This is a genomic window from Bacteroides sp. ET336, from assembly GCF_024733815.1.
Classification (GTDB): Bacteria; Bacteroidota; Bacteroidia; order Bacteroidales; family Bacteroidaceae; genus Phocaeicola; species Phocaeicola cellulolyticus.
In genome coordinates, this window is the sequence record NZ_JANRHK010000002.1 from 57,672 (window position 1) to 288,357 (window position 230,686).

187 protein-coding genes, 7 tRNA genes, 1 other RNA gene, 1 pseudogene and 1 riboswitch (2 of these 197 only partly in view) are annotated in these 230,686 nt (G+C 40.0%); of the genes and pseudogenes, 94 read left to right on the forward strand and 102 right to left on the reverse strand.

The features are described 5' to 3' along the window. Window positions 1-114, reverse strand: partial view of a 16S rRNA (adenine(1518)-N(6)/adenine(1519)-N(6))-dimethyltransferase RsmA gene (rsmA, locus tag NW213_RS03090; protein WP_204390485.1) — the beginning only. 699 nt of this gene lie to the left of the window's left edge; only the first 114 of its 813 coding nucleotides appear in the window; the start codon lies at window positions 112-114; the stop codon falls past the left edge of the window. A gap of 104 nt (window positions 115-218) precedes the next feature. On the opposite strand from rsmA, the gene NW213_RS03095 reads away from it, so the two are divergent. Further along, window positions 219-1,232, forward strand: a complete 1,014-nt coding sequence (locus NW213_RS03095) for a lysylphosphatidylglycerol synthase transmembrane domain-containing protein (RefSeq protein WP_154043153.1) — start codon at window positions 219-221, stop codon at window positions 1,230-1,232. Between the two features lie 16 nt (window positions 1,233-1,248). Further along, entirely contained in the window at window positions 1,249-2,706 is a 1,458-nt protein-coding gene (locus NW213_RS03100; RefSeq protein ID WP_154043154.1) for an aminoacyl-histidine dipeptidase, read from the forward strand. A gap of 269 nt (window positions 2,707-2,975) precedes the next feature. Here NW213_RS03100 and ssrA read toward each other — a convergent pair. Then, window positions 2,976-3,371, reverse strand: a transfer-messenger RNA (tmRNA) gene (gene ssrA, locus NW213_RS03105). A 120-nt stretch (window positions 3,372-3,491) separates the two neighbouring features. Between ssrA and NW213_RS03110 the strand changes: the two genes are divergently transcribed. After that, a complete protein-coding gene (locus tag NW213_RS03110; RefSeq protein WP_258321817.1) occupies window positions 3,492-3,695 on the forward strand; it encodes a hypothetical protein in 204 nt (67 codons plus the stop codon). A gap of 31 nt (window positions 3,696-3,726) precedes the next feature. Further along, window positions 3,727-4,159 (forward strand): annotated as a pseudogene (locus NW213_RS16960) (lactonase family protein). A gap of 49 nt (window positions 4,160-4,208) precedes the next feature. Here the strand turns inward: NW213_RS16960 and NW213_RS03120 are convergent. From NW213_RS03120 to dxs, 16 genes are all read right to left on the reverse strand, one after another. After that, entirely contained in the window at window positions 4,209-5,180 is a 972-nt protein-coding gene (locus NW213_RS03120) for a type I phosphomannose isomerase catalytic subunit (RefSeq protein WP_258321819.1), read from the reverse strand. 176 nt (window positions 5,181-5,356) lie between these two features. After that, on the reverse strand, window positions 5,357-7,717 hold the full coding sequence (locus NW213_RS16965; protein ID WP_375338101.1) for a hypothetical protein: 2,361 nt from the start codon (window positions 7,715-7,717) through the stop codon (window positions 5,357-5,359). Between the two features lie 120 nt (window positions 7,718-7,837). Then, window positions 7,838-10,516, reverse strand: coding sequence for a TonB-dependent receptor (locus NW213_RS03130; protein ID WP_258321820.1), 2,679 nt, complete (start codon window positions 10,514-10,516; stop codon window positions 7,838-7,840). A gap of 362 nt (window positions 10,517-10,878) precedes the next feature. After that, on the reverse strand, window positions 10,879-12,378 hold the full coding sequence (locus NW213_RS03135; protein WP_258321821.1) for an NADH-quinone oxidoreductase subunit N: 1,500 nt from the start codon (window positions 12,376-12,378) through the stop codon (window positions 10,879-10,881). Between the two features lie 127 nt (window positions 12,379-12,505). Beyond that, the gene (locus tag NW213_RS03140) at window positions 12,506-13,987 is read right to left on the reverse strand and encodes a NuoM family protein (RefSeq protein ID WP_154043160.1); all 1,482 of its coding nucleotides are present in this window, start codon (window positions 13,985-13,987) and stop codon (window positions 12,506-12,508) included. 66 nt (window positions 13,988-14,053) lie between these two features. Next, the gene (gene nuoL, locus NW213_RS03145; protein ID WP_258321822.1) at window positions 14,054-15,943 is read right to left on the reverse strand and encodes an NADH-quinone oxidoreductase subunit L; all 1,890 of its coding nucleotides are present in this window, start codon (window positions 15,941-15,943) and stop codon (window positions 14,054-14,056) included. Window positions 15,944-15,957: 14 nt separating this feature from the next. Beyond that, on the reverse strand, window positions 15,958-16,275 hold the full coding sequence (nuoK, locus tag NW213_RS03150) for an NADH-quinone oxidoreductase subunit NuoK (protein ID WP_154043162.1): 318 nt from the start codon (window positions 16,273-16,275) through the stop codon (window positions 15,958-15,960). A gap of 12 nt (window positions 16,276-16,287) precedes the next feature. Further along, window positions 16,288-16,800, reverse strand: a complete 513-nt coding sequence (locus tag NW213_RS03155; RefSeq protein ID WP_258321823.1) for an NADH-quinone oxidoreductase subunit J — start codon at window positions 16,798-16,800, stop codon at window positions 16,288-16,290. 122 nt (window positions 16,801-16,922) lie between these two features. Further along, window positions 16,923-17,426 (reverse strand): NADH-quinone oxidoreductase subunit I, encoded by a 504-nt coding sequence (locus tag NW213_RS03160; protein ID WP_258321824.1) that lies wholly within the window; start codon window positions 17,424-17,426, stop codon window positions 16,923-16,925. A 68-nt stretch (window positions 17,427-17,494) separates the two neighbouring features. Beyond that, a complete protein-coding gene (gene nuoH, locus NW213_RS03165) occupies window positions 17,495-18,583 on the reverse strand; it encodes an NADH-quinone oxidoreductase subunit NuoH (RefSeq protein WP_204390494.1) in 1,089 nt (362 codons plus the stop codon). 170 nt (window positions 18,584-18,753) lie between these two features. Then, window positions 18,754-20,325 (reverse strand): NADH-quinone oxidoreductase subunit C, encoded by a 1,572-nt coding sequence (locus NW213_RS03170; RefSeq protein WP_154043166.1) that lies wholly within the window; start codon window positions 20,323-20,325, stop codon window positions 18,754-18,756. Between the two features lie 131 nt (window positions 20,326-20,456). Continuing rightward, window positions 20,457-21,035: an NADH-quinone oxidoreductase subunit B gene (locus tag NW213_RS03175; protein WP_258321826.1), complete on the reverse strand. Its 579-nt coding sequence runs from the start codon at window positions 21,033-21,035 to the stop codon at window positions 20,457-20,459. After that, the gene (locus NW213_RS03180) at window positions 21,026-21,376 is read right to left on the reverse strand and encodes an NADH-quinone oxidoreductase subunit A (RefSeq protein ID WP_154043168.1); all 351 of its coding nucleotides are present in this window, start codon (window positions 21,374-21,376) and stop codon (window positions 21,026-21,028) included. Before NW213_RS03180 ends, NW213_RS03175 begins: the two co-directional genes overlap by 10 nt. Before the next feature lie 104 nt (window positions 21,377-21,480). Next, a complete protein-coding gene (locus NW213_RS03185; protein WP_258321827.1) occupies window positions 21,481-21,840 on the reverse strand; it encodes a hypothetical protein in 360 nt (119 codons plus the stop codon). A gap of 147 nt (window positions 21,841-21,987) precedes the next feature. Then, window positions 21,988-23,328 (reverse strand): Trk system potassium transporter TrkA, encoded by a 1,341-nt coding sequence (gene trkA, locus NW213_RS03190; RefSeq protein WP_154043169.1) that lies wholly within the window; start codon window positions 23,326-23,328, stop codon window positions 21,988-21,990. A 22-nt stretch (window positions 23,329-23,350) separates the two neighbouring features. Further along, the gene (gene dxs, locus NW213_RS03195) at window positions 23,351-25,252 is read right to left on the reverse strand and encodes a 1-deoxy-D-xylulose-5-phosphate synthase (RefSeq protein ID WP_154043170.1); all 1,902 of its coding nucleotides are present in this window, start codon (window positions 25,250-25,252) and stop codon (window positions 23,351-23,353) included. Between the two features lie 93 nt (window positions 25,253-25,345). Between dxs and NW213_RS03200 the strand changes: the two genes are divergently transcribed. Then, complete coding sequence (locus NW213_RS03200; protein WP_154043171.1) at window positions 25,346-26,332, forward strand: GSCFA domain-containing protein; 987 nt, start codon at window positions 25,346-25,348, stop codon at window positions 26,330-26,332. Further along, window positions 26,308-28,773: a bifunctional UDP-N-acetylmuramoyl-tripeptide:D-alanyl-D-alanine ligase/alanine racemase gene (locus NW213_RS03205; RefSeq protein WP_154043172.1), complete on the forward strand. Its 2,466-nt coding sequence runs from the start codon at window positions 26,308-26,310 to the stop codon at window positions 28,771-28,773. The genes NW213_RS03200 and NW213_RS03205 overlap by 25 nt, the downstream gene beginning before the upstream one ends. Window positions 28,774-28,868: 95 nt before the next feature. On the opposite strand, the gene NW213_RS03210 is transcribed toward NW213_RS03205, so the two are convergent. From NW213_RS03210 to NW213_RS03305, 20 genes are all read right to left on the reverse strand, one after another. Next, complete coding sequence (locus NW213_RS03210; RefSeq protein ID WP_258321828.1) at window positions 28,869-29,234, reverse strand: GntR family transcriptional regulator; 366 nt, start codon at window positions 29,232-29,234, stop codon at window positions 28,869-28,871. A gap of 4 nt (window positions 29,235-29,238) precedes the next feature. Then, the gene (locus NW213_RS03215; RefSeq protein WP_154043174.1) at window positions 29,239-29,946 is read right to left on the reverse strand and encodes a hypothetical protein; all 708 of its coding nucleotides are present in this window, start codon (window positions 29,944-29,946) and stop codon (window positions 29,239-29,241) included. A 32-nt stretch (window positions 29,947-29,978) separates the two neighbouring features. Further along, the gene (locus tag NW213_RS03220; RefSeq protein ID WP_258321829.1) at window positions 29,979-30,242 is read right to left on the reverse strand and encodes a hypothetical protein; all 264 of its coding nucleotides are present in this window, start codon (window positions 30,240-30,242) and stop codon (window positions 29,979-29,981) included. Window positions 30,243-30,397: 155 nt separating this feature from the next. Continuing rightward, window positions 30,398-30,754, reverse strand: a complete 357-nt coding sequence (locus NW213_RS03225) for an ATP-binding cassette domain-containing protein (protein WP_258321830.1) — start codon at window positions 30,752-30,754, stop codon at window positions 30,398-30,400. 171 nt (window positions 30,755-30,925) lie between these two features. After that, complete coding sequence (gene kduI / locus NW213_RS03230) at window positions 30,926-31,882, reverse strand: 5-dehydro-4-deoxy-D-glucuronate isomerase (RefSeq protein WP_258321831.1); 957 nt, start codon at window positions 31,880-31,882, stop codon at window positions 30,926-30,928. Between the two features lie 34 nt (window positions 31,883-31,916). Next, the gene (locus NW213_RS03235) at window positions 31,917-33,311 is read right to left on the reverse strand and encodes a PTS galactitol transporter subunit IIC (protein WP_258321832.1); all 1,395 of its coding nucleotides are present in this window, start codon (window positions 33,309-33,311) and stop codon (window positions 31,917-31,919) included. A 254-nt stretch (window positions 33,312-33,565) separates the two neighbouring features. After that, window positions 33,566-34,672: a sulfotransferase gene (locus NW213_RS03240; protein WP_258321833.1), complete on the reverse strand. Its 1,107-nt coding sequence runs from the start codon at window positions 34,670-34,672 to the stop codon at window positions 33,566-33,568. Between the two features lie 9 nt (window positions 34,673-34,681). Further along, entirely contained in the window at window positions 34,682-36,187 is a 1,506-nt protein-coding gene (gene cysN / locus NW213_RS03245) for a sulfate adenylyltransferase subunit CysN (protein WP_375338102.1), read from the reverse strand. A 98-nt stretch (window positions 36,188-36,285) separates the two neighbouring features. Then, entirely contained in the window at window positions 36,286-37,197 is a 912-nt protein-coding gene (gene cysD, locus NW213_RS03250) for a sulfate adenylyltransferase subunit CysD (RefSeq protein ID WP_204390506.1), read from the reverse strand. Between the two features lie 15 nt (window positions 37,198-37,212). Then, complete coding sequence (gene cysC / locus NW213_RS03255; protein WP_154043182.1) at window positions 37,213-37,824, reverse strand: adenylyl-sulfate kinase; 612 nt, start codon at window positions 37,822-37,824, stop codon at window positions 37,213-37,215. 24 nt (window positions 37,825-37,848) lie between these two features. Then, window positions 37,849-39,390 carry an SLC13 family permease gene (locus tag NW213_RS03260; RefSeq protein WP_258321834.1) on the reverse strand — a complete coding sequence of 514 codons (1,542 nt, stop codon included), beginning with the start codon at window positions 39,388-39,390 and terminating at the stop codon, window positions 37,849-37,851. Window positions 39,391-39,407: 17 nt separating this feature from the next. After that, complete coding sequence (gene cysQ / locus NW213_RS03265; protein WP_154043184.1) at window positions 39,408-40,214, reverse strand: 3'(2'),5'-bisphosphate nucleotidase CysQ; 807 nt, start codon at window positions 40,212-40,214, stop codon at window positions 39,408-39,410. 110 nt (window positions 40,215-40,324) lie between these two features. Then, a complete protein-coding gene (locus tag NW213_RS03270; protein ID WP_258321835.1) occupies window positions 40,325-41,983 on the reverse strand; it encodes an amino acid permease in 1,659 nt (552 codons plus the stop codon). 31 nt (window positions 41,984-42,014) lie between these two features. After that, window positions 42,015-42,950, reverse strand: a complete 936-nt coding sequence (gene rsgA, locus NW213_RS03275) for a ribosome small subunit-dependent GTPase A (RefSeq protein WP_154043186.1) — start codon at window positions 42,948-42,950, stop codon at window positions 42,015-42,017. A gap of 154 nt (window positions 42,951-43,104) precedes the next feature. Then, window positions 43,105-43,665, reverse strand: coding sequence for a ribosome recycling factor (frr, locus tag NW213_RS03280; protein ID WP_154043187.1), 561 nt, complete (start codon window positions 43,663-43,665; stop codon window positions 43,105-43,107). Between the two features lie 179 nt (window positions 43,666-43,844). After that, window positions 43,845-45,137, reverse strand: a complete 1,293-nt coding sequence (locus NW213_RS03285; protein ID WP_258321836.1) for a PepSY-like domain-containing protein — start codon at window positions 45,135-45,137, stop codon at window positions 43,845-43,847. A gap of 137 nt (window positions 45,138-45,274) precedes the next feature. Then, window positions 45,275-46,636 carry a histidine--tRNA ligase gene (hisS, locus tag NW213_RS03290; protein WP_204390512.1) on the reverse strand — a complete coding sequence of 454 codons (1,362 nt, stop codon included), beginning with the start codon at window positions 46,634-46,636 and terminating at the stop codon, window positions 45,275-45,277. Between the two features lie 72 nt (window positions 46,637-46,708). Then, window positions 46,709-47,392 (reverse strand): zinc metallopeptidase, encoded by a 684-nt coding sequence (locus NW213_RS03295; protein ID WP_258321837.1) that lies wholly within the window; start codon window positions 47,390-47,392, stop codon window positions 46,709-46,711. Window positions 47,393-47,538: 146 nt separating this feature from the next. Then, on the reverse strand, window positions 47,539-48,147 hold the full coding sequence (locus NW213_RS03300) for a hypothetical protein (RefSeq protein ID WP_258321838.1): 609 nt from the start codon (window positions 48,145-48,147) through the stop codon (window positions 47,539-47,541). Further along, window positions 48,135-48,647, reverse strand: a complete 513-nt coding sequence (locus tag NW213_RS03305) for an NAD(P)H-dependent oxidoreductase (protein ID WP_258321839.1) — start codon at window positions 48,645-48,647, stop codon at window positions 48,135-48,137. The genes NW213_RS03300 and NW213_RS03305 overlap by 13 nt, the downstream gene beginning before the upstream one ends. Window positions 48,648-49,154: 507 nt before the next feature. Between NW213_RS03305 and NW213_RS03310 the strand changes: the two genes are divergently transcribed. After that, window positions 49,155-51,302 carry a DNA topoisomerase 3 gene (locus tag NW213_RS03310; protein ID WP_258321840.1) on the forward strand — a complete coding sequence of 716 codons (2,148 nt, stop codon included), beginning with the start codon at window positions 49,155-49,157 and terminating at the stop codon, window positions 51,300-51,302. Here NW213_RS03310 and NW213_RS03315 read toward each other — a convergent pair. Continuing rightward, window positions 51,286-52,719, reverse strand: a complete 1,434-nt coding sequence (locus NW213_RS03315) for an rRNA cytosine-C5-methyltransferase (RefSeq protein WP_258321841.1) — start codon at window positions 52,717-52,719, stop codon at window positions 51,286-51,288. The two genes, NW213_RS03310 and NW213_RS03315, sit on opposite strands and share 17 nt — an antisense overlap. 101 nt (window positions 52,720-52,820) lie before the next feature. Here NW213_RS03315 and NW213_RS03320 point away from each other — a divergent pair, with 101 nt between their 5' ends. Both NW213_RS03320 and NW213_RS03325 read left to right on the forward strand, forming a co-directional pair. After that, window positions 52,821-53,615 carry a thymidylate synthase gene (locus NW213_RS03320; protein WP_258321842.1) on the forward strand — a complete coding sequence of 265 codons (795 nt, stop codon included), beginning with the start codon at window positions 52,821-52,823 and terminating at the stop codon, window positions 53,613-53,615. A 23-nt stretch (window positions 53,616-53,638) separates the two neighbouring features. Continuing rightward, window positions 53,639-54,127 carry a dihydrofolate reductase gene (locus NW213_RS03325; RefSeq protein WP_154043196.1) on the forward strand — a complete coding sequence of 163 codons (489 nt, stop codon included), beginning with the start codon at window positions 53,639-53,641 and terminating at the stop codon, window positions 54,125-54,127. Window positions 54,128-54,129: 2 nt separating this feature from the next. Here NW213_RS03325 and NW213_RS03330 read toward each other — a convergent pair whose 3' ends face one another. Further along, entirely contained in the window at window positions 54,130-54,612 is a 483-nt protein-coding gene (locus NW213_RS03330) for an Lrp/AsnC family transcriptional regulator (protein ID WP_154043197.1), read from the reverse strand. Window positions 54,613-54,758: 146 nt separating this feature from the next. Here NW213_RS03330 and NW213_RS03335 point away from each other — a divergent pair, with 146 nt between their 5' ends. Further along, on the forward strand, window positions 54,759-56,045 hold the full coding sequence (locus NW213_RS03335; RefSeq protein ID WP_154043198.1) for a M64 family metallopeptidase: 1,287 nt from the start codon (window positions 54,759-54,761) through the stop codon (window positions 56,043-56,045). 19 nt (window positions 56,046-56,064) lie between these two features. Beyond that, window positions 56,065-56,595, forward strand: coding sequence for a GNAT family N-acetyltransferase (locus NW213_RS03340; protein ID WP_154043199.1), 531 nt, complete (start codon window positions 56,065-56,067; stop codon window positions 56,593-56,595). Between the two features lie 62 nt (window positions 56,596-56,657). Here NW213_RS03340 and NW213_RS03345 read toward each other — a convergent pair whose 3' ends face one another. The 8 genes from NW213_RS03345 to NW213_RS03380 form a co-directional block, all read right to left on the reverse strand. Then, window positions 56,658-57,122 (reverse strand): biopolymer transporter ExbD, encoded by a 465-nt coding sequence (locus tag NW213_RS03345; protein WP_154043200.1) that lies wholly within the window; start codon window positions 57,120-57,122, stop codon window positions 56,658-56,660. Between the two features lie 2 nt (window positions 57,123-57,124). Continuing rightward, window positions 57,125-57,715, reverse strand: a complete 591-nt coding sequence (locus NW213_RS03350) for a biopolymer transporter ExbD (RefSeq protein ID WP_154043201.1) — start codon at window positions 57,713-57,715, stop codon at window positions 57,125-57,127. A 30-nt stretch (window positions 57,716-57,745) separates the two neighbouring features. Then, on the reverse strand, window positions 57,746-58,213 hold the full coding sequence (locus tag NW213_RS03355; RefSeq protein ID WP_154043202.1) for a hypothetical protein: 468 nt from the start codon (window positions 58,211-58,213) through the stop codon (window positions 57,746-57,748). 8 nt (window positions 58,214-58,221) lie between these two features. Next, entirely contained in the window at window positions 58,222-58,977 is a 756-nt protein-coding gene (locus NW213_RS03360; protein ID WP_154043203.1) for a MotA/TolQ/ExbB proton channel family protein, read from the reverse strand. Window positions 58,978-59,057: 80 nt separating this feature from the next. Then, window positions 59,058-59,145, reverse strand: a tRNA-Ser gene (locus NW213_RS03365). A 159-nt stretch (window positions 59,146-59,304) separates the two neighbouring features. Next, the gene (locus NW213_RS03370) at window positions 59,305-60,084 is read right to left on the reverse strand and encodes a TatD family hydrolase (protein WP_154043204.1); all 780 of its coding nucleotides are present in this window, start codon (window positions 60,082-60,084) and stop codon (window positions 59,305-59,307) included. Further along, a complete protein-coding gene (locus tag NW213_RS03375; RefSeq protein WP_154043205.1) occupies window positions 60,081-61,064 on the reverse strand; it encodes a polyprenyl synthetase family protein in 984 nt (327 codons plus the stop codon). Before NW213_RS03375 ends, NW213_RS03370 begins: the two co-directional genes overlap by 4 nt. Window positions 61,065-61,138: 74 nt before the next feature. Next, the gene (locus NW213_RS03380; protein WP_154043206.1) at window positions 61,139-61,825 is read right to left on the reverse strand and encodes an energy transducer TonB; all 687 of its coding nucleotides are present in this window, start codon (window positions 61,823-61,825) and stop codon (window positions 61,139-61,141) included. A 192-nt stretch (window positions 61,826-62,017) separates the two neighbouring features. Here NW213_RS03380 and cmk point away from each other — a divergent pair, with 192 nt between their 5' ends. The 13 genes from cmk to NW213_RS03445 all read left to right on the forward strand — a co-directional run bounded on the left by cmk (window position 62,018) and on the right by NW213_RS03445 (window position 73,520). Then, a complete protein-coding gene (gene cmk, locus NW213_RS03385; protein ID WP_258321843.1) occupies window positions 62,018-62,710 on the forward strand; it encodes a (d)CMP kinase in 693 nt (230 codons plus the stop codon). Then, entirely contained in the window at window positions 62,703-63,569 is an 867-nt protein-coding gene (locus NW213_RS03390; RefSeq protein WP_204390532.1) for a 4-hydroxy-3-methylbut-2-enyl diphosphate reductase, read from the forward strand. Before cmk ends, NW213_RS03390 begins: the two co-directional genes overlap by 8 nt. A 106-nt stretch (window positions 63,570-63,675) precedes the next feature. Continuing rightward, entirely contained in the window at window positions 63,676-64,656 is a 981-nt protein-coding gene (gene pfkA, locus NW213_RS03395; protein ID WP_258321844.1) for a 6-phosphofructokinase, read from the forward strand. 224 nt (window positions 64,657-64,880) lie between these two features. Beyond that, window positions 64,881-65,567 carry a phosphatidylserine decarboxylase family protein gene (locus tag NW213_RS03400; RefSeq protein ID WP_154043209.1) on the forward strand — a complete coding sequence of 229 codons (687 nt, stop codon included), beginning with the start codon at window positions 64,881-64,883 and terminating at the stop codon, window positions 65,565-65,567. Between the two features lie 11 nt (window positions 65,568-65,578). Beyond that, entirely contained in the window at window positions 65,579-66,289 is a 711-nt protein-coding gene (gene pssA / locus NW213_RS03405; protein ID WP_258321845.1) for a CDP-diacylglycerol--serine O-phosphatidyltransferase, read from the forward strand. Window positions 66,290-66,342: 53 nt separating this feature from the next. Beyond that, window positions 66,343-66,597: a DUF4834 family protein gene (locus NW213_RS03410; RefSeq protein WP_235339826.1), complete on the forward strand. Its 255-nt coding sequence runs from the start codon at window positions 66,343-66,345 to the stop codon at window positions 66,595-66,597. 233 nt (window positions 66,598-66,830) lie between these two features. Next, window positions 66,831-66,903: transfer RNA gene (locus NW213_RS03415), tRNA-Met, on the forward strand. Window positions 66,904-66,922: 19 nt separating this feature from the next. Continuing rightward, window positions 66,923-66,995: transfer RNA gene (locus NW213_RS03420), tRNA-Met, on the forward strand. A 175-nt stretch (window positions 66,996-67,170) separates the two neighbouring features. Next, window positions 67,171-68,724 carry a peptide MFS transporter gene (locus NW213_RS03425; RefSeq protein ID WP_258321846.1) on the forward strand — a complete coding sequence of 518 codons (1,554 nt, stop codon included), beginning with the start codon at window positions 67,171-67,173 and terminating at the stop codon, window positions 68,722-68,724. A gap of 109 nt (window positions 68,725-68,833) precedes the next feature. Next, window positions 68,834-71,467, forward strand: a complete 2,634-nt coding sequence (locus NW213_RS03430; RefSeq protein ID WP_154043213.1) for a DNA gyrase/topoisomerase IV subunit A — start codon at window positions 68,834-68,836, stop codon at window positions 71,465-71,467. Between the two features lie 4 nt (window positions 71,468-71,471). Then, entirely contained in the window at window positions 71,472-72,326 is an 855-nt protein-coding gene (locus NW213_RS03435) for a DUF3316 domain-containing protein (protein WP_258321847.1), read from the forward strand. 16 nt (window positions 72,327-72,342) lie between these two features. Further along, the gene (locus NW213_RS03440) at window positions 72,343-73,374 is read left to right on the forward strand and encodes a S41 family peptidase (RefSeq protein WP_258321848.1); all 1,032 of its coding nucleotides are present in this window, start codon (window positions 72,343-72,345) and stop codon (window positions 73,372-73,374) included. Window positions 73,375-73,438: 64 nt separating this feature from the next. After that, window positions 73,439-73,520, forward strand: a tRNA-Leu gene (locus NW213_RS03445). A gap of 187 nt (window positions 73,521-73,707) precedes the next feature. Here the strand turns inward: NW213_RS03445 and NW213_RS03450 are convergent. The 3 genes from NW213_RS03450 to nagA (NW213_RS03460) all read right to left on the reverse strand — a co-directional run bounded on the left by NW213_RS03450 (window position 73,708) and on the right by nagA (NW213_RS03460) (window position 76,348). After that, a tRNA-Lys gene (locus tag NW213_RS03450) sits at window positions 73,708-73,780 on the reverse strand. Between the two features lie 210 nt (window positions 73,781-73,990). Next, window positions 73,991-75,154 carry an N-acetylglucosamine-6-phosphate deacetylase gene (nagA, locus tag NW213_RS03455; protein ID WP_258321849.1) on the reverse strand — a complete coding sequence of 388 codons (1,164 nt, stop codon included), beginning with the start codon at window positions 75,152-75,154 and terminating at the stop codon, window positions 73,991-73,993. Window positions 75,155-75,181: 27 nt separating this feature from the next. Then, window positions 75,182-76,348 carry an N-acetylglucosamine-6-phosphate deacetylase gene (gene nagA / locus NW213_RS03460; RefSeq protein ID WP_154043224.1) on the reverse strand — a complete coding sequence of 389 codons (1,167 nt, stop codon included), beginning with the start codon at window positions 76,346-76,348 and terminating at the stop codon, window positions 75,182-75,184. A gap of 406 nt (window positions 76,349-76,754) precedes the next feature. Here nagA (NW213_RS03460) and NW213_RS03465 point away from each other — a divergent pair, with 406 nt between their 5' ends. The 3 genes from NW213_RS03465 (at window position 76,755) to NW213_RS03475 (ending at window position 81,153) form a co-directional block, all read left to right on the forward strand. Then, the gene (locus tag NW213_RS03465) at window positions 76,755-76,985 is read left to right on the forward strand and encodes a hypothetical protein (protein ID WP_258321850.1); all 231 of its coding nucleotides are present in this window, start codon (window positions 76,755-76,757) and stop codon (window positions 76,983-76,985) included. 137 nt (window positions 76,986-77,122) lie between these two features. Next, window positions 77,123-77,266 carry a hypothetical protein gene (locus NW213_RS03470; protein WP_258321851.1) on the forward strand — a complete coding sequence of 48 codons (144 nt, stop codon included), beginning with the start codon at window positions 77,123-77,125 and terminating at the stop codon, window positions 77,264-77,266. Window positions 77,267-77,394: 128 nt separating this feature from the next. Then, window positions 77,395-81,153: an Eco57I restriction-modification methylase domain-containing protein gene (locus NW213_RS03475; RefSeq protein ID WP_258321852.1), complete on the forward strand. Its 3,759-nt coding sequence runs from the start codon at window positions 77,395-77,397 to the stop codon at window positions 81,151-81,153. Between the two features lie 45 nt (window positions 81,154-81,198). On the opposite strand, the gene NW213_RS03480 is transcribed toward NW213_RS03475, so the two are convergent. The 4 genes from NW213_RS03480 to aroB all read right to left on the reverse strand — a co-directional run bounded on the left by NW213_RS03480 (window position 81,199) and on the right by aroB (window position 84,152). Then, window positions 81,199-82,080 carry a TaqI-like C-terminal specificity domain-containing protein gene (locus NW213_RS03480; protein ID WP_258321853.1) on the reverse strand — a complete coding sequence of 294 codons (882 nt, stop codon included), beginning with the start codon at window positions 82,078-82,080 and terminating at the stop codon, window positions 81,199-81,201. Window positions 82,081-82,091: 11 nt separating this feature from the next. Next, window positions 82,092-82,700, reverse strand: a complete 609-nt coding sequence (locus NW213_RS03485; RefSeq protein WP_258321854.1) for a master DNA invertase Mpi family serine-type recombinase — start codon at window positions 82,698-82,700, stop codon at window positions 82,092-82,094. Between the two features lie 222 nt (window positions 82,701-82,922). Further along, window positions 82,923-82,997, reverse strand: a tRNA-Pro gene (locus tag NW213_RS03490). 90 nt (window positions 82,998-83,087) lie between these two features. Next, the gene (gene aroB, locus NW213_RS03495) at window positions 83,088-84,152 is read right to left on the reverse strand and encodes a 3-dehydroquinate synthase (RefSeq protein WP_154043225.1); all 1,065 of its coding nucleotides are present in this window, start codon (window positions 84,150-84,152) and stop codon (window positions 83,088-83,090) included. Window positions 84,153-84,261: 109 nt separating this feature from the next. Here aroB and NW213_RS03500 point away from each other — a divergent pair, with 109 nt between their 5' ends. The 3 genes from NW213_RS03500 (at window position 84,262) to cls (ending at window position 89,212) form a co-directional block, all read left to right on the forward strand. Next, entirely contained in the window at window positions 84,262-84,675 is a 414-nt protein-coding gene (locus NW213_RS03500) for a hypothetical protein (protein ID WP_258321855.1), read from the forward strand. 94 nt (window positions 84,676-84,769) lie between these two features. After that, entirely contained in the window at window positions 84,770-87,646 is a 2,877-nt protein-coding gene (locus tag NW213_RS03505; RefSeq protein WP_235340580.1) for a TonB-dependent receptor, read from the forward strand. A 129-nt stretch (window positions 87,647-87,775) separates the two neighbouring features. Continuing rightward, window positions 87,776-89,212, forward strand: a complete 1,437-nt coding sequence (gene cls / locus NW213_RS03510; RefSeq protein WP_258321856.1) for a cardiolipin synthase — start codon at window positions 87,776-87,778, stop codon at window positions 89,210-89,212. Here cls and NW213_RS03515 read toward each other — a convergent pair. Genes NW213_RS03515 through NW213_RS03525 form a run of 3 tightly spaced genes read right to left on the reverse strand, consistent with a single transcriptional unit; the run spans window position 89,184 to window position 91,289 of the window. Next, entirely contained in the window at window positions 89,184-89,783 is a 600-nt protein-coding gene (locus NW213_RS03515) for an RsmD family RNA methyltransferase (RefSeq protein ID WP_204390555.1), read from the reverse strand. The two genes, cls and NW213_RS03515, sit on opposite strands and share 29 nt — an antisense overlap. Continuing rightward, complete coding sequence (locus tag NW213_RS03520; RefSeq protein ID WP_258321857.1) at window positions 89,774-90,592, reverse strand: DUF3822 family protein; 819 nt, start codon at window positions 90,590-90,592, stop codon at window positions 89,774-89,776. The genes NW213_RS03515 and NW213_RS03520 overlap by 10 nt, the downstream gene beginning before the upstream one ends. Window positions 90,593-90,602: 10 nt before the next feature. Continuing rightward, the gene (locus NW213_RS03525) at window positions 90,603-91,289 is read right to left on the reverse strand and encodes a hypothetical protein (RefSeq protein WP_154043231.1); all 687 of its coding nucleotides are present in this window, start codon (window positions 91,287-91,289) and stop codon (window positions 90,603-90,605) included. Window positions 91,290-91,383: 94 nt separating this feature from the next. Between NW213_RS03525 and NW213_RS03530 the strand changes: the two genes are divergently transcribed. Then, window positions 91,384-92,802 (forward strand): ATP-dependent RecD-like DNA helicase, encoded by a 1,419-nt coding sequence (locus tag NW213_RS03530; RefSeq protein ID WP_204390557.1) that lies wholly within the window; start codon window positions 91,384-91,386, stop codon window positions 92,800-92,802. Here the strand turns inward: NW213_RS03530 and NW213_RS03535 are convergent. From NW213_RS03535 to NW213_RS03545, 3 genes are read right to left on the reverse strand one after another with little or no spacing between them, the layout of a single operon-like run. Continuing rightward, window positions 92,774-94,087 (reverse strand): MATE family efflux transporter, encoded by a 1,314-nt coding sequence (locus NW213_RS03535; RefSeq protein ID WP_258321858.1) that lies wholly within the window; start codon window positions 94,085-94,087, stop codon window positions 92,774-92,776. The two genes, NW213_RS03530 and NW213_RS03535, sit on opposite strands and share 29 nt — an antisense overlap. An 18-nt stretch (window positions 94,088-94,105) precedes the next feature. Then, window positions 94,106-94,843, reverse strand: a complete 738-nt coding sequence (locus NW213_RS03540) for a biotin--[acetyl-CoA-carboxylase] ligase (RefSeq protein ID WP_258321859.1) — start codon at window positions 94,841-94,843, stop codon at window positions 94,106-94,108. A gap of 26 nt (window positions 94,844-94,869) precedes the next feature. Further along, window positions 94,870-95,235, reverse strand: coding sequence for a YraN family protein (locus NW213_RS03545; protein WP_204390560.1), 366 nt, complete (start codon window positions 95,233-95,235; stop codon window positions 94,870-94,872). Between the two features lie 73 nt (window positions 95,236-95,308). On the opposite strand from NW213_RS03545, the gene NW213_RS03550 reads away from it, so the two are divergent. The 12 genes from NW213_RS03550 (at window position 95,309) to NW213_RS03605 (ending at window position 117,347) form a co-directional block, all read left to right on the forward strand. Further along, entirely contained in the window at window positions 95,309-95,542 is a 234-nt protein-coding gene (locus tag NW213_RS03550; protein ID WP_154043236.1) for a hypothetical protein, read from the forward strand. A gap of 3 nt (window positions 95,543-95,545) precedes the next feature. Next, the gene (locus NW213_RS03555) at window positions 95,546-95,980 is read left to right on the forward strand and encodes a nucleoside deaminase (RefSeq protein WP_258321860.1); all 435 of its coding nucleotides are present in this window, start codon (window positions 95,546-95,548) and stop codon (window positions 95,978-95,980) included. Between the two features lie 398 nt (window positions 95,981-96,378). Continuing rightward, window positions 96,379-98,928 (forward strand): hypothetical protein, encoded by a 2,550-nt coding sequence (locus NW213_RS03560; protein ID WP_258321861.1) that lies wholly within the window; start codon window positions 96,379-96,381, stop codon window positions 98,926-98,928. A 234-nt stretch (window positions 98,929-99,162) separates the two neighbouring features. After that, window positions 99,163-101,004 carry a carboxypeptidase-like regulatory domain-containing protein gene (locus NW213_RS03565; protein WP_258321862.1) on the forward strand — a complete coding sequence of 614 codons (1,842 nt, stop codon included), beginning with the start codon at window positions 99,163-99,165 and terminating at the stop codon, window positions 101,002-101,004. A 79-nt stretch (window positions 101,005-101,083) separates the two neighbouring features. Further along, the gene (locus NW213_RS03570) at window positions 101,084-102,517 is read left to right on the forward strand and encodes a glycoside hydrolase family 76 protein (protein ID WP_258321863.1); all 1,434 of its coding nucleotides are present in this window, start codon (window positions 101,084-101,086) and stop codon (window positions 102,515-102,517) included. Window positions 102,518-102,524: 7 nt separating this feature from the next. Then, window positions 102,525-105,695, forward strand: a complete 3,171-nt coding sequence (locus NW213_RS03575) for a TonB-dependent receptor (protein ID WP_258321864.1) — start codon at window positions 102,525-102,527, stop codon at window positions 105,693-105,695. Window positions 105,696-105,724: 29 nt separating this feature from the next. Beyond that, window positions 105,725-107,782, forward strand: coding sequence for a RagB/SusD family nutrient uptake outer membrane protein (locus NW213_RS03580; protein WP_258321865.1), 2,058 nt, complete (start codon window positions 105,725-105,727; stop codon window positions 107,780-107,782). 28 nt (window positions 107,783-107,810) lie between these two features. Next, on the forward strand, window positions 107,811-108,626 hold the full coding sequence (locus NW213_RS03585) for a DUF3823 domain-containing protein (RefSeq protein ID WP_258321866.1): 816 nt from the start codon (window positions 107,811-107,813) through the stop codon (window positions 108,624-108,626). 89 nt (window positions 108,627-108,715) lie between these two features. Further along, the gene (locus NW213_RS03590; RefSeq protein ID WP_258321867.1) at window positions 108,716-110,887 is read left to right on the forward strand and encodes a hypothetical protein; all 2,172 of its coding nucleotides are present in this window, start codon (window positions 108,716-108,718) and stop codon (window positions 110,885-110,887) included. A gap of 37 nt (window positions 110,888-110,924) precedes the next feature. Beyond that, window positions 110,925-113,432, forward strand: coding sequence for a glutaminase domain-containing protein (locus NW213_RS03595; protein WP_258321868.1), 2,508 nt, complete (start codon window positions 110,925-110,927; stop codon window positions 113,430-113,432). A 94-nt stretch (window positions 113,433-113,526) separates the two neighbouring features. Beyond that, the gene (locus tag NW213_RS03600) at window positions 113,527-115,815 is read left to right on the forward strand and encodes a GH92 family glycosyl hydrolase (protein ID WP_204390569.1); all 2,289 of its coding nucleotides are present in this window, start codon (window positions 113,527-113,529) and stop codon (window positions 115,813-115,815) included. 74 nt (window positions 115,816-115,889) lie between these two features. Continuing rightward, window positions 115,890-117,347 (forward strand): glycoside hydrolase family 125 protein, encoded by a 1,458-nt coding sequence (locus NW213_RS03605; protein ID WP_204390570.1) that lies wholly within the window; start codon window positions 115,890-115,892, stop codon window positions 117,345-117,347. A gap of 556 nt (window positions 117,348-117,903) precedes the next feature. Here NW213_RS03605 and NW213_RS03615 read toward each other — a convergent pair. Continuing rightward, window positions 117,904-117,976, reverse strand: a tRNA-Lys gene (locus NW213_RS03615). A gap of 265 nt (window positions 117,977-118,241) precedes the next feature. On the opposite strand from NW213_RS03615, the gene NW213_RS03620 reads away from it, so the two are divergent. Beyond that, window positions 118,242-119,066 (forward strand): hypothetical protein, encoded by an 825-nt coding sequence (locus tag NW213_RS03620; RefSeq protein WP_204390571.1) that lies wholly within the window; start codon window positions 118,242-118,244, stop codon window positions 119,064-119,066. Window positions 119,067-119,141: 75 nt separating this feature from the next. On the opposite strand, the gene NW213_RS03625 is transcribed toward NW213_RS03620, so the two are convergent. Then, complete coding sequence (locus NW213_RS03625; protein ID WP_258321869.1) at window positions 119,142-119,714, reverse strand: superoxide dismutase; 573 nt, start codon at window positions 119,712-119,714, stop codon at window positions 119,142-119,144. A gap of 399 nt (window positions 119,715-120,113) precedes the next feature. Here NW213_RS03625 and NW213_RS03630 point away from each other — a divergent pair, with 399 nt between their 5' ends. From NW213_RS03630 to NW213_RS03645, 4 genes are all read left to right on the forward strand, one after another. After that, a complete protein-coding gene (locus NW213_RS03630; RefSeq protein WP_375338106.1) occupies window positions 120,114-120,818 on the forward strand; it encodes a hypothetical protein in 705 nt (234 codons plus the stop codon). A gap of 66 nt (window positions 120,819-120,884) precedes the next feature. Beyond that, window positions 120,885-121,241 carry a P-II family nitrogen regulator gene (locus NW213_RS03635; RefSeq protein WP_154043244.1) on the forward strand — a complete coding sequence of 119 codons (357 nt, stop codon included), beginning with the start codon at window positions 120,885-120,887 and terminating at the stop codon, window positions 121,239-121,241. Between the two features lie 115 nt (window positions 121,242-121,356). Beyond that, window positions 121,357-122,661 carry an ammonium transporter gene (locus tag NW213_RS03640; RefSeq protein ID WP_154043360.1) on the forward strand — a complete coding sequence of 435 codons (1,305 nt, stop codon included), beginning with the start codon at window positions 121,357-121,359 and terminating at the stop codon, window positions 122,659-122,661. 101 nt (window positions 122,662-122,762) lie between these two features. After that, window positions 122,763-124,946 (forward strand): glutamine synthetase III, encoded by a 2,184-nt coding sequence (locus tag NW213_RS03645; RefSeq protein WP_375338103.1) that lies wholly within the window; start codon window positions 122,763-122,765, stop codon window positions 124,944-124,946. A gap of 159 nt (window positions 124,947-125,105) precedes the next feature. Here NW213_RS03645 and NW213_RS03650 read toward each other — a convergent pair whose 3' ends face one another. Further along, on the reverse strand, window positions 125,106-125,759 hold the full coding sequence (locus NW213_RS03650) for an HAD family hydrolase (protein WP_258321870.1): 654 nt from the start codon (window positions 125,757-125,759) through the stop codon (window positions 125,106-125,108). 112 nt (window positions 125,760-125,871) lie between these two features. Between NW213_RS03650 and NW213_RS03655 the strand changes: the two genes are divergently transcribed. Continuing rightward, entirely contained in the window at window positions 125,872-126,531 is a 660-nt protein-coding gene (locus NW213_RS03655; protein ID WP_258321871.1) for a DUF2490 domain-containing protein, read from the forward strand. 53 nt (window positions 126,532-126,584) lie between these two features. After that, complete coding sequence (locus NW213_RS03660; RefSeq protein ID WP_235339728.1) at window positions 126,585-127,094, forward strand: nitroreductase family protein; 510 nt, start codon at window positions 126,585-126,587, stop codon at window positions 127,092-127,094. 103 nt (window positions 127,095-127,197) lie between these two features. Here NW213_RS03660 and NW213_RS03665 read toward each other — a convergent pair whose 3' ends face one another. The 9 genes from NW213_RS03665 to purL all read right to left on the reverse strand — a co-directional run bounded on the left by NW213_RS03665 (window position 127,198) and on the right by purL (window position 143,104). Next, complete coding sequence (locus tag NW213_RS03665; protein WP_258321872.1) at window positions 127,198-128,223, reverse strand: ABC transporter ATP-binding protein; 1,026 nt, start codon at window positions 128,221-128,223, stop codon at window positions 127,198-127,200. Beyond that, window positions 128,223-129,236: an iron chelate uptake ABC transporter family permease subunit gene (locus tag NW213_RS03670; protein ID WP_375338107.1), complete on the reverse strand. Its 1,014-nt coding sequence runs from the start codon at window positions 129,234-129,236 to the stop codon at window positions 128,223-128,225. The genes NW213_RS03665 and NW213_RS03670 overlap by 1 nt, the downstream gene beginning before the upstream one ends. A gap of 57 nt (window positions 129,237-129,293) precedes the next feature. Then, the gene (locus NW213_RS03675) at window positions 129,294-130,436 is read right to left on the reverse strand and encodes an ABC transporter substrate-binding protein (protein ID WP_258321874.1); all 1,143 of its coding nucleotides are present in this window, start codon (window positions 130,434-130,436) and stop codon (window positions 129,294-129,296) included. Window positions 130,437-130,471: 35 nt separating this feature from the next. After that, window positions 130,472-131,554, reverse strand: a complete 1,083-nt coding sequence (locus tag NW213_RS03680; protein ID WP_204390579.1) for a YncE family protein — start codon at window positions 131,552-131,554, stop codon at window positions 130,472-130,474. A 64-nt stretch (window positions 131,555-131,618) separates the two neighbouring features. Then, complete coding sequence (locus NW213_RS03685; RefSeq protein WP_309148280.1) at window positions 131,619-133,631, reverse strand: TonB-dependent receptor domain-containing protein; 2,013 nt, start codon at window positions 133,629-133,631, stop codon at window positions 131,619-131,621. A 66-nt stretch (window positions 133,632-133,697) separates the two neighbouring features. Then, window positions 133,698-133,906: riboswitch (cobalamin riboswitch) on the reverse strand. A gap of 96 nt (window positions 133,907-134,002) precedes the next feature. Continuing rightward, complete coding sequence (locus NW213_RS03690; RefSeq protein WP_154043254.1) at window positions 134,003-134,566, reverse strand: chromate transporter; 564 nt, start codon at window positions 134,564-134,566, stop codon at window positions 134,003-134,005. Between the two features lie 71 nt (window positions 134,567-134,637). Continuing rightward, window positions 134,638-135,189 (reverse strand): chromate transporter, encoded by a 552-nt coding sequence (locus tag NW213_RS03695; protein ID WP_154043255.1) that lies wholly within the window; start codon window positions 135,187-135,189, stop codon window positions 134,638-134,640. 34 nt (window positions 135,190-135,223) lie between these two features. Further along, window positions 135,224-139,270, reverse strand: coding sequence for an ATP-binding protein (locus NW213_RS03700; protein WP_258321875.1), 4,047 nt, complete (start codon window positions 139,268-139,270; stop codon window positions 135,224-135,226). Window positions 139,271-139,399: 129 nt separating this feature from the next. Next, entirely contained in the window at window positions 139,400-143,104 is a 3,705-nt protein-coding gene (gene purL, locus NW213_RS03705; RefSeq protein WP_258321876.1) for a phosphoribosylformylglycinamidine synthase, read from the reverse strand. Window positions 143,105-143,262: 158 nt separating this feature from the next. Here purL and NW213_RS03710 point away from each other — a divergent pair, with 158 nt between their 5' ends. From NW213_RS03710 to NW213_RS03745, 8 genes are all read left to right on the forward strand, one after another. Beyond that, on the forward strand, window positions 143,263-143,922 hold the full coding sequence (locus NW213_RS03710; protein WP_204390582.1) for a LysE family translocator: 660 nt from the start codon (window positions 143,263-143,265) through the stop codon (window positions 143,920-143,922). Between the two features lie 3 nt (window positions 143,923-143,925). Beyond that, window positions 143,926-144,468, forward strand: a complete 543-nt coding sequence (locus NW213_RS03715) for a DUF4924 family protein (protein ID WP_154043259.1) — start codon at window positions 143,926-143,928, stop codon at window positions 144,466-144,468. Next, a complete protein-coding gene (gene rfbD, locus NW213_RS03720; protein ID WP_258321877.1) occupies window positions 144,465-145,322 on the forward strand; it encodes a dTDP-4-dehydrorhamnose reductase in 858 nt (285 codons plus the stop codon). Before NW213_RS03715 ends, rfbD begins: the two co-directional genes overlap by 4 nt. Before the next feature lie 85 nt (window positions 145,323-145,407). Next, a complete protein-coding gene (locus NW213_RS03725; protein ID WP_204390584.1) occupies window positions 145,408-146,976 on the forward strand; it encodes a peptide chain release factor 3 in 1,569 nt (522 codons plus the stop codon). Window positions 146,977-147,249: 273 nt separating this feature from the next. Beyond that, window positions 147,250-147,558, forward strand: a complete 309-nt coding sequence (locus NW213_RS03730) for a hypothetical protein (RefSeq protein WP_258321878.1) — start codon at window positions 147,250-147,252, stop codon at window positions 147,556-147,558. A 285-nt stretch (window positions 147,559-147,843) separates the two neighbouring features. Next, window positions 147,844-149,304: a DUF3375 domain-containing protein gene (locus NW213_RS03735; RefSeq protein WP_258321879.1), complete on the forward strand. Its 1,461-nt coding sequence runs from the start codon at window positions 147,844-147,846 to the stop codon at window positions 149,302-149,304. Beyond that, entirely contained in the window at window positions 149,301-149,879 is a 579-nt protein-coding gene (locus NW213_RS03740) for a DUF4194 domain-containing protein (RefSeq protein ID WP_258321880.1), read from the forward strand. Before NW213_RS03735 ends, NW213_RS03740 begins: the two co-directional genes overlap by 4 nt. Continuing rightward, a complete protein-coding gene (locus NW213_RS03745) occupies window positions 149,863-153,255 on the forward strand; it encodes an ATP-binding protein (RefSeq protein ID WP_258321881.1) in 3,393 nt (1,130 codons plus the stop codon). The genes NW213_RS03740 and NW213_RS03745 overlap by 17 nt, the downstream gene beginning before the upstream one ends. Window positions 153,256-153,351: 96 nt before the next feature. On the opposite strand, the gene NW213_RS03750 is transcribed toward NW213_RS03745, so the two are convergent. The 3 genes from NW213_RS03750 to NW213_RS03760 all read right to left on the reverse strand — a co-directional run bounded on the left by NW213_RS03750 (window position 153,352) and on the right by NW213_RS03760 (window position 158,042). Then, entirely contained in the window at window positions 153,352-155,802 is a 2,451-nt protein-coding gene (locus tag NW213_RS03750) for a glycosyl hydrolase family 18 protein (RefSeq protein ID WP_258321882.1), read from the reverse strand. 63 nt (window positions 155,803-155,865) lie between these two features. Next, a complete protein-coding gene (locus NW213_RS03755) occupies window positions 155,866-156,939 on the reverse strand; it encodes a DUF5119 domain-containing protein (RefSeq protein WP_258321883.1) in 1,074 nt (357 codons plus the stop codon). Beyond that, window positions 156,936-158,042, reverse strand: coding sequence for a DUF3575 domain-containing protein (locus NW213_RS03760; protein ID WP_258321884.1), 1,107 nt, complete (start codon window positions 158,040-158,042; stop codon window positions 156,936-156,938). Before NW213_RS03760 ends, NW213_RS03755 begins: the two co-directional genes overlap by 4 nt. A 373-nt stretch (window positions 158,043-158,415) precedes the next feature. On the opposite strand from NW213_RS03760, the gene NW213_RS03765 reads away from it, so the two are divergent. Further along, entirely contained in the window at window positions 158,416-158,721 is a 306-nt protein-coding gene (locus NW213_RS03765; protein WP_235339716.1) for a GNAT family N-acetyltransferase, read from the forward strand. A gap of 130 nt (window positions 158,722-158,851) precedes the next feature. On the opposite strand, the gene NW213_RS03770 is transcribed toward NW213_RS03765, so the two are convergent. Beyond that, the gene (locus NW213_RS03770) at window positions 158,852-159,040 is read right to left on the reverse strand and encodes a DUF6722 family protein (RefSeq protein ID WP_154043270.1); all 189 of its coding nucleotides are present in this window, start codon (window positions 159,038-159,040) and stop codon (window positions 158,852-158,854) included. Between the two features lie 67 nt (window positions 159,041-159,107). Further along, window positions 159,108-160,910 (reverse strand): MutS family DNA mismatch repair protein, encoded by a 1,803-nt coding sequence (locus tag NW213_RS03775; RefSeq protein WP_258321885.1) that lies wholly within the window; start codon window positions 160,908-160,910, stop codon window positions 159,108-159,110. 109 nt (window positions 160,911-161,019) lie between these two features. Here NW213_RS03775 and NW213_RS03780 point away from each other — a divergent pair, with 109 nt between their 5' ends. The 3 genes from NW213_RS03780 (at window position 161,020) to NW213_RS03790 (ending at window position 165,071) form a co-directional block, all read left to right on the forward strand. Beyond that, on the forward strand, window positions 161,020-161,562 hold the full coding sequence (locus NW213_RS03780) for a methylated-DNA--[protein]-cysteine S-methyltransferase (RefSeq protein ID WP_258321886.1): 543 nt from the start codon (window positions 161,020-161,022) through the stop codon (window positions 161,560-161,562). 125 nt (window positions 161,563-161,687) lie between these two features. Beyond that, window positions 161,688-162,686 carry a metallophosphoesterase family protein gene (locus NW213_RS03785; protein WP_258321887.1) on the forward strand — a complete coding sequence of 333 codons (999 nt, stop codon included), beginning with the start codon at window positions 161,688-161,690 and terminating at the stop codon, window positions 162,684-162,686. Window positions 162,687-162,719: 33 nt separating this feature from the next. Next, window positions 162,720-165,071, forward strand: a complete 2,352-nt coding sequence (locus NW213_RS03790) for a family 20 glycosylhydrolase (protein ID WP_375338104.1) — start codon at window positions 162,720-162,722, stop codon at window positions 165,069-165,071. A 95-nt stretch (window positions 165,072-165,166) separates the two neighbouring features. On the opposite strand, the gene NW213_RS03795 is transcribed toward NW213_RS03790, so the two are convergent. Continuing rightward, entirely contained in the window at window positions 165,167-167,305 is a 2,139-nt protein-coding gene (locus tag NW213_RS03795; RefSeq protein WP_258321888.1) for a cation:proton antiporter, read from the reverse strand. 267 nt (window positions 167,306-167,572) lie between these two features. Between NW213_RS03795 and NW213_RS03800 the strand changes: the two genes are divergently transcribed. Both NW213_RS03800 and NW213_RS03805 read left to right on the forward strand, forming a co-directional pair. Continuing rightward, window positions 167,573-168,175, forward strand: coding sequence for an RNA polymerase sigma factor (locus NW213_RS03800; RefSeq protein WP_258321889.1), 603 nt, complete (start codon window positions 167,573-167,575; stop codon window positions 168,173-168,175). A gap of 24 nt (window positions 168,176-168,199) precedes the next feature. Further along, window positions 168,200-169,195, forward strand: a complete 996-nt coding sequence (locus NW213_RS03805) for a FecR family protein (RefSeq protein WP_258321890.1) — start codon at window positions 168,200-168,202, stop codon at window positions 169,193-169,195. A 222-nt stretch (window positions 169,196-169,417) separates the two neighbouring features. Here NW213_RS03805 and NW213_RS03810 read toward each other — a convergent pair whose 3' ends face one another. Then, the gene (locus NW213_RS03810; RefSeq protein ID WP_309148281.1) at window positions 169,418-169,609 is read right to left on the reverse strand and encodes a DUF6722 family protein; all 192 of its coding nucleotides are present in this window, start codon (window positions 169,607-169,609) and stop codon (window positions 169,418-169,420) included. A 274-nt stretch (window positions 169,610-169,883) separates the two neighbouring features. Between NW213_RS03810 and NW213_RS03815 the strand changes: the two genes are divergently transcribed. From NW213_RS03815 to NW213_RS03850, 8 genes are all read left to right on the forward strand, one after another. Next, on the forward strand, window positions 169,884-173,282 hold the full coding sequence (locus tag NW213_RS03815; RefSeq protein ID WP_258321892.1) for a TonB-dependent receptor: 3,399 nt from the start codon (window positions 169,884-169,886) through the stop codon (window positions 173,280-173,282). Between the two features lie 11 nt (window positions 173,283-173,293). Further along, entirely contained in the window at window positions 173,294-174,694 is a 1,401-nt protein-coding gene (locus NW213_RS03820) for a RagB/SusD family nutrient uptake outer membrane protein (RefSeq protein WP_204393454.1), read from the forward strand. 20 nt (window positions 174,695-174,714) lie between these two features. Continuing rightward, window positions 174,715-176,655 (forward strand): PQQ-binding-like beta-propeller repeat protein, encoded by a 1,941-nt coding sequence (locus tag NW213_RS03825; RefSeq protein WP_258321893.1) that lies wholly within the window; start codon window positions 174,715-174,717, stop codon window positions 176,653-176,655. Window positions 176,656-176,729: 74 nt separating this feature from the next. Beyond that, the gene (locus NW213_RS03830; RefSeq protein WP_204393450.1) at window positions 176,730-177,614 is read left to right on the forward strand and encodes a sugar phosphate isomerase/epimerase; all 885 of its coding nucleotides are present in this window, start codon (window positions 176,730-176,732) and stop codon (window positions 177,612-177,614) included. Window positions 177,615-177,623: 9 nt separating this feature from the next. Next, window positions 177,624-178,688, forward strand: a complete 1,065-nt coding sequence (locus NW213_RS03835) for an MBL fold metallo-hydrolase (protein WP_204393448.1) — start codon at window positions 177,624-177,626, stop codon at window positions 178,686-178,688. Continuing rightward, window positions 178,685-179,584 carry a glycerophosphodiester phosphodiesterase family protein gene (locus NW213_RS03840; RefSeq protein WP_258321894.1) on the forward strand — a complete coding sequence of 300 codons (900 nt, stop codon included), beginning with the start codon at window positions 178,685-178,687 and terminating at the stop codon, window positions 179,582-179,584. The genes NW213_RS03835 and NW213_RS03840 overlap by 4 nt, the downstream gene beginning before the upstream one ends. 8 nt (window positions 179,585-179,592) lie before the next feature. Further along, the gene (locus tag NW213_RS03845) at window positions 179,593-180,942 is read left to right on the forward strand and encodes an MFS transporter (protein ID WP_258321895.1); all 1,350 of its coding nucleotides are present in this window, start codon (window positions 179,593-179,595) and stop codon (window positions 180,940-180,942) included. A gap of 103 nt (window positions 180,943-181,045) precedes the next feature. Then, window positions 181,046-182,032, forward strand: coding sequence for a hypothetical protein (locus NW213_RS03850; RefSeq protein ID WP_258321896.1), 987 nt, complete (start codon window positions 181,046-181,048; stop codon window positions 182,030-182,032). A 65-nt stretch (window positions 182,033-182,097) separates the two neighbouring features. On the opposite strand, the gene NW213_RS03855 is transcribed toward NW213_RS03850, so the two are convergent. The 9 genes from NW213_RS03855 to NW213_RS03895 all read right to left on the reverse strand — a co-directional run bounded on the left by NW213_RS03855 (window position 182,098) and on the right by NW213_RS03895 (window position 193,204). After that, on the reverse strand, window positions 182,098-183,180 hold the full coding sequence (locus tag NW213_RS03855; protein ID WP_258321897.1) for an AMP-binding protein: 1,083 nt from the start codon (window positions 183,178-183,180) through the stop codon (window positions 182,098-182,100). Between the two features lie 205 nt (window positions 183,181-183,385). After that, window positions 183,386-184,549, reverse strand: coding sequence for an esterase-like activity of phytase family protein (locus NW213_RS03860; RefSeq protein WP_258321898.1), 1,164 nt, complete (start codon window positions 184,547-184,549; stop codon window positions 183,386-183,388). Continuing rightward, window positions 184,549-186,390 (reverse strand): lamin tail domain-containing protein, encoded by a 1,842-nt coding sequence (locus NW213_RS03865; RefSeq protein ID WP_204393436.1) that lies wholly within the window; start codon window positions 186,388-186,390, stop codon window positions 184,549-184,551. Before NW213_RS03865 ends, NW213_RS03860 begins: the two co-directional genes overlap by 1 nt. A gap of 11 nt (window positions 186,391-186,401) precedes the next feature. Continuing rightward, the gene (locus tag NW213_RS03870; RefSeq protein ID WP_258321899.1) at window positions 186,402-187,757 is read right to left on the reverse strand and encodes an OprO/OprP family phosphate-selective porin; all 1,356 of its coding nucleotides are present in this window, start codon (window positions 187,755-187,757) and stop codon (window positions 186,402-186,404) included. A 157-nt stretch (window positions 187,758-187,914) separates the two neighbouring features. Further along, window positions 187,915-188,976 carry an o-succinylbenzoate synthase gene (gene menC, locus NW213_RS03875; RefSeq protein WP_258321900.1) on the reverse strand — a complete coding sequence of 354 codons (1,062 nt, stop codon included), beginning with the start codon at window positions 188,974-188,976 and terminating at the stop codon, window positions 187,915-187,917. A 147-nt stretch (window positions 188,977-189,123) separates the two neighbouring features. After that, window positions 189,124-189,945, reverse strand: a complete 822-nt coding sequence (gene menB, locus NW213_RS03880; RefSeq protein ID WP_154043278.1) for a 1,4-dihydroxy-2-naphthoyl-CoA synthase — start codon at window positions 189,943-189,945, stop codon at window positions 189,124-189,126. A 7-nt stretch (window positions 189,946-189,952) separates the two neighbouring features. After that, window positions 189,953-191,617, reverse strand: a complete 1,665-nt coding sequence (gene menD / locus NW213_RS03885) for a 2-succinyl-5-enolpyruvyl-6-hydroxy-3-cyclohexene-1-carboxylic-acid synthase (protein WP_258321901.1) — start codon at window positions 191,615-191,617, stop codon at window positions 189,953-189,955. Window positions 191,618-191,666: 49 nt separating this feature from the next. Further along, window positions 191,667-192,782, reverse strand: coding sequence for an isochorismate synthase (locus NW213_RS03890; RefSeq protein ID WP_258321902.1), 1,116 nt, complete (start codon window positions 192,780-192,782; stop codon window positions 191,667-191,669). Further along, window positions 192,779-193,204 carry a PaaI family thioesterase gene (locus tag NW213_RS03895; protein ID WP_258321903.1) on the reverse strand — a complete coding sequence of 142 codons (426 nt, stop codon included), beginning with the start codon at window positions 193,202-193,204 and terminating at the stop codon, window positions 192,779-192,781. Before NW213_RS03895 ends, NW213_RS03890 begins: the two co-directional genes overlap by 4 nt. 211 nt (window positions 193,205-193,415) lie before the next feature. On the opposite strand from NW213_RS03895, the gene NW213_RS03900 reads away from it, so the two are divergent. Both NW213_RS03900 and NW213_RS03905 read left to right on the forward strand, forming a co-directional pair. Further along, window positions 193,416-194,756, forward strand: coding sequence for an MATE family efflux transporter (locus NW213_RS03900; RefSeq protein WP_258321904.1), 1,341 nt, complete (start codon window positions 193,416-193,418; stop codon window positions 194,754-194,756). Between the two features lie 52 nt (window positions 194,757-194,808). Beyond that, window positions 194,809-195,387: a Crp/Fnr family transcriptional regulator gene (locus NW213_RS03905; RefSeq protein ID WP_204393898.1), complete on the forward strand. Its 579-nt coding sequence runs from the start codon at window positions 194,809-194,811 to the stop codon at window positions 195,385-195,387. A gap of 7 nt (window positions 195,388-195,394) precedes the next feature. On the opposite strand, the gene NW213_RS03910 is transcribed toward NW213_RS03905, so the two are convergent. Next, complete coding sequence (locus NW213_RS03910) at window positions 195,395-196,108, reverse strand: LytTR family DNA-binding domain-containing protein (protein WP_258321905.1); 714 nt, start codon at window positions 196,106-196,108, stop codon at window positions 195,395-195,397. A 2-nt stretch (window positions 196,109-196,110) separates the two neighbouring features. Then, the gene (locus NW213_RS03915; RefSeq protein WP_258321906.1) at window positions 196,111-197,157 is read right to left on the reverse strand and encodes a sensor histidine kinase; all 1,047 of its coding nucleotides are present in this window, start codon (window positions 197,155-197,157) and stop codon (window positions 196,111-196,113) included. 59 nt (window positions 197,158-197,216) lie between these two features. Between NW213_RS03915 and NW213_RS03920 the strand changes: the two genes are divergently transcribed. Both NW213_RS03920 and NW213_RS03925 read left to right on the forward strand, forming a co-directional pair. Next, window positions 197,217-200,144 carry a TonB-dependent receptor gene (locus NW213_RS03920; RefSeq protein ID WP_258321907.1) on the forward strand — a complete coding sequence of 976 codons (2,928 nt, stop codon included), beginning with the start codon at window positions 197,217-197,219 and terminating at the stop codon, window positions 200,142-200,144. A gap of 81 nt (window positions 200,145-200,225) precedes the next feature. Beyond that, window positions 200,226-200,516 (forward strand): hypothetical protein, encoded by a 291-nt coding sequence (locus NW213_RS03925; protein ID WP_258321908.1) that lies wholly within the window; start codon window positions 200,226-200,228, stop codon window positions 200,514-200,516. A 117-nt stretch (window positions 200,517-200,633) separates the two neighbouring features. Here NW213_RS03925 and NW213_RS03930 read toward each other — a convergent pair whose 3' ends face one another. The 3 genes from NW213_RS03930 to NW213_RS03940 all read right to left on the reverse strand — a co-directional run bounded on the left by NW213_RS03930 (window position 200,634) and on the right by NW213_RS03940 (window position 203,885). Beyond that, the gene (locus NW213_RS03930; RefSeq protein WP_235339135.1) at window positions 200,634-201,191 is read right to left on the reverse strand and encodes a DUF3332 domain-containing protein; all 558 of its coding nucleotides are present in this window, start codon (window positions 201,189-201,191) and stop codon (window positions 200,634-200,636) included. Window positions 201,192-201,283: 92 nt separating this feature from the next. Then, window positions 201,284-202,348: a DUF4831 family protein gene (locus NW213_RS03935; RefSeq protein ID WP_258321909.1), complete on the reverse strand. Its 1,065-nt coding sequence runs from the start codon at window positions 202,346-202,348 to the stop codon at window positions 201,284-201,286. A 19-nt stretch (window positions 202,349-202,367) separates the two neighbouring features. Then, on the reverse strand, window positions 202,368-203,885 hold the full coding sequence (locus tag NW213_RS03940) for an NAD(P)H-hydrate dehydratase (RefSeq protein ID WP_204393888.1): 1,518 nt from the start codon (window positions 203,883-203,885) through the stop codon (window positions 202,368-202,370). 156 nt (window positions 203,886-204,041) lie between these two features. Here NW213_RS03940 and hpt point away from each other — a divergent pair, with 156 nt between their 5' ends. The 8 genes from hpt (at window position 204,042) to NW213_RS03980 (ending at window position 209,843) form a co-directional block, all read left to right on the forward strand. Beyond that, window positions 204,042-204,581, forward strand: coding sequence for a hypoxanthine phosphoribosyltransferase (gene hpt, locus NW213_RS03945; protein WP_235339132.1), 540 nt, complete (start codon window positions 204,042-204,044; stop codon window positions 204,579-204,581). 122 nt (window positions 204,582-204,703) lie between these two features. Then, window positions 204,704-205,273: an adenylate kinase gene (locus tag NW213_RS03950; RefSeq protein ID WP_154043290.1), complete on the forward strand. Its 570-nt coding sequence runs from the start codon at window positions 204,704-204,706 to the stop codon at window positions 205,271-205,273. Between the two features lie 157 nt (window positions 205,274-205,430). Further along, complete coding sequence (obgE, locus tag NW213_RS03955; RefSeq protein ID WP_258321910.1) at window positions 205,431-206,612, forward strand: GTPase ObgE; 1,182 nt, start codon at window positions 205,431-205,433, stop codon at window positions 206,610-206,612. Beyond that, window positions 206,612-207,421, forward strand: coding sequence for a peptidoglycan editing factor PgeF (gene pgeF / locus NW213_RS03960; RefSeq protein WP_258321911.1), 810 nt, complete (start codon window positions 206,612-206,614; stop codon window positions 207,419-207,421). Before obgE ends, pgeF begins: the two co-directional genes overlap by 1 nt. A 68-nt stretch (window positions 207,422-207,489) precedes the next feature. Beyond that, window positions 207,490-208,152, forward strand: coding sequence for a B3/4 domain-containing protein (locus tag NW213_RS03965; protein ID WP_154043363.1), 663 nt, complete (start codon window positions 207,490-207,492; stop codon window positions 208,150-208,152). Window positions 208,153-208,202: 50 nt separating this feature from the next. After that, complete coding sequence (locus NW213_RS03970) at window positions 208,203-208,394, forward strand: hypothetical protein (protein WP_154043293.1); 192 nt, start codon at window positions 208,203-208,205, stop codon at window positions 208,392-208,394. 121 nt (window positions 208,395-208,515) lie between these two features. Beyond that, entirely contained in the window at window positions 208,516-209,034 is a 519-nt protein-coding gene (locus NW213_RS03975; RefSeq protein ID WP_154043294.1) for an outer membrane beta-barrel protein, read from the forward strand. Window positions 209,035-209,198: 164 nt separating this feature from the next. Then, window positions 209,199-209,843 carry a porin family protein gene (locus NW213_RS03980; protein ID WP_154043295.1) on the forward strand — a complete coding sequence of 215 codons (645 nt, stop codon included), beginning with the start codon at window positions 209,199-209,201 and terminating at the stop codon, window positions 209,841-209,843. 93 nt (window positions 209,844-209,936) lie between these two features. Here the strand turns inward: NW213_RS03980 and NW213_RS03985 are convergent, their stop codons facing one another. Beyond that, the gene (locus NW213_RS03985) at window positions 209,937-211,115 is read right to left on the reverse strand and encodes a phosphoribosylaminoimidazolecarboxamide formyltransferase (RefSeq protein WP_154043296.1); all 1,179 of its coding nucleotides are present in this window, start codon (window positions 211,113-211,115) and stop codon (window positions 209,937-209,939) included. A 240-nt stretch (window positions 211,116-211,355) separates the two neighbouring features. Here NW213_RS03985 and NW213_RS03990 point away from each other — a divergent pair, with 240 nt between their 5' ends. The 3 genes from NW213_RS03990 (at window position 211,356) to NW213_RS04000 (ending at window position 215,553) form a co-directional block, all read left to right on the forward strand. Beyond that, window positions 211,356-212,444, forward strand: a complete 1,089-nt coding sequence (locus NW213_RS03990) for a glycoside hydrolase family protein (protein WP_375338108.1) — start codon at window positions 211,356-211,358, stop codon at window positions 212,442-212,444. A gap of 30 nt (window positions 212,445-212,474) precedes the next feature. Continuing rightward, window positions 212,475-214,883 carry a glycoside hydrolase family 95 protein gene (locus tag NW213_RS03995; RefSeq protein ID WP_258321913.1) on the forward strand — a complete coding sequence of 803 codons (2,409 nt, stop codon included), beginning with the start codon at window positions 212,475-212,477 and terminating at the stop codon, window positions 214,881-214,883. Between the two features lie 118 nt (window positions 214,884-215,001). After that, window positions 215,002-215,553 (forward strand): carbonic anhydrase, encoded by a 552-nt coding sequence (locus NW213_RS04000; protein ID WP_258321914.1) that lies wholly within the window; start codon window positions 215,002-215,004, stop codon window positions 215,551-215,553. A gap of 22 nt (window positions 215,554-215,575) precedes the next feature. Here the strand turns inward: NW213_RS04000 and NW213_RS04005 are convergent, their stop codons facing one another. Continuing rightward, window positions 215,576-216,640, reverse strand: coding sequence for a M20 family metallo-hydrolase (locus tag NW213_RS04005; protein ID WP_258321945.1), 1,065 nt, complete (start codon window positions 216,638-216,640; stop codon window positions 215,576-215,578). A 122-nt stretch (window positions 216,641-216,762) separates the two neighbouring features. On the opposite strand from NW213_RS04005, the gene NW213_RS04010 reads away from it, so the two are divergent. The 5 genes from NW213_RS04010 to NW213_RS04030 all read left to right on the forward strand — a co-directional run bounded on the left by NW213_RS04010 (window position 216,763) and on the right by NW213_RS04030 (window position 221,170). Beyond that, window positions 216,763-218,568 carry a long-chain fatty acid--CoA ligase gene (locus tag NW213_RS04010; protein WP_258321915.1) on the forward strand — a complete coding sequence of 602 codons (1,806 nt, stop codon included), beginning with the start codon at window positions 216,763-216,765 and terminating at the stop codon, window positions 218,566-218,568. A 53-nt stretch (window positions 218,569-218,621) separates the two neighbouring features. Then, entirely contained in the window at window positions 218,622-219,737 is a 1,116-nt protein-coding gene (gene prfB, locus NW213_RS04015) for a peptide chain release factor 2 (RefSeq protein ID WP_204393866.1), read from the forward strand. A gap of 84 nt (window positions 219,738-219,821) precedes the next feature. Beyond that, window positions 219,822-219,962, forward strand: a complete 141-nt coding sequence (locus NW213_RS04020) for a hypothetical protein (RefSeq protein ID WP_204393864.1) — start codon at window positions 219,822-219,824, stop codon at window positions 219,960-219,962. Window positions 219,963-220,049: 87 nt separating this feature from the next. Next, window positions 220,050-220,523 (forward strand): CYTH domain-containing protein, encoded by a 474-nt coding sequence (locus NW213_RS04025; protein ID WP_154043302.1) that lies wholly within the window; start codon window positions 220,050-220,052, stop codon window positions 220,521-220,523. Window positions 220,524-220,666: 143 nt separating this feature from the next. Next, window positions 220,667-221,170 carry an RNA polymerase sigma factor gene (locus NW213_RS04030; RefSeq protein ID WP_154043303.1) on the forward strand — a complete coding sequence of 168 codons (504 nt, stop codon included), beginning with the start codon at window positions 220,667-220,669 and terminating at the stop codon, window positions 221,168-221,170. A gap of 72 nt (window positions 221,171-221,242) precedes the next feature. Here NW213_RS04030 and rplS read toward each other — a convergent pair whose 3' ends face one another. Then, entirely contained in the window at window positions 221,243-221,596 is a 354-nt protein-coding gene (gene rplS / locus NW213_RS04035) for a 50S ribosomal protein L19 (protein WP_022352866.1), read from the reverse strand. A gap of 212 nt (window positions 221,597-221,808) precedes the next feature. Here rplS and NW213_RS04040 point away from each other — a divergent pair, with 212 nt between their 5' ends. Together NW213_RS04040 and NW213_RS04045 are read left to right on the forward strand one after the other, a co-directional pair. Next, window positions 221,809-224,772 (forward strand): glycoside hydrolase family 3 N-terminal domain-containing protein, encoded by a 2,964-nt coding sequence (locus NW213_RS04040; RefSeq protein ID WP_258321916.1) that lies wholly within the window; start codon window positions 221,809-221,811, stop codon window positions 224,770-224,772. A gap of 120 nt (window positions 224,773-224,892) precedes the next feature. Continuing rightward, window positions 224,893-225,060: a DUF362 domain-containing protein gene (locus NW213_RS04045; protein WP_154043305.1), complete on the forward strand. Its 168-nt coding sequence runs from the start codon at window positions 224,893-224,895 to the stop codon at window positions 225,058-225,060. Between the two features lie 160 nt (window positions 225,061-225,220). On the opposite strand, the gene NW213_RS04050 is transcribed toward NW213_RS04045, so the two are convergent. From NW213_RS04050 to NW213_RS04070, 5 genes are all read right to left on the reverse strand, one after another. Beyond that, window positions 225,221-226,414: a pyridoxal phosphate-dependent aminotransferase gene (locus NW213_RS04050; RefSeq protein ID WP_154043306.1), complete on the reverse strand. Its 1,194-nt coding sequence runs from the start codon at window positions 226,412-226,414 to the stop codon at window positions 225,221-225,223. Between the two features lie 114 nt (window positions 226,415-226,528). Next, window positions 226,529-227,242: a Bax inhibitor-1/YccA family protein gene (locus tag NW213_RS04055; protein ID WP_154043307.1), complete on the reverse strand. Its 714-nt coding sequence runs from the start codon at window positions 227,240-227,242 to the stop codon at window positions 226,529-226,531. A gap of 18 nt (window positions 227,243-227,260) precedes the next feature. Further along, a complete protein-coding gene (locus NW213_RS04060; RefSeq protein ID WP_154043308.1) occupies window positions 227,261-228,475 on the reverse strand; it encodes a bifunctional 3,4-dihydroxy-2-butanone-4-phosphate synthase/GTP cyclohydrolase II in 1,215 nt (404 codons plus the stop codon). Window positions 228,476-228,486: 11 nt separating this feature from the next. Continuing rightward, window positions 228,487-230,385: an LptF/LptG family permease gene (locus NW213_RS04065; RefSeq protein WP_154043365.1), complete on the reverse strand. Its 1,899-nt coding sequence runs from the start codon at window positions 230,383-230,385 to the stop codon at window positions 228,487-228,489. 84 nt (window positions 230,386-230,469) lie between these two features. Then, window positions 230,470-230,686, reverse strand: the 3' portion of a protein-coding gene (locus tag NW213_RS04070; protein WP_154043309.1) for an START-like domain-containing protein. It continues 167 nt past the right edge of the window; only the last 217 of its 384 coding nucleotides appear in the window; its start codon lies off the right edge, out of view — the gene reads right to left on this strand; its stop codon occupies window positions 230,470-230,472.

The following is a 230,686-nucleotide window of genomic DNA, read 5'->3' on the forward strand; positions in this document are numbered from 1 at the left end:
TTCTAGTACGGGGATATCCGGACAGGCATCAATTGTGTCTGCTATGTCTTTGGCCACTTGCAAGTCCTTGAGAAAGTGCTGTCCTAAAAATTTCTTTGGTTTGACTAATTTCATCCGTATTCAAATATTTCTTTGTGATAATGTGATATTTATTCAGTTAAGCTGTGTATATTTGCATTGTGCAAAGTTACATAATAATATCTAAATAATTTCAGATTTTGGAACGAAGTGATTCAAAAAAACTATTAAATAAGTTGTGGCAAGTTTTTTTGCCTGTAATTCTTGGAGCAGCTATTCTGGTATGGACATATAAAGGCTTTGATTTTAAGAGGGTGTGGTCCGTGCTTAATTCTGAGGTTAATTACTGGTGGATGCTCTTCTCGCTTGTGTTTGGAGTTTTTGGGCATTTGTTTCGTGGCTGGAGATGGAACCTGTCATTGGCTCCGTTGGGTGAGTATCCAAAACCGGCCAACAGCGTATATGCTATATTTGTCTCATATGCGGCAAACCTTGTAATACCAAGAATAGGTGAAGTGTCCAGATGTGGAATTCTGGCTAAGTATGAAGGCGTTTCGTTCTCTAAATCCTTAGGAACTGTGGTTACCGAACGTATTATAGATTCTTTGTGTGTATTGATAATAACATTTGTAACCCTGTTGTTGCAGTCCGGAATATTTGCCCGTTTTATGAAGGAAACAGGTACTGACACCTCGTTTATATTTCATCTTTTTACATCGACCAATTTTTATATAACTCTTGCCTGTATATTTGCATTTCTGATATTATTGTATTTTCTGTTCAAGCGAATTTCTGTTTTTGCAAAAGTAAAAGGAATCTTGAATGACATATGGCTCGGCTGCCAGTCTTTGCGTCATGTTGATAACATTGCTTTGTTTGTAGCATATACGTTAGGTATATGGATATGCTATTTCCTTCAGTTTTATGTGGCATTTTTCAGTTTTGACTTTTCGTCTGATCTTGGACTGATGCCCGGGCTGGTAATGTTTGTTGTGGGCAGTATAGCCGTGGTTGTTCCTACTCCCAACGGGGCAGGACCTTGGCACTTTGCAGTAATAACAATGATGATGATGTACGGCGTAAGCAAAGATGATGCTGGAATATTTGCACTTTTAGTGCATGGAATTCAAACTTTTTTACTAATTTTGTTAGGTATATATGGATTAGTGGCATTGCCGCTTACGAATAAACAAAATAAACCCATAAACTCATAATCAAAAAACAAACTCTATGAGCGAAATTCTTTCTTTAGCTCCACAGAATGTGTGGAAACATTTTCATTCAATTACACAAATTCCTCGTCCGTCAGGACATCTGGAAAAGATTCAGGCTTTCTTACTTGATTTTGGAAAGAAGGCTGATGTTGAAACATTCCAGGATGAGGCAGGAAATATCATTTATCGCAAACCGGCTACTCCGGGAATGGAGAACCGTAAGACTGTAATTCTTCAGGCACACATGGATATGGTTCCTCAGAAGAATAAGGAAACAGTTCATGATTTTGAAAAAGATCCAATCCAGACTTTTATTGATGGCGGATGGGTAAAAGCTAAAGGTACTACATTAGGCTCGGATAATGGCATGGGTGTTGCAGCTATTATGGCTGTAATGGAAGATAAATCGTTGAAACACGGTCCGTTGGTAGCTCTTATCACAGCCGACGAAGAAACAGGTATGTATGGAGCCTTCGGTCTGAAGCCTGGTACAATAGAAGGAGATATATTGCTCAATCTCGACTCAGAAGATGAAGGAGAACTTTATATCGGTTGTGCAGGTGGCGAAGATCTTACGGCAACATTGGAATATAAAGAAGAAGAAACCGACCCTGAAGATGTGGCATTAAAAGTCACTTTGAAAGGCCTACGCGGAGGTCATTCCGGTATTCAGATAGGATGGGGACATGCCAATGCCAATAAACTCATGGCACGTTTCCTCAATCAGGTTATCACATACGATGAGGCATGCCTCGTATCATGGGAAGGCGGAAACATGCGAAATGCAATTCCTCGCGAATGTGAAGTAGTTATAACAGTTCCTGAAACAGAGGTAGAAGACGTATTGGCTTTTGTTGGCGAATGCGAACAGGTATGGCGTGATGAGTTTGCTACTATTGAAGATGGTATAACTTTCACTGCTGAACGTGTGGAACTGCCTAAGATGATGGTTCCTGACGAGATAAGAGATAATCTGGTCGATGCAATATTTGCCTGCCCTAATGGAGTGGAACGCTTTATTCCTACTATACCTGATACAGTAGAAACTTCGTCAAATCTTGCTATAGTGGAGATTGGTGGAGGTAAAGCTGCTATAAAAGTTCTTACCCGCAGTTCGCGCGAATCAATGAAGGATTACCGTAATACTGCTATTGAAAGCTGCTTCTCAATGGCTGGTATGCATGTAGTCCGTTCAGGAGGTTATTCAGGTTGGGAACCTAATGTAAATTCGCCTATACTCCATGCTATGAAGGCTTCATATAAGGCGCAATTTGGAGAAGAGCCTGAAGTGAAGGTTATACATGCCGGACTGGAATGTGGTATTATTGGTGCCGTAATGCCAGGTTTGGATATGATTTCATTTGGACCTACATTGCAGTGTCCTCACACTCCGGAAGAACGTTGCCACATATCTTCAGTAAAGAAATTCTATGATTTCCTTACTGCTACTTTGGAAAATACTCCTGTAAAGTAAGCAAGGTTTTCAAATAAAAACAGCCAGCCAATTCATTGTCAGTAAATGATGAATTGGCTGGCATTTTTTATGGCTTAAAAAATGTAAAATAAAACGTGCGCACATTCGAGTTGAAGCATGCGCACATTCTAACTAAAACGTGCGCACGTTTTGCCTTAAATGTGCGCACGCTTTTTTAAAGCCTTTTCTTGAGATTTTTGATGATAAAAAATTACCCTACATTTACTTTTAAAAAAAGTAGATGCAGGGTGATTACTTGATAATTACTTATGTGGAGCTGGAGGGAGTCGAACCCTCGTCCAAACAAGGAAGCCATATGCTTTCTACATGCTTATCTCTGCCTTCGGTTTTCGTGCATAAGCAAGACCAGAGCCACCCACTTATACCTTAGTCCTTAAATTTCACCGGAGCCGCAGGACTAGACTCAAGCTATTCCCGATTTTGCTGCACCGCTATATCAAACGCTTCGGAACAAGAGCTTTTGAGCGATGTCTCGTTTCTATCACTGTGACAGAAATAAAGTTAATCTACTGTACTTCGATTAAGCAGCGAGAGCATAGTTTTCGTTGCCAGATAATTGTTCAGTAACTGAGATTATAGTGCAAATCACTGACGCACTGCATGCTTACATACCACATCTCTCGCTGTCAAAACCAAACAACCCCAGACGTTAGTATTAAATTGTCTGCAAAAATAATAAAAAACTCTCTAAGTACCAATTCCTATGGATAAAATATATATATATATATTTTTGCTTCCTCAACACATTCTTAACCCTTAACATCATGAATAAAACCAACCAAATTTTTTTCTTATCGGCTTCGTTGCTGTTTATGGGGTGCTCGGCGGTAAATAATAAAGGAAAGGAAGCAGACGGCGTGAATAAGGATTCGCTGGTATTCGTGGCCGGAAGTTATTCCCCGCAGAATGAGGAAGGCATCAAGGTGTTCACATTCGCACAGCATGACGCCGGCCATGGCAGGGCATGACAGGACCCTTGGCTCTGCTCCGTGTTTCGTTATGGCGGACGCGAAGAGGGGCGTGGCTTTCACGGCGAATTATTCCGGCGGAAGCCTGACGGTGTCCGGTGCGGACGGTAGCGGACCCGGGCATATATGTTTTCATCCAAACGGGAAGCGTGCATATGTGATAACGGAGCTGAGCGGTGATGTGGTGGTGATGGATACGGAGGGCGGCCGTACGGTGGAGATAATCCGTACGGCGAAGGCTGACACCGTGGGAGGTGAGGGTAGTGCCGATATCCATTTGTCGCCCTACGGGAAAGCATCCGCGCAATTTCGCCATAACCCCGAACGGGAGGTATATCCTTGTGGCGTGTCGCGACGAGAATGCTATAGAGATATACAGTGTGGATAAGGATACGGGGATGCCGGTTGATACTGGAAAAAGGATACCGGCCAAAGCTCCGGTCTGCGTGAGATGGATAAAATAGAAAGAAAGCAATCTCCCGGGGTGGGGGATTGCTTTCTTTATGCTGTGTGTTATACGTAAGTCTCAAGGAATTTTACTTCACCGTCGGGTGTCACTTCAAGATTTCCGGTAGTGGCCGGGAAAAGAACTGATTCGCCTGCCTGCATGCTGATGCTGTTTCCACGGTCGTCCTTTATCGTGCACGATCCTTCCATGCAGATATAGATTACGAAGGAGTCGAGTCCGGAATAGTCCATGGTCATCCGCCGCGAAAGATGATATACGGATGTGGTGAAATATGGGCACGTCACCAGTTCTACAGGACGGTCCTTGCACGGAGTGTAGGCGGTGCGGTAGTCCGGCTGTACGCTGTAGTCTATTGCCTCTTTTGACAGTTCGGTGTGCAGCTCGCGTGTGTTGCCGTTCTTGTCCTTGCGGTTGAAGTCGTAGATGCGGTATGTGATGTTCGATGTCTGCTGTATTTCGGCTATGAAACATCCGGCTCCGATGCTGTGTATCCGTCCTGCAGGGAGGAAGAATACGTCGCCGGGACGGACGGCATAGTCGGCCAGGGCGTCGCAGATGGTGTTGTCGGCTATCATCTGTTCGTACTGTTCGGGCGTGATGCCGCGGCTCAGGCCCGAGCGCAGGTGGGCGCGGCCTCCGGCATTGTCTATCACGTACCACATCTCGGTTTTGCCCATGGAGTTGTGGCGCCGCATGGCGAGTTCGTCGTCAGGGTGAACCTGGATTGAAAGATCGTCCCGGGCGTCGATGAATTTTATCAGCAGCGGGAACTTGCCTCCGAAGCGTGTGTAGTTGGCTTCGCCCACCAGGGCTCCTTTATATTCCTGAACCATCTGTGTGAGGTTCTTTCCGGCATCGGCCCCGTTTGCCACTACCGATTCGTCGCCGGGGACATCGGATATTTCCCAGCTTTCGCCTACGTTCTGCTGTGTGCTGTCAAGGTGTTTGAACGGAATGATTTTGTCGCCACCCCAGATTGTGGTTTTCAGGATGGGACGGAATTTCAACGGATACATAATTATATGGTTTTTATAGGTTATGATTACGGACGTAAAGATACGTCAAAATTCTTTACCGTGGTTGCTGTCGGGAGGATTTTCTGATAAAAGGACCGGGGCCGTCGCTTCAAGTGGCGGCGGTCCCGGTGTGTGTTTTCCCGTGGGGGTATGTGTATTTCCGTGTTTCCGGAGGATCAGAGAGTCCATCCGGCTGTCCAGTTGTCGTCGGCGGTGACGGCTCCTTTGTAGTCGGTTGCGGTGAAGAATGAGTCGGACGACATGTCTTTTCCTCCGTCTGCTGTACCGATGAATTTGTCTTCAAGAGTGAAAGTGGCGTTTGTCTTGTTGCCTTCGGCTGCCTGGAAGAGGTCGTTGGTATAGATGTTCTGTTTTGATGACAATATGCCTGATATTTCTACGTAGTTCAATCGGGATATTCCGTTTTTCAGCGCGTTTTCCGTGTTCACGGTTTCCACAGTGAGAGGCTGCTCCTTGCCTGTGATTATGGCATTGTAGAGTTCCACTTCGGTGCCGGCACGCAGGCGTACTCCGCGGCCGTCGTTGCCGTTGCCCACAAGTGTCAGGTTCGACAGTACCGGATGTGAGACTGGTGTGAGCGAGTTGTCCTTGTCGTTGCTGTCGCATTCCATCAGGCAGTCGCAGTCATAGCCCAGTGTCTCTTCGTTTTCCTGGTATGCCACCATGAACTGGCCTTTTCCGCACCATCCTTCTGTCCAGTCGAACGAGTCGTCGCTGCAGCTTGTGGCTACCATGTATTTCACGCAGACTGTTCCTCCGAAGAATTCGAAACCGTCGTCGGAACCGCGGTATGCCTGCAGATGATCTACTGAGGTTCCGTTGCCCACGCCGTAGAATGTCACTCCGTTGGCTTCCTTGTCTTCGCTGAATGCATAGCCGGTGTATTCCAGACGGATGTAGCTCAATTTTCCGGAGTTGTCGGCCGCGTCGTCGCCACCGTATGCCGCATCACCTATTTCGGATGTTCCCTTGCCGCCCTGTACGTTGATAGGGGCTTTTCCGCAGATGTGGAGTCCGCCCCATGCTCCGGCTTCTTTCTTTTCGGATGTCATGACGATAGGGTTTTCGGCTGTACCCGCGGCATTGATTTTGGCTCCCTGTTCCACCAGGATGTAGTCAACGGTGTTGTCGTGTTTGGCAATGATTGTCACTCCTTCTTCTATGGTGAGTGTGGCAGGGCTTTTCACTGTGTAGTCGCCTGTCAGATAGTATGTCTTTCCTGCAGCCAGGGTGACATCGGATGTCACTGTGCCTTTCAGCTCTTCTATCTCCTGAGCTTCCGATCCGCTTGAAAGTGTCCATCCTGCTGTCCAGTCGTTGTCGGCAGGAACGGCTCCGCGATATTCCGCCGCGTCGAAGAATGAATCTACAGTGCTCATATTCCGGCCTCCTTCGGCTGTACCGACGTAGAATGATCTGAGTATCGGTGTGAGGTCTTTCACTTCGTTGTTGTTTTCCGCTGCGAGGAAGTCGCTTTGTGTATAGATGTTTTCCTTGCTTGTGAAACCTGAACCTATAGTGACGTAGTTAAGCTTTGACTCGCCGTTTTTCAGGGCGCTTTCTGTAGGTTCTGTCTCTACTGTGAGGCATTTTCCCTTGCCTGTGATGATGGTGTTATAGAGGCCTACCTTTGTTCCGGCGCGAAGGCGTACACCCTGTGCTGTTCCGCCGTTGCCCACAAGGGTTACGTTGGCAAGTGTAGGGAACGATACCGGAGTGGCCGCGAAGTTGGTGCTGTGGTTGTCGCATTCCATCAGACAGTCGCAGTCGTAGCCTATCTCGTCCTTGCTTCCCTGGTATGCCACGAGGTACTGGCCTTTGCCGTTCCAGCCTTCTGTCCAGTCGAACGAGTCGTCGCTACAGTCGGTCACTACCGCATGGCGGATATTTACCGAGCCGCCGAAGAACTCGAAACCGTCGTCGGAGCCCATGAAGGCCTGAACGTAATCCACTGTAGTTCCGCTACCGACGCCGTAGAATGTGATACCGTTTGATTCCTTGTCTTCGCTGAAGGCATAGCCTGTGTATTCCATACGGACGTAGCGCAGAACGCCGGAATTGTCGTCAGCTTTGTCGCCTCCGTATGTGGCGTCACCTATCTCCGATGTGCCTGTACCCACGTTTGTAGGCGCGTATCCGCAGATGTGGAGTCCGCCCCATGCTCCGGCTTCCTTCTTCTGTGAAGTCATGACGATAGGCTGGGTGGCTGTACCCTGGGCATCGATTTTGGCTCCCTGTTCTATGAGGATGTAATCGACCTTGTTGTCGTGGATGGCTTCAATCTTTACTCCCGGCTCGATCTTCAGAGTGGCTCCGTTCTTTACGTGGATACCTCCGTCGAGAGTGTAGGTTATGCCTGCTTTCAGAGTGACGTCTTCTGTGATATCGGCGTTCAGGAGATTGTCGGCGATGTTGCCGATACCGCCGTCTCCGATAGTGTCTTCTGTACATGCTGTAGTGAACAGCAGTCCTGTTGTTGCCAGTGCGAGAGTGGCAAGTTTCCAATTCTTTTTCATAAAAAGTTTTTTTGAAATGTTTTATTTGTTATGTTTTCAGTCTCTATTTAATTAGCTTCGCTGACTTGCAGTTCCCAATTTTTAATTTTTAATTTTTAATTTTTAATTTTTAATTTTTAATTAAAGCGTATATGAAACTCCTATCTCGAAGCTGCTTCCGCGTTTGAATCTTTCCACTTCAAGTGTCTCGCCTGTCTTTGGAACTTCCTGGCGGAAGATTACAGGCTGGTTGAGGAGGTCGTTGACCTGGAGTTTTACCGATACGCGGCTGTTCAGCTTCATGCTTCCGGCAAAGTTCAGTGTGTGGACTGCCTGCTGCTTTACGTCGCCAAGTCCTGAGATACCTACTGTGTGGATGCGCGGTCCCTGAAGGTTGTAGAGCAGGGCGGCTGATATCTGCCTGTCATCGTCTATGCGCGGGCTGTAGGTCAGGTCGGCGTTGACCAGATAAGGTGATGCTCCCTGCAGTGCTCGCTGGTCGTTGGTATATACCCCTCCTTCGGGAAGCTTCACGTTGGTGTACATGAACGAGGCGTTTGCTCCCAGGCGCAGGTCTTTGACTATTTCCTTGCGGAATTCCACTTCCACTCCGGCTGCCATACCGTTGTCGGCATTTCGGAACGACTGCACTGTGGCTCCTCCGGAGAGTTCCTGGATTCGTTCTATCGGACTCTCGAGGTGCTTGTAGTAGGCGGTGGCGGAAAGCATGTCGCCGTTCTGGCGGAAGAGTTCGTAGCGGAGGTCGAAGTTGTAGTTGTAGCCGTTCTGCAGGTCGGCGTTACCACGTATCTGCGACGCGCCGTATGATTCCTGATAGAGGAACGGGGCCATCTCGATGAACGACGGGCGGGTCACTGTGCGCGAGAATGAGAAGCGCAGGCTGTTGTCGCTGTTCATCTGATAGCGGAAGTTGGCTGCAGGGAAGAGGTCGCCTGTGTTCAGCTCGCTTCTCTCGGGGCGTCCGCCGTCGGTGTGGTAGTCAACCCACTGGCGCGAGTATTCGTATCTCACTCCGAGGTTCAGCAGGAGAGACTCTATCGGATAGTAGTCGGCAAGGATATATCCGGCTATGATGCTGTTGCCTGCACGGTACTGGTCTTTCGGCTGGTTCACCAGATTGATGGTGAGCAGTTCGTTCTCGATGTTCTCCTGATTGATATATTCGCTCGGATTGTAAATGTCTGTGATTGTCGGGTTCAGCTTGTTCAGGTTGTAGTAGAAGCGTGTGGCCTTGTAGTCGCGCTGTTTGTCCTTGTAGGTCACTCCGGCCTGTATCTTGTTGCTGTCGCCGAATTTATAGTCGCTCATGAGGTTTGCCACCCATTCGTTTTCGTCCAGCGATCCGAAGTATCTCATCGTCTCCTGGCGGTTCAGCTTGAAAAGCTCCAGGGAGTTGTCGTCCTGCACTTCGAACATCACCTGGCGTCTGTCAGGTTCGGCGCTCGATGTCTTGCTGTACGAGCCGCTCCAGTTGATGCTCCATGCGTCCTTTATGTAGTGCTTGCCGCTGAGCTGGTGGTTCTGCAGGCTGTAGATGTGCGACACGCTGTTGCTGCCTATCAGATTGTGGTCTTCGTAGTCCACACCCTCGCGGCGCATGTATGTGTCCGAGGCGTTGCGGGCGTAGAAGAAAGTATAGCTCAGCAGATCCTGCTTCCTGAACGAGTAGCCTACGCTGGCAAGTGAGGCCAGCTTCAATTCGTTGGTATAGCTGTCGTACGAGAAGTTGTTCAGTGTGTTTCCTGTGGCTTCAAGCGTGCGTACGTATGCGTCCTTCATCAGCTGCTGTCCGTTGCTCACGCCTATGGATGCCAGCACGCTCAGGTTGTTTCCTGCCAGGTCGAAGTTCTTTCCGAAGCCTATGTTTCCGCCGAACTCAGGCAAGGCTTTTCTTTTCGATACGTCGAATGTGGTGTTGAAAAGCTTGTTGTGGCGGGCATAGTTTTCGAAATCTGTCAGATCCATTTCTGTATATGTGCTGTTCAGCTTTGGAGTTCTGAAGAGAGTTCCTTCGTGATCCATGCGGTACATATCCTGGCCCAGAGTATTGAATTTGCCGCCTGTATTGAATGAAATGTTGAAGAAATCTTCGCCTGTCTGTTCTTTCGTGCCTATATCGATGTGCGCTCCGGAATAGTCGGCGAAAGTGTTTGCCTCATATACCTTGCTCACTGTGATGTTCTTCACTGTGGATGTAGGGAATATGTCGAGCTGGATAAGCTTGTTGTCCGGATTAGGCGATGCTATCGGAAGTCCGTTCAGTGTGGTGGTGCTGTATCTGTCGCCCAGACCGCGCACTATTATCTGTCCTGCCGATGCGATTGATATTCCTGATATCTTTTTCACGCCTTCGGCCACGTTCGAAATACCTTTTGTGCTCATCTCCTTTGCACCGAGGTTCTCTATCGCTACGCTCGATTTCTGTCTCTCCATCATCAGTGCGCGTTCTCCCTCAAGGTTTTTCTTTGCCACCACTGTCACCTCGTCCAGCTGCTGGTTGTCAGTGCTCATGGCTATTGTGATTTCCCCTTTCAGATTCTTATCGACTGTAATACGTTGTGACTGGTAGGCTACGTATTGGATTATCAGTATGTCCCTGTCTTTGACATTACCAAGTTCGAATCTTCCGTCGATGTCCGTAACGGCTCCGGTTGTTGTTCCCTCTATCTGTACGGTTGCGCCTATTAGCGGTTCGCCGGTAGCCTTGTCAATTATCACCCCTTTAACGTCAATAGCCTGCATGCTTACCGCCGCCATCAGCATTGGAGATACAAGCATCAGTTTCTTAATGTCGTTCATTCTTTCTATCCTTTTGTTTTCAGGGGCAAAATTACTTCTGTGGTGTTACTTGGATGTTTCCATATGTTTATAATACGTTTACGTATCGGTTACATATAGGTTACAGCTGATGGTGGGAGAAATAAAAAAAGGATATATCTTTTTTTGTGAGATATATCCTTTATTAATATATGTAACCGATATCGGTTATAGACTGTCAATCCATTTTTTACCGCTCTTTGTATAAGTCCACGCCAAAAAAGCGCCACCTATGATAGCTGTAATTAAAAAAGTAAATCCTAATGCATCCATAACTATATCATTTTAAAATTCTATTTGCAGTAAAAGCAAAAATATAAGTAGAGACAAGACCTAATAGAATTCTAAAAAGCAGCTACCGACTCTATTCCTCCATATACACTGCTTATTATACCAAGCAGGATTATTCCTGCCAGACATACCGCAAGTGAGACACGTGTCAGCCACGGACTGCGGAAGTGTGGCAGCGGGTTGTCATTAGGAGTGATATACATGGCTTTTACCACAAGCAGATAGTAGTAAAGCGAGATTACGGTATTTACAAGTGCCAGGAACACAACCAGCCAGTGACCTGCGTTGAAAGCCGAAGCAAACACGAAGAACTTGCTGAAGAATCCTGCAAACGGAGGAATTCCGGCAAGTGAGAACATGGCGAGTGTCATAACGAATGTAAGGCGCGGATTGGTACGGTAAAGTCCTGCATATGCGCTGCGGCTTACGGCATATTCTGATTTCACTGTCTCATCAGAACGTGAGAGGGCGTTTTCCGGAAGTTCACCTTCAGCCTTGTCTGCATTGGCATATGTTTCGCCCAGTGTATGTCTTTCTATTGCCCCTATAACACCGAATACTGCAAGGTTCGCCACGATATATACTGTCACGTAGTATATCAGTGATGCGGTACCCTGAGTGTTGCCTGCAATTACAGCAAGCATGATATATCCTGCCTGTGATATACTACTGTATGCCATGAATCTTTTCATGTTGTCCTGCAGTATAGCGAATATATTTGCCAGTGTGATAGTCAGTACGATGACGATGCTCAGCATCAGTTCCCAGCGGTCGGACATCGGAGCGAACACTTTTGTCAGGATGCTCATCAGTGTGAAGGCTGCGGCACCTTTCGAGATGACAGACAAATAGCCAGCCACTGCTGTAGGCGCGCCCTGGTATGTGTCCGGAGTCCAGTTATGGAACGGCACAAGGCTCAGCTTGAAGCCCAGACCTGCAAAGAAGAACACCATGGCAAGTATCTGCAGAGGTGTGCCTGTGATGCTTGCTGTCATGTCGGCAAAGTAGGTTGTGCCGCATGTACCGTAAATCAGAGAAAGGCCGTACAGCATCAGACCGGATGAGAACATAGAGTTCAGTATGAACTTTGCCCCTGCCTCGGCGCTGTGGTGCTTCCACTTGTCGAATGCGATGAGACACGCCATCGGGATGCTGGCTAGTTCAAGACCTACGTAGAACAGTATGAAGCTGCCTGCGCTCACCATGAAATACATTCCCAGGAGTGTGCTTATGGTTATTACGTAAAACTCTCCTGCCTTATGGCGTGTGTCAGGAGCCGAAATCCATTCGCCGGATTGCATAAACACGAGGAGTGTTCCTGCGGTAAGTATTGTTTTCACCACAGATGCTACCGGTGTACAGTGGTACATTCCGCCGAAATACTCTCCGGCTGCCGGTTGTATGTTCAGGACAATCTGTATCACCATCAGAGTGCATGCCATAGTCTGCAAAGTCTTGTGGTGAGGTTCTTTCAGAATCAGGTCAGCCAGGAGGATTATCACCATTATGGCCGCGAGACTGATTTCTGCCTGCATTGGTATAAATTGAAACATGTTTTTTTAGTTAAGAATTAAAAATTAATAATTAAAAACGTCGCTCAATTAATAATTAAGAGTTAATAATTAAAAGTGATAGCATCCACCCATTTTTAATTATTAATTATTCATTATTAATTATTATTTATCTCACTATTGCCGAAATAATAGGTTCTACGCTGTAGCTGATTACATCGCTCACCCAGAACGGCGCAAGTCCGAGTCCGGCTACGGCAGCTATAAGACAGATTACGGTAAATCTTTCGTCCCAAGTAGCGTCGGTGAGTTTCAGATGCTCGGGATTTTCGCAAGTGCCGTAAAGAATCTTTCCTACCACACGGAGGATATATACAGCGGTTATCACGATACTCATTGTGGCAATCACTGTGCAGACGCGGTGGAAGTTGTCAGGATTCTGGAATGAACCTACAAAAACAGTCATTTCGGCAATGAAACCGCTCAATCCCGGAAGACCGAGGTTCGCAAGACCGGCAATGACGTATCCCACAGCCAGGAACGGCATAATCTTCATCAGGCCTCTGAGCTGGCGGATGTCGCGGGTGTGAGTCCTTCCGTAAATCATACCTATCAGGGCAAAGAACAATGCTGTCATAAGTCCGTGGCTCAGCATCTGCAGGATGGCACCTGTGGCGCTGACCTTAGTCATCATCAGAAGGGCGAAAAGAACCAGACCGCAGTGACTCACTGAAGAGTATGCGTTGATGTATTTCAAGTCGGTCTGTACCACTGCGCTGAATGCGCCATATACTACAGAGATTGTTGTCAGGACGAGGAAGAAATCACCCCAGATGGCTGCACCGGTAGGCATAAGATACATAGCGATGCGGAAGCAGCCGTAGCCTCCAAGTTTCATAAGTACTCCGGCGTGGAGCATTGATACTGCAGTAGGCGCCGAAGCGTGACCGTCAGGGCTCCATGTGTGGAACGGGAACAAGGCTCCCAATACTCCGAAGCCGACAAAAACCAACGGGAAGAACAGACGCTGATATTCTGTAGGTATCTTGTGGTTCACAATCTCAAGGATGTTCATTGTCTCGGCTCCGGCACCATAATATATGCCAAGGATACCGATGAGCAGAAATGCCGAACCACCCATAAGCATGAGGGTAAGCTTCATGGCGGCATATTCCTTCTTTCCGCTTCCCCATACGCCGATGAGCAGATACATAGGGATGAGCGCAACCTCGTAGAACATGAACATGGTGAAGAGGTCGGTAGAGATGAAGAAACCGAAAACTCCGGTGCTCAGAAGAGTGAACCAGAGGAAATATTCTTTCGTCATAGGCTGCAGACGCCATGAAGCGAATGTACCTGTGAATACTATTATAGAGCTGAGCAGCAGCATCACTACAGATATACCATCTACTCCGACAGAGTAGCATATATTCAGCGGCTCATACCATGGAGTGCTTGCGGTGAAGAGCATTTCTTCTGTAGCTCCTCCGTTTCTAAGCCCGATGTAGGCTATGGTGAGCCATACGGAAAGTCCCAGCAGGATGGTAGAACCGGCAACCATTACCGCTCTCACCTGGTTTATGCCTTTTGCCAGCCACAGACCGAGCAGCATTACCAAAGGGACTATTACAAATAAACTTAATATATTCATTGTTTCAATTAATAATTAAAAATTAATAATTAAAAGCTGAAAGCTTGTTGAGTAAATGTGGTTTTATCACAGTAGGATAAGTGCCGCAGTCAGGACGATAATACCTCCCAGGAACCACATGGTGTAAGTCTGAATCTTTCCACTCTGCATAGGCTGTACTGTTTCGCCGGCAGCGTTAGTGCCCCAGGCCATGAAGTTCATGAACTGGTCGATTACGTGACGGTCGAACCATGCAAGAGGTGTAGAGACGCAACGGAAGATAATCTTCTTTGTGACAAACATCCAGACCTCGTCCATGAAGAAACGGCGGTAGGCAGCGTGATGCAGACCGCTGAACTTCTTCTGAAGCATGTCTGCCACAGGCTGAGTCTTTCCTGCATACATCCATGTGGCGATAAGTATCGCTATTACCGCTACGACGATACTTGTGGCAGCTACTGTAGTGTCAAGATGAATGTCGTACGCATGTCCGTTGCTCGAAACGAAATGTCCGAAAGGCATTGCCCATCCTGCCACAACCGTGATGGCCGCAAGGATGATGAGCGGCAATGTCATCACCACAGGACTTTCGTGCGGAGTGTGATGCACATAATTATCATTTGTCTTACCCCAGAAGATGCAATAGTAAAGACGGAACATATAGAAAGCCGTCATTCCGGCAATGACAGTCATTATCCATCCCGCAACAGGGCTGAAGCGGAAGCAAGCCGTAAGAATTTCATCCTTTGAGAAGAAGCCTGAGAACGGAGGAATACCCGCGATGGCAAGGCAAGCTATAAGGAAAGTGATGTGAGTGACAGGCATATATTTCCTCAGTCCGCCCATGAACGACATCTCGTTGCTGTGGACAGCATGTATCACACATCCCGCGCCGAGGAAGAGCAACGCTTTGAACATGGCATGAGTGAACAGATGGAACATTGAGGCCATATATCCCAGTCCGCCTTCGTGAGGGTCAAGGCTTGTACATACGCCCAGTGCCACCATCATGAAACCGATCTGCGAGATGGTAGAGAACGCAAGCACACGCTTGATGTCGCTTTGCACGCAAGCCACCGTAGCGGCATAGAAAGCGGTGAACATTCCGATGTATGCCACCCAGTGAAGAGTCTGCGGAGCGAAGCCGATGAACAGAGGGAACATCCTTGCCACGAGATACACGCCAGCCACAACCATAGTAGCCGCATGAATCAGCGCAGACACCGGAGTAGGGCCTTCCATCGCGTCAGGCAGCCAGATGTGCAGAGGGAACATGGCACTCTTTCCGGCACCACCCACGAACATCAGGCCGAGGGCCAAAGGCAATACCATACCCGCCCTCATCAGTTGTTCTTCGGAAGGAGAGAAGGTGAAAGTCTGCATATAGTAGCCGTAGAGCAGGATACCGATAAGGAATCCCAGATCGGCGAAACGTGTCACGATGAAAGCCTTCTTAGAAGCCGCTATAGCCTCAGGCTTGGTGTAATAGAAGCCGATGAGCAGATATGACGAAACGCCCACAAGCTCCCAGAACACGTACATCTGGAAGATGTTGGTAGCCACCACCAGTCCCAGCATTGAGAAGGTGAACAGCGAGAGGAAAGCGTAATAACGCTGGAACCCGCGTTCCCCTTTCATATATCCGAACGAATAGATGTGCACCATGAGCGACACGGTAGAGATAACCACCAGCATCATCACCGAGATAGGATCCAGCATGATACCCATGTCGATGTGCAGCGACTCCGTGAACGGCAGCCAACTGAAGTTCCACGGCGTAGAGACAGGCAGAAGTCCTTCTGCGGTGCGCTGCGCAGTGAAATATCCCACGGCTGTGATATAGCTCAGCACAGTGACAGCCGCCAGCGACAGAGTTCCTATCGCTCCTGCCACCTTGTGAGGCATTTTCATTCCCGCCAGAGCCAGAACCAGAAAGCTAAGCACCGGCAGGGCCAGTATAAATATAGTATATTCCATGTACATTAAGTTTTTTATCCCTTCATCTCCGAAATGTCATCGGTAAGGATCTTGTTTATATTTCTGTAAACATTGATGATAATGGCTATTGCCACTGCAGTTTCCGCCGCAGCTATGGCTATACCGAACAGGCTGAAGAAATGTCCTTCCAGATGTCCCGGAAAGAGATATCTGTTGAACACCGCGAAGTTGATGTTCGTGGCGTTAAGCATCAGTTCGGCCGAGATGAGCAGTGCCAGCAGGTTCTTGCGTGTGAAGAAACCGTATATTCCGCAGAACAGCATCACTGTACTTATCACGAGATAGTGTATAACGTGTACTTCTATTTCCATAATCCTTTGTTTTTAGTTTCTTTTTCTTGCAATCATAATAGCTCCTATCATGCAGGCCAGCAACAGCACGCTCATGACCTCGAAAGGCAATACGAACTGATACTTTTCTGTTCCGATGAGGGCCTCGCCGATATTCTTCACCGGAAGCTCCACACCCTGTGGAATCATGTTCAGCGCAAAGCCGTTTGTAGCGATTAGGAACATCACCAGTGCCATACCCACAAGGCTGGTCAGCAACACACTGGCCATCTTGCCGCGGCGAATCTTATATTTCATTGTTCCGGAGGAACGTGTCAGCAATATGGAGAACACGTAGAGCACTATGATACCTCCCGCATAGACCATCAGCTGGACGGCGCTCAGGAAAGTGTATCCCAGTATGGCATATATACCTCCCGTGCTGAGAAGCACGAACAGCAGATGTGTAGCCGAGCGCAGTATGCTGCTTGTAGTGACCGCCAGTACGGAAAATACTATGATACAAAGGGCCACAACATAAAATGCTATTTCAAAAAGTGAAAACATGTTTGTTAATTAAAAATTAAAAGTTAATAATTAATAATGTTGCTCAATTAACAATTAATAATTAACAATTAATAATTAAAGGTGATATCATCCACCCATTATTAATTTTTCATTATTAATTATTAGCTTCGCTGACCGTTGGTTAGCTTCGCTGACCGTTGGTTAGCTTCGCTGACCGTTGGTTCATTAAGCGTCATCACCAGCTTCTCCCTTTCGAACACCGCGTTCTCAAAATGGTTGCTGAAGCGTATCGCGTCGTGCGGACAGGCGTTCACACACAGCTGGCAGAACATGCACGAGCCAAGGTCGTATTCATATTTCACCAGGAATTTCTTTTTCTTTCCGTCTTCCGTCTCGCGTGTCTCGCTTGTGATGTGAATGGTTCCGTTAGGACACGCCATCTGGCACAGCCCGCAGGCAATGCACTTGTTGTTTCCGTTTTCATCCTTCGGCATCACCAGCATGGCGCGGTGGCGTTCCGGAATGTGCAGTGTGGTATGTCTGTTTTCCGGATAGCGTTCCGTCACCTTTTTCTGCATGAACACCTTCATCGATGTGCGCATACCCACAAGCAGGCTCTTCACTCCGAAGGCATATCCGTTGATATATTCTTTAAAAGATCCCATAGTTTTTCAGTTTTTAGTTGTTGGTTCTTAGTTTTTAGTTCTAACAACTAGAATCTAACAACTTAATATTAAAACACCAGACCGAACACCTTCATTACGGTCATAATCATTAATACCAGCAGCGACAGCGGCATCAGGTATTTCCATTCCAGTATAAGCACCTGGTCTATTCTCAATCGGGGGAAAGTCCATCTTATCCACATCAGCAGGAACACCACGAAGAAAGTCTTTCCCACGAACCATATCATCCCGGGGATGTAGTCCATCACGGCGTTGAACCCGTCCAGCCCCACAATGTGCAGCGGCATCCATCCGCCCAGGAACAGAGTGACGGCTATTCCGGAAGTGATGAACAGGTTAAGATACTCCGCCAGATAGAAAAATCCGAAGTGCATACCCGAATATTCAGTGTGATATCCCGCAGTAAGCTCCTGTTCAGCTTCCGCCAGGTCGAACGGCGCACGGTTGGCCTCCGCATTACCCGCTATCAGATAGATGACGAACGCCATCACCGCCGGGATATGTCCCTTGAAGATGTTCCATCCGTTTTCCTGATAAGCCACAATCTCCTGAATGTCCATAGTTCCGCACAGGATAACCATGGTGAGCACGCTTATACCTATTGACAGCTCGTAGCTGATAATCATAGCTCCGCTTCGCACGGCTCCGATAAGCGTATATTTGCTGTTACTGCTCCATCCCGCCAGCAGGATACCCAGCACACCGATGGACGAAGCCGCCAGCACGAAGAATATACCGATGTTCATATGCAGGATCTCGCCCCCCTTGTTCCATGGCAGACACGAAAATGTCAGGATTGACGCCATGATCACCAGAAACGGAGCCAGCCCGTACAGGAACTTGTCCGAGTTTTTCAGAGATATAATCTCCTTTGTAAGAATTTTAATTACGTCGGCAGGCACCTGCAGAAGTCCTCCGCGTCCGCCCACACGGTCCGGTCCGATACGGCACTGGAAAGCCGCACACACCTTTCGCTCCATATATATAAGGATAATGGCAAGCACCGCATACATCACCATGATGAACACCCCCACGGCAATACCCTCTATCGTGAAGGCCATCCATTCGGGCATCAGGCTGCACATCGTGCTGTGAATCCACATCAGGAGCGGTTCAAGATTATAATAGTCAAACATTTTATTCAATTAATAATTAATAATTAAGAATTAAGAACGTTGTTCAATTAAGAATTAATAATTAATAATGAGTTGATGTCATCGCTCTTCATTATTAGCTTCGCTGACCGTTGGTTAGCTTCGCTGACCGTTGGTTCATTATTAATTTTTAATTTTTAATTTTTAATTATTCATCGGTCTATATCCGGAATCACGAAATCGAAAGTTCCGCCTATCGCAATCAGGTCCGCAATCTTCTGTCCGCGGCACACCGTGTCCATGGCATCCACCAGCGGCAGGCCCGTAGAGCGGTAATGCAGACGGTAAGGATACTTGTCGCCATGACTCTCCAGCATCACTCCGAACTCGCCGCGGCTGCTTTCCACCGATGTCGAGAAGTTACCTTCAGGCAGCTTTATCACAGGTTTCGTCTTCACGCGGTATTCCCCTTCAGGAATATTGTCGATAAGCTGCTCTATGATGTGGCACGACTCCATAATCTCGTCCATACGCACCATGTAGCGCGCAAACGAGTCGCCCTCCGTACGTGTAATCTCGCGGAAATCCACCTTGTCGTACATGGCATACGGATGATGCTTCCTCACGTCGTTGCTCCATCCCGAAGCACGTCCCGTGCCGCCGGTGGTGCCAAGCGAAATGGCATCCTCGCGCGAGAGGACACCCACGCCTATCAGACGCTGCCGTGCTATGACATTGTCCGTAAAGATGTCGTGATAATCCTTTATCACACTGCGCAGATGCCTGATAAACTCCTTCACCTTGCGCCGGAAGTCAGGATGCAGATCCGCCTGCACACCGCCTATCACGTTATAGTTCTGAATCAGGCGTCCGCCCGTAGTTTCCTCCATAATGTCCAGAATCATCTCCCTCTCCCTGAATCCGTAGAAGAAAGGAGTCAGTCCGCCCATATCCATCACCAGACACGAGTAGAACAGCAGATGCGAGTCGATACGCTGCAGCTCGTCCATTATGGTGCGGATATACTGCGCGCGTTCCGAAATCTCTATTCCCGCCGCCTGCTCGATGCACATGCACAGCGCATGACGGTTCTGATGCGCGCTCAGATAGTCCAGCCTGTCCGTCAGCGCCAGAGTCTGCTGATAAGTAAGGCTCTCGTTCATCTTCTCTATCCCGCGGTGGATATATCCCAGCACAGGATCGATGTGGCGTATGTTCTCGCCGTCGATAGAAGTACGCATACGCAGCACGCCGTGAGTGGAAGGATGCTGCGGACCGATGTTCACCACGAAATCCTCCTTGCCGAACACCACATTCTCATGCCCCTCTATCGTTCCGTCCGGACGCAGGGTATATTCCTCCGTCACGTCGGCGTTCACCTCATTCTCCATGTTCAGCGGATTGGAGTCCATATCGTAATCCTTGCGCAGAGGGAATCCCTTCCAGTCCTCGCGCAGGAAGATGCGGCGCATGTCCGGATTTCCCGTGAAGCGGATGCCGAAGAAATCGAACACCTCGCGTTCCTTGATCTTTGCCGTTTTCCACAGATGGCAGACCGACGGCAGAAAAGCCCTCTCCCTGTCCTTAGTGGCAGTTTTCAGCACACGGCGGCTGCCCGTGGAGGTACATTCCATGTAGTACAGCGCGCCCAGACCCTCTTCGCCCCAGTCCATACCCACGATGTCGCGCAGATAGTCCATAGGTTCCGCCGCGTCGTACCTCAGCCGTTCCGCCATGGCCGCCAGCTCTTCGGGTCTTACAGTTATTATATTGTCAGAAATCATTTTGTTCAATTAACAGTTAATAACGTTATTCAATTAATAATTAAAAATTAAGAATTAATAATGGGTTGATGTCATCACCTTAATTATCAGCTTCGCTGACCGTTGGTTCATTTTTAATTATTAATTATTAATTATTCATTAGCTTTCCGGTTCACTCCTCCCAGGAAACGTTCCACCTTTATTTTCCTCTGCAGCTGCATCATTCCGTAGTAGAACGCCTCCGGACGCGGAGGACATCCCGGGATGAACACATCCACAGGTATAATCTTGTCTATACCGTTCACCACATGATACGACCGCCTGAACGGCCCGCCGCTTATGGTGCATCCGCCCACAGCCACCACATATTTCGGTTCGGCCATCTGGTCGTACAGACGCTTCAGCACCGGAGCCATACGGTGAGTGATGGTTCCCAGCACCATTATCATGTCCGCCTGTCGCGGCGAGTTGCGGGTCACCTCGAAACCGAAGCGCGCCATGTCATAGCGTGCCGCTCCCAGCGCCATGAACTCTATGGCGCAACAGCTTGTTCCGAACGTGAGCGACCATAGCGAATTGCTCCGTCCCCAGTTTATCAGCTCGTCAGCCGTACCGACTATCACTCCCGCGCCGTCGGCATTCAGCCGGCGTACCATGCGCTCCAGATAGTCGTTGTTCGTAAACTCTTCATACTGCATACTGCGTATGCCCGTGCGTTTCTTTATTTCCATTCCAGCGCTCCTTTCCGCCATGCGTATGCAAGGCCTAAAATGAGTATTCCCAGGAAGAAGGCCGCGCCTGCCAAGGCATAGACCCCTGTCTGTGCAACTACCACTGCCCATGGAAAGAGGAACACTGTCTCGATGTCGAACATCAGAAACAGAATGGCAAACAGGTAGTAGCCTGCTTTGAATTTCACCCACGACTCACCCCTTGTGGGGATACCACATTCATAAGGCTCTCCTTTCTGTGGATTGAATGAGCGGGGGGCAATTAGTTTGGAGATGGTCATGGCTGCCACTACCAAAGCAATTGCTGTGAGAATTACTACGATTAAAAAAATAAAATACATGATTTATTATTTTAGATTATTGTTTTTATGCTTTATATAGACTGTGTTCGTACACGAAGTCTTTTCTCCATATGAAAATATGAAGGAAGACATCAGAAAAATATCTAAATGATAATTTTTTCCAATGTATAGATGTAATATTCTTTTGGAGAATTTATCAGATTATGCCTGTTGAAATGCTTTTCTCGATCTGTGCAATAATGTTTATAAACGGTATTATTGCAAGTCTCTTTTCCGCTTAGAATCTGTGTGAATTTACTGTCATTATTATCTTTACAACCTGAAGTGAATATACAGGCAGATACAGACAGTTCGGCATATCTTGATTTAAGAATGTGATTTATTGTCCGTAGCAGGTAATCGTCTGAGGATGATTCCTCGAATGATATATTTTTATCAGTATCAGATAATATGTTCTCAGCGCATGTATCTGTCATGTAAGCAGAAATGACATTTTCTTCCATGCTCTGAAAAACAAGAAGAGACAGTATGCTCAAAAATATTATCCTTAACCAATAAATCATATAAAAAAACTATTACCTTTTCAATCTTTCGCGCAAAGTTAGAATATATTTTGCGTAAAATTGATTATTCCTATGTTAAAAAACATGTTATCCGAAATATTTCTCTAATTTTTTAATCATTGCCCCAAGGCAGAATACTACCACGTGGTCATCTTTTTGGATAGTAGTGTTACCTGTTACGAGTACACCTTCTCCATTTCTGATGAGTCCTCCTATTGTAGCTCCTTTAGGCAATCCGATATCCTTTACCTGAGCTTTTGTTATTCTGGAACCTTCTTTTACAATGAATTCCGCTACGTCGGCATTGGCGAAAGTCAGACATTTTACGTTTGACACATCAGCCTTGAGCATCATCTGATAAATATGGCTTGCCGCAATATATTTTTTATTGATAACGGTTCCAATATCAAGGCTTTCCGCCATACTTATGTAATCAACGTTTTCCACTTCTGCCACTGTTTTGCTCACTCCCATACGTTTGGCTGCAAGGCACGCAAGAATGTTTGTCTCCGAATTGCCTGTCAGTGCAACAAAAGCTTCCGTGTTTTTGATGCCTTCTTCAATAAGAAGTTCCATGTCGCGTCCGTCGCCGTTGATAACCATAACATCATCATCCACGATTTCAGTAAGCCTGTTGCATCTGTTTTCGTCCATCTCTATGATCTTGATTTTCATGTATTCAGGCAGATATTGTGCTGTACGTACAGCTATTCTGCCTCCACCCATGATCATGACACTTCTTACGTCCGCTTCATTTTCGCATCCTGATATTTTTCTGATGTATGGTATATATTTCTTTGTAGTGGTGAAATAAACAATATCGTTTAGTTTTACGTAGTCGTCACCTCTAGGTATAATTGTTTCGTTTCCCCTTTTTATTGCTACTATGTGGAACGGAATACCTTGTCCTCCTAATTCGTGGAAAGGAACATTCAGAATTTCTGCCTGTTCTCTCATTTTCACACCTATCATGATGAGCGAACCTCCGGCAAATTCCCACCATTGCTTTATCCAGCTCATCTTTACGGCGTCAACAATTTCCTTGGCAGCCAACATTTCCGGGTAAATGAGTGAATTTACTCCCAATCCGCTAAAGAATTCTTTATGCTTGGGAAGAAGATATTCGTAGTTGTTTATTCTGGCTACCGTCTTTTTTGCTCCCAGATTATTGGCCAGCATGCATGCGGTCATATTGCGGCTTTCGTCAGGAGTAACCGCAATAAACAGGTCGGCTCCTGCCACCCCTGCTTCCTTTAATCCATTAATAGAGGTAGGAGAGTAGTTCACAGTCATCATATCAAGATTACTGCTCATTTTCCCCAATTTTTCCTGATCTTCATCAATCAGGATAATGTCCTGATCTTCTCCGGCAAGAAGTTTTGCCAGATGTGTACCTACAGCACCTGCACCTGCTATTATTATTTTCACGACTTATATATTAAAATTATTGTTATCTAAAATCTTTAATAAATTGATATATGCTTTCTTCGTCAAGCCCGCATATCTTGTACAGTTCGTTTACAGCGCCATGTTGTACGAAGCAGTTTTTTATACCAAGTCTTTTTATATCAACATTATATCCGTTGTCCGACATAAATTCCATGACAGCACTGCCGGCACCACCTGAAAGCACTCCGTCTTCTATTGTTATAATCTTCCTGAAGTTTTTACCTATGCTGTCCAGCATTTCCTTGTCAAGCGGTTTAACGAATCTGAGGTCATAGTGTGCTATGCTTAGATTTGTTTCGCTTTCCATCCTTTCTATAGCTTTTTGTGCCTTGTATCCTATAGGGCCCAATGTGATGACAGCCATATCCTTACCTTCTTTCAGTAGTCGTCCTTTTCCCACAGGTATAGCCTCAAATTCGCATTTCCAGTCGGTCAGCATTCCACGTCCACGAGGATATCTTATAACAAAAGGTCCCATGTCAGGCTGCTGTGCTGTGTACATCAGCTTTCTCAGTTCGTGCTCATCCATAGGGGCGGCAATTGTAAGATTAGGTATAATCCTCATGTATGCTATATCGAATATACCATGGTGCGTAGCACCGTCTTCTCCCACAAGTCCGGCTCTGTCAAGACACATTACGACATTGAGTTTTTGAATTGCTACATCATGTATCACATTGTCGTATGCTCTTTGCATGAATGTAGAATATATGTTGCAGAAAGGTATTAGTCCGTCTTTCGCCATTCCAGCCGAGAATGTCACCGCATGTCCTTCCGCTATTCCTACGTCGAATACTCTGTTAGGCATTTCCTTCATCATTATGTTCATGGAACATCCTGAAGGCATGGCGGGAGTTACACCTACTATTTTTTTATTAGACTGTGCAAGTTCAAGCAATGTGTTGCCGAATACTTCCTGAAACAGCGGAGGCATTCCTTCGGCACAAGGCTTTATTCTTTCTCCTGTGGTTTTGTCGAATTTTCCGGGTGCATGCCATTCCGTAGCACACTCTTCTGCAGGCTTATATCCTTTGCCTTTTACGGTATGAATGTGCAGTAGTCTCGGTCCGCTCATGTCTTTTATTTCGTTCAGTACCTTTATCATAGATACTGTATCGTGTCCGTCTATAGGACCGAAGTATCTTATGTTCATGCCTTCGAAAATATTCTGTTGCTGCATGAGTAGCGACTTCACGCTATTATTGAAACGTATAATTGCTTTTCTTCTTTCGTCTGTAAGAAATCCCCATTTCGACATCTGTCTGGACATCACGTTGCGGAAACGGTTATATCCTTCGGATGTGTGCAGATTGAGCAGATATTGTTTCATTCCGCCAACGCTACGGTCTATAGCCATATTGTTGTCGTTGAGGATAATGAGCAGATTGTTTGGAGTGGCCGAAGCATTGTTCAATCCCTCGAAAGCAAGTCCCCCACTCATTGAACCGTCTCCTATGACGGCAACAATGTGTCTGTTAGTCTCGTTTTTCAGCTTTGCGGCTACAGCCATACCTAAAGCTGCAGATATTGAATTGGATGCGTGTCCGCATGTAAAAGTGTCGTATTCGCTTTCGGAAGGTGTCGGGAAAGGTGCAAGACCGTTTAGCTTTCGGTTTGTACTAAATCTGTCACGTCTTCCAGTCAGTATTTTGTGGGCGTATGCCTGATGTCCCACATCCCATACTATACGGTCGTATGGTGTGGAAAATGTGTAATGTAATGCAACTGTAAGTTCTATTACTCCCAGACTGGAACCAAAATGTCCCGGATTTCGTGAGAGTTCGTCAATTATCATCTCACGCAATTCTCTACATACTTCTGGCAAATCTTCAACCGGAAGTTTGCGGAGGTCTTCAGGACTGTCAATTTCGTTAAGGAATTTATATGATGTGTTATGTTCCATCTATACATTAATTAAACATTTCTTCCACAAAAGTACTATAAATATACATAATGTGGTTACATTTGCACTAAAAAATAACAAAAACAGAAGAATATGGAACTGATAACCAAGGCAGAATTGCCTGTAGGGCAGTGTGAAATAAAGCATTCTGACAGATTGATGCTGATTGGGTCATGTTTTACAGAAAACATAGGTAACAAACTTTCAGACAATAAATTCAGATGTGATATAAATCCTTTCGGAGTCCTGTATAATCCGATGTCAATATATGCGGCTCTAAATCAATTGTTTGATAAAAAAATATATACCGGCGACGATTTGATGCAATCGCGCGGTGTATGGTTCAGTCTGATGCATCACAGCTCGTTCTCGTCGTCCGAAAAGGATGTCTGCCTGGAGCAGATAAACAGACGCATTGATTATAGTTCTGATTTTCTTCTGAAATCCGATTGGCTTCTTCTCACCTTCGGTACGGCACGAGTGTATAAATGGAAGGAAAACGGCTGTATAGTAGGCAATTGCCATAAATTGAACGAGAAACTGTTTTCACGAAGTCTGCTTGATGTGGAAGAAATAGCAAATTCATATAAAGAATTGATATCACGCCTTAGAACCGTAAATCCGGAGATAAAAATTATGTTTACCGTCAGTCCAATAAGGCATGCCAAGGATGGAATGCATGGAAATCAGATAAGCAAGTCTGTATTGCTGCTTGCAATAGACAGGATATGTTCGGAAAATGACCACTGTTACTATTTCCCTTCATACGAAATAGTGATGGATGAATTGCGTGATTACCGTTTCTATTCGGATGATATGCTGCATCCTTCATCAATGGCAGTTGATTATATCTGGGAAAGGTTTTCAGAATCTTATTTCAAGAAAGAAACTGTAAAAATAATAAACTCATGGAATGAAATCAGGCGTGCCTTGGGGCATAAGCCTTTCAATCCACAAAGTGAAGCTTATCGTGACTTTTTAAGTCAAATACTGTTAAAAATAGAGGCACTAAAGGAAAAATTCACGTACTTAGATGTCGAAAAGGAAATAGAATTATGTCGCATACAATTGAAGAAATAACATCCGTTTTGAATGCAGAGCGTATAGGCGATGCTTCTGCTAAAATAGACTGGATACTTACCGATAGCAGATCATTGTGCTTTCCGGAAGAAACTCTTTTTTTTGCTTTAAAGACAAAAAGGAATGATGGTCACAAATATATAGCTGAATTGTATAACCGCGGTGTGAGAAACTTTGTGGTTACTGATTTGCCTGAAGATATGTCAGGATTTCAGAATTGCAACTTCCTGAAGGTTTCAAATACCTTGAAATCGCTTCAGCGCCTTGCCGCAAGTCACAGAGAACTCTTCGATGTGCCTGTGATTGGAATTACCGGAAGTAACGGTAAGACAGTGGTCAAGGAGTGGCTTTATCATATTATCAGTCCAAGCAGGGTAGTGACCCGTTCCCCAAGAAGCTATAACTCACAGATAGGAGTACCTCTGTCTGTATGGCTGATGAACGAGAACACAGAAATTGGTATATTCGAAGCCGGTATATCGGAAATGGGGGAGATGGAAGAACTGAAGCCAATAATCCGTCCTACTATAGGTGTTCTTACAAATATCGGCGGTGCACATCAAGAGAACTTCACATCCGTACAGGACAAGTGCATGGAGAAACTTCAGCTGTTCAAGGATTGTGATGTTGTAATATATAACGGTGATAATGAACTGATAAGCAGTTGTGTGACAAAATCGCTGTTCGGAGCAAAGGAAATTGCGTGGTCCACAAAAGACATGGAGCGTCCGCTGTATATCGAAAGTATAGACAAGTGCAGCAGCTATACTGATATCAAATACCGCTATTTGGGATTTATGAAGGAATATCGTATTCCGTTTATTGACGATGCTTCAATTGAAAATTCCATAAACTGTCTGGCCGTAGCTCTGTATCTGATGATTTCTCCGGAAGAGATAGCCGAAAGAATGCTTACACTGGAACCTGTGGCAATGCGAATGGAGGTAAAAGAAGGAAAGAATGGCTGTATCCTGATAAACGACAGTTATAACTCTGATTTCGCATCATTGGATATTGCTCTCGACTTCATGTCACGCAGAACAGAAGATAAAGGCAAGAAACGTACATTGATTTTGTCGGATATTCTTGAGAGTGGACAGACCAGCAAACTCTTGTACAGACAGGTGGCAGAGCTTGTACATAGCCGTGGGGTAGATAAGATTATTGGTGTAGGACCTGAAATATCGGCATCGGCATCACGTTTCCAGATTGAAAAATATTTCTTCAACAAGACTTCTGAGCTCATGGAGTCCGGAATACTGGATTCGCTGAGAAATGAAGTGGTATTGATTAAGGGAGCACGCGCGTTCCATTTTGACGATATTACTGATTACATGGAGCTAAAGGTGCACGAAACGATACTTGAAATCAACCTTAGGGCTTTGACAGACAATCTTAACCATTTCCGCAATAAACTTAAACCTGAAACCAAGATGGTCTGCATGGTTAAGGCTTCGGCCTATGGGGCTGGACCTTTTGAGATTGCGAAAACACTGGAAGAGCATAGAGTGGATTATCTGGCTGTTGCAGTGGCCGATGAAGGTGCGGATTTGCGCAAGGCAGGAATTAACTGTCCTATTATAATAATGAATCCTGAACTTACGGCGTTCAAGACAATGTTCGACTATCACCTTGAACCGGAGGTGTATAGTTTCAATATATTGGAAGAACTTATTAAGGCAGCCGAGAGGGAAGGTGTCAGCAATTTCCCTATTCATGTGAAAATCAATACCGGAATGAACCGTTTAGGTTTTGAGCCTGAACAGTTGCCACAGTTGGTTGAACGGTTGAAACGTCAGTCGGCGGTAATACCACGTTCGGTGTTCTCTCATCTGGTAGGAAGTGATTCTAATCGTTTCGATGCATTTACCCGCAGACAGATTGAAACATTTGAAGCGGCGGCAGCAAAACTTCAGGAAGGATTTTCATATAAGATATTGCGTCATATCTGTAACACAGCCGGTATAGAAAGATATCCGGGAGCACAGTTCGATATGGTAAGGCTTGGTATAGGATTATATGGAATAGATCCTTATACCGGAAAAATGATAAACAACGTAAGCACGCTTAAGACTACTATATTGCAGATACATGATGTGAAAGCAGAGGATACTGTAGGCTATAGCCGAAAGGGAATACTGGAAAGAGATTCACGTATCGCAGCGATACCTATTGGCTATGCCGACGGATTGAACCGTAAGCTGGGAAACGGAAAAGGTTATTGCCTTGTAAATGGAAAGAAAGCTCCGTACGTTGGAAATATTTGTATGGATGTTTGTATGATAGATGTCACTGATATAGACTGTAAGGAAGGTGATAAGGTGGAAGTGTTTGGCGAAAACCTGCCCGTCACAACCTTGGCAGAGTGGCTTGATACTATACCTTATGAGATATTGACCAGCGTTTCCATGCGTGTGAAAAGAGTGTATTATCAGGACTGATAATAATATGAAAAAAATGAACTGTCATTTTACCTAAAACGACAAGGCGTTTTAAGTGAAACGACAGTTCATTTTTTTATAATGTCTCCCGGCTATTATTTCTCTTTAAATTTCTTCCATTTTCTGACTATAGTTTCTATAGGTATTTCAAGCAATTCCATCTGACGGAACAGTTCCGGCAAGTTCTCATTCATGAATTTTTCTCCCTTAGTCTGTCTTATTTTCTGAAGAGCATTTTCCGTAACGAAATATCCCAGTCCGCGTCTGGTATATATTATTCCCCATTGTAGCAGAAGGTCGTAAGTCTTTACAACGGTATTTGTATTTACTTCGAGCAATACGGCCAGTTCGCGAACACTTGGAATGCGGTCGTCGGCATTATACTTGCCAGCAAGTATTTCGTCGCATATCCTTTCTGCCATCTGCATATAAATGGCTCTGTCTTGTTTGAAGTCTGTCATAGGCTTATTCCAGTTCTACTTTTCTTAATCCTTTGTTTGCTGTAATTATAGCAAAAATACTCCAAAATACAGTTACCAGCACTAGAGTAATTTTAGTTATTACTCCGTACATAAATATTATCGGTAACATATACGACAGGATAAAGGCTATGAACATACTCCAGAAATATACTTTTTTGTATTTACGGTATAGTAATGCAAGAGGAGTGAGGATTATAAAATAAAGTATTAATATCGCAGCAATCAGATTCATCTTTATACCCTTTCCACCACCGCCGAATATGAGATGTAAACCGTTTATTTCATCTCCAAATACAAAAGGTATGGCAGCTTGCAGTATTATGTTTGATATTATAATACTTGGTATTAATATCATAGTTCCCATTAGTAAAGTACTGTAATACAGGCTGGCTTGCTTTTCGGAAAGAGCAGCCGGAACGGATATCTTGTTTACAAGTCCTTTTTTAGCCACTAAATCACCAAACAGATTCAAGAATGAAAAATAATATGAGTAAAGAAGTAATAATAACTCAATCAATGATATACACTCCTTTATACCACCATTCCTTTTCATTGCAAGGCTGATAAATGTTATTGAGAACGAATGCAGTAATAGAAGTTTTATTGCTTCAGCTGCAGTCTTGTTTAAAAACAATTCATTTAGTTGCAGTTTGCTGAACTGCATCATTCTTTTCAAACTGAAACTTTTCATAATATACCTCCTTCTTTTGTCAATGCGTTAAATTATAGCTCCAGGGAAACCTCTGTATCATCATTGTTGGTGTTGTTGCATATCACCCGATAACCTTCGGCGCAAGGTTCGGAATATATCGCGCCTTCTTCATTGCTCTGTATTCCGAAAGAGTACTTACTGCGTATGTCGTCAAGTGATGATATAAATGTCTTTTGGCCTTTTCTTAAGACTATTATGTCTGTCAACAGGTTTTCTATATCTTGGACCACATGGGTTGATAGAACTACAGTCTGGTCTTCTCTAATCTGCTTCATAAGCATTTTGCGGAACATTTTTCTGGTAGGTATATCCATCCCGTTGGCTGCTTCGTCGAATAGTATTAGTTTTGTACCGAATGAAATAGCCAGGCTTACCGCTATCTTGTGTTTCTCTCCTAAAGAAAGTTTGTCGATACTTTTTATGTTTTTGTTTATTTCAAAGTTATCGAGACAGTCATCAAGGATGTCTTTATTGAATTTAGAATAAAATGATGAATAGAGAGAGCATACTTTTCAAGACTCATTTTTGGAAAGGTAAAATCTGCAGGCATCATGAATATTTCCTGTAATGTTTCAAGTTTTCTGTCTCTAGGATTATTGCCCTCTATATTTACATATCCTTCTTTTGAAAAAAGAATGCCGGATATTATTTTCATCAGAGTGGTTTTTCCTGTTCCGTTCTTCCCTAAAAGTCCGTAAAATCTGCCTTCTTCAAGATTGAGGCTCAGATCTTCGATTACGTTTTTATTCGGATTATAGCCGAATGATACATTCTTTAGTTCTACCATAACTCTAGATATTTTAATATTGTTATACTGTACCATAAAAGTAGTACAGTACAAATGTATGGATTATTTATATAAAAGCAAAAGAACAGGCATATTTTTTATGCACAAAAAAAAGTCTGCCTATCCTGAAACCGGAATAGACAGACTCTAAATATGACTTATATACTTTTATTATCTCATTTCAGTATATTTGATTTCGTCTTTATCGCTATATTTCAAGTTTTCACCAGCCATACCCCAGATGAAAGTATAGTTGCGAGTACCTGCTGCAGCATGGATGCTCCATTCTGGAGAAGTGATAGCCTGTTCGTTGTGAAGCCATACAAGGCGTTCTTCTTTAGGTTCACCCATCAGGTGGCAGATAGCATTACCTTCTTCAACATTGAAGTAGAAGTAAGCTTCCATACGGCGAGTGTGAGTGTGAGCAGGCATTGTGTTCCAAACAGAACCTGGAGCCAATTCAGTAAGACCCATCTGCAACTGGTTAGTACCACCGTTCTTTACTCTTTCAAGAACGTCTTTAACGATAAGCTGATTTACAACACGGTCGTTGCTGTCTTCCATTTTACCATAATGGTCAGAAATAGCCAAAGCATATTTCTTAGGCTGAGCTTTTTGTGCCTTAACATCAGTTGTAATCAACTGTGTAACGTATTGTTTGTAAGCAGGAGCAGAGTTGATATAGAATTTAGCTGGTTTGCTTGCGTCGTTGCTCTTGAAAGTAACTTCTTTGTTACCGCAACCTACGTATAAAGCTTCTTTGTATTTCATTGGATATTCTTTACCGTCAACTGTTACTACACCGTCACCACCAATGTTGATAACGCCAAGTTCACGACGTTCGAGGAAATAAGTGATTTCTGGTCCCAGTTCACGGAAAGTTTCAAGTTTCAACACTTTGTTTACAGGCATTACACCACCGTAAATCAGACGGTCGTAGAGTGTATAAGTTAAATTGATTTCGTCTGGAGCCATTACTTTTTCCATAACGAAAGCGTTACGCAAACGTTCTGTGTCATAATGCTTAACATCCTGTGGATGACAAGCAGTTTGCACAGAGTAATTCATTTGTGCTTTTGTAGAGATGGCTGCTAAGCCCATCATCATTGCTAATGCTAATTTTTTCATGTTCTTATTGTTTTATTGAGTTTAGGTTTTCTGATTAATTGTTGCTGTTGGCTTTTGCTTCCTTTACGATACGTGTTCTGTTATAGATAGCCATGATAAGAGCTATAGCTACCAATACTGCTGAACCTACATATTTGAAGTTATATATCAGATGGAAGATGCACCATGAGAAGATGCTTGAAGCAAAGTCAAGAGCACCACCCTGGAATCCTTCAGGAATCTTAACTGCAGCGTCACCTGTCTTGACAAATACGTCATGAGCAGCCTGAGTAAAGTATGGAGCCAGGTCTGTTACGAAATACAAACCAACGATGAGGCCTACCAAACCGATAAGGAATGTCTTCAATACGTTACCCTTAGTGATAGGAAGTACTGCAGGGAATAGGTAGAACATTCCGGCAAGTGATGCCAATGGAAGGAACTGGTTACCCGGAAGTATTACTGAAAGGAACAATGCTACAGGGATAAGAAGAAGAGATACAACCAAAGTTGTTGGATGACCGATAACCAATGCAGGGCTCATACCGATGTTAAGGTTTGCACTGTTCTTGAATTTGCGTGCGATAAGTTCGCGTGTTGCGTCCGAAATAGGACGAAGTCCTTCGATAAACAAAGAAGTGATACGTGGGATAAGTTCCATTACGGCACCCATCTTGATACCCAATCCAAGGATAGCAGGTATATTGTCAACCATTTCCTGACCGTTTTTGCATGCAAGCATACCGATACCGCAACCTACAACGATACCAAGGAAAAGAGGCTCACCCATTATACCGAATTTTTTCTTCATACCTTCAGCGTCGATATAAAGCTTGTCGAATCCAGGAATCATATCCAATGCTTTGTTTATAACAAGTGCGAAAGGTACGAATCCCTGACAGAATGGCTGTGGGATAGAGATACCGTCCATCTTGTCATAGTATCCCTGGAACTGTTTGCAAGTAAGGTCTGCCATAACAAGTGTTATGATGTAGCAGATGATAGCAGCAAAGAATCCCCACCAGATGTTTTCAGTTGCGAAATATACTACGGCTCCAATGAAAGCAAAATGCCAGTAGTTCCAAAGGTCGATATTTACAGTTTTTGTTGTTTTAGTGAGAAGCATTACAATGTTTACAGCCAAACATACAGGAATGATAAATGCTCCTACAGAAGTGTTGTATGCTACAGAAGCTGCAGCAGGCCAACCCATATCAAAAATACCAAGACTTAAACCATAAATTTCGGTAACCTTTTTCAAAGGATCACCAAGGCTGCTTGTCAACAATGCAGTGACTACAGACAAACCAACGAATCCGACACCTACTAACAAACCGCTCTTGAGAGCTTTACCAAATTTGATACCGATACACAAGCCTAAGATTGTAAAAATGATAGGCATCATCACCGCTGCACCTAGCCCGATGATGTAACTGAAAACTTGTTCCATGCTTTGTTTTTCTACAGATTTTACTCTAATTAAGATTTAGTTATTTATTTTATTTGCCAAAAATAATGTCTTTTATTGTAATTTCCAATCTATTTTCGACTATTTTGGACTATTACTCAAATAAATAACATATTTTTCGTTATCGCACACGGATAATGTATCTATAATGGAATATAAATAAAAAAATATCGTTTGTATAGAAAAGTCTTTACAAACGATATTTCTGTTATATGGGCTTATTGTCTTTATATGTGTTAAAGCTTATAGTTCCATTGTTCAAGGGCAAATGACCAATGTTTCTCAACCAGCTCTATTGTTTCCGGTTTATATTGATATTTATTCTTCTTGTAACCCTTTTTCTTATTTACATATGCTTCAATTGCAGAACGTGCTTCATCGAATCCCGGCAATGAGAGTTTTTTGTAAATGTCTTCGGTCATATCAAAAGCATTCAGCTCATAGTCCTCAAATTTTACTTCCACCAGATTGCCTTCAGGAATGAATTTCTTGTCTTCTTCATACTTGTGGTATAGTTTTGAATATACCTCCAGTATATTTGCCTGAAGTTCCTCATTGCTGATATTCTGTAGCATCAGAGGTTGTATTGTGTTGGTGAAGAAACTTCTTGTTGACTCAAACACAGTGTATGGATTACGCATCAGATAAATGAACTTGGCATTAGGGAACATCTTTACAAGTTCTTTTACGCGCCCTGTGTGAGGAGGGTTCTTGCTCAGGAACTGTGTGCCTTTAGTGTTCCATAATGATATCTTGATTAGTTTTGTGAAAACTTCTTCAAATGTCTTCAGTTCACCATCAGTAATATCATTGAAGAGCAGATATTTGTCTGCATATTCCATCATATGCTTAGGAAGGAACCAGAAATTATAATATGTGCAAGGCATCATATTTGCCAAAGCGAATTCTTCTTCCTGTGGCAGGTCAACAGCCAGCTCCATATTGTCTGTCGGGCGCTTGTCAGGCATTAGCCAACTCATGTTCTTCTTGAAGAAAGGCTGTCCCCACATCATCAGGTGAGGGAATACTGTCTGGTAGGTAGTATTATATCCGAAATGCTTGTCGCATGAGAACACATTATGCATGAATGTTGTTCCGCTGCGCCAGTGTCCTAATATGAATACCGGATCGTGTTCAAGAGGCTTGTCGGCAAGCAGCTTTTCATATCTCTTGTCCTGTAATGGCTTGAGTGAAGACAATAAGCGGCATACAGATTTTGTAAGTCTGTATTTGTTCTTGAATTTGTCGTCTATGACTCTTCCTTCTGTTATTTGATTGAAAGTTTTCCAGTCAGCCCCAACCATCGGGTTTACAGGCAACTTGCTGAATTCTAGTAATCCCATTATTAGTATTTATTTTCTTATTTCAATATCTATTCCTTGACGTGACAGCTCTTTCACAGCTTTTTCTATAGCTTCATAGTGTTCAGGAGCGATGCCAAGTTTAGGCAAATCCAGAACAGGCAATACCATCTGGTTGTGCATATCCTTGTCTGCCACCTGATTGATAATCATACCTACGGCACTTGTATTGTTTGTTATAGGGTCTATAAGTATGAATGCACCTGTAGCTTTGTTGTCAGAATATGAGTCGAAGAACAGTTCCTTTGATGAGGTAAGGACGACCTTTGCTATCTGGTTCAACTGCATTGGAACATCTTCTTTTGCAAGGCGGCCGTTTTCAACACTCAGGTGTTCCATTGTGTTGATATCTACCTTATATTCTATGCTGTCGATGCGTGTACGGCTTGTATTAGTGGTATGTTTCAGGAAGAATGATTTTTCCATGTCCATCTTCTCTTCGTCCATCCATACCAGCATGGCTTCGAAGTTACGTCCTATCATAGGAACATTGTTAGGATGAACAAGCATTTCACCTCTTGACACGTCTATTTCATCTTCCAGTGTTATGGTTACAGACATAGGAGGGAAAGCATAGTCTATCTCACCTTCGTATGTAACGATACTCTTTACGTGTGATTTCTTTCCTGACGGGAGAGCCATCACTTCGTCGCCTTTGTGTATAACACCTGAAGATACCTTTCCACAGAATCCGCGGAAATCAAGGTTAGGACGCAAAACGTACTGAACCGGATAACGGAAATCTTTCAGATTGTGGTCATTTCCTATATGTACTGTTTCAAGATATTCAAGCAACGATGTACCTTCGTACCATGGTGTACGGTCTGATTTTTCTACCACGTTGTCACCTTCAAGAGCCGAAAGCGGTATGCACTGAATGTCCGGAATATTCAGAGGCTCAACGAAAGACTTATAGTCGTTGACAATCTTGTCGAACACTTCCTTTGAGAAATCTACAAGGTCCATCTTGTTTACAGCCAGAACCACGTGCTTGATACCAAGCAGCGAAACCAGATATGAATGGCGTTTTGTCTGGGTGATAACTCCTGTACGGGCATCAACAAGGATGATTGCAAGATTGGCTGTAGAACCGCCTGTAATCATGTTGCGGGTATATTGTTCGTGTCCCGGAGTGTCGGCAATGATGAACTTACGGTTGTTTGTAGAGAAATATCTGTATGCCACGTCGATTGTGATACCCTGTTCACGTTCAGCTTTCAGACCGTCGAGCAACAAGGCATAGTCGATGTGTTCGCCTGCGTTACCTACACGCTTGCTGTCGCGTTCGAGTGCGTCAAGCTGGTCTTCGTAAAGTTTCTTGCTGTCGAACAGCAGACGGCCTATAAGAGTTGATTTACCGTCGTCAACAGAACCTGCTGTAAGGAAACGGAGCAAGTCCTTCTGTTCGTCTTTCTTTAGGAATTCCTCTATGGACATATTTCCGCGTGCTTCGCCTTCCATAGGGTTTCCTGATTTGTGTTTATCTAAAGTTTCCATTTTACTCGATTAATAATTAATAATTAAAAGTGAATAATGAACAATTAATAATTATAACAGAGGCGTTTTTAATTATTAATTCTTTAATTTTTAATTATCTAAAAATATCCTTCACGTTTTTTCTGCTCCATGCTGGCTTCCTGGTCGAAGTCAATCACACGTGTAGTACGTTCGCTCTTTGTAGTGGTCATCATTTCCTCCACAATCTTTTCGATAGTATCGGCTTCGCTTTCTATTGCTCCGGTAAGTGGCCAGCAGCCAAGAGTACGGAAACGTATCTTCTTCATTTCTATTTTATCTTTGTACTGTTCAGGCAGACGGTCGTCGTCAGGCATAATGAGCTGTCCGTCGATGTTTATGACCGGTCTTTCCTTTGCGAAGTACAAAGGAACGATAGGAATATTTTCAAGACGTATGTACTGCCATATATCAAGTTCTGTCCAGTTGCTCAGAGGGAACACACGGATGCTTTCTCCTTTTCTGATGCGGGCGTTATAAATGTCCCAAAGCTCAGGACGCTGGTTTTTCGGGTCCCACTGGTGGAACTCATTTCTGAAAGAGAATATACGTTCTTTTGCACGTGACTTTTCCTCGTCGCGGCGTGCACCACCGAATGCTGCATCGAATTTGTATTTGTCGAGTGCATTAAGCAAAGCCTGTGTCTTCATTAGGTCTGTATGGACTTTACTACCGTGAGTGAAAGGACCTACACCGGCTTTGAATGCCTCCATATTGCTTTCTACAATGAGATTCCAGCCATATTTTTTTGCATATTCATCGCGGAACTGAATCATTTCCTTGAATTTCCATTTTGAGTCGATATGCATAAGAGGGAATGGTACCTTGCCCGGTGCAAAAGCTTTTTCTGCCAGACGTACCATTACAGATGAATCCTTGCCTATACTGTAAAGCATGACAGGATTTTCGAATTCGGCAGCCACTTCACGTATAATGTGGATAGACTCAGCTTCCAGTTCCTTCAAGTGGCTAAGTTTATATTCTTCGATCATATTTTTATTTTGTTTTTAGTCTTTTTTGAATGATATTTTAGGAAGTATAAGTTCCAGAAGTTTGTTTACAGACTCCTCAACACTCAGTTTTGACGTATCTATAGACAAAGCCGGGTTAGCCGGAGCTTCGAAAGGTGCTGATATACCTGTGAAGTTCTTTATTTCTCCACGTCTGGCTTTTGCATAAAGGCCTTTCACATCTCTTCTCTCGCATTCCTCTATAGGTGTGCTTACAAATATTTCAAGGAAATTTTCTTTTCCTATAATATTGGCAGCCATTTCACGAATGTCATTGTTAGGACTTATAAAGGCTGCAATAGTGATTATACCAGTATCTACAAACAGTTTTCCTATTTCGGCTATGCGTCGGATATTTTCCACTCTGTCTTCTTCAGAGAATCCCAAGTTGTTGTTTATTCCGCTGCGGATATTGTCTCCGTCAAGAATTCTGCATAGCAGACCACGCTTTTGCAATTCCCTTTCAAGAGCTATTGCAATCGTGCTTTTACCTGAGCCGCTCAGTCCGGTGAACCATATCATCACGCTATGCTGATGAAGCAGTTCTTCCTTGTCGGCTCTGGTGAGCATCTTGTCGAATATAGGATAAATGTTGTTTTTATTTTCCATATATGTCTAGTTTTTATTTATTTCTTAAAATGGCCAAATTTGCGGTATAAGCAGTACCGAAATTATGAAAGTAATGATATTAAGCGGCAGACCTATGCGTACAAAGTCTGTAAACTTATAATTACCGATACCCTGTACTATAAGGTTTGTCTGATAACCGATAGGAGTGGAGAAACTGGCTGAGGCTGCCACACATACGATGACAAAGAACGGCATAGGGCTTACTCCAAGCTGTTGCGATAGCGACAAGGCAAGCGGAAACGACAACGCTGCAGCCGCATTATTTGTTATCAGTTCGGTAAAGATGTTCGTTATTATAAATATTGCCGCCAGCAATACATACGGACCATAACTATGGCTAAGTCCTATAATCTGGCTCGCTATCAGGTCGGAAACCCCCGAATTCACCATAGCCTTGCTGATACCGAATGCACATGCAATGGTTATCAGCACGTCCCATGATATGTATTTGGTGTATTTGCGTGGAGGAAATATCTTTGTCCATGCCATAATAACTGTAGTTACCGACACGAAGAAGAACATATCCAGCTTGATTCCTTCGGGCAACATCTTCTGTATGGCAGGAAGTTCGCCTACTGTAGCACCTATAATCATAATCAATAATAATGTAAGGGCAAGCCAGCGCTTTTTCTTTCCTACAGGTTCTACATCCTTTCCGTTTGCCAGCATGATGAAGACAGACGATTCACCCCATGTCTTGATGAAACTGTCGTCTGCCATTATTACCAGAGTATCGTTCTCGCGGAAGTGCATCTTCGAAAGATTGGTATATGTGTTACCGTTTCTTCTCAATTCCTTTATCTCTGCACCATAGTGGCGTTTGAAGTCGAAATCGGAAATGCGGCGATTGATACCAGGGAAACGTGCTCCTATCACAGCCTCTATAGGATGTAGCGACGGATCATCTTCGCCTGAAATAACCTGATCCGGACGTTGTGCAGGGAGTAGTTTCTTTGAGAAAACGAACAGATATATGATACCGGCAAGTGCTATGAAGATACCCACCTTGCCAAGCTCAAACATACTGAATCCTTTCATTCCTGCATCCTGTATCATGCTGTGTACCACTAGATTTGTAGAAGTTCCTATAAGTGTACACATACCTCCCAAAATCGTTACATACGACAGTGGAATGAGGAAATAAGTGGCAGGAAGCTTTACGTAGTTTGCCCACCTCTTTATTATTGGCGCAAAAATTACCACAACCGGAGTGTTGTTGAGGAATGCTGATATGAAGGCAATACTTGGCAATATCCTTAGTTGAGCCTTGAAAACATTTATATTTTCTACGGGAAGCAACTTCTTTATAAGTTTTGTCAGAGCACCGCTTTGGCGTATTCCTTCACTTACCAGGAACAGCATAGCTACGGTTATCATACCTTTGTTGCTGAACCCCTCAAGTATTTCTTTCGGAGTCAATATTCCGGTGCATAGGAAAACCACGAGAACGGAGAACAAAATCATTCCCGGTCTCATCTTATCAGCAATTAGTGCTGCAAGCATCCCTACAAGTGAGACAAGTACTATGATTATTTCGTGTGACATCTTTTTTTATTCTTATCTTACTTGGCGATGAACCACGGGTTCAATAAATCTTCTTTATTATATGAGAGTGGCGTTTTCTCGTCTGTGTGATATACCTCTCTTCCGGCAGCACGGATAATGGCGTGTCCGGCAGCTGTATCCCATTCCATTGTCGGAGCGAAACGCGGATAAATATCTGCCTTGCCTTCAGCTATGAGGCATAGTTTTAGAGAACTGCCTTTTGATACAGTTTCTACATCAGGGTGTAATTCTTTAACCTTTTCGATAAATTCTTCTGTCTCAGGAGAAAGATGCGAACGAGAAGCCACTACGATGAATTTATTCCTTTCTTCTCTTATAGGAAGATGTATGGCTCTTGATGTCAGCGAAGAGAATGTTTCTTCTTCAGAAACTGAATTTATATTTTCCACTTTGAATGCACCATGTTCACAGTCGCCAAGATATAATTCTTCCTTTACCGGAATATATATTACTCCGGCTTGAGGCGTACCGTTTTTTACGTATGCTATATTAACGGTGAATTCGCCATTCTTCTTTATGAATTCCTTTGTTCCGTCCAGCGGATCGACTATCCACAACTCGTTCCATTCCTTTCTGTTTTCGAATGGAAGTTTCTTGCCTTCCTCACTCAGTACAGGAATATTTGTCGATGAAAGTATTCCGCTGATAACTTCATGCGCTTTCCTGTCGGCTATTGTCAGAGGTGAATTGTCAGCTTTCTTTTCTATTTCAAAATCCGCATTCGGATCAGTATAGACGCTCATTATTTTCGCACCTGCTTCTATTGCAGCACGGACTGCGACCATCAATATATTTTTATCCATAATCTATAAATCGCTGTAAAATAAGTACTTTTTTTCTAAAAGCCTGTAGTTGAAAACTCTGAATTCTTGGACAAAGTTACGTTTTATAACTTATTTTAAGATATAAGGCATTACGATAGCGCAGGTTTGGAGTGTTTCCACATTCTGTACATGTAGTATGCACAATGTGTCACTGCAAAGACAAATGATATGGTCAGCAATGTCTTATCGGCTTCCCAGCCTACTGTCTGTTGATGCCATAGCCCTGTTATTATGCTCAGTACGGACAATGATATCCCCATGATATTCAGTACCATATCTCCTTTTCTTATTTTCATTCCATTTTCCAGCTTACTGTGTCTGATACCGTACGATGCATATACGTCAAGTCCTATCAGCATCCAGAGTACGAGTCTTATCCATGTATCGGCAGGCAGGAAGCACATCATACACAGGCATGTCAGTATTCCCAGTATCGGTACTGCCGGTACAAACGGAGTCTTGAATGCCCTTGGTGCATCAGGCATGGTCTTTCTCACGACAAGAATTCCGGCGCATACCAGTGTGAATGCAAGAAGTGTTCCTATGCTTGTCATCTCGCCCGCCACCTGTGCAGGTACAAATCCAGCCAGCAGACTTACAACCACCATAAATAACAGATTACTGTGTACTGGTGTTCTTGTCTTTTCATTTATTTTTGAAAAAAACTTCGGTAGCAGACCGTCGTGGCTCATACTCAGGAATACACGGCTCTGTCCCATAAGAGTCACCATTATGACAGAACAGTAACCGAACAGTATCGCTAGAATAATAGCTTTGTTGAGCCAAGGATAAGCAGGAATGATTGTTCCTGAAGCATCAGCAGTTCCCATATTTTCTATGGCAACGGCTACAGGTGCTATTCCCACATGGCCTTTGAACTCGGTATAGTTCGCCACACCTGTCATCACGTGAGCAAACAGAATGTATAAAACAGTACAAACCAGAAGTGAAACCAGAATTCCTATAGGCATGTCGCGTTTAGGGTTCTTTGTCTCCTGTGCTGCTGTACTTACAGCATCGAAACCGAGAAAGGCAAAGAATACTATTGCCGCACCGCGGAATATTCCGGATATACCGAACTCACCCAGCTTTCCGGTATTTTCAGGAATGTATGGAGTATAATTGTCTGCCTGAATGAATTTCCACCCCAGTACTACGAAAACCAGTATTACGGCTATCTTCAGAAATACTATAAAACCATTGAATATGGAACTTCCTGCCGTACCTCGCATCAGTATGATGCTCATCATTATTACAATGAGTATTGCAGGTATGTTTATTATACCCCCGTCCCATGGGCAGGCCGTAAGATGATGGGGTAGGGATATACCTATACTTTCCAGAAAGACCACCATGTATCTGCTCCAGCTTATGCTTACGGTAGTTGCGGCAACGGTGTATTCCAAAACAAGATCCCAGCCTATAATCCATGCTATGAGTTCACCCATAGTGGCATACGAGTATGTATAAGCACTGCCCGAGACAGGAATCATAGAAGCAAATTCAGCGTAGCACAGACCTGCAAAGCAGCATCCTATGGCTGCAATTATGAACGACAGAGTTATGGCCGGTCCTGTAAATTCGGATGCTACAGTTCCTGTAATGGAGAAAAGTCCTGCACCTATTATTACTCCAACTCCAAGAGCTACAAGGCTTATAGGACCAAGCACTCTTTTCAGAGTCTTACTGCCGGAAGCCTGCGCTTCCGCCTGCAGAGTTTCAATGCTTTTTCTTATAAATAGTCCCATTCTGTTTTTAGTTGTAGATGTATTTATGTCTTTAATATGCCGAACGGTATTTGCCGTCCTCTTTATCGTCAAGTATGCTCAGATAAGAAGTATATCTTGATTCGCTTATGTAATGTTTTTCTACGGCTTCCCTCACTGCACATCCCGGTTCATGACGGTGCGTACAGTTGCCATATTTGCAATCGGCCGAGAATTTGAATATTTCCTTGAAATAATGTCCCACCTCTTCATCTTCCATGTCGAATGTACCGAAACCTTTTATTCCCGGAGTGTCGATTATGTATCCTCCTCCGTTTACGGGGAACATTTCGGAGAATGTCGTGGTGTGCATACCTTTGTTGTGAACATTCGAAATATCACCTGTTTTCAGATTTTGTTCCGGCAGAATGGCATTGATAAGTGTGGATTTTCCTACTCCGGAGTTTCCGGAGAAAAGTGTTATCTTACCTTCAAGAGCCTTTTTGATTTCTTCAATTCCTATGTTGTTCAGAGCCGAGACCTTATAACACTGATACCCGATAGTGGTGTATAGATTTATAAGTCCGTCCAGATATCTGTTCTCATCTTCCGAATATCGGTCTGTCTTGTTGAAAACCAGACATACCGGTACACGATATGCTTCGGCCGATGCCAGAAAGCGATCGATGAATGTAGTTGATGTTTCAGGATAGTTTACTGTTACGATAAGCATGCACTGGTCAAGGTTTGATGCTATGATGTGCGATTGCTTTGAAAGGTTGGATGAACGTCGTATTATATAGTTCTTTCGGTCTTCAATTTCTGTTATGAATGCAGTGCCTTCCTGATTGCGTATTATTTTCACACGGTCGCCAACAGCTACCGGGTTTGTACTTCTGATACCTTTCAGTCGGAAATTCCCTTTAATCTTGCATTCCACCGTGCTGCCTTCGTCTGTTTTAACGAGATACCAGCTACCTGTATTTTTAATTACTAAACCTTTATCCAAAAGAGTTGATTTTTTGTAATTGTGAATTAGTGATATTATTTAATAAAGAAAAGAAGAAACTGCATTACTGTGTTTTTGGGAAAAAATGGTAGTGCAGATTCTTCTTTCTTTTATAGTGTATAAATGTATTGGTGTATGCACCAATAAAAAAACATTATACTGTCATGATTTCCTTATCCTTGGCAGCAAACATGTCGTCAATCTGCTTGATAAACTTGTCGTGTATCTTCTGCAGTTTTGCTTCGCTGTTTTTCTGCTCGTCTTCAGGCATACCGTCTTTTACAGCTTTCTTCAATGCGTCGATTGCATCGCGGCGAGCGTTACGGATACTTACTTTTGCAGTTTCAACTTCGCCTTTACACTGTTTTGACAATTGTTTACGGCGTTCCTCTGTCAATGGAGGGATACCGATACGTATGATTTCGCCATTGTTTTCAGGCATAATTCCAAGTTCTGAGTCGATGATGGCTTTCTCAATCACGCGGAACATGCTCTTGTCCCAAGGCTTGATAGCTATGCTTCTGGCATCAGGAGTAGTTACTGCTGCCACATTGTTGATTGGAACCATGCTTCCGTATGAGTCAACTTTGATGCCGTCCAACAAACGTACATCTGCTTTTCCTGCGCGGATATGTGCCAATGCTTCGTCAAGGTACATGATTGCCATGTCCATTTTCTCTTCAGCTTCGCTGATTATAGTTTTTGAATCTGCCATTATTTTTTAATTTTTAGGTTATGCTGTTATGTGATAATATTTTAAGTGAACAAAAGTATGTGTTTTTTTGCTCTTTTGCAATAGTTGATGTATAAATTGATATTCTAAAATGAAACTATCCCGTTTCGTCACGCTTATTATGCTGTGCGAAACAGGATAGCTTAATGTCTGCAGACCTGTCAGTCTTTATATTCAGCCTTCAGAGTTCCGTCCTCATTTATCAGAACGTCATATTCAGCACCGCCTTTGCGTGCCTCTATTTCAAACCAGTCTCCAGCCGGAGTTTCTACGGCGTCTGCTTCATTTTCATGGCTTGTGTAGTTGGCCGATATATAGTTTTTCACGGCTTCAGGCAGATTGTTGTATGTAGTTTCATATTCTGTCCTTACCCATTCGTCTTTACCGTTGAAATACACATCCTTTTCTATGCCGTCATGTATAATCTCTATTTCTGTCAGTCCGTCGTCATGACCTTTTTCTTTTATTACGGCTCCAGGATATCTCTCGTCAAGAACAGCCTGAATTGCAGTTCCTGCTGATATACCTCCGTTGATATCATTTCCGAAGTTAGGTTTAGAATTCATCACATTTCCGTTCTCGTCAAAATATAGTTCAATGTCATTGTCATTTCTGCCTTCTATTTCAACACTGTAGAAATTACCTTTCGAATTCGTTTCGTAGTACTCTATGTCGTCAATGTAGTAATTAGGATATGTTGTCGTGATATGACTTTTGGCAGCTTCAGGCAAAACAGACGAATTTCTGTTGTAGTCCTTCTTTGTGTAAATCCACTCATATCCGGCAGTCAGCAAAGCGTCATGCTTGATGTTTTCGAATATGAATTCCACTTCAACACCGCCGTCCTCAAATTCCACATCAACTATTCTTGCACCCGGATATTTGCTTTCTACCCACGAGTACGCATTGTTGGCTGGCTGTGTAGGCAACAGGTCCGTATAGTCAGGATTCTGGTTTGCGTCAAGTACTTCTTTCACCAGAACACCGTCTTCCGAGTAATACAAGTCAGCTTCAGTCTCCTTGTTGTTTTCCTCCTTTTCTACCTCTATTACATATAGAACCAGATTTTCATCGTTTTTCTTTATCACATCCACTTCATCATCATGCCTCCAAGGAAGTTTTGAATAGTCACTTTCATTGAAAGCTGTCGTTACAGCTTGTGGAAGCGAAGAGAAAGGAATATCATATTCATGCATCTTGAATGTGGCAGTTGATTTTTCGAACCACGCTGTGAAGTCCGTGTCGTTTCCTGCACGGCTGCCGTTCCACTCGAAAGAAGCAATTGCGTAATTTCCGTTTGTTCTCCAGGATACATCTTTTGCTCCGGGGAATTCACGGTCGAATGCTTCGTAAACAGCATTGTCTATATAGCCGTCGCCGTTTTGCTTGTCACACGATGAAAGAGCGATAGTTCCACATATCAGGGCGGTTGTAATAAACTTTATTTGCTTCATAACAATTGGTTTTAAAATTATCATATCGCAAACATAGGATCGAAAACTGAAAAGATTTGGGAATTTTGAAAAAAATAGCGTCACTATGGAAATAAAACCACAGTGACGCTGCAATCTGTATGATTAATATCTTTTTCTTATTTTATGGCTGCTACAAGTTCTTCCGGAGTAAGAAGTGACTGTTCGCCTGTTGTCATATTTTTCAGAGTGACTTTTCCTTCGTTCATCTCGTTCTCGCCTACTATAGCCACAAAAGGAATCTGTTTTGCGTTGGCATAGCTCATCTGCTTTTTCATCTTTGTGCTGTCAGGATATATTTCAGCGCGGATACCAGCTTCGCGAGCCTTGAACAATATAGGAAGAGAATATTCTGTTTCCTTTTCGCCGAAGTTGACAAACAGAAGCTGAGTTCCGTTTACAGCCTCCTTCGGATATAGATCCAATTGGTTCAGAACATCATAGATACGGTCGGCACCGAAAGAGATACCTACGCCTGACATGCCATCCATTCCAAATACTCCTGTCAAATTGTCATAACGGCCACCGCCACTGATACTTCCTATCTGAACGTCAAGAGCCTTCACTTCGAAGATAGCACCTGTATAGTAGTTCAGTCCGCGAGCCAGAGTAAGGTCAAGTTCCACTTCAGACTTGACACCAAGCTGAGCCACATGCTTAAGGATGAATTCGCTTTCTTCCACACCTTTGAGACCAGTTTCGCTTGCAGCCAGAACAGTTTTCAGAGTTTCAAGCTTTTCTTCGTTCGAACCGCTCAACAGGATGATAGGCTGCAACTTGTCGATAGCTTCCTGAGGAATACCCTTCGATGCAAGTTCGGCATTCACATTGTCGAGGCCAATCTTGTCCAACTTGTCGATAGCTACAGTGATATCTACTATCTTGTCAGCCTCGCCGATGATTTCTGCTATACCGGTAAGAATCTTGCGGTTATTTATCTTGATTGAAACACGAATTCCGAACTTGTTGAACACAGAATCAATCATCTGCACCAGTTCCACTTCGTTAATCAGTGAGTTACTTCCCACAACGTCAGCATCACACTGATAGAACTCGCGGTAGCGTCCTTTCTGAGGACGGTCTGCACGCCATACAGGCTGAATCTGGAAACGCTTGAATGGGAAAGTAATCTCGTCGCGGTGCATAACCACATAGCGGGCGAAAGGTACTGTAAGGTCATAGCGAAGTCCCTTTTCGCAGAATTTGCTGGCCAGTTTAGCTGCATTGCGGCTCAACAGTTCCTCGTCAGTGATGCCTGAGAAGTAGTCGCCTGAGTTCTGAATCTTGAAAAGAAGTTTGTCGCCTTCCTCACCGTATTTACCCATCAGAGTAGAAAGGTTCTCCATCGAAGGAGTTTCTATCTGACTGTATCCGTAGAGGTGGAAAACTTCGCGTATAGTATCGAATATATAGTTTCTTTTCGCCATCTCAACAGGCGAAAAATCTCTTGTTCCTTTCGGTATTCCCGGTTTTGTAGCCATATTGTTTCTGTTTTAATTATTTTGCTTACAAAAGTAGATAATTATTTTATAAGAAGGAAATAATTGTAGAAATTACTCTTCGCGGCGTCCCATGAAAATCATTATATAATATACCAGAGTAGCAAGCGAGCTGAGTGCTGCAACCACGTATGTATAGGCTGCCGATTTGAGTGCATCTTTAGCCATATTGTGGTTATAATTATTTGTAATACCCGCACTGTTCAGCCATACCAGGGCACGACGGCTGGCATCAATCTCAACAGGAAGAGTTATGAAACTGAAAAGTGTTGTCATTGCGAAAAGACAGATACCTATCAGTAATAGCTGAGGAAACGAATTTATGAGCAATATACCTGCAAGCAGTATCCACGACATTATAGACGATGAAAACTGTACTACCGGTACCAAAGCCGAACGCATCTGCAGAGGAGCGTATGCACGTGCATGCTGTACGGCGTGACCGCATTCGTGGGCAGCAACTGCAGCCGCAGCCACGCTGCATGATGAGTAAACACCTTCACTCAGGTTTACAGTCTTGTTGGTTGGGTTAAAATGGTCTGTAAGCATACCCGGAGTGCTGATAACCCTTACATCGTAGATACCATTGTCGCGCAACATCTTTTCCGCTACCTCGCGTCCTGTCATCCCGTTGTATAGAGGAACCTTCGAATACTTGTCAAACTTGCTTTTCAAACTGGATTGCACTATAAAGCTCACTATAGCGATTCCGATAAAAATAATCCAAATTAATGCCATATATTTTCTGTTTTATAATTATTAATCAATGAATTGACGTACAAAAACCTTGCCAAAGTTTTAAAAGTGAATTTAATACGATGTAAAAATACTTTTCAAAAAGTGACTTTTGACTGAAAAAGCACCTTTCGAAAAGTGTTTTTGTTCTATCGGCTCTCTATTTCGGGCCGTTGCATTTCCTTTTTGCTTACTCCAAATTTCTTGCCGTAACGGATCCAATATGAGCGGGCTGCCATCTTGAACAGCCATTTTGGAAGTGGCATTGTAGCTGTTATGTCTTTATAGTTTCCTTTATTTACAGAAGCTGCCAATCTTTTTATAGCCCTTACGGCAATGTATCTGAACGGAGTTTCGAGAATAGCCTCTCCGCTGCCTAGCATGAGTGTCGAGCCTATAGGAAAATTGTTGTGTTTGCAGAAATATCTTATCATGCTTACAGCTACACAGTTCTGCTTATGCTCCAGAAATCCGCAGTTAATCAGTATCGAGATAACCGGTCTTTGCATAGGAAGATTGTTTTCCAGATTTTTCAGGAAGTTCAGCAGACCTACAGGGAGAGAATCGGCATACAGTGGAAACACTATAATTACATCCGAATATTTTTCCATCTCTGCAATCAGTTTCAGATGGTTTGACTTTGTTATGTTGAAATAATCACATTGCAGCCTGCTGTATTTCATGAAAATCTCCGAATACTTTTTCGAGTTCGATTTAGGGGCACGCGGGCTGCCGTTAAGAATCATTATTTTTCCCATTTCTTCAATTCATTTTGAACAGTTTTTTCCACTTTCTGTTCCGTTACGAATACTATCTCATATTTCCCAAAGTTCATGTTTCGCGCATTGCGCTCCACCAGTTGTCGGAATATCTCCTGTTCTTCGCTGTCAGTATCGCCATAAGCTATTATTATTGCATCCTTTGTTGCCACATTGCGCTGCACGTGGTGAGTTTCTCCTCGGTGTATGCGTATGAATGCCTGTTGTATCGGGATAGCCCTCTCAATCATTGTTTTCATCACAGAGTCATAACCGCCGTATTTTATATGGCCTACGTATATCACAGAACTACTTTCTGCTATATACGGATATACTTTGGTGGCATCGTCACGTATGACACATTTTCCAGGTGTCTTTGTCCAGCACCCGAAGCATCCTACACAATTGGCAATCTTCATAGACGATAAGTCGATATATTTTATGTCTTTATTTTCCCCTATCTCTAAACTAATGGGTCTATCGCTCATTATCAGTTTCATAGATTTACATTTGTTATTCTGGTTTCTGAATATAAAAACAAATGTTTATGAGGTAATGTTTACGGAAGGGGAGAATGTAGATGTTTCTCCTATAACTTGCAAACTTTTGTTGTTGGTATCTTGATTATATTTCAAATCCTGGAAAAGCTGTAAAAATACACTCTCATGGCCAAAAATAAAACGTGCGCACGTTCTATTTTAAGTGTGCGCACGTTTCAGCTTAAACATGGGCACGTTTTACTTAAAACGATAGGTCTTTTTTCTAGCAGCCTTAAGTGTACTGAATTTGGTTGTCAGTTTGTGTTGTAATTCCTGACCAAGTTGACTGGTTAAAATACAACTGTTATTTCTTTTGAATTTCAATTTTAAACCTGATTATTTTCTTGTAAAATCTAAGTTTTACCCAATCACCGAATTCCATAATTCCGGCATTTATTTGGTTATATCGGAAAAAATCACGAAAATTGCATGACATTTAACGATTTTATAAGCTTATACTGACAGAGAATGATAGTTTGCATAGCCGAAAAGCCCAGTGTGGCAAGAGATATAGCGGAAGTGCTTGGCGCACACAACAAGAAGGATGGTTTCATAGAAGGAAACGGATATCAGGTGACATGGACATTCGGACACCTGTGTACGCTGAAGGAGCCGCACGAATATACTCCGCAGTGGAAATCGTGGTCGCTGGCAAGTCTGCCGATGATACCGCCGCGCTTCGGGATTAAGCTGATAAACGACTCTGGTATAGAGAAGCAGTTCAAGATAATAGAATCGTTGATGCAGAAGGCGGATATGATTATAAACTGCGGTGATGCCGGACAGGAGGGTGAACTGATACAGCGATGGGTGATGCAGAAAGCGGGAGCGAAATGCCCGGTGAAGCGTCTGTGGATTTCGTCTCTTACGGAAGAGGCTATCAGAGAGGGATTTGCAAACTTGAAGGACCAGTCGGAATTCCAGCCTTTGTATGAGGCGGGACTCAGCCGTGCGATAGGCGACTGGACGCTCGGGATGAATGCCACACGACTTTATACTCTTAAATACGGACAGAACAAACAGGTGCTGTCTATAGGACGCGTGCAGACTCCTACACTGGCTCTTATCGTGAAAAGGCAGCAGGAGATAGAGAATTTCGTACCTAAACAGTATTGGGAGCTGAAGACTTCGTACAGGGATACTGTGTTCTCTGCCATAGTGCGCAAGAGTGATGAGGAACTGGCTGAAGAGGCTGCCGCTGAAAAGGAAAATCCGCAGCTGAAAAAGAAAACTCCAGCAAAGGAGGATGCCAACAGGGGTATTCCGCCTATCATCGACCAGGCTACAGGCGAACAATTGCTGGAACGCATAAAGAACGCTCCGTTTACTATCACCGACATTTCATCGAAGAAAGGAACTGAGGCACCGCCAAGACTTTTCGACCTTACTTCGCTCCAGGTGGAATGTAACAAGAAATTTGGTTATTCCGCCGATATGACTTTACAGCTCATACAGTCGCTTTACGAAAAGAAGGTGGCTACTTATCCGCGTGTGGATACTACTTTCCTGAGTGACGATATATATCCAAAGTGTCCGAAGATTCTTGAGGGACTGAAGGATTATGCCGTATATACGGCTCCTCTGACGGGCAAACCGCTTATAAAATCGAAAAAGGTGTTCGATAATTCGAAGGTTACGGACCACCATGCCATTATTCCTACGGGTGTGCAGCCGCGTGAACTTACGAATATGGAGAAAACGGTTTACGACCTTATTGCAAGGCGTTTCATCGCTGTGTTCTATCCGGACTGTAAGTTCTCTACCACTACGGTGATAGGCGAGGCGGATTCTATAGAATTCAAGGTTACTGGAAAGCAAATCCTGGAACAGGGATGGAGAGTGGTGTTCGCAAAGGAACAGCAGGATGATACGAAGGAGAATGACGAGGAGAAGACTCTGCCAGCATTCACGAAAGGGGAGAGCGGACCGCACTATCCTTCGCTTTTCGAAAAGTGGACTCAGCCGCCACGCCCATATACTGAGGCTACTCTCCTAAGGGCAATGGAAACTGCCGGTAAGCTGGTGGAAAACGACGAACTGCGTGATGCGATGAAGGAAAACGGTATAGGTCGTCCTTCTACGCGTGCCGCCATAATTGAGACTTTGTTCAAAAGAAGATATATCCGTAAGGAGAAGAAGAATCTTATAGCTACTCCTACGGGGGTGGAACTGATACAGCTTATTCATGAGGAACTGCTGAAATCTGCCGAGCTGACTGGTATCTGGGAAAAGAAGCTTCGCGAGATAGAGAAGAGAAGCTATGATGCGTCTACATTTATTAACGAACTGAAGCAGATGGTTACGGAGATTGTATATAGCGTGATAAGAGATACGAGCAACCGCCGTGTGACTGTTACTTCTGAAGAGGATGTGAAGGCTGCTGCTAAGAAAGGTTCTGCAGGAAAAGATGCGGCTGCGAAACCGGCTGCAGCAAAGACTCCGCGCAAGAAAGCTGCTCCGAAAGTTGAGAAAAAAGCCGTTGAACCGGAAATCGTGGGCGATGATATTGTCGGGAAGGTTTGCCCTTTATGCGGTAAGGGTACCATCATAAAGGGTAAAACAGCATACGGTTGTTCGGAGTGGAAGAGCGGTTGTGGTTTCAGAAAACCGTTCTGATCTCGTCGGGCATATATCCGCTGCGGATTCTCCATTCCTGCGGATAGAGATTGTTCGCGCGGTTTCCTATGTTCTTCACAAAGCCTAGAGGAGTGTCGCGGTATGTCACGAGTACATAGCCTTTGGGAACTGAAGCATCGAGTGTGACAGCCTCCTTCCTGAGATATGCTATTGCCTGTTCGTAAGTGAGTTCTGCCTTTGGGAAAGTCTCTCTGTTGAGGCTTGTGCTCATGGCGAGCGAGTGATGAGGCTGCCAGTCTTTGCCTTTGTTTTCGGCAAGGGTGATGCCGCGATGGAGTATGCGGATGTTGTTTCCCTTGTCTTTCAGAAGGTTTTCCAGGCTGTTCAGCCTTTGTGATTTTGCCACTGCTGTAGTTCCGTCGATAGAGAATTCAAAATCTTCGCTTTCGCATATCCATGATTTTATTTCGCTGGTTATGGTCGGGGTGTTTTGTTTCTTGTCCTGCTTCTTGTTGTTTTTCTTATTGCTCTTTTTAGGATTGCAGTCGGACAGAATATCATATTCTTCGTCTGATGTTCCGTTTTTGCGGAGTACGGCCATGAAGAGTCCTTCACCGATGGTTTTGTGTGGCAGGAAGCGATAGACCGGGAAGTCGTATCCGGCAAGGTTGCCTGTAATGTTCCATTCCTCGTTTGTTTCTACAGGAAGTACTTCTGCTCCAAGTTCGCTTGCTATCCAGGCTACGTTGTCTTCGTTTTCTTCACGGTTGAATGTACATGTGCTGTAAATTAGCAGTCCTCCTGGTTTCAGGCAAGGCCATATATCGCGGAGTATTCTGCGCTGGCGTTCCCAGCATAGTCCTACGTTGGCCGGGCTCCATTCTTCTACAGCCACTTCGTCTTTTCGGAACATTCCTTCGCCGGAACATGGAACGTCGGTCAGTATTACGTCGAAAAGTGATTCAAGAGGGGTGAAGTCCGAAGGGTCGTTATTGGTTACTATCACTTCAGGATTTCCCCATTTTACAATGTTTTCTGCAAGTATCTGCGAGCGGTTTCGCATCACTTCGTTGGCTATGAGCAGACTTCCTTCGGGGAGTGAGGAACGAAGTAGGGTAGATTTGCCGCCGGGAGCTGCACACAGGTCGAGGGCAATAACCGGCGATTCCACATACTGGTGCAAAGCACTCTCAAGAAACATGGATGATGCTTCCTGAACATAATAGCTTCCGGCATGAAACAGCGGGTCGAACGTGAATGTGGGGCGTGCAGACAGATAATATCCGTCTGTTGTCCATGGGATAAGCTTCGCATCCTCCGGCACAAGTCCGGTCTTTGCTCCGTTGATTCGTATGCTTACAGGTGTATCGTTCTGCATCGCTTCGCAGAGGGCTTTACAGTTTTCCTCGCCCATCAGGGCTGCTGTTCGTGATATAAATGAAACGGGGAAATTCATAATCTTCTGTATATATTAATATCTGCAAAGGTAATGTTTTTCATAATGTTTTTGATTAACTTTGCCCTCAATAATAAATAATTAAGTACAACATAATCTTTATGAAGCAATATTTAGACTTACTTCAACGCATAAAGACCGAGGGCGTAAGGAAAGACGACCGTACGGGAACGGGTACTGTCAGCGTGTTCGGACATCAGATGCGTTTTAACCTTGAAGAAGGTTTTCCACTTGTAACAACTAAGAAACTTCATCTTAAATCTATTATTCACGAACTTCTTTGGTTCCTTAAAGGTGATACAAACGTGAAGTATCTTCAGGAGAATGGTGTAAGAATCTGGAATGAGTGGGCAGACGAGGATGGTAATCTTGGACATATATACGGCTATCAGTGGCGTTCGTGGCCTACTTACGACGGTAAGTTTATCGACCAGATTTCGGAAGCTGTGAATATGATAAAGAACAACCCTGACTCAAGACGTATCATTGTGAATGCATGGAATGTGGCAGACCTTGACAATATGAACTTGCCTCCGTGTCATATGTTCTTCCAGTTCTATGTGGCTAACGGACGTTTGAGCCTGCAGATGTATCAGAGAAGTGCGGATACATTTCTCGGTGTGCCGTTCAATATAGCTTCGTATGCTCTTCTGCTTCAGATGATGGCTCAGGTGACAGGACTGAAAGCGGGTGATTTCATACATACTTTGGGTGATGCTCATATATATCTTAATCATCTGGAACAGGTTGACCTGCAGCTGACAAGAACTCCGCGTCCTCTTCCTGTGATGAAAATCAATCCTGACGTAAAGGATATTTTCAGTTTCAAGTATGAGGATTTCCAGCTTGAGAACTATGACCCTTGGCCACACATTGCCGGAAAGGTTTCTGTATAATAATTATTAACTGAAGGATATTTATGATTTCGATTATTGTAGCTATAAACAAGAATAACGGTATAGGATATAAGAACGAACTTCTGTACTGGCTTCCGAATGACCTGAAGAGATTCAAGACTCTGACTACAGGTCATACCATAATCATGGGACGCAAGACTTTTGAGTCTCTTCCAAAAGGTGCTTTGCCTAACAGAAGAAATATTGTTTTGAGCAGCCAGGATATTACTTTTCCTGGGGCAGAGTGTTTTCACAGCCTGAAAGATGCTCTTGAGGCATGCAAAGATGAAATAGAGGTGTTTATTATCGGTGGCGCAAGCCTGTATAAGGAAGCAATGCCAATAGCAGACCGTCTGTATATAACAGAAGTGGACGATTGTGAAAAAGAGGCTGATGCTTTCTTCCCTGAAATATCACCTGAAATATGGGAAGAAAAAAGTAGAGAATGCCATTCAACAGATGAAAAGCATCTCTACTCATATAGTTTTTGCGATTACGATCGTATCAAATAATTTTATTCTTCATCATCATTCGCCAGATCAAGTATAGGCATCTGGCGTTTGATTGCCTCATGGAATGATATTATCGTTTCAGAACGAGACAGACCTAATGGCTGTAATTTATCGTGTATGATGCTCAATAGATGATGATTATTCTTTGCATAAATCTTTATGAACATATCATACTGACCTGTAGTGAAATGACATTCTACTACTTCAGGAATTTTCTTTAGTTCTTCTGTCACAGAATCAAACTGTTCAGGATCCTTTAAATATAATCCTATATAAGCACATGTCTCATATCCTATTTTCTCAGGGTCTATTATAAACTCTGATCCTTTTAAAATACCGAGATTTGTTAGTTTCTGAATTCTCTGATGAATTGCGGCACCAGACACATTGCACACACGAGCTACTTCCAAAAAAGGAATACGAGCATTTTCTGCAATCATACGCAGAATTTGTTCATCCAAACTATCCAACTGATGATGTCCCATTTCTAAAAATTTTAATTTATACAAAGGTAGTATTTTTATTCAAACTATATATAATAAAGTTCTTATATTTGATTTATATTTAATTATCTTTGTGTTAGATACTTTATTTTTTTATATATTATACATAAAAACAGTTCTTAATTATTATGACAAAAACTTTTTTATCACTTTTTTTAGGATTAGCTGTGTGTTCTTCCGGATATTGCCAAAGTTTTGAAGAGTTCTTTGCAGATAAAACACTTAGAGCGGACTATTTGTTCACAGGAAATAAAAAAAATCAGTCTGTTGTTTTGGATGAACTGAAATCTATGGAGGGTTGGGCAGGCAGAAGAAGTAATTTGGACAAACTGCCATTATCAGGCAACGGACAGTTGACTATGGTTGACAAAGCTACAGGTGTAGTTATTTACAGAACTTCTTTTTCCAGTCTGTTTCAGGAATGGCTGGGCGAAAATGAAGCTGAGACTTTAAGTAAGGGATATGAAAATACATTCCTGATGCCATTCCCAAAGAAAGAGACTTTGGTGACAGTTGAGCTTTTTAATGCACGACATGAGGTTTCTGCTTCGTTTACACATACTGTACGCCCTGATGATATTTTGATTAAAAAGATTGGTCAAAATAACGTAACCGAGCATAAATATTTGCTGAAAAGCGGTTCGCCTGAAAATTGTATTGATGTTGTGATAATGGCTGAGGGATATTCACGAGGAGATATGCAAACGTTCTACAGAGATGCACAGAAAGCTTGTGACGCAATTTTCAGTCATTCTCCTTTTAAAGAGAATAAGAATCATTTTAATGTCGTAGCAGTTGCCAGCGAATCAGCAGACAGTGGAGTTAGTATTCCTAGGGAAAATGTCTGGAAATCGACAGCTGTAAGCTCGCATTTCGATACGTTTTATTCTGACAGGTATCTTACTTCGAGCAGTGTTAATGATATTCATGATTTGCTTGCTGGTATCCCATACGAGCATATAATAATTTTGGCTAATACCGATACTTACGGTGGGGGAGGGATATACAATTCGTTTACTCTCACTACCGCGCATCATTCAAAGTTTGAACCTGTTGTTGTGCATGAGTTCGGTCACAGCTTTGGAGGATTGGCCGACGAATATGCCTATACTGACGCGCCTAGTCCGCTTTATCCGTATGATGTTGAGCCGTGGGAACAGAATATAACCACTTTGGTTGATTTTGAAAGTAAATGGAGTGACATGCTGCCGAAGGATATTGTTGTTCCAACTAAAATAACATCTGATAATTATAGTTCGACTGAAGCGCTAGGAGTTTATCAGGGGGCCGGATATAGTATGAAAGGAATTTACAGACCGGTTCCGGATTGCAGAATGCGTACTAATGAAGCAAAAGCTTTTTGCCCGGTGTGCCAGAGATCGCTTCAGAGATTGATAGATTTTTATACTGACTAATAACCAATATATATAAGCCATGATTAAATTTAATCCTATTAAGACTACAGATCCTTCGTATCCTTTTGTAGAAAATCTTTTGCATGAATCATTTCCCGTAGAGGAAAGAAGGGACGACGAGATGCAGAGATATAATACTGATAGTAATCCTTTGTTTACCGCATATCTGATTACTGATGATGCTGAAAATGTTGGTCTGATAACTTTATGGAAACTGACAGGATTTCTTTATGTAGAACATCTTGCCACCTCACCAAGTGTAAGAAACAAAGGTTATGGAAAAATGATTATGCAGGCTTTATTAAGTAATTTCCCGGATTCCATAATAGTTCTTGAAGTGGAACTTCCTGAAGATGAATTGAGCAAACGCCGTATCGGCTTTTATGAAAGAAACGGTTTTACACTCTCTGAACGTCCATACGTGCAACCGCCATACAGAAAGTCCGGGAGTCCTATTCCAATGTACATCATGTTTTCCGGAGCAGATTCAATAGATGGGATATTCGACACTATAACATCCGAAATATATAAGAATGTTTATTTGGTATAAACTTATAGGTATAAAAAAAAGAGTTACTCGATTGAGTAACTCTTTTTTTATCTTTGATACTATTACTGACGTTGTGTTGCAGAATAGTTGATCTTCAAAGCGTATGCTTGACGAAGTGCTTGTTTTACTTCCTGAACAATACCCATCTTAGTTTTTGCATCAACTTTCAGTGATACTGTCATAAAAGGTTTGTCCTCTTCTTTCATATTTTCACGTTCCTGATAGATATAATCCTGAACTTCATTTGATTCAGAGAATTTATCGTTCAGCTGGATACGGTCTGTAGTACCCATCTTTTTCTGGAACTCAGGTAATGGTTTACCGATGTAGATGAAGGAAACCAATGACTTCTTTTCAAGCTTTTCCAATTCTGTTGCCTGTGGGACCCTAAATTGAACCTTTAATGTAACCTCACGAAGAGTAGTCACAATCATGAAGAAGAACAAAATGGTAAAAATAAGGTCAGGCAGAGACGAAGTATTCAACTCCGGCATTTCTCGCTTACCTGTTTTATTAAACTTTCCCATTATTATTTTCCTCCATATTTTTTAGGTTCTGCTTCAGAAATCTTCTGTGGATAGTAATCTATGATAGCTTCTTTTTGTTCTTCTGAACAGTTTGCAAATGATTTGCCGAATTGTGACATCGCTAATTCGTTACGCAATTCATTATAAGCAGCTACCAATTCGTTCTGAACCTGGATATAAACATCATAGCTTGTACCAACGTCGTTCTGTACAGAAATTACATGCTTTTCAGTTATCATAACATCGCCAAAGAATGGTAGATTCTTTCTATGCTTTTCCGGCATATTAGGGTCATCATTCGGATTGGCAATGAATTCTTTTGCTTTGTCTTTAAGTTGTCTTATGTCAAAACCAATTTCTCCGTTAACCATCAAATTGTCATCTTTGTTAATTTTAACCTGGAGAATGTTTCTTTCCTTAATGATAATGTCATTTTTTTGTTCTTCACTTTCCGGTGGTGGGGGCAGACGCCTTGCCAAACCACGGTCAGTGTCCATTGATGTCGTTATAAGGAAGAAAATAAGCAACATAAAAGAAATATCGGCCGTGGAACTTGCATTGATTCCTGGCACTTTTCTTTTTGTTTTTGCCATATCTTTTTATCTTACAATAAAATTAAAACTTTATCTTTTCTTGAATACGCCTAATAAATTCAGCAAAGTACCTATTGCTGCTATTACGAGCAGTACATATGTTGAATACAAGAACATATCAGTAACCTTAATCAAGAACTTATTGTCATAGGTTACGCCACCACCTAAAACTACGGTTTCGTCAGAACCCATATTATAAGTTACGATCAGTAGAACTACCAAAAGAATAAATCCCAAGAATGATTTCAATGCAGCTTTTGGGTCATCCTTTAGTGCGGCACCGAATTGGATAACCGCTGCTATGATAGTCACAGCCACGCATAATGCAAACAATCCGTACATTAAATACATCAAAGCCGGAGTATTGGCAGGTTCTGTCAAACCTGCTGCGTTTGTTTCGCTGTATCCTACTCCGTAGAACATGCCTAGTACTACCAAGATTACGGCAATACATGCATAAAACACGTAGTATGATACTTTATATGATAATTTAGTCATCGTTCTTATTATTTTTTGTATTTCAAGTTGTACTTCATAATCATATCAAGCAAAGTGATTGAAGAGTCTTCCATCTGGCTTGTGATAGCTTCAATCTTAGACAAGATGTAGTTGTAGAAAGTTTGAAGAATCAAAGCTACGATAAGACCGAAGATAGTAGTAATCAAGGCCACTTTCATACCACCTGCTACGACTGTCGGAGAAATATCACCTGCCATCTGGATTTGGTCGAACGCCATGACCATACCAATCACAGTACCCAAGAATCCGAGTGACGGAGCCATCGCGATAAACAATGTAATCCAAGAGCATCCTTTTTCAAGGTAACCAGCCTGAACACCACCGTAAGAAACTACAGAACGTTCAACAACATCCAAACCTTCGTCAACTCTCATCAATCCCTGATAGCAGATAGAGGCAACAGGTCCGCGAGTGTTACGGCAGATAGTTTTTGCACCTTCTACATCACCTTTTTCCAAAGCTTCTTCAAGTTTTGCCATCAATTTCTTAGTGTCAACTTCAGCAAGGCTCAAGTAAATGATACGTTCGATACAGAAAGCCAAACCAAGTACCAATGCGATAGCAACCAAAGACATGAAACCAGCGTCACCTTCGATGAACTTAGTCTTAAGTTCTTTGTGCATACCACCTTCTTCAACTACTACTGTTTCAGTTGCCGCAGGAGCGTCCTGTGCGATAACAGACTGAGTCATTCCGAATGAGAGAACTCCCATTACTGCAAGAATTGCAAATAACTTTTTCATTGTGTGTCTAATTTTTTAAGATTAATTAATTAATAGTTTATTGTTTATTCTTATTTGTTATTTTTTCTCTTTGACTATCGCGGAGAGAACGGGATTCGAACCCGTGATACGCTTTTGGCGTATACACGCTTTCCAGGCGTGCCTCTTCAACCACTCGAGCACCTCTCCTCAGCACCTATTTTTCCCTTCTTACATATTTAATTATATCCGTAATCGGTACTCATTTGTCCTTTTTCAGTCACAAATGTATTCTTTTTTTTTTTCTTACATAGCCTAAAAGACGAAAAAGTTTGCGATAACGCATAAAATTAATATTATTTAAAGACTTTAGTCGGCATTTTGGAACACTTTTAGTGCATTTCTTGTTGTATGGCGTGCAATATCGTCTATTGATGTATTAAAAATTTCGGCAAGTTTGTTTGCTATTGATGTGATGTATGCACTTTCGTTTCTTTTTCCTCTGTATGGTACTGGTGCAAGGTATGGCGAATCTGTTTCAAGTACTATTCTATCTATTGGCAGTTGCTTTAGTGTTTCCGGAAGGGTACTTTTCTTGAATGTTACAATACCGTTTATTCCCAGCATGAAATTCTTGTAGGACAACATATCGTTTGCCTCTTCCAGTGTTCCGCCAAAGCTATGGAATATTCCTCGTAATGGGGTATCCTTATATTGAGACATTACTTCCAACATCTCTTTGTGAGCATTCCTGCAATGTATAATCAGAGGTAAATTGAACTTAAGGGCCCATTCCAATTGTATTCTGAATACTTCTTTTTGTTCTTCTACGTATGTCTTGTCCCAATAAAGATCCAAACCGACTTCTCCAATACCGTAGAATTTTCTTCCTGAAATCAGGACTTTTTCTACTTTTTCAAGTCTGATTTTCCAGTCGTCAGCAACCGAAGTGGGATGCAACCCCATAAGAGGATAGCAACCTGATGTTTTGTCGCAAAGTTTGAGTAGCGCATCTATGCTCTCATCGTCAATATTGGGCATAAACATTCTTGTTACTCCTGCTTCTTTTGCTCTTATGATGGCCAGTTCTCTGTCGCTGTCAAACTCCTCACAAAAGAGGTGTGTGTGAGTGTCAATCAATCCAATCATAATACTCTTTTCATTAATTGTTTTGTGAAGTTTTTAAGATTGGTTTTTAATGATGCATCTACTGATACATTATCAAGTATGGCAAGCCCTTCATTGTATAGGGTGTTGATTTTATCCATACATATGTCTGGAACTCCGGTGTTGTTATATATTTCAGTAACAGCTTTAATCTTTTCTTCAGGAATAAAAGCTTCGGCATTTATCCAATTCTCAAGTTCTTTCTTGTTTTCTCCTGATGATTTCTCAAGGGCTGTGATAAGCATGAATGTCTTTTTATTTGAGCAGATGTCTCCACCGATATTTTTACCGAAAACGGAAGAATCTGCATACACATCAAGATAGTCGTCCTGGAGCTGGAAGGCAAGTCCCAATTTTATACCGAAATCGTAAAGCAGATTTGCGTCTTCTTCGCTTGCCCCACCTAGTATCGCGCCTATTTTCAGTGAAGCGGCAAGTAAGACAGATGTCTTCAGACAAATCATGTTCATGTATTCGTCAACTGTCACATCAAGTCTTTTTTCGAAATCCATATCCCACTGTTGTCCGTCGCAAACTTCCAGAGCGGCCTTGCTGAAGGTGGATGTGACTTCTGATATGTATTCGGCAGGACATGATTCCATCATCATTTTGAACGAAAGTATGAGCATGGCATCACCGGAAAGAATTGCGGTATTTTCATCCCATTTTTTATGTACGGTTGGTCTGTTTCTTCTCATGTCGGCTTTGTCCATGAGATCATCGTGTAACAGTGTAAAATTATGGTATGTTTCCAGTGCCGCAGCTTGTTGATAGATTTTTTCAACGTCATCCTTGTATAGGTTGTAGGCCATTAACATCAAAACCGGACGAATACGTTTACCTCCTAAGCCAAGCACATATTCTATAGGCTTGTATAGATTTTCCGGCTCGTGAGTATATGACAATTCTCCGATATACTTCTGAATCTTTTCTAATAGTTCTTTGTCTTCGTACTGCTTCATAGTTTTTTGTCTTTGGGATAAAAAAACAAAAAGGCTGCCCTTTTGCGGACAGCCTTTTTAATGTTATAAAGTTATTACTGCAATCTGAATGTTACAGGCACTGTGTATTTTACACGTACAGCTTTACCACGCTGCATACCTGGTTTCCATTTTGGCATGGAGCTGATAACTCGAAGAGCTTCCTTGTCAAGATATGGATCGACAGAGCGCATAACTACAGGGTCAACGATAGAACCGTCCTGATTAACGACAAACTGAACGATTACACGTCCCTGAATACCGTTTTCCTGAGCGATTGTAGGATACTTGATGTTCTTGCTGAGGAATTTCATCAATTCTGCCATACCACCAGGGAATTCAGGCATTTGTTCTACAACCATGAAGATTTCTTCTTCTACAGGTTCTTCTTCTTCAACTACAGGTTCGATGTACTTGATTTCTACGGCTGTATTGTCATCTTCACTAGATTTGATAGTAGTTTCCTCTACATCCGCATCGTTCTCTGCAATCTGAATTACTTCTTCAACTTTCGGAGCTTCTGGTGGAGGAGGTGCTTGCTTTTGCTCCGGTTCTTCTGTGATAGGAATCATTTCCTCCTCAAAAATCGGTTCAACGACACCAGTATCGGTAGTCACCTGTTTGTCGCGTTCTGTCCATTCGAAAGCCACAAACACTGCTGCCAATATCAGCACGTAACCAATCAGCATCCACGTGGATTTCTTTCCCTCGAGGTCTGCTTTGGGCGATTTTTTAACTTCCATAAATGATTTGATAAATTGTTAATAATTCTCTGTGTGCAAATGTAGTATATTTATTTGAAAAAGCAACATCAAAATGATAAAAATAGATTAAAACGGAAATATTTCTGCAAATGAGGATAAAACAGTAAAAACTTTTCCATATCTTTGATTTCCGAACGGAAAAGAATACACATTATATAATATAGATGTTTTATGAGAAAAATAACAATCGCAATAGACGGTTTCTCTTCTTGTGGTAAAAGCACGATGGCCAAGGATCTGGCAAAGGAAATCGGATATATATATATAGACAGTGGTGCAATGTATAGGGCAGTAACCCTGTATTGCCTCGAGAATTCGCTTTTTAACTCTGATGGAAGTGTGAATTCGGAAGAGTTGGAAAAACATATAAATGATATATCTGTGTCGTTTTGTCTTAATGAAGCTACTTTGAAACCGGAAACATTCCTGAATGGTGTAAACGTAGAGTCTAAGATAAGGACTATGGAGGTTTCATCCAGGGTAAGCCTTGTTGCTGCATTGGGATTTGTAAGGGAAGCCTTGGTGAAATTGCAGCAGGAAATGGGAAAAAGCAAAGGTATTGTCATGGACGGACGCGATATAGGAACGGTGGTATTTCCTGATGCGGAGTTAAAGATATTTGTCACAGCTTCGGCTGAAATCAGGGCAAAAAGAAGATATGATGAACTGATGGCAAAAGGACAGGAAGTATCATTTGATGAGATCCTCAAAAATGTTGAAGAAAGAGACAGGATAGACCAGACTAGAGCTGTAAGTCCTTTGAGAAAGGCTGATGATGCTATTGTATTGGATAATAGCAATATGACAGTAGAAGAACAGAAAGCATGGTTAATTAATGAATACCAAAAGGCGGCTAATGTATAATATAGAAATTGATAGTGAATCAGGGTTTTGTTTCGGCGTGACCACTGCTATAAAAAAGGCTGAGGAAGAGTTGGCAAAAGGAACTCCTCTGTATTGCCTTGGAGATATAGTGCATAATGGTCAGGAATGCGAACGTTTGAAAAAACTGGGGCTTATAACTATTAACCATGAGGAGTATGCAAAGCTTAAAAACGTAAAAGTGTTGTTACGTGCACATGGTGAACCTCCGGAAACTTATAGGATAGCTGCAGAGAATAATATAGAAATAATTGATGCCACCTGTCCTGTAGTATTACGGTTGCAAAAAAGAATTAAGCAGGAATATACCAGTAAAGAACCTGAAAAAGAAAAGCAGATAGTAATATATGGAAAGAACGGTCATGCGGAGGTGCTTGGGCTGGTAGGACAGACAAATGGTGAGGCTATAGTTATTGAAAAAATAGAGGAAGTAGATAAGATAGACTTGAATAAAGATGTAAGGCTGTATTCGCAGACGACAAAATCGCTGGATGAGTTCAGAAGTATCGTTTCGTATATAGAACAGAATATTTCAAAGTCTGCCACTTTTCAGTATTTTGATACAATATGCCGTCAGGTGGCAAACAGAATGCCTAATATCAGAAAGTTTGCTGCTTCACATGATGTGATCCTATTTGTGTGTGGGCAGAAAAGCTCTAACGGGAAAATACTGTTTCACGAATGTAAGGAAATTAATCCAAATACATATCAGGTTGATAAACCGGAAGATATTGACATGGAGTGGTTCAGGGATGCAAAGTCTATAGGAATATGTGGTGCTACTTCAACACCTAAATGGCTTATGGATAAATGTAAGAATGTAATATCGGAGTCATGTTAAAGAATTCATAATTCAAGTTAACTTAAAATACATATCTATTTAATACAACTTTACGACGGAATTTGTAAATTTGCGGCATTGAAACAAACTAATAATATTCAACAATATGGCAAGTGTTAAATGTGTTGGTATCCTCACTTCTGGAGGAGATGCTCCGGGTATGAATGCGGCTATTCGTGCCGTGACTCGTGCAGCAATATACAACGGGTTGAAAGTTAAGGGAATTTATAGAGGCTATAAAGGACTTATAACTGGAGAAATACAGGAATTTAAAACTCAGAATGTAAGCAATATCATACAGCTGGGAGGTACAATCCTGAAGACTGCGAGATGTATGGAGTTCAAGACTCCAGAGGGACGTCAGGTGGCTCACGAAACTATGGTGCGTGAGGGTATTGATGCTCTTATCATAATAGGTGGTGATGGTTCGCTCACTGGTGCCAGATTGTTGGCAGAAGAATATGATGTTCCTTGTATCGGACTTCCGGGAACTATTGATAACGACCTTTATGGAACAGATACTACAATAGGTTATGACACAGCTTTGAATACAATTCTTGATGCTGTAGATAAAATCAGGGATACTGCAACTTCTCACGAACGTCTGTTCTTTGTTGAAGTTATGGGACGTGATGCAGGCTTCCTTGCGTTGAACGGAGCTATAGCGGCAGGTGCTGAAGCTGCTATTATACCTGAATTTAATACTGAAGTTGACCAGTTGGAAGAGTTTATCAAAAACGGATTCCGCAAGTCAAAGAGTAGTTCAATCGTTCTAGTGGCTGAAAGTGAAATTACAGGTGGTGCAATGCATTATGCAGAGCGTGTTAAAAACGAATATCCTCAGTATGATGTACGTGTGACTATTCTAGGACACTTGCAGCGTGGCGGACGACCGACTGCTCACGATAGAATTATTGCCAGCCGTATGGGTGTTGCAAGTATTCAGGCTTTGATGGAAGGTCAGAGAAACGTTATGATAGGTATAGAAAATGACAAAATCGTATATGTACCGTTTGCTAAAGCTATCAAGAATGATAAGCCTATCGATAGAGAGCTTGTCAATGTCTTGAACGAATTGTCAATCTGATAGAACTGAAAAAAATATAGATATTCCCGGATTAGTATTTGTGCTATCCGGGAATTTTTTTTGTTCTTCATAGTAATTGTAAAAGAAGAAATTTTGTATTTAAAACGTTTGCAATGCTGTTGCAAAATCATTACAAAGAGTTTTTTCTTATATTTTATTTGCAGAGTAATTAAAATACGCTTACTTTTGCATGTTAAAATATCTATATCATTACTTTTACCATCATGAATAGAATAAAAAAATTGAAGAAAATCCGCATACACCATGAGGGAACCAATATACTTATCACAAGTGCTATAGTCCTTTTGGCTATAAATCTTGCTTCTTATTATCTTTTGGGTACTAATGTATTCTTCTATATATTAGCTGTAGTAAGTATAGTCTTGTATCTTTTGATGGTGAATTTCTTTCGCTGTCCTATAAGACTGTTTAAAGGAGAAACGGAAAAGACAGTTGTGGCTCCTGCTGACGGAAGGGTGGTAGTAATAGAAGAGGTGGAAGAACATGAGTATTTTCATGACCGCAGGCTGATGATTTCCATTTTTATGGATATAACCAATGTTCATGCCAATTGGTATCCTGTTGATGGTGTTGTGAAAATGGTAAAGCATCATAATGGAAGGTTTATGAAAGCGTGGCTTCCGAAAGCCAGTACGGAAAATGAACGTTCTACTATAATTATAGAAACACCGGAAGGTGAAACTATAATGACTCGTCAGATCGCTGGTGCAGTGGCCAGAAGAATTGTGACCTATGCTACTCCGGGTGAGGATTGTTATATAGATGAACATATGGGATTCATAAAATTCGGTTCAAGAGTTGATGTTTACTTGCCTCTTGGAACAGAAGTTTGTGTTGAAATGAATCAGAAAACTACAGGAAACGAAACTGTTATAGCAAAACTTAAATAATCAGAGATATTATGCCTAATATTATAATCAGGAATATTCCAAATGGTATAACAAGCTGTAATCTATTTTGTGGATGTATAGCATCGTATATGGCATTTCAGTCAGATTTTCGTCTGGCAATGCTGTTCATAGTGTTAGGTGCGGTTTTCGATTTCTTTGATGGTATGAGTGCAAGGCTTTTGAAAGTTTCATCGCCTATTGGAAAAGAATTGGACTCCTTGGCTGATAATATTACTTTTGGCTTGGCACCTTCTGCTATTGTTTTTTCCTTGTTTAAAGAAATTCATATTCCTGATTTTATGTCAGGTGTATCTGAGTATCTGCCTTATACAGCATTTATTATATCTGTATTTTCTGCATTGAGGCTTGCAAAATTTAATCTGGATGAGCGTCAGACAACTTCTTTTATAGGTATGCCTACGCCGGCAAATGCTCTTTTCTGGAGTTCTTTGGCTATTTGTATAGATGGAAATCAGTATATGTCGCAGTATTTTAATGCATTTTATTTGCTGCTGCTGGTTGTCATTATGTCTTTGTTGTTGGTGTCTGAGCTGCCAATGTTTTCATTGAAGTTCAAGAATCTTATGTGGAAAGATAATAAAATAAAATATATATTTCTGGCAGTCAGTGTAGCCCTGCTGTTGGTTTATGCCATAAATGGTCTTGCCGCGGTAATAATATGGTATATAATATTGTCTGCATTTACATTCAAAAAATCATAATATAATAATCGTGGCACGGTTATTGTATTTAAAATATAAAAAACGCAATAACTATGTTTCAAATATTAGGACTGATATTTTTTATAATTCTTTTCGTATTGATTATAGGATTTACAATCCTGTATAAAGTGGTTAGGACAGTATTTGGTATTGGAAAAAGTGCCAAGAGACAGACTGAAACCTTTGAAAATAATAATAATGCTCAAGGCTATTCGGAATATAAGAGAAAAGATAATCCGAAGGCTAAGAACAAAGTGTTTGATAAAAATGAGGGTGAATATATAGAATTTGAGGAGATAAAGGATTAAGCCTTTATCTCTTTTTTTGTTTGGTCTAAATGTTTGCCTGTTTGGGCTCATTGAAGAGGTTGATGGAAATAGCAAGACTTCATTTCGAATTATTTTACATAGTGAATATGTTTTGAACTGTTTTTTATAATCTATTTAACTTCTTTAATCTAATTGGCCTGATTTTTCTGCTTAAAGATTTGCTTTTTACGATTTAAAGCTCTACCTTTGCACTCGCAAATAAGAAATAACATCGCGGAGTGGAGCAGTTGGTAGCTCGTTGGGCTCATAACCCAAAGGTCGTCTGTTCGAGTCAGGCCTCCGCAACTAAAAAAAATATGAACATCGCGGAGTGGAGCAGTTGGTAGCTCGTTGGGCTCATAACCCAAAGGTCGTCTGTTCGAGTCAGGCCTCCGCAACTGGAGATAGGAGAAGTCAAGAAGGCTTCTCTTTTTTTTGTGTCCTATAGCAAACAGTTTTAGCGAAACCTGTATTGGCTGAAAAATAATGGAATAAGTAATGTTGTTTGTTATTTGTTTTTTCTATATTTTTGCATAAAAATTTAGTCATTAATCATTTAAATCTTCATTATTTATGTTTAAAAAGCATCCGAAAGGATTAATTCCTGCGGCTTTGTCTAATATGGGTGAGCGTTTTGGCTACTATATTATGAATGCTGTGCTGGTGTTGTTCCTTTGTTCAAAATTTGGTATAAGTGAGGAAAAAAGCACACTTATCTATTCTTTCTTTTATGCAGGTATCTATCTTTTAAGTCTTGTTGGTGGTTTGATAGCCGACAGAAAACAGAATTATAAAGGTACCATCATGGCAGGTTTGGTCGTCATGGCTATAGGATATATTGCATTATCTATTCCGATTACTGCAAATTCAAGCAACACTATATGGTTGCTTTCTTTAACTTGTTTGGCATTGTTCTTTATTGCCTTTGGTAATGGTCTGTTTAAAGGAAATCTTCAGGCCATTGTAGGTCAGATGTATGATGATTTGGAGGCTGAAGCAGCCGCTAAAGGTGAAAAGGAATTGGCGATGGTAAAAGGAAAGAGAGATTCCGGCTTCCAGATTTTTTATGTGTTTATAAATATTGGAGGACTTGTTGCTCCGTTTGTTGCTCCTTTGTTGAGAAGCTGGTGGTTGAGTGCGCATAATATGGTTTACAATGCTAGTCTTCCTGCGCTTTGCCATGATTATATCAATAAGGCAGATAGCATGTCTGCTGAAGCTATGGGAAATTTAAATCAGCTGATGTCTCAGTGCGTAGGTGAAACATCTGATTTGGCTGCATCATGCTCGCAGTATTTGCAGATTTTCAACGAGGGTATCCATTATTCATTCCTCGCTTCTGTTGCTGCCATGCTTATTTCGCTTGTAATTTTCTTTGCGACAAAACGTCAGTTCCCAAATCCGGGAAAGAAAGAATCGGCAGCATCTGTTACATATACAGCTGAAGAAAAGGCTGCTATGGCAAAAGAAATCAAGCAGCGTCTTTATGCATTGTTTGCTGTGCTTGGTGTTGTAATATTCTTTTGGTTCTCATTCCATCAGAACGGAACTTCTTTGTCTCTGTTTGCGAGAGACTTTGTTGATACAACAACAATAGCACCTGAAATATGGCAGGCTGTTAATCCGTTCTTTGTGATAACTCTGACTCCTATTATAATGATGATTTTCGGATCACTTTCCAGAAGAGGAAAAGAGATATCTACTCCGCGTAAGATTGCTATAGGTATGTTTATAGCAGGTCTGGCTTATCTGTTCCTTTCTGCATATTCACTTGTGATGGGTTATCCTTCGGCTGCTGAATATAGAGAGCTTCCTATAGACCAACAGGTGAAAGCGGGTGCTTGGGTATTGATAGTACTTTACTTCCTTCTTACGGTTGCAGAGTTGTTTATATCTCCTCTTGGATTGTCATTTGTTTCGAAAGTTGCGCCAAAACATCTTTTAGGACTTTGCCAGGGATTGTGGCTCGGAGCTACTGCTGTGGGAAATCTTCTCTTGTGGATAGGTCCGCTTATGTATAATGCTATTCCTATCGGTTATTGCTGGGCTATATTCATGATAGTATGTCTTATCTCGATGGGGGTAATGTTGTTTATGGTAAATTGGCTTGAAAAAGTTGCCAAGTAATATACTGTAGAATAAAATAAGTTAAATAAGAGGATATATCTTTTCATGGTATATCCTCTTTTTTATTAAATTTGCAAAGACTGTTTTATTCTTGATTAATATACTAAAAATGAGCGAAGATACATTTGATAAGGAAAACGATTTACAGGGGAGTGAAGGCCATTCTGATTACAAACCGGCAGATACGTCCGATGATGCGGTAAGACATCAGTTGAGTGGAATGTATCAGAATTGGTTTCTTGATTATGCATCTTATGTAATACTTGAAAGAGCTGTCCCTCATATTAATGATGGCTTGAAACCAGTGCAGAGGAGAATATTGCACTCTATGAAACGTCTTGACGACGGAAGGTATAATAAAGTTGCGAACATTGTAGGTCATACCATGCAGTTTCATCCTCATGGAGATGCTTCAATAGGTGATGCTCTGGTACAGTTGGGCCAAAAAGAATTGCTTATCGACTGTCAGGGTAACTGGGGAAATATCCTTACCGGTGACAGTGCTGCCGCTCCGCGTTATATCGAGGCACGTTTATCTAAATTCGCTCTTGACGTGGTTTTCAATCCGAAGACCACTGAATGGCAGTCGTCTTATGACGGACGTAACAGAGAGCCTGTTACATTGCCTGTTAAATTCCCTTTGCTATTGGCGCAGGGTGTTGAAGGTATTGCTGTCGGATTGTCATCAAAAATACTTCCTCACAATTTCAATGAACTATGTGATGCTGCCATCGCTTATCTAAAAGGTGAGTCGTTCCAGCTTTATCCTGATTTCCAGACAGGCGGATCTATTGATGTATCAAGATATAACGATGGTGAGCGAGGTGGAGTGGTACGCGTAAGAGCAAAAATTTCCAAATTGGATAACAAGACTTTATGTATCAGTGAGATCCCGTATGGAAAAACTACTTCGTCACTTATCGATTCTATCTTAAAGGCTGTAGAAAAAGGCAAAATCAAAGTAAAGAAGGTAGAGGACAACACAGCTGATAAAGTGGAAATACTTGTGCATCTTGCTCCTGGAGTTTCTTCAGACAAGACTTTGGATGCGCTTTATGCATTTACAGACTGTGAGGTTAATATATCGCCTAACTGTTGCGTGATAGACAACAAGAAACCTCATTTCTTATCTGTAAGTGATGTGTTAAAGAAGTCTGCGGACAATACTTTGGATCTGTTAAGACAGGAATTGAATATCGAACGTGAAGAAAAACTAGAAGCTCTGCATTTTGCTTCGCTGGAGAAAATCTTTATAGAAGAACGTATCTATAAAGATGCGAAATTTGAGCAGGCAGAGAATATGGATGCAGCATGCCAACATATTGATGAGCGTCTTACGCCTTTCTATCCGCAAATGGTGCGTGAAGTAACCAAGGAAGATATATTGAAACTGATGGAGATAAAGATGGCACGTATCCTGAAGTTTAATAAAGATAAGGCGGATGAATTGATAGCACGTCTGAAAAGTGAAATAGAGGAAATAGATAATCATCTTGCACATATCACCGAATATACTATAAACTGGTATGAAGGTTTGAAAGCCAAGTATGGCAAGAATTTCGAGCGAAAGACAGAAATAAGAAATTTTGATGTCATAGTGGCTACCAAGGTGGCAGAAGCAAACGAGAAGCTGTATATAAACAGAGAGGAAGGCTTTATCGGAACGGGACTGAAGAAAGATGAATATGTCTGCAACTGTTCTGATATAGATGATGTCATTATATTCTATAAAGACGGAAAATATAAGATAGTAAGAATAAGTGATAAACTTTTTGTCGGTAAGAATATATTGTATGTAAATATTTTCAAGAAGAACGACAAGCGTACTATTTATAATGTGATATATCGCGACGGTAAAGACGGTGCGTATTTTATCAAACGTTTTAATGTCACTTCGATGATACGTGACCGTGAGTATGATGTAACACAAGGAAATCCAGGATCTAAGATAATGTATTTTACAGCAAATCCAAATGGTGAGGCTGAAGTGGTGAAAGTAACTCTAAGACCTAATCCTAGAATAAAGAAATTGATTTTGGAACGCGATTTCAGTGAGATTTCCATTAAGGGAAGACAGTCTATGGGTAACCTTCTTACACGTCTTGAAGTGCATAAGATAAGTCTGAAGCATAAGGGAGGTTCTACATTGGGAGGACGAAAAGTGTGGTTTGATCATGATGTACTTCGTCTTAATTATGATGGACGCGGTGAGTATCTGGGAGAATTCCAAAGCGAAGACAGTATATTGGTAATCATGAAGAATGGTGAGTTCTATACGACTGATTTTGATTTGAACAACCATTATGATTCGGATATAATGATTCTTGAAAAATATGATCCAGAAAAGGTTTGGACTGCAGTTCTTTATGATGCAGACCAGCAGAATTATCCATATCTTAAAAGATTCTGTTTAGAACAAAGTGCCAAACGACAGAACTTCCTTGGTGAAAACAAGCAGAATGTATTATTGTTGCTTACATCCGAAACTTATCCGCGTATTAATGTACTGTTTGGTGGACATGACAGTTTCAGAGAGCCAATGATAGTCTATGCAGATGATTTTGTCGGTGTGAAGAGTTTTAAGGCCAAAGGAAAACGTCTTACTACGTTTACTATAGACAAAATAGAAGAACTCGAACCTGTCATAAAGGAAGAACCTGAATCACAAACGGAAGCAGATGATGTGAATACAGATGATGTGGATCTGTCAAATGAAGATGATGGTCAGATGAAACTGTTCTAAAATTATGAATAGAATATATGGTTATATATCAACTCTGATTATATTATTTGTGTCTTGCGCCGAAGTATTGGCGCAGGATACTTTATCTCATCAGAAATACATAGTACGTTCCGTAATGATAGGTGCGGGAATATCCAATGTATATGATACATATCTTTCCCCTTTGGAATATCGTGGACCTGAACTGAGGTTTATGCACGAGAATATGCGCATGACCAGGCTTATGGGAGGTAAGGTGTCTGCCCAACGTGTGATACAGGTCAACTGTTCATCTGCAGAGAATATCTCAAAATCCTCAAAATCATATTCAGGAATGTTTAATTGGACTTATGCTCTTCATTATCAGTATAAGGTTGATGAAAATCTGAAGATTTTGTTTGGACCGATGTTAGATTTGAATTGCGGTTTTATATACAACACACGTAACTCAAATAATCCGGCACAAGCCAAAGCATATGGAAGTATTGATGCTTCTGCTATGGTGATATATAAATTCAGGATTTTCAGATATCCTATGACTTTAAGATATCAGGCTAATTTACCTTTTATGGGTATTATGTTTTCACCTGAATATGGTCAGTCCTATTATGAAATATTTTCGCTGAAACATGGTGGCAGCAATGTCTTGTTTACTTCATTTCATAACGCTCCCACGTTTAGACAAATGTTGACATTAGATTTTCCTATAGGCAAGACAATAATGCGTGCAGGATATTTGTGCGATATACAGCAGGCCAAAGTAAATAACCTAAAAAGCCATTTCTATTCGCACAATTTTATGATTGGATTTGTAAGAAATTTCTCTATTATACGGGGAAAGAACAAAATCAGTCTTTCATCCAAGGTTACTCCATTTTGATTAAATGATTTTTTGTATGAATAGCAGGAATAATTCTTTGTTTATAATATTGCTTTGTGTCTTTTTATCAGTGCTGTATTCTTCGTGTATCAGAGAAGATGTTTCTGGCAACACCCCACAGGCAAACTTTGAATCTTTGTGGAGAATTATTGATGAACAGTACTGTTTTCTTGACTATAAGAATGATGTGTATGGATTGGACTGGGATGAGGTTTATTCGAGATATTCCAAACGGATAACATCCGATATGTCCAGCTATAATCTTTTTGAAGTGCTGTCAGAAATGGTAAACGAGTTGCGCGATGGTCATGTTAATCTTAGTAGTGCTTATGGAACTTCTCAATACAGAGAATGGTTTGATTCTTATCCACGTAATTTCAGCGACAGTATTCAGAGTAATTACCTGGGAAAAGATTATGTAAATACTTCCGGACTTACATATCAGATTTTGGAGAACAATATAGGCTATGTGTATTGCCTAAGTTTTTCTAACGGAATAGGAGATGGTAATCTTGATTACATGTTGAAGGAGATGGAATTGTGCGACGGATTGATAATTGATGTCAGAAATAATGGGGGAGGAAATCTTACGACTGCCCAGAAGTTAGCTTCAAGATTTACCAATGAGAAAATTCATGTCGGATATATGTCTCATAAAACTGGGCCCGGGCATAATGAGTTTTCATCGCCCCAACCGGTGTATATTGAACCTTCCAATGGAGTCAGATGGCAAAGAAAAGCTGTTGTTTTAACCAACAGGCGTTCATATAGTTCGACAAACGATTTTGTTAATTGCATGAAGAATATGCCTCTTGTAACAATAATAGGAGATAAAACCGGTGGTGGTTCGGGGTTACCATTTTCATCGGAAATTCCTAACGGATGGTCTATAAGATTTTCTGCGGCCCCAATGTATGATGCTGAAATGAATCAGATAGAATTTGGTATTGAGCCGGACATACATGTTGATATGACTGAAGAAGATATTTTGCGTGGAAAAGACACTATAATAGAAGCTGCATGCAATTTCTTGAAAAAAAATAGTTGAAAAATTTGTAAGTGTAAAAAAAATGCGTACCTTTGCAACGCAAATGAGAAATAAAGCTTCTCACGCGCCTGTGGCGTAATTGGTAGCCGCGCCAGACTTAGGATCTGGTGTCGTGAGACGTGTAGGTTCGAGTCCTATCAGGCGCACGAAATAGAGGAATTAACTTTAGTTTTATGATTAAGTTAGTTCCTCTATTTTTTATTGGTGTATTTGATGGGGTAACGTTGGCTCACCTGATTTTTAGGAATCAACGTAAAAATCTGGGCTCCTCAGGTTTTTACGCTGATATAAAAAAAGAGAGTTACATTTTTTGTAACTCTCTGGTTGATTGAGTGATCCGCTTGGGGCTCGAACCCAAGACCCCAACATTAAAAGTGTTGTGCTCTACCTGCTGAGCTAGCGAATCAATCCTATTTGCTATCGTTGTTTTCCGATTGCGAGTGCAAAGGTATGACTTTTTTTTAAATCTGCAAAATATTTGAGACTTTTTTATTGGAAAATATTAATAAAAAAAGAAATCTGGGATAATCACCTTTGAAGTGTGTATCCCAGATATTACAAATGTGTGTTTATCTATACTAATAAAGATTTGATTAAATAGTTGAATGTAAGGCTATTAATGTATTAATGTGTTTGTACCTTCAACGATTTCTCCATAAGAGAATACACATCTGACATTAGTATCCTTGTCCAAAATAACGATGTCGGCATCTTTGCCTTTTTGAAGAGTTCCTTTTCTGTCGTCTATACCTATAATCTTTGATGGTGTCTCAGAAGCCATTCTTACTGCATCTTCTAATGGAATTCCTGCCTTTTTAACCATAGTCCATACCAGTTTATCCATGGTTGCAAGGCTTCCGGCCAATGATGAATGATCTGCCAGCTTACATACGTCGTTTTCGATAACATATTGCGGGTCATTAATTTCTCCGTCAAATGCAGCGTATTTTAGTGCGTCTGTTACCAGACAGGTTTGTTCTACACCTTTTAGCTTATATACTAGCTTTAATATTGTAGCAGGAAGATGTCTTCCATCAGCTATAACTTCTACAGACATGCCGTCTGTCAGATACACACTTTCAACGGTTCCTTCATATTTGTATTCTCTACGTTTATGGAATCCCGGCATTGCATTATAAAAATGTGCAGCATGAGTGAAACCAGCAGAGAATGCCTTTTTAATATCGTCATATTCCGCTTCTGTATGTGTGATTGCTGTTAATATACCATTTGAGGAAGTGAATCTGCCGAAATCAAAACCACCTGGAACTTCTGGACTTATATCCCATCTTTTTATACATAAAGTTGAGTTTATTACTTGTGTATATTCGTCTTTGTTAGGTTCTGATAAGTATTCTCCCCACTGGGCACCTGCCATTTTAGGATTCAAGTAAGGACCTTCAATGTGTAAACCTTGTATTACTTTGTTGGTTTTCATCATTTCCTCACATAAAGCGGCTGCTTTTGTTATATTATCGAATGAAGTGGAAGTCAATGTAGGGAACACTGTTGTTGCTCCATGAATTAAATGTGCGTGAGTGGCAGCGTTAAATCCTTCAGCTGTACATTCGTTATAATCGTGGCCTCCTCCTCCGTGTATATGCATACCTACAAATCCTGGAACAATATTCATTCCTTTTACATCAATAACTTTAGCACCTATTACAGCCAAATCGCTATTGGTAACTTCCAGTATTTTACCATTACTAATGAGTACAGAGCCATCCATAATCCATCCTTGTGGAGTAAGGATACGTCCGTTTATTAATTGAGTAAGCATAATCGATATTATTAGTTTGTATGATTCTTAGAATAATTTATTTGTACCTTCTACTATTTCTCCCATAGACCAAACGGCACGTACGTTAAGATCTCTGTCCAAAGCCAGGATATCGGCGTCTTTGCCTCTTTCCAGTGTACCTTTGCGGTCCAATACTCCCATAATTCTGGCCGGTGTTTCAGATACCATTCTTATTGTATCTTCTAAAGGTATTTCGGCTTTCTGTACCATAGTCTGTATCAGTCTGTCCATTGTTGCAATACTTCCAGCCAACGCAGATCGGTCTGCTAATTTGCATACACCGTCTTCGATTATAACTCTTGGGTCGAAAGCTTCCTGACTGTCGCTTGCTGCGCAGGCAAGAGCATCTGTGATTAATGCAGTTCTTTCAACACCTTTTATCTTGTGTACAAGGCGGAGAATTGTCGGTGGAACATGGATACCGTCGGCTACAACTTCAACAGTCATATCATCAATCAAATATATACTTTCTACGGTACCTTCATACTTGTACTCTCTGCGTTTATGGAATCCAGGCATTGCATTATAGAAGTGTGTTGCATGTGTATATCCGGCCTCATAACCAGTCAATATGTCTTCATATTCAGCTTGAGTATGTCCCACAGATGCTAGGATACCTTTTGATGTAATATATTTTGCGAATTGCATTGCTCCAGGCAGTTCAGGAGCAGCATCCCATCTTTTTATACAATTTGTTTCTTCCAGCAGAGGGATATATTCTTCAGGGTCTGGATTTTTTATGTTTTCAGGCATTTGTCCTCCTGCCATCTTCATGTTAAAATAATGACCTTCCAAGTGTAATCCGAGGACAGGGCTGTTATGTTCTTGCATTAATTTTTCTGTAGTTGCAGCAGCAGCACGTATCATTGGGATTGTTGATGATGACAGAGTAGGGAAGATACTGGTCGTACCATGTTGCATGTGTGCTTTGATTGCAGCTCTAAATGCATCTTCCGATCCTTCCATAAAATCTCTACCTCCACCACCGTGTACGTGGATTTCTACACCGCCAGGTACTATATACATACCTTTTGCGTCAATTATTTTTGCGCCGACAATAGCCAGATCGCAATTAGTAACTTCAAGGATTTTATTGTCACAAATTATTACAGAACCGTCTTTAAGCCATCCTTGTGGCGTTAAAATACGAGCGTTAATTATTTGGGTTAACATGATAGATAGTGATTAGTTTCTGATATATTTTTTTTAATGACGCAAATTTAATCAATAAAAATTACTTTATACTCATTAACTTGGATTTTTTTTATTATATATATGATATATTATATGAATGTTTAAAATTTTTAATTGTATAATATTATAAATTCAAGTATTTCAAACTTCTTTAAAGTAAATAATTGTTCTATTTTACTTTCTGGTAATCACTCAAAAAACAGATACTAAAATGAAAGAAATGGAGAACAACGATTTTGTCCACACGTTGGATGCGGTATATAACCTTTGTTCCGAAATCAAGGAACGGATAACTTCGGTTGAAACGACTTATGAATAAGAAAACAATGATGGACTTGTTCTGCTTTCCAACAATTTGCAACGATTTCAAGCGGAGATTGCTGAAATGAAGTCCAAGCTTTCAGCCGGAAGAAATGAGTGGGAGAAGTTCCGTGAACTGACACTGGTTCGTGTCAAGGAAATTTACAACCTGTATTCCAATCTGTGTGCCATTAACAAGGACATATTCTCGGAACAGGAACGCATCGCTAACGAGTTGCAGAGAATGCAGCAGTTGGAAGTTCATCACACTAACAAGCATATTTTGGACTTCAAAGCCTCACGGCCATTCTTGTAGTAGGTTGTTATGTTTGGGATTATTCTGCTTCTTTTGGTCGGTAATGCTTGTCTGTTTAAACTGAATATGCAACTCTCTGACAATGACTTGAAGTACCATTTTATCAAAATGTATGGTGGTGTCTCAGGCAATGAATTGTGGTATTCCATCATGACAGGAATAAAGCTGTCATCAGGAATATCCGTAATGAGGTGGAGGATTTTGAATACCGTACACGGATAAGGGCTGAAAAGTTGGAGAAGGTAAGACTGCTGCAGCAGGAAGCGCAAGAACTTGAATAAAGAAGTTTTTATATGCGAAAGGAAGCATAATCTGCAATATAGGGTTATACTTCCTTTTTTTATTTGTTATGAGGTATATATCAACAAATTAGATTACTTTTGCTTGTGAATTATTAAAAAAGGACATTATGGGACAATTAAAGCCTAATCAAATATTGAATAAAGCGTATAGGCAGGTAGCAATAGAAACAGAAGATTTCAATCGTTTTAAAGAAGCTCTCCATACTTTATTATCTACCATATCAGATGGTCAAAGAGAAGAAACCCAAAAGGAACACTTAAGGAATTTCCTAAGTGATACTTTTTATAAACCATACTATATGGCTCCAGAAGAAGATATAGATTTGGCTGTAAGATTAGATAAAACAAGTAAGTCGAATATTGGCTTATTAATTGAGGTAAAAAGTACAACTAACAAAAATGAAATGATATCTGTTGGTAACTTGAATAGGAAAGCCCTTCAGGAACTTTTACTGTATTATTTAAGGGAAAGGATAACCAAGAAAAATACAGATATTAAATATCTGATAGCGACCAATGTATATGAATATTTTATATTTGATGCCCAAGAGTTTGAGCAAAAATTCTATCAAAATAAGAAACTGAAAAAAGAGTTTCAGGATTTTGAGGACGGCAGAAAAACAAGTCGTAAAACAGACTTCTTTTATTCTGAGATAGCTTCTTTATTTATTGAAGAAGTTGCAGATAGTCTTGACTATACCTATTTTGACATCCGCTTTTACGCTAAATATTTAGATGAGGATACAGCTCCCAAAAAACTTATCGAATTGTATAAGGTATTCAGTGATGTGCATTTGCTGAAACTACCTTTTCAGAATGACAGTAACTCCTTGAATAAGAAGTTTTATGCAGAGTTGTTGCATATTCTAGGTATTGAAGAGAAAAAGGAAAACAATAAGATTGTCATTGTACGTAAAGCCGTTGGACGGCGTAATGAAGCTTCTTTGTTGGAGAATACAATCAACCAACTTGATGCAGAAGACTGCTTGCGAAAAGTTCCAAATATTGCTATTTATGGAAGCACACAAGAAGAACGTTTGTTCAATGTGGCTATGGAGTTATGCATCACTTGGATTAATCGAATCTTGTTCTTGAAATTGTTGGAAGCTCAAATGTTGAAATATCACAATGGAGAGCAATGTTACAAATTTCTTTCTATTCAGAAAATCCGTGATTTTGATGATTTAAACACTTTATTCTTTCAAGTTTTAGCGCGAAGTGTTCATCAAAGGACGGCGTCCATATTGAAAGATTTTGAGTATGTCCCATATTTGAATAGCTCACTCTTTGAGGTTACTGAATTAGAAAGTAATACAATAAAGATAAATAGTTTATCTCAGCGGTCTGAATTTCCACTATTTATTAATAGTGTATTGATTAATCGTAAGGTAAAACAACAGTTTAATAGCCTTCCGACTTTGAATTATTTATTTGCTTTTTTGGATGCATATAATTTTGCAAGCGAAGGCAGTGAGGAAGTTCAAGAAGAAGCCAAGACTTTAATTAACGCATCTGTTTTAGGACTTATATTTGAAAAAATTAACGGACATAAAGATGGTTCGGTGTTTACTCCTGGATTTATCACAATGTATATGTGCCGTGAAGCCGTTGCTAATTCTGTCTTGACTAAATTTAATAGTTTTTATAACTGGAATTGTACGTCTGTTGCAGATTTGTACAATAAAATAGATGATATATCACAAGCTAATCAGCTTATAAACAGTATCACAATTTGTGATCCGGCTGTGGGGTCAGGACACTTTTTGGTATCTGCTTTAAACGAGTTAATACGTTTGAAATATGAACTTGGAATTTTAGTGGATTCCGAAGGTAAACGTATTAAAAAATCTGATTACACACTGTCTATCGAAAACGATGAACTGATTGTAACGGATGCAGAAAACAATTTGTTTGAGTATAATCCATTGAATGAGGAAAGCCGCCGCATTCAAGAAACATTGTTCAAAGAGAAAAAGATAATTATTGAGAATTGTTTGTTTGGCGTTGATATTAATCCAAACTCTGTGAAAATATGTAGGTTACGTTTGTGGATTGAATTGCTTAAAAATGCTTACTATACAGCTGAAAGTGATTATAAACAATTGGAAACCTTACCCAACATCGATATAAATATCAAATGCGGAAACTCTCTTTTGCATCGTTTTGATTTAACGGATAGCATTAAGTCCGTATTAAAAGAAACAGGTATTTCTATTAGCCAGTATAGAAATGCTGTGAGCAAGTATAAGAATGCTCAAGATAAAGCTGAAAAGTGGGAGTTGGATTCAATGATAGCTGAAATTAAATCTAAACTTACCACTGAAATCGGTGCAAAAGAACCTAAAAAACTCAGATTAAATAAGCGTAGGGCAGAACTGGTGAATTTGCTTGCACCTCAGCTGTTTGAAATGAGTAAAAAAGAACAAAAGGATTGGCAGAAACGAGTGGATGCTGTTAAAAAGGAAATAGCAGAACTTGAAAGTTATTTTGAGGAAATCAATTCCAACAAGATTTATTTGGGGGCTTTTGAATGGCGTATAGAGTTTCCAGAAGTATTGGATGCGGATGGAAATTTTATAGGATTTGATTGTGTTATTGGCAACCCTCCTTATATTCAGTTGCAATCTATGGGTACGGATGCTGATGTCTTAGAACGAATGAAGTATAAAACTTATGTTCGTACTGGAGATATTTATTGTTTATTCTACGAGCAAGGGATGAATTTGCTTAAGTCCAATGGTTGCCTATGCTACATTACATCCAATAAGTGGATGAAAGCCGGATATGGAAAAGAATTGCGCCAATATTTTGTTACGGAAACAAATCCTGTTTTGTTAATAGATTTTGCAGGAGTAAAGGTATTTGATACAGCTACTGTTGATGTGAACATATTGATGCTTCAAAAAGCTATAAATGTCCAAAGAACATTTGCTTGCATAACACAAGGAATAAATGGCTTACAGAATTTGAGCGATTTTGTGCAGCAACAGGGGATATGTTGTGAATTTTCCAATGGAAATAGTTGGATTATCCTATCTCCCATAGAACAAGGTATCAAACGTAAAATGGAAGCCATAGGTACTCCACTTAAAGATTGGAATATTCAAATTAACTATGGAATTAAGACTGGCTTTAATGATGCGTTTATTATTACTACTGAAAAACGTGATGAAATATTAGCTAATTGTCAGACCGAGGAGGAGCGTATCAGAACGGATGAATTAATACGACCGATTTTACGTGGCAGGGATATTAAACGATATGGTTATGATTGGGCGGATTTATGGATTATCAATACCCATAACGGCATCAAAGGGAAATTGCCACGAGTTGATGTGAATGAATATCCAGCTATAAAGGCTCATTTAGACCAATATTGGGATAAAATCTCTACAAGAGCAGATAAAGGTGATACCCCTTATAATCTCCGCAACTGCGCTTATATGGAGGATTTTTATAAGCCAAAAATCGTGTGGAAAATCATTGGAAATCGATTGGGTTTCGCTTTAGAAAATAAGAACATGATATTAAATAATGCATGTTACATATTAACTTGTAGCGACGGAGGATTGGAGTATTTGGAAGCGATGCTTAATTCAAACGCTATTTTATGGTACAGTTTTGTTACCAATATGAATAAAACTGGAGTCGGCGATATGCAAGTTGGTGCACAAAATATCAATATTCTCCCTATTCCAAAATATCCAGAAGAGAAGCAAACACTATGTGAATATGTTAATGTGATTCATAATAATATTGACCAAGTTATTATGAATAAGATAGAATCTATTATTTGTAAAATATTCGGTTTCTCAGAGGTTGAACAGCAATATTTGTTACAATTTGCCAAAGATATTTATCTATAAGAATTGGAGTTCTTTGGAAATTATTAATCAGAAAGGCAGAAACAATTATCTGCCTTTCTGATTAATATACAGTATTTCTTCTTCAGTAAGTCCATAGAACATATACACAGCCGTATCTATTGCCGTTTCGTTTTTTGAATCTACATAAGATTCTATGTCAGTTACAACTTTAGCATCTACACTTTGGGGAACAGGAAGTTTTTCTACAAACATAGGTTTGTATTCAAAATACCCACCATTTCGCGTAACTCCAAGATGACGAATGTAATAATCTGCTAATTTTGAGTTTAATACAGCTAACAAAAATTTGCTTGCCGGCACAATCATAGGTGAAGGCGCATTGATAAAGCTATTGTCTTGAATCATTGCATAACTTGCTGTAAGGTTAAGATTACCCCACACGATTTTTGGCTTATAAAAATCCTCCCAATAGCTGATGCTGTCTTGCGTTTCAAACCACTTATTATTGGTTTTTTTACGAGCCTTAACCTTTTCACCATTAACAGAATAGGTCTTGCCTGTCTGTTCTAACCGTTCCTTGCCGAATGAAATAAGATGTTGCTTCACAGCAGGATATTGCTCTATGTCATAATGACGGGAAGGAAAAGTCGCAATAAGATATAACTTCGCCCAATCATAACCATATCGTTTAATATCCCTGCCACGTAAAATCGGTCGTATAAGTTCAGCTGTGCGGGTACGTTCATCTTCCGATTGGCAGTTAGCAAGTATTTCATCACGTTTTTCAGTAGTAATAATAAAAGCTTCATTATAACCAGTCAAAACACCACGATAAATATTTATATTCCAGTCTTTCAATGGCGTTCCCACAGTTTCCATTTTACGTTTAATGCTTTGCTCAATCGGCGACAGTATTACCCAAGAATCAGCACTACTAAAATCACATTCCGACCCGTTCTGCTGCACAAAATCGCTCGTTATGTGTCTGCCAAAAAAGTTTTGATATAACGTGCCAACGTATTTCTATCAACTTTACATATTACAGCTATTTTACGTTTAGATATATTTGCATTTAAAAGCTCCTGAATCAAATTCCTTTTCTTGTGTAACTTGTATTTTTCAGGAGAACTTTTTTTCCCCTTGGGGCGACCTAAAATTACACCTTCTGCTTTTTTTCGTGATAATGCTTCTTTGGTTCGTTGGCTAATGAGATTACGTTCAATTTCTGCTGATAAGCCAAAGGCAAATGCTAATACTTTGCTTTGAATATCCTCTCCTAAGCGATAATTGTCTTTGATTGTCCAAACTCTGCATTCTTTACTCATGCAAAGGTTAAGAATTTCCATTATCATAAAAAGATTCCTTCCTAAGCGTGAAAGTTCTGCACAAATTATAAGATCGTCCTTTTGTATTTGCTTGAGTAGTTTACCTAACTCTCTTTTACTATAGGATTTTGTACCGCTGATGGTTTCTTCTATCCAACCGTCAATCTTTAAATTTTCACGTTCGCAGAAATTATTAATTTCAAAACGTTGGTTTTCTACAGTCTGTTTGTCACTGCTTACTCTAATGTATCCGTAAATCATATTAAAGTTGTTTTATTCAATATGCTACGAAAGTATGTTATATGTTGAATAAAACTATGGTAAACCTAAATAAAGGAAAATAAATAATTCCCAGTTATTTTATTCTTGTTTCTTAATTGAAGTGATATAGCGATGGGAAATATCTTGATTTGTGTCATAAATGTGTCATGCATAAAAGAAAAAGGAGTTAAGTTTATCACTTAACTCCTTCATTTTCACCAGTCGGGGTGACTGGATTCGAACCAGCGACCACGCGCCCCCCAGACGCGTACTCTAACCGGGCTGAGCTACACCCCGAATTGCGGATGCAAAATTAGTGTTTTTTTTATAAACACCAAATTATATTCTTGGTTTTGCCCATGCCATGGTCTATACCATGTTAATTAATTATCCCATTGTTTCGGAATAGAAGTCAAGGCTTTCGAAAATTTCTTGTTTTGAAACTATCTGGTTTATTTTTATTTCGCCAACATCGCTCAAAAGTGTGAAGTTTACGGAATTGGCAGATTCGTTCTTCTTGTCGTGAGTCATGAGTTCATATAAAGTTTCGTAGTCTTTACATGTGAATCCCAGTTTTCCGTAGTGTTCTTTTACAAATGTAACCGTTTGTCGAAGCCTGTCACTAGGAAAACCTGCTCTGATGTGCGATAAATATAATTCGCATACCAACCCCCATGCTACTGCATATCCGTGCAGTGAATGATTTTTTCCACGCAAAGAATAACTTTCAAAAGCATGTCCCACCGTGTGTCCTAGGTTCAATGACTTACGAATTCCTTTTTCAAACGGGTCTTGTTCAACCACGTTCTCTTTTATTCCTACTGATTTTCCTATTAGTGTCTGTAATGATTTATAATCTATATCTTTTGAAAAATCGAATTGTATGAGTTCTTTCCAATTGTCATAATTGCTTATAAGACCATGCTTCAACATTTCTGCATATCCTGACATTATGTTCTCATAGTCAAGTGTTTTCAGAAACTCACTGTCAATGATTACTTCAGATGCAGGCGCGAAAGCTCCGATTTCGTTCTTCAGACCGTTGAAATTTATTCCGGTTTTTCCACCGACTGCTGCATCTACCATTGATAGAAGCGTGGTAGGTATATTTATGAATTGTATGCCTCTTTTGAATGTTGCGGCAGCAAAACCACCCAGGTCTGTAACCATTCCTCCTCCGAGGTTTATTAATAGGGAATGTCTTGTGGCTCCTCTTTGGCTTAATTCAGACCATACATAAGCTAAGGTGTCCAGATTCTTGTTTGTGTCTTCAACTCCTATGGTGATTTCCGAGGCATTATGTATGAAATCTATGTTCTTGGTCAAAGGCAGGCAGTGACGTGAAGTATGGTTATCTGTTAATATGAACAGTTTATCGAATTTATGAGAAGATATTACTGTTTTCAGATCTTCTTCCAGTTCTTTGCAAATAATAATTTTTTGTTTGCTCATGATTTTACATATTTGACGGCAAAAATAGAAAAAAAGTTAGAAAATCACTTTATAACGTTTACAAATAATTATTTTTGTACCACTAATTAAAAACTAAATGATAAGAGTTATGAAAGGACTTTTTCCAACTTGTTTTCGTGTGTCGGGATACACACTTCTTATATTGTCTGTATTTGTTCCAATGCTTATGTATATGTTTGGAATGATAACATCAGATGCAGGTTTTATATATTCTAAACTTGCAGCAAAAGCAGTCATATGGATTTCATTGTTTTTCATATTTTTTGCGAAGACTGTCGATGAGGATGAGATGACATCGTCTTTGCGTGCAAAAGCTGCAAAATTTGCTTTGTTTCTGTGGGGAATATACTATCTGATAGCGTTAGGAATGGCTGCTGCAGATTTGAATTATCAAAGTGCCGATAATTCTGTAGGTATATATTATATGGTAATGAATGTTATATGCTTTGAGTTTTTGGTGCAAAAACGTAAAATAGAGAAAAAATTTGGTAGGAAAAATTAAAATGACGTTTACTGGATTAAACCTTTTCTTAGTTTCTCTATCAAAAGCGTATTGAATATAATTTGTTAAAATATGGAATGATAGTTTTGGGACTATGAAAAGTTGGGTTTTGTGTTTTTTGTTGGGGGCTTTCACCCCTTCGTTAATCTTCTCACAAGGAAGGACTCCTCGGGGTACTGTTTCCGGAACAGTAGTAGATGCTGATGATAAGATGCCGGTAATGCAGGCTACGGTGCAAGTGTTGTCACCAAAGGACAGTACTATGATAATCGGTAATATTACAGATTTGGACGGTAAATTTTCGCTAAATGCAAAGTTAGGAAAGTATTTGCTGAAAGTGTCCTTTGTGGGATATAAGCCGGTTTTTAAAGATTTCGAAATAACCAGACAAAAGCCGAAGGCTTCGGTTGGAAATATAGAACTTTCTTCTGATGCTATTATGCTTGAGGAAGCTGTGATAGTTGCACAGGCTCCCGAAGTAACTGCAGTGGCGGATACTTTGGTGTATAATTCTTCTGCATACAGAGTGCCGGAGGGATCAGCACTGGAGGAACTGGTTAAGAAACTTCCTGGAGCAGAGATAGATGATGACGGAAAAATAACCATTAACGGAAAAGAAATAAGCAAAATTATGATTGACGGTAAGGAGTTCTTTGCCGACGATCCTAATATTGCCCTGAAGAATTTGCCGGTAAACATTATTGATAAACTCCGTGCGTACGATAAGCAGTCGGATATGGCAAAGGCTACAGGTATTCAGGATGGAGAAGAAGAAACAGTACTTGACCTTACTGTAAAGCCGGGTATGAACAAAGGTTGGTTTGGTAATGCCGATGTTGCTGGTGGTACTCAGGATAGGTATAGTGCAAAAGTCCTTTTAAACCGTTTTTATGGTGGAAATCAGTTTACTGTCATCGGTTCGTCAAACAATGTAAATGACAACGGTTTTCCCGGCGGAGGGGGAGGTGGCGGTTGGAGACGTCAGAATGGTTTGAACACTATTCATATGGCAGGTTTCAACTTCGCTACAGAAACAGAGAAGTGGCATAATAACGGAAGTGTAAACTTTAATCTGAAAAATTCGGATATAAGAAGTAAAAGTGCTTCTGAAACATTTGTGTCCAGTTCTTCAAGCTCTTTTACAAATGCGATGAATATCCAAGATAATAAGAATCTTAATCTTACGGCTGATTTTAGGATTGAATGGAATCCTGACACTATGACTATGGTGCTTTTCCGTCCAAGATTTCAGTTGGGAGATACTGACAACGGAACTGACTCCAAGACATATACCTTTAATCAGGATCCGGTGTTCTCTACAGACGAACTTATCAATGCTGATGATTTGACAGAACTTGTTCCTGAAGAGAACATCATCAACACCATTATACGTAACAGTCTGTCGCGTTCAAATTCGCTTACTCATGGAGCCTCATTGATGTATAACAGGCGTCTTGGTAAAGCTGGAAGAAATATAACATTGAGAGGATACTATAATGTAACAAACAGTACATCAGAGCAATTCTCTACATCTGAAACCAATTATTTCCAGAAGACACCGGAAGAGCAATTGGAAATATTGAACCGTTATATATCTACACCTACAAAAAGTTACAGCTACAGTGCCCGTGTTTCATATAGCGAACCTATACTCAAGAATATGTTCTTGCAGTTCAGTTATAATTTCCAGTATAAGAGAAATACCTCGGATAATTCCACTTATGATATGCCCGAAGGATGGACAGTACCTCAAGGCATAGCAGGAGATATAAATGGTATTTATAATGATGATTTAAGTAAAAGTGCAGCATATGACTATTATAATCATCAGGTTGATGTGTCTTATAAATGGATAACCCAAAAGTCTCAGTTTAACTTGGGTGTCTCATTACAGCCACAGAACACAAAACTTGATTATAAGAAAGGTGATTTGGATACTGTAAGTGTGCGTAAGGTGTTTAACTTCACTCCTACATTGGACTTCAGATATAAGTTTTCGAAAACAAGTCAGCTCAGGGTTGACTATAGAGGACGTAGTTCACAGCCAAGCATGACAGATCTGTTACCTATTGAGGACAATACGGATCCGCTTAATGTAAAACAGGGAAATCCTAATCTGAAGCCTTCCTTTACAAATACATTGCGTGTTCATTATAATACGTTCAATGTTGATACTCAGAGAGGTTGTATGACATTCTTTACATACAACAATACACTTAACAGTATCAGTAACCGCCGAACTTATGATGAAAATACCGGAGGATATACTACCAGACCTGAAAATATTAACGGAAACTGGAATATATTCGGTATGGTAGGTGGTAACATTGCCTTGAAGAACAAGAAATATACAATTAACACGTTTACTAATACCAGATATAGTAATATGGTTAGTTATATCAGCAGTAAGGAGGTTACCACAAATTCAGATAAGAATATAACCAAGCAGTTAAGTCTTGGCGAGCGCTTGAGAGGTACATACAGATCAGACTGGTGGGAAGTTTCATTGAATGGATCTATCAATTATACTCATTCAAGAAACAGTTATCAGGAGTCCAGCAATATGGACACTTATCAGTTCTCTTACGGTGCAAGTACAAATATCAATCTTCCGTGGAATATGTCCATCTCTACTGATTTGTCACAGAATTCCAGACGTGGTTACACGGATGCTTCCATGAATCGTGACGAACTTTTATGGAATGCACAGATTTCACAGAATTTCCTCAAGGGAAATGCAGCAACAGTAAGTGTACAGTTCTACGATATATTACGCAATCAGAGCAATATAAGTCGTGTAATTTCGGCTGCCATGCGTTCTGATACAGAGTATAATGCCATCTACAGTTATTGTATGGTTCATTTTATATATCGTCTTAATTTATTTGGTGGAAAACAGGGTGGACGTCCTATGGGCGGCCCGGGATTCGGACCTCCGGGACATGGACCTGGATTTGGTCACAGGAGATAATGATAACGTTAGAAAATCGCATGAAGTCAGAAATGATTTCATGCGTTTTTTTATTATATAAAGGCTGAAAAGTAATATGTTTTTCATTAAAAACATGTATTTTTGTTTTTAACCTGAAATGGAATTATTATGAATGATGTTTTCTTTTCGCTGTTTTATTTTACTTATATCCTGGTTGTTTTCTCAACTGTGGTATTTGTTGTACTTGATAATAGAAACCCGGTTAAGACAATGGCTTGGATACTGGTTCTGTTTTTCCTTCCATTGGTAGGACTTGTACTATATTTCTTTTTGGGGAGAAGTAATAGAAAGGAAAGGCTGATAAGTAAAAAAGGATATTCCAGGCTTATAAAAAGGCCTATGGCTGAATATCAGGCACAGGAAACATTAAATATCAGTACAGGAAAATACAGGATAATATCATTCTTTAAAAATGTCAACAAAGCTTTGCCTTTTGATGGAAATGAGGTTGAGATATACACAGACGGTTTTTCCATGTTTCTTTCATTATTGAGGTCTGTTTATAATGCAAAGCATCATATTCATATTGAGTTCTACATAATAGAAAATGATCCCGTTGGCCGTATGCTGAGAGATGCTCTGATAGACAAGTCGAGACAAGGGGTAAAGGTTAGATTGCTTTATGACGATGTAGGATGTTGGAAGGTTGACAACGGATTTTATGAACAGATGTTGTGCGAAGGCATAGAGGTGCAAGGTTTTCTGAAAGTGAGATATCCTATTTTTACCTCAAAGGTCAATTATAGAAATCATAGGAAGATTGTTGTTATTGATGGTAAAGTGGGTTATGTCGGAGGTATGAATATTGCCTATAGATATTTGTATGGATTTGATTGGGGAAGATGGAGAGATACTCATGTAAGGATTAAAGGAAAAGCCGTATATGGATTGCAGACAAGTTTCCTGACAGACTGGTTTACTGTGGAAAGATCTCTGATTACCGCTCCTGAATATTTTCCTAAAATGTCGGAACAACCTGAAAATGAAAGGAAGTCCAATTCATTGGTTCAGATAGTAACTTCTGATCCGGTAGGTGAATGGAGGGATATTATGCAAGGTTATGTTATGGCAATAAATAATGCCAGAAGCTATATATATATACAGACTCCATATTTACTTCCTACCGAGCCTGTGCTTACAGCTTTACAGACAGCAGCTTTGGCTGGTGTAGATGTAAGAGTCATGATTCCTAAGAGAGGCGATTCGTGGCTTATACATAAAGGAACTATGTCATATATTGACGATATGCTCGAGGCCGGGGTGAAGGTTTATCTGTATAAGGCAGGATTTTTACATTCCAAACTCATGGTCAGTGACGATGAGATATCTACTGTGGGCTCAACAAATATGGATTTCAGGAGTTTTGAACATAATTTTGAAGCCAATGCCTTCTTCTATGACAAAGAAACGGCATTGGCTCTGAAAAGTATATTTTATAATGATATAAAATCAAGTATGTTGCTGACACAAAAGATATGGAATTCCCGTTCAGGAAAGAATAAGATTTCCGAATCTGTCATGAGACTGTTGTCTCCTCTTCTGTAATGTCATTATTTTCGTCGTTTGCTTCCGCATCAGACGGATATCCGAAAAATGAGAAGTTGACACTTCCATAGTATCTGTGTTCTATGAAGTATGGATGTGATTCAAAGCTCAAGTCTTTTCCATGTTCAAGAACAAACAGCCCTCCTTCTTTCAGTAATCCGTATTTGAAAATCAAATCAGGTATTTCCGACAGCCTTTCAAGTGCATAAGGTGGGTCGGCAAAAATAAAATCAAACTTCTCCTGACATCTTTCTATATACTTGAAAACGTCTGCCTTTAACATGAAACATTTGTCTGTCTTCACTTCTTTCATTATCTTGCTGATGAATGACAGATGTTGGGCGTCCTTTTCTACAGAAATAACTCTGTCGCATCCTCTCGACAGGAGTTCTATGCTTATGCTTCCTGTTCCGGCAAACAAATCAAGCGCTGAAACGCCATCTTCAAAATCAATATAGTTGTTCAGTACATTGAATAGATTTTCTTTTGCAAAATCTGTTGTAGGGCGTGCCTTGAATGTATGAGGAACATCAAATCTTCTTCTTTTATATATACCGCTTATTACTCGCATAATATTAGTGATTGAACGTCGAACGGGATATTCTCTATTTCACTTATTGATGAATTATTGAATTCCGCTTGTGGGTTAATACTGTAAATGTGGCTTATATACTTTTTAAGCTCCGGGATAATGATTTTTTTTATATCGGATAGTCCTGTTAAATACAACTCGTCTCTTTCCTGATCAAATCCGGCCTGTTGCCATATGTTGAGTATAAAGTAATTGATGTCATTTGTTGATGTGCTTGAATACGTATTTACAAGCATAAGTCTGCCTTTATCCAGTGCTACTACATCAATACTGTTGTGGTGAATATTGGTGTATAGTTTCTTGCTGTTACCAAGTTGGCTTTTTATAGTCAGATATTCAATCTGTGGACTTATTGAAGAAAAGAATCTTGCATCAGGAAAATGTTCGGACAAGAACACGTGCGTAAGTTTGTCCAGTGAAAATATAACAACAGAGCTGCTGTTACTTAATATATTGCACAATATGATTTCATTCTTCTTTTCCCTTACGTTATGATAGAAAATATTTTCCATGGAGTCATCCTCAAAAAATTCCAAAGGTACTATCGTATAGCGTGGTGAGTGTATCAGAATGTTGGTTTGTTTGAATATGTATTTCAGCTCTTCTGTGGCTGCAAGGAAAGCTTTTACGTTTGCGGCCATCGAACGCTGTGTGTTTACAGGAAATGCGCGATAATAGAAGTCATTCCCGTTTATAGGGTTATAGATAGAAAAAGAAAATCCATCCGTACTGAGACGGATGGATAATGTATATTGTTCTGATTTGTTAAAATCTAAAGTTTCTGTCATGTATAAATGATTATTCCCAGTTTCCGGCATTGTTGTTTGGCTGTTCGATATCACCTACTCTCAAACCGCAATATTTGCCAAGTTTAGACTGCATATCTTTAAGGTTTGCAAGTTCCTGTCTGTTGATACCGTCCAAATATACATCGTATGCAACCTGTGCCTGGAACAAGTTAAGAGGAGCACCAGATTTCATAGTGTCTTTACGTACTGCCATTTCGAATTTAGCACCGTTACCGTAAGGAACATAGCAAAGTGAATCAGGGTTAAATCCTTTTGAGAAGATAGTGTCAAGTACAGCTACCCACATAGTATCACGACGGAAGTTCTGAAGTCCTTCTTTTTCTACTTCTTTATAGTTACCAGTTTTCTTAGCCTTGTTGATGATAGCCATAGCTTTCTTTTCAGTCATACCGGCTTCAAGCTGAGCGTCAGTCAGAGATCCAACTTTAAGGATGAATGGAAGTTTTGCTGTTTTTACGAAGTCTATCAAAGAGTCGAAGTCAGCTGTGTAAGCACCCTGGTGCATACCGCGGTATTCCTGCTGTGCTTTACGGATGTCGATAAGACGAGCAATGATAGCTTTTTCTCTAATTCCTCTTTCTTTGTCAAAATTTATTGGACCCATTACACTGCCATAGCAGATGTAAACCAAACCTACAACGCAGGCTGCTAAAACAAGATTAATAACTGTTTTCATGATAATATTATTTTTTTAGTTTATATTCGTAGCGCAAAAATAAGATAAATAACTTGAACAACGTAAATATTACTCAATCTTTTTATTTACTTTTATGTTAAATAACTATTTAACGCAACAAATTAAGCGAAATTTTTGTTACCAACCAACAGAAGAGCAAGAAAAAGCTATAGAATGTATAGCAGATTTCTTGTTTAAGCCTGAAAATGATACTTTGTTATTACTGAAAGGATATGCAGGAACCGGTAAGACAACTCTGATTGGGGCTGTCGTCAGGACTTTGTCCGAGATGCGGGCCGGCTATGTACTTATGGCTTCTACCGGAAGGGCCGCCAAGGTCTTTTCCCGTTATTCGGGATTTTCAGCTTATACAATACACAAGAAAATATATCGTCAGAAATCCTTTTCCAATGATCTTGATAATTTTTCTTTGAATGACAATCTTCACAAGAATACACTGTTCATAGTGGATGAGGCTTCCATGATTTCTAATGACGGGCTGACGGGAGCATCTTTTGGAAGCGGAAGGCTTCTAGATGACCTGATAGAGTATGTATATGCCGGACAGGGATGCCGCCTTCTTATAATAGGTGATGATGCCCAGTTGCCGCCGGTTGGTGAAGATGAAAGTCCGGCTTTATCTGCCGAAGTGTTGAGCGGATACGGACTTGACGTTACGGAATGTATCCTGACGGAAGTAATCCGATATTCTGGCAGAAACGGTATTCTGTCAAACGCAACCATGCTTCGCGAAAGAATGGCAGCCGATGATATTTACGATCTTCCGGTGCTTACGCTTAAGGGATACGAAGATATTTCTTCCATACCAGGCAGTGAACTGATTGAGGCTATAAACTCATCCTATAATGAAGTAGGTATGGATGAAACTATGGTAATATGCCGTTCAAACAAGAGGGCTTATCTTTATAATAAGGGAATAAGGAATACCATTCTTTATAGAGAAGAAGAACTAAGTACAGGCGATATACTTATGATTGCCAAGAATAATTATCACTGGACTGCGGACTGTAAGGAGATGGACTTCATTGCAAATGGAGATATAGCCGTTGTGCGCCGCGTACGCAGGACTCAGGAAATGTACGGGTTCAGGTTTGCCGATGTAGTACTCTCTTTCCCAGATCATAATGATATAGAGTTCGAGCTGAAGATATTACTTGACACACTTCATTCGGACTATCCGTCGCTGTCGAAAGAAGATAGTGACCGTCTGTTCAATGCCGTAATGGAAGATTATTCGGACATAACCAATAAGAAGGAACGTATGAAGAAACTCAAGGAAGACAGTTTCTATAATGCTCTTCAGGTGAAATATGCTTATGCCGTGACATGTCATAAGGCGCAGGGTGGACAGTGGAAAAGAATCTTTATCGACCAGGGATATATCACCGAAGATACTTTTACCCCCGATTATTACCGTTGGCTATATACAGCCTTGACCAGAGCAAGTGAGAAGCTTTATCTTGTCAACTGGCCCGAAAGTCAGACTGAATAAGACGGTAGGTGAGTGCTGCCTGCACGCTTCCTCTTACGAACAGATATAATATGAATGCCATCCATAGTGAATGATTTCCAAGCGTACTGTCCGATATATAATAAGTAGAGAAAAATGCAACGGAAGCCACGAATATAGAGCGCAGCATTATGCCTGTTGCCGTGGCTCCTATACATATACCGTCGAGGATGAAAGCCATAAATCCGGCAAAAGGTATTGCCAGTACCCAATAGTAATATTCGGATGAGTTTTTTATTACATCCGTGTCGTCAGTGAGTAGCTGCAGGAAATCTTTTCCACCTATACTATATAATAATGTAAAGAATACTGCAACACCTGTTCCCCAGTAAATTAGGTGTTTTATAGTCTGTCGTAGAAGTGCGTTGTTGCGGCTGCCTACATGCTTGCCTACCAAAGCTTCTCCTGCATATGCAAATCCGTCCATTATGTACGAGAAAATTGTAAACAGCTGCATCTGCAGAGTGTTTACTGCCAGAGTAGTATCTCCGTATGCCGCTCCGGACGATGTGAAAAATACTGTAACAGCCACTATGCATAATGTTCGGAAAAATATATCTCTGTTTACTTTAAAGAAAACCGACATGCTCTTCCTGTTGAATACATTGGCTGGAGATATGTTCCATGTATATTTTTGAGTGTATTTTAATCCCAAGAGTATAGCCATCAACAATCCGGCATATTGGGCAATCAGTGTTCCGTATGCCACACCCTCAATTTTCATTCCCATTTCTTTTACAAAGAAAAGACTTGCTGCAATGTTTATGATGTTCTGTGTTATGGCTATGAACATTGGGTACTTGGAGTTCTGCATTCCAAGAAACCATCCTGTGAAACTGTATAGTCCCAATACAGCCGGAGCTCCCCAGATACATATATGGAAATATTCCGATGCGTATGTCTTTACCTCAGTGCTGGTGTCGATAAAAAGAAATGCTATGCTGACAATGAGTGTTTGTAGCATAATAAGTATGGCTGCCAGCAGAACGCTTATCCCCAGCGAACGCAGCAGTATATTACGGCATTCATTATCATTCCTGCTTCCATATGCCTGTGAAGTCATACCTCCGGTTCCCATTCTCAGAAATCCGAAAATCCAGTAAATCATATTGAACAGCATACCTCCCACGGCTATGGCACCTATGTATGCCACATCACCCAAATGCCCGGTTATGGTTACATCTACCAGTCCCAGCAGCGGTACTGTAATGTTCGAGATAATTGATGGTATGGCTATCTGCAGAATTTCCTTGTTTGTCTGGTTCATGTTCCTGTGTTTGGTATATTATATAATATATGACACTTCCTTAAACAGATATTTCCTAACGTTTCCTTCTCTGTCTTTAAGTACGAAGCGTCCGTCTTTCTCTATATCCTCTATGGTAGCGTCAAATGTTCCGTTGTCATCTTTATATTTATGGAAACCGTCTTTTCTGTATATGGCATCAAAATATTTTTTTCGGATAATATCACTTTCTCCATTCTCGTACATATGATAGTAACCGCTTGCCGAATTCATTATTTTGTGAAGCACGGCCTCAATATCATATTCCTGTCCTGTAATCTGTGATAGAGAGACAGGATTAGGGGCGTCACTTCTGAAAATTTTCTGATTCAGATTTACACCTGTTCCCGAAATGGATCGTTCTATGTTCATACCGCTCAAGTCGTTTTCTATTAATGTCCCGCAAATCTTCTTGTCCATCCAATAAATGTCGTTGGGCCATTTTATGCTTATTCCGTCAGTGTATTCCGACAGAGTGTCGAACAACGCAAGAGCAGTAATCTGCAGCAGTATGAAATGTTCTTTGGCAGGCAGTTCCTTCGGGAAAACCACAAAGCTGAACAGCAGATTTTTTCCGTCTTCCGATTCCCACTTGTTTCCTCGCTGTCCCCTGCCGTCGGTCTGAAAAGATGAATATACAGATGTAAGGTCTTCTGTGTAACCTTTTGAACAAATATCAGCCAGGCTTACATTAGTAGAAATTGTCTGTGGTATATATATAGGTTTAGGATAATTCATTTTAAATCTTTAATTAATGTATTGTTTTACCATACAGGAGAAATAAAGGCGTCCTCAATATGTTTTATTTTGAAATTTCCGTCTTGTCCGGTTATGGATATAATGTCGAACCTTACATTAAGGTCAATCATATTCTTCTTTATATACACATCCGCAGCATTGATGATTCTCCTTATCTTTTTGTCGGACACTGTATATTCAGGCTCACCATAGGCGTCGGTACTCCTTGTCCTTATTTCAGCAATAATCAGGCAGTTGTCTTTTCTGGCTATTATGTCTAGTTCCAGTTTTCTCCATGTCCAGTTTCTTTCCAATATTTCATATCCTTTTTCCTGAAGGAAATGGCATGCTATGTCTTCTCCTGTTTTTCCTAAAATATTATGTTGAGCCATTTTGTCATTTTTTGCAAAAATACTTATTTATTTTTTCTTAATTAACCGGAAGTAGATTAATTTTGCACATTGAATGATAGCAAAAGGTAAAACAAGAAAGAGAGTCCCGTCATCTGTTCCACCACGCAAGCAGCGTATGGTATGTCTGATGAGTGAAGAAGAAATCCGCATAGTAGATTGTTATCTCAAGAAATATAAGATAACAAACAAGGCGAGATGGCTTCGTGAGACCGTATTGTCTCATATCCATCAGCAGTTGGACGATGATTATCCTACTCTTTTCAATGAACACGAAATGCGCAGATAGTATATGGCAGACGATAAATTCTATATGAAGCAGGCCCTTGCTGAGGCTGAACGCGCGGCAGAGAGGGGAGAGGTTCCGGTGGGAGCCGTAGTGGTTTGTCTTGACCGTATAATAGCCCGTGCGCATAACTTGACTGAAACACTGAATGATGTTACTGCTCATGCCGAGATGCAGGCGATCACGGCAGCAGAGAATGCTTTGGGAGCAAAGTATCTGAATGACTGTACGTTGTATGTCACTGTTGAACCGTGTGTGATGTGTGCCGGTGCTATAGCATGGTCGCAACTCGGAAAATTGGTTTATGGAGCTTCTGACGATAAGCGTGGTTTCATGAAATATGCTCCTGATGCTCTTCATCCCAAGACTGTTCTTCTTTCAGGCGTTATGGCTGATGAGTGTGGGCAGTTGATGAAGGATTTCTTTAAAAAACGTAGATAATTCGTTTCTTTATTTGATTTAGCGATTAGCGCAAATTCTTTTAATATAGTAAAAAAGTGACCGCTGTTGTACGGATTTTAACCTTTCTAATGGTCAGAAGAAAGCGTGCGCACATTTCATCTAAAACGTGCGCACGTTTGGATTTGAATGTGCGCCCGTTTAAAGTGGAACGTGCGCCCGCTTTTAAAACATATATTTTTCTATCTGATAACATGAAATAAATAGATGTTGTCAACTAAAGATTTTTAATAAATATGTTGAGCAATCCGTTATTTTACTCTTAGTTCTTTGATTGATAAAACATGTCTAAAGTTTTACCTTAATTTGTTTTTATGTAGAAAAATAATTATTTTTGCCATAATTATGCACAATGAAGATTAAAGCTTAAGTTTGAATTTATGATGTCCGTATACAAAAAATATATATTTTTACTCACTTACTTTTTTTTATTTCCAGTTTCTTCCTATTCTTATGGACTGAGATTTAAAGGATCAAACTATCCTATTGATAAAAGAACATCGTATCGTGTTTTTGATAAAAAGGTACCTGTTTATAATGATTATTTTGATGTACAGTTTGATATGGCATTATATCCTGCCGTTGAAATAGGTTATATTGTAGATATAAGAGGTGATTATAATGAGCAGGCATTTAATCTTTTTTTTGATATACGTGGAGAAGATGTGTTGTTTCGTTTGAATCAGGAAGGTAAAAGTGTTTTAATAGCTTTGCCGGTCAATAAAGAAGATATGACAAAGAATCACTGGTTTAAAGTTAAGATTGCATTTGATTTAAAGCATAATGAGGTTACATTAAAAATACATAACCGTGAAAAAACTTACTCGGGTGTTTATTTGTCCAATAGTTTCAAGCCCTCTATCGTTTTTGGCAGAAGTGAGCATATTATAGATATACCTTCTTTTGCCATAAACAGTTTATCTGTTAATGGAGATAAAAAATATATTTTCCCATTGAATGAGGCAGAAGGTGAATCTGTATATGATTCTGTAGGTAAGAGTTATGGAAAAGTTGAAAATCCGGAATGGCTTATAAACGAGGCTTTTCACTGGAAAAAAGAATATATATTCAGCTCATCGTCTGAGGCTGGTTCTTGCTATGATGAAAATAATAGTATTATATATTATTTTAATAGAGATTCTATTTTTTCCTATAATATAGAGAACGGTAGCTATGAAGTTAAGAAAACAAATGGAAGTTGTCCTATGAAATTGTTTCTTGCTAGAGGCTTTTTTGACTCGGTTAATGAAAAATTATATGTGTATGAGGTTTATCATGAACCATCATATGATAATAACCCTTCTATAGTTAGTCTGGATTTAAAAACTTTAGAGTGGAAGATAGAAGGAATGCATCATCTGGATATGCAGTTGCATCATCATGATTCCTATTATGATGTACAGAATGGTTCTTATACCATTTTTGGCGGATTCGGAAATATGTATTACAGTAACAGGTTCTATAATTTAAGAACAGGTGTTAGGGATAGCTCTTTAAATTTAAAATGGAATGAAATAACCGGTTTGTCGGGTGATAGAATATGTCCACGTTATTTTTCATCTGTAGGGTATTCTCCAGAGAATAATTCTATTTATATTTTTGGGGGGATGGGAAATGAAACTGGTGAGCAGATTGTTGGGAAACGCTATTTACATGATTTGTATAGGGTTAATTTAAAAGATAATCAAATAAATAAATTATGGGAACTTAATGGTGAACCTAATATTGTTCCCGCACATGGCATGACAATATTGGCGGATTCTGTCTTTTATGTTCTTCAATATCGTGAAAGTGTTTCACGTTCACATTTGCATTTATATAAATTTTCTATTAATGATGGTATTTATAATGTTTTAGGAGATTCTATTCCTATAATTTCTGATAAAATTACAACAAATGCTCATCTGTATTATAATGAACGAAGAAAACGCTTTTTTGCCACAGTTCAGGAATCTTTAGATGATATTTCATCAACGTTTACAATTTATTCATTACTTTATCCCCCAGTCTCCTATTCGACATATGAAAAGGTAAAAAGTAGAAATAATCTTCCTTATACTTTAATTGGAGGGGCTTTGGGTATTGTCTGTGTATTTGGTTTAGGCTATATAATAAGGAATAAAAGAAAACCCAAAAAATATTTGAATGAGGAAAGCTGTATCGACGAATTGAAATCCTCAAAGTCTGTTGTGAAAAAAGAAATAGAAGAAAAAGAGGCTCGTAGAACTAATGCTGTATATATTTTTGGAAACTTTACAGTGTACGACAATATGGGACGTGATATTTCTTATATGTTTTCTTTACAGATAAAACAATGTTTTTTTCTGATATTATATTATAGTTCTTTTGAAGGTATTTCTTCGAAAGAACTGAGCGACAGACTATGGCCTGACAAGCCTAAAGATAAGGTGAAAAACTCGAGAGGTGTAGCATTAAATCATTTGAGGTCTTTGCTTAATGAATTGGATGGTATCATGTTGGTATATGAAAAAGGTTTTTTTAAATTTGTATTGAGTGATACTTTTTATTGTGATTATTTACGCTGCATGGAACTTATTTCCAATAAATTAGAAAATCCCTTTAGAGAAGAATTTATTAAAATAATAAGTCGTGGTAAGTTTATGACCTTTTTGGACAATCCATTATTCGATCATTTTAAAGATGACGTAGAATGTAAGCTTGAGGTTGTAATATTGGAGCAGATGAGAAGTGCTTTTAATAATAATGATTATCACATGACAATAAATTTTGCTAAGTCTGAATTTAATATTGATCCTATAAATGAAGAGGCTTTGTCATGCTGTATTAAATCGTATTTTAATCTAAAACGCGAAAACATGGCGATAGTAGAATATCAGAGATTTATGGCAGAATATTTAAAAGGAACAGGAGAAGAATATCCACGTCCGTTTACCGATTTCTGGTGTTGATCTTTGTGTTTTTGCATAGTAACTAGTATAACTAATCTCATTTTTCTAAGTTTCCATATTAGAATTATTAAATTAAGGGTTAATATACTGTAGATTAGAACTTTTATGTATCTTCTAACCTGATTTTAACCCTAAATTTAACCCTAATTTCTAAACTTTGTGTCAGCTTAATGATTAAGTGGCGCGCTTGTTCGTTAATGTGATTATTCATTTGTTATTAATCAAATTTAAACTATGGAACTTACAAAAATGCGGAATTTTTTCAGTTTTATAGCTGTACTTTTATGTATGGTGTTTATGTTTGGTTCTTGTACGGATGATGTTTCCGACAATGAATCTATGATTTATGGTAAGGTGAAAGGTGTAGTAACGGATGTTTCTTCTATGCCGATAGAAGGGGTTACTGTGGTTGTTGATGAATCAGGGTTGAACGCAACTGAAGGTGGTCCAACAGCCGTTACAGATTCTAAGGGAGAGTTTATACTCGAAAATGTTTCAATAGGTACACATATAATTACATTTAAGAAAAATGATTATCAGACAGTAAGTATTACTGTAGTGCCTGGCAAGTTTAATAGTGAAAATGTTGCAAATATTTCAGCGGTTATGCAATATGCTGCAGCAGAAATTCGTGGAACAGTTACTGATGCTTCGAATGCAGATTCTCCATTGTCGGGTGTTAAAGTAAGTATAAGTCCTACAGTCTCTGTATTGACAGATGATAATGGTACATACGTAATAGATAATTTGCCTTTATCAGATTATACAGTTACTTTTGCTAAGGACGGTTTTACTTCAATTACAAAAAATGTAACTATAGCTGATTTTAATGACGGTATTGCTGTAGCTGATGCACGAATGGGAGCAACCGAAATCTTACGTGGGTTAACTGCTGAGGATTTGCAGAATGCTGAAAAATGGTATTACAATGAGTATAGAGGAGGTCGTAATTCAGAACAATATCCTCATTGGGACTGGGCTTGTGATTATATGTGCACATTAGATTTCCGCGGAGATTGGGAAGAACAGAACGAAGGTACAACACTCAGAATACGAAATGATGAAAGCGACAGGCAAAATCCTGCAGATCTGGAGATGTTTGATTCATTTGTTTTCGGTAGTAAGCTGATAACCTCTGACAATAATATCATGACACTTCAGGTTCGTACTCATAATGCAGATAATGATTCTCCAACAACATTTGGTGTTCAGGTAGTTGATTTGTCTGAATCTACTCCGATGGCACAATTGATAGGTGGCATAAAGACTCTTGCATCTGAGGACTATGTTTCGTTTGATTTTGATTTAAGTGCATATATAGGTAAGGAAGTAATCATTGCAATAGGTACTTTCCGTGCGCAGACAGGAGATTATTGGAAACAGTTGGTTTTGCGTAGAATAGCTTTTGCAAAAGAAAAGGTAGAAGGTTGGGGTTGGCTCCCTGGTACAAAAATAGCCGCGTTGGACGGTTGGGAAATGACCGTGGAAATGGTACGTTCTACAATGCCTCAAACAAAATCTTCATTTACAGGAATAAGCAGTGTTACTGGCGATCGTGATAATTATGTTGATGCTTATAGAGCATGGCGTGGAACAGGACATTTTGCTGCAGAATGGTCTTTTATGCCTGTACAAAAGGACCCGGAAGTATTCCCTAGTGAAGGTTATTTGATAAAGACAAAAGGATCTGATGCTCAAGTAAGTACTACAAAACCTCAGTCATATTTCTATGCCAAATTCTCTATTGCTGATGGTTCGAATAAACTGAAGTTTAGTACACGCAATTTTAGTGATAATCCTACATTCTTTAAAATTACAGCTATTACTGAAGATATAAATATCAAACATTTGTCACCTGTATCTCATATAGCCAATAGTGCTTCTTCTGATAATGATGGATGCTGGAAGTTTGTACATCAGGATGGTGGAGCCGGAAGCCCGGACAAGTATGCTACTTTCGAATATGATTTGTCTGAATTTAACGGACAAGATGTTCTGATAGCAATAGGTGTTTATAAAGGTGAGTCTAATGGTGATGAGAATAAGTTAGTTCTTCACAGTTTAATCTTAGAATAATCAAAGAAACTTGTTTCTGTATTCCTTAAATGGAATGCAGAAACAAAATCAAATCCACAATATGATGAAAACGTTTTTTATGTTAGTGACAAGTTCGATGTTGACACTTGTTACATGTGCATGTAATTCCGAAGAAGTGAATACTCCTGACAAAGATGGAGGAATTTTTATTGAAAATGTAGCTGAACAGAACACTGCCCGTGCTATTGAAATTATAGACAATGCAATAAAATGTTATTTCCCGGAATCTGGAACGAGTATGACTCGCTATTATAATCCTTATACAAAAACGAATTCTACAGAAATAGCTAGTGTATGGATGTATACCAGTTCTATAGAGGCAGTAAATGCGGCCATGAAAGCTATGAAAACTGGGAAAGATAACGGTTCAGCGTCTTTATATGACGAAAACTTCGAGCGTTACAAGGAGCTCTTGAAGACGTTATATGATAATCTTGAGTATTATGCCGGAACTTATACTTTAACTTCTTATACACAAACAAAGGAATGGACTGTGTATGGAGTGAACAGAGGTAGGGACAAGGGAGCAGCCGAAGTAGAAGGAGTTCTTAATGTCTATGATGACCAGATGTGGCTTATACGTGAGCTGATAGAGTCTTATCATCTGACTGGCGAGCAAAAGTATTTGGAAAAAGCCGAATACTTAACTTCATATGTCTTGGATGGATGGGATTGTACTTTAGATAATAGCGGAAAGCAAAATGGAGGTATTACATGGGGACCTGGGTATTTCACTAAGCATTCTTGCAGTAACGGTCCTTTGGTAAGCCCTTTGGTCTGGTTGCATGAGATATATAAAGGCAAAGCAGATGAAGTAACATATGGATATGTAGCTGAGAATAACAGCCGCAAAGTTAAGACGGAGAAAAAGGCTGATTATTACTTGAATTTCGCAAAAGCAGTATATGATTATCAGAAGGGACATCTTATGAATCCAGGAATAGGTGTTTATGATGATATGATGGGTGGAGGAGATGAAATAAAGTATATAATAGTTGACGGTGAAAGATATCGTGATAATACGCCTCTGCCAGACCGTGTAGGACCAGCTATTTCATATAATTCCGGTACAATGCTTTCTGGTGCGTCAGATTTATATAGAGTAACTGGTGATAAAGTTTATAGTGATGACATGATTTCATTGTCCGACAATAGTTTTTCTTATTTTGCAAAGCTTGACGCTGTTGTCAAAGGGTACTATTATTTTGAAATAAGTGGTTTCAACAATTGGTTTAACGGTGTCCTTATGAGAGGTTATGCTGATGTAAGAGCTAGTTATCCTAAAGCAGCGGATTATCTTAATGCATTTCAAGATAATCTGGATTATGCTTACGAGAATTTTAACTATGAACATATGCTTCCTACTAATTTGCTAGTAGGTTGGAATAAGTCAGAAACGACAAAGAATAATGTAGAAGGCATGTTCACTTTTGCATTTGCGGCTGAATATGCTGTATTAGCAAATATAGAATGGAACTTTAAAAACAAATAAATGAACTATGAAGAATTTAGGTAAATTACAATGCAACTTATCTTATTTGGCTTTAGCATTTCTGTTAGTGCTGATTCCTGTTGATATGTTTGCTCAGAAAACAATTTCAGTATCGGGAGTAGTCATTGATGAAAATAATGATCCGATTATCGGTGCAGCCGTACAAGTTAAAAACACGGACACTGGAGTTATAACAGACATTGATGGACGTTATATAATCAATGCAGCTGATGATGCTATACTTTGTTTTAGCTATGTAGGTCTTAAAAGTGTAGAAGAAAAAGTCAATGGACGTACCACTGTGAATGTTACCATGATGACTGATGCAAAGATGATTGATGAAGTCGTTGTTGTTGGATATGGTACACAACGTAGAGGATCATTGACTGGTGCTGTATCAGGAGTTAAAGGACAGGATTTAATTAAGACAAAGAGTGAGAACCCTCAAAACATGCTTACCGGACGTATCCCAGGATTGCGTGTATGGCAAAAAAGTTCAGAGCCAGGTACATATAGCAATAGCTTTGATGTTCGTGGTATGGGTAGTCCTTTGGTTGTTATCGATGGTATTCCACGTAGTGTTGAAGAGTTTCAACGTTTGAATGCAACAGATATCGAAGATATTTCCGTATTGAAGGATGCTTCGGCTGCAATATATGGTGTACGTGCTGCTAATGGTGTTGTTCTGGTAACAACTAAAAAAGGAAACTCTGGAAAAACTGAGGTTACTTATAATGGCTCTTATACAGTGCAGCAGCCATCTCGTATGCCAAAGCTTGCAGATCCTTATGAAACAATGACTCTCTATAACGAAATGGCCATGAATAATATCAATGGTGGTAATTGGGTCTATAATGAGGATGATTTTGAGGCTTTCCGCAATGGCTCACGTAGGACAACAGATTGGAATGATTTGATTATTGCTAAAACTGCTCCACAGACACAGCATGATATTAGCATCTCTGGAGGAAATGATAAAACCAAATACTATATCAGTATGGGTTATTTTTATCAAGAAGGTATTTTTAAATCTGGAGATTTGAACTATAATAAATTCAATGTACGTTCAAATATTTCAACTGAAGTAGCAAAGGGTGTTAAATTTGAACTTAATCTCAGTGGCGTTTCTGATGAGAGAAATACTCCTTTAACAAGTTCTCCGGATATTATTAGGAATTATTGGAGTCAAGGTGTACTTTTCCCTGCATATGCTGATCCGGAAAATACAATGTTGAACTATGAGGGTCTTGATATGCAAAGAAATACTGTTGCAATGATGACATCTGATATTTCTGGTTATAAGAAATACAAACAGAAATATTTCCAGTCATCAGCAACTTTATCTGTAGATTTTGGTAAATATACATCCGTTTTGGAGGGATTGACTGCTAAGGCTATGTTTAGCTATGATTATCGTTCAGACAATAATGAAGCTTTTCGTAAAGAATATTCTTTGTATGCTTATGATAAGACAACAGACTCGTACAGTCAGGTAATATATAGCGAAAGCTCTCCAAGTAGTATGCGTCGTGAATTTTATGACAAATCACAAGCATTGGGTCAATTTGTATTAAATTATAATCGTACATTTAAAGAGGTACATAATGTTGGTGCCATGATAGGATGGGAGTTGCAAAAACGCAACGGTGACAATTTCTATGCTTATAGGGATTTGGCATTTTCAATACCATATCTATTGGCAGGAGTAGATGAAGGTCAGATTGGTGGTATGAATACAGGAAGTAATGATCTTTATGAACAAGCTAGCGAGGCTTTGATCGGACGTGTAAACTACTCTTATGCTGATCGTTATCTGTTTGAAGCACAATTCAGATATGATGGTTCAAGTAAGTTCGCTAAAGGTCATCAATGGGGATTCTTCCCTTCTGTTTCAGCCGGATGGAGAATGTCTGAAGAACCTTTCTTTAAGAACACTGATTGGCTGAAGTTTGTAAATATGTTAAAACTTCGTGCAAGTTATGGAGTATTAGGAGATGACGGAGATTTGAACTATGATTGGGCTATGGGATATACTTATCCGGCTACTAGTGGTAATATGGCAAATGGAGACTATAATCAGTATTCTCCAGGATATATATTTGGAGGTAAATTTATATCAGCAGCAACTCCAATGGCTTTGCCAAACGAAAGTATTACTTGGTTTAAATCTAAGACTTTTGATATAGGTTTTGATTTTGAAGCATGGGACGGTAAACTTGGAGCTTCATTCGACTATTTTGATAGACGTCGTTCAGGTTTGTTCGCTCGTCGTACAGGAGCTTTACCTACTGTAGTTGGTGCTACTGCTCCACGTGAAAATCTGGATAGTGACCGACAGTTTGGTATGGAGTTGGAACTTTCTCATCGCAATAGAATTGGTGATGTAGCCTATAACTTAAAAGGTATTGCAACAATAACACGTAGGAAATATCTTACAGCATCAGAAAAAGGACCATGGGCTAATTCTTATGACCGTTGGAGAAATGATAACCTTACAAACCGCTATCAAGGTGTGCAGTTCGGTTATACATCTGCAGGACGATATACAGGTTGGGAAGATATTTGGAGTTATCAGATCTTTAAGGAAAGAGACATCTTGCCAGGTGATTACAAATATGAAGACTGGAATGGTGACGGTGAGATAAACAGTCAGGATGAACATCCATATGCTTTTGACCAAACACCATGGGTTCAGTTCAGTTTGAATGCAGGAATACAGTGGAAGAACATTGATTTCAGTATGTTGTTCCAGGGTTCTGCACTTGGATCAATGGAATATAAGGAACCATTACATGAAATATGGGGTAAGAATGGTGGAGGTGCCCTAGAGCAGTTCCTCGATCGTTGGCATCCAGTTGATCCAAAAATAGATCCATATGATCCTTCTGCTGAGTGGGTTTCTGGATATTATGCATATACAGGACGATGGACTAAGAATAATTCTTCTTTTAATCGTGTAAGTACTGCATATCTTCGCCTTAAGAGTATTGAATTAGGTTATACATTCCCTAAGTTAAAACAAATACCTAATGCAAGCTTAAGAGTTTATGCAAATGCATATAATCTGTTAACATTTACAGGAGTAAAATTTGTAGATCCTGAACATCCTGATGATGAACTTGGACGTATGTATCCTTTGAATAAGACATACACAGTTGGTCTGTCACTTTCATTTTAATAAGTAGTGTAAAAATAAAAACGATTGATATGAAACATAAATTGATATCCGCAGCATTGTGTTTGACACTTGCTACTTCGTGCTTGGATTTAGATATTGATCCTAAAAATATTATTACTTCTGAATCTTTGATATCCAATGAGTCCGGTATGGATATATACATGGCTCGTATGTATAGTAATATGCCATGGGAGGATTTCAAGTATTTAGGTCAATGGGGTATAAATTTTAATGGATGGTTAAATGCGGTAGGTATTGATGGTACCGGTGAAGCTTTGAACCGAGATGGTATTTGTAAATCCTTTACAGGTGAAGATAATCCATATTGGGGAAAGGCATTTGAATTGATACGCGATGCAAATTATTTGATTGAGAATCTTCCTAAGTACAAAGATTCTTTCGCTAGTGTTACTTACAATCATTATCTGGGAGAAGCTTATTATGTACGAGCTACTGTTTTTTATGCAATGGCTCGTAGGTTTGGTGGAGTACCATTGGTTACAAAAGTATTGCAGTATCCTGGAAATGATAATCTCGAAGTTCCTAGAGCTAGCGAAGAAGAAACATGGAACCAGATATTGTCTGATTATGATACAGCAATAGAACTAATGATGCCTACAAGTCCTAAAAGCGGATACAGTAACAGGTATGTTGCATTGGCATTTAAGTCAGAAGCAATGTTGTATGCAGGTTGCGTTGCTAAGTATAATGAAACTGTAAGTGGTAGACTTACAGGTCTGGGTGCGAAGACCGGTGTACGTGTTATTGGTTTTGCTGAGGACCGTTGGCAAGAAGCGTCGAAGAAATATTTTACAGAAGCTTACAAAGCCGCTTCAGAAGTTATAAAAGACGGTGGATATGAACTATATAAGAAGAAATGGCTTGCAAATGATCCTGAAGCACAATATCAGAATATGGTTGATATGTTCTCAGATCTTGATAATCCGGAAAATATCTATGTGAAAGAATATTCATATCCAACTAGTACACACGCTTTTGACTCATATAATTTGCCACGTACATTTAAGGCTCCATTAAACTGTGGAACTTGTCCGACTGCAGATTTTGTAGAGTTGTTTGATGGCTTTGAACATTATGCTGACGGTACACTGAAGGTTACTGATGGTAATTCTAATGCAGATGGCAATTATATTATGTATGATAAGCCAATGGATTATTTTAAGAATGCCGAACCACGTTTACGTGCTTATGTTATTTTCCCTGGTGATGTTTTTAAAGGTCAGACTATAGAAATTTATGCAGGAGTTTATACAGGTAATACTCCAATTAAACCTCTTTTCGATGACTATTCTTATGCAACAGGAACAACAAAATATCAACATTTGTCAGCTTATAAGGATACTCCAAAGACACTTTGGTTAAGTCCAAAGCCTGAAGGTAGCCAGGAAATAGTACAACTGGAGGACGGAACAACAATGACTGCTTCTGGATTTAATGGTCCATTTTATGATGAAGGTGGTTCTGCTCTAACAGGTTTATTATTGCGTAAATGGCTTAATCCTGATCCGTCATTTGAACCTCGTGAAGGTAATAGTGCGCAGCCATTTGTCCTGATGAGATATGCCGAAGTTCTGCTTAATGCGGCAGAAGCAGCTGTAGAACTATCTTTGGCTGGTGTTCCATCACCTGACGGTACAGATATGTTGGCTGTAGCTACTCAAGCTATAAAGGATATTCGTGAACGTGCCGGTGCGGAACCTCTTAATGGAAATTTAACTGCATCAAATGAGAGCCGTGATATCGTTCGTAAAGAGCGTAGAAAAGAATTGGCGTTTGAAAATAAGACCAAATGGGATTTGCGTCGTTGGCGTGTAAATCATGATGAAGGTAGAGATGGTTTTTGGGGTATTCAGCGTGATAAGAACCTTTTCAGTAATAACGTTAACTATCGTTTCCGTGGTATTTATCCGTTTTATTCAACTAAGGATAAAAAATGGTTCTTTGATGTTCGTTTCCAATATGTAAGTGAAAAAACATTTGGATATACTCCTTTGGATTATTATTTTGAAATACCTAGTGGTGAGGTTTCTAAGAGTCTTGTAATAGATCAGCAACCTAATAGATAAAAAATAAAATCATAAAAAAGTAAACGATATGAAAAAAATAAAATTTTACAGCTTGCTTTGTGCAGTATTTCTTATGACATCGTGCCAAATGTTTGAGATGGATAATTATGATGAACCAAGTGAAACAATTTGGGGAGAGGTCGTTGATGAGGCAACAGGTAAAAGAGTTCTTACAGATCAAGGAAGTGAAGGAATAAGAGTACGCCTTACTGAGTTAAGTTGGGGAGAAAATGTTCAGCATAACCCTGATTTCTATTGTATGCTTGACGGTACTTTCCGCAATACAAAAATTTTTGAAGGTGATTATAATATTCGTATCGATGGTCCTTTTATTCCGTTAGTGCGTGAAAATACTGATGGTACATTATTATTCGATGGTTCTCAAAATACAAGGATAAGTGGTACTACTAAAGTGAAATTTGAGGTACAGCCTTTTCTTAATGTAGAGTTTGTGGGCGATCCGCAAGTTAGTAATGGTGTAATAAGTGCAAAGGTTAAGGTTACACGAGGAGTTGCGAATGAAATATTTCGTGAAAAAATTGAGCCAATGGGTAATTGGAAAGATGAATATTTAAATGTTACAGATATACAACTGTTTGTAAGTTATTCAAGTACGGTTGGATATCGTGCCCGTGATGATCGCTGGTCGAATAAGATAGAGTATTCTGGGGATGCATTTAATGAACTTTTAGGTCAACCTGTTCAAATAAGTTCAATTGGTAATATCCCTTCAGGAAGAAAAGTATTTATTCGTGCTGCAGCTCGTATAAATTATGACACTCCTGTTGGTAGTGGAACTCGTCGTTGGAATTATAGTGAACCTGTAGAGGTTCTTATACCATAATTTTTTGTCGGCAAGAAAATATAGTCTTATAATATATCTTCTTGCCGATAAATTTATTGGATTTAATACCTGAAAAATAATTTTTAATTATGAAACGCAATTATTTTCTAATAAGCATTCTTGCCATGAGTATTCCAGTTATGGCTCAGACAAACAAGAATGTTAAAACAACTTTTCAAACTTCAAGAGAATGGAAGGCAACAATAGACAATCGCGCTGACGCTGTTATGGTATATGGGGTAGGCGGTAATCCATCTGATAATTCTAAAAAACTTTCATTTGAAGACAGAGTACGGTCATGGAGAGAAAAAGGTTATACCGTACATTTTATGACAGGTATTGCCTGGGGGGAATATCAAGACTATTTTACTGGAGCATGGGATGGAAAATCTCATCTTGACGAAGGTCAGGTTACAATGGCGGGGGATACAATTTGGCATGGACATTTGGTTCCATATATAGTTCCATCAAATAACTTTCTGAAGTACATGAAGGAAAAACATGTGAAAAGAGTTATTGATGCCGGAATTGATGCTATTTTTATGGAAGAACCTGAATTTTGGGCAAGAGCTGGATATAGTGATGCTTTCAAGAAAGAATGGAAAGAGTATTATGGGTTCGACTGGAGACCTCAACATGAATCTCCAGAGAATACTTATCTAGCAAATAAACTGAAATACCATTTGTACTACAGAGCTCTTAATGAAGTCTTTACTTATGCTAAGGAATATGGTAAAAGCAAGGGAATGGATGTAAAATGTTATGTACCTACCCATTCTTTGGTGAATTATTCGCAATGGCAGATTGTAAGTCCTGAGGCTAGTTTGGCTTCATTGCCATGTGTGGATGGCTACATAGCTCAGGTATGGACTGGAACATCACGTGAACCAAATTATTTTGATGGTATTAAGCGTGAACGTGTTTTTGAAAACGCTTATCTGGAATATGGCTCTATGGAGTCGATGACAGCACCTACGGGGCGTAAAATGTTTTTTTTGACTGACCCTATTGAGGATTGGCCTCGTGACTGGGCTGATTATAAGAAAAATTATCAGGCTACTTTTACAGCTCAGCTGTTATATCCTAATATCGCTGATTTTGAAGTAATGCCTTGGCCGGAACGAATCTATGAAGGACTTTATCGCACTAGTGCGAACAGTGACAAAAAAGAACGTATTCCACGGTTTTATTCTACTCAAATGCAGGTCATGATAAATACTCTGAATAAAATGCCTTTGTCTGAGAATAAATTGAATGGCAGCCACGGAATTAGTGTATTGATGTCAAATTCTCTCATGTTCCAGCGTTTCCCTACGCATGATGGATATGAAGATCCTCAGTTGGCTAATTTTTATGGCCTGGCATTGCCTTTACTGAAACGTGGAGTTCCTGTAAAAACAGCTCATATTGAGAATTTGGGGTATAAAGAAACTTTGGCTGATACTAAGATATTATTGATGACTTATTCGAATATGAAACCATTGGAACCGGAAGCACACAGATATTTGGCTCAATGGGTAAAAGATGGTGGCATTTTGATATATAGTGGAACAGATAAGGATCCTTTCCAAAGCGTTAGAGAATGGTGGAATACAGGTGAAAAGAAATATGCAACTCCGTCAGCTCATTTATTTGAGTTACTAGATATTCCGGATTCTGCCCAGGGTGAGTATCGTTGTGGAAAAGGTACGGTATGTGTTTTACGTACAGATCCTAAAGATTATATATTAAACAAAAACGGCGATAAGGAATTCCTGAAATTGCTTTCACGTATGTACCGACAGAATGCTAAGGCTGGAGAACTTGAGTTTAAGAATAATTTTTATCTGGAACGTGGGGCATACGATTTGGTAGCTGTTCTTGATGAAAGCGTAAGTAATGATTCTTATGTCGTAAAAGGCTGTTTGATAGATCTTTTTGATCCTAGTTTACCGGTTATAACCAATAAGAAGGTAAATCCTGGAGAACAAGCTTTTTTGCTCGATGTAAATCGAATAGATAATAAAAAGTTTCCTCAAGTATTGGCATCTGCAAGTCGTGAGGAGAATGAAGAGCGTGGTAAAAGATATTATTCGTACGTAGCAAAATCTCCTTCCGAAACATCGAATATATCTCGTGTCCTGCTGCCTGCATGTCCAAAAAGTGTAAAGATTGATGGTAAGGAAAAAATCGATTTGCAAAATTGGGACAAGCAAAGCAGTACTTATTTGATTGCGTTCGAGAATAATCCTGACGGAGTCAATGTGACATTTGAATGGTGATTTTTAATATTTAATTCTTTGCTTTATAAAAATATTTATGAAAAAAATTTTATTGTCAGCTTTGCTTGCTCCATTTTTCATTTCGTGCAGCACTGAAAAAGCTAATTATGAGATTGTAAAAAATGATTTACGTGCTCCTGCCTATCCGTTGGTAACAATAGATCCTTATACCAGTGCATGGTCAATGAGCGATAATTTATATGATAGCCCTGTATGTCACTGGACAGGCAAAAGTTTTCCTTTTGTCGGAGTAATCAAGGTAGATGGTGTATCATATAGATTTATGGGAACAGAAGATAAAGAGATGATACCTGTTGTACCAACTTCCTTGCAGGGAGATTGGAGTGGTCGTTATACCACTGAAAGGCCAAAAGGGGATTGGACTTCAGAGAACTTCAATGATTCTAGCTGGAAAGTTGATAAAGGTGCATTCGGTACTATGGAGTATGAACCTACAGCCAAGACACAATGGGGAACAAAAAATATTTGGGTACGTCGTTCAGTAAACATAGAACGTGACCTTGATGACTATCCTGTATATTTGGAATTTTCGAATGATGATGATGCTGTTTTCTATATAAATGGAGTAAAAGTTCATAGTACAGGTTCTACATGTTATAAGAATAAACAGATAAAATTGTCGGAAGAAGCAAAATCGGCGTTGAAACCTGGATTAAATATTATTGCTGCAGAATGTGTAAATCCGGTTGGTAATGGATTGTTGGATTTCGGATTACTTATTCCTAAAGATCTTAAGACTTCGTTTGCTCAGACTGCTGTTCAGACTTCTGTTGATGTGCAAGCTACTCAGACTCATTATTCTTTTAATTGTGGCAATGTTGTGGACTTAAAGCTATCATTTGCAGCACCATTGTTTTTGGAAGATTTATCATTAGTGAGCCGTCCTGTAAATTATATTACATATAATGTTACTTCTTTAGATGGGAAAGAACATGATATAGATATATATTTTGAAGCATCGCCTCGTTGGGCTTTGGACCAGCCTCACCAACCTTCTGTAAGCAACGTATATGAACAGGACGGACTGATTTTTATTAAGAGTGGCAGTAAGGAGCAAAATATTCTTGCAAAATCCGGTGATGACTTGCGTATAGATTGGGGCTATTTCTATCTTGTTGGTGACAAGAAAAATACAATATATAATATTGGAAATACAGACGCTTTACGACAGAGTTTTGCAGACGGTACTTTTGCTCAGACTAGTGCTTTAGGTGAAGGCAATATGGCTAATATGGCTTTGGTACGTGATTATGGAAAGGTAAAGGAAGTGGCAGACAAGATTATGATTGGATATGATGATATTTACTCTATACAGTATTTTAATACCAATCTTCGCCCTTATTGGAATAAAAAAGGTGATAAAAAAATTGAATCTGAGTTCCTGACCGCTTTCAGAGATTATGATAAACTGATTTCACGTTGTTACGCTTTTGATAAAGAGTTGATTGAAGAAGCAGCAAATGTAGGAGGAAAAGAGTATGCTGAACTTTGTGCATTAGCTTACCGTCAGTCAATTGCTGCTCATAAACTTGTTGAAGCACCGAATGGTGATTTGTTGTGGCTTTCAAAAGAAAATAACAGTAACGGATGTATAAATACTGTTGACTTGACTTATCCGTCTGCACCATTATTCCTTATTTATAATCCGGACTTGATGAAGGGTATGATGAATGGCATTTTTTATTATAGTGAAAGCGGAAAACATCAAAAACCTTTTGCGGCTCATGATTTGGGAACTTATCCTTTGGCCAACGGTCAGGTATATGGCGGTGACATGCCTGTAGAAGAGAGCGGAAATATGCTTATTGTAGCTGCAGCAATAGCTGCTGTAGAAGGAAATGCTGATTATGCAGCTAAACACTGGGATGTATTGACTACTTGGACTGATTATTTGGTAGAAAAAGGTCTGGACCCTGAGAATCAACTTTGTACTGATGATTTTGCCGGACACTTTGCTCATAATGCAAATCTGTCTATTAAGGCTATTTTGGGTATTGCTTCTTATGGACGTTTGGCTGAAATGCTTGGTAAAAATGATATTGCAAAACATTATATGGCAAAAGCACGCGAGATGGCTGGCGAGTGGGAAAAAATGGCTAATGATGGTGACCATTATAAGCTTACTTTTGACAAATCTGGAACGTGGAGCCAGAAGTACAATCTGGTATGGGATAAAATATTGAAGCTTGGAATCTTCAATCCTCAAATAGCCGAAACAGAAGTCGCTTATTATCTGAATAAAATGAATGTGTATGGCTTGCCACTTGACAGTCGTGAAACTTATACCAAGACAGACTGGGTTATGTGGACAGCAGCTTTATCTAATGATCAGTCCACCTTCCGCAAGTTCATAACACCTATGTATAAGTTTATGAACGAAACCATAGACAGAGTTCCTATGTCTGACTGGGTATTTACTGATAAACCAAATTATAGAGGTTTTAAAGCTCGTTCAGTGGTAGGTGGATACTATATGAGAATGCTTGAGAACAGACTGCTTGGCAAAACGAAAGATAACAACTGATTTGAGTAAAATATAAGCAGTTCTTCCTGTTCAGAAGTTATATGGACAGGAAGAATGCTTTTTATTTCTAATATTTTTAACATTTAATATTATCATGGGAATTAAACAAATATTTTTTACGACTGTTCTTGCGTTAAATAGTTTGATTGTGTTGGGGGAGAGTCTTACTCCTGTTGATTATGTAAATACTCTTGTTGGAACAAAGTCTAAGCATTCACTTTCTACGGGTAATACTTATCCGGCGGTTGCATTACCTTGGGGAATGAACTTCTGGTCGCCACAGACAGGTGTAATGGGCGATGGCTGGGCTTATACTTATGATTCAGATAAAATAAGGGGATTCAAACAGACTCATCAGCCTAGTCCGTGGATTAATGATTATGGACAATTTTCAATTATGCCGGTTACCGGTGCTGTTGTCTTTAATCAGGATGAACGTGCAAGTTGGTTTTCTCATAAAGCAGAAATTGCTACTCCATATTATTATAAAGTATATTTGGCTGATCATGATGTAACGGCGGAGTTTTCTCCTACGGAACGTGCTGCAATATTTCGTTTCACGTTTCCTGAATCAAAAGATTCTTATGTAGTTATAGATGCTTTTGATAATGGTTCGTATATCAAGGTAATTCCATCCGAAAATAAGATTATAGGCTATACTACTAAAAATAGTGGAGGGGTGCCAGAGAATTTTAAAAACTATTTTGTTTTAAAGTTTGACAAGCCTTTCAGCTATGTTGCTACGGTTAAGGATGGAGTGATTGATACCCAGAATACAGAGCAGACAACCAATCATGCAGGTGGAATTATTGGATTTGAAACTGTCCGCGGAGAGCATGTTAATGTAAAAGTGGCATCATCGTTTATCAGTTTTGAACAGGCTGAGTTGAACCTGAGAGAGATTGGAAACCGTACCTTGGAACAGGTTTCTCAAGATGCCAAGGAAGAATGGAATAAAGTATTGGGTCGTATTGAGGTGAAAGATAATAATATAGACAAACTACGTACTTTCTATTCATGTCTTTATCGTTCGGTATTGTTCCCAAGAAGTTTCTATGAGATTGATTCAAAAGGTGACATAGTGCATTATAGTCCTTACAATGGTAAGGTGCTACCAGGCTATATGTTTACTGATACTGGCTTTTGGGATACTTTCCGTTGTTTGTTCCCTTTTCTTAACCTTATGTATCCTTCGATGAATTTAAAAATTCAGGAAGGTCTTGTTAATGCATATAAAGAGAGTGGTTTCTTGCCTGAGTGGGCAAGTCCAGGACATCGTGGCTGCATGGTAGGAAATAATTCAGCTTCTGTAGTTTCTGATGCATGGATAAAAGGCCTACGTGGATATGATATAGAAACTTTGTGGGAAGCCGTTAAGCATGGTGCTGTAAATGTTCATCCGGATGTTCCTTCTACAGGACGTTTGGGATATGAATACTATAATAAATTAGGATATGTCCCTTATAATGTCGGGATTAATGAAAATGCAGCCCGCACATTAGAGTATTCTTATGATGATTGGTGTATTTATCAGTTAGGGTTGTCTTTAGGAAAATCAAAGAAAGAATTGGAACCATTTGCAAAAAGAGCATTGAATTATAGAAATTTGTTTGATAAAGAACATAAACTTATGCGTGGAAAAAATGAGGATGGTAAGTTTCAAACTCCTTTTAATCCTTTGAAATGGGGAGATGCGTTTACCGAAGGAAACAGTTGGCATTATACCTGGTCTGTTTTCCATGACCCTCAAGGCTTGATTGATCTTATGGGAGGAAAAGATGCATTCAATGAAATGCTGGATTCCGTATTTATTTTACCTCCTGTCTTTGATGATAGCTATTATGGTAGCGTTATTCATGAAATACGTGAAATGCAGATAATGAATATGGGAAATTATGCACATGGTAATCAGCCTATACAACACATGATATATCTTTATAATTATTCAGCGCAGCCATGGAAATCTCAATATTGGGTACGTGAGGTTATGGATAGAATGTATAATGCAAATCCAGATGGATATTGTGGAGACGAAGATAATGGTCAGACTTCTGCTTGGTATGTATTCTCTGCAATGGGCTTCTATCCGGTTTGTCCTGGTTCAAACCAATATGTTTTAGGTTCTCCACTATTCCGTTCAATAAAATTACATTTGGAGAATGGTAAAACTGTAACGATATCTGCTCCAGAAAATACTCATTCCTCAAAATATGTACAGAAGTTATATATTGATGGAAATGAATATAATCATAATTACGTTACTCATGAGCAACTGCAAGAAGGTGCTATGCTTGAATTTAAAATGAGTGAAACTCCTAATAAACTTAGAGGTATAGATATAGAAGACGCCCCATATTCTTTCTCTAAGAGTTTAGAAAAATAAGATTTTAATAAAGATGTTTATTCTTTATTGTATATTTGTAAGATATAATGTAATTTAGAAGTAAAAATAAGATCATGAAACACAAAGTATTTATAACTTCATTTTTGTTAAGTTTAGGAGGTTATGCTATTGCTGATACATCTGCTTTTGAAACTGTATCATCAGGATATGTATGTTTAAATGATGCTATATATAAGGATAACCGTCCCGAAGTCGGTCAAAGACTTTTTACGTCGCAGGTTATAGAGAATAAGATAAAGCAAATGCAGAAACTTTTGGCAAATACCAAACTTGCTTGGATGTTTACTAATTGTTTTCCAAATACTCTAGATACAACAGTTCATTTTAGATATTTTGATGATGGCAGACCTGATACCTTTGTATATACAGGTGACATACATGCAATGTGGTTAAGGGATTCTGGTGCACAAGTGTGGCCTTATGTCCAATTTGCAAATGAAGATCCAAAACTGAAAGAGCTTATAGCCGGAGTTATAAACAGGCAGATGGAATGTATATGTATTGACCCTTATGCCAATGCATTTAATGATGGTCCTACAGGTGGGGAATGGATGAGTGACAATACTGATATGTGTCCTGATGTACATGAAAGAAAATGGGAGATTGATTCTTTATGCTATCCAATTCGTTTGGCCTATCATTATTGGAAAATCACAGGTGATACGAGTGTATTTGGTGATAAATGGTTAAGCGCTGTGGAGAAGATTATTGAGACATTCAGAGATCAGCAAAGAACAGATGGAAAAGGCTCATATAAATTTCAGCGTAAAACAGAAAGAGCATTGGATACAATGACAAATAATGGCCTTGGTAATCCTGTTAAGCCAATAGGCCTTATAGCGTCATCATTTAGACCTTCAGACGATGCAACTACTTTCCAGTTTCTTGTACCTTCAAATTTCTTTGCTGTTTCATCACTTCGTAAGGCTGCAGAGATACTGGATAAGGTAAACGATGAAAAGATTTTGTCTAAAAAATGTAAGGTTTTGGCCAATGAGGTAGAAGAAGCATTAAATAAATACGCTATTTATAATCATCCTAAATATGGTAAAATATATGCTTTTGAGGTTGATGGCTTTGGTAATCATATGCTTATGGATGATGCCAATGTTCCAAGTCTTTTGGCAATGCCTTATTTAGGAGATGTAAAGCTTGATGATCCAATTTATCAGAATACACGCCGTTTTGTTTGGAGTGAGGATAATCCGTACTTTTTTAAAGGTAAGGCAGGAGAAGGTATTGGAGGTCCTCATATAGGTTATGACATGGTATGGCCTATGAGTATAATGATGAAAGCTTTTACTAGTACAGATGATGATGAAATAAAAGATTGTATAGAAATGCTTATGAATACTGACGCCGGAACAGGTTTCATTCATGAATCTTTTCATAAGGACGATGCATCTAATTTCACTAGAGCATGGTTTGCTTGGCAAAATTCTCTTTTTGGAGAACTTATAATAAAAATGGTTGATGAAGGTAAATTGAAGCTTTTGAATAGTATAAAGTAGTCTGTATCTTATTGAATAATAAGGTGTAGGTAAAAATATTGATGCGTTTTACTGCTATAATGTTTATGATTTGTTGTTTACATAAAAACAATGATTCTATTGACAGGAACAAGTATATCTATAAAACGAACACATCTTATACAGAAGCTAAGGACAGATAGAATGGTACGGCAGCAATATGGTATCAATCAATATATTGGAATATGGTTATGAATGCCTGCAAACTGGCTTGCAAAACAAATGACAATAAAAGGAAAAAAGAACTACTTGGGCTGAATCGTAAGATATTTGAGGTGTAAACAAATGGAAATATATAGAATTGACAGTGTGACCGCTGTTGTATGAATTTCCACCTTTCTAATAGTCCGAAAAAAACGTGCGCACATTTTATCTAAAACGTGCGCACGTTTTGTATTGAATGTGCGCACGTTTAAAGTTGAACGTGTGCACAATATTTTGGCGGTTTCATCCGAACTCCGTATTCTGTTCCAATTTTCAGTATTGATAAAAAAGAAACCGCCGATAACGATTAGTTATCAGCGGTATTCTTTTTGAGTGATCCGCTTGGGGCTCGAACCCAAGACCCCAACATTAAAAGTGTTGTGCTCTACCTGCTGAGCTAGCGAATCAATCCTGTTTTGCTATCGTTATTTCCCGATTGCGAGTGCAAAGGTATGACTTATTTTTGAAACTGCAAAATATTTGAATGATTTTTTTATAATGAAATTTTAAAAAGTCCTGTAAATCAGGATGAAAAAAATGATAAAATTAAATGGGTTGTGTGATAAACTCTACATAACCGGGAGCAAAAATTATTTTTTTTCGTATAACATAGATATGTTTGATGTAATATTATGTATTTTTGTCGTACTATTATAATATAATAATGTATATATGAAAGTCAGAAAATTTCTTGTTCCATTTATGATTTTATTTCTTGCTTCATGTGGGCAGGAAGAAAAAAAAGCCACAGAGCTGTTCAATAGAGCAGAGGAGTCTTTTAAGTCGGCTAATTATAGTGAGGCTAAACTTCAGATAGATAGTATAAGGAATTTATATCCTAAAGTGTTTGAAGTCCGCAAGAAAGCTGTAAGACTTATGCAGCAGGTTGAATTGGAAGAACAGAAAACATCCCTAGAATATCTTGACAGTATGATGGCGGTAAAGCAGGCTGTTTTGGATTCCATGAAAGTTGCATTTGTACTTGAAAAAGATACGGCATATCAGGAAATAGGAAATTACTTTTATCCGTCGCAAGTTGTTGAAAAAAATATAGGAAGAACATTTTTGAGGGCTTGTGTAAGTGAAAAGGGAGAAATGTCACTCACTTCCATTTATTGTGCAGGCGGTTCTTTAAATCATACATCTGTAAAGGTTAGTTCTGCTGATGCTTTTGCTCAAACACCTGAATCGCCAGATATGTATGTCACTTCGGACTTGGGACGAAAGATTGAAAAGGCAGATTATAAGGTTGGTGCAGACGGTGGTGTCGTTGGGTTTATAATAGCGAATAAGGATGCCAAGTCATTGAAGCTTGAATTTATTGGTGATAGAACTTACAGAACTGTTATGTACTCGCCGGACATCAAGGCAATAGTAGAGGTTAGCAAACTGGCTCAGGTATTGGCTTCGATGGAAAAAATAAGAAAGGAACAGAAAGAGGCTAATTTAAAGATGCAGTTCCTTAATAAGAAGATAGCTGAAACTGTGATAGAGTAAAAATAAAAACGCTTCGATGTTTTAGATAAGAATGCTTTGTAAAACATCGAAGCGTTTTTTATGGGTATTGGAAGTTTATAATCTTTCTGCCACTTTATTCCAGTTGACAAGCGACCAGAAAGCATCAATAAAAGCTGCACGGTTATTTCTGTAGTCAATGTAGTAGGCGTGTTCCCAAACGTCTATAACCATAAGTGGTGTAAAACCTTCGGTGATAGGGTTGCCGGCATTGGCAGTATTCATTATTTTCAGATTGTTTTCATTGTCTTTTACTAGCCAAGTCCATCCTGAGCCGAATACACCTAATGCTGATTTGGTAAATTCTTCTTTGAATTTTTCTATGGAACCAAATGTGGAGTTTATCTTGTCGGACAGTGTTGATGGAATTTCCTTTTGCTCAGGTGTGAGCGACATGAAGAAAAATGTATGGTTCCATGTCTGTGCAGCATTGTTGAATGTTGGTCCTTGGGCGTTACGGATGATGTCTTCCAGGTTCATGTTCTCGAATTGTGTACCTGCTATAAGTTTGTTCAGGTTGTTTACATAGGTTTGCAGGTGCTTGCCATAGTGGTAATCGAAAGTTTCTTTGCTCATTTTAGGAGCTAATGCTTCCATGTCGTAGGGAAGCTTTGGCATTTCGTGAATCATAGTAAAAATGTTTTTAAAATCATTATATTGCAAAGTTATAAACTTTAGTATTATATGTTGTCAAAAGAAGAAGTTATTTATATGTTGTATGGCATAAATCCGGTATATATTTTTCTCTTACATTTTAGCGATGTATTAAATAGTAAAAATGAAGTGGATAATAATTAAAAACTGTAATTAAAAATATCTTATTTTCTTTGGGATTGTTATATATGTATTTTGATTTACACAAAGTATAGGTAAATTGAATTTTTTCTTTCAAAAAGCTGTACTTTTGCAGTAAAGAAAGACATAAAGATATAAATATAACTTTAATACTTTCTAATAGATAGCAATAATCCATGGATATTGGTTTAAATAAGACAAAAGTTCATTTTAAAAAGGTAAAGAGATATGAAAATGATTAAAGGTAGAAAAATGATGTTGCTTTTTGCTATTATTGGATTGGCATCAGCATCGGGTGTTAAGGCGCAGGACAAGGTTGAAGCGTCGGTAGGAGCTGACTTGGTCAGTGGTTACATCTGGCGTGGTCAGGATCTGGGTGGTGTAAGCATTCAGCCGGGAGCAGGACTTTCTTACAAAGGTTTCTCTTTGTCGGCCTGGGGTTCTGTAGGTTTTGAAGGCACAGATACTAAAGAACTTGATTTGACACTGGGATATGAGTATGGTGGTTTTAGTGTCGGAGTGACCGACTATTGGTTTACAAGTGCGGATTCGCCTGCACGTTATTCCGATTATAAGGATGCTCATACATTTGAAGTTGCCTTGGGTTACGATTTCGGACCTGTAGCGGTCAATTGGTTTACTAATTTTGCTGGTTCGGTAGGTGTAAACGAAGATGGTAAAGATGCATATGCTTCATATTTTTCTGTTTCGGCACCTTTCTCATTGGGAGGCATTGATTGGACAGCAGAGATTGGAGCCACTCCTTGGGCTAATGATTTCTATAATGGTTATTCCAACGGTTTTAAAGTTTCTGCCATAAGTCTTCAGGCATCAAAAGAGATAAAGATAACAGACAGTTTTTCTCTTCCGCTTTGGGCACAGGCTATCTGGAATCCTACAACAAAAGGCGCATACTTCGTAGCCGGAATAAGTTTCTGATATCCGGGTATAGCATATACAAATACAATATACATACAATATACAAATACAATAACGAATGAGATTATGAAAAAGATTGAAGCTATTATTCGCCGGACGAAGTTCGACGATGTAAAGGAGGCTCTTCTGAAAGCCGATATAGAATGGTTTTCTTATTACGATGTGAGAGGAGTCGGGAAGACACGCGAGGGACGCATATATCGAGGTGTAGTATATGATACAAGTTCCATAGAGCGCATTTTGATATCTATTGTTGTGAGAAACAAGAATGTGGAAAAAACTGTTGAAGCCATAATGAAAGCCGCACATACAGGCGAGATAGGCGATGGTCGTATTTTCGTAATTCCGGTGGAAGATGCGATTCGCATTCGTACCGGGGAACGTGGAGACATCGCACTCTATAATGCGGAACAGGAGAAATAACCTTGTTCGTCATTCCTTAATATATAATAAAATAACTAAATAAACGAGATAAATTATGGACAAATATATAAAAGGCGGCATGCGTATGTTGCGGTATGCCGTAATGCTTCTGATTATGTTTTGTTGGGTGCCTGATGTGTGTGCGAGTGAAGAAACTGTTGTAACCGAGCCGGTTTTGAATTCCGGCAATACGGCTTGGCTGTTGGTTGCCTCAATATTGGTGTTGTTTATGAGTATTCCCGGTATCGCTTTATTTTATGGCGGTCTGGTTCGACGGAAAAATGTGTTGAGTGTCATCATGCAGACGCTGTTTATTGTTGGTGTAGTCAGTATTTTGTGGGTGGCGTTCGGCTATAGTTGGGCGTTCGATACCAGTTTTGCCGAAACAGGCAATCCGCTGGCGTGTATAATAGGAGGCTTCGACAAGGCTTTCCTTCACGGCATCAGCATCGGCACCCTTACAGCAGGCGATATTCCCGAACTGCTTTTTGCGATGTTTCAATGCATGTTCGCAATTATTACGCCGGCATTGATACTCGGTGCTTTTGCCGAGCGTATAAAGTTTTCCGGATATGTATTGTTTATTACTTTGTGGGTGATTGTAGCTTATTTCCCTATGGCCCATTGGGTGTGGGGTGGAGGATTCCTGCAGGAAATGGGTGCTATCGACTTTGCCGGAGGTACGGTCGTGCATATTAACGCCGGAATTTCCGCATTGGTTATGGCTATCATGCTTGGCAAGCGAATGGATTATAGGGTAGGACACCCCATTACGCCACACAACGTGACTTTCGTTTTTATGGGAACTTCTTTCTTGTGGTTAGGATGGTTCGGATTCAATGCCGGAAGTGGGCTGGCGGCCGACGGACTGGCGGCGAACGCTTTTATGGTGACGCATATTGCCACAGCCGCAGCTGCCATAACCTGGATGGTGATAGATTGGTTTTGCAATAAGAAACCTACTATCATAGGTTCGTGTACAGGAGCTGTGGCCGGACTTGTGGCTATCACTCCCGCAGCCGGTACAGTTGATTTGCTAGGTGCATTGTGTATCGGTATCATTACTTCCGTGGTATGCTTTTTCATGGTTGCCGCTGTAAAGCCTAAGTTTAAATACGATGATGCCCTCGACGCTTTTGGTGTGCATGGAGTTGGTGGTATAATTGGTTCTGTTCTGACAGGTGTGTTTGCTACGCGTTTTATTTCTGGAGAGGACGGCGTGCAGGGTGCTTTGTATGGAGACTGGCATCAGTTGTGGATACAGATTGTGGCTACGGTAGTTTCCATTGTATATAGTGCGGTAGTTACTTTTATCCTGTTCAAGATTGCTGACGCGACAGTTGGCTTGCGTGTTGACAAGCGCGTGGAAGAAGAAGGACTTGATATCTATGAACATGGTGAATCGGCATACAACAGATAATTTATAATTAATAATGAACAATGAATAATTAATAGTGAAGAAGACATCAATTCTTTTTTAATTATTAATTATTCATTGAATAACCTAACAACTAAATAAATATGATTCGTTTTAATGTAGTGGAAAAGGCTTTCCAGACAAAGCCTATGGAGGTAAGCGTTCCGAGCTGCCGTCCGAGTGAGTATTTTGGCAAATACGTATTCAACAGGGAGAAAATGTTCAAGTATCTTCCAAGCACGGTCTATGCTAAGTTGGTAGATGCGATGGATCATGGAGCGGCACTTGACAGACAGACCGCAGACGAAGTGGCGGCAGGTATGAAACGTTGGGCTAGCGAACTTGGTGCAACACATTATACACACTGGTTCCAGCCTCTGACGGAAGGAACAGCCGAGAAGCATGATGCGTTTGTGGAACATGATGGTAAAGGTGGCATGATGGAAGAATTCTCCGGTAAACTTCTTGTACAGCAGGAACCTGATGCGTCATCTTTTCCAAACGGAGGTATAAGAAATACATTCGAGGCTCGTGGATATAGCGCATGGGACCCTTCATCACCGGTTTTTGTAGTTGACGATACATTGTGTATTCCTACTGTATTCATTGCATATACAGGAGAGTCGCTTGACTATAAAGCTCCTTTGCTTAAGGCTCTTAGCGCCGTTGATAAGGCTGCCGTAGCTGTTTGCAAGTATTTTGACACAAACGTGAAAAAGGTGACGGCATTCCTTGGTTGGGAACAGGAGTATTTCCTTGTTGACGAAGGTTTGTATGCAGCTCGTCCGGACTTGTTACTTACAGGACGTACACTTATGGGACATGAGGCTTCTAAAAACCAGCAGCTTGAAGACCATTATTTCGGAGCAATTCCTACCAGAGTCGCAGCATTTATGAAGGATTTGGAGATACAGGCACTAGAACTTGGTATTCCTGTAAAGACACGTCATAATGAAGTTGCTCCTAACCAGTTTGAGCTTGCTCCGATATATGAGGAATGTAATCTGGCTGTTGACCATAATATGCTGGTTATGTCACTTATGCGTAAAGTGGCACGTGCACATGGTTTCAGAGTGTTGCTTCACGAAAAACCTTTTAAGGGTGTTAATGGTTCCGGTAAGCATAACAACTGGTCTTTAGGAACTGATACCGGCGTTCTACTGATGGCTCCAGGAAAGACAACAGAAGAAAACTTGCGTTTCGTTACATTCGTAGTCAATACATTGATGGCTGTTTACAGACATAACGGACTGCTTAAGGCTTCTATCATGAGTGCTACTAACGCTCATCGTCTGGGAGCAAACGAGGCACCTCCAGCAATCATTTCTTCTTTCCTTGGCTCACAGTTAAGCAAAGTTCTTGACCATATAGAGGAAAATGCCAATGAAGATTTAGTATCATTGGGAGGAAAGCAAGGAATGAAACTTGACATACCTCAGATTCCTGAACTGTTGATAGATAATACAGACCGTAACCGTACTTCACCTTTCGCGTTTACCGGAAACAGATTTGAATTCCGTGCAGTAGGTTCTGAAGCCAACTGTGCAAGTGCCATGATTGCATTGAATACAGCAGTTGCAGAACAGCTTGTCATATTCAAGAAAGAAGTGGATGACCTGATTGAAAAAGGCGAACCGAAAGTTTCTGCTTTGTTACAGGTATTGCGTAAATACATAAAAGAAAGTAAACCTATCCGTTTCGACGGTAATGGTTACAGTGACGAATGGAAAGAAGAAGCTCTCAAGCGTGGATTGGACTGCGAAACCAGCTGTCCGGTTATCTTCGATAACTATCTGAAACCTGAAAGTGTAGCGATGTTTGAGTCAACAGGCGTAATGACACGTAAGGAACTTGAAGCACGCAATGAGGTAAAATGGGAGACTTATACCAAGAAAATTCAAATTGAGGCACGTGTTCTGGGAGACTTGGTTATGAATCATGTAGTGCCTGTAGCTATCAGCTATCAGACAAAACTTATTGATAATGTATTCAAGATGAAAAGTTTGTTCCCAGCTGAAGAAGCAGAAAGACTGTCTGCTGGAAATGTGGCTATCATTAAGGAAATTTCAGAACGCACTGCATATATAAAAGAACACGTTGACTCTATGGTAGAGGCTCGTAAGGTGGCTAATAAGATTACTTCCGAACGCGAGAAAGCCATAGCTTATCACGATAACATCGCTCCAATGCTTGAACTTATCCGTTATCATATAGATAAGTTGGAACTGATTGTCGATGACCAGATGTGGACTTTACCTAAGTATCGTGAGTTATTGTTCATACGATAACATATACGATTCTCTATTTATTGGTTGTTTAATTCAGAGAAAGAGCCGGTACGCCGTGATGGTGTATCGGCTCTGTTGTTATGATATATAAAAGTATTAAAGGAGATAAAGTGTTGAGCTTTATCTCCTTTAACTTCTTTATCTCCTTTACTGTTTTATTTATTGTTCCAATAAGAAACTTTTCAACTCATTCGCATCATCGGCAATGAAATCCGGTTGGTATGCTTCAAGTTCTGTTCTAGGACGGAATCCCCAGCTTACTCCAACAGTTTTTACTCCTGCATTTTTACCAGTTTCCATGTCAACGCATGAATCGCCAACGTACACGATTTCTTCTTTGCATATGCCTGCATGTTCTGATATCTCATTTACTATTGTTGGGTCCGGTTTTGATGGAACTCCATCACGCTGCCCGAGTATTTCGCAGAAGTTTATGTCAGGAAAATACTGTCTTACCAGCTTTACGGCTGCTGCCTGATATTTATTTGAAGCTACTGCTATCTGTATGTTGTTTTTCTGCAGATCTGCCAGAAGACAGTTCATTCCAGGATAAGGTTTGCTCAGATCTGAATTGTGCGCATCGTAATAAGGCACAAACTCAGAGCGTATTTTCATAACATATTCATCGTTTTTCTTATCTTCCGGCAATGCACGTTCGAATAGCTTGTTTATTCCGTTTCCTACGAAAAACTTATATTCCTCTTCATTATGTGTAGGAAGTCCATATTGCTCAAGTGCATAGTTGGTAGCCGCAGCCAGGTCGGCTATTGTGTTCAGTAATGTGCCGTCTAAATCGAATATTACAAGTTTCATGAATAAAGAATTTTCTTTTTGTTTGATTATCCTATAGTTTATAAATCGACTGCAAACTTAGTTAAATCGTTTGATTTGTTATATCTTTGTGACTGTAAAAAGTTATAAAATTATGAAAACACATAGGTCGGGTATATTATTGTTGGTAATTTGTGGGCTTCTTGCATTGGGAAATTTTCCATTGATGGCGCAGGACGGGGCTGACTGGAGTTCATGGACATCTGTAGCTGTAAATCATAAGTTTAATAAGAATCTTAGACTTATGTCGAAAGTGCAAGTCAGGTCAAGGGATAATTTCAGTGCTTTTGAGAGATTTTTTATAAATGCCGGATTGGGTTACAAGGTTCTGCCTAAATGGGAACTGAAAGGTGTCTTTGCCTATCATCGCAGGAACAGTGCTTCGAAGGGTAACTTCAATGCCTACAGGTATCATCTGGGCTCGGAAGCATTCTGGAAGAAGGGCGATTTCAGAATCCGCTGGAGGGAGAGGTTTCAACATACATTCGCTTTAGGCGATGATGAGATGATAATTCGTTCCAGACTGATGTTTGACTATAATATACCATCAACTATATTGGTCCCGTATTTTTCAATTGAGACCTTCAATGATTTGGAGAATAATGATGCTTTCAAAGCTGAAAGAATCCGCTATATGCCGGGATTAAGGATGAATCTTACTGATATGTATTCATTATCGGTTTTTTATTGCAGGCAGGATGATATTTCCACAAAGACCAATATTGCCGGTGTGGAGTTTATAATCAATTTGTGATAGATTAAAAAACATTTAGTATCAAACTAACAACTAAAATAATACTTTAATTTATGAGTTTTCTTGATTTGGTAAATAAGCGTTATTCTGTACGTTCATACGAAGAACGTCAGATTGAGAAAGAGAAGATAGATTATATCATGGAATGTGTTCGTATGGCTCCGTCAGCTGTGAACTTTCAGCCGTGGAAATTCTATATTGTAACGGATAAAGATAAGCTGAATGATATAAAGTCAACTTACAAGCGTGAATGGATAATGTCTGCTCCATGTATTATTGTGGCATGTGCCAAACATGATGAGTCATGGCATCGTCGTTCGGACAATAAGGATCATGCAGATATTGATCTGGCAATAGCTATCGAGCATCTGTGTCTTGCTGCTGCGGAACAGGGGCTAGGTACTTGCTGGGTATGTAATTTCGATGCTGCACTCTGCCATCAGTTGATGTCATTGCCTGAGGAGATGGAGCCGGTTGCTCTAATTCCTGTGGGTTATACACCTGATACTGAAATACCGGAGAAGAAAAGAAAGGATATGGATGAAATCTGTACTTATTTATAGTTGACAAGGTTTCAGTTACAAGTTGACCAGGTTTTAGCTTAGCTGACTGTTGGCTGACTCCGTAGATTCTCAATTCATTCGGATGGAGAACCTTGTCAACTCGTCAACTTGTCATCTGAGAAATTCTTAAAATAAGCTCGCCGAAACTGCCGCAACTATAGTTCTTTTCATCAATATGTAATTGCATTTCTGATGATGACAGGACTTTAAGTTCCGGCAGTTTTTTGTCTTCCTGTGCAGCCTGTTTGTCCAGACACAGAAATCCGTGGCGGTTCAGTGCGTTCTGTGTCCAGTGTTTAAGTATCTGGTCGTCTGTATATAGTATGATGGAACGGTCGGCTTTCACGGTAGGGGAGTATCCTCCGTGCATAAGGTCGAATTTAATTTCTGCTTCAGGAAAAAGCCGGTCCATCTGTCCGGATAATATTATATCTTCCGTCACTCCGGAATGTATTCCGTTTTTAGGAGTGAGCAGCCATAGATAGTCGGCTGTAACCAGCGCCTGCTCTATGTCGTGGGTGGAGAGTAATATGGCTTTGTTTTCTTCATGCGCCAGGCGGTGGAGCAATGTGAGTATTTCTATTCTGCTTACTGCATCAAGGAATGCGGTCGGTTCGTCAAGGAGTATTATCGGACATTCCTGTACTATGGCTTTGGCTATCATGGCCTTTTGGCGTTCTCCGTCAGAGAGATTGGTAGTATAAGTTTCTGCTTTATGGCTTATTCCTGTAAGATGCAGCGCATGGTCTATTATTTCTTTGTCATAGGCAGACAAGCGTCCGAAGAAACCGGTGTGCGGCTGGCGTCCAAGGGCTACAAGCTGTCGTACCGTCAATGCCCCTGCAAAAATCCTTTCCGTCAGTACAAGTCCGATGGTGCGCGACAGTTCCTTTTCCGAATATCTTTCTACCGGTTTGTCCATAATGTTGAGGCTACCGTCCAATATAGGTTGCGATGCTGAGATTGTACGCAGGAGAGTTGACTTTCCCGCACCGTTCGGACCAAGCAGACATGTCAGGTTGCCTCCCTTCAGTGTGAAGTTGAGGTTGGACTGTACGGTAGTTTTCCTGTTTTTCGTGTGGTAGCCGATACTCAGATTGGTAGCTGTAATCACATCGTTGTTTTCCATCAGTTAAAGTATTGTATTTTCTTCTGGTTTATAATTACATATATTATTACCGGAGCTCCGAGTACCGGTGTTACGGCATTTATCGGTATGATACCATTCTCTCCCGGAAGTATGCTCACTATCGAACATAACAGAGCCATTGCTGCTCCACAGAGTGCGGTTGTGGGGAGAAGTGAGTTATGGTTTGATGTTCCTAGCAGAAGCCGTGCAATATGAGGTACAGCCAGCCCGATAAACGAAATCGGTCCGCAGAACGCAGTTGTTACGGCAGTCAGTATTCCTGTTGACAGCAGGAGCATATTCCTTGTTCGGCGGATATTTACGCCAAGATTTTCCGCATATCTAGTTCCCAGCAAAAGAGCATTCATAGGCTTTATGAGCATTACGGATATTGCCAGCCCTATTAATATCATTGAGGAGAAGGTAGGAAGTTGAGTGAGCGATACACCTCCGAAATTTCCCATTCCCCATGTGACGTAGGAGTGTACTCCTTCGGCTGTAGAGAAGAAGTTTAGCAGTGATATTGCAGATGAAGTGACGTACCCTGTCATAATTCCGGCTATCAGAAGCATGACGTTGTTCTTTATCAGTGTGGATAGAAACAGGATGAATGCCATTATGGCGAATGCGCCTGCCATGGCTCCAGCGATGACTGACAGAAATCCGCCGAGACTGATGGTAGATACCGTTATGCTTCCTCCCATACCAAGTATTACCAGTGCGGCTCCTAGACTGGAGCCGGAACTTATTCCCAGTATGGAGGAATCTGCAAGAGGATTGTTGAATACAGTCTGCAGCATAAGTCCGGACACGGCAAGTGCGGCTCCGGTTAGTATAGCGGTAATGGTCTGTGGTACACGCGACTGCAGGACAATGTAAGTCCAGCTGGCTTTTTCCGCCTCTCCACCTGAAAGTATATCGGTAACTACAGATGCCGGAATACTGACTGAACCATAATACAGACTTATGGCGGCAAGGGTTACAGTCAAGATGGCAAGCAGTGCGATATATATGGTATTCCTGTTTCTCAAAATTTTATTCTTTAATAGACGAGTAATCAAAATCAACAGTTAAAACTTCAATTCTGTATAATACAGTGTCTTTTCATTTTTCATAATTTCCGGATGGAAGATTATAATCAGGTCTCTGAGCAGAGTCTCCGGATGAAAAGGCGTCTCTTCGTAAAAGTTTACGTACGAGGTATTGCATCCAAAGATACGTTTATTTTTCCACGCGTCAAAATTGGTATATGGAGAGTAGTCGTTTTTCAGTTCGGAGTATGTCTTATCCTGTTTCTGATTATACTTTATGAGCCAGAAGTCAGCTTTCTGACCTTTGTCCAGAACTGTCTCAAACGACATAGGCACTGAGCCGCTTTCCTTTGTATAGCTGAATATGTAGTCTCCTCCGGCATCGTTTATCATCCTGGCCATGGTGCTTCTTCCTCCGGGAACATACCATGCAGATGAATATTTCAATTCAGTAATCACAGTAGGGCGGTCGTGGACATCTTTTGTCATATGTTTCAGAGTGAGATATTGTTTCTCTATTTTTCTGAACAGTGAGTCAGTCTCTTCCTCTTTACCTGTAAGGAGTCCATAAAACTTCATCCATTCTGCTCTGCCTAGGGGAGATGTCTCCATATAGTCGGCACATTCTATGATGGGTATTCCTATACTTTCTATTCTTCCGTACCCGCCGCTATTCTCAAAAGGAGAGAGCAGTACCGCATCGGCATTGAGGTCGATAATCTTTTCTATGTCGGGACTCATTGAAGAGCCGCAGTCGGCTATGAAGCCACCTTCGTACATCTCCTTTATCTGTGGATGCTTGATATACTGAATGTCGCACACTCCGGCTATGGATTTGATAGCTCCTGTTTCGGCCAAGAGGGAGTTGTGAACAGATGAGTAAACAATGGCATTATTTAAAGGAGTACGAACTATAGTTCCTTCGGGCAGATTGCCGGTGTTGGTATTGTCTCTGTCTGTCAGTATGTACGTATGCAGAGTTTTCAGTGTATCCCATGGATTGCGCAGTTCCACTTTGGTATAATCCTTGAATTTCAGAATTCTGATGTTTTCCGCATAACTGAATTTTACTGTATCGACAGGAGTTTCAGAATGCGAGGAAGTCCTGCTTCCTCCGCTGCATGCAGAGAGAAGCAGGACTAATGTTACTATATTGGCAGATAGTAAAAATGATTTCTTCATTATAATAATGATGCAGATATTTCTTCTTTTGGCTGTTATTCTGTTACAAAACGTATTCCTGTAGTGTATTGACCGGCTTCAAATTGAGATTTTTTGTTGCCGTTTTTGTCGTACACATATACGTCGTTCAACGCTCCGTATGGCTGGTTTATTATGTACACATCTTCTGTCTCAGGGTCAACAGCTATACCGCCTGGGTTTGGTATGTCGCTGAATTTTACGAATTCTGTCTCTTTACTGGTCTTGATATCATATACGAAACACTTTGCTCTTTCCGGCAGATGGTACTCAGAGTAGAGAATATACATCTTGTCGCCATTGTTGGCTATGTATGAAGCGTTGCATAGTTCCTCAACCTGATATGTATCTGGATTTATACGTTGCATAGTTCCGTAGATATAATCCTCCTCTTCTAGTCCTTCAGATCCGGCATAGTTACCATTTGATACAATATACACAAATCCGTCGCTACCCACAATGCTTTGCGTATAAGGATTAAGCAAAACTGTAATATCCTCGACTTTGGTCATGGTCTTTGCATCTACTACCGCAACTGTATTTCCCATACCATATCCGGAGATATTTACGAAGATTTTTCCCTTGGTGTATGACAATCCCTCCGGATAATCCCCTACATTTACAGAAGAAACTATTTCTTGAGACAGGGTATCAAGTTTGGAAACAGTACCGTCGTATGCAGTAAAGAATACAAATCCGTCGCCTGCTGTGGCAAATCTTGGTTGCAGAGGTTTATTGTCGGACGTTGTAAGTGGCATGCTTTTTATTATTTTTCCTTCCTTGTCCAGTATCTCTATTTTTGAAGAAGTGGTGCTTACTGCATATAGTTTAGAGCCATAAACACATAAGTCCTGAAGGTCACCTATTCCTTTGCCGTTACTTGCTGCATAAATATCAGATGACGCTGTGCCTTTGTCTATATCGTACCATTGTATTGAACCGTCATTGGCACCCCAGTTGCCAGTGTTAATTATGTATGCTCCTGTGGTGATTACAGGTTTTTCTGTTCCACCATCAATTCCCGGTTCATCGTTATTACATGATGTCATTGCAGTGATAAGAAACATAGTTGCTGTAAGATAAATGAATTTCAATTTCATAATGTTCTGTTTTTATTTGTTGTTGTTTAATGATTTAATATTCTTATTCATAGAGTTTTATCTGTTATAGAATATAACTCAGTGATACTTTATAGTTTCTTCCCGGCATAGGATAAAATCTTATGACCTCATAGTTTTTTCCGCTCAGGTTTAATGCATCCAGCTGAATCTTGAATTTGTGCTTTTTCCAGGAAAAAAATCTGTATGCCGATAAGCTATGATCGGAATATGGCTCAATACGGTACGAAGGAAGGTTTTGTGCCAGAGTATATCTCTCAGAAGCAAAGGTTACATTATATGTAATATTCACCCATGGGTTCTCTATTGTGAGACTTCCTCCTCCTGAATGTTTTGGAGTATATATAATCTGGTTTCTCCATGTTTTTGATTCAGGGTCGGTTATATCCTCTGCCTGGATAAAGTTATAGTTAGCTGTGAGATAAAGGTTTATTTTGTCTGTCAGACTGTATTCCGACGATATGTTTATGTCTGTTCCTATAGTCTCAACTTTACCGACATTCATCATTTTCCACACAAACATGGTGGGAACCGCAACAATTTTGTCGTTGACCTTATTATAATATACATCAGCTGAAAGGCTAAGGAATCTGAATCGTCTGTTAGAGTCCGATCTATTGTATGTCACTCCGAAGTTTCCCTGTCGTGTGGTTTCCGGACGAAGATTGGTATTCCCTATAAGGAGATAATACAGGTCGTTGAATGTAGGAGTTCTGAATATATCCTTATACGAGGCTCTTATCCTTAATCCGTGCTGACGTAAAGGTTTCCACGATATACTGACGGCAGGAGACAGACGTTTCCTGTCATCTGCAGCTTTCCCTATCTTCACATTCTCTGTTATGTATGTGTTGAGCAGTGAAGCCGAAGCTGAGAAGTTGGTACGTTCATATCTGGCAGCCAAAGCACTCAGTACAGTAAATCTTTCAGGAAACTGGCAATCTCTCAGGTTAGTGTACAGATAATTATATGCAAAATCCTGTGCAAATGAGAAAGAAAGATTTTTTATCGGACTGCCCATTACGGTGGCTGACAGATAGGTCTCTGTCTGTCTGTATCGGTCGTCTGTTATTCCGGATGACTTGTCGTTATAGTCTCTGTTCCAACTGTAGTTGAATTTTCCAAGTACCTGCATTTTCAACCGTTTATTCCATCTGTTTTCGTAACGCACTTGTCCGAAGTAGTTTCTATCGTACAGTCTTTCAGCAGAATAAGGATTGTCGTAAACCACACTTCCCGGCAGTCCTCTTTCAGAGTCAAATAGGTATGCTTTTACTTGTAGGTCTTGTTTGGAGGTAATGGATGAGTACAGATTTGCTTCTGCTCTGTAAGAACGTATGTCGCTGTTGTTCCTTTTTGCATCAATCAGTTGGTTTCCGTTCCATAATTTAAATCTGTAGTTACCGTCGGCTTGCAGATAATCTCCATAAAATGAAAGACCAGTTTTATTGGTTATTTTATGGCTATACATTACAGAGGGATTAATCAAACCATATGAGCCGGTTTTGAAGGAAGCGTTAATACTGTATTTACCTTTTTCTATGTCAGGTGTTATAGTCTTTATGTTGAGAACTCCTGCCGAGGCAAAAGCTTTTGCACTTTGATATATATCATCAGTCTGACCAATTGTAAGAGAAAGTTCTGATACATTACTCAGAGAGTACCTTGAAATATCAACTTGTCCAGACTGGCAGTCGCTTATGCTTACTCCATCGTATATAACTCCTGTATGCTGTGCTCCCATACTTCTTATGGAAACAGTTTTCAGTCCTCCTATACCTCCGTAGTCTTTTACATTAACTCCCGAAAAGTGTTTTACGGCTTCGGCTACATCATACACTCCCATACGCTCCAGCTCTGATTTTTTCAGTATCTGAAGCGGTGACGTTGCCATTAAGGCTGATGGAGTCTTTCTCGCACTGATAGTAACGTCCGGAATTTGGTGTATCCTACCGGTGATGCTGTCTGTGTTGTTCTTCTGTGCCATAGATACCATTATCGGACATAAAAACAGTACAGTTACAGCGTACCTGTGGACAACATAATTCAGTTTGCCCATTTCTTACTCAATAAGTGTCTTACAAAAATTACATGTATCCGCATCATTCTTTCCTCGAGAATGCTGTGGCATGATTTCTTGTTTTGCAGGTCTTCTGACTTACTCCGGATGGCTTTACCTTCCCGTCTTTAAGTTAGACAGTGGTTAAACAGATATTAAGCTATCCTTATTCTGTGGAGATTACAGCAGCGGGACTGTCCGGGATTTTCACCCGATTCCCTTTTCATCCTCATCCTGTAAATAGGCATATTGGAACAAAACATTGCAAATATATGAAAAAAACGGAAAATTGAAAATCATTTATTTTATTTTCGCATTTTTACTATATATGAAATGCAATCTTCAGATACTATGAGTAATTAGATGATGTGTCAATATAATATAAATCCAGCGATGCCGCAGAGTATGATAAGAAGTATAGGATTGACTTTATATTTGTGTGAAGCAATGAACACTGAAGCGAAAATCGCTATGCTCGTTATTATGCTGTAAGTGTCCGAACCAAAATTCTCGGTATTCATCAGTACAAGGGCAGCAGATGCTAAAAGTCCCACTACTCCTGGGCGTAGCCCGTCGAATACAGAAGCCACTACAGGATGTTTCTGATACTTCAAAAAGAATTTGCTTATCAATATCATCAGGATGAATGAAGGTAAGACTACAGAACATGTTGCTATGGCAGAACCTAAAACGCCTATTCCATGAGAGTAGCCGGCATTAACTACAGCTGTATAACCAACGTATGTTGCAGAGTTTATACCGATAGGACCGGGTGTCATCTGGCTGATGGCAACTATATCTGTGAATTCAGAAGAACTGAGCCAGTCATGACGTGTCACAACTTCACCTTGTATCATGGACAACATTGCATAGCCTCCGCCGAATCCGAAGAGACCTATCTTGAAGAATGTATAGAATAGTTGTAGGAATATCATGTTGTAAATTAAAAATTAAAAGTTAATAATTAAGAATTTGGGTGTGGCTTTTACTGACTTTCAACTCTCTGTCATTTGCTTTTATCCTCAGTTTTTCTTTTATATCGCCCGTAAATATATCCGCCAAGTCCTGACAGAATAATTACGTAGATAGGCGAGAAGCCGAGCAGCCATATAAGCAGTGCAGATACTGCCGGAATCCATATATTGTATCTGTTGATACGTGCGGTTTTAGCCATTTTGAAAGTAGGTGCTGCAATTAATGCCACTACTCCGGGACGTATGCCCTTGAATACTCTTTCTACAGGTTCCAGATGCTGGAACTGCCTGAAGAAGAGTGCAATGGCCAGTATTATCAGAAATGATGGCATGATTGTTCCTAAAGCCATGAAGAATGCTCCCCAGAATTTACGCAGTTTATATCCTATGAAGATTGCGATGTTGACGGCGAATATTCCCGGAACTGTTTGCGACAATGCCATGAGGTCAAGGAATTCTTCTTTTTTTATCCATTTCCTTTTATCAACTATTTCCGCTTCAATAAGTGGAACCATGGCATAACCGCCTCCTATAGTGAATAGTCCTATTCGGAAGAATATTGTAAAATAATTTAGATATATCATGTCGTTAATTAAGAACTAGCTTCTTTCTCTGTTTTTAGTTATTAACTGATTTCATATAATCTCTAGGAGGGACGCCGTAATATTTTTTGAATGTATCTGCAAAATATTTCGGGTCGGCAAATCCGAGCATGTCTGAAACCTCTGATACGGTATATTCCTTTGTTTTCAGTAATATGGCTGCTTCCTGCATACGTATGTTCCTGATAAGCTCGGCTGGAGGCTCACCTGTAAGTGCTTTGATCTTGTTGTAGAAACTTGTACGGCTCATGTTTACGGCTGCACATAAGGTATCCACATTCAGACCTTTTCCAAGTCCTTCTTTTATAAGTCCGGTCACTTTACGGATAAACTCTTCGTCAAGTGTGGAGATCATTTCCGGCACGTCATTTTCTTCTGATGATATAGAATTCTCGTCCGTATCTTCTTTTTGTTGTGGCAGGGATACTATAAGTTCCTGAAGCCTTTTCCTTATCAGGTCTCTGTTTTCAAGAACATTGCTGATATTGGCTTTCAGAAGGGTTATGTCGAACGGTTTTACTATATACAGGTCTGCTTTAGTCTTCAGACCGTCAATAATATCCTTCTTTTCGCCAAGGGCAGTAAGCATAATAAACGGTATATGACTGGTTGCCATATTACCTTTTACGGCTTTACATAGTTCGTATCCGTTCATTATAGGCATCATTACATCCGATATAATCAGATCCGGTTGTTTCTTTCTTATTGTGTCAAGGGCCTCTTTTCCGTTCTCTGCACCGAATGTGTGGTATGTGTCTGCCAACGATTGCATCAGGAAGTTTCTCAACACATCGTTATCTTCTACAATTAGAATGTGCGGAGCATTTTCCGGGATGTTATTCTCCGTTTGTGTGACAGTGGATTCTGTCTGCTGGTCTTCTTGTGAAGCTATGGTGTATGCCCATCCTTCCTGTATGTTTGCTTCATTCCATTCTTCCGGATTTTCATCACGATATATATATTTTCTGCTTCTGATAGGGAACGACAAATGGAAGCTTGTTCCGGAATTCTCTTGACTGGTGAACGATATGCGTCCTTCATGGTTGCGTATTAGCCTCCATGTCAGAAGCATTCCGATACCTGAACCGGTGATAAGCTGGTTTGTTGCGTTCTGTCCTCTGAACATATATCTGAACATCTTCTTCCTGTCTTTTTTAGGTATTCCTATACCGGTGTCGGTTATGTCGATATTCCAGTTCTTTTTATTATGTGATGCGTTTATATCCACATATCCACCCTTGGGAGTATATTTAATGGCGTTCGATATAAGGTTCCTTAATATCGAATCCATTTTGTTACGGTCTATCCACACTTCCAGCTCATTGAAATCGCTTTCGTATTTCAAAGTAACCTCCTGTTGCTCAGCATAGTTTTTGAACTGTTGAAGATACTCTTTAAGATATGAATTAAGTTCATATCTTTTTACGCTAACTTGCGGACTGTAAAGCTCTTCTTTCTGGAAGTTCATCAGTTTGTTCGCCAGTTCCGAAAGGTTGTCAGTGTTTTGTAGAGCCAGGTTTATGTTCATGGTACCTTCGGACGAGAGCTTCTCTTTTTTCAGAATTTCTCCCAAAGGCGCTTTTATAAGTGTAAGTGGTGTACGTATGTCGTGGGCCGTATGTATAAAGAAATTTATTTTCTCCTGCGATATACGTCTGTCTTTCTTTATCATCTTATATCTGTAAAGTGAAAATGCCGCTCCGAATATTAATACTATATAAAGCATTATGGCCCATGAAGTGAGCCATATAGGACTTTTGATGATAATACTGATGTTTCTCTCTTCCAGCAATTGGTTGTTGTCCAGAAGTATTGCTCTTATTCTTAGTCTGTATTCTCCCGGTGATATGTTAGTATATCTTATCATTCCATCTTCACTGGGACTGCTCCACTCGTCGAAGAAGCCTTCCAGTTTCCAGGTATAATAGATGTTTGACGGATTGTCGTAGTTGACAGAAGATACGTTTATGGAGAAGGTATTCTGATTGAATTTCAACTCCAGGATCGATGTCTCGTCAAGCAGTTTTTTCAATGGCGAACCTTTTTCGCCCGGGTATGCAGGTTTGTACATTATGCTAAGGTTGTCAAGAACCATATGAGAAGAAAATTTCTCAGGCAGTTTCATACTGTCTGCAAGTACAATTGCTCCGTCATTACTTCCTAATATAATCTCTCCATATCCAGTATTTACGGCAGCCCCCTGGTTGAAGTTATATGCTGAAAGGCCCTGTTCCCCAGTCCAGTTTGTAAACATTTTGTCTTTGATGCTGAATAGGGAAATTCCGTTTTCTGTTCCCAGAACTATGTCGCCATATTTGTTTTCTACCAGACTGTAAATGTTGTTTGTGATAAGGCTACAGTTTGCAGTAGTATAATGTTTTACCTCTCCTGAAATATTGTCTATGATGAAAAGTCCGTTGCCGTACGTTCCTACGAATGTATAACTTCCATCCCGAGTAATGCATATGGAATTTACACACCCGGTTTCTTCTTCAGTTCTGAATTTTTCCAGCTTTTCTTCAGGCTTGCTGAAAATGTACAGTCCGTCTATTGTTCCTATCCATAATGATTTTTTGTCTTTTTCCTTTATGCATGTTATCGGATATGTTGATGGATACATGCTTGTACGTTTATTTTGGGGATCATACATCCTTAGGCTTTGGAAGCCTCCTCCCCAAAGTATATTGTCAGAGTCGCGGATTATGCTTCTTATATATTTGTCAGGTGTTTCGTCATTATCAGGTGACAGTCTGATTGCATAGTCGGCTGTTTGGCTATTTTTGTTTATTCGGTATATTCCTGACATATATCCTCCAGCCAGTATCTCTCCCGTTTTGTATTCGCATAAAGACGTAAATATATGGTTATCATTCTTCGAATCTTTAGCAAATGATGACAGATAGTTTATCCATTTCTTTGCCGAGCGGTCAAAACAGCTTATACCATTGCTGGTAGCAAACCATACATCGCCATCCGAATCGGTCATAATGGCATTAATTCTGTTGTCTATTAGTGAATTACTATTGTCTTTGGAGTGTCTGATCCATTCGTATGGCTGATATTTTTCTGTATATACAGTGATACCGGTAGGGTAAATTACATTCCATATACGTCCGTCATGATCAATGCATAAGTCCTTGACAATGCTTCCATTCATTCTGTTCTGTCTGGAATAGTCCTCTGTAAGGAAGCTGGCGAAAGTTCTGTCCTTCAGGTTCAGCTTATAAACTCCGTCTCCGTCTGTTGCTATCAGAACCTCGCATCCTGAATTGCCATACGGCTTTATTGTATTTATGCTTACGTCTGTCAATACTTTACCTACATTATGTAGAATGGCTTTATCTGTATCATAAAGGTATAATCCATTTATAAGGGAGTTTATAATCAGATATCCGGTTTCTTTGTGGTAATAAATGTAATCTATCAATCCAACCTCATCCAAGCCATAGTTTTCTTTAGAATATGTGCCGGAAGGTGTTCTCTTGATTTTGTAAATATGTCTTTTTGACGCCAGAAAGTATTCACCGGGATTTTCATCCTGTGCTATGTATGAAATATCCTCATTTAGCAGATTGGTAATACATGAGGTGCTGTCTTTCTCCGTATTGTAAATAACAATATCTTTTTCGCAAGTCATTAATATTTCATTATGACCAAAATATATGGCAGATACGGGTAGATCCTTGTATTGCGGATATGTCTGTTTCATGTCGAATACAAGACGAAATGAATCTCTCATCTCCTCGTATTTATATATGTATCCATCTTTTCCCGCTTCCCATAGTTTGTTCTCGGCGTCGGTGGCAAGTTGATTAAGGTTTGGATAGAAGTTTACTGTATTGTTATTTCTCGTCAGTTGGTAGTGCTTGAAATTCTTTCCGTCGAATCTGTCCACACCTTTGTGTGTCAGAATCCACATATATCCCTGATTTCCTTGGCATATAGATAGGACACGTCGGCTGCTGAGGCCGTCTTTCATGTCAATGTATTTGTATATTTGAGTGTATGAATTTAATATACATGAGAATAATATGATAAATGTAAGGACAATTCTATAAAACATGGCATTATGAAGTTATACATTGCAAATGTCGCTAAAAATGATTGGAAATCAAAATAAAACGAAAAAAAGGTTTTCCCGATTTTACCCGGGAAAACCTTTTTGATATTATTAATAACAAAATGTTACATATTATTTCTTGTTTGCTTCAACCCATTTGCGAGCATTTACGAATGCCTCCATCCATGGAGTAATCTGGTCTTCACCAAGACGTTCTGCTGGATAATAAGCATTTTCCCATGGGAAGCAAGCTCTTTCAAGGTGTGGCATCATTGCAAGATGACGTCCGTCCTGTGAAGCGATACCTGCTACGCTGTAGTCTGAACCGTTAGGATTACCAGGATATTCATCGTATGAATACTTCAGAACTACATTATAGTGGTCTTCAGGATAAGGCAATGAGAACTTACCTTCTCCGTGAGCTACCCAGATACCGAGCTTAGAACCGCTCAATGAGCCGAACATTACGCTGCGGTTCATAGGAACTGTCACGCCAAGGAAGTTAGATTCAAACTTGTGTGAGTCGTTATGAAGCATCTTGCCTTTCTTCTTGTCTTCAGGAGTGATAAGTCCGAGTTCCATCATCAGCTGGCAGCCGTTACATACACCGAGTGACAATGTATCCTGGCGCGCGTAGAAGTTGTCAAGAGCTGCTTTAGCCTTAGGGTTGAACAGGAAGCTTCCGGCCCATCCCTTAGCAGAACCAAGAACGTCAGAGTTAGAGAAACCACCGCAGAATACAATCATGTTGATGTCTTCCAATGTTTCGCGACCACTTACAAGGTCAGTCATTGTGACGTCCTTAACATCGAATCCTGCAAGGTAAAGCATGTATGCCATTTCACGTTCACCGTTAGTACCTTTCTCGCGGATGATAGCAGCCTTGATACCACTTGGAGTACGACGGTCAGGATCAAGCCCGAACTGAGAAAGCTTACCTGTGAATGAAGGGTTGAATGCAAATTCAACAGGCTGTTGTTTGTAGTTTTCGAAACGCTTCTTGGCACATCCGTTCATGCTCTGATGACGATCCATCAGGTATGAAGTAGAATACCATACGTCGCGCAGATAGTCGATACCGAACTGGTAAGTAGCACCATCCTTAGAAACGAGGATATGACGTTCTTCTGTCGGTTTACCAAGTTTCACGAAACCAACGCCTGCGTCTTCAAGAATCTTCTTGACTTCAGCTTTGTTCTTATCTGCTACCTGTATAACGATACCCGGATTTTCTGCAAACAGAATCTTGACAATATCATCACATTTAATCTTGTCAAGTTCGATTTCCATACCGCCTTCTGTGTTGGCGAAACACATTTCAAGCAATGTAGTGATAAGACCACCGGCAGAAATATCGTGACCTGCAAGAATCAGTCCCTTGTTGATAAGTTCCTGAACTGCGAGGAATGCATCGCGGAAGTATTCTGGGTTCTGTACTGTAGGAACATCGCTACCTACCTTGTTGAGGCTTTGAGCAAAAGCAGAACCTCCAAGACGCAACTGGTCGAAACTGAAGTCTATATGATAGAATGTAGATTTTTCCTTATTAACCATAACAGGAGAAACCACCTTCTTGACGTCGCTTACTTCACCACCTGCAGAAACGATTACTGTTCCCGGGCTGATAATCTTTTCTCCGTTAGGATATTTTTGAGTCATTGACAATGAGTCCTTACCTGTAGGAACGTTTATCTGAAGTGAGCAGCAGAAGTCAGATAAAGCCTTCACTGCTGTATAAAGTCTTGCATCTTCACCTTCCTGTGAGCGACAAGGCCACATCCAGTTGGCAGAAAGAGAAATACTGTCCATACCGTCTGCCAAAGGAGCCCATACAAGGTTTGTCAGAGCTTCAGAAACGGCAAGAACAGAACCTGCAGCAGGATCTGCAAGTGCAGCCTGAGGAGCGTGACCGATAGCTATTGCGATACCGGCATTTCCACGATAGTCGAGAGCTACCACACCACAGTCACTCAATGGCAACTGAAGTTCACCCTGACACTGCTGACGTGCAATCTTACCTGTTACCGAACGGTCAACCTTGTTAGTCAACCAGTCCTTACAAGCTACAGCTTCAAGCTGAAGAACAGTTCTAACGTATTCGTTCAGTTTTGCTGCATCGTATGATACATTTTCATATTTACGTTCTACGGTCTTGTCAACCATATATGTCTTAGGAGAAGAACCGAACATCTGGTCAACAGCCAGGTCGAACGGACGAACGCCGTCAGCCTGTTCGAATGCGAAGCGATGGTCTCCTGTAGTTTCACCTACAACATACATAGGAGCACGTTCGCGTTCTGCAATCTTTCTTACGTGGTCAATAGCCTTTTCATCGATAAGCAATCCCATACGTTCCTGCGATTCATTTGCAATGATTTCCTTAGCAGAAAGAGTCTCGTCACCGATAGGAAGCTTGTCCATGTGGATAAGACCACCGCAATCTTCAACAAGCTCAGACAGACAGTTTACGTGACCTGCCGAACCGTGGTCGTGGATAGAAACGATTGGGTTTTCATCTTCTTCGCAAAGTGAACGAACCACGTTGTATGCACGTTTCTGCATTTCCGCGTTTGCACGCTGTACGGCGTTAAGCTCGATACCTGAAGAATAACGTCCTGTCTCAACAGAAGATACAGAACCACCACCAAGACCGATACGATAGTTGTCACCACCAAGAACCACAACTTCGTTACCAGCTTCAGGGCTACCCTTCAAGCAGTCACGCTGAGTACCGTAACCTACACCACCGGCAAGCATGATAACCTTGTCGTAAGCATACTTTTCGTTGTTTTCCTGATGTTCGAATGTAAGTACAGAACCACAGATAAGCGGCTGACCGAACTTGTTACCGAAGTCAGAAGCACCGTTTGAAGCCTTGATAAGAATCTGTTCCGGAGTCTGATACAACCACTGGCGTACAGGAAGAATGTTTTCCCATTCGCGTCCTTCTTCCGAACGAGGATAAGAAGTCATGTAAACGGCTGTACCGGCGATAGGCCATGAACCTTTACCACCACCCATACGGTCGCGGATTTCACCACCTGTACCAGTTGATGCACCGTTGAACGGTTCTACAGTAGTAGGGAAGTTATGAGTCTCAGCTTTCAGTGAGATAACAGTCTTGATATCTTTGATTACGAAATAATCAGAAGTAGAGTGATCTTTCGGAGCGAACTGTTCCACAACAGGACCTTCAGCGAATGCTACATTGTCTTTATATGCTGAAATAATCTTGTTAGGATTTTCGTTTGTTGTTTTCTTGATCATCTGGAAGAGTGATGATTCCATTTCCTGTCCGTCGATGATGAAAGTACCACCGAATATTTTGTGACGGCAGTGTTCTGAGTTGATTTGTGCGAAACCGAACACCTCTGAGTCGGTAAGCTTGCGTCCCAGGTCTTTTTCCACTTTAAGCAGATAGTCCATTTCCTCGCGTGAGAGGGCCAGACCTTCCTGCTCGTTATATTCTTCCAGGTTTTCTATGTAAATAATAGGTTGCGGTTTGATATTTACATCAAATATTTCCTGATTCAAGCCTTTGTACATACGCTGAAGCATAGGGTCGTATTCAGCGTTTTCATCTTTTACAGGGAAATATTCCTCTATACGGCGTATTCCGCTTATACCCATGTTTTGAGTGATTTCTACGGCATTCGTACTCCATGGAGTAATCATTTCTCGGCGTGGACCGATGAAGCATCCTTTCAGGTTATCTTCAGTCTCTACAGTAGCGTCACTGTAAAGCCAGCATAACTTTTTGATGTCTTCAGCATTCAATTCCTGACTGCATGAAGTAGCAATCACGCTTTTACTAGGGGTTCTGAAAAATAGAATCATAACATTTATATTGTTTTTGAGTTTAAAGACATTCTGTAATTGTAAAACAAATAAAAAACATATATAATATGTTGCAAAGGTACATAAAAGCCTGTTTTTACGAAAGAAAATCTACATGAATTATAGGTACTTTCGCAAAAAAGTCACATCTTTGCACTATGAATTGGTTAGAGCAAGTTACTATACTGGATTTATTGGTAAAGGGTTTTGTTATTGGGGTAGTGGTTTCGGCACCACTCGGACCCGTTGGCGTTCTTTGTATTCAGCGAACACTGAATAAGGGACGTTGGTTCGGTTTTGTAACTGGTCTTGGCGCTGCATTGAGCGATATAGGCTATTCATTGATAACGGGTTACGGCATGAGCTTTATGGATGATCTTATTATCAAGCACCAGACTTTGTTGCAGATAGTAGGTAGTATAATGCTTCTGGCTTTCGGTATCTATACATTCAGAAGTAACCCTGTAAAAGCTTTGCGTCCGGTTTCCGGTAAACGCGGTTCATATCTTCATAATTTCATCACAGCATTTTTTGTTACATTATCCAATCCTCTGATTATATTTCTTTTTGTAGGTCTTTTTGCAAGATTTTCATTTGTCATGCCAGGAAGTCCTGTCGGTTTTCAGTTGGTTGGATATCTGGCTATCGTGTTAGGTGCTCTGACATGGTGGTTCAGCATTACATATTTCGTTAATAAAGTTCGTAATCATTTCAATGTCCGTGGCATTTGGATTTTAAACCGTGTTATTGGTATCATTGTAATAGTAGCCTCTATAGTGGGCTTGGTTTTGGCATTATTAGGAAATTCATTATATTGATATATGTATATATCTCAACAGTTAAAACAGCAGAATATAGCTGAATATCTGCTTTATATGTGGCAGATAGAAGATTTGCTTCGTGCGTATCATTTTGATATGGACAGGATAAAGAAGGATATAGTCGATCCATATCCTGTGTCGGAAGAACAGAAAGCGACACTGTTCCAATGGTATAAGGATCTTGCAAACATGATGCACGACGAGGGTGTGATGGAGAAAGGTCATGTCCAGATAAACAAGAATATAATAGTCTGGCTTACAGACCTGCATTTGCAATTGCTCCGCTCTCCTAAATATCCATATTATAGTGCAGCATATTATAAGGCCCTTCCTTTTATTGTAGAACTTAGGGCAAAAGGTGCGGATAAGGATGTTCCGGAGCTGGAAACATGTTTTGATGCCATGTATGGCGTACTTATGCTGAAACTTCAGAAAAAGGAAATAAGCGAGGAAACTCAGAAAGCCATTAAAGTGATAAGCGACCTTCTGGCTATTCTTGCCGATTATTATATAAAAGATAAGAAAGGAGAATTGGAGTTATGAAAAATATACTCGTGACAGGCGCCAACGGTCAGCTTGGAAATGAAATGCGTATCCTGTCGGAATCATATCCACAGTACAGATACTTTTTCACTGATGTGGCAGAACTTGACATTTGCAATGAGCAGGCTGTAATGAATTATGCAATGTCGAACAATATAGATATCATTGTCAATTGTGCGGCATATACTGCAGTGGATAAGGCAGAAGATAATGTTGAACTTTGCAAGATGCTTAACCAGCAGGCTCCGGGCTTCCTTGCCAAGGCTGCAAAAGCAAGAAACGGATACCTTATTCAGGTGTCAACCGATTATGTATTCGACGGAACGGCACATATCCCATACCGTGAGGATGAAGAGACATGCCCGAACTCTGTTTACGGTGTGACCAAACTCGGCGGAGAACAGGAAGCATTCAAGTATTGTCCTGAAACAATGGTTATAAGGACCGCATGGCTGTATTCTTCTTTCGGCAATAATTTCGTAAAAACAATGATGCGTCTGGGAAGGGAAAGAGATACACTGGGTGTTATATTCGACCAGATAGGAACTCCTACATATGCCCGCGACCTAGCTGTGGCAATATTTTCAGCCATAAACAAGGGAATAGTTCCTGGAGTATATCATTTCAGCAACGAAGGTGTATGCTCATGGTATGATTTTACCAAGGCAATTCATGCTATTGCAGGCATTCAGGGATGCAATGTTAAACCGCTTCATACAGAGGATTATCCTACAAAGGCTACACGTCCTCATTATTCTGTGCTTGACAAGACCAAGATTAAGGAGACTTACGGGATAGAGATACCATATTGGATGGACAGTCTCAAGGAATGTATGGAGATATTAATGAAATAAAGATTTAAAAGACGAGTTGTTAGATATTAGTTCTTAGTTTTTAGATCTAACAACTGACAACCAACGACTAACAACTAAATAATATATGAATCAGGAAATAGAAAGAAGACGTACGTTTGCCATTATCGCCCATCCTGATGCCGGAAAGACATCGTTGACAGAAAAACTCTTGCTTTTCGGAGGTCAGATTCAGGTAGCCGGTGCGGTAAAATCAAACAAAATCAAGAAAACAGCTACATCCGACTGGATGGACATCGAAAAGCAGCGTGGTATTTCCGTTACCACATCCGTGATGGAGTTCGACTATAACGACTATAAGGTCAATATCCTTGATACTCCAGGTCACCAGGACTTTGCCGAAGACACTTACCGTACACTTACTGCTGTGGATAGTGTAATCATCGTTGTCGATGGTGCGAAAGGTGTGGAAACACAGACAAGAAAACTGATGGAAGTGTGCCGTATGCGTAACACTCCGGTTATCATCTTTGTCAATAAGATGGACCGCGAAGCCAAGGACCCGTTCGATTTGCTTGACGAGCTTGAAGAAGAACTTGTTATTCAGGTACGTCCTCTTACATGGCCTATCGAGAGTGGACCACGTTTCCGCGGTGTATATAATATATATGAACAGAAACTGAATCTTTTCCAGCCTTCTAAGCAGGTTGTCACAGAAAAGGTAGAGGTAGATATCAATACAGAGGAACTGGACAATCATATAGGTCATGATCTTGCAGACAAACTCCGTGGCGAGCTTGAACTGATTGATGGAGTATATCCTGAATTCAATGTAGAAGAATATCTTAAAGGTGATGTAGCTCCTGTGTTCTTCGGTTCTGCACTCAACAACTTCGGTGTTCAGGAATTGCTCGACTGCTTCGTAGAGATTGCTCCTAGTCCTCGTCCTGTTACAGCTGTAGAACGTACTGTAAATCCGGATGAGCCTAAGTTTACAGGATTTATTTTCAAGATAACGGCCAATATCGACCCTAACCACCGTTCTTGTGTGGCATTCTGTAAGGTATGTTCAGGCAAGTTCACCCGTAACACCCCTTATCTGCATGTACGTCACAACAAGACAATGCGTTTCTCTTCGCCTACACAGTTCATGGCACAGCGTAAGACTACAGTGGATGAGGCTTGGGCAGGAGATATCATCGGTTTGCCGGACAACGGAACATTCAAGATTGGTGACACACTGACTGAAGGTGAAAACCTTCACTTCAAAGGTCTTCCAAGCTTCTCTCCTGAGATGTTCAAATATATAGAGAATGCCGATCCGATGAAGACAAAACAGCTCAACAAGGGTATCGACCAGCTTATGGACGAAGGTGTGGCACAGCTTTTTGTCAACCAGTTCAACGGCCGCAAGATTATCGGTACTGTAGGTCAATTGCAGTTTGAGGTAATCCAGTATCGTTTGGAAAATGAATATAATGCCAAATGTCGTTGGGAGCCTGTAAGTCTTTATAAGGCTTGCTGGATAGAAAGTGATGATCCGGAAGAGCTTGAGGCATTCAAGAAACGTAAATACCAGTATATGGCAAAAGACCGTGATGGAAGAGATGTGTTCCTGGCAGACAGTGGATATGTACTGCAGATGGCACAGATGGATTTCAAACACATCAAGTTCCACTTTACTTCTGAATTCTGATTAAAATTTTAATATAAAAAAAGCCGCTTCAAAAGCGGCTTTTTTTATATCCGTTCTTGTGAGTAATTTTTACCCATAAACAATCCTATTCCACAATATTGTGTATAAAATTACACATCTATATTTATTCCGGTTTAAAATCTGAAAATCTGAATTTTGATTTAATGTATTGGTTATTAATTTGTTATATGTGGTGTAAACTTTTTGGCATGCACTTTGCACTTAATTCTACGAAAACTAAACTAATTGTCTAACATTTAAAACTATTGAATTATGAAAAAAGTATTTTTTGCATTAGCATTGGTAATGGGATTAGGAACAACAGTTGCATTCGCTTCAAGTTTTTCATCACCTGAAGTTACTGTAGTAACAAATGTAAACGATTTTAAACCTATAGAAATCAAGGATCTTCCTAAAGCAGTTCAGGAAGTATTGGCAAAAAATTATAAGGACTTTACTGTTAAATCTGCAGCAGTTGAAGTTTCAGAAGACGGAACAGCTGTTTATCAGGTAACTTTGGTTGATGCCGAAGGTGAAGAAGGTGTTGTTTTGTTCAATGAAAAAGGAGAAGTACTTGAATAACCTTGGTGGAGTTGTAAATCAGTTTTGATTGATGAACTTTTTTGTGATGTGAATTAAATTGTCTCATCTTTTTTAATAGAATTTTTTGCTGTTTATTTCCTTTTAGAAAGCACTGAAAAAAACGTGCGCACATTTGATCTAAAGCGTGCGCACGCTTTGTTTCGAATGAACGCCCGTTTTAAGTGAAACGTGCGCACGCTTAAAATATGCTTTTTGGGTAGCTCTCATTGCAGTGTCGGATTTTATAGCTAACTTTGTATGATAACTTATTTCGAATAAAAAAACATGTCCGAAACCCAGCTATTGTCCGATATATTGAACGATTCCCCATGCGCGGAACTTTTGCGTTTGCGAAACAGGGAGATTATTGTATTGTTTCTGTATGAAACATTTTATAAGCACAGAGAGCCTGTGGCATATGATTCACTGAAAATGCGACTTTCAGATTATCTTTCTTCCATTAATCTGGAGAAGGATGAGGAGAACGATATAAATGTGTTCGATTCATACGACGAAAAGGCATACAAGTATATTCAGAAATGGACGGACAAAGGTTTTCTCCGCAATTATCAGGAAGAAAGCGGCGAGGTGTTCTATGAGCTTTCGTCATATTCCAGCAAGGTGATAGACTGGCTTCTCAGTCTGAAGAAGGATGAGTTCGTGGGAACAGAGTCGAAGTTTATGAACCTTTACGGACAGATAAAGGAACTTGTTGAGTTTACCAACGAGGATCCTGAAGAACGTATCCGAATGCTTGAGCAGAAAAAGATGGAGATAGAACATCAGATCCAGAGCCTTAGAGCAGGCGAGTCGGCAATGGTCTATGAAGACTATCAGGTACTTCCACGTTTCCGAGACATTACCCGTACGGCAAAGGAACTTCTTTCCGATTTCAAGGAAGTGGAAGATAATTTCAAGTCCATTACAAAATCCATATATCAGAAACACGCCGAGGGAGACGTTTCGAAAGGTGATATTCTTGGATATACGTTCGATGCACTTGACAAGCTTCAGCAGAGTTCGCAGGGAAAAAGTTTCTATGCTTTTTGGGATTTCCTTATGACACCATCCATGCAGGACGCATGGGATAATATGGTGGATGATTTGTATCATTCCATCGATCCGTCGCAGATCCGTCAGGAAGATATGTTCCTGAAAAATATGAAGCAGTATCTGTATAATAGTGGAAAAAAGGTATATCAGGCAAACGACAAGATGGCTGAAAAGTTGAGCCGTATCATCTGCGAAAACAATAATTCTCAGTCAGCTGCATCGAAACGTGTTATTCAGGATATACAGTCGGTACTACTTCAGTTGGCAAGCCAGAATATAAAACCCGATGTGTCGCTCGAACTGGAGACTATACCGGAAATATCCATGCCGATAGAGAGAAAGCTTACTCTTGAAAAGACTGACGATGTGAACTATAACAATGTGATAGAAATAGCAAGTGCGGACATTGCCGAGGCAGAACATGCCGACAAGCTTTTTGTAAGTCATGGAGTGGATCGTTCGATACTCAAACAAAGAATTCACGATTCATTGAAGCGTCGCAAGCAGGTTTCTCTGTCCGACGTGGTAGAGGAGAGTGGAGGACTGGAAAAAGGACTGGCAGAGTTGTTCGGATATATCAGTGTGATACGCGGATTCAGGCATACCATTAATGCCGACCGTACACAAACAATACCGTTTAACAGCGAGTTGAAGAAATCAATAGTAATACCGGAAATTATTATCTTAAAATGAATATAGATTCTATAATAGCACCTTACGGACGTACCGTAGTACGCCTGCTTAAAGGTCCCGTAGAGGTAACAGACACGAACGTATGGGAGGACATCCTTAACTATCAGTCGGAGATAAACAAGTATCTTGCTAATATTGGTATAGAGCTGATAGTGAAACGCGATGAAGGTTTTGCATATATCAAGCAGATAGTGGATGATGAAGACAGGACCACAGGACTTATTCCTCGCCAGCAGCTTGGTTTCGAAATATCGGTGATTCTGATAATCTTAAGGCAGATGCTTGAAGAGTTCGACAGCAATATGGACGAGCTGTATGCTACAGAGCGTTTTGTCAGTGCCGACGAGTTGAAGGAGCGAATAGAGATATTCCTTCCGGAGCGTTTCAACAGAGTGAAGTTACTCAGCGAGATAGACACATATATCAACCGTATAGTGTCGCTGGGATATCTGAAACTGATAAAGCGAGACAATGTGAATACATACCAGATTCACAGAATAATTAAAGAGAAAGTAACATTGGACAAACTACAAGAATTTAAGGATAAACTGCAAGAATATGTTGAGTCTGTTTAGTACCGGTTCCGATACGTCGGGATTTCGTTTGAAATACATGGAGATATACAACTGGGGAACATTTCACGAAAGGATTTTCCGCATGGAGCCCCAGGGAAACAATGCCCTGCTTACGGGAGCAAACGCTTCGGGAAAGAGTACCATAATAGATGCTCTACTCACTCTGATGGTACCTGCCAAGAAGGACAGGTTCTATAACCAGTCGTCGGGAGTGGAGAAGAAAGGTAACCGAACAGAGGAGACATACGTTCTTGGTAATTATGGAAATATTCAGCGCGACGGCGAAAGCGGTGCAAGCACACAGTCATTGCGCGATCATTCGGCATACTCTGTGCTTCTTGCCACTTTTACCAATACCGATACCCGTGTGGTTACAGTGTTTCAAGTACGCTGGTTCTCGGGTGGTGAGTTGAGGCGTACCTTCGGTTTGGCTCATTGCGAACTGGATATTAAGACCGACTTCCAGCCATTCGATGGCAAGGGTATGTGGCGTCGCCGTCTGGAAAGCTCGCATAAGGGGAACCGTACGATGGTGGAATTCTTCGAAGGACCTGTAGGCTATGCCGACCGTATCACACAGCTTTTCGGTATGCGTTCCGTAAAGGCGCTTTCATTGTTCAATCAGATAGTGGGTGTGAAGGTGCTTGATGATCTGGACGACTTTATCCGTACCAATATGCTTGAAGAGCAGCATGCTGAGTCGCAGTACATAATGCTTAAAGACAGCTTCAAGACTCTGATGGAGGCAAAGACCAATATCGAAAAGGCTGGAAAACAGATTGAGTTACTTACACCTATATCAGAATATGCAGACGAGATAAAAGAATATGCCCAGAAAATAAAGCAACTTTCCATGGACAGGGAAAGCATTGATTACTGGTTTGCCCGTAAGACTATAGAACTGGGTAAGGAACGTGTTGATTCTTTGGAACAGGAGCAGGAACGTCTTGAAAAAGAGGAAAAGAAACTCCGTGACGACGAGGACAGAATGCGTCAGGACGAACGTTCCATAGCCCTTGCCATAGAGAATGATGAAGTGGGCAGGAAGATAAAGGAAATGGAGCAGGAGATTAAGCGTCTGGAAGAACTCCGTGATGAGCGCGTGTCTCGTATGGATGAATATAACTCGGTGGCATCTGTGTTGTCGCTCACTACTGACCCCGACAAGGATACTTTCATAAGTCAGCGTGACTCAGTAGCCGGACGTCTGGAGGGCATGAATGCCGGTATAGAGCAGAAAATCAGAGAGACTATAACTTTCGAAAACGAAAGAAAAGATATTGGTCAGAGAATAGATGAGTATATCAAGACTATTGACTCTCTGAAGAAAAACAAGAACAATATTTCAGGACGTGAGTCGGAGATACGCGAAATGATACTCGAACATACCGGAGCCACTAAAGATGAGATACCTTTCATCGGCGAGCTGATAAGGGTAAATCCTGCGGAAATGGAGTGGGAGGGTGCCATAGAGAAAATCCTTCACAACTTTGCACTGCATCTGCTTGTGCCTGACCAGTATTATCATGAGGTAAATAAGTTTCTTAACTCTAACGACTTGAAGGGTAGGATTACTTATTACCGCTATCGTACTTACAACTCGCTTGCAGGAATGGATACATTCACATCCGATGATGCCAGACTGCTAGACAAGATTGAAATACGTCCCGACTCTGAATATGAGGAGTGGATACGCGATACCATATTCCAGAAATACAATTATGCGTGCGTAGAAAATCTTGAAGAGTTCGAACGCTATCAGGAAAAGGCTGTTACGCGTGAGGGACTTATTAAGTTCTCGCACGACAGGCATGAGAAGGACGACCGTCCTCAGGTGGTGAGCAAGGCAAATTATATCCTTGGATGGGATAATCAGGACAAGATATCCCTGCTTCAACATGAGATAAAGGAACTTCAGGAGAAAGACATCGAGCTGATGGCCAAACTGAATGATATAAATTCCGAGAAACAGAAACTCCAGTATGACTACGATATGAGCAAGAAACTGGTGGATATGTTTAAGGACTTCGATGCCATAAACTGGAAAGAATACGCCACACGTCTGCAGGAGAAACTTTCCGACAAGGCTGAATTGGAAAAGAACAATAATACCATCCAGGCTCTGCAGAAACAGTTGGAGCAGGTACGTCAGGCCATACGTAAGATTTCGTTGGAAGAGATACGCGACAAGGTGAGCCAGATTTCGGATATCAAATCCAAGATAAAGGAAACGAAATACGAAATGGAAGAATGTCAGAAGGCTATTTCATCAATGCGTTCTATCCTTCTTTCCGACTTTGAGCAGGCTTACGAAGAACTGAAGAACTGTACATACGAAGATCTTGATAAGGAATACAAGTCATTCATCAGCCGTAATGACCGCGAACGTAATAAACTGTTTAATAAGAAGCGTGAGGCGGAAGACAAGGCGAAGAACCATATCCGTGATTTCAAATATCCTTCGGAATATATTACAGAGAAGTTCAAGGACTGGCGTTCGGACGTTAATGCCTTGCCTGATGCCGACAATATCGACCTTATAGACGAATATCAGGAAATGTTGCGCCGTCTGCAGAGGGAAAATCTGCCGAAATATGAAAAGCAGTTCGACAACTATCTGCAGAAAACGCTTACCGATAAGGTGGGTGACTTCCGTATGTTCTTCATAAACTGGAAGAGTGCGATAGACGACAATATACGCATGCTGAATGAATCACTTCATGGTATTGATTACCGCAAGCAGCCGGCTACCTATATTCAGTTGGTTATGCAGACCAGGATAAATGAAGAAGTCAGAGAGTTCCGCCGTCTGATGGATGAGGCTATGCCTAATGTGCAGAAAATCAATTCTACGATAGACGGGCGTAAGATACATTTTCGCGACCATATCCAGCCGTTTATGGAACGTCTGGAAAATGAGGATTGGAGAAACAGGGTGATGGATGTGCGTTCATGGTTCACCTATAAGGCAGAGGAATTCAACCGTAATACAGGAAATAAGGAAACAACATACGAAAACATGGGACACTTGTCGGGAGGAGAGAAAGCGCAGCTCACTTATACCATCCTCGGTTCTGCCATTGCATACCAGTTCGGTTTGACAAAGAGCGGAATGCAGGACAATTCGTTCCGTTTCATTGCCATCGACGAGGCCTTCAAGGCGCAGGACGAGGATAAGGCACGCTATCTGATAGACTTGTGCAAGCAGCTTCATCTGCAGCTCCTTGTGGTTACTCCTAACGATAATATACATATCGTAGAGAATGACATTTCGTATGTGTATTTCGTAGAACGTAAGGAAGAAAAGACCTCATGGCTTTACAGTATGCCTATAGAGCAGTGGAGGGCAGAGAAGAATCCGGGAACATTGTTCTGATGATTCATTTTTTATAAAACTAAAAAACTGTGTTCGCAAGCAAAATCTGACTTGCTTGCGGACACAGTTTTATATTGTATATTCTTTACTGAAAATTTATTGTGGCTGTGCAGGTATTTCCTTTAACATAGCTTTCAATAATGAATATTCATGGCTGAGTGTGACATCTGTTGCAAGGTCCCAGCTCATCATACCTGCCATGCCTTGCTCCATTGTGTATCTTGTCTTCTCACGTATGGCATCTGCTCCATCATATATAAATACTTTACCTTTGTAAGTTACTTCTTTTTGTGAGGTTGAGGTTACAAGATTGTTTTGCACAAAGTTCCAATAAGCTTCAGTACTTTTTGAGCCATCTTTAGTAACTCCATAGAAAGGTACTCCCATTACGATTTTATCTTTAGGGAATCCCCATGCCAGTACAGCCTGTGCATCATTTTTGAACTGTGACATTGGAAAACGCTCTGGTGATGGACCGTATGCCTGTATTGAAATGAAATCGACATACTTTGCAGCTTCTAGTGACATCTTATATGAAACCGGATGTAATGAAACACTAAATGTATAATTGTAACCGATAGTGTTTCTTACAGCTATAACTGTCTGATTGTATGTGTTGAAAGCACCTTCGTTGTTTGCAGGCCATTCAAAATCCAGATCTACACCATCAAGATTATATGTTTCTAATAGATTTTTAACGTTATTGGCAAACTTTTGTCTGGCGGCTGGAGAATCACACATGGCTTGCCATCCACCAGATGCTATACCGATACGTAATTTTATTCCAGGATTAAGTTTGGTACGTAAATCATTCAGAATAGTGACCCATGTATGATTATCCTTTCCAGGATTTTCTTTGTCGAATGTCCAATAGGCCTGAGTCTTGCAAATATTCCAGCTTTTATATGATAGTTTTCCTTCGGCATTCATTATAGTTCTGATGTCTCCGCCTCCAAGAGGTAGGAAGTTGAAATAAGCTTCGTCGATATATCCCTTCAGACCTTTACCTAATTTAGTTTCTGTCTGCATGAAAGGAAGTTCGTTTACGCTAATAGTACCACTTGTTGCAGATGCGTCATCACCGTTTACATATAGGCGCAAAGTACCTTTATTGCCATATGTCATAGCTATGTGTATCCATTTCCCTGGTACTATATTACTGTTGCTGAGTGTTGCTGTCTGGTCGTTTATTCTGAAAATTAAATTACCTTCTGTCTCGCCAAGTGTAAGTGAAGTCCTGTTGTTTCCGCTACTTGCTGCCTTGGAAAAGAGAGTTGCACCAGAAGTCCATTCGTCTAGATATATCCATGTAGCAAATGTAAACTGGTTGACACCTTTTGTCGCAGAGTTCAGAAGACCGTGTCCTGCGTTCATTTCTCCTGTTCCGTCAAAATGCATAACCCCTTTCTTTCCGTTGAATTCATCAGTTGCTGTAACACCACTTTCTGTGAAAGTAGCTGTGTTATCAGGAGTTTCAAAATAAATGTCACCGTTTGCGTATGGGCTTGCTGTCATGAATATCAGGTCATTACATGCATTCATACTTTCTGTATAGACGCGATCGGTTTCATAGAAGTTTGGTCTGACGTATGAACTGATAATCTTTTGAGGAGCAATTTCAGTAGTGTTGCCGTCTTCCCAGTTATCTATTTCAGGTTTGAACTCAATAATTTCCATGTTGGTTATATTGTCACCGTTGATTGTCGCGGTGTAGTTGTAACGGAATCCAGGTTTCCATCCTCCTTCACCTGGTGATGCCAGTTCTAATTCAAATGATTTTGTTGCTTCTTGTGACATGCCGCCTCCAGATATGCTGGCTGTAAATGAAACTGTTACTTTTGATGTTTCGTCAGTAGGAAGTTGCTGTGGAATTACAAGCTTGAATTGCGAAGCCTTGCTTGATGTTTCGCCTGCCAGATTTGCAATGTCATCATAAGTATAGGCTACATCTGCTTCTGCATTGCCATCCCATTTGATGTTACCATCCTCGTAGATACCTGTTGCAGTTTTTATAGCTTTCTTGATTTTTATATCTCGTATAGCCAGTGTATAATTTTTTAGTTCTGTATTAAAAGTGAAGCCGACCTGGCTCAGCATGTGGCTGAATGATAATGAAACAGGGGTAGAAGGTATGCCGGAGACTGCATCTGCTGAACTTACTGCAGCAACCAGATCCTTGTCGTCACTAGGTGTATAATTAGGAAAAGTCAGTTTTTGTGATGTGGCGTCGTAGCTGGCATCTATGATTTGTCCAGCTTCGCCGTCTGCATAAGCACCGAAGCGGTAGTAATTTCCCGTATGCCAGTAATAGGTGCTGGTATTAAGTTCATTGTTGAAAATTTGACCGTCAAAAGACGTATTGTCTGTACAGTATTTCCCGAAAACATAGAAATTATTCAATGTTTTCACTTCTGTTACAGCTCTTGTCGTATTGCCTACAAATGCATCGAAACCAATTGTGTGCATGTCTGCCACTTTCAGCACTTCGTTGGTACAACTTGCCAAAGTCATTGCAGCCATACCCATCAAAAATAAATTCTTTTTCACGATAAAAATAGTTAAAAGGTAAAACTTAAAGTTATTATTTGGTATTATAAAAATATATGTTCATTATATTGGTAATGGTATGTCTATTGTGTCTTCCCAGTCTCCTATATCTGTATCAAAATTACCTGAACTTTCACTGCCGTCCTCATCGCTAACTTCTATGTCCGGAAAAAGCAGTGTGCCGCCACGTGGTTGTACACGCATGTATTTACTGACGTCAAGATAGTAATTAAGGTGTTTACCGTTTTTCAGTATAACTTCAAGATTTAGCACGAAATGCAGTTTCTCGGCATCATCTGTGTATTCATTTGATTTGTAAGCAAAATTTGGTACACCAAACGACATAACTTTTGCATTACAGCCTAGTTCGTCTATTTTGCAGTCAAAAAGTAGTGTAGCGGTTGCGTTGTCTGTGTGTCCGTCGTGTAAATAAGTCTTGTTTGCCATGCCTGTAAGTGCCCCTTTTGCACGCGACACATATTCCAGACCTGACTTGAACTTGTAGCGTATTAGGTAGGTATATGTACGTGGAAACATCGTTACAGGCAGATGTTCTGTCTCGATAGACAAATCAGCTTTGTATTCAGGTATATATGAGGCATAAAGCATATCCGGTGGATTGACGGTCTGCTCATGTTCATATCCTTCAGGAGCCTTGTAGCCGGATCTTGTGCGAATACGCGTACCGGCTGTAGCCGTTACCGGGTTATCGGTATTGCTGAATACAATATATTCTGTGTCGTTACTGTAGAATAACAGTTCATGTTCTCCCTGAGGTATAGGTAGTATTCCTCCTGAATTTTTCAGATTGTTTGTTATCGGTCGGGAACCTCCTGTATGTATTTGCGTACGGATACCTTTTGATACATTTGGCTTATAGTCTTCGTAACTGCCTGGCCAGTTTTCTTTTCTCCATATTCGTTTCCAGTCAAATCCATCTGTTCCTGCCTTATACGGATTTTCCCATTCCTGCATCCATTGTAGTTGAACATCGGCATTTGCAGACAAAGCATGTTCCTCATGGTTGAAACACAACTCTTTCCGGCATGAACCCAGCATCATATTAATGAAAAGAATGAGGAAAATACAATACAGTATATCCGGATAGTTTTTTATAGTTTTATGGTATAGTGTCATGATTTACCTCCTTTCTTGACAGTGCCCCAGCCTATGTTCCACACCAAAGCAAATTTTATTTTTAACGGACCAAAATAATTGAAGCGGTTGGTCTGTTCATAAACGTAGTGTTTGTCAATAGGAATATATTGATCGTATTTTGTAGTCATAAAACCGGCACCTATACCGGCTTCGAATGCAAGGTTTTTACCTATAGGAAACATATATCCGTAGCTTATACCTATCATTCCTCCCTCTCCTCTATATCCTGTATTGCCATTTTCCAGGTCGTACCAACCTCCTCCTCCAAACAGACCTGCATAATGTCCGTGAAGATTATTTTTTCTGTTTATCCAGTAACGTATTTCCGGCAGTATGGTGGCTAGTTGATAGTATTTGTGTTTGTTGTCATTGTGCCACCAAGCCATATTGCCTTCAACTCCTACCGACCATTTTCTGTCGATACGGTATTCTATCTCCAATGATGGCATAATTGCACAATCATATATAATGTTTGTTTTCAGATACCATCGTTTGTCCTTATATTTTTTTTGAGGAATTTCTGTTAGAATAATTTCAGGCTGATTTTCATATAGTTTTCTGAATGGCTGTAATCTCTGAAAACTGTCATTTATTTTGTTTGTATCTGCTATATATGATTTGTTGTCATACTGTGTCTTTTCAGGAGTGTACCCTTCAACATAGTTTATTCCTATCAAGGCCACAACATCTTTCATGTTCTTATAATTGCTGGTGCTGTTTTTTGTAAGATAATACTCTTCTTTCATGCCGTGATGTATTATAAACCAAGACTTTACATGATTACTACGCTCTTTTGCTGCTGCCAGGTTTTCTCTAAATGTAGGAAATGAACCACAAAAGCCACGTATCAATAAATGAGCTCGTCCTGCTTCAATATCTTTACGGTGCTGGTTTATAAGCTGTACGGTGTATGTTATGGCTTCTTCATTACCTTTGAATGGAGAGTAGAAAATCTTGTTTCCAGGTATGAATCTGAATAGAATGACTGAATCTTTTTCTGATATAGTGTTTTCGTCTGTTGTGATGGAATGTGCGTTGCAGACTAGTATTGATATTCTTACTAGTGCAATTATAAAAATCATTATTTTTAGACGGTGTATTATCATATCACAGTATTGATTGTAGTTCCGATGTCTTTACATTTAAAATGTGGAACATCTTGAACAATATGGTTACAAAGTTTTAGTTAGCCCGTTTTTGTGTAATTATAAAAGATACTATAAATGTGATTTAAGTATTCTTTTTATAATTAATTGATTTCTTTTGCGCAAAAGTAGTAGTAGAAAGGTGTGTATAGTGTTTAAAAATAGCTATTTTGTTTCCAATATTTGCTATTATGGCTTATTTATCGTTTGTTTTTCGATAAAAAGCGTCTAATTACAGTATAATAGCGATGAATTTTATAACTTTGTATTACTCGAAATTTAAAGTTAATCTGACTAAAATTTATAGCTTATGGAAATTGTACACGACGAAGCAAAAAAACAGTTCAAGGTGGAAGTGGACGGTTATACCGCTCATGTAGCTTATCAGCTGACAGAAGACGGCGGTCTTGATATCCGCCACACCATAGTGCCCGAAGAAATAGGCGGACGCGGAATAGCATCAGCCCTTGTAAAGGCTGCATACGATTATGCACGCTGTAAATGTCTGAAACCGGTCGCTACATGTGCTTATGCCGTAGTGTGGTTGCAGCGTCATCCGGAATATCAGGGCGATGTTAGTTGTGATTATGGTGGTAAGGGTACTTGCGCAATCTGAACGATTGCGCAATACATTATTTAAATCATATGGTTTGATTTTAACCATTTCTTTCCCGGAGGTGTAAGACACCATATCAGGAATATTACGCATGGTAGTCCTATTGCTGATAAAACAAATACTGCTTCCATTATTTTTCCTCCTTCTTATTACTTAATACTAAACCCGCTAAGAGTGTTGAGCAAGCTACTAATAAACCTAAGACATATATTAATAGTTTGCTTTCGCCCAAATCTTTAAATAAAGATGCTATTACTATACCTGTCAACACATATTTTGAGACATCTATAAGATAGGCTCCTAACTTCTCTTTCCACATAATGTATTTATATATAAAGACAAAAATAAAAAACATCTGTCAACTTTGCAAATTCTTTGTGTAATAGTTAATTATCTTCTATCACAATCCCCATCTTCTTCATAAGGAAGCATGCATTCATATTTTGGGCTATACCTTCACGTATCTTGTAACTGAAGTATAGCTCATTGTTTTTTATATCCGCTTCGAAACAGTAGTTCCTTATCTGGTCAGGGAAATATTTTACCAGTTCACCGAGCAGCAAATCGTGAGTGGCAATAATACCGTTTGCCTTTAGAGTCATAAACTGGCGTATAAGGCTGAACGAACCTTTTTGCTTGTCCGTAGAATTTGTTCCTTTAAGAATCTCATCAAGGATGATGAACAGCTCGTCGCCCCTGTTGAGCATGTCAATGATTCTTTTCAGACGTTTGAGTTCTGCAAAGAAATAAGATTCGTTATCGCTCAGCGAGTCTGATGTACGCAGACTTGTTATCAGCTGTGCCGGATAGATTTTCATTTTTTTACAGCACGACGGTGTACCGATACATGCCAGCAGATAGTTCACGCCTATTGTTCTCAGGTATGTACTTTTTCCCGCCATGTTGGCACCTGTGATAATGAGGAAATAAGGTCTTGAAGGAATCAGTGCATCATTTTTTACGCATTGCTCCTTAGGCATCAGCGGATGTCCCAGCTCTTCAGCCTCATAACAGAATGGAGTATCTGTGATTTCGGCATACTGATATCCGGGATGATTGTAGGCAAATGTTCCGAACGAACAGAGTGCGTCCAGTTCTCCTACTGCCTCCAGCCATCCTGAGAGGTATTTTCCGTACCGGTCTTTCCATGCCTCGATACGTATCATCTGGCGCAACTGGAAGAACATGCTTCCTTCGAGTATTACATACATAATCTGATTATTACGCAAGTCTAGTCTGTCCAGTTCTTTAGTCAGTGCCTTTAGGGCTTCGGCAGGAGATTTTCCGTCTATCTCAAGTCTTTTTATTATATCCTTTATTCCTCTGGCATTCCATTCCTCGTTTTGTGTCAATGTTATCAGGCGGGCATATGTGCTTAGTGTCTTAAGTTTTTTGCCATACTCTTCCTGAAGTGCAGTGGCACGCTTAATAACACTGAAACTGAGTATTACGAAAAATGAAAAAGCAAGTCCGAACCATGACATGGAGATTATGTCCGCCAGTCCGCATACCAACAGTATTATATTTATGGATGGAACCAGCCATATCAATGCTTTCGCCCAAGTAGATTTTGTGAGAGTACTTTCCGTTTCTGCCCATTTGCGGATGTCGCTGTCATCGTTGTTTTCACTTCTGTTTATAAGACCTGTGATAGCGAAATTCAGTCTGAAGTCATTCCTTTCTGCCAAATCTTTTACGCAATCCTGCCTTTCCTCTATATCTTCTTTTTTACGTAAATGTTTTTTCATCCATTCTGCCAAAGTAGTTTTTCCTATGTGAGTACATGTACGGTTTATTGCCTGGAATAGTGATTTGCGGCCGAAGATATCAAGGTCGAATGAATAAAGATGTTCTGTATCGGCAAACTCCTTGCCCTCATCAAATTCCGAATAATCATTGTTAAGTCCTTTTAATTCCTTGTTTAGGATGTCAGCCTTTACTTCCAGCCATTGTCTGCGAATGAAGAAACGGCTGTGTACCTTTATCATTATAAGGAAAGGGACAAGTGTACAACAGGCTCCTGTTATGATAGTCTGTATGCTGTGGCTCCATAATGCGATGACAGTCGATATACAGCCTACGAAGAGCAGTATCCTTATAATACTTATATATAATATGGTTTTGTTTACCTTGTTCAGACTCTGTTTAGTGTCCGATAGATTGTTGTTATACCATTCCTGCGGTTTCATGATTCTTGTTTTTGTTTTGCCTGCGAAGATAATAAAGTTTTGAAAGTCTGTTTGCTTAATGCTGTGGATTTCATTTATTTTGTGATGTAATATAAATCTAGGTTAATAAATGAGGTTTAGAATAGAAAGAATGACAGACAGCGAGTTCCGTAATCTGAATATTGATTATGGATTTTACAATACTCCGGTAGGAGAAATACTGATTGCGTCAACAGTTCGTGGAATATGTTGTATTGAATTAGCCGACAACCGTGACGAGGCTTTGCAATTACTTTGCAAAAGGTTTGCAAAATCTTCTCAACAGATACATCCTGCGGAGTTTCACAACCAGGCTTTGCGCTTTTTTGATAAAGATGAAAGGATGTCTTCAAATGAAATTGTTTTACATCTTTACGGTACGGATTTTCAGATAAAGGTATGGAGAGCCTTGCTTGAGATTCCTTTTGGGAATACTTCCACTTATAGTGATATTGCAAAAGCTATAAATAATCCACGTGCTTTGCGTGCTGTAGGAACAGCTATAGGACGAAATCCGGTGGCTATACTTGTTCCTTGTCATAGGGTATTGCGTTCTGATGGAGGAATTGGCGGTTATTACTGGGGAATAGAAAAGAAAAAGATACTTTTGGAATGGGAGGAGGATATGCCTTGAATTAAATTTTCATTCATGTTATAAAGTAAAGAAAAAGCATAAATTATAAATGTCTTATTGTATTTTGTGGTTTTATTTGTTTACTTTGCACATTGGATAAATATTAGCTCTTAAATCTAGTAATAATGAAATTTTTGTGTGTATTATTATGCCTTTTATGTACTACTTTTTGTATAAAGGCTCAAAATGTTTTAAAGTTCAATCAGGAAGGAAAATTCAAGATTGTACAGCTCACCGATGTACATAATGTTTATCAGGATGCCCGTTCGCAAGTAGCTTTACAAAGAATAAGGGAAGTTTTAACATCAGAAAAACCGGATCTGGTTATAATAACCGGAGATGTTATTTACGGTAAACCTGCAGAGGAAGGTTTTCGTGAGGTACTTTCCCTGATTTCAGATTTTAAAATCCCTTTTGGAATTACTTTTGGTAATCATGATGATGAGCAGGGAATGACACGTAAACAGTTGCTTGATATTGCATCTTCGTATGAATATAATCTTACATCTACAGCAGAAGGTATTTCCGGTTTCTCTAATTATATATTGACCGTAAAGTCTAACGACTCTGTAAGAGATGCAGCTATTCTTTATTGTATGGATTCTAATTCATATTCCACAATTGAGGGTGTCAAGGGATATGGGTTTATAAAATTCGACCAGATTTCGTGGTATCGTGAAAATAGCAATAAGTTTACAGCAGCCAATGGAGGCAAACCAGTGCAGTCGTTCGCTTTCTTCCATATACCTCTTCCTGAATATTCTTATGCCGTTGAAGATCAGAATGCTGTTATGGTCGGTACACGAATGGAACAGGCGTGTTCACCGAAACTGAATTCCGGAATGTTTGCTGCCATGAAGGAAAATGGGGATGTAAAAGGAATATTTGTAGGACATGACCATGACAATGATTATGCCGTATATTGGAACAATATATTATTGGCATACGGAAGATACAGTGGAGGAAACACGGTTTATAATCATTTGTCAAATGGTGCCAGAGTTATAGAATTGACAGAAAACAGCGGGTATTTTACTACATGGATAACTTTGGAAAAAGGTGAAAGAATTAACAAAGTCGTTTGCCCGGACGATTTTATCAAAGATAAAAACAAAAATATGTAATTACCCATATCGTTAATTTAAATTTAATTTTTTATGAAAAAAAGCTGTCTAAAAGCTATCTGTACAGTGTTTACAGCTGGTATTATGATTTCGTGTGGTAATTCGGCCACAGAAATCAAGTCCTATAATGAAGGTATAAATATTATACCAAAGCCTCTTTCTCTGGAAGTAGGTAATGGAAGTTTCAAACTGAAGGACGGCATGTCTGTTCATGCCGCAGGTCAGGACGAAAAGACTGTTGCCGAATATTTCATCTCAAAAATCAACCGTGCAACAGGTTTTGACATTCAGGTTAAGGAAAACGGATGTATCCGTCTGGAACTGGACCCTTCTGCCTCTATGGATGACGAGGGATATACATTGAATGTTACTCCGGAATCAGTACTTGTAAAGGCAAAAACAGCTCAGGGACTTTTCTACGGAATGCAGTCGTTCATGCAACTTCTTCCGGCAGAGATTGAAAGTCCTGCTGTAGTAAAGAACGTTCCTTGGGTGGCACAGGCTGTAAACATTACAGACGAACCTAAATTCGAATACAGAGGTCTGATGATTGATCCTTGCCGTCATTTCATGACTGTAGATGAGATTAAGAAACAGTTGGATGTAATGGCTCTCTTCAAGATGAACCGTATGCACTGGCATCTGACTGAGGACCAGGGATGGAGAATCGAGATTAAGAAGTATCCTAAACTGGCTGAAGTGGCATCAAAACGAATTGAAGCAGACGGAACAGAATATGGAGGCTATTATACTCAGGAAGAAGTAAAGGAAATAGTGAAATATGCTTCGGACAGATTTATCACAGTTGTTCCTGAAATAGAATTGCCAGGACATGAACTCGCAGCCATTTCCGCATATCCTGAGCTTTCATGCAAAGGACAGTCTATCACTCCACGTACAGTATGGGGAGTGGAACACGTGGTGATGTGCGCCGGTAAGGAGCTTCCTTTCCAGTTCCTTGAAGATGTTATCGCTGAGGTTGCCGCCTTGTTCCCTGGAGAATATCTTCATATAGGTGGTGATGAATGTCCTAAGACGAGTTGGAAAACATGTCCGTTGTGTCAGAAGAGAATACGTGAAGAAAAACTGTTTGCCGACAAGAACCATACAGCTGAAGAACGTCTGCAAAGCTATTTCGTACAGCGCATGGAAAAAGTAGCGGCCAAATATGGAAAGAAGATTATCGGATGGGACGAAATTCTTGAAGGAGGTCTGTCACCAACTGCAACTGTCATGTCATGGCGTGGCGAAGAAGGTGGTATTGCTGCAGCTTTGACAAATCATGATGTAATTATGACTCCTGGTTCAAATGGCCTGTATCTTGACCATTATCAGGGAGACTGTAAAATAGGCCCTGTTGCAATCGGCGGTTTCTCTCCACTGGAAAAGACATATAGCTATAATCCTGTGCCTGATACACTTGTTGCCATGGGTAAGGAAAACTTTATCAAAGGTCTTCAGGGCAATGTATGGAGTGAATATCTTTATACAAATGATATAAGGGAATACCGTACCTTCCCGCGTGCTTTAGCCATAGCAGAAACTGGATGGACAGCTACAGAACTGAAAGATTATAATGATTTTATCAGACGTATAGACAATGCTTGCGTGCGTCTTGACGGACATGGAATAAACTATTATATTCCTATGCCGGAACAACCGAACGGATCATGTGATTTTGTTGCTTTTACAGACAATGTATCGTTGACATTTACAACCAACAGACCTGTAAAAATGGTTTATACACTCAATGGTACTGAACCTACAATCAACTCTACAGTTTATAATGCACCGCTTGATTTCACTGAAAATGCTACAGTGAAGATTGCTTCTGTTCTTCCTTCTAACAAGATGAGCAGGGTTCGCACTGTGACAGTAGAAAAACAGACTCTTTCTCCTGCTGCCACTGTAGAAAAGAAAACTCCGGGACTTAATATGGAAGTTATTGACGGAACATATCTGAATATGGCGGAACTGGAAAAATCTGGTATGAAAGTAGCGGATAAGAAAGTCATTAAGGATACACGCGAACTTATTACCTACAGAAAGTTCTCTGAGGAAACCATGAGAGGCTTTAAGCAGTATTCAGCTATTGCTACAGGATATGTTGATATTCCGGCCGATGGTGTTTATTTCTTCTCTTCTGATCTTGAAGAAGTATGGATTGACGGTAAGAAACTTATCGATAATGGAGGAATTGTCAAACATTTCTGTCCTACAAACAAGTCTGTAGCTCTTTCTGCCGGACTTCACGAATTCAAGGTAGTGTTCCTCGGTAACTCTTACGGAGGTTATCCTACACACTGGAATGAAGGAAGCATCAATATCAGAAAGTCTGATGAGGAATCATTCAAAAAGATTACGTCTGATAGACTGTTTCATTGATATTAATGAAATGATATAAAATAATAAAGGCTGTTTCTTGTGTAATATACCATCACAAAAGAAACAGCCTTTATTTTATTTCTATGTCTTATCTATTATTTCCATTCTTTCTTTTTTCTAACGAAGAACATCCAGCGAAGTATCGATGCCGGAATGGTATGGCTGAATGAGTTTACCTCGTCCGCACGTTCCTCTATGTTTTCAATCAGAGGTTCAGCGTCCTTCTCGCTTATGATACCGTTGTTTATCATCTGCTTGACGGTGCGTTTCTCGTTGCTTAGCAACATACGTATGGACTTCAGCGTAAGGGCATGTCCGTAAGCTTTAGGAAACTCTTCAGCTAAAGTGCTTATAACTACATCCATACGTGAGATATTATTCTCTATTTCCGATTTCAGTGTTGGCAATACGGCTTTCTGCTCATCGTCTAGAAGGTTGGAAGTCTTCAGCTCGTCTATCAGCTTTAAATTCTCTTTCTGAAGAATGATGAAACCACGTCCCAAATCATAGACCACAGTGATGCGCTCGCGGAAATAGAAACTTATCCAGTCGTGTATTACTGGAGTTTTTCTCAGAGCATTGATCGTACTGCTGCGGTCGCAGAATTTGAAGATGGAGTTTCTGTAGTCCAGAGTATATTTTCCATCGTGGTCGTACAGTTCGTCCAGTGAGTTCATCAATCTGCGGAAAGCGGTTTCGGATATGATACCTTCTTCGTAGATGGCTTTACATGTGGCTTTCTCTCTGTCAAGGACTTTCAGACGTATTTCCGATATTACATCTTTGTCTTTTGCTTCCACTATTGGGGCTACCGGAGCTGATGCCATATAGTGTTCAACTTTTATCCAGTTTGCTCCAGTCAGATGGTCTCTTGCTTTCAGCCTTTCCAAATATTTCTCAGAGTTTTCTCTGATATGCTTGTGGATATTGTAATCCAGTTTTACTCTTGCCGAAGGAACACTGATCAGTCCAAGCCTGTTGAGCAGCCAGCGCATTGTAGTGGCGTTTATACAAAGAGTCAGTGTAACTATACCGGCAGTGAAAAACAAAATCTGGTTTCTGATATCTTCCGGTATCGCTTCGGTATATGATACCATCAACGCTAAAGTCATGGCAAGCGCGCCGCGTAATCCTCCCCATGTAAGTATTACCGATTCGCGTTTTGTCAGTCCGTAGCCCATTCTTTTCATTACAGGATATAGCATAGAAATCATGGCGTAGCGGAACAGGTTGAGGAAAATATATATCAATATGAGTACTCCGAACGCACTCCATGAGAAGGTTACTTTTTCTGATATTACAATACCCACTATTATGAAGATAAGTGTGTTTGCTATATATGTTGCAAGTTCCCAGAAATGTTCCATGAAGTTGTTTACCTGCGGTTTCAATCTTGGTTTACCTGTGTATGTAACGGTAAGACCGAATGCAACGAGTGCTATGACTCCGGAAACACCAAGGTAGAATTGTGAAATGATGAAAGTGACGTATGCCGAAAGGATGATCACACTGTTCTGTATCATCTCTTCGGAGTTTATTCTAGTAATGAACCATATCACTACACGTGCAAGGAAATATCCCAGTATGGTACTTATGCTTATCACCTTTATGAATTCCATAACCGGTGAACTGTCAGAACCGCCTGTTGCGGCATATACTCCGAAGAACAGCATGAAGCATACGATACCGGTACCATCATTGAGCAGTGATTCGGCATCTACAAGTGTGGAAAAGCGTTTGCTGGTTTTCAGTTCGTGAAGTAGAGCAACTACAGCAACAGGGTCTGTAGCACTGATCAATGCTCCGAACATCAGGGCAAATGCCCATGTCCAGTTTTCGTATCCAGGTATAACCAGACCTATTCCAATCATCAGCACTCCGGTGAGAATCATGCAGATAACAAGTCCCGGTGCAGCAAGCAGGGTAGCGTTCGCCAGTGTTTTTTTGAAGATATGCATATTCAGCTCGTATGCTGCATCGAATATAAGTATAGGAAGGAAAAGATACAGTATTAGGTCGGGATTTATATCTGCCACACTGTACAGTGCTTCCGAAATTTTAGGAAAATGGTTAAATATTCCCGCACGGTTCAGTATTCCAACTAGAAGTCCGATGGCAAACAATCCTACCGTGTAGGGAAAACGACTGTGTTTCAGTATAGATTTTAGTAACGCTCCTATTACAAGTCCTGCGATAGTGAGCAGCAAGGGTTGCAGAAATGCAAATTCTTCCATGGTAATGATTATTAATTATAACAAAAACGGTTTTTAACAAAGGTAGTAAATTAAGGCTACATATATATAATGTTGACATGAAAAAAAGTAATAAAATATATGTAAAATAAAGCCTTGATGTTACAGTAATGTAAAACCTTGTATTAAAAATAGTTTCTATGGTTGTTTGCATTTGTCTTTGAGTTCTATTTTTATGAAAAAATCATCTGATAGCTGTTCTTTAATTTTAATAATTGTATATTTGTTCCGCAAAAAGAACTGTTCATTATGAAAGTGTCCAAGTATTCAAGTTTTTCAGACGAGCAATTATTCAATCTTATAGAAAACGGAGATAAGATAGCTTTTACAGAAGCTTACAACAAGTATCACCGTTTGCTGTATTCTGTATCTTACCGTTATCTTATGGATAGGGAAAAGGCAGAGGAAGCCGTGCAATATGTTTTTGTTCGTCTTTGGGAATACCGTTCGGATTTAAATATCGGTATAAGTCTGAAGAATTATTTGTTTACAATGACAAAGAATTACGTGTTGAACATAATCCGTAATGAAAATTCTATGACGGAGAAACAATATGAACTGGCACAAAGGGCATCCGAGTTTGCAGACGATTTTGTAGAAAAATTTGAAAACAGGGAAAGGATGGACATTTTTTACAAGGCATTGGACAAACTGCCTGAACAGAAACGCGAGATTTGTCTGTTGAAAGTGCGCGAAGAATTGTCGAACAAGGAAATTGCCGAACGTATGAACCTGTCGGTCAATACTATAAAGACACATTATTCGGAAGCGTTGAAACTATTGCGGATACATCTCAAAAAAATGTTAATGATAATACTTTTCCTTATACTTTTAGGCGTGATGGGTGTCTAATAAGATAATAGACTAATATAGAATATGAACAGACCAGATGATAAACAAATAGAAAAAGTGCTGGCTGGATTAGCTACTCCGGAGGAAGCAAGAGAGGTGGCAAAGTGGTTTGCGACGGATGAAGGTTCGGAGTATCTGTCAAAGAACTTCGATGAAGATATCAATTCATTGCCGCTTGATAATGCCGATTTGCTGATAGACCACAGTGTTCCGTCGGATAAGATGTTTCAGACAATAAATACACGCATACGAAACAAGAATATCAGACGTTGGACATTGCGTGCAGCCGCAGTACTTCTGCCGTTGGTGCTAATATTGGGATTATACCTTCATCTTAACACCCGAGTGGATATATTTGGTGGAGGCGAGTATGCCGAAATATATGTTCCTAAAGGCGAGCGTATGCAGATGATGTTTCAGGATGGTACGAAGGTTTATATAAACTCCGACTCGTACATGCGCTATCCTCGTAAGTTCGGTATTTCCGAACGTACGGTAGAGTTGAAGGGAGAGGCATACTTTGTAGTGGCGAAAAACAAGAACCGTCCGTTTGTGGTAAACCTTAACGGTCCGTCCATACGTGTACTCGGAACGTCGTTCAATGTTGAGGCATATCCGGAAAATGACGATATAAAGGTAAATCTTGATGAAGGAAGGATAAATCTTAAACTGCTTTCTGATGAGGAAGTACCTGTATCTCCAGGTGAGTGCGTGATATATAACAAGGCAACGCGTTCATATCGTGTGAACCGAAATGCAGACACAGGCACATCATCGGTATGGAAAAGCAATGTCATATCATTCAATGACTCTCCTTTCAACGAAGTGCTTACCCGCCTTGGTCGCTGGTATAATGTAGATTTCGTGGTGGAAAATGATATTCCGTCGGATTTGCATATAACACTCGTTTCCAGACATACACTAATTGAGAAAGTACTGGAGGATCTGGAAAAAATATCTCCTCTGTCTTTCAAGTATGATGAACAGTCGGCAAAGGTATATGTATCTTTGAAGAAATGAATTATTAAAAAAAATAAAAGTTGTCTTGACATCAGAAATCCATCTATTTGTCAAGGCAACTTTTATTTTTTCATATCATTATAATACGGTAGGAATGGAAATACAACCAGTCCTTTTTTCATTTGGCTTTTTGAGCCTTTTTCTTGTCTTGGTGGTTGAAGTAAATTACACCTACGATTGCTACAATTGTAACAAAAGCTGAAACTACGATTGCTCCCATAATTAACTTTCTTTTTTTTCTGTGTTATTAATTAACCAAAGTCCGGCTCCCAATGTCGATGCTGAAGCAACAACAACACATGCCACAATCAGCGGATTATTCATATTTCCAAAGGTTGAAGACAGTAAAAGTGCTGTAACCATATATTTGGCTATATCCATTAGCCATTTGCCAAATTCTTTTTCATAAGCCAATAAAAATCAAATGAAAACCGTCTGTGATTTCGAACAGTACAAATATAGCGTTTTGGGTTGTATTATGCATGTAAACAGCGAAAAAATGGTGTTTTATTAAGTCGTTTCTTATATTAACAGATTTTTTTGTATATGTAATTGCTTGATTTTTAGACTTGTCATATTTTTAAAAGTACTTAGATGAAAAGAACTTCATATTTCTCTCACCCATTTTCTGTTTTCGTGTGTCAACTGATAAAACAAATTACTATTTTTATTAATTAAATTCTAATGTATGAGAATTAGATTTCTATTAGCATTATTATGCTTTAGTCTGGCATCAGGCTATTCGGCTTATGCCCAGAAGGTGACAATCAATCTACAGAATGTCAAGTTAGAGAAAGTGTTCGATGCCATCACTAAGCAGACAGGCTTAAGTGTGGCTTACAGTCGCCCTACGGTTAATCCGGACCAAAATGTCAGTATCAGTGCTACCAACGAGGAATTGGGTGATGTCTTGAAACGTCTGTTTGCAGGCACAAACGTCGCTTTCGAAATCGGTGAAGAAAAGATTTATCTTAAAGACGGCAAGACATCGTCAAATGGTAGTCAGCAAGTGAAGAAAAAAAACGTATCAGGTGTAATAGTAGATACTAACGGTGAGCCTGTAATTGGAGCCAGCGTATTGGTGAAAGGAACGACAAACGGAACTATAACAGATATGGACGGTAAGTTCACAATAAACGATGTTCCGGAGAATTCTACCCTTGATATATCTTATATAGGTTATAAGACAATGACCTTGAAAGCCACAGACAAGAATCTGTCAAGACTTGTTCTGCATGAAGATACTGAAGTATTGGATGAGGTGGTTGTAGTAGGATATGGTGTTCAGAGGAAGCGTGATGTGTCAACGGCAGTTTCTTCCGTAAAAGCAGAAGCATTGGCAAATAATCCGGCTTCAGATTTTCGTCAGGCCCTTGTTGGTAAGATGCCTGGTGTACAGGTGACTACACCAAGTGGTGATCCGGAAGGTAGTGTAAGTATTAGGGTTCGAGGTATCAGTACTGTTAATGCAGGTAGTGACCCATTATATATAGTAGATGGTGTTCCTATGGAAAGAGGATTTGCCAATATGAATACTAATGATATTGAGTCAATAGAAGTATTGAAAGATGCTTCGGCAGCTGCAATATATGGTAGCCGTGGCTCAAATGGTGTTGTTTTGATTACAACCAAAAAAGGAACATCAGAGAAACTTACAGTACAGTATGATGGATATTATGGTATTCAGAATGTTTCAAAGAAACTCCCAATGATGAATGCTTACCAATTTGCTGAATTTGCAAGGGACGGACATAATAATGCATATTTGGCTGAAGTACCGGGTGCTTCTCCTGACGACCCTAATAGTGTGAGACCACAATCATATCATCAAATCCCGGCTGAACTCTTCCCTTATCTTGAAGGACAACCTGGGCTTACAGATACTGATTGGCAGGATGCTATTTTCCGTACTGCAAATACAACAGGGCATAATATCTCATTGTCCGGTAAAGCAAATAGTGTGAACTATTTTGTTTCCGGTAATTATATGAATAAAGAGGGTATCATTATTAATTCGGACTTCAAAAAGTATAGTATGCGTATGAATATAGATGGCAAATACAAACGATTGAAGTTTGGGGTAAATTTTGCTCCTTCTTATTCTACATCTAATAGTGTTGATGCTTCTGGAGCAGGAGGTATAGTGCAATCTGCGTTAATGATGCCACCTGTTTGGCCTGTATATAATGAAGATGGTTCTTACAATTATCAAGGAAATGGCTATTGGCGTATAGGAACAGATTATCAGCATAATGAAGTATTGAATCCGGTAGCAATGGCAAATTTACAATCTAACGTAACTGATAGAATGTCTATTATAGGAAAAGTTTATGCAGAATTGGAACTTTATAAAGGTTTGACGTATAAAATTTCATTTGGTGGAGACTATTATGGTGCTCATAATGATAAGTATCGTCAATCTGCATTGCCTCTTAAAGGTAAGAATTATTATGATATGCCTTCAAATCCGGAAGGATATAGTTCCTCAAGTTTCTATTTTAACTGGCTTATTGAAAATCAGTTGACATATAATACAACTATTAATGAAAAACATAATTTGACTGCTATTTTGGTTCAGTCTGCTCAAAAGGAAACATTTAAAAGCAATAATGTTACAGCAACAGATTATCCTAATGATTATATTCAGACAATATCAGGAGGTACTGTAACAAAAGGATATTCTGAAAAATCACAATGGTCTATTGCTTCTTATCTTGCACGTGTACAGTATAGTTTTTCTGGAAAATACATGTTGTCTGGTGCTATTCGTACAGATGGATCATCTCGTTTTGGTAAAAATAATAGATGGGGATATTTCCCTTCCGCATCTGCTGCTTGGCGTATAACAGAAGAAAACTTCTTTAAAGAACAGACTGCATTGTCTTTTATTAATGATTTGAAACTGCGTTTAAGTTATGGAGTAACAGGTAATTTCCAAATAGGCAATTATGAACATTTGGCTACAATGTCTTTGGATAATTATATATTAGGAACAGGGCAAGGATTGTTGTCTTATGGATATAAACCGGATAATATAGAACGTGAAGATTTAAGTTGGGAGAAAAATAAAATGGTTAATGCTGGTGTTGACGTACAGATGTTTAATGGATTATTGGGATTTACTGTTGATTATTATAATACGAATACATCTGATATGTTGCTGAGTGTTCCTGTTCCATTAATAACAGGTTATAGTACATCATTGATGAATATAGGAAAAGTTAATAATCGCGGATGGGAAATTGGATTGAGTTCACAAAAACATATTTCTGATGATTTTGGCTATTCTTTTAATGCAAATTGGTCAAAAAATATTAATGAAGTAAAGGCATTGGGACCAAGTAATGCTCCTATTATTTCTTCTGGAAGTGTTGAACATGCTTATTACATTACTGAAGTAGGAAAACCTATTGGCAATTATTATTTGTTGGTTCAGGATGGTATTTTTGAGACAGAAGAAGATTTGAAGAAATATCCTCATTTTGAGAATACAAAAGTAGGTGATTTTCGTTTCGTGGATGTTGATGGCGATGGTGTTTTGGATTTGGATAAGGATCGTACCGTTTGTGGTAACTATATGCCGAAATTTACATATGGGTTTGGTGGTAAGTTGTGGTATAAAGGATTTGATTTGGATATTAATTTCCAGGGTGTATTTGGTAACAAGATACTTAATCTTAATCGCAGATATATAGATAATATGGAAGGGAATGTCAATGGTACAACTATAGCATTGGACCGTTGGCAGAGAGAAGATCAGCCTGGAAATGGACAAGTAAATAAGGCAAATAGGAAGCAGACAGGATATAACGGAAGAACTTCTACATGGCATCTGGAAAATGGCTCATATTTGCGTTTGCAGAATGTATCATTGGGATATACATTCCCTAAAAAATGGACTAATCGTTTTTATGTGGAGAAACTGAGATTGTATGTTTCAGGACAGAATTTAGCTACATTTACAAAATATAGTGGATATAATCCGGAAGTTAATGCCCGCCCTGACAATGCATTAACACCTGGTGAGGATTATGGAACTTATCCTCTTGCAAGGACATTCATGTTTGGTATCAATGTAACATTATAAAATGATTTATTATGAAAAGATATAATTACATATTAATATTGGCAGCTTCGCTTTCATTGATTTCATGCTCTGACAGTTTCTTTGACTTGGAGCCTTCAACCAGTGTTGTAACAGATAAAGTTTATCAAACGGCAAGTGATTTTAATGTTGCTGTTATAGGATGTTATTCAAAGTTACAGACTCAAGTTAATTTTTATATGGAATGCTGCGAGTACAGGAGTGATAACTTGAACCTTAGTGCTCCTACATCAGGTACGCAGGACAGATATGATATAGATCATTTTACTGAGAAGCCTTCAAATGGTATTTTGAATGATTATTGGGCTAATTTCAATAACAATGTTTATCGTTGTAATATGATATTGGATCGTATTGATGCTGCTGATTTTGATGAAAACCAGAAAAAGCAATATAAAGGCGAAGCGATGTTTATACGTGCGTTGAATTATTTCAATATGTATCGTATTTGGGGTGGAGTACCTGTGACTAAGAAAGTTGTGACAGTGGATGAAGCCATGAAAATATCACGTGCCACTGATGAACAGATGTTAGAATTTATTGGAGGTGATTTGAAAACTATCGTTGAAGAAAACATGTTGCCGGAATCTTATTCAGGTGAAGATTTGGGACGTGCAACTTCAGGGGCAGCTATGGCTCTACTTGGTAAAGTATATCTGACTTTCCATAAATGGGATTTGGCAAGAGATGTGTTGTCACAGTTGATAGGCAAGTATGAACTTTTAAAGCCTGTTTCAAAAGTTTTTGATGTTGAAAACAAGATGAATAAGGAAATTATATTTGCAGTACGTTTTAATAAGAATGTTGAAAATGAAGGACACGGTTATTGGTATAGTATAACAAACCTTACGGATGATTCAAATCAGTCTGCATCTTTGGTAAATTCTTATGAAGCAAATGATGATAGAAAAGATTTGATTACATATGTCAATGCTGCAGCAAATGTTTGCCTGATGAATAAGTTTTTTGATGTAAAAAGTGATACTTACAATGTGGTAGGTAATGACCAGATATTGTTGAGATATGCCGATGTATTATTGATGTATGCTGAGGCGTTGAATGAAATTGGTTATGATGCTTCCGAAGGTTCTGTAGCATTGAAACAATTAAATGATGTAAGAGAACGTGCAGGTTTGGGAAAACTTTCCAATGTTGATCTTCCTGATCAGTCTTCATTTAGAAGGGCTATACTTGATGAACGTCAGCGCGAGTTTCCTTACGAAGGACATAGGTGGTATGATTTGGTTCGTATGGGATTGGCTAAGGAAGTTATGAGAAATGAGGGCTTTGATATTCAGGATTATCAGCTTTTGTTCCCTATCCCACAGAATGAGATAGAGAAAATAGGAAATACTGAAATCTTATGGCAAAACCCAGGTTATGGTAATAATTAATTTATAGGAGACAGATTATTATGAAAAAGATATTATATGGCATTTGCATGATGGTTACATTATTGACATTGTCATGCAAAGATGAATTACCACAAGCAAGCTGGAATTTATGTGAAATCACAAATTTGTCTGTGACACCGATGGATGAAGCGGTGGCATTGAGCTGGGATGTTCCGTCGGATGTAGTTTCTGATGGGTACTATATATCATGGACTCCTTCTGTAAATGGAGTGTCAGGAGGAAATGTCATTACTGAAAATAATACAGTCACAGTAGAGAATTTGACTAATAAAGTTTCTTATACATTTGCCGTACAAGCAATTTACGGTGATAAACGTTCTGGAAGAGTGTCAATTAAGGCTACTCCTGTTACTTCAAGAGTCGAACCGGCTAATTATCAGGTTATAGGAGGTGACCAAAAGGTTAAATTGGTATGGAATAAACCTTCAGAAGATGTAAAAGGATATAAGATAACAGTTGAACCAGAAAATAAAGTTATTGAAATAGACGATGCAAATATAGAATCATATATTGTTTCGGAACTTAATAATGGAACAGAATATACTATCTCTATACAAGCAGTGTATGATAAGGGAGATTCTGAAGCTGTTGTTGCAAAAGTGACACCGGGAGATATTGAACCTATAAACGGATTTAAAGCATATCTTCTTGCAGGGGAAGCAATATCATTATCGTATAATGATATGTATTTCATGGGCGAAATCAAGTCTGTGAATTGGACTTTTGGAGATAATACGCAGGGACAGGGAAATTCTGTTGAAAAATCTTATACTAATGGTGGTGAATATACTATTAAAATCCAGGTTGTTTACTCTGATGATCAAGTAGAAGAGGCTGAAAAGACAATTTATGTAATATCAAAGAGTTGGGAACAAAATACTGGTTGTTATATAAAGACTTCCAATCCTGTATTCTCTATGGATGGAAATACATTCTATTTGCCTACTTCTAATCAGAAAGGAAATCTTAATGCATATAATAAGATTGATGGTTCTAAAAAATGGGATTTTGACATTACAAGCATCACTTATGGAGGTGGTTCAGCTGTAGGACCTGATGATGTTATATATCAAGGTGCACGTGACGGAAGACTTTATGCTGTAAAAGCTGATGGCAGTCAGAAATGGTTGTATGACACAGGTGCTACAAATAAGAATCTGGATTGTTTCCCGGCAGTGAAAGGTGATGGAAGCATTGTTTATATTCTTGATGGTGACAATGTATTTCATGCCATTAATACATCAGACGGAAGTAAAATTTGGAGTCAGAATTTGGAAGGAACGGCTAATAAAGCTGGTGCTGTAGCAATAGACAAAGATGGTAGGATTTATGTAGGAACAAGAAGCTATATATATGCGTTTAATCACGAAGGAGAACAATTATGGAGGGCTTCTGCTGCAGTAACGGAGATTGGTTCATTTGCCATTGATGGCTCTACATTATATGCTGCTCAAATATCTGGAGCAGGGCTTGTTGCAATAAATACAGCGGACGGAAGTATTAAATGGACTGTTCCTGCTAATGGCGATGCATACGCACCTGTTGTTGGTAAAGAAGGTAATGTATATTTTGTTGATAAAGGTGGTAAATCTCTTTATGCTGTTAATTCACAAGGTGTACTTGAATGGAAATTCAATGCTGGAGCAGCTTTGACGTACTGTTTTCCGGTATTGGATGAAAAAGGTATTATATATTTCGGCGCATCTAATGGTATTATACATGCCGTTGATACATCTACTGGTGAAGAGGTTTGGAATATGACAACAGACGCTTCAGGTGACAATAAGAAAATAATGGCAGGTATGACAGTCGGTCCGGACAAGAATCTGTATGTAGGTTATATTGGAGGTAATGTAGTTGCTATACCGGTATTTGCAGGTCCTGAAACTTCAACATGGAGCTGTAGAGGTGGTAATATTCACGGAACTAACCAATATTAATAAAATTATGCTGTTTAAACGGTGTTTAAATGGTTTTTAAATACTGTTTAAACAGCATTAAAAAATTGTGTAAAATGAAAGTGCACTTAATTTTAATATCTTTTTTTGTTCTATCTTCTAATCTTTTTTCGCAAGATTTTGAGTACAAGGTTGGAACGACATCTGCATTGTGGAAGAACCCAAAAGTTGAAGATTTTAAGAATGCGAAAATTCATGGAATAGATTTTATAGAAGTAGCGTTTAATCAATTTTACAGAGGAGTTCCTGCTGATGAAGTAATTCAACGTATTCAGAATATGAAATTGAAAGTTGATAGTGCTGGTATAAATGTCTGGTCAATACATCTTCCTTTTTCAAGGACACTTGATATTTCCGTATTAAACGATTCTTTGCGTAAGGAAAATGTTAAGTTTATGGCAAAAATGATAAAGCAGGCTGCTGTTTTCAATCCGCAAAGATTAGTCCTTCATCCAAGTTCAGAGCCTATATCAGATGAAGAAAGAGGTGAACGATTGAAGAATACCAAGGAATCTATTAAACAGCTTAAAGAATGTGCGGATAGCCTTAAACTTCAGCTTTGTATAGAGAATTTACCTCGTACTTGTCTTGGAAATACACCTGAGGAGTTATTGTTTATAATTAAAGATATACCGGGTTTGAAAGTTTGTTTTGATACAAATCATTACTTTGGTGGAACGACTCAACATTTTATAGATGTGTTAGGTGATTATATAGGTACAATTCACGCTTCTGATTTTGATTTTAATAATGAATGTCATTGGTTGCCGACACAAGGGGATATTGATTGGAAAGAATTGGTATTGTCATTGCAAAAAGTCGGTTATAACGGTGTGTTCATGTATGAGGCGACAAAAGATAGATTAGCAAATAATAAACGTTTGACTCCGGAACAGATAAAAACTAGTTTTCATAATATTCGTAGTCAGGTTTTAAAATGAAATAGGAAAATGAGAAGATTATCGTTTTGTTATTCTTTACTATTCGTAGTGTTACTTCTTTCTTCTTGTAGTAAAGAAACAAAAGAGGAAATTGAAAAACCTTCAGAAGAATTGACTGTTCAACAAAAAGAAGGAAAGGAGTTGGCAGAATCATTGTGGGCTACTTCGCCTTTACAAGAACAGCCTCTTGACGAAAATAGAATATTGGCTTTTGAAAGAATACAGGAATATGCCGATAAGTGTACGTCAGATTATTTTGAGAGTTATCTTAAAAGTATCAATCTTACTTCTGAAAATAAGGAGAAATATGATGTATTGCTTTATTATTACAGGTATGCATTTGACAGGATTCTAAATGATATTAAGGAAGAACAAGTAGAGGATGGAACAGCGCATATATGGATGTTGTATAATATGGGATATGTGGTAAAAACGCCTTCATGTTGTTTTGCAATTGATATTATGCACAGATGGGCAGAGAAGTTGGCCCCTTATTTGGATTTTCTTTGTCTTACGCATAATCACCAGGACCATTATGATACTAAGCTGATAGAAGCTATGTTGGCAGAAGGGAAACCTGTGATATCTAACTTTATAGAAGAAAGTAAAGAATATTATTCAAAGAAATCTTCTAACTATACCATAGGTAAAGTTTCTATACGTACTTCTATAACTGATCATAATAATTCCGGATTATCGAATTTCGTAACAGTATTTTCAATTGATTGTGGAAATGACAGTGGTAACCTTACTATTATGCATACAGGGGATTCAAACTATAAACCTTCACAATTTACTAATATTCTCAATAGGGTTAATATATTGATTCCAAGATACGCACCAGACGCATTGACTGAAAATCGTATAATTGGTGATGGAAGTGGACAAGTTGTTCCTGATTATGTTTTGTTGTCTCATATTCTGGAACTAACACATGCAGATGTGGAAAACTCAAGATGGAGTCTGCCGATGGCGTTGGAAAGGGCATCACAAATTAATTGTGAGCAGACATACGTCCCAATGTGGGGAGAGAAATTAATATGGAAGAATAATAAATTAAATTCGGCAATATGAAAAGAATTGTATATTTCATACTCTTATTTATGGCATCTGTAGGATGCTATGCACAACAAACTGTAAATAATATTTTACAGGATTTCGAAAAACCGGCATCTGAGTCTGTTTTGGTGGTTTCTCATCGTGCCGACTGGCGTAATGCGCCCGAAAACTCGTTGCAAGCAATTCAGAATTGCATAGACATGGGTGTGGATATGGTGGAAATTGATTTGAATAAGACTAAAGATGGTCAATTGATAGTTATGCATGACAGAACTTTAAATAGGACAACTAATGGTAAAGGGATGGCAAGTGATTATACTTTAGATCAAATTAAGAAACTTGTTTTGAAAAACGGAGCAGGATGTAAGACCCGCCACAAAGTCCCAACCTTCGAAGAAGTAATGCTATTATGTAAAGGTAAAGTAATGGTAAATGTTGACAAAGGATATGATTACTTTAAGGAAGCATACGCCATACTCGAAAAGACCGGTACTGTGAACCAGTGTGTGATGAAATCAGACCATCCTTATGAAAAGGTTGTGGAGGAAAATGGTGAGGTATTGGAGAAAATGGTGTTTATGCCTGTCGTTAATCTGAACAAGAAAGGTGCGGAAAAGATTATTGACGACTATCTCAAAAACCTTAAACCAGTGGCGTTCGAACTGGTATTCAAAGATGATTCGCCTGAAGTCCTTAGGTTGATAAAGAAAGTAAAAGACTGCGGAGCAAAAATCTTTATTAATACTCTTTGGCCGGAACTGTGTGGAGGACATGATGACGACAGGGCTGTGGAACTTAAAGAACCGGAAGAAAGCTGGGGATGGGTTATAAATCAGGGAGCAAAGTTGATTCAGACTGACAGACCTGCGTTATTGCTGGATTATCTTAGGGTCAATAGGTTACATAAATAGATTTAGTCATGTTTAGGTCTATACTGAATTTTTACAGGGTCTCGAAAGCGAGACCTTGTAGCTTTGCTTCGCCCGACGAGCAAAGAAAGAAGATGACTTATTATAAATGGTCAACGTTTCTATCTGCCACTTTAGGGTATGGGATGTATTATGTTTGCAGGCTGAGTCTTAATGTAGTTAAGAAACCTATTGTGGAAGAAGGTGTATTTTCTGAAACGGAACTTGGAATAATTGGGTCTGTGCTTTTCTTTACGTATGCTATTGGTAAATTCACAAATGGTTTCCTGGCTGACAGAAGTAATATAAACAGATTTATGTCAACGGGACTTCTTGTTACAGCATTAGTCAATCTTTGCCTGGGATTTGTTAATTCGTTTATATTGTTTGCCGTATTATGGGGTATAAGCGGATGGTTCCAGTCTATGGGGGCAGCTTCATGTGTAGTGGGATTGTCGCGTTGGTTTGACGATAAGGAACGAGGCTCGTTTTACGGGTTCTGGTCTGCCAGTCATAATATCGGTGAGGCTCTCACATTCATAATCGTTGCCTCTGTGGTCTCTGCCTGGGGATGGAGATATGGCTTTTGGGGAGCGGGAATGGTCGGTATTGTTGGGGCTTTAATAGTCTGGCAATTTTTCCACGATAATCCTCAAAGTAAGGGACTGCCGTCTGTGAATAAGCCAAAAGAGAAGAAGGTGATGACAGAAACCGAGACAGCCGATTATAACAAGGCACAGAAACAGGTGTTGCTCATGCCTGCAATATGGGTGCTGGCATTGTCGAGTGCTTTTATGTATATCAGCCGTTATGCGGTAAACAGTTGGGGAGTGTTCTATCTGGAAGCGCAGAAAGGGTATAGTACATTGGATGCCAGTTTTATTATTTCCATAAATTCTGTATGTGGAATAGTTGGTACGGTGTTGTCGGGATTTGTTTCAGACAAGTTGTTTGGCGGCAAGAGAAATGCTCCTGCACTGATATTTGGTTTGCTTAATGTGTTGGCCTTGTGTTTGTTTTTGCTAGTCCCAGGTACGCATCTATGGATTGATACCTTGGCTATGGTTTTGTTTGGGCTTAGTATTGGTGTCCTGCTTTGTTTCCTAGGTGGATTGATGGCTGTTGATATTGCGCCGAGAAATGCTTCTGGCGCAGCTTTGGGTGTTGTAGGCATTGCTAGCTATGTAGGTGCCGGTGTGCAGGACGTGATGAGTGGTGTGTTGATAGAAGGTCATAAGTCGATGGTTAATGGTGTTGAGGTTTATGACTTTACTGCAATCAACTGGTTCTGGATAGGTGCGGCTGTACTGTCTGTACTTTGTGCCTTAATGGTTTGGAATGCAAAGGCACCAAAGGAATAATTTATTTGAAGAAGTTAGAGAAGTTATAGTTTGAAGTTAAAGTATAATCCTTCTCTAACTTTTTCAACTTTATTACCTTCTCAACTTCTTTAACTTCATATAAATGAAAAACATATATTTGATTATAATTCTTGTCGTTTCGTCTATAGGTTATATATATGCCAATGATGGTAAAGGTGAAGCGGTTATTACGATATTTTCAGATTTTCATTCCGGATTTGGCTCTTCAAATAAAGACAGAGGTTTCGGGCTGGAAAGGGCATATATAGGATACGGATATAAACTGCCGCAAGATCTGGAGATAAAGGCTGTGATGGATTTCGGAATATCGGACGATGTAAACGATAGTCATAGGATAGGTTTCATTAAGAATGCTTTCCTAAGATGGAAGAGTGGAGAGCTTACTCTCAGCGGTGGAATGATATCTACTACACAGTTCAAATTTCAGGAATCGTTTTGGGAAAAGAGGTATGTGATGAAATCTTTTCAGGATGAATATGGATTTGGTAGCAGTGCTGATCTAGCCGTTTCGGCGGAATATAAGGTTAATGATTTTCTTGCGTTTGACGGAATAGTAGCGAACGGTGAAGGGTATAAGCAAGTGCAGGTGAATGACGGATTGCTTTATGGCGTAGGTTTTACAGTAGGGTATTTAAATGGATTTGTATTTAGGGCGTATGCTTCGTGTAATGAAGCTGCCGATGGGGTTAAGACCGATGATGGAATATTGTATAGGGGAGAAATGAACCTGGCATGTTTTGCAGGTTTCAGGAATAGAATTATTTCTTTAGGTGCTGAATATAATATGATGATGAATTCAGGCTTTGTTAATGATGCAGACAGATGTGGAAGTTCTGTTTATGCGACTGTAAATATTAATAATAACTTAGGTTTGTATGGCAGATGGGATTATCTTTCATCAAAAGAGTCGTGGAATAAAACATCGGATGGAATGGCTGGTATTGTCGGTCTGGAAATAAAATTAGGAAAGTATGTCAGACTCTCTCCTAATTTCAGGATATGGAAACCTTCTGATAATTCGATTAAAAATCAGACATACTTTTATCTGAATGCTTCATTTGCATTGTAGTGTTTGGTGGTATAAAATTGTTTTTGTCTTATGGGTAAGACAAAAAATGCCCATTATTGTCTTGTCTATAAGACAAAATTTATTAATGTTCCCGCCGCAATAGCCTTCGCCTTAGCCCTGTCAGGCTTTCCTGTTCCTGTAAGCGGAAGTTCCGGGATAAGGATGATATGTTTCGGACGCCAGTAATGTGGGAGGTTGTTTATCGCATCATCAGTATTCATTTCGCGTGATACTAACATTACTATCTTTTCGCCAAATTTGGCATCCGGTACGGAGGTTATCATATATGAACCTTCCGGCAGGTAGTGACTAAGTTTTTCTTCCACCTGCTCTATCTGTACTTTCACTCCTCCGGTGTTGATGGTATTATCCTTGCGTCCGAGTATTCGGAACTGTCCTTTGCCGTTGAATTCTACTATATCGTTGGTTATTAAAGTGTCAGGATTTACTGATGGAGCAGAGATTATAAGTGTTCCTTCATCAGATAGGCTAAGAGATACGTTATCGAAAGGTGTGTACCATTCTGATGCATCGCTGCCATTTAGGCGTCGCAGTGAGATGTGCGATAGTGTTTCAGTCATTCCGTATGTGCTCCATACTGCGTTGGGGAAAGACTTCAGTTCTTCAGCCATGTTCTTGTCTATTGCTCCTCCTCCGATTATGAGGTGACGGATTTGCATCAGTTTTTCTCTATCTTCCGGATGCTGCAATGAATTGAATACCTGCATCGGTATCATAGCTGCAAAGTCCGGTATTTCTGTTATGTACTGTAGCGGTCGTCCGCATGGGGCAACTACCATAAGGTTAAGGCCTGCTATTATGCTGCGTACTACTACCATTTTCCCCGCTATGTAGGGCAGGGGCATACACAATAATGCGCTGTCGCCGGTCTTTAGTCTCAAGAATGATACTGTAAGGTGTGCACTGTTCATCATCCTTTCCTTCTCTACCCATAGTTCTTTAGGAGTACCTGTAGAGCCGGATGTGTGGACTTTCAATAACGGACTCTCGTTGTACCATTCGGCAAGGAATCCACTAAGTGAAGCCATGAAACTATCTTCACCGTATTTTGATGCGAACCGCTCTTTAAGTAATGATGCTTCTTCAGCTGTATAAGTCTTTCCGTTTATGGTGATGTTCTGATGCATTATTGAGTAAATTTTCTGGAACAAATATCGTATGCATAATTATATGCAATATTCGCAAAAATTTAGAATATATGCAAGTTAGTATGATAATACAATTATTCAAATTACTTAGAAGGAATATGGGTAATGAAAAATCTGCTGTCAAAAGCCACGTGGGTATGAGAATTCTTTATGTGACATTCAACAGCAGAAAAATACAATAGGTTCATCTAATATTAAAAAACCATAATTCGTTAAAATCCTTGCATCCAGAAGGAGTATTTTTTTCAATAACAGTGTTATTGGGTTTTTCAGGGGATGTTATGCCAAAGTCATCATCATTTGCTATGCATAAAATGGAATCACCAATCATTGCAAGACCTTCTATTTTGTCATGAACATATTCCGGTGCAGCTTTTACAATATCCAATATAAGAGTTTTCTCAAGTATCTGAAAAGATTGTGTTAGGCAGACCTTATAAACCTTTTTGTTCGCATGAAAGTTTTTATCCGGAAATTTCCCATCTCTTTCCAGAACAAGCAAGACGCTATCGCTGATCCAGCATAAAGCATTTGCACCATCACTCTCCGAGTCAAGAGGATATGTATATTCGGACCATATCTTGTTAGATGTATCATATTTAAACAATGGTACAGTATGTTCTTTCGAGTCGGTAAGAGGTGACTGCATAATGCCATACAGGAATGTACCATCAGGATTTGAACATAAACCTTCAAGTCCCCTATTAGGCCTTCTTTTCTGATAATGTATAGGCATTGTACCATCAAAAGGAGATAATGATTCTATGCACCTGCCAGTTTTGTCAAAATGCATCAGAAAAGGGCCATATTCTTCACTCACCCAAAATGAGCTGTCTGGCAAAACAGCCAAACCTTCAGGGTCTATGCCATGTTTGGTATATGAGTGGATTTTTTTTCCTTCAATATCATAGGCTATCTCACCCGTAGAGCCAGGATTGTTCTTTATAGGTAAGCCGGTGAATGGAATATTATTGGTATCTTTTAAAAGAATTTCGCGTTTTAATACAAACTGTTCTTTTTCTTTTGCAAAAATGCCGATACGAGGGCAAAACTCAGGTTGCGGGAATATTTTTCCGTCACCGGATTGATTTTCTACATTGGGACCTCTGTCTGTCAATAGCCAGAATGTACTATCTTTCTTCAAATACACCAGATCAGAACCGTAGCCACCAATCTGAAATGAAATCTTTGAGTCACTGAAACTGACTGTCTTTGAAGGAATTGGATAATGATAAGTTGTTGAAACTGTAGAGTCTGAATTTTTATCTGAAGAACAGGATGCATGTAACAGAATTAATGCGGTTCCATACAGAACCGCATTAATATTTATTTTTTTACATCTATACATTATTGCTTGATACTTTTGCCATTATTACTGGCGTTTTTAGAAACTTCTGTAAATACAACAATTTCGGAGCTACCGTCAGTTTTTCTTCCAGTACTGTATATTTCATTATCTTCAAAATCCCCTGTTACCATTTCATCAATCAATTTCTTGTCTTTATTGTAGAATAGAACTTTGTCTCCACCTTTTCCCAGGCCGAAGGTAGGACCATCAGTTGCATTCTTGTCAACATTTAGAGTCAGAAATGATTTTGCTTTGATTATAGTTCCATTAGGAAATGTATAACGGTCTTCTTCATCCATCTTATCATCAAGAATACTGTATCCACCCAAATCTACGTCTTTATCTGTAGAATTAAAGAATTCAATGAAGTCTTTAGTGTCATCCCAAGAAGAAATTTGTGTATCCTGATTGTTTGTGAAAACCTCATTGATGAAAACCCCTGTAGTATTGATTACTTCCTGTTTCTCCTGCGCACCGTTGTTGGATGTTCCTTTGGTAAGTTCAGCAAAAATCACCCATTCTGTACTACCGTCAGTTTTTCTTCCATAGGTCTCATTTTCAGACATATTTGGAGTAGAAATTTGGTCAATTATATTCATGTTGGCATCAGCAAGGACTATAATTTCGTCATTCTTGCTTAACCCCCATGATGGATAGTTTACTGCATCTCCGTGAAGTCCTTCCTTATCGCATTCAATAACTATAAAACCTTTAGCAGGAATAATTTTTCCGGAGGGGACGGTCCACGCCTCTTCTTGTCCGCCACCTTCCCATAGTTTCAAACCTGACATATCTATATCTTCTGATGAATTGTTATATATTTCAATATAGTCCAAATCATTGATATCTGACTGATCACTGAAAGTATATACCTCATTAATCATTAGAACACCTTTTAAATCTGAATTTGACTCTCCGTTATTGTCTTCACCTTTCGTTGGAGTATCACAGATATGCCATGATGCGGCACCATTGGATACTCTTGCATAAGATGTTCCTTTTTCCATAGCAGGTGTCTCAACTTCGTCAATTTTTTTACCTTCGCTATCCAGGAAAGTGACCTTGTCACCTTTAGAACTCAAACCGAAACCAAAACTACCGTTAGGGTTACCTTCCTGGGCCTGACTGAAGCAGATTAAACTGTTTGCTGCTATAACAGTTCCTTCAGGAATAATATACTGTTCTGTTGCTCCTTTATCATCCTGTAAAATAAAGCCACTGATATCAACATCCTCCGTACCCGGATTGAATATTTCGATAAAGTCAAATTCTCCATCCAATGGTGCGCTCATGACTTCATTAATAAGAAGGTTTACATCACTTTCATCTGTAGAATTGTCTGTATTATCGTCTGGCTCTGATGTGTTGGATTTTCCTTTTGTTCCTGCTTCGGCAACAGCCCAATCTTTTCCACCATCAGCGGTGCGGGCAAAAGTCTGTCCGTCTTCAAGGACTGGAATAACAATCTGATCAATTGTTTTATACGTACTATCCAAGAGTTTTATTTCATCCCCGTCACCTGAAATACCAAAAGCAAAATCTGTTTCTTTTTCTAATACAAGGAAAGATTTAGATGCTATGACTGCATTTTCAGGAAATGTATATTCTTCATCTGCCCCTTTGTTATCCTGGAGTTTATATCCATCTAATTTAATGTCTTTGTCAGATGAATTGTATAATTCTACCCAGTCTGTTCCGCTAGAACATACTTCATTAATAAATAATCCTGTAATGTCAGAATTTCCTAAATTCAGATCTTCTTCTGAATCGTCTTTACAGCTTGTTACAATCAATGCAGTACCGAAAAGTACGACTGCACATTTGAATAAGTTTTTTTTCATAAAATATTTTTTTAGAATGATAGCATTAATCTCATTTGTAGAATATTGAAATCTAATCCGTTTGGCATAGCTTTGCTTAATGGCTGATTATCTTTTGTTATATGACCTTTATCATCGGCATACTTGTCGTTATCCATAAATGTATAGTTCAACCCCAGCAATATATTCGGAACAGGATACCAGTTCAGGTTCAGAGCATAGGCATAAGCTGCTCCACCTGTTATTGGATTGGATATTTCATGGAAATCATTTAGGTTTACATGGCTTACTCGTCCTGCAATTTCCAGACATCCACCCTTACGTTTCTGGTACATAGGTGCAAATTCGGCATCTTCAGGAACATATCGTTTCTGTTCGCCAAGAATCATGTAAGATGCAGCTGCATACCAGCCAATAAACTCTGCGTTTTTAAGCTGCAATTTGTTATTGTTCTCTTCTTTGAATCTTGACAGTGAGGTAAACATATATTCACCATAAGCCAGAAGTTTTTTATATTTAACGGCAGCTTCAATGCCATAAGTAGTATAGTGATTAACATTTGCTATTTCCGCACGAACAAATCTGCGACGATCTGTGCGACTCTCCGGGAAGGTCCTGAACTCTACTATACGGTTTTCAGTTCCGTTAGCATCAGGAGTTCTGTATGATGCATATCCGCCGAAATGCAAAGTAAAATCGTCATTGTTAATTGGGGCGGAAGCTACACGGCCTGTAAAGCCATAACCGTCGCTGCCTCTATTCTTTTCTTTTTGTAGAATGTCAATTTGCTGACCGAAAACGCCTCCGGACAGCCACCAATGATTTCCCCATGCTGTTAAAGCTGTACCCATGCGTCTACCACCTGCAAACATTTCTACTGGCATTGGGCGTTCATTAAAAGTCAGATATCTGGAACTTGTTAATCGTTCCATACTCATAGGTTCCTTAAAATGACCCGCCTTGATTGAAATATGATCATTGAACTTATATCCAAGATACATGTCTTTAAGTTCAACTTCATTATAGGCGAAGTCAACATCCAGTTCTGCAAACCATTTTTCGTATAAAGTGGCTTTAATTGCAAATCGGGCCCTTCTTATACTTACACCATTGTTGAATCTGAAAACACCGTCATCTTCTTCAATATCTTTATTGGGTTTGGAAGATAAACCATCTACAGATTCTGTTGGCAGATAAAAGGATAAATCGGTATAGATTCTGTTATCTAGTTTTAATTTGAAGGCTTTGTCTTTGGATTGGAAAGTTAGTTTTCCTTCATCGAAAAAGATGTTACTCTTATCATTTAAGTCTTGTGCCAATATATTTCCAAACAGGATGGAAAATATTCCACATGTTGTAAGTGTCTTGGTAAATAGTTTCTGTATCATTTATAATTGCATTTAATTTTTGCGTAAAAGTATTGGCCTGTTATTACAATAATATTTCACAAAAATTAAATCAATATTTCCTTTTTTTATTTCCCTATTCTCTCAGAAAATAAGACTTACCAAAACTATATGAGGTATTTTGAAAAGTAGTAAATAACTAATATTTACAAAATAAATTTTGCATTGTTGTTGGTTTTTGTTTCTCCGCATCAAACCACAACCTTTCTCCCTTAATACACAGCGGAGACTCAATATTATCTGTAAACAGCAGCCCTGTACCAAGTCCCTGTGGCAATGTATGTTCCTGAGTGGCTGTCCATTGTGCTATGGCATTAAGTCCGATGTTTGATTCCAGTGCAGAGGTTATCCAGTAGCCGATGTTTCTTTCCTTTGCCAGTCTTATCCATTCTTCCGAACCGGCAATTCCACCATGTAGAGATGGTTTCAGAATGATATATTGTGGACGGATGGTTTCCAGGAGTCTGATTTTCTCGCTTTCAGTGTTTACACCTATCAACTCTTCGTCAAGAGCTATAGGTAGTGGGGTAGTGGTGCATAGTTTAGCCATTTCTTCCCATTGCCCCTGACGTATAGGCTGTTCAATGGAATGAAGGTCAAACTTGCTCAATACTTCAAGTCTCGACATTGCGTCAGACGGTTTGAATGCTCCGTTGGCATCTACGCGGAGTTCTATCTCATCTTTGTCGAAATGGCTACGGATGAATTCAATCAGCTGTAATTCCTTGTCGAAATCTATGGCGCCGATTTTCAGTTTTATGCAGCGGAATCCGGCACTCATCTTTTCTCGGATACGGGCATACATCTCATCGAAACTGCCCATCCATATAAGGCCGTTGATGGTAATTCCCTCTTCTCCACGCGAGAATGGTGTGTCCCAGAAAGCAAGGCTACCGGCATGTAGATGATAAAAGGCTGTTTCCAGACCGAACAGCATTGAAGGGTATGGACGCAGGCTCTTATAATCAATGGAACCGGTTTTCTCTACTTGCAGGCAATGGCAATGCAGCACATCTTCGTATTCAGGAATATCGTCACAACTCAGGTTGGGAAGTGGGGCGCACTCGCCTAATCCCGATTTACCGGTTTCTGTATCCGTAAGTCGGACATACCATACTTTGCGGGTGGTATATACTCCGCGTGATGTACCTGCAGGCTGTTTGAAGTGAAGTTCGTAAGGAATTATTTCTGATTTAATCATAGATTTCTATATAAAAGGGCTGTATGAGTTGGAGAAACAAATGTATGTCTTGTTCTCCACACGTTCGTGTCGAGTTCTCCGCACGCTCGTGTTGAGTACTCCACACGTCCGTGTGGAGATAATGACGTCTCATCTTTTTTTCTTGAATTAAGGCATTTTAGGGAATTTGCTCCAGTCCGGTTTACGCTTTTCCAAGAAAGCCTTTCCACCTTCCTGTGCTTCTTCGGTCATGTAATACAGCATTGTGGCATCTCCAGCCAGTTCCTGTATTCCTGCCTGACCGTCGAGTTCGGCATTCAGACCAGCCTTAATCATACGAAGTGCAAGCGGGCTGTGTTGCATCATTGTTTCTGCCCATTCCACAACCTCGTCTTCCAGACGGTCGAAAGGAACAACCTTATTTACAAGTCCCATTTCAAGGGCTTCCTGTGCAGAATACTGACGGCAGAGGAACCATATTTCGCGAGCCTTTTTCTGACCTACCACGCGGGCAAGGTATGAAGAACCGAAACCGGCATCGAAGCTACCTACACGAGGGCCTGTCTGTCCGAATATGGCATTCTCAGATGCTATTGACAAGTCGCAAACTACGTGAAGAACGTGTCCGCCGCCGATAGCATAACCGTTTACCATCGCTATCACAGGTTTAGGAATGGAACGTATCTGCTTCTGTACGTCAAGCACGTTGAGGCGTGGCACACCGTCTGTTCCGATATATCCTCCGTGGCCTTTCACATGCATGTCGCCGCCTGAACAGAATGCTTTGTCGCCGGCACCGGTCAGTACTACTACATTGATGTCCTGACATTCGCGGCAGATAAGCAGTGCATCGCTTATCTCGGATGTAGTTGTAGGAGTGAATGCATTTCTGTATCGCGGACGGTTGATAGTGATTTTTGCTATTCCGTTATAGAAGTCGAAAAGAATATCCTGATATTCCTTTATGGTTTTCCATTCTCTTTTTTCCATGATGTAATTATTTTTTCAGATTGTGATAATACTTTTTAAGCAGTTCTATGTCCTTTTCTTTCTCTGTAAATACTTCGAGCAGCATAGGACGGTTTGTTACGGACGGTTCAAGGAAACGTGCAGTGGCGCTGTTCAACTCTTCTTCATTATGAGCTGACAGATATTCTAAACCGCGGTCCTCAGCCCATGCCTTTGCCGATGCAGTGTGTGTGGCTGTCACGAAACGGCGTGCATTGTCGTGCAGTTCCAGTCCCGGCAGTGCGTGGAAAATCTCTCCACCGCTGTTGTTGAGGAGAAGAATGCGGATATTCGAACCGTAGTTATTGTTCCACAAGGCATTCATGTCGTAGAAGAAACTCAGGTCGCCTATGATGATGAAGTTCAGCTTGTCCGATGCAGTGGCATAGCCTATGGCTGTTGACAGTGAACCTTCTATACCGTTCGTTCCTCTGTTTGAGAGAATCTCTACATCCTGAGGAACATCGAAAAGCTGTGCGTATCTCACTGCCGAGCTGTTGGCAAGGTGCAGTGAACATGGTGCCGGCAGTCCTGTTATAACCTTTCCTATGGCACTCATCTCCGAATATTCGAATTCAGCTTGAGGTATGGCTTTCGACAGAGCTTCCCACTGGCGCGGATATTCCGGAGTGCGGTTTTCCATGCGTGATGAAATCTTTTCGAGGAACTCAAACGGGTCCATCTCGATTATGGTAGTAAGAGAGCCGTAGAGATCCATTACTTCACCGTCGGCAGATACATGCCAGTGTTCTACAGGCGGATGGCGGCGAAGGAATTTCTTCAGACGCTTTGATATGATATGTCCTCCGTATGTGATTAGCAGTTCCGGACGCATCTTCTTCTGTGCCTCGAAGTCCATCGAGCAGAGAAGCGGTTCAATGTTTTTGATAGGCATTCCCGGTATGGTGCGGTTGCTTATATTCTCGGAGAACCATGCGAAGTGCTTGTATAGCAGTTTGGTATATTTCTTGTCGAACAGATAAATCAGGTTCATCTGACCTACTACCATCATTCTGCGCTGATATTTGTTCAGGCGTTCGATAAGCGGTTCGTAGTCCTTGTCGTAAACGCTAAGTCCCTGATATCTGGTGATGACTCTTGCATTCGGCAGCTCGTTTACAGGAAGGAGGAAGAAAGGATCGCTGACCGGTACATTTATATGAACAGGGCCTTTTCCGTGATGGTTAAGTTCTAGAAGTGCTTCGTTGATCAGGCGGTTGCAGTACCATTCGTCCTCGTCGGTGTTTACTTCCGGCAGGTTGACGGATTTCTTTACAAGATTTCCGAAAACTCCAGGCTGAGGCAATGTCTGTCCGTCCATCTGACCTATCCATGCTGCAGGACGGTCGGCAGATATTACCACCAGCGGAACTTGCTGATAGAAAGCTTCTGCCACTGCAGGATGAATGTTCAGCAGGGCTGTACCCGAAGTACAACAGATAGCTGCCGGGCTTCCTCCGTGGAGGGCAAGTCCGAGTGCAAAGAATCCTGCACTGCGTTCATCGGTTACTGGATAGCAAGTGAACTCTGGTATATTGGCAAGTGTCTGCACAATAGGTATGTTGCGGCTACCGGGGCAAAGTACTATCTTCCTTATCCCATGTGCTTTAAGCAGGGCAGCCAGTTGTAGTATGCTTTTCTTATCGGTGTACACTTTGGGAAATTAAAAATTAATAATTAAAAATTATGAGTTGTTGGTTCTATCAACTGATAACTAACTTTATAGTCTTCATCTTATGCTGCGTCTCTTCCCATTCCGAATTGGCGTCAGATGAAGGAAGGATTCCTCCTCCGGCGTATAAAGTTGCGTAATTGCCGCTTACATTCAGACAGCGAAGATTTACATAAAGTGTTGTATGTCCGTTCGGATCCAGCCATCCTATAATTCCGGAATAGTATTTCCTGTCGTAACCTTCGTTTTCGATTATGAAATCGTATGCCTTGTCTTTTGGAAGTCCGCATACAGCAGGAGTCGGATGCAATGCATCAAGTAGATTGCCGAGTTCTGAAGTTTTTTTCAGTCCGAACTGGAAATCGGTTCTCAAATGGACAAGTTGTCCGGCACGTGTAGTATAAGGACCTTTTATGGCAATTTTACTGCTGAATTTCTTTATTACTTTGTTGATATATTCGCTTACGAAGGCCTGTTCGTCTTGTTCCTTTTTATGCCACTCGGTTGGCATTACTTCGCCCTGCATAGGCATTGTACCTGCCAGAGCCACTGTATTCCATGTATTACCCTCGCCGCTGAGGATTATTTCGGGGGTACTGCCTATCCATGTGCCGCTTACCGGTGTGTGCGACAGCGAAATCATCATGCGTGGGTAGCTGTTGCAGGCTGTGATGAAAGCTTCTAAAGGAGAGAAATTGTCACTTAGTGTATATCCGGCATTTCGCGAAAGCACAAGTTTGCTGAAAGTCTTGTTTTTCAGAGGACCTATAAATCTGGAAAAAGTTTCGATATATGTTTTTTTCAGGTCTGGTTCTGTCTGCGATATTTCAGATGATGTAGTATGACCGGAAGGGCGTTCTTCGATAACAACATTTGAAATCTTCTCTGTTATTTCGTCCCAGCCGGAAGCTGTAACGTCAGGTCTGATTATTACTCCTGGATGGTCTTCAGTAAAACGGAAAGGAGATATGACGAATCCCTTTTCTCCATTAAGTTCCTTTAGGTTTGCGAATACGTGGTTTTCTCCGCCATCCTGCATTACTAAAATAGGTGTATCTGTCCACGGAAGGCGATAAATGGCGAACGACTTGTCGCTGCAAGTCATTCTGTCAATAAGTTTATGTATTTGTGAATCAGGTTTGTTCATATCCGTTTTTTCACTATTTGATTAACTATTCTGGCTGTGGATACCAGTTTCCCTTCTGGGGTTGTTATGTCTATGTTCCATATGTGTGTTGTTCTTCCGCGGTGTATCAGTGTGCCGGTGGCTTTAACATACGCTCCTTTTTCCACTTTAACCATTCCTACATGGTTCGCGCTTACCTGAATGCCGCACGGCATTTCATTGGGTGAGCATAACGGCACAGAACCGTGACCTGCCATTATTTCCGCGAGAGCAAGTGACGCCCCTCCGTTCAGTATGCCGAAGGGTTGGCATGTGCGGTGGTCAACAGGCATGATGGCTGTAACTTTCCCTTCTTCCATACTGGTAAACTCTATACCAAGATGTTCTCCCATAGAGCCTTTTAAATCGGGAATAGCATTTGCAAAGTTTTCGCAGTCTTGCATATTCTTTCAGTTTTTATCCGAATGCAAAGTTAATAAAAAAAGTGATTTATGGAAGTATGTTGTAAATCTTAATTATAGCCTTGTCTCTTTATAAGAAATATCTTTTGTAAATATAATTTGCCTACAGATATTTCAGGCTTGGTTTTTTATCATATGTTAATTTTCAGAACAACTCTTTGGGGTAACTTTGCGCCTTGAAAAAAATGATAGTATGAAAGATAGTATTGACTTTGGAAAAATGGATGTATCGAAGTTGTTCGTTAAACTTCTGATACCTACGGTGATGGGAATGGTGTTTTCTGCCATATTTATCATAACAGACGGAATTTTTGTGGGAAAGGGCATAGGCAGCGATGCACTGGCGGCCGTTAATATCACGGCTCCGCTGTTTCTGATAAATACCGGTGTGGCGCTGATGTTCGGTATAGGTGCTTCGGTTGTGGCGTCTATACATTTGTCGCACGGTAAAATCAAGGTGGCACGTATAAACGTGACTCAGGCTGTGGTGGTATCGTCATTGCTGCTAATACTTTATGCTTTGGCTATAATGCTGAATCTTGAGGAGGTGGCATTGTTGCTTGGCAGTTCGCAAAGGCTTTTGCCCTTGGCTGTGGAGTATATGAACTGGTTTATCCCATTCCTGGTGTTCAGTGCAATGCTTAGTTCAGGAATGTTTTTTGTCCGTCTTGACGGTTCTCCCAATTATGCCATGTTCTGTAATATCATACCGGCTGTCATCAATATAGTTCTGGATTATGTCTTTATTTTTGTATTAGGTTGGGGTATGTTCGGGGCAGCGCTTGCTACAAGTCTTGGATATATAGTAGGTGCGGCTATGATTCTGATATATCTTTTTAACAGGAAAAATGTCATACATATGGTGCGGGTGAAACTCAGTCGGAAGAGTCTTATGCTCACTGCACGTAATGTGGGATATATGTGTCGTCTTGGGTTATCTACTTTTTTATGTGAAGGCGCAATCGCTACAATGATGTTTGTAGGTAACTATGTGTTTATGCGCTACACTGGCGAGGACGGTGTGGCTGCATACAGCATAGCTTGTTATTTCTTCCCGATAATATTCATGGTATATAATGCGATAGCCCAATCTGCACAACCGATACTGAGCTATAATTTCGGTCAGGGTAATAATGTCAGGGTTAATCACGCGTTTAGGCTGGCTCTTTTTTCGGCTGTAGGTTTCGGTGCGGTTGTCATTGTTTTGACTGAGATTTTTTCTCCTCAAATTGTTTCCATGTTTATAGATCCTGCATATCCGGCATACAATATAGCCGAAAGCGGACTTCCTCTGTTTGCTTCCGGATTTATCTTTTTCGGAATAAATATGGTTTCAATAGGATATTTCCAAAGTGTGGAGCGCGATCGTCCTGCAATGGCTGTAACCTTATTGCGTGGATATATCCTTATTTTGGTATGTTTTTGGATTATGCCTGAATTTCTTGGTGTGCCGGGAATATGGCTTTCTGTGCCTGCTGCGGAGTTTGTCACTTTCCTGTTTGTCATTACCATTTATTGCAGAAGAAAGAGATAGTCTTGAAAGTTATGTTTATTTTTGCATCAGTGAATTTAATTAGTGATATTTCATGAGGCAGTTTATTGATGCTTTTTGCAAGAGATACAGTGCTACGGAAAAGGAGTGTATGAAACTTGTTGATAATATGGAAGAAGTTTGTTTCCGGAAAGGTGATTTCCTTGTTCGTGCTGGGGAGACAAACAGTTCGTATTATCTTATTAAGGAAGGAATATGGCGTGGATATATTCTTCGCGATGGGGAGGAACTGTCTGTATGGTTTGCAATAACAGGGGAGACTGTTTTTTCCAGTTGGGGATATATGGCAAACCGTCCGTCGCCTATCTACATAGAAGCCATTACCGACAGCACGCTTTACAGAATAAGCAAACAGAATATGGAGGTGTTTCTCAATTCTTCGATAGAGAGTGCAAACTTGGGAAGGAAACTTGTGGAACAGGACTTTCTGGTTGCAGAAGAACGTATTGTCGCAACAGGTTCTATTCCACAGGCTAAAGAAAGATATCTCGATCTGTTGAAACGCGATCCTATGCTGTTGAAGCATGTGCCTTTGAAATATATAGCATCCTATCTGTTCATCACTCCGCAGTCGTTGAGCCGTATTAGAGCCGAATTGGCAAAAGAAAAATAGAATATCCTTACGATTTCATTTCGCCTACACGGTTTATGAACTCATCGGCATATACACGGCCGATTGGTATTTCCACTGCACGGTGATAGAGTGTGAGTTGGCGGCGGGTATAATTTGCCACTTTGTGCAATGGGACTATATACGACTTATGTACACGCATGAATCTGTCCTCTGGAAGCATTTCCATGATTGATTTCATGCTGGTTTGCGAAAGAACAGGCCTGTCATCATCTGTGAGATAAATCTTGATATAATTGTCCATAGCTTCGATATACTCTATCGAGGCTATTTTTATTTTTACGTTCTTGTATTCCACTTTCAGTGTTATCTCTTCCTCTTCCGTAAGTACTGGGGCGGCGGAAAGGCTTTCCAGCTTTTTCATCCTGCGTACCCTTTCTATAGCCTTTTCGAAACGGGAGTATGAGAATGGTTTGTGAAGATAGTCTATAGCATTCAGCTCGAATCCGTCAACGGCATATTCGGCGTAGGCGGTAGTGAATATAAGATATATGCCTGCCGGAAGTTCGCGTGCTATGTCAATACCGTTTATTCCTCCCATTTCTATGTCGAGGAATACTATATCCGGTCTGGAGGACTTTACTTTTTCAAGTCCTGTTATCGGGTCTGTATATGATGTCACTTCAAGGTCGCCGCAGCGTTTGCAGAACTGTTCTATAATACTCAAAGCTACCGGCTCGTCGTCTATTGCTATACACTTCATGCTCATTTCAGTTTTAAGATAAGGTTTACGGTGAAAATTCCGTTTGTATTGCTTATTTCCAGATTGTGTTTACCAGGATATAAAAGCTCAAGTCTTTTCTTGCAGTTGGATATACCTATTCCGGGTTCCTTGTTTTCCGGTTTTGGGTTCACTGTATGGTTTTCTGTGAAAAGCGTCAGTGTGTCATTGTTTACTTTCAGGCTTATTATGATGTCGCTTTCTATGTGCGAAGATGCTCCGTATTTCAGTGCATTCTCGATGAAAGTTATAAGTATCATCGGTGCAATCCTGGTATTTTTTGCAGATTCGTCGGCTGAATATGAATAGTATATATGTGTACGTTTTTCGTCTATGCGGTTCTTTTGCAATTCTATGTACTGGCCGATATATTCGGCTTCTTCCTCAATATTTACAGTGTCCTGTGTTGCCTTTGTGTACATATATTTTATCAGATCAATGAACTGCATGAAGGCTGTTTCTGCCTTCTGGCTTTGGGTTATCATCAGTCCGTATAGGGTGTTCAGGGTGTTGAAAAGGAAATGCGGATTAATCTGTGCCTTGTATAGTGCCAGTTCGGCTTTCTTTTTCTCGAATTCGCTTGCTTGTCTTGCCATAATCTGCTTGTACAGTTCTGTCAGAAGACCTACGGCTATGCTGAAACATACTGTTACCAGATACATGAACCATGTACCTTGCTGATGTTGCTTTATTCTTGTTATGTTCATTGCCTTTTTTATGAATTTGTCCATTCTCGGTTTGTGGCCTCTGAAAGGAAAATCCATCTGGTACTGTGTGATAAGCCATGTAATGAATATTGTGCCTAATAGAACAGCTATTGCTATAAGCAGATGTTTTCTGTCTTTAAGTGCCATAGGGACACTGATTTGCTTGATACAGAAATATACGGCATAAAGCCATACTATCAGAGTAATAACAAAGAGTGAATTGCTTTCCAGCCATTTGTCAACAGGAAGCATCATCATCATGGCGGGGAGTAGTATGATACAGAAAAATAGGTCAATGCCTATAGGTAAGTACTTGTTGTTCATATTGTATAGAGTTATAATGCAAAAGTAAAATAAATATGCCGAAAAAGCGAATAAATGAAATGTTAAAAATCGGAGTTTGTCGTTTACCACTTGAAGTGTGTCGTTCGCCACTGCATTCGTCTGGAGGCGTTTTTCGTAGCTTATTCTTGAGTAGCTTTGTCTCAGAAACGAAAAATTTAACATTATATGAAACTGAAACTTTTTACATCTATTGCTTTATTGTTAGTGCCGCTGATGTTGGTGGCACAGGGGAGGGTTACGGTGAGCGGGACCGTGACAGACAAGAATACCGTGAACCGCTGCCTTCGGCTACGGTAAGTATAGCACCATCTTCGGATAGGGATGCGAAGAAATATACTTCTACGGATCTTGATGGAAAGTTTTTATTTAAATCCGTATCGTATGACAGTTATGTGCTTGAAGTTACATACGTCGGTTATAAATCAGACGAGAAAAGATTGAAAGTTACTGATAAGAAAGACAGTTATATTATTACTTTTAAACTCGATGAGAACGCTTTGATGCTTGGTGAAGTGTCTGTACAGGGACGTGCTACACGTGCCGAACAGAAAGGTGACAGTCTGTTCTATAATGCCGAGGCGTTTAAGGTGATGCAGGGAAGCTCGGCAGAGGATCTGTTGTCGAAGATGCCTGGTATAGTTGTTGAAGGAGGAACAATACAGGCACAAGGTGAAGATGTGAAAAAAATATTGGTAGATGGAAAAGAGTTTTTCGAGGGTGACGTAAATCTTGCCATAAAAAACTTGCCTTCTGACGTCATAGCAAGTATTGAGGTGTTTGATAAAAAGAGCGAGCAGGCCGAATTTACCGGTTTTGACGATGGAGAGGAAGTAAAAACCATCAATATCATAACAAAGGGTGGATATCGTCAGGGTACTTTCGGTGAGGTTTCTGCCGGATATGGTACTGAAGACAGATATAAGTTGAATGGTAATATAAACTTCTTTAATGATGACCGAAGAATTTCAGTTCTTGGAATGTCTAATAATGTCAATCAGCAGAATTTCTCTCAGGAAGACCTTGCCGGAGTTATGTCGTCATCAGCCAAAGGTGGTGGTCGCGGAAGACGTGGCGGTGGCGGCGGAGGAGGCCGTGGCGGTTCCGGAGGAGGAGGTAATACCTCTGATTTCATGGTAGGCAGCATGGGAGGTATCACTTCTACAAACGGTGTCGGACTTAACTACGTTGACAAATGGGGTGAGAAGGTCAATATCACAGGAAGTTATTTCTTTAACCAGTCTGAAAACCTTACTCAACAGCGGACTGAGCGTGAATATTTTGAATCTGTGCTTTCAGGTATGACATACGACGAATATCAGGAAAAGACAATGGAGAATTGGAATCACCGTTTCAATATGAAGCTTGATTACAGGATTTCGGACAGAACATCGCTCCAGTTCCGCCCTACATTGAGCTTTCAGAATAATGATAATGTATCAGTGCTTGACGGACAGAATATGATAAGCGGACAGACCGATACTGAGACACATACCAATACTAATGGTGGTACTGATGCATATAATCTTGGCGCTGATATTATTTTACGTCATCGCTTTCCTGTTGAAGGCAGAACATTGTCGCTTATGATGAACGGTAAAATGAGTAATACTGAAGGTGGTACTTATACAGACTACCTGAATACATTAAATATGGTGTCGGGTACACCTCAGACAGAAGAGTACAGTCAGTACAAGAACACAATGAACAAACAGTACAGTTTCCGTTCTAATCTCAGTTATACGGAAAAACTGACTGACCATATGCAATTGCAGTTAGGGTATAAGTTTTCATATTCGGATTCGGATTCAGACAGGAAAACTTATATGAAATCGTCTGTGACAGATCTTTATGATCAGTTGGATGAAAGTCTGTCAAGCGTATATCAGACTGGATATACAACTCATGCCGGTAATGTAGGGCTTCGTTATCATGCCGGAAAGCTGAATGCCATGATTGGAGCAGATGTGCAGTGGTCGGAATTGTCGGGTGATCTTATATATCCTAGTCCGGACAGAATGAATAACAATTATTTCTCATTCCTGCCTTCGTTCAATTTAAGATATTCGTTAGACAGAACAAATTCGTTTATGCTGAGATACAGAAGCAGTTCGTCTTCTCCATCTGTTACTGATCTTCAGAGTGTAGTTGATAACTCAAATCCTCTCTTCCTTTCGACAGGTAATCCTGACTTGGACCAGCAGATTTCGCATACGGCAAATCTCAGATACATCCGTACCACCAAGACAGGACATACATTCATAGCAATGATTGGAGGTACAGAGAAACTAGGTTATGTAGCAGATAGTACTTTTATAGCTAAAGAAGATATACAGATTTCAGATAATGTTACTCTGAATAAAGGTTCGCAGTTCACCAAACCTGTAAATATGGACGGATATTACAGTCTGCAGTCAATGATTACATATGGTTTCCCGTTCGACTTGATTCGCAGTAACATCAATTTCAGTGTATCGGCTAACTATTCTAATGTTCCTACCATTTTCAACGGTGAGAAGAGTAAGACAAACGAATTGAACATCATCCCGAAAGTGATTATAGGTAGCAATATCAGTCAGAATCTGGACTTTACTGCTTCCTACTCGGCAGGAATAAACAAGATATACAGTTCATTAAACACAGCCAGCGGTACAGGTGATTATATCACTCATAACGCTGCAGCCAAGTTGGGTTGGACATTCTTTTGGGGACTGACATTCCGCAGTACATTCAATTATATAGGTTATACAGGGCTTGATATCGGTAATGAAGATTATTTCCTATGGAATGTGTCATTGGGAAAGAAATTCCTGAAGAACAACGCGGCGGAAATAAAGGTCGAGGCTTTCGATATCCTGAAGCAGAACCAGGCATTCACGCACAGCACTGGAAGCAACTATTACGACTATATAAACAGCAATGTGCTTAAACCGTATGCAATGGTAAGTTTTGTATATACAATCCGATAATGACAGGAAGGCTTTTGCAAAACTCTTGCAAAGCCTTTTAAACAAGATAATTATATATTTATAAATCAAAATTTAAACAGTATGAAAAAGATTTTATTTTTGGCCTTAATGGCTGTTATGTGCTTCCAGACAATAGATGCACAACGTAAAGGTGGAGAAAAAAGAACTCCGGAACAGGTAGTAGAGAATTTGGATAAAAAGCTGGAACTGACAGATGAACAGGAAAAACAGATAACAGATTTATATAAAGATTTTTTCAATCAGAAAGTGTCGCGTGAGGAGAGAAAGGCAAAGATGGATGAATTGAACTCCAAGATTTCTTCATTATTGACTGACGATCAGAAGGCTAAATTTGAAAAAAATGAAGTCTGAAAAGAGAAAGAGAACAAAATAACAATTGATATTACATGCTCAAAATAAAAACAGGCATCATAAAAAACACTATTTTTATGATGCCTGAAAGTTTTTGTGTACAATTTAAACGAGATATTATCTTGCGGCTGTAAACAGAGTAGTTTGTGAGCCGCTGAGAGCGCGTACTGAAGCCAGACCTTGCTGGTCAGGAAGAACTGTTACAGTGTTTCCGTCCTGCAGTTTCACTGTTATTGTTCCGTCTTCGTTCATTGTCATAAGTTCGTATGATTCACCGTCACACAATGCATTCCATGTACGGTTTTCCTGATTGTAAACCAAATCGATAGAAACGTCTTCTCCCTTTTTAGAGATGCTGTATCCATTTTCGTTTGTTCTGATGAGGTATTCACCGTTTTCGCCTTTTACTGTTTTTGTAGTACCAACGTCAGCCAAAGGGTTTGATCCGCTCCAGAATTCAATAGAGTTGAGAACTACAACGTCAGCAAAGTATGCAACACCATAAACTGGAATAATATTAAATGCCAAAAATACTAACTCGTTTACAAATTTGTTACCAATACCTTGATTCCAGTCTTTTAAGTTGTTCCATAAAGCAAAAGAACCGATACATGAAGAGAATAGCAGGCTTCCACCTAGTAAAGCGCATGCTACTTTAATTTTTAGTTTTTTCATAATCTACGTATAAATAGTTGTATTAATATACTATACGCAAAGTTAGACTATTTTTTCTAAAAAACAAATATTTTATCAATATTCTCTTTTAATTAATCTTTGTCTATTTTTTGTATCCCTCCAGTAACAGTATCGAAGATTACACGTGTGTTTACTTTCTTATTAAAAAGATCGTTCACCAGTAACTCAGTATTGCCAAACTGTGCAAACATCATATTATTATCTTCAAATAATGTCTTTCCTTTAAATGTAAGCATTACATTTGCTTTTGCTGGAATATTGTATATAATGCCTTTAGGAGCTTTTTTCTTTTTGCCATCTTCACTGTCTGCAGCAGATGTTTGTGCCGGATTGATGTTCTCAATTTTTATGTACATAGGTTTACCTGCAAGATTGTCTGATGACAATACTCCCAGTTTTTGTGAAAATCTCATGACCACTTTTTCAGTGGTATCGCCTTCCGGAAGAATGACAGCTGTAAATAGTTTGTCTTCTCTGGTCTTTATTCCAGTGAACATCTGTACCAATGCTTTTTCCTGTTTTTCCAGATTGTCCATTATCAGTTTTAGTGAAGCACCGTCCTTAGGCATAGTGTCCGCCTGTCCTCTTAGAATAAGATTCTTGCTTTCACGTATGTTGTAGATTTCTTTTGCTGTAAGCTCTGCCATTTTAGCTGTAGAACCGGCAGTAATAATTTCTTCTGTCATGTATTTTCTTCCATCTTCTGCGCGTTGTGGCATTTCCAGAATATATTCTGCTTTTGCAGACTTTGGTGCAGAAGTGTTTATAGCTTTTATAATGTTGTTGTCTGTAACCTCAATATTTGACATTACACTTTTATCACTGAGTTTCATTATATAAGCTTTGGTAGAGTCTGGTATTCCTACGGGGCGTACTTCTATTTTTTTTATTTCCCAGTCTGTTGACGGCTCGGATGTAACATTGTTTATTCTTAAATACCTGTTAGCGTATTGACAGAAATCTCCTGGCGTATATTTTACTTTTGTTGCAATGACATTTACTTCTACAGCTGTTTTAGGTAAGAAAAATGCAATACCTTCTCCTTCTCCGGGAGTATAATAGTCAACATTCTGTGCGTTAGCGCCAAAAGCATAGGCTGTAACTAAAGCCAATGCCATAATTCCTTTTTTGTTCATAAGCTATAGTTTTTGTTTTTTATCTTTTGTTTGAAAGTTGTTTCCATGCTTCCGGTAATGAATTGATAATGTCGGATGCATTCATGCTTATTTCTCCAAATTTCTCTGCAGCTATATCTCCTGCCATTCCATGCAGATATACTCCCAAAAGACATGCTTCCTTAGAGGAATATCCTTGTGCAAGAAGTGATGTCAATATACCGGTCAGAACATCGCCGCTGCCTCCTGTTGCCATGCCAGGATTGCCTGTCGGGTTGAAGTGACATTCTCCTTCCGGAGTTATGACTACACTCCATGCTCCCTTGAGTATTATATATATTTGCAGATATGATGCCAGATCCTTTGCTTTTTGTATTCTTTCGAAACTGTTGCTGCATCTTCCTACGAGTCTTTCAAGCTCTTTTACATGTGGTGTAAGGATAGAACCTTTTGGTACGCAGTTCAGTTGGTTTCTGTAAGTACTTAAAGCATTTATTGCATCGGCATCTATTACGGCTGGTATATAACATTCTTTTAATTGGTTGATTATAGCTTGTGCCGTAAATTCTTCCTGTCCCAGTCCAGGGCCTATACCGAGTGCCTGATAGCTGTCCAGATCTATCACTTCGGCAAAGAATCTGTCGTCCATGTCGTCCTGTGCCATTGCTTCAGGAACGCTTGCCTGTAAAAGAAGGTGGTTGCATACAGGTGTATGTACTGTAAGTAGTCCTGTACCACATCTCAAACAACTTTTGGCAGACAGTACTGCTGCACCTCCCATTCCGTATGAACCGGCAATTATCAGCGCATGTCCGAAATTGCCTTTATGTGCAAATTTCTTTCTTGGTCTGACTATTTCGGCTACTTCTTTCTCTTCTATTATGTAATTGCTGCTTTCTGCCTGTTTTGAAAATTCTTTGTTGATACCGATGTCAAGAACTTCAAGCTCTCCAATCAAGTCTTCGTTTTCAGCAAAAAGGAATGACAGTTTTGGCAGGTTTATTGTAAGCGTAAGATTAGCTTTGATAATGTTCTGACGTATGTTTCTGGTATTGTCCTCGCCCATCATTCCAGATGGAATGTCTATAGATACAACTTTGGCAGGAGAGGCATTAATATATTGCACTACGGCAGCAAAACCTCCGCTTAAAGGCATGTTCAGTCCTGTGCCGAAGAGGCCGTCGATTACAATGTCGTCTGCCGAAAGTTTCGGCGGGTCAAATTGTGTGCTTACTTCTGTATAATTTGTAAATCCGCATTCCTGAAGTCTCTTGATGTTTGTGAGGCAATCTTCCGACAGGTTACCTTTAATATTGAATAGTACTACTTGTACCTGATAGTTCTTCAAGTGTAACATGCGGGCCACAGCTACAGCGTCGCCCCCGTTGTTGCCCGGACCGGCAAATACAACTATCCTGTGTGATTTGTTCCATCTTCTGCATATAGCATCTGTTATCAGGCTTGCGGCCTTTTCCATTAGATTGATGGATAATATAGAATCGTGCTCTATAGTGTAAGCATCGGCTTCTTTCTGTTGTGCGCAACTTAAAATTTTCATTACTTCTTAAAATGGTATTTTGTTGGTAAAAGTAGTAAAAACATACGAACTATACGCTATTTAATCTTCAAAATATACTTAAATACTTAAAAGGTAGTGTTGACATTTGTCGAAAATTGCGTAAATTTGTCCGCAATTTTAATTTTGCATAATTCTATGAGTACTATTCGGATAAAAGACAAGTCGTTTACTACATTTATTACTGAAGATAAGATATTGAAAGAAGTATCGCGTGTAGCAGATGAGATTAATCGTGATTTGGAAGGAACAGAACCGCTGTTTCTCAGTGTTTTGAACGGTTCGTTCATGTTTACAGCCGATTTGATGAAGCGTATCAGTCTTCCATGCGAGATTTCGTTTGTGAAACTGGCTTCATATGCAGGAACATCTTCTACAGGGAAGGTGAAAGAACTGGTCGGTCTGAATGAAAATATAGAGGGAAGGACTGTTGTTATAGTTGAAGATATTATAGACACTGGTTTCACTATGCAACGTCTCGTGGAAACATTACGTTCAAAAAATCCAAAGGATATACGTATAGCTACATTGCTGGTAAAACCTGACAAGTTGCAGGTAAATCTGGATATTGATTATGTGGCAATGAATATTCCTAATGATTTTATAGTAGGCTACGGTCTTGATTACGACGGAAAGGGACGTAATTATCGAGACATATATACAGTAGTCAATGAATAGTGAACAAGGCTTCAGTTACAAGTTAATAGAAGGTTCCCGTCCGGATGGTAACCTTGTTAACTCGTCAACTTGTCAACTCGTCAACTGATAAAAACTTATATAAACTCAAAAACTTAAACAAAATGTTGAACATCGTAATTTTTGGTGCTCCTGGATCAGGTAAAGGAACTCAGAGTGCACGTATAGTAGAAAAGTATGGTTTGAACCACATTTCAACAGGCGACGTTTTGCGTGCTGAAATCAAGAACGGAACAGAACTTGGTAAAACTGCAAAAGGATATATCGATAACGGTCAGCTTATTCCTGACGCATTGATGATTGATATCCTTGCAAGTGTATTCGATAGCTTCAAAGATAGCAAAGGTGTAATCTTCGACGGTTTCCCACGTACTATCGCTCAGGCAGAAGCTTTGAAGGAAATGCTTAAAGTTCGTGGTCAGGAAGTTTCTATCATGCTGGATCTTGAAGTTCCGGAAGATGAACTGATGACTCGTCTTATCAAGCGTGGTCAGGAATCAGGACGTGCTGATGACAATGAAGAAACAATCAAGAAACGTCTTGTAGTTTACCACTCTCAGACAGCTCCGCTTATCGACTGGTACAAGAACGATGGCAAATATCAGCACATCAACGGTCTTGGAACTATGGACGGTATCTTTGCTGACATCTGTACTGCAATTGACAAACTTTAATTTATAAGAAGGTAAAGGAGTTAGAGAAGTTAAAGGAGGTGAAGAAGTTGTATTGCCTCTCAACATAACTTCTTTAACTTTTCAAATTTACTTCTTTAATTATCCAATCTAACTTCTCAAAATTCTCAATCTAACTTCTCAAACTTCTAACAAAAATATGGCTGAATCGAATTTTGTTGATTATGTAAAAATCTACTGCCGCTCCGGTAAGGGAGGTCGCGGCTCTGTACATATGCGTCGCGAAAAGTATGTGCCAAACGGTGGTCCCGACGGGGGCGACGGTGGTAGAGGAGGTCATGTAATTCTGCGTGGTAACCGCAATTACTGGACGTTGCTTCACCTGAAATATGAACGTCACGTGTTTGCCGAGCATGGAGGTAATGGCTCCAAGAACAAGAGCTTCGGTAAAGACGGTGCCGACAAGGTGATAGAAGTGCCGTGCGGTACTGTGGTTTACAATGCTGAGACCGGAGAGTATGTGTGCGATATAACAGACCACGGTCAGGAAGTAATTTTGCTGAAAGGCGGACGCGGAGGCTTGGGTAACTGGCATTTCCGTACAGCTACACGTCAGGCTCCACGATTTGCACAGCCGGGAGAGCCTATGCAGGAAATGACGGTGATACTGGAATTGAAACTGCTTGCTGATGTAGGTCTTGTAGGTTTTCCAAATGCCGGAAAATCAACTTTGCTTTCCACTGTATCTGCAGCACGTCCTAAGATTGCCAATTATCCGTTTACAACACTTGAGCCTAATTTGGGTATAGTGTCATATCGTGACGGAAAATCATTCGTTATGGCAGATATACCTGGTATAATAGAAGGAGCAAGCGAGGGTAAAGGACTCGGACTTCGTTTCCTGCGCCACATAGAGCGTAACTCACTTTTGCTTTTCATGGTGCCTGGTGATACAGATGATATACGCAAAGAGTATGAAATATTGCTGAATGAGCTTGCAACGTTCAATCCTGAAATGCTCGATAAGCAGCGTGTCCTGGCCATAACAAAATGCGATATGCTAGACGATGAGCTTATCAGCATGCTTGAACCGACATTGCCTGAAGGTGTTCCTCATGTGTTTATATCTTCTGTGGCGAATATGGGAATTCAGCAGCTTAAAGATATCCTTTGGGCAGAGCTTAACAAGGAAAGCAATCTGCTTGAGACTGTAAGACGTGATGCAATCGTACATCGTTCGAAAGATGTTTCAAAACTTCAGCAGGAACTTCAGGATATGGGAGAGGATGAAGACTTTGAATATGAATATGAGGATGATGCTGACGATGATTTCGAATATGAATATGAAGAAGAAGATTGGGATGACGAACCCGAAAAATAATGAATAACTTATTTTCAACAGATAAAAGAATGTTAGTGTACGGTTTGAACGAATCGTATGCTGACATTTTTTGTTTCTCTACCACTCGACATGGCGGATATAGCACCGGACAGTATTCATCTTTCAACTGCAACCATTATTGCGGTGACAATCCGGAAAATGTAGAACGGAATAGAAGCCTGCTGGCTGATATAATGCCGTTCCGCCCAAATACATTCGTGATACCGCATCAGATACATTCTACGGAGATACGTACAATAGACAGCGACTACCTGAATTCTGATGAGACTGTAAGGAAAAATATGATTGAAGGCGTGGATGCCGTTATAACCAATCTTAAAGGTATATGTCTGTGTATATCCACAGCCGACTGTATCCCTGTGCTTTGCTATGATGTACGTAATAAGGCAATTGCGGCAATACATGCCGGATGGCGCGGTACGGTGGCACGTATAGTGGAGAAAACTCTGAGAAAGATGCATGAAGAATATGGAACGCGGATGCAAGATGTAGTAGCAGTTATAGGTCCGGGCATTTCTTTACAGTCTTTTGAGGTTGGCGATGAGGTTTATCAGGCTTTTCAAGATGCCGGATTTGATATGAATGTTATATCACGGAGATACTCAAAATGGCATATTGATCTTTGGGAAACAAACAGAATACAGCTTATTTCAGCCGGAGTAAATCCGGATAATATAGAAGTGAGCGGAATATGTACATATACCGCAAACGAAGATTTCTTTTCTGCCCGCAGGTTAGGAATAAATTCAGGCAGAATTATTTCGGGGATAATTCTGAAAGATGAATAATTGTTACACCATATATTTCTGTGTAAAAGTATAAAACAATTTTGAAAGCGTTTATGGAAAATAGAAAGATAAATATTGTTGTTTCAGACGAACTGAAACAGGCTTGGCCGGGTTTTCAGGGAGCTGCAGTTTTTGCCAGAGTAAAGAATTCCGGTTATAATGAACAGTTGTGGAAACGCATAGACGAGTTTACGGAGCTTTACCGTTCTAAATATACCACAGATTCCATAAAGGACATGCCATCGATACAGGCAACACGTCAGGCATACAAGAAATGTGGTAAGGACCCTAGCCGTTATCGTCCGTCGTCCGAAGCATTATGCCGTCGTATCCTTCGTGGTATTCCATTATATCAGATAGATACTTTGGTGGATCTTATCAATCTGGCTTCCATAAATTGCGGACATTCCATAGGAGGTTTTGATCTTGATAAGATACAAGGCGATGAGCTGGTTCTTGGTATAGGTAAGGCAGGCGAGCCTTACGAAGGTATAGGCAGAGGTGAACTGAACATTGAAGGTATGCCGGTATATCGTGATGCTGTTGGAGGGGTAGGAACTCCCACAAGTGACAACGAACGCACAAAGATAACTGCCGGTACAACCAGACTTCTTGCTATAATGAATGCTTATAGCGGCAAGGAAGGACTGGAAGAGGCCGTAGGTTTTATGGTCGATTTGCTTAAAGAATTTGCCGAAGCAACGGAGATAGAAATCATTTATTTCAGTTAAGAATGAACATTTAATCTTTTTATTGGTTATACATATATAAATACAAGATTATGGATATAGAAAAGATATTGACAGAAGGTATAATCTTCAAGGGAGCAAAATCTCCTGCAGCAAAAAAAGAAGAGAAGGTTAAGACTAAGGCGAAAAAGAAAACCTATATTACCGGACTTCATAATTCCGGAGCTGCAAAGATGAAAGCAGAGATACGTCGTCGCAGAGCAAATCGTCATAAAAACGGATAAACTGTTCTGTTTTTAATGTATTGATTAAATTTGTCAATCTAATGTTATTTTTATAACATATTTTCCCGAAATTTGTTTTTAAATAAAAACTGAATAGTTTAACAACTAAAAAATGAGAATTATGAAAAAAGTATTAATGACTTTATTCGTGTTGTTTGCAGTAGTTACTGCTTACGCACAGGAAATGTATGTTGGTGGTGGAATCGGTTTATGGAGAGATACTGATGCAGAGAGAACTTCTTTCTCTATCAGTCCTGATTTCGGATATGAGTTGAATGGGAAATGGGCTGTTGGTGGACAACTGATACTTGATGTTGCTGGAGGTGAAGGTCCTTCAACTACAGCTTTTGCTATTGCGCCTTACGCACGTTTCTCTTATTATGAGAATGATATTGTACGTTTGTTCCTTGATATGGGATTTGGCGTTTCTGTCAACAAAGTTGCTCACAGTGATGCAGATGCTGGATTTGAACTTGGTGTTAAACCTGGTTTGGCAGTAAAGCTTAATGACAATTTTAGTTTCATAACTAAAGTTGGTTTTGCAGGATTCCGTCAAGACTATAGAAATAGTTTAAAGGATGGTTTCGGAGTATATGCTGATGGCGAAGCAATCTCAATCGGTATAGAATACGCATTCTAAAAAATAGCAATTCATACGTTTAAAAAAACGACAGTTCATTTTAATCGAGACGTATTGTTCCCTTGATTAAAATGAACTGTCGTTTTTTTATCTCCTATTTTGTAGGATATATCATTAAATTCTTTAATTTTGTCTTTACTGATAAAATATAAATAAGGAATATTATGAAGAAACTGTTAGTTGCTATGTTATGTATGCTGTCATTTTTTCCGGCAGTTGCACAAAATAAAGTACAATGGGGTATGGAAGTAGGTGCCGGTATGTCGGCATGGATGGGTAAGAATGCAGATGGAAGCAAGCCTTTGTTTAACCCGAAAGTAGGAGTGACTTTGGATATCCCGTTGAATTGGCTTGTTTCTTTTCAGACCGGATTGAACTGGACATCAAAAGGTGCAAGCTATAAAATGTACAATAATTTTGTTACCGGTGAGAATGTCCTTTCAAAAGTACATGCCAATCAGAATTATTTCCAGATGCCTCTTTTGGCTGCATTCCATGTTGGAGCTACATCAAAGTTTGATATGGTGTTCACTGTAGGTCCGTATATTGCATATGGTATATCAGGTAAGTCGGAGACTAATATTGATGCACTTACCATGTCATGGCCGACTTTTGATGATTTATATTTAGGTGGAAAATATATTGCTGACGGGTATAACAGATTTGATGCCGGAGTCCAGACTGGAGTAGGTCTTGATTTTAAAGACTGGACTGTAGGACTTGATGCAGATTTTGGATTCTGCAAGATAGCTCCAGATGCATCACCGTATAATTTTTCCATGTATTTTACATTGGGGTATAAATTCTGATAAGTATATAAATTAAAAAAAACTCCTGACAGTTGCTTTTTTTCGGAAGTTTCTGTCAGGAGTTTTTTTCATATCTATATATCAGGCGTGATATTAATGGTGGAACAGACGAATGCCTGTGAATGCCATTGCAATGCCGTATTTGTCGCAAGTTTCGATAACATGGTCATCGCGTACAGAGCCACCTGCCTGTGCAATGAATTCCACACCACTCTTGTGAGCACGTTCGATATTGTCGCCGAATGGGAAGAACGCATCTGAACCAAGAGCTACACCTTTCAGTGTGTCAAGCCATGCACGTTTTTCTTCGCGTGTCAATACTTCAGGCTTTTCTGTGAAGAACTGCTGCCATACTCCGTCAGCCAATACATCGTCGTGGTCTTCGCTGATGTAGATGTCGATAGTGTTGTCGCGGTCTGCACGGCGTATTTTTTCAACCCATGGCAAGTTCAGTACTTTCGGATGCTGGCGCAGATACCAGATATCTGCCTTGTTTCCGGCAAGACGTGTACAGTGGATACGGCTCTGCTGTCCGGCACCGATACCGATAGCTTGACCGTCCTTGACGTAGCATACAGAGTTTGACTGAGTATATTTCAGAGTGATAAGCGCAATCATAAGGTCACGCTTTGCAGCATCTGTAAAGTTCTTGTTCTGAGTAGGGATGTTCTGGAACAAATCGTCGCCGTTCAGCTTGATTTCGTTTCTTCCCTGTTCGAAAGTTACACCGAACACTTCTTTTGTCTCGATAGGAGCAGGAACGTAGTTAGGGTCAATCTTGATTACATTATAAGTACCTTTACGTTTTGCTTTCAGTATTTCCAGAGCTGCATCTGTATATCCCGGAGCGATAACACCGTCGGATACTTCGCGGTTGATGAAACGGGCTGTCTCTTCATCGCAGATGTCGCTCAGAGCAATAAAGTCGCCATAAGAAGACATACGGTCTGCACCGCGGGCACGTACGTAAGCATTAGCAAGCGGAGAAAGAGGAAGACCATCGACGAAGTATATTTTCTTCATAGTTTCGTCAAGTTCAAGACCGATAGCAGCACCGGCAGGGCTGACATGCTTGAATGATGTAGCAGCAGGCATTCCTGTAGCTTCTTTCAGTTCTTTTACTAGCTGCCATCCGTTCAGCGCATCAAGGAAGTTGATGTAACCGGGGCGTCCGTTCAGGACCTCAATAGGCAGTTCCCCTTCTTTCATGAAAATACGTGCAGGTTTCTGGTTAGGATTGCATCCGTATTTCAGTTCAAGTTCTTTAGCCATAATTTTTCTTGTTTATGAATTCTGTTACAAAAATACTGTTTTGTCTGCTGTTTTCCTAGTGTGGCCACTGCAATTTTTTTGACTCCAGGAAATAGGTTTCGGTTTGGATGATATGATTTATATGTTCCAAACAATCGTATGATGTGAAAAATACTTATATTCGCATGTCGTTAACAAATTTCTATTATATAAAAAACAATTATGAAGAAATCAATTATTCTATTTTTCTTGTCAATTTTCATGGCTTCTTCAAGTGTCTATTCTCAGAAACTAGACAATCTTTTGGAGTTGAAGCGTAATTCGCATAACAGTCTGTTTCATAATCTTGGAAAAGCATCCAGGGTTCCTGCTTTCCAGATGGAAGGCTATTGGGTGTGGGGAAGTTCTGTAGTTAAATCGCCTGACGGTAAGTATCACATGTATGTGTCACGTTTTCCAAAGTCATTGCCTTTTCATCCTGGATGGATGGTTGCTTCGGAAATAGTACATGCTGTGGCAGACAGTATTCAGGGACCATATACTTTTTCAGATGTAGCTTTGCCGCCGCGTGGTGCCCAATACTGGGATGGAAAATCTACGCATAATCCTCGTATCTTCTATTATAATAATAAATACTACCTTATCTATATGGGTTCTACGCATCCTTTTGAAGAACCTACCTATGATGAACTTACACTTGACAGTAAATGGTGTATTGTGGGCAGGGCAAACAAGAGAATAGGACTGGCTGTGGCTGAAAGTCCGTATGGGCCTTGGAAAAGAATGAATGAGCCTATAGTGAAGACAGAACCGAATACTTTCTACAGTTTTCTTGCTTCAAATCCGTCTCCTGTAATACAAGAGGATGGTTCTGTCCTGATGATTTTCAAGGGACGTCATTACACTAAAGAAGACAAACATTCGTCAATGGCTTTGGGGGTTGCTTATGCAAAAAATATAGAAGGTCCGTACGAAGTGTTGAATGACAAACAACCTATATTCCATGTTGATGGTCAGGGTGAGGCTGAGGATCCTTTTTTATGGAAAGATGAAAAAGGATATCATATTATATTTAAAGACCATGTAGGCAAGTTTACCGGAGAAAAGGGAGGAGGTGCCATGGCGCATTCTTCAGATGGCGTGAACTGGGTAATAGATAAAGATCCGAAGGCATATTCTTTAACAGTGGAATGGGAAGATGGCAATATAGAAAAACAGGGACAGCTAGAGCGTCCTTTCATCTATTTTGAGAACGGAAAGCCTATGTATGTGTTTTTTGCTACGATGGATGGCCCCGGTGGGTTTGAAAATGCTACACGTTCGTGGAACATGTGTATTCCAATAAAGTAAAAAGTATAATTGTTTCATAATAAGAATACTATGAGATTTTTAATTTTGTTTGTATTATTAGTCTTTTCGGCATTTACATATGCCGGAAATCTTAAACTATGGTATAACAAACCTGCTTCAGAGTGGACAGAGGCACTGCCATTGGGAAACTCCAGACTGGGAGTAATGGTTTACGGTGGTAATGAAACGGAAGAACTCCAGCTTAATGAGGAAACGTTTTGGGGAGGATCGCCATACAGAAATGATAATCCTGATGCTCTGAAAGTGTTGCCAGAAGTCAGGAAACTTGTATTTGAAGGAAAATATGGTGAGGCGCAGGAGTTGGTTAACAAGAATTTTCTTACTTCGAGGAATGGAATGCCGTATCAGACTATCGGTAGCCTGAAGATTAATTTCCCGGGACATGAAAATGCTACGGAATATTATCGTGAACTTGATATAGAAAATGCTATAGCTTCTGTAAGTTATAAAGTTAATGGAGTGACATATAAGAGGGAACTGTTTTCTTCTATGGTAGATAATGTCATAATAATGAGAATTTCAAGTTCTACAGCCGGAAAATTATCATTTTCCATGTCATTTGACTGTCCTTTGGAACATAAGGTCTCTGTAAGGAACAAATGTCTTTATCTGAAAGCTAAAGGTAATGACCATGAAGGAGTGAAAGGAAAACTTTTTGATGAGACTTTGGTCAAGGCTGTTAATACCGGAGGAAAATTATCTTTCGAAGATGATAAGATGAAGGTGGAAAATGCAGATAATGTCATTCTTTATATATCGTCGGCAACAAACTTTGTAAATTATAAAGATATAAGTGGTAACGGATATAAGAAAGCGTCAGGTTATCTGAATGCAGCTGTGAAGAAAGATTATGAGGTTGCAAAGGATGAGCATATTGAAAAGTATAGGAGTTTGTTCGGCAGGGTAAATCTGGAAATTTCATCTGATGATTTCTCAAATGAACCTACAGACCTGAGAATAAAGAAATTTAATGAAAGAAATGACGCAGGACTGGCTGTACTGTTGTTTCAATATGGACGTTATCTGCTTGTCTCGTCGTCATTGCCTGGAGGGCAGCCTGCAAATCTTCAGGGAATATGGAACAATGACGTAGTTGCACCGTGGGACAGTAAATATACAGTGAATATAAATCTGCAAATGAACTATTGGCCTGCAGAGGTTACTAACCTTAGTGAGTGCCATAAGCCGTTATTCACGATGTTGCAGGAACTTTCGGAAACTGGTAGGGAAACTGCCAAGGTGATGTATGGATGCAACGGATGGGTGCTACATCATAATACAGATTTATGGCGTTCTACAGGAGTGGTGGACGGTGCGTTCTGGGGAATGTGGCCAAATGGTGGAGCATGGCTGTGCCAGCACTTGTGGCAACATTATTTATATACCGGTGATATGGCCTTTCTTGAAAAATATTATGATGTATTGAAAGGTTCTGCCGATTTCTTTATGGATTTTCTAGTTAGGCATCCTGTATATGGGTGGATGGTTACATGTCCTTCAAATTCACCGGAGCATGGCCCTGACGGAGAAAACAGTAACTCGGCATCTACAATTGCGGGTTGTACTATGGACAATCAGATTGTGTTTGAACTGTTGTGTAACACTCGGGATGCATCCCGATTATTGGATAAGGATCCTGAATATATAAATAGATTGCAGAGTATGATAGATATGCTTGCTCCTATGCAGATAGGTAAATATAATCAGCTTCAGGAGTGGCTTGAGGATGTAGATAATCCGAACGATAAGCACAGGCATATATCTCATGCATTCGGTTTGTATCCGGGCAATCAGATTTCTCCTTATAAAAATCCGTTGTTGTTTCAGGCTGCTAAGAATACTTTGTTGCAAAGAGGAGATGAGGCCACAGGATGGTCTATAGGATGGAAGATAAACTTATGGTCACGTCTGCTTGACGGTAATCATGCGTATAAGATAATAAGAAACTTGTTTGCAGGACGTACTTATCCGAATTTGTTTGATGCCCATCCACCATTTCAGATTGACGGTAACTTCGGATATACGGCTGGTGTGGCTGAGATGCTTATACAGAGTCATGACGAGGCCTTGCACTTGTTGCCTGCTTTGCCAGATGAATGGAGGAGCGGAAAGGTGACAGGACTTAAAGCCAGAGGAGGATTTACCGTAGATATGGAATGGAAAGGTGGTGAATTGCTCGCTGCCAGAATAAAATCAGATTTAGGTGGAAAACTGAGAATACGTTCGTACATTCCTTTAAAGGGGAAAGGATTGACTGAAGCTGAAGGTGAGAATACTAACCGGTATTATCAGAATGCTGATATAAAGAAACCTTTGATAGCTGAGGGACTGGATGCTGAGTATCCTATATTGTATAAGATATATGAGTATGACATTGATACCCAAGCCGGAGGTGAGTATATTTTAGAACGTATGTGATAAAAATTTATAATAAGGCAAGAGTAGATTCTGTATATGTCAGATATTTACTCTTGCTTTTTATTTTTGATATTTTTTGATGTAATTTTGCACAAGGAATTTTATTAATAGATTGATTATGATAGACGAATTGCTTGAATACAACAAATCTTTTGTTGAAACAAAAGGATATGAGAAATTTCTTACTACCAAGTATCCTGACAAGAAGATTGCTATTGTGACATGTATGGATACGCGCCTTATTGAGCTGCTTCCTGCCGCGTTGGGACTGAAAAACGGTGACGTAAAGATTATAAAGAATGCCGGAGGTACAATTACCCATCCGTTTGGTAGTGCCATGCGAAGCCTTTTGGTGGCAATCTACGAACTTGGTGTAGAAGAGATAATGATTATAGGGCATACAGACTGCGGTGTACAGCATATGGATAGCGATGAGATGCTTTCGCACATGCGTGCTCGTGGAGTGTCGCAGGATCATATAGAGATGATGGAATACTGTGATGTAAATCTGCGTTCGTGGTTGAGCGGTTTTGACGATACCGAGGATGCTGTAAGGAAGAGTGTCCATATAGTGCGACATCATCCGTTGATGCCGGCAGACGGTATAAAGGTCAGAGGATTTATTATGAATTCTGTGACTGGAAACCTTGTTGAAGTGGAAGCTGACTGATATGTAATAAAAGGGTTGGAGATTATAGCTCCAACCCGTCTAACAGTTTTATATAAAGGCTTATAGCCTCTTCTATCTCATTAATCATTATGTATTCATCGGCAGTATGCGAACGTGATGATTTTCCCGGACCGATCTTTATTGATGTGAAAGGCATTAGTGCCTGATCTGAAAGAGTAGGTGAACCGAATGGAATTTTACCTAGCGCAATGGCACGTTTCACTATAGGATGCTCAGGTGATATACTTGATGAGTTCAATCTGAAGGATCTTGCTTTTACCTCACTGCTGATGTTCTTCTTTATTTCCTCGAAAAGAGTTTCGTTGGAGTAACACTCATTGCTTCGTATGTCAACCACTATGCTACAAGTATCCGGTATGACATTGTGTTGTGTTCCGGCATTTATTTGTGTCACGGTCATTTTTACAGGACCTAGTAAGGACGATTCTTTTTCGAACTTGTGAGTACGGAACCATTCTATATCCGGAAGAATCTTGTAGATTGCATTGTCGCCTTCTTCACGTGCGGCATGTCCCGAACGTCCTTGTGCGGTAACATCAAGAACCATAAGACCTTTTTCGGCTATGGCAGGATTCATTTCTGTTGGTTCGCCTACTATGCCAAGTGTTATTGGAGGTAACTGTGGAAGCACACTTTCGATGCCGTTTTTGCCTGAAACCTCTTCTTCACAAGATGCCAGAAAAATAAGGTTGTATTTCTGTTCTGTAGCACTCAAGTGTTTGTAAACCTGAAAAAGGGAAACCAATGATGCACCTGCATCGTTACTTCCCAATCCAAACAGCTTTCCATTGTCTATTTTAGGTGTGAATGGTTGTTTACGCCATCCGTTGACTGGCTTTACTGTATCGATATGGGAGTTTAATAGAATTGTTGGTCTTGAAGTGTCGAACATTGGACTTATGCACCAAACATTGTTTCCCATACGTCCTGTCATGATGCCGGACTCTTCAATATAAGTTTGCAGGAAGTCGGCTGCTGCATCTTCTTCCCTGCTTATGGATGGTATCCCTATCAGAGCTTGAAGCAGCGTTACAGCTTCCGATGTGTAATAACTGGTATCTGTCATCATATTATTCTGATATTTTATGGCAAAGATATGTTTTATTTTAATATATCGTAACAGATTTGTGGTAAAATAGAAAAATATAATTAACTTTGCGTATTAAGAATTCTAAATAAGTATATAAAATGGGCAAATCATTTTTGTCGGACCTTGTTTTCCGCCAGGCAAAGAAATATGGTGAGAGGGTAGCTCTCAAGTATCGTGATTATTCCATATCTTCGTGGATTTCAGTTTCATGGAACAAATTTGCAGAAAAAGTAAAATATGCTTCACGTGCTATGGTGGCATTGGGCATCAATGAACAGGAGAACGTGGGGGTCTTTTCTCAGAATATGCCAGAATGTTTCTATGTTGATTTCGGAGCTTATGCTACAAGAGTTGTGACAATACCCCTATATGCCACAAGTTCTGAAGCACAGGTACATTATATCGTGCAGGATGCTTCTATAAGGTATCTTTTCGTTGGCGAACAGTATCAGTATGAAGTGGCACGCCGTGTGCAGGGTTTGTGCAGGTCTTTAAAACAGATTATTATATTTGAACCTAACGTAAAACGTCTTCCGGGAGATACTAATTCCATATATTTTGATGAATTTCTGGAAAAAGGTAAGGATGAATCTTTGCAGGAGATAGTTGACAAACGTATAGAGGCTTCTTCTCCTCAGGATCTGGCAAATATTTTATATACTTCGGGCACTACGGGTGAATCTAAAGGTGTAATGTTGCATCATTCTTGTTTCGAATTCGGTATAAAGGCGCATTACGGACGTCTGAAGACTCTTTCGGATAATGATGTAATAATGAACTTCCTGCCTTTTACTCATATATTTGAGCGTGCATGGTCATATCTTTGTATTGATATGGGATGTACATTGTGTATAAATCTTCGTCCTGCCGATATACAGAAAACCATTAAGGAGATACGTCCTACTGCTATGTGTAGTGTGCCTCGTTTCTGGGAAAAGGTATATGCAGGCGTAATGGAAAAGATAAACGAGACTACCGGTGTCAAGAAGAAACTGATGCTGGATGCTTTGAAGGTGGGAAAAGAATACAACATCAATTGTCTGATGAATGGCAAGGAGCCTTCTCCTATATTGAAACTTAAATACAAGTTCTATGAGAAGACAATATATAGCTTGTTAAAGAAGACTATAGGTATAGAGAATGGAAACTTCTTCCCGACTGCAGGAGCTGCTATTCCGCCTAAAGTAGAGGAATTTGTAAGATCGGTAGGCATAAACATGATTGCAGGTTATGGACTGACAGAGACTACAGCTACTGTTACTTGCCAGTGGATTGATGATTTTAAAATAGGATCTGTTGGCAGGGTATTACCAGGTGTAGAGATAAAGATTGGCGAAAATAATGAGATTCTCGTAAAAGGTGAGACTGTAACCAAAGGCTATTACAAAAAGGAAGCTATAACAAAGGACGCATTTACACCTGACGGATGGTTCCATACCGGTGATGCAGGATATATTGAGGATGGCCGTCTGTATTTGACGGACCGTATCAAGGATTTGTTCAAGACATCTAATGGCAAATATATTGCTCCTCAGGCTATTGAAACAAAACTGGTGGTTGATAAGTATATTGACCAGATTTCAATTATAGCAGATCAGAGAAAATATGTTTCTGCTTTGATTGTTCCTGAATATTCGCAGGTCAAGGCATATGCTGAAAGCAAGGGAATTAAATATTCAGATATGAAGGATTTGCTTGCGAAACAGGAAATCCAGGATCTGTTCCGTATGCGCATAGATACGCTTCAACAGGAATTTGCCCATTATGAACAGATAAAGAAATTTACTTTGCTGCCTGAACCTTTCAGTATGGAAAAGGGTGAGCTGACAAATACATTGAAAATAAAGAGACCTGTATTGATGAAGAATTATGCAGCTCAGATAGAGAAGATGTATGAGGAGTAACTTGGTCATTTTGTGTTTTTTGACTAACTTTGTAGCCGCAAAAAAGAAATAAGATGATTACAATAGAACAACTCAAGGATTTAAAGGAACGTACAGAGGCTCTTTACCGCTATTTGGATATTGAAAACAAGCAGGTTCAGGTGGAGGAAGAACAGCTCCGCACACAGGCTCCGGGCTTCTGGGATGATGCAAAGAAGGCTGAAGCACAAATGAAAAAGGTAAAAGGACTTCAGGCTTGGATTGATGGATATAAGGAGGTTAAAACTCTTGTTGACGAACTTGAACTGTCATTTGATTTCTTCAAGGATGAATTGGTGACAGAACAGGAAGTTGATGAAGCTTATAATAAGGCTCAGACGGCTGTTGAGGAACTTGAACTGAAGAACATGCTTCGTTCTGAAGCTGACCAAATGGATTGCGTACTGAAAATAAATTCAGGTGCAGGAGGTACTGAAAGCCAGGACTGGTCGTCAATGCTTATGCGTATGTATATGCGTTGGGCTGAAAGTAATGGTTATAAACTTTCTGTAGCAAACCTTCAGGAAGGTGATGAGGCCGGTATCAAAACTGTGACTATGAATATCGAAGGTCCATATGCATATGGTTATCTGAAAGGAGAAAACGGTGTTCATCGTTTGGTGAGAGTTTCTCCATATAACGCTCAGGGAAAGCGTATGACTTCATTTGCTTCTGTTTTCGTTACACCTTTGGTTGACGATTCTATTGAAGTTACCATTGAACCGGCACGTATGTCATGGGATACATTCCGAAGTGGTGGTGCGGGTGGCCAGAACGTAAATAAGGTAGAATCCGGAGTTCGTTTGCGCTATCAGTATAAAGACCCTTATACAGGTGAAGAGGAAGAAATCCTTATTGAAAACACTGAGACTCGAGACCAGCCTAAGAATAAGGAAAACGCAATGCGTCAGTTGCGTTCTATTCTTTATGATAAAGAACTCCAGCACCGTATGGAAGAACAGGCTAAGGTAGAAGCCGGAAAGAAGAAGATAGAGTGGGGCTCGCAGATAAGAAGTTATGTATTCGATGACCGTCGTGTAAAAGACCATCGTACAAACTATCAGACATCAGATGTGAATGGTGTTATGGATGGTAAGATAGATGGCTTTATAAAAGCATATCTGATGGAGTTCTCGGACAGTGAAATTTGATTTCTTATAATTTTTTGTGTTCTGTTTTTGGTATTTATCAATTAAATAGTAATTTTGGGGTAATTAACAATAAAAATATTTGCTATGAGCCAGAAACATAACATTAAGAGACAGAATTACGAGAAACGTCAAGAGGAAAAGGCTGACAAAGTGTTCAAAATAGTATGTATTTCTATATTTGTATTGGGAGTACTGCTGGCAATTGCATATAGTGTAGCATCTTGATTTTTCTAAAGTATAAATAAAGGCTGTCGGATATGAACAATATCCGGCAGCCTTTGTTCTATTTATAAACACAAATTCAATAATTATATGTCACAGGAGATAGAACGAAAATTCTTGGTAAATGATTCCTCGTATAAGGATATGGCTGTATCGTCCTCAAGGATTGTTCAAGGATATATATGCAGTGACAGGGGAAGAACTGTTAGAGTCAGGATAAGGAATGAAAAAGGATATCTGACCATCAAAGGAGCATCATCGGACAATGGTCTTAGCAGATACGAGTGGGAACATGAAATTCCTATTGATGAAGCACGCGAACTGATGAAACTTTGTTTGCCGGGAATGATAGATAAGACGAGGTATCTTGTAGAGTTTGGAAAACATACTTTTGAGATAGATGAGTTTTATGGAGACAACGAAGGACTAGTGGTGGCTGAAGTAGAGTTGGGTAGTGTTGATGAGGAATATGAAATTCCTCCTTTTTTGGGAGAGGAAGTAACAGGACAGGTGAAATATTACAATTCTTTCCTGATGAAATGTCCGTTTAAAGACTGGAAATAGTACCTGAAAACTATCATATTATAGGGTAAAAACTGTTTTCACCCCTTTGATTGTTTGATTTACGGGTATGCCCATATTCTGTTCTATATATATTTGCACTGTGAAAATCAAGCAATTATAGAAACAGACAAACAAACAAGAATATGAAAACAAGTACTTTTGCCCAGAACCTGCTAAACGTGCAATCTGACCTTTTGAACTTTGCTTACAAACTTACTGCCGATTATGAAGATGCGAATGATTTGCTTCAGGAGACATCTCTCAAGGCGTTGGACAATGAGGAGAAATATACTGAAGAAACAAATTTCAAGGGATGGATCTACACCATAATGCGTAATATCTTTATTAATAATTATAGAAAGACATTACGTGACCAGACTTACGTAGATCAGACAGATAACTCATATTTTATAAATAAGGGATTTGATCTTGAAGGTGATTCTACAGAAGGAGCATACGACCTTAAGGAAATGAGACGTATAGTAAATTCTTTGCCAAGTGAATATAAAGTTCCTTTTTCAATGTTCGTAGCCGGATTTAAGTATCGTGAAATAGCGGAGAAACTTAATTTGCCTTTAGGTACGGTTAAGAGTAGAATTTTCTTCACCAGACAGAAACTTCAGGAAGAACTCAAGGATTTCAGATAATAAAACTTTATATAATAAAAAAAGGTCTGCAATTGCAGACCTTTTTTTATGTAAGGAAAATAGTTTTCAAGATTATGCGTTAGCGCGTTTTTCCTGAATTCTAGCCTTCTTACCAGTAAGAGCACGTAAGTAGTACAATTTAGCACGACGTACTTTACCGACTTTGTTGACAGTGATGCTGTCGATAGCTGGAGACTCCAATGGGAAGATACGTTCTACACCAACTGTACCAGACATTTTACGTACAGTGAAACGTTTCTTTTCACCATGACCAGAAATTTTGATAACAACACCGCGATACAACTGAACGCGTTCCTTGCTACCTTCAACGATACGGTATGCTACTGTGATAGTATCACCAGCTTTGAATGAAGGATGCTGTTTGCCAGTAGCAAATGCTTCTTCTGCAATTTTAATTAAATCCATTGTTTTTATAAATTAAATTGTTTATCGTTACAACGCAACATATCAAGTAACTCTTCATGACAGCGATTGCGCGAAAGCGGTGCAAAGGTACTTCTTTTCTAGCACATTGCAAATTCTTTATACCTTTTTTTTCATACTTGGCCCTATTTCTTGTATGATTTATGTTTTTTATTTATTTTCGCAGTAATATAGGCAATTAATAAATAAAGAATATGAAGAAAATCTTATTGGCATGTTTGCTGATTGTGTTGTCGATAAATCTACATGCGCAGACTGATTTTGTATATAAAAATATAGATAGTGAGAAGGCATGCCGCTATTGGGTTGAAAGCAGGTTGGAGTCATTGACTTTGAAACAGAAGATAGGGCAGCTGTTTATTCATACTGTTGCTCCATACACCACTCAACAGAATAAAAAGAATATAGAAGATGCCGTAAAAGAATATGGCATAGGAGGATTGTTGTTCTCTGGCGGAGATATAGAAAAGCAGGTAGAGCTTACAAACTATGCCCAAAGTATGGCCAATATACCATTGCTCATAACTTTCGATGGAGAATGGGGCCTTGCAATGCGTTTGAAAGGTACTCCTTCGTTCCCAAGAAACAGGGTGTTGGGATGCATTCAGAATGATACGCTGATATATGAATATGGAAAGGAAGTGGCCAGAGAGTTGAAAGAAATAGGTGTGCATATAAATTTTGCACCTGTGGCAGATATTGACAATAATCCTAAGAATCCGGTAATAAATACACGTTCATTCGGAAGTGATAGGGAACAGGTAGCCAATAAAGCCCTGGCATACTCCAAGGGATTGGAAGATGGCGGAATTCTTGCCGTATGCAAGCATTTCCCCGGACATGGTGATACGGAAGTCGATTCTCACAAGGCTTTGCCTGTTTTGCCTTTCAGTCAGGAAAGACTTGACAGTATAGAGTTATATCCATTCCGTAAGGCTATAGAAGCAGGAGTAGGCGGAATTATGGTAGGACATCTGAATATACCTTTGATGGACAATAAAGCGGCTTCCGTTTCACATGCTGTTGTAACAGAGTTGTTGAAGGAGAAAATGCATTTCAAAGGTCTTGTGTTTACTGATGCTCTTGAAATGAAAGGAATATCCAATAATCCTTATGTGTCCGCTCAGGCTTTGGCTGCAGGAAATGATATGGTGCTTGCACCAAGAAATCTTAAAAGAGAACTTGATGGCGTACTGAAAGCCGTAAAAGAAGGGAAAATAACTGAAGAAGAAATAAATGAAAAGTGTCGTAAAGTATTGACTTATAAATACGCTTTCGGCTTGAACAAACGTCCTTCAATAGAGAAGAATGGTGTTATGTCCCGCATAAACAAGGCTTATACTAATGATTTGATGAGCCGTATCAAAAAATCGGCTGTTACTGTAGTCAAGGATTCCGACGAGATGTTACCGTTGGATTTGACTCTTTCAGGTACTGTGGTCTTGAATGTTTCGAATACATTGTCTGAAACATATCCTTTTTTCAATGAAATAAACGATACTTACCCTGTTACATGGCTGCATGCCAATCTTGATTCGTTGCAGAGTTTGAGAAACAGAATAATTCCTGTCCAGAGAGTAATAGTTGCGGTATATACATCAAAAGTAGAAAAATATAGAAAAGTGCTTCTTGAATTGGCCAAAGGAAAACCTACCATATTGGTTTGTTTCAATTCGCACAAGGTTTTACAGAAACTGAATGATGTGGTGGCGCAATCTTCGGCTGTAGTGTTGGCACATTCGGACGAGAAGTATATACAGAAGTTTGTTGCCGGTATGTTGATTGGAAATCAGAGGGTGGATGGCCGTTTGTCTGTCGATCTTAATGATGAATATAAGGCAGGCTCAGGAGTTATTGTCGATCCGGATAAGCCAAGACGATACAAGCCTGAGGAATTCGGTATGGATTCTAAAGTTCTTTCTCGTATAGACAGCATAGCAGAATATGGAATAAAGGAAGGTGCTTATCCTGGTTGCCATGTCTTAGTGTGGAAGAATGGATATCAGGTCTATAATAAATGTTTTGGCAATCATACTTATGAGTCTGATAGGGAAGTGAGGGAAAATGATTTGTACGATCTGGCTTCGCTTACAAAAACAACGGCCACTTTACTGGCAGTAATGAAGCTTTATGATGAAGGAAAAATCAATCTTACTGATAAAATTTCAGATTATGTGCCGGAATTGAAGTCAACTGATAAAGAAGGTATAACAATCCAGCAGTTGCTTTACCATGAATCAGGGTTGCCGGCATATTTGCCTTTCTATAAGAAAGCGATAGATCCTAAGAGTTGTAAGGGTGGAATGTATAAGAAATATAAAGATGCCAATCATAAAATAAAGGTTGGTAATGCTCTTTATGTCTGTACGAATTTTGAATTCCTTCCGGAATGGGTATCTGAAAAAGATAGTGCCGGATATACATTGAAATTGTCTGACGGTATTTACATCAAGCCTGAATTCAAGGATGTAATACTGAAGGAAATAGCCGATGCAAGCCTTAAAGGACATTCTTACAGATACAGCTGTTTGAACTTTATGCTTCTGAAAGAGGCTGTGGAGAATATCTCCGGAATGCCGATGGACCAATATCTTGAAGAAAATTTCTATAAGCCAATGGGATTGGTACATACATTATATAATCCGTTACAGAGATATGATAAGGATGAGATTGTTCCTACGGTGAAAGAAGACTTTTTGAGAAAAGGCCCCGTCCACGGATATGTGCACGATGAGGCCGCTGCATTGCTGGGTGGAGTATCGGGAAATGCTGGATTGTTTTCTACGGCAAAAGATGTGGCTACCATTTACCAGATGTTGCTTGATAAAGGTGTAATGGGCGATCGTAGGTATCTTACTAGAGCCACTTGTGAACTTTTTATTACCATGAAGTCAAAAAACAGCAGGCGAGGTCTAGGCTTTGACAAGCCTGATGCCGACAAACCAGATAATGGATATTGTGCGCCTGAAACGCCGGCATCTGTATTTGGGCATACTGGTTTCACCGGAACATGTGCTTGGGCTGACCCTGACAATGATTTGGTTTTTGTGTTCCTTTGCAATAGGATTTATCCGAATCCGTGCGACAGGAAAAATCTAATGAAGCTGAAAATACGTCCTGCAATACAACAGGCAATATATCAGGCTATAATGAAATGACTTTATTTAGACATTGTACAAATTACCCACTTTCTGTAATGTGGATGTTACAATTCTAAGTAAAAATACTAACTTTGCATAAACAATTAGTACTAATAATAACTTAATTTTTTTACAACAATGGCTTACGTAATTAGTGACGATTGTATCGCTTGCGGTACTTGTATCGATGAATGCCCAGTAGGTGCAATTTCTGAAGGTGACAAATATTCAATCAATCCAGATGCTTGTACAGAATGTGGTACTTGCGCTGATGTTTGTCCTTCTGAAGCTATTCATCAGGGATAATATCCGGTCGTCGATTTATGACAACGAATTTAGGCTGCTCCAATTAGGGGTAGCCTTTTTTCGTGTCTTGTTGGGAGCGGAGTTATTGATGAAATATAAAAATAGAGGCTATCCCAAATTTAATTTTGAAACAGCCTCTATTATGTATATGGAATTCAGATTACTTCAGGCGAGCCAAAGTTTCTTTAATTCTGCGCATTGATTCTACAATGTTTTCGTCAGAAGTAGCATAGCTCATACGGATACATTCAGGAGCACCGAATGATGTACCTCCCACGCATGCCACGTGACCTACTTCAAGAAGATACATTGCAAGGTCGTCAGAGTTGTTTATCACTCTGTCGCCGTCTTTCTTACCGAAGAAAGAATCACATTTAGGGAACAGATAGAATGCTCCTTGTGGAGTGTTTACTTCGAATCCCGGGATTTCTTTTGCCAGTTTCACAATCAGGTCACGACGACGTTCGAATGCCTTACGCATTTCTTCTACAGGAGCCTGTGTACCTGTGTATGCTGCTTCTGCTGCTTTCTGTGATACAGAGCATGGACCAGAAGTGTACTGTCCTTGCAGTTTGTTTACACCTTTTACAATCCATTCCGGACCGGCAATGAAACCAATACGCCATCCAGTCATTGCATAAGCTTTAGAAACACCGTTTACGATAACCACACGGTCTTTGATTTCTGCAAACTGTGCGATACTTTCGTGCTTTCCGATGTAGTTGATGTGTTCGTATATTTCGTCAGCAATAACAATTACACGTTCGTGTTTTGCAAGCACTGCTGCCAAACCAGCTAATTCTTCTTTTGTATAAACAGAACCTGTTGGGTTAGAAGGAGAACATAAGATAAGTGCACGTGTTTTAGGAGTGATAGTAGCTTCAAGCTGTTCAGGAGTGATCTTGAAGTCCTGATCTATACCTGCGCTTACGATGACAGGAGTACCTTCTGCCAATTTTACCATTTCAGGATAGCTAACCCAGTATGGTGCAGGAACGATAACCTCGTCACCTTTGTTGATAAGGGCCATGATAGTGTTGCAGACAGACTGTTTTGCACCGTTTGCACAACTGATTTGTGCTGCTGTATATTCAAGTCCGTTTTCTTTCTTCAATTTCTCTACAATAGCGTTACGTAGAGCCGGATATCCCGGAACTGGTGAATAACGTGAGAAATTGTCATCAATAGCCTGTTTTGCTGCTTCTTTGATGTGATCCGGTGTATTGAAATCAGGTTCACCTACACTTAGATTGATTACGTCAATACCCTGAGCTTTTAATTCGCTACTTTTTTGCGACATAGCCAATGTAGCCGATGGCGACAGGCTGTTCAAACGATCTGAAAGTTGGTTCATTGTTAGTCCTTGTTTAAATGTTGAATTATTCTGCAAAATAAGCTATTTCTTGTGAAATACGCAAAAGAAATAACTTTGAAAATATAAAAAATGCCGCATAAAGCGGCATTTGGTTTACTTTCTGTCTCCCAATATTCTGAGTAGGTAGATGAATAGGTTTATGAAGTCCAAATAAAGTGTAAGTGCACCTAAAAGTGCAATTTTCTGCGTTGATTCGTTCACTTCTATATCATCACCGCTAAGAAGATGTTTAATTTTTTGTGCATCGTATGCTGTAAGTCCAACAAAAAGAAGGACTCCTACATAAGATATTATCATGTCCATCATGGAGTTATGTAGGAATATATTTACCAATGATGCGATTATGATACCTATAACACCCATAATGCACAGATTGCCGATACGTGTCAGGTCTTTTTTAGTTACATACCCGAATATTGCCATTGCTCCGAATGTTCCCGCTGTCACGAAGAAAGTCGTTGCTATGGAACTCATTGTATATACCAGAAACAGAATTGACATTGTCATTCCGTTAAGTACTGAGTAGGCAATGAATAACAGGGTAGCCGTAGTGAAGCTGATTTTGTTTATTCTGGCGGTCATGTACATTACCAGTACTACTTCGGCTATAAGTATTCCCCAGAACATCATTGAATTCTGTGTCATGATATTCAGGATAGTCATTGATTTTGCCATATACATGGCTGTAAGTCCTGTTATGGCAAGTGCCAGTGTCATCCATGTATAAACGCTGCGCATTAAAGCGTTTTGCGCTACTTTTGATTCGTAAGTACCTTTTACAAGGTCTTTGGTTTCAAGTATATTCATAATTATTCTATATTTGGTTTATTTGTTGAAATGAAGTGTGTGTCCCATACGTTCTTTTTTGGTATGCAGATACTTTTCGTTGAACTTGTTCGGGGTAACTTCTATTGGTACGTTTTCCACTATTTCAAGTCCGTAAGCTTCAAGACCCACTCTCTTGACTGGATTATTTGTCAGAAGACGCATCTTGGTTATGCCTACTTCTCTCAAAATCTGTGCTCCCACTCCATAGTCGCGTTCGTCGGCCTGATGTCCCAGACAGATATTTGCATCTACAGTGTCCATACCTTCTTCCTGAAGCTTGTAGGCTTTCATCTTTTCCATCAGTCCTATTCCTCTTCCTTCCTGATTAAGGTAGATTACTGCCCCTTTACCTTCTTTGTCGATGAGTTCCATCGCTTTGTGAAGCTGTTCGCCGCAGTCACATCTCATTGAACCGAAGATATCACCTGTGGCACATGATGAATGAACTCTTACCAATACAGGTTCGTCAGGAGTGAAATTACCTTTTATCAGTGCTACATGTTCCAGGCCATTGCTCTTCTGACGGAAAGGAATCAGTCTGAAATGTCCGTGTTCTGTAGGCATATCTACTTCTACACCTTTTTCTACCAATGATTCCTGTTTCAGACGGTAAGCTATAAGATCTGCTATGGAAATAAGTTTGAATCCGAATTCGTCTGCAATTTTTCTTAGTTCCGGCAGGCGTGCCATTGTTCCGTCTTCGTTCATTACTTCCATAAGTGCTGCCGCAGGATATAATCCCGCAAGACGAGCCAGGTCTATTGAAGCTTCTGTATGTCCGGCTCTGCGGAGTACACCTTTGTCCTGAGCATATAGAGGATTTATATGTCCAGGTCTTCCGAATGTTTCCGGTTTTGATTCAGGGTCTGCCAGTGCACGTATTGTTGCTGCTCTGTCCGCTGCTGAAACACCGGTTGTACAGCCTTCCAGCTTGTCTATTGTAACTGTGAATGGAGTTCCAAGTATTGAAGTGTTGTTGGAAACTTGTCTAGGCAAGTCAAGCTCGTCGCATCTTGATATTGTGATAGGTGCACATAAAACACCTCTGGCATGTTTAAGCATGAAGTTTACTTTCTCCGGTGTGATAAGCTCTGCTGCAATTATCATATCACCTTCGTTCTCGCGGTCTTCGTCGTCAACTACAATGACGATTTCACCTTTACGGAAGTCTTCTATTGCCTCTTCGATTGTGTTCAGTTTGATTTCGCTCATAATTTTTATTGCTATTGTATTATGTTAGTTTTTATTCTTTCCTGTATGTCTCTACTTGTTTTTATAATTGTTTTCAGATCCTTGTCAAGTATCACTCTGTGTTTCCATATGTTTAACCAGATTACGATTCCTGCAGGAACTATAATTCCAAGTATCAGGTTGAGCCATATTTTGTCGGATACGCTCTTATGTGCCTTTATAAATAAGAACGGATAGTTATTTAAATTGTTTAGTATAATCGCATCTTTAGAGTTTGAAAGTTCCTCTACCACGTTCTCTATTTCCTGGCTTATCTCCTTTATATGGTCATCGTGTGTATGGTTGGTAAACACTTTGTAATAGTTAGGAGGACCTAATAGTTTGTGTGTGCTGGAATAGTTTTCACATTCCAGGCATATCTTGTCCAGTTTTTCGCATACCTTCTGATAGTCAGGGCTATATATGATAACCTCTTTCCTGAATATATGTCTTGATTGTCTCAGACCGAATATTTTTCTGAAGAATGCCTTATATACATCAATGTTGAATACCACAGAATCCTTGTTAGATTTGTATGTAAGGAAAATTCCCATAGGTGCAAGCACCAGGCTGCTCATCCATGTTCCAAGAATAATATTCATCTCTCCACTCTTTGCTACACGGGTGGCTCCAGAGTCTATTATATAATAAAGAATAAATATCAATACGGATATGACAACCGGCATTCCCAGACCTCCCTTTCTTATGATTGCTCCAAGCGGAGCTCCGATGAAAAAGAAGAATACACATGCGAAGGAAAGTGTTATCTTTTTATGCCAGTCCGATCTGTGCGAACGGATACTTTTGTCATTGTCTTGTGTGACAAACGATTTCATGCTCCAGTCGGAACTTAAAGACGACATTCTTCTTTCTGTAGAAGTAAGAGTTTTCAATTTGTCGTCCGAACTTAACGAGCGGTACAGACTGTCTGTATTTATATAAGTTAGATTCTCTTCTTTTATTTTTATTGAATCGGACTTGCTTAAATCAGTCGTTTTATATGTGGTTGACATGATTTCATTATGCATAGCCCTTCCTACACTGTCTGTATAAGCAGTGAGCGAATCTATTGTTGCTGTAATTTCCATCATGTTTTTAATGTCCGATCTTCTGTTTAGGAAGCTTCCGTCCACCATGTTGAATTCAGCATCGAAATCTATAAGAGTATGTTTTTCGGTGAATGTCTCTCTTCTGTACGGTACGTTTTTAGAATCAATGTTCTGTGATTTCAGATTTTCGAACAGTTCTCCGTTGTACAGATGCAGATACAGGTGCTTCTTGTCGGCAGTAAGCTCAAGCTTGCCCTCTTCTGCCCAGATGATACGTGCATTTTCGAAACCGTCGGAAAAATTATATATCAATACATCTTTCAGGATACCTGTGTCCCTGTCTTTTTTGTTTACATATATATTATATCCTTCAATATCAGAGTAAAATACTCTTTCTGGAATATCAACTTCAGGCGATTTTTGTTTCATTGAGACAAGGAGTGTCCACAGCTCCTTCTGTGCCTTAGGACCTATGACATTCTGGAAATAAAATGATGTAAAGCCCAGTATTATACATAGGAAAGCCAGCGGACGCATAATCCTCAACAGCGGAATACCGGCTGCTTTCATTGACAGCAATTCGTATCTTTCCCCAAAATTACCGAATGTCATGAGGGCAGCAAGAAGTATTGCCAAAGGTAATGAAAGAGGGATAAGTGTAAGTGCAGAAAGAATAAAGAATTGAGCCAATACGTTCAGCTCAAGTCCTTTCCCTACCAGTTCGTCAACATATTTCCATAAGAATTGCATCATGAAGATGAACAGGCATATAAAAAATGTTCCGGCAAAGAGCAGTGTAAAACTCTTTAGAACGAATATATCTAGTTTTTTTATACGTAGTATTCCCATCATTTTATATTATGATGCAAAAATAGCATAAAATATGGATAGGGGGGTAATGTTTTGTATATTTTTAATTATTACTGCCTATACACCAAAAACCCTTTTCAGTACATCAATTTGTGAATTCCATAAGTTTATTGTGTCTTCTTCATCTTCTGGGTCAGCAAAGTCGGTCACTTCAAGTATATGGTCTGATGTAAGTTCGTTGAATAATATCTTGAATTCGAAAAATGATTTGGGCTCTTCATCATCCTTCCAGTGGAATCTTATGAAATATTCAGATCTGGTGTTTGTGATGTCG

Bases quoted from the DNA above. Each gene is read 5' to 3' on its own strand.
- NW213_RS03380 (WP_154043206.1), bottom strand. From the start codon at position 61,825: ATGGAAGTTAAAAAATCGCCCAAAGCAGACCTCGAGGGAAAGAAATCC.
- NW213_RS03580 (WP_258321865.1), top strand. From the start codon at position 105,725: ATGAAACATAAATTGATATCCGCAGCATTGTGTTTGACACTTGCTACT.
- NW213_RS03555 (WP_258321860.1), top strand. From the start codon at position 95,546: ATGGCAGACGATAAATTCTATATGAAGCAGGCCCTTGCTGAGGCTGAA.
- NW213_RS03440 (WP_258321848.1), top strand. From the start codon at position 72,343: ATGAATAGCAGGAATAATTCTTTGTTTATAATATTGCTTTGTGTCTTT.
- NW213_RS03985 (WP_154043296.1), bottom strand. From the start codon at position 211,115: ATGGCTAAAGAACTTGAACTGAAATACGGATGCAATCCTAACCAGAAA.
- NW213_RS03860 (WP_258321898.1), bottom strand. From the start codon at position 184,549: ATGTATAGATGTAAAAAAATAAATATTAATGCGGTTCTGTATGGAACC.
- NW213_RS03785 (WP_258321887.1), top strand. From the start codon at position 161,688: ATGAAATTTTTGTGTGTATTATTATGCCTTTTATGTACTACTTTTTGT.
- NW213_RS03160 (WP_258321824.1), bottom strand. From the start codon at position 17,426: ATGGGATCTTTTAAAGAATATATCAACGGATATGCCTTCGGAGTGAAG.
- NW213_RS03185 (WP_258321827.1), bottom strand. From the start codon at position 21,840: ATGGAAGAAAATGTCATTTCTGCTTACATGACAGATACATGCGCTGAG.
- NW213_RS03730 (WP_258321878.1), top strand. From the start codon at position 147,250: ATGAAAAAAGTATTTTTTGCATTAGCATTGGTAATGGGATTAGGAACA.
- NW213_RS03815 (WP_258321892.1), top strand. From the start codon at position 169,884: ATGAGAATTAGATTTCTATTAGCATTATTATGCTTTAGTCTGGCATCA.
- cysD (WP_204390506.1), bottom strand. From the start codon at position 37,197: ATGATCGAAGAATATAAACTTAGCCACTTGAAGGAACTGGAAGCTGAG.
- NW213_RS03600 (WP_204390569.1), top strand. From the start codon at position 113,527: ATGGGAATTAAACAAATATTTTTTACGACTGTTCTTGCGTTAAATAGT.
- NW213_RS03300 (WP_258321838.1), bottom strand. From the start codon at position 48,147: ATGGGAAAAATAATGATTCTTAACGGCAGCCCGCGTGCCCCTAAATCG.
- NW213_RS03550 (WP_154043236.1), top strand. From the start codon at position 95,309: ATGATAGCAAAAGGTAAAACAAGAAAGAGAGTCCCGTCATCTGTTCCA.
- NW213_RS04060 (WP_154043308.1), bottom strand. From the start codon at position 228,475: ATGAGCGAAATCAAACTGAACACAATCGAAGAGGCAATAGAAGACTTC.
- NW213_RS03130 (WP_258321820.1), bottom strand. From the start codon at position 10,516: ATGAACGACATTAAGAAACTGATGCTTGTATCTCCAATGCTGATGGCG.
- dxs (WP_154043170.1), bottom strand. From the start codon at position 25,252: ATGGAACATAACACATCATATAAATTCCTTAACGAAATTGACAGTCCT.
- NW213_RS03740 (WP_258321880.1), top strand. From the start codon at position 149,301: ATGAATATAGATTCTATAATAGCACCTTACGGACGTACCGTAGTACGC.
- NW213_RS03305 (WP_258321839.1), bottom strand. From the start codon at position 48,647: ATGAAACTGATAATGAGCGATAGACCCATTAGTTTAGAGATAGGGGAA.
- NW213_RS03155 (WP_258321823.1), bottom strand. From the start codon at position 16,800: ATGTTTTCACTTTTTGAAATAGCATTTTATGTTGTGGCCCTTTGTATC.
- NW213_RS03375 (WP_154043205.1), bottom strand. From the start codon at position 61,064: ATGAAGCAGTACGAAGACAAAGAACTATTAGAAAAGATTCAGAAGTAT.
- cysN (WP_375338102.1), bottom strand. From the start codon at position 36,187: ATGGAAACTTTAGATAAACACAAATCAGGAAACCCTATGGAAGGCGAA.
- NW213_RS04020 (WP_204393864.1), top strand. From the start codon at position 219,822: ATGAGCCAGAAACATAACATTAAGAGACAGAATTACGAGAAACGTCAA.
- NW213_RS03645 (WP_375338103.1), top strand. From the start codon at position 122,763: ATGATTCGTTTTAATGTAGTGGAAAAGGCTTTCCAGACAAAGCCTATG.
- NW213_RS03970 (WP_154043293.1), top strand. From the start codon at position 208,203: ATGGATATAGAAAAGATATTGACAGAAGGTATAATCTTCAAGGGAGCA.
- NW213_RS03605 (WP_204390570.1), top strand. From the start codon at position 115,890: ATGAAACACAAAGTATTTATAACTTCATTTTTGTTAAGTTTAGGAGGT.
- NW213_RS03910 (WP_258321905.1), bottom strand. From the start codon at position 196,108: ATGAAGTGTATAGCAATAGACGACGAGCCGGTAGCTTTGAGTATTATA.
- NW213_RS03830 (WP_204393450.1), top strand. From the start codon at position 176,730: ATGAAAGTGCACTTAATTTTAATATCTTTTTTTGTTCTATCTTCTAAT.
- obgE (WP_258321910.1), top strand. From the start codon at position 205,431: ATGGCTGAATCGAATTTTGTTGATTATGTAAAAATCTACTGCCGCTCC.
- rplS (WP_022352866.1), bottom strand. From the start codon at position 221,596: ATGGATTTAATTAAAATTGCAGAAGAAGCATTTGCTACTGGCAAACAG.
- NW213_RS03435 (WP_258321847.1), top strand. From the start codon at position 71,472: ATGAATAGAATATATGGTTATATATCAACTCTGATTATATTATTTGTG.
- NW213_RS03975 (WP_154043294.1), top strand. From the start codon at position 208,516: ATGAAAAAAGTATTAATGACTTTATTCGTGTTGTTTGCAGTAGTTACT.
- NW213_RS03685 (WP_309148280.1), bottom strand. From the start codon at position 133,631: ATGGGCAAACTGAATTATGTTGTCCACAGGTACGCTGTAACTGTACTG.
- NW213_RS03225 (WP_258321830.1), bottom strand. From the start codon at position 30,754: ATGGTAGAACTAAAGAATGTATCATTCGGCTATAATCCGAATAAAAAC.
- NW213_RS03540 (WP_258321859.1), bottom strand. From the start codon at position 94,843: ATGAATTATCCTAAACCTATATATATACCACAGACAATTTCTACTAAT.
- NW213_RS03660 (WP_235339728.1), top strand. From the start codon at position 126,585: ATGAGTTTTCTTGATTTGGTAAATAAGCGTTATTCTGTACGTTCATAC.
- nuoL (WP_258321822.1), bottom strand. From the start codon at position 15,943: ATGGAATATACTATATTTATACTGGCCCTGCCGGTGCTTAGCTTTCTG.
- NW213_RS03535 (WP_258321858.1), bottom strand. From the start codon at position 94,087: ATGAACCAGACAAACAAGGAAATTCTGCAGATAGCCATACCATCAATT.
- NW213_RS03675 (WP_258321874.1), bottom strand. From the start codon at position 130,436: ATGAAGAAATCATTTTTACTATCTGCCAATATAGTAACATTAGTCCTG.
- NW213_RS03215 (WP_154043174.1), bottom strand. From the start codon at position 29,946: ATGAAAAGTTTCAGTTTGAAAAGAATGATGCAGTTCAGCAAACTGCAA.
- NW213_RS03410 (WP_235339826.1), top strand. From the start codon at position 66,343: ATGTTTCAAATATTAGGACTGATATTTTTTATAATTCTTTTCGTATTG.
- NW213_RS03895 (WP_258321903.1), bottom strand. From the start codon at position 193,204: ATGCAAGACTGCGAAAACTTTGCAAATGCTATTCCCGATTTAAAAGGC.
- NW213_RS03920 (WP_258321907.1), top strand. From the start codon at position 197,217: ATGTTAAAAATCGGAGTTTGTCGTTTACCACTTGAAGTGTGTCGTTCG.
- aroB (WP_154043225.1), bottom strand. From the start codon at position 84,152: ATGAGCAAACAAAAAATTATTATTTGCAAAGAACTGGAAGAAGATCTG.
- NW213_RS03940 (WP_204393888.1), bottom strand. From the start codon at position 203,885: ATGAAAATTTTAAGTTGCGCACAACAGAAAGAAGCCGATGCTTACACT.
- NW213_RS03530 (WP_204390557.1), top strand. From the start codon at position 91,384: ATGTTAAATAACTATTTAACGCAACAAATTAAGCGAAATTTTTGTTAC.
- NW213_RS03995 (WP_258321913.1), top strand. From the start codon at position 212,475: ATGAGATTTTTAATTTTGTTTGTATTATTAGTCTTTTCGGCATTTACA.
- NW213_RS03680 (WP_204390579.1), bottom strand. From the start codon at position 131,554: ATGAAATTGAAATTCATTTATCTTACAGCAACTATGTTTCTTATCACT.
- nagA (WP_258321849.1), bottom strand. From the start codon at position 75,154: ATGCTTACTCAATTAATAAACGGACGTATCCTTACTCCACAAGGATGG.
- NW213_RS03760 (WP_258321884.1), bottom strand. From the start codon at position 158,042: ATGATTTTTATAATTGCACTAGTAAGAATATCAATACTAGTCTGCAAC.
- nagA (WP_154043224.1), bottom strand. From the start codon at position 76,348: ATGTTAACCCAAATAATTAACGCTCGTATTTTAACGCCACAAGGATGG.
- NW213_RS03690 (WP_154043254.1), bottom strand. From the start codon at position 134,566: ATGATATTCCTACAACTATTCTATACATTCTTCAAGATAGGTCTCTTC.
- NW213_RS16965 (WP_375338101.1), bottom strand. From the start codon at position 7,717: ATGAAAAAGAATTGGAAACTTGCCACTCTCGCACTGGCAACAACAGGA.
- NW213_RS03565 (WP_258321862.1), top strand. From the start codon at position 99,163: ATGGAACTTACAAAAATGCGGAATTTTTTCAGTTTTATAGCTGTACTT.
- pfkA (WP_258321844.1), top strand. From the start codon at position 63,676: ATGGCAAGTGTTAAATGTGTTGGTATCCTCACTTCTGGAGGAGATGCT.
- purL (WP_258321876.1), bottom strand. From the start codon at position 143,104: ATGATTCTATTTTTCAGAACCCCTAGTAAAAGCGTGATTGCTACTTCA.
- NW213_RS03205 (WP_154043172.1), top strand. From the start codon at position 26,308: ATGTCGCATACAATTGAAGAAATAACATCCGTTTTGAATGCAGAGCGT.
- NW213_RS03900 (WP_258321904.1), top strand. From the start codon at position 193,416: ATGAAAGATAGTATTGACTTTGGAAAAATGGATGTATCGAAGTTGTTC.
- NW213_RS03170 (WP_154043166.1), bottom strand. From the start codon at position 20,325: ATGATTTCTGACAATATAATAACTGTAAGACCCGAAGAGCTGGCGGCC.
- NW213_RS03220 (WP_258321829.1), bottom strand. From the start codon at position 30,242: ATGAAGCAGATTAGAGAAGACCAGACTGTAGTTCTATCAACCCATGTG.
- hpt (WP_235339132.1), top strand. From the start codon at position 204,042: ATGAGTACTATTCGGATAAAAGACAAGTCGTTTACTACATTTATTACT.
- NW213_RS03640 (WP_154043360.1), top strand. From the start codon at position 121,357: ATGTTTTGTTGGGTGCCTGATGTGTGTGCGAGTGAAGAAACTGTTGTA.
- rfbD (WP_258321877.1), top strand. From the start codon at position 144,465: ATGAAAAATATACTCGTGACAGGCGCCAACGGTCAGCTTGGAAATGAA.
- NW213_RS03370 (WP_154043204.1), bottom strand. From the start codon at position 60,084: ATGATTGGATTGATTGACACTCACACACACCTCTTTTGTGAGGAGTTT.
- NW213_RS03505 (WP_235340580.1), top strand. From the start codon at position 84,770: ATGAAAAGTTGGGTTTTGTGTTTTTTGTTGGGGGCTTTCACCCCTTCG.
- hisS (WP_204390512.1), bottom strand. From the start codon at position 46,636: ATGGCTACAAAACCGGGAATACCGAAAGGAACAAGAGATTTTTCGCCT.
- NW213_RS04005 (WP_258321945.1), bottom strand. From the start codon at position 216,640: ATGACAGATACCAGTTATTACACATCGGAAGCTGTAACGCTGCTTCAA.
- NW213_RS03500 (WP_258321855.1), top strand. From the start codon at position 84,262: ATGAAAGGACTTTTTCCAACTTGTTTTCGTGTGTCGGGATACACACTT.
- NW213_RS03630 (WP_375338106.1), top strand. From the start codon at position 120,114: ATGATTAAAGGTAGAAAAATGATGTTGCTTTTTGCTATTATTGGATTG.
- NW213_RS03695 (WP_154043255.1), bottom strand. From the start codon at position 135,189: ATGATATATCTAAATTATTTTACAATATTCTTCCGAATAGGACTATTC.
- NW213_RS03820 (WP_204393454.1), top strand. From the start codon at position 173,294: ATGAAAAGATATAATTACATATTAATATTGGCAGCTTCGCTTTCATTG.
- NW213_RS03935 (WP_258321909.1), bottom strand. From the start codon at position 202,348: ATGAACAAAAAAGGAATTATGGCATTGGCTTTAGTTACAGCCTATGCT.
- NW213_RS03700 (WP_258321875.1), bottom strand. From the start codon at position 139,270: ATGTTTTATAGAATTGTCCTTACATTTATCATATTATTCTCATGTATA.
- NW213_RS03795 (WP_258321888.1), bottom strand. From the start codon at position 167,305: ATGGAAGAATTTGCATTTCTGCAACCCTTGCTGCTCACTATCGCAGGA.
- NW213_RS03845 (WP_258321895.1), top strand. From the start codon at position 179,593: ATGTTTAGGTCTATACTGAATTTTTACAGGGTCTCGAAAGCGAGACCT.
- NW213_RS03390 (WP_204390532.1), top strand. From the start codon at position 62,703: ATGTATAATATAGAAATTGATAGTGAATCAGGGTTTTGTTTCGGCGTG.
- NW213_RS03110 (WP_258321817.1), top strand. From the start codon at position 3,492: ATGAATAAAACCAACCAAATTTTTTTCTTATCGGCTTCGTTGCTGTTT.
- NW213_RS03325 (WP_154043196.1), top strand. From the start codon at position 53,639: ATGATTTCGATTATTGTAGCTATAAACAAGAATAACGGTATAGGATAT.
- NW213_RS03980 (WP_154043295.1), top strand. From the start codon at position 209,199: ATGAAGAAACTGTTAGTTGCTATGTTATGTATGCTGTCATTTTTTCCG.
- NW213_RS03665 (WP_258321872.1), bottom strand. From the start codon at position 128,223: ATGGAAAACAACGATGTGATTACAGCTACCAATCTGAGTATCGGCTAC.
- NW213_RS03755 (WP_258321883.1), bottom strand. From the start codon at position 156,939: ATGACACTATACCATAAAACTATAAAAAACTATCCGGATATACTGTAT.
- cmk (WP_258321843.1), top strand. From the start codon at position 62,018: ATGAGAAAAATAACAATCGCAATAGACGGTTTCTCTTCTTGTGGTAAA.
- NW213_RS03715 (WP_154043259.1), top strand. From the start codon at position 143,926: ATGTATATATCTCAACAGTTAAAACAGCAGAATATAGCTGAATATCTG.
- NW213_RS04025 (WP_154043302.1), top strand. From the start codon at position 220,050: ATGTCACAGGAGATAGAACGAAAATTCTTGGTAAATGATTCCTCGTAT.
- NW213_RS03585 (WP_258321866.1), top strand. From the start codon at position 107,811: ATGAAAAAAATAAAATTTTACAGCTTGCTTTGTGCAGTATTTCTTATG.
- NW213_RS03835 (WP_204393448.1), top strand. From the start codon at position 177,624: ATGAGAAGATTATCGTTTTGTTATTCTTTACTATTCGTAGTGTTACTT.
- nuoH (WP_204390494.1), bottom strand. From the start codon at position 18,583: ATGTTTGACTATTATAATCTTGAACCGCTCCTGATGTGGATTCACAGC.
- NW213_RS04045 (WP_154043305.1), top strand. From the start codon at position 224,893: ATGGCTTACGTAATTAGTGACGATTGTATCGCTTGCGGTACTTGTATC.
- NW213_RS03870 (WP_258321899.1), bottom strand. From the start codon at position 187,757: ATGATACAGAAACTATTTACCAAGACACTTACAACATGTGGAATATTT.
- NW213_RS03635 (WP_154043244.1), top strand. From the start codon at position 120,885: ATGAAAAAGATTGAAGCTATTATTCGCCGGACGAAGTTCGACGATGTA.
- NW213_RS03525 (WP_154043231.1), bottom strand. From the start codon at position 91,289: ATGAAAACAGTTATTAATCTTGTTTTAGCAGCCTGCGTTGTAGGTTTG.
- NW213_RS03295 (WP_258321837.1), bottom strand. From the start codon at position 47,392: ATGGCATTAATTTGGATTATTTTTATCGGAATCGCTATAGTGAGCTTT.
- NW213_RS03890 (WP_258321902.1), bottom strand. From the start codon at position 192,782: ATGAACAAACCTGATTCACAAATACATAAACTTATTGACAGAATGACT.
- NW213_RS03725 (WP_204390584.1), top strand. From the start codon at position 145,408: ATGAATCAGGAAATAGAAAGAAGACGTACGTTTGCCATTATCGCCCAT.
- NW213_RS03765 (WP_235339716.1), top strand. From the start codon at position 158,416: ATGGAAATTGTACACGACGAAGCAAAAAAACAGTTCAAGGTGGAAGTG.
- NW213_RS03475 (WP_258321852.1), top strand. From the start codon at position 77,395: ATGGGACAATTAAAGCCTAATCAAATATTGAATAAAGCGTATAGGCAG.
- NW213_RS03335 (WP_154043198.1), top strand. From the start codon at position 54,759: ATGACAAAAACTTTTTTATCACTTTTTTTAGGATTAGCTGTGTGTTCT.
- cls (WP_258321856.1), top strand. From the start codon at position 87,776: ATGAATGATGTTTTCTTTTCGCTGTTTTATTTTACTTATATCCTGGTT.
- NW213_RS03210 (WP_258321828.1), bottom strand. From the start codon at position 29,234: ATGACAGACTTCAAACAAGACAGAGCCATTTATATGCAGATGGCAGAA.
- NW213_RS03855 (WP_258321897.1), bottom strand. From the start codon at position 183,180: ATGCATCAGAACATCACCATAAACGGAAAGACTTATACAGCTGAAGAA.
- nuoK (WP_154043162.1), bottom strand. From the start codon at position 16,275: ATGGAAATAGAAGTACACGTTATACACTATCTCGTGATAAGTACAGTG.
- NW213_RS03545 (WP_204390560.1), bottom strand. From the start codon at position 95,235: ATGGCTCAACATAATATTTTAGGAAAAACAGGAGAAGACATAGCATGC.
- NW213_RS03775 (WP_258321885.1), bottom strand. From the start codon at position 160,910: ATGAAACCGCAGGAATGGTATAACAACAATCTATCGGACACTAAACAG.
- NW213_RS03340 (WP_154043199.1), top strand. From the start codon at position 56,065: ATGATTAAATTTAATCCTATTAAGACTACAGATCCTTCGTATCCTTTT.
- pgeF (WP_258321911.1), top strand. From the start codon at position 206,612: ATGAATAACTTATTTTCAACAGATAAAAGAATGTTAGTGTACGGTTTG.
- NW213_RS03925 (WP_258321908.1), top strand. From the start codon at position 200,226: ATGAAAAAGATTTTATTTTTGGCCTTAATGGCTGTTATGTGCTTCCAG.
- NW213_RS03345 (WP_154043200.1), bottom strand. From the start codon at position 57,122: ATGGGAAAGTTTAATAAAACAGGTAAGCGAGAAATGCCGGAGTTGAAT.
- NW213_RS03930 (WP_235339135.1), bottom strand. From the start codon at position 201,191: ATGAAAAAACTAAAAATTAAAGTAGCATGCGCTTTACTAGGTGGAAGC.
- NW213_RS03780 (WP_258321886.1), top strand. From the start codon at position 161,020: ATGAGGTTTAGAATAGAAAGAATGACAGACAGCGAGTTCCGTAATCTG.
- NW213_RS03120 (WP_258321819.1), bottom strand. From the start codon at position 5,180: ATGTATCCGTTGAAATTCCGTCCCATCCTGAAAACCACAATCTGGGGT.
- NW213_RS03655 (WP_258321871.1), top strand. From the start codon at position 125,872: ATGAAAACACATAGGTCGGGTATATTATTGTTGGTAATTTGTGGGCTT.
- NW213_RS03350 (WP_154043201.1), bottom strand. From the start codon at position 57,715: ATGGCAAAAACAAAAAGAAAAGTGCCAGGAATCAATGCAAGTTCCACG.
- NW213_RS03620 (WP_204390571.1), top strand. From the start codon at position 118,242: ATGAAAGTCAGAAAATTTCTTGTTCCATTTATGATTTTATTTCTTGCT.
- NW213_RS03575 (WP_258321864.1), top strand. From the start codon at position 102,525: ATGAAGAATTTAGGTAAATTACAATGCAACTTATCTTATTTGGCTTTA.
- NW213_RS03745 (WP_258321881.1), top strand. From the start codon at position 149,863: ATGTTGAGTCTGTTTAGTACCGGTTCCGATACGTCGGGATTTCGTTTG.
- NW213_RS03570 (WP_258321863.1), top strand. From the start codon at position 101,084: ATGTTAGTGACAAGTTCGATGTTGACACTTGTTACATGTGCATGTAAT.
- kduI (WP_258321831.1), bottom strand. From the start codon at position 31,882: ATGAAAAAATTAGCATTAGCAATGATGATGGGCTTAGCAGCCATCTCT.
- NW213_RS03430 (WP_154043213.1), top strand. From the start codon at position 68,834: ATGAGCGAAGATACATTTGATAAGGAAAACGATTTACAGGGGAGTGAA.
- NW213_RS03285 (WP_258321836.1), bottom strand. From the start codon at position 45,137: ATGAAGCAAATAAAGTTTATTACAACCGCCCTGATATGTGGAACTATC.
- menB (WP_154043278.1), bottom strand. From the start codon at position 189,945: ATGGAAAAAAGAGAATGGAAAACCATAAAGGAATATCAGGATATTCTT.
- NW213_RS03330 (WP_154043197.1), bottom strand. From the start codon at position 54,612: ATGGGACATCATCAGTTGGATAGTTTGGATGAACAAATTCTGCGTATG.
- NW213_RS03270 (WP_258321835.1), bottom strand. From the start codon at position 41,983: ATGGGACTATTTATAAGAAAAAGCATTGAAACTCTGCAGGCGGAAGCG.
- NW213_RS03315 (WP_258321841.1), bottom strand. From the start codon at position 52,719: ATGAATTTCCCCGTTTCATTTATATCACGAACAGCAGCCCTGATGGGC.
- cysC (WP_154043182.1), bottom strand. From the start codon at position 37,824: ATGGAAAATAAAAACAACATTTATCCTATATTCGACAAGATGCTCACC.
- NW213_RS03595 (WP_258321868.1), top strand. From the start codon at position 110,925: ATGAAAAAAATTTTATTGTCAGCTTTGCTTGCTCCATTTTTCATTTCG.
- NW213_RS03360 (WP_154043203.1), bottom strand. From the start codon at position 58,977: ATGAAAAAGTTATTTGCAATTCTTGCAGTAATGGGAGTTCTCTCATTC.
- NW213_RS03770 (WP_154043270.1), bottom strand. From the start codon at position 159,040: ATGTGGAAAGAGAAGTTAGGAGCCTATCTTATAGATGTCTCAAAATAT.
- NW213_RS03175 (WP_258321826.1), bottom strand. From the start codon at position 21,035: ATGGAAATAAAGAAACGCACGGGCATACGCAGTATGCAGTATGAAGAG.
- NW213_RS03485 (WP_258321854.1), bottom strand. From the start codon at position 82,700: ATGATTTACGGATACATTAGAGTAAGCAGTGACAAACAGACTGTAGAA.
- NW213_RS03465 (WP_258321850.1), top strand. From the start codon at position 76,755: ATGAAGTCCAAGCTTTCAGCCGGAAGAAATGAGTGGGAGAAGTTCCGT.
- NW213_RS04040 (WP_258321916.1), top strand. From the start codon at position 221,809: ATGAAGAAAATCTTATTGGCATGTTTGCTGATTGTGTTGTCGATAAAT.
- NW213_RS03735 (WP_258321879.1), top strand. From the start codon at position 147,844: ATGTCCGAAACCCAGCTATTGTCCGATATATTGAACGATTCCCCATGC.
- frr (WP_154043187.1), bottom strand. From the start codon at position 43,665: ATGGCAGATTCAAAAACTATAATCAGCGAAGCTGAAGAGAAAATGGAC.
- NW213_RS03310 (WP_258321840.1), top strand. From the start codon at position 49,155: ATGATAGTTTGCATAGCCGAAAAGCCCAGTGTGGCAAGAGATATAGCG.
- prfB (WP_204393866.1), top strand. From the start codon at position 218,622: ATGATTACAATAGAACAACTCAAGGATTTAAAGGAACGTACAGAGGCT.
- NW213_RS03515 (WP_204390555.1), bottom strand. From the start codon at position 89,783: ATGCGAGTAATAAGCGGTATATATAAAAGAAGAAGATTTGATGTTCCT.
- NW213_RS04010 (WP_258321915.1), top strand. From the start codon at position 216,763: ATGGGCAAATCATTTTTGTCGGACCTTGTTTTCCGCCAGGCAAAGAAA.
- NW213_RS04050 (WP_154043306.1), bottom strand. From the start codon at position 226,414: ATGAACCAACTTTCAGATCGTTTGAACAGCCTGTCGCCATCGGCTACA.
- NW213_RS03140 (WP_154043160.1), bottom strand. From the start codon at position 13,987: ATGAATATATTAAGTTTATTTGTAATAGTCCCTTTGGTAATGCTGCTC.
- NW213_RS03425 (WP_258321846.1), top strand. From the start codon at position 67,171: ATGTTTAAAAAGCATCCGAAAGGATTAATTCCTGCGGCTTTGTCTAAT.
- NW213_RS03800 (WP_258321889.1), top strand. From the start codon at position 167,573: ATGAAAGTGTCCAAGTATTCAAGTTTTTCAGACGAGCAATTATTCAAT.
- NW213_RS03135 (WP_258321821.1), bottom strand. From the start codon at position 12,378: ATGTTTCAATTTATACCAATGCAGGCAGAAATCAGTCTCGCGGCCATA.
- NW213_RS03260 (WP_258321834.1), bottom strand. From the start codon at position 39,390: ATGTCACACGAAATAATCATAGTACTTGTCTCACTTGTAGGGATGCTT.
- NW213_RS03235 (WP_258321832.1), bottom strand. From the start codon at position 33,311: ATGGAACAAGTTTTCAGTTACATCATCGGGCTAGGTGCAGCGGTGATG.
- NW213_RS03320 (WP_258321842.1), top strand. From the start codon at position 52,821: ATGAAGCAATATTTAGACTTACTTCAACGCATAAAGACCGAGGGCGTA.
- NW213_RS03840 (WP_258321894.1), top strand. From the start codon at position 178,685: ATGAAAAGAATTGTATATTTCATACTCTTATTTATGGCATCTGTAGGA.
- NW213_RS03625 (WP_258321869.1), bottom strand. From the start codon at position 119,714: ATGATTCACGAAATGCCAAAGCTTCCCTACGACATGGAAGCATTAGCT.
- cysQ (WP_154043184.1), bottom strand. From the start codon at position 40,214: ATGGATAAAAATATATTGATGGTCGCAGTCCGTGCTGCAATAGAAGCA.
- menC (WP_258321900.1), bottom strand. From the start codon at position 188,976: ATGATTAAATCAGAAATAATTCCTTACGAACTTCACTTCAAACAGCCT.
- NW213_RS03560 (WP_258321861.1), top strand. From the start codon at position 96,379: ATGATGTCCGTATACAAAAAATATATATTTTTACTCACTTACTTTTTT.
- pssA (WP_258321845.1), top strand. From the start codon at position 65,579: ATGCCTAATATTATAATCAGGAATATTCCAAATGGTATAACAAGCTGT.
- NW213_RS03590 (WP_258321867.1), top strand. From the start codon at position 108,716: ATGAAACGCAATTATTTTCTAATAAGCATTCTTGCCATGAGTATTCCA.
- NW213_RS03915 (WP_258321906.1), bottom strand. From the start codon at position 197,157: ATGAACAACAAGTACTTACCTATAGGCATTGACCTATTTTTCTGTATC.
- NW213_RS03805 (WP_258321890.1), top strand. From the start codon at position 168,200: ATGAACAGACCAGATGATAAACAAATAGAAAAAGTGCTGGCTGGATTA.
- NW213_RS04030 (WP_154043303.1), top strand. From the start codon at position 220,667: ATGAAAACAAGTACTTTTGCCCAGAACCTGCTAAACGTGCAATCTGAC.
- NW213_RS03200 (WP_154043171.1), top strand. From the start codon at position 25,346: ATGGAACTGATAACCAAGGCAGAATTGCCTGTAGGGCAGTGTGAAATA.
- NW213_RS03990 (WP_375338108.1), top strand. From the start codon at position 211,356: ATGGCTTCTTCAAGTGTCTATTCTCAGAAACTAGACAATCTTTTGGAG.
- NW213_RS03400 (WP_154043209.1), top strand. From the start codon at position 64,881: ATGAATAGAATAAAAAAATTGAAGAAAATCCGCATACACCATGAGGGA.
- NW213_RS03950 (WP_154043290.1), top strand. From the start codon at position 204,704: ATGTTGAACATCGTAATTTTTGGTGCTCCTGGATCAGGTAAAGGAACT.
- NW213_RS03650 (WP_258321870.1), bottom strand. From the start codon at position 125,759: ATGAAACTTGTAATATTCGATTTAGACGGCACATTACTGAACACAATA.
- NW213_RS03850 (WP_258321896.1), top strand. From the start codon at position 181,046: ATGAAAAACATATATTTGATTATAATTCTTGTCGTTTCGTCTATAGGT.
- NW213_RS03520 (WP_258321857.1), bottom strand. From the start codon at position 90,592: ATGACAGAAACTTTAGATTTTAACAAATCAGAACAATATACATTATCC.
- NW213_RS04055 (WP_154043307.1), bottom strand. From the start codon at position 227,242: ATGAATATACTTGAAACCAAAGACCTTGTAAAAGGTACTTACGAATCA.
- NW213_RS03100 (WP_154043154.1), top strand. From the start codon at position 1,249: ATGAGCGAAATTCTTTCTTTAGCTCCACAGAATGTGTGGAAACATTTT.
- NW213_RS03905 (WP_204393898.1), top strand. From the start codon at position 194,809: ATGAGGCAGTTTATTGATGCTTTTTGCAAGAGATACAGTGCTACGGAA.
- NW213_RS03865 (WP_204393436.1), bottom strand. From the start codon at position 186,390: ATGAAAAAAAACTTATTCAAATGTGCAGTCGTACTTTTCGGTACTGCA.
- NW213_RS03180 (WP_154043168.1), bottom strand. From the start codon at position 21,376: ATGTATTTTATTTTTTTAATCGTAGTAATTCTCACAGCAATTGCTTTG.
- NW213_RS03240 (WP_258321833.1), bottom strand. From the start codon at position 34,672: ATGGGATTACTAGAATTCAGCAAGTTGCCTGTAAACCCGATGGTTGGG.
- NW213_RS03710 (WP_204390582.1), top strand. From the start codon at position 143,263: ATGAATTGGTTAGAGCAAGTTACTATACTGGATTTATTGGTAAAGGGT.
- NW213_RS03790 (WP_375338104.1), top strand. From the start codon at position 162,720: ATGAAAAAAAGCTGTCTAAAAGCTATCTGTACAGTGTTTACAGCTGGT.
- NW213_RS04000 (WP_258321914.1), top strand. From the start codon at position 215,002: ATGATAGACGAATTGCTTGAATACAACAAATCTTTTGTTGAAACAAAA.
- NW213_RS03355 (WP_154043202.1), bottom strand. From the start codon at position 58,213: ATGACTAAATTATCATATAAAGTATCATACTACGTGTTTTATGCATGT.
- NW213_RS03825 (WP_258321893.1), top strand. From the start codon at position 174,715: ATGAAAAAGATATTATATGGCATTTGCATGATGGTTACATTATTGACA.